Source organism: Streptomyces sp. TOM-9, assembly GCF_056858595.1.
The window spans coordinates 5638197-5861961 of the sequence record NZ_JBXEQB010000001.1 but is presented as its reverse complement, the minus strand read 5'-3'; the positions used below and the strand labels follow the sequence as shown (position 1 = coordinate 5861961).

Below are 223765 nucleotides of genomic sequence, written 5' to 3'. Positions count from 1 at the left end.
CCGCGCCCGGGGCGGTGCCCAGCAGCGCGGTGCGGTGCAGCGCCGCCGTGCCGGCGTCGCCCGCGGGGCCGACCACGGCGACCTCGCGCGGGCCGTCGAGCGCCGCCTCGGCGACCGCCAGCCCCCAGCCGATGAACCGCGGCACCCGTCCGGCGAGGGCGCCCACGACGCCCAGCGCCCGTTCGGCGGCCTCGCGGTGGCGGGACGAGCCGGTGTACGCGGCGTACGACAGCAGCGCACCGGCCGCGGCCGTCCAGCCCGAGGGGGCGGCGTTGTCGGTCGGGTCCTGCGGGCGGCGGATCAGCGTCTCGGCGTCGTCGGCGGTGTCGTAGAGCGTGCCGTCCTCCCCGGTGAAGTGCCGCAGCACGGAGTCGAGAAGGAGGCCGGCGAGGTCCAGCCACACGCCCTCGCCGGTCACCGCGGCGAGCGCGAGGAAGCCCTCCGCGACGTCGGCGTAGTCCTCCAGCACGCCGGCGTTGCCGCCCACCGTGCCGTCCCGCGAGGTCCGGGCGAGCCGGCCGCGGGCGTCCATGTGGACCCGCACCAGCAGGTCCGCGGCCTCGACGGCGGCCGCGACCAGGTCCGGGCGCTCGAAGTACGCGCCGGTCTCGGCGAGCGCGGCGACCGCCAGCCCGTTCCAGGCGGCGACGACCTTGTCGTCGCGGCCGGGGCGGGGCCGTCCCTCCCGGGCGGTGAACAGCCGCCGGCGCACCGATGCGATCCGCCCGGCGTCCACGAAGCCGCCGTCGGCGGGGAGTTGGAGCACGGACGCGCCCTCCTCGAAGGTGCCGTCCTCCGTGACGCCGAAGTACTCGGCGGCCAGCGCCGCGTCCTCCTTGCCGAGGACCTCCTCCAGCTCCGCCGGCGTCCAGACGTAGAAGGCGCCCTCGCCGTGGCCGCCGCCCGGCTTGTCGCTGTCCGCGTCGAGCGCGGAGGCGAAGCCGCCCTCGTGGGTGCGCAGCTCCCGGACGAGGAAGTCGGCGGTCTCCAGGGCGACCCGGCGGGCCAGGTCGGAGCCGGTGGCGCGCCACAGGTGGGCGTAGAGCCGGCAGAGCAGGGCGTTGTCGTAGAGCATCTTCTCGAAGTGCGGCACGACCCACTTGCGGTCCACGGAGTAGCGCGCGAAGCCGCCGCCGAGCTGGTCGTAGATGCCGCCGCGGGCCATCGCCTCGCAGGTGTCCCGCGCCATCTGCAGGGCGCCCTCGGAGCCGGTGCGGGCGTGGTGCCGCAACAGGAACTCCAGGGCCATCGACGGCGGGAACTTCGGCGCGCCGCCGAACCCGCCGTACGAGGGGTCGTAGTCCCGGGTGAGCCCCAGCAGTGCCGCCGCGAGCTGCTCCTCCCCAGGGGCGGCCGTCCCGCCGAGGGTCAGCGAACGTCCGCCCAGGTCCTTCACGATGCTCGCCGCGACCGCCCCGACCTCCTCGCGCCGCTCGCGCCAGGCGGCCTCGACGCCCTCCAGCACCTGCCGGAAGGAGGGCGAGCCGTGCCGCGGGGCGGGCGGGAAGTAGGTGCCGAAGTAGAACGGCTCGCCCTCCGGCGTCAGGAAGACCGTCATCGGCCAGCCGCCGTGCCCGGTCGCCGCCTGCACGGCCTCCATGTAGACGGCGTCGACGTCGGGGCGTTCCTCGCGGTCGACCTTCACCGACACGAAGTGCTCGTTGAGGTACGCGGCGGTCGCCTCGTCCTCGAACGACTCCCTGGCCATGACGTGGCACCAGTGGCAGCTGCTGTACCCCACGCTGAGCAGCACCGGCACCCCGCGGTCCCGGGCCTCCGCGAAGGCCCCCTCGCCCCACGGCCACCAGTGCACCGGGTTGTCGGCGTGCTGCAGCAGGTACGGGGACGTGGAACCGCTCAGTCGATTGACCATGCCCCCAGCCTCACACATCGCGCCGTCCGGCGTCCCGTCCCCGCGCGGCGAGCCCGGTTGCCCGCGGCAACGGACGTTGTCCGCAGCCGTTCGTGCTGATGGAATCGACCGGCGGACGGTGCTGCGAGAGGGGCCGACATGCTGGAGACGGTGGGCCTCACGGCCGCCGAGGCCGAGGTGTACCGGCTGCTGCTCGTCACCGAGTCGGCGTCCGCCGAGGAGATCTGCGGACGTACCGACCTCGGCCCCCCGGCGGTCGGGCGGCTGCTGCTCGCGCTGGAGGCCAAGGGACTGGCGTACGCGCTGGAGGAGAGCCCCGGCGCGTACGCGGTGATCCCGCCGGAGGTCGCCCTCGTACCCCGGCTGCAGCGCCACGCGGAGGCACTGGAGCAGGACCGGGCGGTCGTGCTCGGGCTGGTGGAGACCTACCGCCGCAGCGCGCGCTCCTGGGGGGCGGGGGAGGCGATCGAGGTCATCAGCGGCGCGGCGGCGCTGCGGCAGCGTCTGCGGCAGCTCCAGGACGGCGTCCGCCACGAGATGCTGTGGTTCTGCAAGGCCCGCCACGTGGCGATGCCCGCGGGGAGCAACCGCGAGGAGTACGACGCGCTGGGCCGGGGCGTGCTGTACCGGGTCCTGTACGAGCAGGCCTACTTCGACGACCCCGGTGCGGTGGACAACGTCGTCAAGGGGGTGCGCGCCGGCGAGGTCGCCCGGGCGGTGCCCAGGCTGCCCCTGCGGATGGCGGTGGCCGACCGGTCGCTGGCCGTCCTCCCGCTGTCCTCCGCCGGTACGCCGGCCGGTCCGCGGGAGCTCAAGACGGCGCTGGTGCGCGAGAGCAGCCTGTTGGAGGCGCTGATCGACCTGTTCCAGCACTACTGGGAGGTCGGCGCGCCGCTGCGGGTGACCGAGGAGGGGCAGATCGGCGGTGCGGGCCCGGAGGATCCGGCGGCGCCGGTCGCGGAGGACCGGCACCTGCTCTCCCTGATGGTCGCCGGCATGACCGACGAGGCGATCGCCGGGCAGTTGCGCGTGAGCAAGCGCACCGTCCAGCGGCGCATCCAGGGGCTGATGAGCCTCGCGGGCGTCGCCACCCGCATGCAACTGGGCTGGCACGCGGCCCGCCGCAACTGGCTCTGAGCGGAAGGCGGTGCGGGCCCGCCGGAGGGGTCCGGCGGGCCCTGCCGTGCCGTTCGGCGGCTACTTCAGCAGGTAGGCCTTGATCACGGTCTGCTTGAAGGAGTTGCCCGCGGCGTCCTCGACGTAGGTGCGGAGGCTGACCGAACCGCCCGAGGAGCGGCGCGGGTGGTCCACGGTCACGGTGCGCTTCGTCCCGGAGCCCTTGACCTTGGCGGTGTGCCAGGTCCTGCCCTCGTCGTAGGAGACCTCGACGGTGAAGGTGCGGACCGGGGACTCGGGTGCGCCGACCGCACGCTGGACCAGGGCCGGGATCTCGAACCGGCGGCCGGCCCCGGCGCGGTTCCACTCGTCCAGCCGGGGCGACATGAGCACGGCCATCATCGGCAGTGCCTGCCGGGTCGCCGTCGTCTGCGACCGGAACCGCCACTCGGACTTCAGACGCGTGGAGATGGTGCTGGGGACGAGGTCGCGCTCCTGCTCGAACGTCGCGACGTAGTCGGCGGGGGTGACGTCGGCCGGCACCGTGGCGAACCCGCGGTTCGTCGAGACGACTTCACCGTTGCGTCGCAGCTCCCACTCGGGCCGGCTGCTGGACGTCGTCCCGGCCACCACGTCGAGGTTGCCGTTGGCGGCGTCCTGGATCGCGAACGTCATGGCGTCGCCCTCGCGGGAGGTGATCATCACCTCGGGCGAGAAGCCCGAGCCCTGGACGCCCTGGTTCCAGCGCTCCTCGAAGGTTCCGGCCTTGTAGCTGTGCAGGCGGCTGAGGAAGCTCTGCCCGTGGGCGTCCGGCCTGGTGAAGAAGTTCTGCTCGAAGACGCTCTGCCAACGCAGGTCCCCGGACGGCGAGAAGTAGTCCACCCGCCGGTTCGGGAGCGGGAGTCCGTCCATCCCGTGGACCCAGCGGAGCTTGCCGAGGGACAGCCAGACACTGCGGTACGCGGTGGTGTCCGGCGCGGTGGCGGCGAGGGTGCTGTTGACCGTGGCCAGCTGCGACGTGCGGGGGCGGTAGCCGGGATCGGCCGGGATCGCCCCGCGCACCGGACGGGTGAGGTAGTAGACCGAGGAGGGGTTACCGTCGGCGCCCGCGGGATCGACCCAGATGGTGCTGACCAGGTAGGTGAACGCCGAATCCTTGGACGTCGCCGTCGGGACGGCGTACACGTTCGTGATGCGGTCGCCGCCGATCGCGTCGTTCACGGGGACGGAGAACAGGTTGCCGTCCAGGGCGATGGTGCCGACCTCGGCGTACTTGATGCGGGCCGAGCGGCTCGGGGCCGAGACCGTGACGGGCTTCGCCTTCCGGGCGTCGATGGCGACGTCCCGGTCGGCGCTCATCACGACCTTCGGCGCGCCCACCACGGTGGCCTCGGTGTACTCCGCGTCGAAGAGGAAGCCGTTCACGGAGTAGGTCCTGCCGTCGCGCGGCACCCTCAGCTCGGTGCCGGACGTGCCGTGCAGCTCCACCTCGCGGACCTCGCCGTCGGCCGCGGTGACGAGCAGGTAGGCGTGGGCGGGGGCCTTGCCCGCGCGGTCCTTGACGGTGAGGCGGAGGCTGTGCGAGGGCTGCTCGACGTCCATGCCGACCGGGACGCGCACCGAGACGGCCTGGTCGGCGGTGGCCGCGATGACCACGCCGCTGTACGCCGCGTAGGTCGTGGCGGTCTCCGGGGTCGCGGTGACGGTGACGTCGGCGGTGCCGTGGGCGGGCACGGTGACCTGGTCGGCGCCGAGCCGGAACAGGCCCTGCGGCGCGGGCTTGCCCGCGTCGTGGGAGACGTTGAGCGACAGGCCGAGGGTGACGGGCGCGCTGCCCGGGTTGCGGTAGGTGATCGTCTTCGTCACCGGCGGCCGCGGGCCGTCGGTCCAGCGGATCTGCCCGAAGTCCACCGCGGTGGTCCCGGCGGTGACCTGCTGGCCGACCGCGCGGGCGACGTCGACCCGGCCCGCGCCCTGGAAGTAGGCGCCGCGCTCCTTGCCGGCCGCCGTCGACTGCATCAGCTGGCGCTTGACCTGCTCGGGCGTCCAGTCGGGGTGCTGCTGGAAGAGGATGGCCGCGGCACCGGCGACGTGCGGGGTCGCCATCGAGGTGCCGTCCATCGCGGTGTAGCCGTCCTCGGCGGTCGTACCGCCCGCCCGTGCGGCGACGACGCCGACGCCGGGGGCGACGAGGTCGGGCTTGAGGCTGAAGTCGCCCACCCGCGGGCCGACCGAGCTGAAGTGGGCGAGCTCGTCGTCGAGGTCGGTGGCGCCGACGGCGAGCGCGCGGTCGGCGGAGGCGGGGGAACCGACCTTGCCGGGACCGCTGTTGCCGGCCGCGGCCACGACCAGGACGCCGTGGTCACGGGTGACGCTCTCGACCATGGCCTCGAGGGCGTCGGTCTCCGGGGTGTCGGTGTCGCCCAGGCTGAGGCTGATCACCTTGGCGCCGCGCTCGGCGGCCCAGGCCATGCCTTCGAGGACGTCGGAGTCGTCGCAGGAGCCGCCCGCGTTGCAGACCTTGCCCGACAGGATCCGCGCGCCGGGCGCGACGCCCTTGTACAGGCCGTCGGAGGCCGCGCCGGAACCGGCGACGGTCGAGGTGACGTGGGTGCCGTGGCCGTTCAGGTCGTCGGTGCCGGCCTCGGCGGTGAAGTTGGCGGACTCCTCGATGAGGCCACCCAGGTCCGGGTGGTTCGGGTCGTACCCGGTGTCGAGCACCGCGACCTTGACGCCGTCGCCCCGGTAACCCTTCGCCCAGGCCTGGGGTGCCCCGATGTGCGGCACCGTCCGGTCGAGCTGGACCTTGGAGCGGCCGTCGAGCCAGACCCGGCGGATGCCCGCGCCGAAGGACGTGGCGGCCGCCTTGGCGGGGGCGATGTCCTTCCAGAACTCCGCGGCACCCGCCCGGTCCTGGCCGAGGGTCGCGAAGGAGGTCCCGGCGATGGTGTGGACCCCGTCGGCACCGGCCGCGGTGAGCCGGCGTCCGGCGGTGCCCGCGTCACCCGCGTACTCGACGATGAGCGGCAGCCTCGACCGCTCGGCGTACTTCCCCCTGGCCAGGGCCGAGACGTTGAACAGCGCCTTGTCGAGGCGGTCCGCCGCGAGCAGGGGCAGCGCGTCGGCGGGTATGACCGACCAGTCGCCGCCGTTCTGGCGCTTGACGAAGGTGATGTGCTCCCGGCCCGCGGCCGGTTGGACCGAGACGCTCTGCCCGCCCGACGGGGCCGTCTCCAGCGTGACGCGGTCGCCGGTGATCAGGGTGATCTGGTGCCGGGCGGATCCGGTGGACCCGGCCGCCTCGCCCTGCACTGCCGCACCGGCCCGCTCGGTGCCCTGGGCCGCGCCGGGGGTGGCGGTCAGACCCGCCAGCAGCGCGGCGAGGGCAGCGGCCGCCACATACTGCGGCCGAGGGGTTCCGACCCTGGGCCGCCACCTGTAGTTCATCTGTCTCATGGGGCGACAGCGTGGCCCCGCCACCGGCGGCGGTCGGCACTTTCACCTGTCGGTCAGAGGACAAGTCACCTTTGCGCCACGGCGCATGAGCCGCAAAGGCGCCCAAAAGGCGTTCCTGCCGCCGCCCGGGCCGGGCCGTCCGGGCACGTCCGGGCGTGTTCGCCCGCGTACGCGGTGTCGCGATGTGACGTGTTCGGCAGGACACTTGGGGACGGGCGGCTACCGAGGGGGCCATGGGTGACGAAGCAGACGCCGCGACGGCAGACGCAACTGAGCACGTCCGACCGGGCCGAGGTGTTACGGCTGCTGGAACGCGCCGTCGCCGGTGAGCCGCAGGGCGGGCGCTCCGGCGAGGCGGAGGAGGCGCTGCGGCAGGCCCGGGCGGCGGCCGACGAGATAGCGGCCGCGGCGGCGGACGAGTACGGGGTGTACACCGCCGCGCTGGCCGCGGAACGCTCGGGCCGCCGGTCGTCGCTGGTCACCCCCGCGCTGGTGACCGCGGTCGCCGCCGTCGCGGCATGCGTGGCGGACCTCGGCTGGGGCACGCCGACCTCCACCGCGCTGGGCGTCGGCGGCGTGGTGGCGGTCGCCGGCGCTGCGGTGACGGCCGCGCTGGCGACGGGCGGTGGCGGCACCCGGCCGCAGGACCTGCGGCAGGCCTGGCTGGAGGCCGTCGAACAGCGCGGTGTACGGCCGTTCCTGGAACGCCGGCGCGCCGCGCCGGCCCCCGCGAAGGTGCCGGCGCAGCGCCGCACCGACCGCAGCGCCGCCGCGCGGGGACGCAGCGTCCTGGAGCAGTCCTTCGCCCAGCTTCCCGCCACCGAGGGGCCGTTCGCCGGCCGCCGGGACCCGCTGCGGCAGATCGCCCAGTGGGTGCACCAGGCGCGGGTCTCCCCGGCCTCGGAGCCCGTCGTGGTCGTCCTGCACGGACAGGCCGGTTCCGGGCGCACCACGCTCGCCGTGCGCGCCGCCCAGCAGCTCAAGGACCAGTTCCGCGGCGCCTGCGTCGTCGACCTGCGCGGCGCCGCGCCCGGGGAGCGCCCGCTGCCCGTACGGGACGCGCTGCTGCACCTGCTCAACCGGCTCGGGGCGCCCCGCGAACAGCTGCTGTTCCGCGAGCGCACCTCCCAGGAGCAGCATCTGCGGCGCCTGGCCGACCAGTACCAGAAGCACCTCACCGACGTGCCCGTCGTCATCGTCCTCGACGACGCCGCCGGACCCGAGCAGATCCGCGCCCTGGTACCGGAGCGCTCCGACAGCCTCGTCCTGGTCACGTCGGCCGAACCGCTCTCCCTCGACGTACCGGCGGCCCGCGTCTACGCCCTGCCGGTCGAACCGCTCGGGGCGGAGGCGTCACGGGAGCTGCTGGCCGGCCTGTCGTCCGGCGCCCTCACGGCGGCGGACGGCGCCGGTGCCACCGACGCCGTACGGCGGCTGTGCGGCGGGCTGCCGCTGGCGCTGCGCATCGCGGGCAGTTCGCTGCCCGACCGGGGCGCGGAGCGGCTGGCGGCCGACCTGGCGGCGTACGGCCCGGTGGGCCCGGTCGACCGGGCGCTGGCCTTGCGCTACCACGACCAGCCCGAGCCGGCCCGCCGGCTGCTGCGGCGGCTGGCACTCGCCGGGCGGACGAGCCTCGGCGCGGCGGCCGCCGCGGCCCTGCTGGGGGCGGAGGAGCAGGAGGCGGCCCGGCGGCTGGGCGAACTGGCTTCGGCCGGTCTCATCGAGCACGTGCGCGGCAGCCGCTACCGGCTGCACGACCTCGTACGGCGCTTCGCGCACGCGCGCCTGCTGGACGAGGAGGACCCGGCCGAGCGGGCGGCCGCCCAGGAGCGCCTGATCCGCAGCTACGCCGAGCTGGCGGACGCGGTCATCCGGCTCGTGGACGGCCGCACCTCGACCCGCGCCGACCGCTTCGGGCCGCAGGGCTTCCCCTCGCTGGACCAGGCGCTGCGCTGGCTGGACGAGGAGTCGAGTTTCATCACCGCGGCGCTGCGGCACTCCGACGGCGTCGACCAGCGGGTGGTGCAGCACCTGCTCGGCGCGCTGTGCGACTACTGCCTGCTCCGCGGCGACCTGTACCGGCTGGGCGAGATCAGCGAGCTGGCCCAGGCGCACCAGCGGGAGGCCGACCAGTCGGTGCTGGTCCGCTCGGTGCAGTGGCGCACCGGCATCGCCGCGCGGCAGCTCGGCGAGCTGGACAAGGCCCGCTCCACGCTGTCGTCGGTGGTCGACCTGTACTTCGAGGCGCAGCACCCGGCGGGCGCCGCCCGCGCCCTGTGCAGCCTCGGCATCACGCTGCACCAGCAGGGCGGCCTGCGGGAGGCGGAGGCCAAGTTGCGGGAGGCCCTGGAACTGCAGGCCGGCGACGAGCTGCGGGCGGACAGGGCCTGGACGCAGCACGCGCTGGCGGCGGTGCTGCGCGACGCCGGCCGGCTGGCGGAGGCGCACGGGCTGCTGGCCGAGTCGCTGGCCCTGCACCGGGAGAGCGAGAGCGTGCACGGCGAGGCCTGGGCCCACCTGCAGCTGGGGCAGCTGCTGCTGCGGCTCGGCGACGCCGGGCGCGGCGAGAGCGAGCTGCGTGCGGCAGGCGAGTGCTACGCCGCGACCCGCGACCCCCGCGGTGAGGCCTGGACCGTCACCCAGCTCGGCCGTGCGCGCCTGCTGCGCGGGGACGCCGGCGCCGCCCAGCACCTGCTGGGCGACGCCCTGGCCCGCCACCGCGCGAACGAGGACGCCCGCGGCGAGGCGTGGTCGCTGTACTACCTCGGCCAGGCGCTGGAGGAGGGCGGCGAACTGGACGCGGCCCTGCGGGCCCTGGAGCGCGCCCGCACCATGTTCAGCCGGATGCGGGACGTCTACGGGCTGGCCTGCGCCCGCCACCACTCCGGCCGGGTCACCCGTGACCAGCGGGCGGCGCTCACCGGCAACCTGCGCAACAGCGGTTTCGCCCGCCAGCTCCTGCAGGACGCCCGCGCCGACTTCCACCGCGTGGGGGTGCCGCACGGCGAGGGCTGGTCCTGTGTGGAGCTCGCCGTCGTCGACGCAGGCAACGGGCGGGTTCCGGCGGCCCTGGAGCTGGTGCGGGAGGCGGAGCGGCTCTTCGCCGGCATGGACGACAGGCGCGGCCTGGCGTGGGCGCGCTTCCTGCAGTGCACGCTGCTGCCGCTGCTCTCGCGCGAGGGCGCCGCCGAGGCCCGCGGACGGCTCGCCCTGCTGACGGACGACCCGGACGAGGGCCGTGACCTGGACCTGCAGGAGTACGCGGAGGCCTACGCCCTGCTGCTGGAGCGCGGCGTGGAGCCGGGCACGCCGTGGGAGGCCTGGCGGCTGGGCATGGTGCCGTCGCGCGGCGCCCGCATGGTGATGGCCGTGCCGGTGGACCGGGCGGTGGAGGGCTGAGGGCCCGGCCCAGCGTGTCACCCGCTCCGGGACGTCCCACGGGCGACAATCGCGACGGGGACCGACCGCGAGAGGACGAACCATGGACCGGCTGCCCGCTGCGCTCCAGCCCATCCGCGACCGGGAGCAGGCGCTGCCGCGCGAGGCCAGCATCTACCACGAGAGTCCGGTGCGGCACACGATCACCTTCGCCTGGGAGGCGCCGGAGGGCGTCGACGACGGCCTCGCCGTGATCGTCTCCAGCGGCGCCCTCCCCGTACCGGCCGTCGGCGGGCACGCCGCCGTGCACGACCACGACGTGCGGGTGGTCGCGGTGCGGACCTCGTACACCCGCTCCGACGACGAGGGCGTCCCGCTGCTCTTCACACGGGTCACGGTCGCCGCGCCGGAGTGAGCGCGCCGCCGCACCCCCTCCCGTGCCGGGAGGGGGTGTCCGGCGTGGCTCAGCCCTTGCGGCCGGGGCCTTCGGCGCCGGAGGCGGCGGAGGCCTTGGCCGGCTCCGAGGGCTGCCCGGCCTGCTCCGGCTGCTCCTCGAAGTCGATCTTCTTGAACTGCTTGTTCATGTTCTTCATCAGCCACCACAGGGAGAGGCCGATGAGGGCGAAGATGACGAAGCCGATGAGGCCGGGCGTCACCTTGTTCTCGTCCAGGTCCTTGACGGCGAGGGGGACGAGCTGGGCTGCGGCCGTGCCGAATGTCGCGTTCACGCGCTCAATTCTCCCGGATGCCCGCGAAGAGGTCGTCCTCGGGGAGGGAGGTGTCCACCCGGGACTTCGCGAGCTCGTAGTCCTCGGTGGGCCAGACCTCCTTCTGGAGCTCCATCGGGACGTGGAACCAGGCGCCGTCGGGGTCGATCTGGGTGGCGTGGGCGAGCAGCGCCTTGTCCCGGATCTCGAAGAAGTCCGCGCACGGCACGTGCGTGGTGATGTTGCGTTCCGGCCGGTCGGCGGTCTGCCAGCGCTCCAGCCACTCCCCGTACGGGGACTCCAGGCCGCGGGCGAGCAGGGCCTCGTGCAGGGCGACGGTGCGCTGCCGGTTGAAGCCCTGGTTGTAGTAGAGCTTCAGCGGCGTCCACGGCTCGCCGGCCTCGGGGTAGCGCTCGGGGTCGCCCGCGGCGTCGAAGGCGACCATCGAGATCTTGTGGGTCATGATGTGGTCGGGGTGCGGGTAGCCGCCGTTCTCGTCGTACGTGGTGATCACGTGCGGGCGGAACTCGCGGATGAGCTTCACCAGGGTGCCCGCGGCCTCGTCCACGTCCTGGAGGGCGAAGCACCCCTCGGGCAGCGGGGGCAGCGGATCGCCCTCGGGGAGCCCGGAGTCGACGTAGCCGAGCCAGGACTGCTGGACGCCGAGGATCTCGCGCGCCTCGTCCATCTCCTTGGCGCGGACCTCGTGGATGTGCTCCTCGATGTAGGTGTCGCCCTGCAGTTTGGGGTTGAGCACGGAACCGCGCTCGCCACCGGTGCAGGTGGCGACCAGGACGTCGACGCCCTCGGAGACGTACCTGGCCATGGTGGCCGCGCCCTTGCTGGACTCGTCGTCGGGGTGTGCGTGCACGGCCATCAGTCGCAGCTGCTCGGTCAAGGTCGGATCCTCAGTCATGGGTCGTAAGTAGCGGCTTCTATAGTGACCGAAGCGAGGGGCTGTTTGATTCCAAGGCGGGATTCCCCGGGCCCCGGGAGGACTGAACGATGAGCGCGGTGCGCGACGGACTGCCCCAGGGACGGTACGGGCGGGAGGCCGGGGCCGACGCGCGTGCGGACCGCAGGCTGCGGCTCGTCGGCTCGGTGCTCGGTGTGGTGCTGCTGCTGTTCGTCGGCTGGATCGGCTGGGACAAGCTCACCGGTACCGAGGTCAGCGCCGAACTGATCAAGTTCCAGGTCGTCTCCGACCAGGAGGTCCAGGTCCACATCGAGGTGCGCAAGGACACAGGGGTCACCGCGGTGTGCACCCTGCGTTCGCTCGCCGAGGACCACGGCGAAGTCGGCCGCAAGGACGTTCGCCTCAATCAGCACACCGGTCGCATCGACACCGTCGTCACCATTCGCACCACCAGTCGCGGCACTACCGCGGAACTGGTCGGCTGCGAGCCCGCCCGATGATCCGACCTGCCCGGTCATTCGCCCCCTGACCTGCGTTTATCGCTTCTTGATGATTTCCCTCTCGCCGATTGTCGGGGGGAATTGTTACGCTCGTGGTTTCGCCCTCCCGCGAAGACGCATCTTTTTGGGTAGGGCGTTCATTTGTAAGCAAGCGAGTTCGAGTACGACGAGGAGCACCTGTGACCCAGACCAGCGAGAACGTCACCTGGCTGACCCAGGAGGCGTACGACCAGCTCAAGGCAGAGCTGGAGCACCTGTCGGGTCCCGCACGCACCGAGATCGTCGCCAAGATCGAGGAAGCCCGTCAGGAAGGCGATCTCAAGGAGAACGCCGGTTACCACGCGGCGCGTGAGGACCAGGGCAAGCTGGAGCTCCGGATCCGCCAGCTGACGCAGCTCCTGCAGCACGCCAAGGTGGGCGAGGCACCGGCGGACAACGGCGTGGTCGCGCCCGGCATGGTCGTGACGATCGCCTTCGACGGCGACCCCGACGACACCCTGACGTTCCTGCTCGGCTCGCGTGAGTACGTCTCCTCCGACCTGGAGACCTACTCGCCGCAGTCCCCGCTCGGCTCGGGCGTGAACGGCAAGAAGATCGGCGAGGACGCGACGTACGAGCTCCCGAACGGCAAGAAGGCCTCGGTGAGGATCATCGAGGCCAAGCCGCACAGCGGCTGACGCCGCCCCCCCCAAAGACGCGGACGAGCCCCCGGCCGGAAGGCCGGGGGCTCGTCGTGTGCCGCGGGCGTGCGCCTGCGGGCCGGGGTCAGGCGGTCGCCGAGCGGTACTTGCGCACCGCGAGGGTGCGGAAGACCAGGATGATGACGATCGACCACAGCACCGAGGCGAGCGCCGGGTGCTGCATCGGCCAGACGTCCGGGGTCTGGTAGTTCGGCGGCAGGTTGCCGAACAGCTCCCGGCAGGCCAGCACGGTGGCGCTGAACGGGTTCCACTCGGCGATGTGCCGCAGCCAGGGGGTCATCTGGTTGGAGTCCACGAAGGCGTTCGAGATGAACGTCAGCGGGAACAGCCAGATCAGACCGCCGGAGGTGGCCGCCTCCGGGGTACGGACGGACAGGCCGATCAGGGCGCCGATCCACGAGAAGGCGTAGCCGAGCAGGAGCAGCAGGCCGAACGCCGCGAGCGCCTTGGGCAGGCCCTCGTGGACGCGCCAGCCGACGAGCACGGCGACGATGGCGAGCACCACGACGGTCAGGGCGGTCTGCACCAGGTCCGCCAGGGTGCGGCCGGTGAGCACCGCGCCGCGGGCCATGGGCAGCGACCGGAAGCGGTCGATGAGGCCCTTGTGCATGTCGTCGGCGATGCCCGCGCCGGCGCCCGCCGTGGCGAAGGTCACGGTCTGGGCGAAGATGCCGGCCATCAGGAACTCGCGGTAGAGCGCGGGGCTGGTGGAGCCGCCGACGTTCATGGAGCCGCCGAAGACGTAGCTGAACAGCACCACGAACATGATCGGCTGCACGAGGCCGAAGATCACGACCTCGGGGATGCGCAGCATGCGGATCAGGTTGCGCCGGGCGACCACCAGCGAGTCGCGGACGGACTGCACGATCGGGTTGGAGGTGCGCGGCGCGCTGGTGGGGACCGCGTCGGTCACCGTGGTCACTGGGACTCCTCTTCCTTCTCCTCGGCGGCGTGGCCGGTGAGGGACATGAACACGTCGTCGAGCGTGGGCCGGCGCAGACCGATGTCGTCGATCTCGATGCCGCGGGTGTCGAGCTCGCGGATGACCTCGGCGAGCAGCTTGGCGCCGCCCGTGACCGGCACGGTGATCCGCCGGGTGTGGTTGTCCACGGCGGTCTCGCCCTTGCCGAAGCCGTTCAGCACCTCGGTGGCGGTCACCAGGTGCTCGCGGTCGTGGACGACGACCTCGACGCGCTCGCCGCCGGTCCGCGCCTTGAGCTCGTCGGAGGTGCCGCGGGCGATGACCTTGCCGTGGTCGATCACGCAGATGTCGTGGGCGAGGTGGTCGGCCTCCTCCAGGTACTGCGTGGTGAGCAGCAGCGTGGTGCCGCCGGCGACCAGGTCCTGGATGACCTCCCACAGCGCGAGGCGGTTGCGGGGGTCGAGGCCGGTGGTCGGCTCGTCCATGAACATCACCGGCGGCCTGACGACCAGCGCGGCCGCCAGGTCGAGCCGGCGCCGCATGCCGCCGGAGTAGGTCTTGGCCGTACGGTCGGCCGCCTCGGCGAGGTTGAAGCGCTCGAGCAGCTCCGCCGCACGTGCCTTCGCGTCCCGGGCGCTCATCTGGTAGAGCTGGCCGACCATCTGCAGGTTCTCGCGGCCGGTGAGGTACTCGTCGACCGCCGCGAACTGACCGGACAGGCCGATCTGCCGGCGCACCTCGTTGGGGTGCTTCAGCACGTCTATGCCGGCCACGACGGCCTTGCCGCTGTCGGGCTGCAGCAGGGTGGTCAGGACGCGTACGGCGGTCGTCTTCCCGGCCCCGTTGGGGCCGAGGAGGCCCAGGACGGTCCCCTCAGGGACGTCGAGGTCCACTCCGTCCAGTGCCCGTACGTCACCGAAGGTCTTCACCAGACCTTCGGCATGGATGGCGCCTGGCATGCGATGTCTCCGATTCGGGGCTTGGGGTGCATGGGGACTGTGGAGGCACGCGGCCGCACGGCAGCGCACCACGATGTGTCGCGAGCATCCCAGACGCGATATATCGCGTCAAGCGGATTTATCCGTGCTCCGCCCGCACGCGCCGTCCCGCGTCCACGACACCCTGACTCCACCATGCCGCACGCCACTGACAATCCGGACCGAACGGCTTCAGAGCAGCACGTACCCGGCCGTCCGCAGGGCCGCCGCCACGGCGGCCCGGTGCTCGGGGCCGCGGGTCTCCAGCTGCAGCTCGACCTCCGCCTCGGTCAGCCCCAACCGAGGATCCGTGCGCACGTGCGCGATGTCCAGCACGTTTGCGTCACTCGCCGAAAGGATCTCCAGCAGCGCCGCCAGCGCTCCCGGCCGGTCCGTGAGCCGCAGCCGGAAGGACATGTAGCGCCCCGCGGCCGCCATGCCGTGCCGCAGGGTGCGCTCCATCAGCAGCGGGTCGACGTTGCCGCCGGACAGCACGGCGACGACCGGCCCGTCGAAGGCCTCCGGCCGCGACAGCAGGGCCGCCACCGGGCTCGCCCCGGCCGGCTCGACCACCAGCTTCGCCCGCTCCAGGCACAGCAGCAGCGCACTGGACAGCTCGTCCTCGGTGACCGTGCACACCTCGTCCACCAGGTCCCGGACGATGGCGAACGGCACCTCTCCCGGGCAGCCCACCTTGATCCCGTCCGCCATGGTCGCCACCGCGTCCAGCGCCACCGGCCGCCCCGCCGCCAGCGACGGCGGATAGGCGGCCGCGCCCGCCGCCTGCACGCCGACGACCCGCACCTCGGGACGCACCGCCTTCACCGCCACCGCCACACCGGCCGCGAGCCCGCCGCCGCCCATCCCCACGACGATCGTGCGCACCTCCGGGCACTGGTCGAGGATCTCCAGGCCCACCGTGCCCTGCCCGGCGACGATGTCCGGGTGGTCGAAGGGATGGATGAAGACCGCGCCCGTCTCCTGCGCGTACTCCTGGGCGGCGCGCAGCGTCTCGTCCACCACGTGCCCGTGCAACCGCACCTCCGCCCCGTAGTCGCGGGTCGCCGCGACCTTCGGCAGCGGGGCGCCGGACGGCATGAAGACGGTGGAGCGCACCCCGAGCAGCGACGCGGCCAGCGCCACGCCCTGCGCGTGGTTGCCGGCGCTCGCCGCGACCACGCCCGCCGCACGCTCCTCCGGCCGCAGACCGGCGATCCTCACATAGGCGCCGCGCACCTTGAAGGAGCCCGTGCGCTGCAGGTTCTCGCACTTCAGGTGCACCGGGGCGGCCACCAGACGGGACAGGTACCGGCTGCCCTCCATGGGGGTCACGCGGGCCACGCCCGACAGCATCTTGTGCGCGCCGCGCACATCGTCGATGGTGACCGGAGACGGCCGCGCGGCCACCACCGCGCGACTGGTGCGACGTGCCGGACGTGCGGGGCTTTCCATGGTCCCCAGTCTTGCAGCAGCGGCCACCGCCCGGACGGACCGAGCAGTTTTCCGCGGCGGGGTCCCGGGGTGACGCTCTCCGCGTACTCTTCTCCCAACCTTCGCAGGACCGACAGAACGCGAGCTTCCGGCCATGCCCATTCCCCCCTCGGAGATCACGACCGACCTCCTGGAGCGCCTGCAGCACGAGGTGGCGCTCTTCGCCCGCCGCGCGGAACAGACGCGCCTCGGTGGCGTCGGCAAGGCCCGCAACTCCATGGACCGGGCCGCGTACCTGCTGCTCCACCGCCTCGACAACGAGGGCCCGATGGGCGTGAAGGCGCTCGCGGAGGGCATGGGCATCGACTCCTCCACCGTCACGCGCCAGGTCGCCCCGCTCGTGGACAGCGGACTGGTCAAGCGCACCTCCCACCCCGAGGACGGACGGGCGGTCGTGCTCGCGCTCTCCCCCCGCGGACGTTCCCGCCTGGAGGAGGTCCGCAGCTCGCGGCAGCAGCTCATGGCGGTCGTGACGGAGGACTGGACGCCGCAGGAGCGCGAGTCCTTCACCGACCTCCTCGGCCGGTTCAACGGCGCGCTCGCGCAGTACCACTCCTCCGTCACGCAAGGGGACGAGCAGAGCTCTTGACCTGAGGTCGTCGTCTGCCGTCCCATGTCGCTGTGGGAGAGCGCCGGGAGGCAGCGGAGCGCCTGCGCGAGGCCGAGTTCGAGGCGTTCGCGGCGGGCGCGGCAGGGCGGTTGCTGCACGTCGCCGTCCTGCTCACGGGGGACCGGGCGGAAGGGACCGAGCTGCTGTGCGCCGCCCTGGCGCGCAGCTACGCCGACTGGTTCCGGATGCGCGGCGAGGACCCGTACGCCTGCACCCGCGCCGAGATCGTCCGCCGCTTCGCCCACCGGCCCTGGTGGCGCCGTCCGCGCGGCGGGGTGCTCGGGCCGCTCGACGTGCGGGAGCGGCTGGTGATCGTGCTGCGGCTGTACGAGGGCATCGCCGAGGAACAGGCCGCCGCGCAGCTCGGCATGCCGTCGGAACGGGTGCGGGCGATCACCCTGCGGGCCAGCGCGGCCCTGCGCAGCCGGCCCGCCCGCGGCGGGGCGGCGGCCCGGGTGCGGGAGGTCGCGTCGTGAGCCCGTACGACCGCAAGCAGGAAGAGGTCCGCCGGCTGCTCGACGGGCCTCACCCCGCGGTGCCGGTGGACCTCGCCCCGCGCGCCGCCGAGCGCGGCCGCCGCGTCCTGGCCCGCCGCCGCGTGCTGCACGCCGTCCTGTGGACGCTGCTCGTCGTGGCGGTCGTCGTCGCGCTCGTCCTCGCGGTGCTGTGGTGGCCGGCGGCGGAGCCGCTCGACACGACGCCCGGCGACTGGTGACCGGCTCCGCCGGATGGCCGGGGGTGCCCCGTGCGGCCCGTCGTCGTGTGCGGCTCCGTTGCGCCGGCGGCGGGCGTCCCCCACCCTCCCGCGGGGGGAGAAACCCCAACCGCAACCACAACCGCGCCGCACCCGGCAACGGGGCGCTACGCGCCCAGGGCCTGGCGGAGGTCTTCGAGGAGGTCGTCGACGGACTCGATGCCCACCGAGAGCCGCACCAGGTCCGCCGGGACCTCCAGCGCGGAGCCCGCGACCGAGGCGTGCGTCATCCGGCCCGGGTGCTCGATGAGGGACTCGACGCCGCCCAGGGACTCGCCCAGCGTGAACAGCCGCGCCCGGTTGCACACCTCGACGGCCGCCTCCTCGCCGCCCGCGACGCGGAAGGAGACCATCCCGCCGAACCGCTTCATCTGCTTGGCCGCGACGTCGTGCCCCGCGTGCTCGGGCAGCCCGGGGTAGAAGACCTGGGTGACCTTCGGGTGCAGCGAGAGCAGTTCCGCGACCCGGGCCGCGTTCTCGCTGTGCCGGTCCATGCGCACCGCGAGCGTCTTGATGCCCCGCATCACCAGCCACGCGTCGAAGGGGCCGGCGACGGCGCCCATCGCGTTCTGGTGGTAGGCCAGTTCCTCGCCGAGCCCCGCGTCGGCCGCGACCAGCGCGCCGCCGACCACGTCCGAGTGCCCGCCCATGTACTTGGTGGTGGAGTGCACGACCACGTCGGCGCCGAGCGCCAGCGGCTGCTGCAGGTAGGGGCTGGCGAAGGTGTTGTCGACGACGAGCCGGGCGTCCGCGCCGCGCGCGATGTCCGCCAGCGCCGCGATGTCGGTGATCCCGAGCAGCGGATTGCTGGGCGTCTCCACCCAGATCACCTTGGTCTCCGGCCGGAGCGCGGCCCGGACCGCCGCCGGGTCGGAGGTGTCGGCGACCGACCACTGCACGCCCCAGCGCTCGACGACCTTGGCGAAGAGCCGGAAGGTGCCGCCGTACGCGTCGTTGGGGATGACCACGTGGTCGCCGGGCTTCAGGACCGTGCGCAGCAGGCAGTCCTCGGCGGCCAGGCCGGACGCGAACGCCAGGCCGCGGCGGCCGCCCTCGAGCGCCGCGAGGTTCTCCTCCAGCGCGGTGCGCGTGGGGTTGGCGGACCGGCTGTACTCGTAGCCGCCGCGCAGGCCCCCGACCCCGTCCTGCTTGTACGTGGAGACCTGGTAGATCGGCGTGACCACGGCCCCGGTCTGGGCGTCGGCCGGCTGACCCGCGTGGATCGCGAGGGTCTCGAAGTTCTGGTGCTGCTGCTCGCTCATACCGCCGAGCGTAGTGCGAGCCGCGGGCCGGGACGTGCCGGCCGGGCCCGCGTAGGCTTGCTCATCATGGAATTCCTGTGGGTGCTGTACGGCGTTCTGCTGATCTCGGCGATCGTGCTGGTGCCCCGCATGCTGCGCGGCCGCGGCGTGCGGGCCGTGGCCGCGGTCGATCCCGCCCGGTACGGCTTCGTGCCCCGGGAGGAGATCGACATCCGGCTGCCGGGTCCGGACGACGAGCTGACGCAGGCGCTGACCGTGACCCAGCGCACCCAGGACTGGCGCGCGGTCGCCGCCCTCCTCAAGGGCACCCCGGCCGCGGGCGAGCTGCGCTGGCAGCGGGTCCAGACCCTGGCCGGCGCCGCGGCGGTCGAGCTGACGCAGTCCCCCGGCACGGGCGCGGCGTGGCTGCGCACCTGGCGGGTCGAGGACCCTAAGGACGCCGGCGGGGCGGCCGTCCACGCGGCGTTCCTGGTGCAGCGGGCCCGGCGTGAGCCGGCCGGGTCCCCGGACGTGCCGATGATCCTGGAGGAGGCCCGCACGGTCGCCGACGAGGCCGCGCTGCTCGCGCCGGGCGACCCCGTCCCGTACGTCGTCGCGCTCGCCGCGGACGCGGACTTCGCCACGGTCTGGGAGAAGGTCGCCTCCCGCGCCCCGCACCACATGGGCGCCCACCTGGCCGCCCTCGCCCGCCTCCCGGAGGACGCCGCACGCGACTTCGCCGAGCGGGCCGCCTCCTCCGCGCCCGAGGGCAGCCTGCTGCCGGCCCTGCCCCTCTTCGAGGTCTTCGCGCACCTGCCGGACGTCATCCTCGTCCGCAGCTTCTACGAGAGCGAGGTCGTCTCCCGTGCCATCGGCGGCGCGCTCTACGCCACCGAGCACGCCTCCCCCTCCGACCCGGTGCTGCCCGTGGTGCGGCACCTGCTGGCGGCCTTCCTGCTGCGCGCGGAGCGCTTCGCCGAGGCGGTCGAGCAGTTCCGCGCCGTCGACGGCTACGCGGGCGCGGCCCCCTGGGCCTACGAGGCCGACCCGGCCGCGGCGTACGCCGCCGGCCGGGCGCAGGCGCTCGCGGGGCTGGAGTGGAACTCCGAGCGCGGGCGCACCCGTTGACGCCGCGCCTGCCCTCCCGTGAGGAGGCGATACCGGGCCGTCCCGCCCCGCTCCACACGGTGCCCGACCGCCACACCGTGCTCGGCAGGCCCCTCACCGGCCCCTACCCGGCCGACCTGGAGGTCGCCGACTTCGCGCTGGGCTGCTTCTGGGGCGCCGAGCGCGTCTTCTGGCGGACACCCGGCGTGTGGACGACGCTCGTCGGCTACGCGGGCGGGTACACGGAGAACCCGACGTACGAGGAGGTCTGCAGCGGCCTCACCGGCCACGCCGAGGTCGTGCGGGTCGTCTTCGACCCGGCGCTGCTCACGTACGGGGAGCTGCTGAAGGTGTTCTGGGAGGCCCACGACCCCACCCAGGGCCACCGCCAGGGCAACGACGTCGGCACCCAGTACCGCTCCGCGGTGTACACCCACTCCCCCGGGCAGCTCGCGACGGCCCTCGCCTCCCGCGAGGCCTACCAGTCCGCCCTGCGCGCCAAGGGGCACGGCACCATCACCACGGCGGTCGTCCCCGCGGGCCCCTTCCACGCCGCCGAGCCGTACCACCAGCAGTACCTGGACAAGAACCCCGGCGGCTACTGCGGCATCGAGGGGACGGGGGTCTCCTGCCCGGTCGGCATCGCGAAGGCCGGTGGCTGAGCCCCTCCCGCCGGTCCCGGCCGGGAAATTCGATTGCCTGCGCCCGGCCGGTACGCGCTAATACGGCGCATGGCCGATATCCAGGGCACGTACGACGACCTGTTCACCGCGGTGCCGGGCGCGCTGGCCGGATTGCTGGACGACGGGGACGCGGGGGGCTCCGTCGCGGTCTTCGTGGACGGCGAGCCGGTGGTGGACGTCTGGGGCGGGTTCGCCGACGCGGGCCGCACGGTCCCGTGGCAGCGGGACACGATCACCAACGTCTGGTCCGTCACCAAGACGATGACGGCACTGTGCGCGCTGGTCCTGGCCGACCGCGGCGCGCTCGATCCGGACGCGCCGGTCGCCCGGTACTGGCCGGAGTTCGCCGCGGCGGGCAAGGAGAAGGTGCTGGTGCGGCACCTGCTCGCGCACACCGCGGGCCTGCCCGACTGGGACGGGCCGATCGACGGGCTCTACGACTGGCCGTCCGCCACCGCGCGACTGGCGGCGCTGGCGCCGCAGTGGGAACCGGGCAGCGCGGCCGGGTACCACTCGCTCACCCAGGGGTACCTGGTGGGCGAGGTCGTACGCCGGATCACCGGCCGGAGCGTGGGCGGCTTCTTCGCACAGGAGGTGGCCGGACCGCTGGGCGCCGACTTCCACATCGGACTGCCCGCCGAGCACGACCCCCGCGTGGCGCCCGCCGTCCCGCCGCCGTCCCGGGACGAGGACTACGCCGCGAGCGCGCCCGGCGGCAGCGCGTCGCCCGGCTCCGGCACCGCGGTGCGGCTCCGTGACGGGAACGGCGTGGCGTGGCGTCGCGCGCAGATCCCGGCGGCGAGCGGCTTCGGCAACGCCCGCTCGGTCGCCCTCGTGCAGTCGGTGCTGGCCTGCGGCGGAACGGTGCGCGGGGTGCGGCTGCTGTCGCCGGCGGGCTGCGACCGTGCGCGGGAGGAGCAGTTCAGCGGAGAGGACCGCCGCCTGGGCATGCCGGTCCGCTGGGGGCTGGGCTACGGGCTGTTCGGCAACAGCTTCGGGTGGGGCGGTTGGGGTGGCTCGCTCGTGATGATCGACCCCGAGGCCCGTATGACGGTGGCGTACGTGCCCAACCAGATGCGCGAACCCGCGGACGACACCCGCGGGATGGAACTCGTCATGGCCGCCTACGACGGGCTCCAGGGGCTGCGGGCCTGAGCGCCCGCCCCGCGGTCGTCAGGCGGACGGCGCCGGGCCGCTGCTCGCGCGCACGGTGAGTTCGGGGCCGAGCAGGCGGACCTCCTCCGTCGGGCTGCCGCCCAGCTTGGCGATGACGAGTTCGACCGCGTGCCGGCCCATCTGCTGCGCGGGGATGGCGACCGAGGTGAGCTGGGGGGCGGCCTGCGTGGCCACCTGGTCGGGGCAGACGGCGACGACGGAGACGTCCTCGGGCACGGCGCGGCCCTGCTGGCGCAGGAGCGCGAGGAGGGGGGCGATGGCGGACTCGTTCTGGACGACGAGCGCGGTGGTGTCCGGCCGTTCCTCGAAGATGCGGGAGAGGGTGCCCGCGGTGGACTCGTAACTGCCCTCGCAGGGGCGGTGGATGAGCCGGAGCCCGCGTGCGGCGGCGCGGGAGCGCAGGCCCTGCAGGGTGCGCTCGGCGAAGCCCGTGTGGCGCCGGTAGACCGCCGCGGCCTCGCCGACGACGGCGACCGAGCGGTGGCCGAGGTCGGCGAGGTGGTCGGCGCAGAGCGCGCCGGTGGCGGCGAAGTCGAGGTCGACGCAGGTGAGTCCGGCGGTGTCGGCGGGCAGGCCGATGAGCACGCCGGGACGGTTCCCGGCCCGCAGCAGCGGGATGCGCTCGTCCTCCAGCTCGACGTCCATGAGGATCATCGCGTCCGCGAGTCCGCTGGCCGCGACCCGCCGGACCGCGGTGGGGCCCTCCTCGCCGGTGAGCAGGAGTACGTCGTGGCCGTGCTGACGGGCCGTCGTGGCGACGGCTATCGCGATCTCCATCATGACGGGGACGTACATGTCTGTACGGAGCGGCACCATCAGGGCGATGATGTTCGAGCGGCTGCTGGCCAGCGCCCGCGCGCCCGCGTGCGGGTGGTAGCCGAGTTCCTGGATGCTCCGCTCCACCCGGCGGCGCGTGCCCTCGGAGATCGACCGCTTGCCGCTCAGGACGTACGAGACGGTGCTGGCGGAGACTCCGGCGTGGCGGGCTACCTCAGCGAGTGTGGCCATGTCGTTCTCCGTCCCCCGGGAAGTGTCGAAACCTTTCGAAGCGCTTCGACTCAGACGCTACCGGGGACCCGATATCCCTGTCCAGACAGGTGTCGAAGCGCTTCGACAACACTGAGGCCGGATCCGGCAATCCGTTCACGAAGTGACTCTTGAGATGTCCGCGACAGACGGTACATACTGCGTCGGCAAGGCGGGGGCTTCGCCGGGGGGAACGCCGTGGGGGAACATCGCGTGCGCGCGCCCGGGGACGAGCGCTCCCGCGTGTCATGACGCAGACACAAGGGGATACGTTGCACCGACGATGGAAGAAGGCGCGCGCGGCAGCGCTCGCAACGGGGGTCGCGGCGGCACTGACCGCCGGCACCGTCGCACCGGCCTCGGCGGCCGGGCCGGCGGCCACGGGGCCGGCCGGCTCCGCGTCCGCCACGGCGGTCAAGGACCGCGTGTGGATCACGCTGATCACCGGCGACCGGGTCGCCGTGGACTCGCAGGGCAGGCCCGTCGCCCTGAAACGCGCCAAGGGGCGCGAGGACGTACCGGTGCAGATACGCCGACAGCACGGGCACGTCTACGTCGTCCCGCAGGACGCGGTGCAGCTGATCGCGAAGGGCCGGGTCGACCGCCGGCTCTTCGACGTGACCACGCTGAGCCGGGCCGAGTACCGCAAGGCGGCCCAGCGCCGCGGCATCGGACTGATCGTCACCTACCGGGGCAGCCGCCCCGAGGCGCGGGCCGAACTGCACCGGGCCGAGGGCGCCGAGGTGACCCACACCTTCACGGCGCTGGGCGGCGAGTCCGTCACCGCGCCCGAGGACGCCGCGGCCGGAGTCTGGACGGCGCTGACCGACGCCGCGCCGGGCTCCCCGTACGCCACCGCCGAGTCCGGCCTGCGCACGGTCTGGCTGAACGCGATCCAGAAGGCCGCGGCCGAACCGAGCTGGAACACCCGGCAGATCCACGCGCCGGAGGCCTGGGACGCGGGATACGACGGAACCGGCGTCACGATCGCGGTGCTGGACACCGGCGTCGACAAGAGCCACCCGGACCTGACCAGCCGGGTCGTCGCCGAGAAGAACTTCTCCACCGCCGACAACCTGCTCGACCACTTCGGCCACGGCACCCACGTCGCCTCCATCGCCGCCGGCACCGGCGAGAAGTCGGCCGGTGCCTACAAGGGCGTGGCGTCGGGCGCGCGGATCATCAGCGGCAAGGTGCTGGACGACGACGGCTTCGGGGACGACGCCGGGATCATCGCGGGCCTGGAGTGGGCCGCCGCCTCCGGGGCCAAGGTGGCCAACCTGAGCCTCGGCGGGGGCGACACCCCGGGGGTCGACCCGATCGAGGAGACGGTCAACCGCCTGTCCGCGGACACCGGCACGCTGTTCGTCATCGCCGCGGGCAACGAGGGCGACGGCGCCTCGACCGTCGGCTCCCCCGGCAGCGCGGACGCCGCGCTGACCGTCGGCGCGGTCGACCAGGACTCCAAGCTCGCCGGCTTCTCCTCGCGCGGCCCGCGCGTGGGCGACGGCGCGGTCAAGCCCGACGTCACCGCCCCCGGCGTGGACATCACCGCGGCCGCGGCCAAGGGCAGTGTCATCGACACCGACCCCGAGGTCCCGCACACCGAGGACCGGAGCTACCTGACCATCTCCGGTACCTCGATGGCCACCCCGCACGTGGCGGGCGCCGCGGCGATCCTCGCGCAGGAGCACCCGGACTGGACGGGCCGGCAGATCAAGGCCGCGCTCACCGGCTCCACGACGGACGGCGGCTACACCGCCTTCCAGCAGGGTTCCGGCCAGATCGACCTGGCCCGGGCGATCCACCAGGAGGTGGTCGCCGACCCGGTCTCGCTGAGCTTCGGCGTCGCCCGCTGGCCGCACGCCGACGACGTGCAGCAGTCCAGGACGATCACCTACCGCAACTCCGGTGGCACCGACGTCACCTTGGACCTGTCGGTCACCGGCAAGGACCCCGACGGCGCCGCGGCGCCGGCCGGGTTCTTCACCCTCGACAAGCAGCAGGTGACCGTGCCGGCCGGCGGCACCGCGGAGGCGACGCTGACCGCCGACACCACCCTCGGCACCGCCGACGGCGCCTACAGCGCGGCCGTGGTGGCGGGCGACGGCACGCGGTCGGTGCGCACCGCCGCGGGCGTGGTGCGCGAGGCCGAGTCGTACGACCTGCGGATCACCAACCTGGACCGCGACGGACGGCCGGCGACGGCCTACGACACGCTCGTCGTAGGACTGGACGGCGACGCGTTCGAGGAGGTCACCAACGACAACGGCAGCACGGCGCTGCGCCTGCCCAAGGGCAGCTACGCCGTGGACAGCCTCATCGTGAAGCTCGCGGCCGACGGCCGGACGTTCAAGAGCGCGAACTGGGTGAGCCGCCCGCTGGTCGAGCTCACCGGGGACACCGAGGTGACGCTCGACGCGAGCAAGGCCAAGCCGTTCGCGTTCACGCTGCCGGACCGGGCCGTACGGCAGTCGGACCTGATGGTCGGCTACAACCTGAACCACGGCGCCGCCGGCACCGGCCTCAGCTTCAACACCGGCACGCTGCGGGACTTCCGCACCGCGCACTCCGGTCCCGCGCTGACCGCCGCCGAGTACCAGGCGACCGTCGCCGGCCTGTTCGAGCACGGCTCGAAGGTCTACACGGTGGCGTACGGCCGCACGAAGTCGTTCTACACGGGCTACACCAAGACCGTGCGGAGCACCGACCTGGCGAAGATCACCACCACCGGCGGCTCCTCGGTGAAGCGCAAGCTCGGCGCGGTCTTCACCACCCCGTTCGTGAACGCGGCCATGGTGACGCCGAGCGGCTTCCTCACCGGGCTGCCGTTCACCAGGACCGTGTACGTCAACGGCTCCGGCGTCAGGTGGGCCCAGGACTTCCTGCAGACCGACTCCTCCGGTGAGGTCCCCGAGGGCTACTACGAGGCCCCGGCCCGGTCCTTCACCAAGGGCAGGAGCTACAGCCGCAGCTTCAACGTCGGCGTCTTCGGGCCGAAGCTGGACAAGTACTCCGGCATCGTGCGCTCCGGTGACGAGATCTGGGGCACCGTCGGCCTGTTCACCGACGGCCAGGGCCACAGCGGCTTCGCGTCGTACGACAAGGCCACCACGACCCTCTACCGCAACGGGACGAAGGTCGGGAGCCACGACGTCGCGCTCGACGACGGCGCCTCCTTCACCGTCGACGGCCGCAAGGCCGGTTACCGGCTGACCACCTCGGTGACCCGCGCCACGACCGCGGCGGTCAGCACCCGCGTCACCGCGTCCTGGACGTTCTCCTCCCAGCACGTCGGCGGCGACGTCCCGGCCACGCTGCCGGTCTCCGTGGTGCGCTTCACCCCGTCCCTGTCCGCCACGAGCACCTCCAAGGCGAAGGCCACGGTCAAGGTGCCGGTGACGGTCCAGGGTGCGGCCGCGGGCCGCAACCTGAAGTCGCTGAAGGTGTACGTCTCCACCGACGGCGGGGCGCACTGGTCGAAGCTGACGGTCAAGGGCGGCAAGGTGACGCTGAAGAACCCCAAGGCGGGCAAGGGCGTCTCCTTCAAGGCCCTGGTCAGCGACAAGAAGGGCAACACCCTGTCCCAGGTGATCTACAACGCGTACCTCGCGAAGTAGCAGGACCAGGCGGGTATCAGGGCGGCCCGCGCGGAACGGAGCTCCGTTCCGCGCGGGTCGCCCGCCTGCGCACGCTGCCGGCCGGCGCTCGGCGCGACCGGCCGGCTCCCCACGCCCGGGAGGGCGGGATAGGAAGCGGACCATGAATGCCACGCTCGGTGCGATGATCACCGCCGTCGTCGGGGTGCTCGGCACCCTGTTCGCGCCCGTGCTCGCCCAGCGGGGCACCGACCGGCGCCGCCTGGCGGAGGCAGCCGAGGCGGAACGGCTGCGCCGGTTCGAGGAACGGCGGGCGGCGTACACGGCGGTGAACCGGGCCTCGCGGCAGTTCCACACGCTGCTGAAGGACGCCCTGCACCGGATCAGGGACGGCGTCTACGCCGCCGAGGAGCGGGACCAGGTCGAGGAGTCCCGGCGGGAGTACCGGGACCGGTACGCCGAGGCGCAGATGATCGTCCCGGAGCGCGTCCTGGAGGCCTCGCGGGACGTCAACCGCGTCCTGGCGGCGGCGGACGCCGCGGCCAAGCGGCTCGACCGCGGCCTCGCCCGGGACGGCGAGAGCCCGCAGGGCGCGCTGGAGGACCTGAAGGACGCCGAACCGCTGCTGCGGACGCTGCAGCGGTTGATGCGCGAGGACCTGGGCGTCACGGACTGACACGCCGCTCGGCCCCCGGCGACGGGCGCCGGGGGCCGGGGGTGGGGACCGGGGTGGGTACGGGGGCCGGGGGGCCGGGGTGCGGCGGTCTCAGGCCGCGGGGGCCCGCTCGGTGACGGTGACCCGGCCCTTCTTGATGGTGGCGACCCGGGTGGCGCGCCGGGCGATGGCGGAGTCGTGGGTGACCATGACGAAGGTCAGCCCGTACTCCTTCCACAGCCCCTCCAGCAGGGCGAGGATCTCGTCGCGGGTGTCCTCGTCGAGGGCTCCGGTCGGCTCGTCCGCGAGCAGCACCTTGGGGCGCTTCACCAGCGCCCGGGCGATCGCCACACGCTGCTGCTGACCACCCGACAACTCGCCCGGCAGGTGGTGCAGACGGTCGCCGAGGCCGACGGAGGCGAGGGCCTCGGCGGCGCGGGCACGGCGTTCGGAGGCCTTGACGCCCAGCGGGACGAGGGCGGTCTCGACGTTCTCCTGGGCGGTCAGGGTCGGGATCAGGTTGAAGCTCTGGAAGATGATGCCGATGTTCTGCGACCTGACCTTGGTCAGCCGGGCCTCGCTCAGCCGGGCCAGGTCGGTGCCGTCCAGCTCCACCGAGCCCTCCGTCGGGCGGTCGAGGCCGCCGAGCATCTGCAGCAGCGTCGACTTGCCGCCGCCGGTCGGGCCCTGGATGACCAGCTGGTCGCCGTCATCGATCACGAGGTCGACGCCGCGCAGCGCGTGCACGGTGTCCTTGCCGCGCGAGTAGCGCTTGGTCACGCCGCTCAGCTTGTACATGAGATGACTCCTGAAGTCCTGAAGGGGAAGGGTGGGGGCCGCGCCACGCCGGGGGGAACGTGCGGCACGCGGCCCCCGGTCTCGTGGGGCGGGTGCGGCTACTCGACGCGGCGCAGGGCGTCGGCCGGGCGCAGCCGCGAGGCCCGCCAGCCGCCGAAGGTCCCGGCGATCAGACCGCCCGCGACCGCCAGGACCACCGCGAGGACGATGGTGTTGACGCTGACCGGTGCCTGGAGGGCGATCTCGACGGCGTCACCGGCCGCGCGCCGGGCGGGGCCGCCGAAGCCACCGGGGCCGCCCGCTCCGCCGCCACCGCTCCCGCCGCCACCGACGGTGGCGTCCAGCGTGGGGCTGATCGTGGTGATGAGGTAGGCGCAGCCGAGGCCCAGGGCGATGCCGAGGGCGCCGCCGATGAGGCCGTTGACGATCGCCTCGCCCATGACCTGGCGCGTCACCCGGCCGCTCTTCCAGCCCAGCGCCTTGAGCGTGCCGAACTCGCGCACCCGGCGGGAGACCGCGGAGGAGGTCAGCAGCCCGGCGACGAGGAAGGCGGCGATCAGGACGGCGATGGAGAGCCACTTGCCGACGTTGGACGCCAGGTTGGAGGCCGTGGACAGCGAACCGGAGACGGTCGAGGCCAGGTCGGAGGAGGTGGTGACCGTCGTGCCGGAGATGTTCTTCTGGATCGCGGACTTGACGGAGCCGATCTTCTGGGAGTCGGCGGCCTGGACGTAGACCGTGGTGACCTTGTCCTTGGCGTCCGCGAGCGTCTGCGCCTGCTTCAGCGGGATGTAGACGTTGGCGGAGGAGGAGCCGCTGTCGGCGGTCGCGATGCCGATGATCTCGAACGTGGTGCCGGAGATCGTGAGCGTCTTGCCGACGGTCAGCTTCTTCTGCTTCGCGTACGCGCTGTCGAGCACGGCGACCTTGGCGTCGTCCTGCGCGCTGGTGAAGGTCTTCCCCGAGGTGATCTTCGACGAGGTCAGCGGACCGAGGGCGGGGTGCGCGACGTCCGTGCCGAAGACGGTGAAGTTGTTGATGTCGAAGTTGGCTCCGCCACCGCGCACCGTGCCTTGCGGCTGGCCGCTGCCGCCGCCCCGCTGCCGGTTGCCGCTGCCCGGTGCCTGCTGGAACTCACCGCGCTGGAACTGGCCGTTGACCTTGATGACGACCAGGCTGAGCCCGCCGACCGCGTCCTTGACCCCGCTCTGCTCGGAGACCTGGTCGACGACCGAGGACTTCAGCGACTGGAAGCCCTGCACCATGACGCGGTCGCTGCTCTGCTCCTTGTCGTCGCCGCGCGCGTCGAACTGGAAGCGCGGTCGCTGCGCGGAGGCCGAGTCGGGGTCGGCGGCCTTGGTGACGGTCATGTCGGTGCCCAGGCCGTACAACGACTCCAGCACCTTGCCCTGGGCCTGCGTCATGCCGGCCGACACCGAGTTGACGGTGATCACCAGGGCGATGCCCAGTGCGAGGCCCATCGCGATGACGAGCGCCGCCTTTCTGCGGCGTCGGAGTTCGCGCCGGAGGTACGTGAAGAACATGCGATTCCTCGCCGAGTCAGGAGAACGGGAAGCGGGAGGGAGGCGGTGCCTGTCTCTCCACTGCGGCGACGGTAGGAACCAGCCGTGATGAGAGCCTGAGCGGCGGATGAGAGCCCTATGAGAAACCCTCCCGCCGGGGCGGTGCGGCCACTGCAGTACCTTGCCCTGGACCCCCGCACGCCCGCCGGGCCGGGCCGGTGGCGGATTCACGGAAGGCCGGGGCGGGGGCACGGGCCGGATGAGAAGGTCGGCGCCCGGCGGGGATCGTCCCGGTGGGGAGACCGGCGGGGGCACGAGCGACCGCACGACGTGGGGAGACGCGGATATGACGGACGGAACACCGTGGGGCGGCGGCGGTTGGGGCCCCGGTCACGGGACCGGCGGCGGCACGGGAGGCGGCGGCTTCGGACCGCCGCCCCCGCCGGCGCCGCCGTACCCGCCGCAACCGCAGGCCCACCACCAAGCGCCCTGGTACCCGCCGCACAACGGCTACCCCACACCGCCGTCCCGGCGGCGCGGCCCGCTGCTGGCCGTGGCGGGACTGGCCACCGCGGCCCTGGTCGCCGGCCTCCTCATATGGGCTCCCTGGAGCGGGTCCGGCGACGGCAAGGGCCCGGCGGCGACCGCACGCAAGGACCCGGCGGCGGAGGCCGAGCGCATGCTGCGCGAGGCGGCGGACACCATGGGCGGGGCCCAGGTCGTCTCCTACCGGGGCGACTTCGCCCTCGACAGCGGGACGAGCACCCCGTTCGACCTGCAGACCACACCCGGCGGCTGGGGCCGTGGCTCGCTGCAGGACGAGGGCGCCACCGTGCGGCTGCTCACCACCGACGACCACCGCCTGACCAAGGCCGACAGGGCGTACTGGAAGGACCGCGGCTACGCGGGCGACCTCCTCGACCGGATCGACGACCGCTGGCTGGACTCCTCCGCCGACCTGCCCGAGATCGACGACCTGACGACCCCTCTGGACCCGGCCAACGTCTCGGCGCTGCTCCGTGACGCCGCCGACCGCGGCCGCCCGGACGCCATCTCCTCCTCCACGGTCGCCGGACGCCCCGTCAAGGTGCTGACCACGACCGGCGGCCGCTTCTGGATCACCGACTCCGCCCCGCGCACCCTGCTGCGCCTGGCCGCGGGCGACTCCCCCGCCGCATCGGGGCCGCTGCCCCTGCCCGACGGCCTGGACACGACGGTGGCCGCGCTCACCGGCGCCGACCGCGAGACCTTCACGACCGCCTACGACCGGGACCTCGCCGACCTGAAGTCCGCCGTCGACCCGGCGGTCAGCTTCAGCACCACGGGGAAGGCCCGCTTCTCCCCCTGCGGCAACAGCAGCTGCACCGCCCGCTTCACCCTCCAGAACTCCCTGTACGACGCCCTGGACGACCCCGAGACCACCGACGACCCCGTGTACGCGGAGATCAGCATCGCCATCACCCTCGACGGCCGCAAGGTGAAGACCTGCGTCTTCCACAAGAAGATGAAGCCCTCCGGCACCGTGTCGCTCACCTGCACCGCCACCTACAGCGCCGCGACCACCAAGGACCACACCGTCCGCGGGCTTCCCGACGCCTGGGCTCGCGCGGTGCCGGACGACGAACTCTCCCGCCTGCGGGCGGACTTCGCCAAGGGCGTCGTGGACGGTCAAGCGGCCTGAGCCGCCCGGCGGGGCAGCGCCGCGCGGCCGCCGTCGAGGGTGACGTGCAGGCCGTCGGACGTGACGTCGACCGAGGTCGCCCGCAGGGCGAGGGGGTAGCGCGCCCGCGGGGCCCGGTCGGCCAGCCGCCGCTCGATCCGGTCGACGACCGCCGGCGCGGCGACCCGGCCCAGGAACTCCGCGCCGGTCACGGTGACCGCCACCCGGCCGCCACGGAGCACCGGGCGTACCGTCACCCGGCCGAATCCGCCGCCGAGTTCGAGCCGCAGCGTGCCCGCGACCGGGTCCGGCACGACGTCCGTGACCGGCAGGCCCCCGTCCGTACCGCCGCTCCCGGAGCGTGCGCGCAGCGACCCGGCGGGAACGCGGACGTCGGCATGGGACGACGCCACGGTCGGTGCGCCGCCGAAGCGGAGGCCGTCCAGGCGGACGCGCACCGAGGCGCCGTGCAGTCGCCCCACGGTGACGTCGTCGCCGGCGACCTCGACGCGGTCCAGGCGGCGGTGCGCGAGCGCGGACAGCGCCGGCCCACCGCCGGTGTCGACCGCCACCCGGTCCGGGGCGACGCCGAGGGCGCGGCCCGCCGCGGCCGCGACGCGGTGGTGGACGACGCCCCGCGCGACCAGCTCACCGGCCCCGCCGCTCAGGGCCGTCAGCGCGACGGACGCCACCAGCACGGTCCTGGCCCGGCGCCGCCGGACGGCCGTCACCGCGTCTTCCCTGCGGCCTCGGCACGGGCGGGCGCGGGAACGGCCTGCGCGGCGCGGCCGCCGCCTTCCGGGTCCAGGCGCGGCAGCAGCCGGTCCAGCCAGGGCGGGATCCACCAGTTGGCCCGGCCGAACAGGTACATCGTCGCGGGGACGAGGAGCAGCCGGACGATCGTGGCGTCGACGACGACGCTCACCCCGAGCCCCAGCGCCAGCATCTTGACGACCACGTTCGCCGACAGGAGGAAGGCGAGGAAGACGCTGGTCATGACGATCGCGGCGCAGGAGATGACCCGGGCGGTGGCGGCCAGCCCGTGCGCCACGCTCCCGTGGTCGTCGCCGGTGGCCAGCCAGGACTCGCGGATCCGGGAGAGCAGGAAGACCTCGTAGTCCATGGACAGCCCGAAGACGATGGCGAACATCATCATCGGGACGTAGGACTCCACCGGCACGCTCTCGCCGACACCGAGCCACGGACCGCCCCAGCCCCACTGGAAGACGGCCACGACCACGCCGTACGCGGCGCCGATCGACAACAGGTTGAGCACCGCGGCCTTGGCGGCGACCAGCGGGCTGCGGAAGACGGCGAGCAGCAGGAGGAAGGCCGCGCCGACGACCACCGCGACGATCACCGGCAGCCGGTCCACCACGACGTCCCGGAAGGCAAGTTGGGCCGCCGTGGTCCCCGTGACGTGGCCCTGGGCGCCGGTGCCCCGCAGGGCGGCGGGCAGCACGTCGTCCTGCAGGCGGTGGACGAGGTCGGAGGTGGAGCGCTCCTCGGGCCCGCCGCGCGGGGTGACGGTCGCGACGAGCAGGGCGCCGTCGGGGGTCGCGGACGGGGTGGTCGCGGCGGCCACGTCGCCGGCGCCGGCGAGGGTCTCGTGCAGTGCCGTCGCCAGACGTTCCCGGTCGGCCGAGGTCCCGGTGCGGTCGGGGTCCAGGGCGACGACCACGGTGAGCGGGCCGTTGGTGCCCGGACCGAAGCCCTCGGAGAGCAGGTCGTACGCGCGGCGGTCGGGGTTGCCGGCCGGGCCCGCGCCGGCGTCGACGTGCCCCAGCCGCATCGAGGCGAGCGGCACGGTGAGCACCCCGAGCGCCAGCACGCCCGCGGTGAGGAAGAGCCAGGGGCGCCGCCCGACGGCGCGGGCCCAGCGGTGCCAGACGTCGGCGCCGCCCGGGGCGGGTTCGTCCACCGGCGTGCGCACCGACCAGCGGTCGATCCGGCGGCCGAGCAGTCCCAGCAGCGCGGGGGTGAGGGTCAGTGAGGCCACGGCGGCGACCGCGACGGTGACGCCCGCGGCGGCACCGAGGGTGCCGATGAAGACGACCCCCGAGGCGTACAGGCCCGCCAGGGCCATCGCCACCGTCACGGCCGCCACGATCACGGCCCGGCCGCTGGTGGCGAGGGTGCGTCCGGCGGCCTCCGCGGGGTCGTCGACGGTGTGCAGCAGCCCCCGGTGGCGCGTGGTGAGGAAGAGCGCGTAGTCCAGGCCCACGCCGAGGCCCATCATCGTGGCCAGCGTGGGGGCGGCGGCGCCGAAGGACCAGGCCGCCGCGAGCAGCCCCAGCAGGGCCGTCCCGGCGCCCAGCCCGAGGACCGCGGTGAGCAGCGGCAGTCCCGCCGCCGCGAGGCTGCCGAAGCCCAGCAGCAGCACGGCGACCGCGGTGCCCAGGCCGATCGCCTCCGAGGCCCGGTCCGCCGCCTTGGGCCGCGCCAACTGGCCCAGCGGGCCGCCGTACTCCACGGTGACGCCGTCGGCGCGCAGCGCCGAGACCGCCGTGTCGACCTCGGCGACGTAGGAGCGGTCGAGGGTCGCGGGGTTGGTGTCGAAGCGGACGCCGACGTACCCGATGGCGCCGTCGGAGGAGACCGCGCCCGGGGTGGTCAGCGGGTCGGCCGCGGACAGGACGTGCGGCAGGTCCGCCACGCGGGCGACCGCCGAGGCCACGGCGTCCCGGTGGTCCGCCAGCCCGCCGTGCCGTGCCCGCAGCACGATCTGCGAGGCGGTGCCCCGGGTGCCGGGCGCGCCATGGGCGTCGAGGAGGTCCGCGCCGGTCTGCGCGGAGGTGCCGGGCAGCGCGAAGTCGTCCTGGTACGCACCGCCCCAGGCCCGGTCGGCGGCGACCGCGGCCAGCAGCACCAGCAGCCATGCGGCGATCACCCGCCACGGGTGCCGGGCGCAGCCGCGTCCGGCCCGGTGCAGCAGACCGGGTCCGGCGGTGCGGGGCGGGCGGGTCCTGCGCAGCAGCAGGGCGACGGCGACGAGCGCGACGACGCCCGCCGCCAGGGTGGCGCCGAGCAGTGCGGGCTCCGCGCCGGCGTGTGGGAATGCCACGACCTGTTCCTCCCTCCGCCCGGCCGGATCGCCGGGCACCGCCCGCATCGTGGCGGACGGACGCAAGGACGGCGTTGGCGGAATGTTCGGGGAGTGTCAGGATCCCCGCCGCCCGCGGGGCCGCGGCGAGAGGGGTGGTTAGCATCGGGGCCATGGCGGAAGAACGAGGCCTCGTCCTGGTCGTCGAGGACGAACGGCACATCGCCGACCTGCAGCGGCTGTACCTGACCCGGGAGGGCTTCGGCGTCCACGTGGAGGCCGACGGGCCCTCCGGGCTCGCCGCGGCGCGCCGGCTGCGGCCCGTGGCGATCGTGCTCGACATCGGGCTGCCCGGGCTCGACGGCACGGCGTTCTGCCGCGCGCTGCGCGACGAGGGCGACTGGACGCCGGTCCTCCTGGTCACGGCACGCGATGAGGAGGCCGACCGGATCCTGGGCCTGGAACTGGGCGCGGACGACTACGTCACCAAGCCCTTCTCGCCCCGCGAACTCGTCGCCCGCGTCAAGACCGTCCTGCGCCGGGTGGACGGCCCGCCCCGCGGCGGACGGCCGCGCACCCTGGGCCCGGTGGCACTGGACCCGGTGCGCCGGACCGTCCACAAGGACGGTGAGCCGCTCACCCTGACCGCGACGGAGTTCAACCTCCTGGCGTGCCTGATGGGCCACCCCGGCCAGGTCTTCACCCGTGACCAGCTGCTCGCCCACGTCTGGGGCGCCCCGGACTACCGCGAGGGCCGTGTGGTCGACGTCTACGTCTCCCAACTGCGCTCCAAACTCGGCGACCCCTCCCTGATCCGTACGATCCGCGGCGTCGGCTACAGCGCCGCCCCACCCCGCCCGGCCCCGGCGTGACCGGTCGCGGTTCGCTCGCCGGGAACCTCGTGCTGCTCACCACCGCCGTGGCGGCCGTCGCCGTGCTGCTGGCCGGGCTGGCGTCATGGCACACGATCCGCACGACCGCCGAGGCGCAGGAGCGCGACCGGCTCGCACGGCAGGCCGACGTGCTCAGCCGTACCCCGGCGCTGTCGTCCCTGCTGCTGGAACGGGAGCAGCGGCTGGCCGGCTCGAACGGCGTCGAGCTCGCGGTGGTCGCGCCGGACGGTACGACGGCCGGGCCGGCCGCGCCCGCCGTCACCACGGCCGTGCTCGCGGCGCTGCGCGGCGGGGACCCGGCGTCGGCGACGGCCGCCCTCGGCGGGCGTGCCGTGCTGGTGGAGGGTCATCCGTCCCCGGGCGGTGGCGCGGTGGTGCTCACCAAGCCCTTCACCGCGGTCGACGACGCCGCCGCCCGCATCCGCGGCGCTCTCGCGCTGCCCCTGGCCGCCGGACTGGCCGGCGCGGGCGCAGCCGGTGCCCTGCTGGCCCGGCGCCTGGCCCGTCCCCTGACCGCGGCGGCCCGCACCGCCCACCGCCTCGCCGCCGGCGAGCGCGGGCTCGCCCTGCCGGACGACGGCCCGGCCGAGGTCGCCGAACTGTCCGCCGCGCTCACCTCCCTTGACGCCGCCCTCGCCCGCAGCGAGAACCGACAGCGCACGTTCCTGCTCTCGGTGTCGCACGAGATCCGCACCCCGCTGACCGCCGTGCGCGGCTACGCCGAGGCCCTCGCCGACGGGGTGATCGGCCCCGACGGCCTCCCCGCCACCGGCCGCACCCTGCTCGCCGAGACCGGCCGTCTCGACCGCTTCGTCCACGACCTGCTGGACCTCGCCCGCCTGGAGGCCGACGACTTCCGGCTCGACGCCGCGCGGACCGACCTCGACGCCCTCGTCGAGGACGCCGGCGCCGTCTGGGCCGACCGCTGCGCCCGCCACGACGTGCGCTTCCGCCTCGAACGCCCGGGCCGCCCACTGCTCGCCGACACCGATCCCTTCCGGGTCCGCCAACTCCTCGACGGCCTGGCCGAGAACGCGCTGCGCGTCACCCCGGCCGGCCGCCCGCTCGTGCTGGCGCTGCGCGCCGAGGTCGGCGAGGCCGTGTTCGAGGTCCGCGACGGCGGCCCGGGACTGACCGAGGACGACCTCACCGTCGTCTTCCAGCGCGCCGCCCTCGCCACCCGCTACCGCGGCGTCCGCCCCGTCGGCACCGGCCTCGGGCTCGCCATCGCCCACCGCCTCACCACGGTGCTGGGCGGCACCATCTCCGCCGCGTGCACCTCCCCCGAGGGCGGTGCCTGTTTCACGGTCCGGCTGCCGAGGCGCCCGTGAGCGCGTGTGTGCGGCGCCGTCGTGGTTGCGGTGCGTTGTCGTGTGCGCGTGCGTTGCGCCTGCGGCGGGCGCTTCCCCCCCCCCCCCCCCCCCCCCCGCCCGCCCAATTGCCCGCCGCAGGCGCAAACAACCCGCACACGACAACCGGCCGCAACCACAACCCCCCGCCCCGGACAACGCACTTGCCGGGAGTCCACTCGAAGAGGTTCGCTGGTACCCCATGAGGTACACACAGCTCGGCCGCACCGGCCTCAAGGTCAGCCGCATCGTCCTGGGGACGATGAACTTCGGCGGGCAGACGGACGAGGCCACCAGTCACACGATCATGGACGCCGCGCTGGACACGGGGGTCAACTTCTTCGACACGGCGGACATCTATGGCACCGCCGAGGACAAGGGCCTGACGGAGAAGGTCATCGGCTCGTGGTTCGCGCGGGGCGGGGGCCGCCGCGACAAGGTGGTGCTGGCCACGAAGGTCTACGGGAACATGTCGGCGGACGGGAAGGCGTGGCACGAGGAGTCGTGGCCGAACCACGACCGGCTCAGCGCCCTCAACATCCGCAGGGCGGTCGAGGCCAGCCTGCGGCGGCTCGGCACGGATCACATCGACGTCTACCAGTTCCACCACGTCGACCGGCGCACCCCGTTCGAGGAGATCTGGCAGGCGGTGGACGTGCTGGTCCGCCAGGGCAAGATCCTCCACGCGGCGTCGTCGAACTTCCCCGGCTACAAGATCGCGCAGGCCAACGAGGTCGCCGCGAACCGCGGTTCGATGGGTCTGGTCAGCGAGCAGTGCCTGTACAACCTGGCGGAGCGCCGCGCCGAGCTGGACGTGATCCCGGCGGCGCAGGAGTACGGGCTCGGTGTGATCCCGTGGTCGCCGCTGCACCAGGGGCTGCTGGGCGGCGCGCTGCGCAAGGAGCGGGAGGACGGCGGGGCCCGCACCAAGGTGGGCCGGTCGGCGGCGGGGCTGGCCGACCCGGTGGTCCGGGCGCGGGTGCAGGCGTACGAGGACCTGCTCGGCAAGCACGGGCTGGAGCCCGGCGAGGTCGCGCTGGCCTGGCTGCTGACCCGGCCCGGGGTTACCGGGCCGATCGTGGGGCCGCGCACGCCGGAGCAGTTCTCCTCGGCGCTGCGCGCGGTGGACCTGGAGCTGGACGAGGAGCTGCTGGCGGGTCTCGACGAGATCTTCCCCGGACCGGGCCCCGCCCCGGAGGCCTTCGCCTGGTGACCGGGTCCGGTGGCGCCGGCCCGATCAGGCCGGCGCCGCCGCGAGCCGCTTCGTCAGCACGCGCTCGGGGCGTCCGTCCGGCATGACCCCGCCGGGGCCCCCGTCGTCGGCGAAGCCGTTGCGCACGTAGAGCGCCGTCGCCGGCGTGTTGCCCTCCGCGACGGCGAGGTGGAGCAGGGCGACGCCCGCGGTGCCCGCGGCCCACTCCTCGACGGCCCGGATCAGCAGGTCGGCGACGCCGCGGCCGCGGGCCTCGCCCGCGACCCACATCGAGATCAGCTCGGCGCTGTCCGGCAGCTCGCCGGGGACGCCGCTGGCCATGCCGCGGGGCCGGCCGTCCACGAGGGCGACCAGGTTGTACGAGCCGGGCAGGGCGAGCCGGTCGCGCCAGCGTTCCTCGCGGTCGCCGTCGCCCTGCCAGTCGGCGAGCCGGGCGCCGAAGGCGTGCGGCGCGTCGGCGAGCGCGGCGAGCCGCAGCTCCCGCCAGAGCGGCCAGTCGTCGGGGGTGAGCACGCGCAGTTCGATCACCCCCCGCAGGGTGCCGCCGGGCCGGGCCCGGCGGCAACCCGGTTTCCGCGGGGCTCAGCGGGTGCCGAGCAGGTGGTCCATCGCGAGCTGGTCGAGCTGCTCGAAGGCGGACCCGCGGGTCGCGACGGCGTCGGCGTCGAACTCCTCGTAGGCGCCGCGGTCGGCGAGCAGGTCGGCCAGGGACTCGCCCTCGCCGAGGGTCGGCTGCGCCAGCTGGTCCAGGCGGGCGGCCTTCAGCGCGTCCTGCACGGCCGGGTCGGCGCGGAACGCGGCGGCACGGTCCTTGAGGATGAGGTAGTTGCGCATGCCGCCGGCGGCGGACGCCCACACACCGTCCATGTCCTCGGTCCGCGGGGGCTTGAAGTCGAAGTGGCGCGGGCCCTCGTAGCCGGCCGACTCCAGCAGGTCGACCAGCCAGAACGCCGAGCGCAGGTCGCCGGCGCCGAAGCGCAGGTCCTGGTCGTACTTGATGCCGGTCTGGCCGTTGAGGTCGATGTGGAAGAGTTTGCCGTGCCACAGCGCCTGGGCGATGCCGTGCGGGAAGTTCAGCCCGGCCATCTGCTCGTGGCCGACCTCGGGGTTGAGGCCGACGAGCTCGGGGTGGGCCAGCTCGTTGATGAACGCCAGCGCGTGGCCGATGGTCGGCAGCAGGATGTCGCCGCGCGGCTCGTTCGGCTTGGGCTCGATCGCGAAGCGCAGGTCGTAGCCCTGCTCCAGGACGTACTCGCCGAGGAGGTCGAAGGCCTCCTTGAAGCGGTCGAGGGCGACCCGCACGTCCTTGGCGGCACCGGACTCGGCGCCCTCGCGGCCGCCCCAGGCGACGTAGACCTTGGCGCCCAGCTCGGCGGCGAGGTCGATGTTGCGGATGGTCTTGCGGAGCGCGAAGCGCCGGACCTCGCGGTCGTTGGCGGTGAAGCCGCCGTCCTTGAAGACCGGGTGCGTGAAGAGGTTGGTGGTGGCCATCGGCACCTTCAGGCCGGTGGCGTCCAGGGCCTGGCGGAAGCGCTTGATGTGGCCCTCGCGGGCGGTGTCGTCCGAGCCGAAGGGGATCAGGTCGTCGTCGTGGAAGGTGACGCCGTACGCTCCGAGCTCGGCCAGCCGGTTGACGCTCTCGACGGGATCGAGGGCGGGGCGGGTCGCGTCACCGAAGGGGTCGCGGCCCTGCCAGCCGACGGTCCAGAGACCGAAGGTGAACTTGTCCTCGGGGGTGGGGGTGAAACTCATCGCGGCGGCTCCTATTCGTAAGACCACTGAACAAATTAATATGCCATCGCCGCTTTGTGAAGGGAGCCGCAGGATGGGTAACGGACCGATCGCGCTGGGTGTGGACAGCTCCACCCAGTCGACCAAGGTGCTCGCAGTCGACGTGGAGACGGGCGAGGTGCTGGCCAGGGGACAGGCCCGGCACACGGTGAGTGAGGGCGCGGGCCGCGAGACCGACCCCGAGGTGTGGTGGCGTGCGCTCGGCGCCGCGCTCGCCCAGATCGGGCCGTACGCGGAGCGCGCCGACGCCATCGCGGTCGGCGGCCAGCAGCACGGCCTGGTCGTCCTCGACCCGGTCGGCCGGCCCCTGCGGCCCGCCCTGCTCTGGAACGACGTGCGGTCCGCCCCGCAGGCCACCGCGCTGGTGGAGCGGCACGGCGCCGCGTACTGGGCGGAGCGCTTCGGCAGCGTGCCCGGCACGAGCTTCACCGTGACCAAGTGGGCCTGGCTCACCGAGCACGAGCCGGAGACCGCCAAGGCCGCCGCGGCCGTGCGCCTCCCGCACGACTTCCTCACCGAACGGCTCGGCGGCGCCGGCGTCACCGACCGGGGCGACGCCTCCGGCACCGGCTGGTGGGCCACGGACACCGAGACGTACGACGAGGCGCTGCTCGCCGAGATCGGCCTCGACCCGGCCCTGCTGCCCAGGGTCCTCGGCCCCGGCGAGGCCGCGGGGGTCACCCTGCCCGGGCTGCCGCTGCGCGAGGGCGTCCTGGTCGGCGCGGGCACCGGCGACAACGCCGCCGCGGCCCTCGGCCTCGGGCTCCTGCCCGGTCAGCCCGCGCTGAGCCTCGGCACCTCCGGCACGGTCTACACCCCCGCCGCCACCCGGCCCACCGACCCCACCGGCATCGTCGCCGGCTTCGCGGGCGGGCACGGCGACTGGCTGCCGCTGGCCTGCACCCTCAACTGCACCCTCGCCGTCGACAAGATCGCGGGGCTGCTCTCCCTGGACCGCGAGGCGGTCGAGGGGGGCGGCGGCACGGTCCTGCTGCCCTTCCTCGACGGCGAGCGCACCCCCAACCTGCCGTACGCCTCCGGGCTGCTCACCGGGCTGCGGCACGACACCACCCCGGGGCAGATCCTCCAGGCCGCGTACGACGGCGCGGCGTACGCCCTGCTCACCGCACTCGACCAGGTGCTCGCGGTCGACGGCACCACCTCCGACGAGCCCCTGCTGCTCATCGGCGGCGGCGCCCGCGGCACGGCGTGGCGGGAGACCGTGCGGCGTCTGTCGGGGCGGGCCGTCCGGATCCCCGTCGCGGACGAGCTGGTCGCGCTGGGCGCGGCCGCGCAGGCCGCCGGGCTGCTCACCGGGGAGTCCCCGCAGGCCGTCGCCCGCCGCTGGGACACCACGGCCGGCCCTTCCTACGACCCCGTCCCGCGCGACGACGCCGCGCTCGACCGCCTCGCGGCGGCGCTGGCCGACTCCTTCGACGTGCGGTGAGCCGCTCGCCCCGCCCTGGGTCCGGCCGCCGGGCGGGGCGTGCGAGGGTGGGGGCAGGACGACGTTGACCAGGACGGATGACGGACGAGAGCGGAAGGGGACCGGGGCGTGGCGGAAGGGCCGGGGTCGCAGGCGGGGTTGCGACGGCGGAATCTGGCGCTGGTGATGCGAGCCGTGGCGGAACACGGCGAGGTCTCGCGCGCGGCCGTCGCCGCCGAGGTCGGGCTGACCCGGGCCACCGTGTCGACCCTCGTCGACGAGCTGCTCGCGGCCGGCCTGCTGGTGGAGCTGGGCACCCAGCGCCCCGGCACGGTCGGCCGCCCCGGCACCGCCCTGGCGCTCAACGACACCGGTCCGGCGGGCCTCGGCGCCGAGGTCGGGGTGGACCACCTCGCCGCCGTCGCGGTCGACCTGCGCGGCACCGTGCGCGCCCGGGCCCGCGTCGAGGCGGACAACCGCGGCCGTCCGGCGCCGGAGGTGCTGCGCGAACTCGCGGCGCTCGTCGGCGGGGTGCGGCAGGAGGCGCGGGCCGCCGGACTGAGCGCGGCCGGACTGACGCTCGCCGTGCCGGGCCTGGTCGGCCGGGACCGGCAGGTCGTGATGCGGGCGCCGAACCTCGGCTGGGAGGACGTCGACGCCGCGGGCTGGTTCGACCGGGCAGGGGGCGACTGCCTCGCCGGAGCCCGCATCCCGGTCACGGTCGAGAACGAGGCCAACCTCGGCGCCCTCGCCGAGCTCTGGCTGGGCGGCCACGAGGGCGTCACCGACTTCGTGCACGTCTCGGCGGAGATCGGCATCGGCGCGGCGCTGGTCGTCGACGGCCGGCTGTTCCGCGGCGCGCGCGGCTTCGCCGGGGAGCTCGGCCACGTGCCCGTGCACCCGACGGGCCCGCGCTGCTCCTGCGGGGCCCGCGGCTGCCTGGAGCAGTACGCGGGCGAGGAGGCCGTGCTGCGCGCCGCGGGCATCGCCCCGGAGCGGCCGGACGCGCTCAAGGCCCTCCAGGCGGCCGCCGTGGAGGGGGACCCGGCGGCGTTGAAGGCGCTCGCGGCCGCCGGGCAGGCCTTCGGGATCGCGCTGAGCGGCGCGGTGAACCTGCTGGACCCGCAGGCCGTCGTGCTGGGCGGCACCCTGGCCTCGCTGGCGCCGTGGCTGCGCTCGGCCGTCGAACGCGAGCTGGGCCGCCGCGTGACGGACCGTCAATGGCGCGCGGACGCCGTGCGGGTGTCCCGGCTGGGCCGCGAGGGCGTGCTGCTCGGGGCGGCGTACAGCGTGGTGCGCTCCGTCCTGGACGACCCCCAGGCGCTGCGGACGCGGTAGCCCACCGGGCGCCCCGCCAGGGCCCGCGTCCGGACCAGGCAACAGCCTCGCAACAGCTCGTCACGGCCCGTCACACGACGTACGGAACCGTCACCTCGGGCCGTTACGATGCGCTGCGCGGCGCGGCCGGGGGGCGGCGCCGGTCCGTGTTCCGGAGGGGGATCCCTGTGTTCGTGCTGTCCATCCTGCTGCTCATGGCGGCGGTCGTGCTGTTCTTCGTCGCCCGGGGCCAGAGCTCCGTCGGCTGGAAGCTGGGAGCGGCGCTCAGCGCCCTGGCGGGCGTGCTGGCCGGCGTCTTCGCATGCGTCCACGTCGTGAGCGCCTACGAGGTCGGCGTCCCGGTGACCTTCGGCAAGGTCGGCTCCCCGCTGACCTCCGGCATCCACTTCAGGTCGCCGTTCACCGACGTCACGTCGTTCTCCACGCGCCCGGTCGACCTCGATCTGCACGACAAGGACGTGGTCGAGGTGCGCTCCTCGCAGGGCGGGGTGCTCTACGCCGACGTGACCATCAAGTGGGCCGTGGTGCCCGCCAAGGCCGTCGAGCTCTACCGGCTGGCGGGCAACGAGGAGGCCATCCAGTCGCGGCTGGTGATGCCGGACAGCCGCGAGATCATACGCAACGTCTTCGCCAAGCACAGCAGCGAGGAGGGGTACGCCTCCGGCCGCGAGCGGATCGGGTCGGAGATCGACGCCCTGATCAAGCAGCGCCTCGCCCCGCGCGGCATCGACGTCACCGCGGTGAACCTGCGCAACGTGCGGCCCTCCGACCAGTTGCAGGAGCAGATCGACAAGAAGATCCAGCAGGAGCAGGCCACCGAGCGGGCCACCGAGGCGGCCAGGACGGCCAAGGCCGAGGCGGAGCGCAAGCGGATCGAGGCGGAGGGCATCGCGAGCGCCAACCGGATCATCGCGCGGTCGCTGAGCGACAAGGTGCTCTACAACCAGTGCCTGGACGCCTACCGCGAGGCCGCGAAGTCCAACCCCGTGTACGCGGTGCCCTGCGGCACGGGCGCGAACGGCTCCCCGGTCATCGTGGACGGCACGAAGGACTGACGGCCCGCCCGGCGAGGGCGCGAAGGACGCCACAGGGGCCCGGAACCTCATGGTTCCGGGCCCCTGTCGCCGTCCGGGGCGGGAGCGGTATCAGACCGCGCTGCCGGCCTTCCAGGCGCTCCAGCTCATGTTCCAGCCGTTGAGGCCGTTCGCCGGGTCGACGGTCTTGTCCTTGGAGTTCTTCACGATCACGACGTCGCCGACGATCGAGTTCGTGTAGAACCAGTAGGCGTCGGTGGAGGTGTCCTTGGCGCCCTTGGTGTCGTTCAGGCCCACGCAGCCGTGGCTGGTGTTGACGGCGCCGAACACCGAGTCGGCGCCCCAGTAGTTGCCGTGGATGAAGGTGCCGGACGTGGTCAGGCGGATGGCGTGCGGCACGTCCTTGATGTCGTACTCGCCCTTGCCGTCGTCGTCGGTGAAGCCGACCGTGGCGCCGTTCATCCGGGTCTCGGTGAACTTCTCCGACATCACCATCTGGCCGTTGTAGGTGGTGTTCTCGTCCGAGCCGGCGGAGATCGGGATGTTGCGGATGACCTTGCCGTCGCGGGCGACCTTCATCCGGTGGGTCGAGGCGTCGACCGTGGAGACCTGGCTGCGACCGATCTTGAAGCTGACGGTCTTGTCCTGGACGCCGTAGATCCCGGAGGAGCCCTCGACGCCGTCGAGGTTCAGCTTGAGGGTGACGGTGGAGCCGGCCTGCCAGTAGGACTCCGGGCGGAAGTCGAGCCGGGTGGAGTTGAACCAGTGGCCGACGACCTCCTGGCCGCTGCTGGAGGTCACCGCGATCGCCGACTGGACGGCCTTCTTGTCCTCGATCGCCTTGGTGAAGTTGATCGAGACCGGCATGCCCACGCCGACGGTCTGGCCGTTCTCGGGCGTGTAGTAGCCGATGAAGCTGTGCGCGGAGGTGACCGTGGTGAAGGTGGAGTTCTCGGCGGCCTTGCGGCCCTTGCCGTCCTCCGCCTTGGCGGCGATCTTGTACTGGGTCTCCCGCTTCAGCGGGCCGTCGGGCGCCCAGCTCGACCCGTCCGCGGAGATCGTGCCCTTGACGGCGGAGCCGTCGGCGACCGAGGTCATGGTGACGCTGGTGAGCTCACCGTCGGTCACCTGCACCTTGGCGCCCGTGTTGATGCTGACGTCGCTGGCGCCGGTCTTCGGGGTGATCGATATTCGGGCGTCCGAGGAGTCCTTGGCCGCCTGCTCGTCGACCGAGGCCTGCGACTTGGCGTTGTTGTCGGAACCGGCCGTGCCCGCCTTGTCTCCCCCGCAGGCGGTCAGCGTGATCGCCCCGACGGCGAGCAGCGCCAGAGCTGCCAGCCCGGCTCGCCGCTTGCGCGAGGGACTCGTGTCGGTGGCTGTGCCGGTCTCGGCGCGCTTCACACAGATCTCCAATGTCTTCCGGTACGCGTTTCCCCCGGCCCGCGTGCGTCGCGGGCCACGGCCCTCGATCGAGCCTCACTCGTACGTCCAGGAACTGCCAGGGTCTTTGGTCCGTTCCCCCACCCCGGGAAGTGTGGGGAAGAACACGTGCGTGACGCACGTGACATGGGCGCGGTCACGCGGCCCGTGCGAAACCCCGGACCCGTGAGGGGCCCGGGGCGGGTGAGTCACGCACTGCCGAAGACGCGTTCAGCGTCCCTGCGGTTCCTCCTCCTCGATGTCGGCTTCGTCCACCTCGTCGTCCACCTCGTCGTCGGCCTCGTCGTCGTAGAGGTCCCACTCGTCGGAGTCGGGGTCGTACTCGGTGTGGGCACAGGACCAGGACGCCTGCACCAGTTCGATCCCCGGCACGCTGGTGACCAGGTCGAACGGATCGACCAGGTAGGCCAGCGCCTCCGACTCGTCCTGCCGCACCGACGCCTCGGCGTGCTGCCGCTCGTCGTCCGGCATGTACTCGTCGCCGCCGATCTGGTCCAGCGCGGCGTCGGTCAGCTCGCCGGACCCGGTGATCTCCAGGACCAGCTCCACCTGGAGCCGCACGTAGCGCGGCCCGCTCTCCCCGGTGGGGATGTCAGTAGTGCTCATGTGACGGAGCGTATGCGGGGGAACGGCCCCCGTTGCGCAGGCAGTCCGCTTCCGGCGCGGAAGGATACCCGCGGCAGCCCTCCGGGAACCCGCGGAAGCTCCGGTTCCGGGGTCGAACTTCCCTCAGCGGCGGTTGTCTCACTACCATCGGCCTTCACGGTCAAGTCGCCGCAACCGCTGGGGGATCCGTTGACCTCGCACCGTCCACCCGCTTTCGTCGCCGTCACGGCTGCCGCCGTGCTCGGCGCCCTGTACTTCGTGCCCAACGCGTCCGCCAATGCCGAGCACACGGCGAACACGAGCGCGCAGTCGTCCGTTTCCACCGCCACCGCCGGGTCGGGCACCGACCAGGGACAGCACCTGGCGGACACCGGCAGCGTCGACACCACGCCGTACCTGGTCGGCGGGACCGCCTTCCTCGGCCTGGGCGCGGCGCTCGTGGTCAACGCGAGCCGCCGCGCCCGCGAGATGTACTAGGAACCCGCCCGCCCCGGCCCGGAGGCCGGGGCGGGGCAGGGGTCAGGCGAGCGGGCCGGTGACCGACTCGGCCGCCGCCACCAGACCGCCGCCGCGCACGAAGTCGTACGCCGCCTCCAGGTCCGGGGACAGGAAGCGGTCCGGGCCGGGGCCGCCCACTCCGGCCTCGCGCGCCGCCTTCACCACGGCCTGGGTCGCCGGGGCGGCCACCAGTACCTCGCTGCCCTGCACGCGCAGCTCGACGGCGCGCGACGCGGCCATCAGCTCGACCGCCACGATCCGGGCCAGGTTGTCCACCGCCTGCCGCAGCTTGCGCGCGGCCGACCAGCCCATCGACACGTGGTCCTCCTGCATCGCCGAGGACGGGATGGAATCCACCGAGGCCGGGACCGCGAGCCGCTTGTTCTCGCTGACCAGCGCGGCCTGCGTGTACTGGGCGATCATCAGGCCGGAGTCCACGCCCGGGTCGTCGGCCAGGAAGGCGGGCAGGCCGTGCGAACGGCTCTTGTCCAGCAGCCGGTCGGTGCGCCGCTCCGCTATCGACCCGAGGTCGGCCGCCGCGATGGCCAGGAAGTCCAGCACGTAGGCGACGGGGGCGCCGTGGAAGTTGCCGTTGGACTCCACACGCCCTCCCCCAGAGCCTTCGTCGGCGAAGACGACCGGGTTGTCGACGGCGGAGACCAGCTCGCGGTCGGCGACCGTCATGGCGTGCGTCACGGTGTCCCGGCCGGCGCCGGCCACCTGCGGGGCGCAGCGGATCGAGTACGCGTCCTGGACCCGCGGGGCGTCGTCCTGGTGGTGCCCGGTGAGCCCGGAGCCGGCGAGCACGCGGCGCATGTTCTCGGCGCTGGCCGCCTGGCCGGGGTGCGGGCGGATCGCGTGCAGCTCGGGGGCGAGCACCTTGTCGGTGCCCAGCAGCGCCTCCATCGACAGCGCGGCGGTGACGTCGGCGGCGGTGAACAGCCGGCGCAGGTCGTCGATGGCCATGACGAGCATGCCGAGCATGCCGTCGGTGCCGTTGATGAGGGCCAGGCCCTCCTTCTCACGCAGCTCGACGGGCTCGATGCCGTGCTCGGCCAGCAGCTCCGCGGCGGGGCGCACGACGCCGTCGGGGCCCTCCGCCTCGCCCTCGCCCATCAGGACCAGCGCGCAGTGCGACAGCGGTGCCAGGTCGCCGGAGCAGCCCAGGGAGCCGTACTCGTGGACGACGGGGGTGATGCCCGCGTTGAGCAGCGCGGCCATCGTCTCGGCGACGACCGGACGGACACCGGTACGGCCGGAGGCCAGCGTCTTCAGCCGCAGGAACATCAGCGCGCGCACCACCTCGCGCTCCACGTGCGGGCCCATGCCGGCGGCGTGCGAGCGCACCAGGCTGCGCTGCAGCTGCGCGCGCAGCTCGGGGCTGATGTGCCGCACCGCGAGCGCGCCGAAGCCCGTGGAGACGCCGTAGACCGGCTCCGGTTTCGCCGCCAGGGCCTCCACGACCTCGCGCGCCGCGGCGATCCCGGCCAGCGCCTCCGCAGACAGCTCGACCCGCGCACCACCGCGGGCCACCGCCAGCACGTCCTCCGCCGCGGCCCCGTGGGCCCCGATCACCACGTTATGCATACTCATATTCACGAACCCTACGGACTGAATCGCAACCTGTCACGTGCCCGACGGGCCTCTTCCGCGCGGCCCCCGCCGCACCCGCCGGCCCGTCCCATGGTGCGCTCCCCGGGCCGCGGGCGGGGCTTCAGTCCCGCCCCCGGAAGCGGCGCCGCTCCACGTCGTGGCCCGCGGGCTGGTCGGCGAGCCGGACCACCGGGTCCTCCGGCGCCCCACGCCCGGCGACCACCGGCTCCACCGAGTGCAGCGCCTTCGCCCGGTACTGGGCCGCGTCCGCCAGCCGGAACAACCGGCGCCCCGAGGTCACCGCGCCGATCTCCGCGTCCGTGGACGCCACCCCGACCGCCACCCCGTCGCCCAGCCCCAGCCACTTGGTCCGCACGCACAGCTCCTCGGCGACCGCCACGACCTGCTCCGCGCGGTGCCCCACCGACAGCAGGCAGAACTCGTCGCCGCCCAGCCGCGCGACCAGGCTGCCCTCCAGTGCGGCCCCGCACAGCGACAGCACGGAGCCGAAGCCGACCAGCAGCCGGTCGCCGACCGCGTGCCCGAGCTGGTCGTTGACCCGTTTGAGCCCGTTGAGGTCGCAGACCATCAGGCTCACCGGGGTCCCGTCGGCCCGGTGCCGTTCCACCGCCTCCTCCAGCCGCTGGTCGACCGCCCGCCGGTTGGCCAGCCCGGTCAGCGGGTCGGTGAAGGCCAGCCGGCGCACCTCGGCCAGCCGCTCGGTCTGGGCGATCCCGGCCGCGGTGAGCGCCGCGAGCACGGTCGCGAACTCGGCGTCGTCCCGGTCGAAGACCGGCCGCCCGGCGCCCCGGGCCACGTACAGCTCGCCCCAGGCGAGCCCGTGCAGCATGATCGGCGCGACGACGCAGGAGGTGCGGCCGCGCCGCCGCAGCGTGGCCACCCGCTGGTGGCAGTAAGCGCCGGTACGGCCCTCCGCCGGGCCCTCGGCCGTCTCGATCCAGGCGTGCGGCTCGCCGCCCTCGGTCCACTTGACGTGCAGGAACTCCACGATCTCCGGGAAGTCCGCGACCGAGTACACCTCCTCGACGGGCTGCGGCTCCTCGCCGGGCGCCAGGTCCCCGTCGTTGACCAGCACCCGCAGCCGTCCCCGGTCGCGCTCCCAGCGGGAGATCGCCGCCATGGAACCGCCGAGGGCGATCCGCGCCGAGGACGCGGCGGCGACGGCCGCCTCCATGGGCGACTTCGCCGCCGCCACCGCCCGCGCGAGTTCGGCGACGGCGCGCAGTCGAGCGTCCCCGCCGGTGCCGTTCATGCGCCCGTCTCCTGTCGCCCGCAGACTTTTTACCAGTTTGCGACGTTCGCACGGCCCCGCACGTTACGCGCCCGTCGGCGCGGTCGTTTTCCGCCTCAATCACTCACCCGGCCACACCGGGTCGCGCTTCTCGTTGAAGGCCGCGACACCCTCGGTGCGGTCCCCGGAGAAGGCGACCGTGCGCCATGCGGCGTCCTCGACGTCCAGCCCGGTCCGCAGGTCCGTGCCCTGGCCCAGCCGCAGCGCCCGCTTGGCCGCACGCAGGCCCACCGGCGAGTTCCCGGCCATCCGCGAGGCCAGCCCGAGCGCCTCCACACGGTCCTGGCCCTGCTCCGCGAGCACGTCCACCAGACCCAGCGCCAGCGCCTCCGCCGCGGGCACCCGGCGCCCGGTGAAGATCAGCTGCGCCGCCCGGGCCGCGCCCACCCGGCGCGGCAGCAACTGCGTGCCGCCGCCACCGGGGATCACGCCCACCGTGACCTCCGGCAGCCCCACGACGGCCGTCGGGTCGGCGACGATCACGTCGCACGCCAGCGCCAGCTCGTACCCGCCGCCGAGGGCGAAGCCGTGCACCGAGGCCACGGACGGCATCGGCAGTTCCAGCACGGCCGTGTAGGCGGCCCGCGTGTACGGGCGCTGCCGCGCGAGGTCGGCGTCGGTGAAGGAGTTGCGCTCCTTCAGGTCGGCGCCCACGCAGAACGCCCGCTCGTGGGTCGAGGTGAGCACGACGCAGCTGACCGACCGGTCGGCGGACAGCGCCGCGCACGCCTCGGTGACCGCCCGGGCCATGTCCGTCGAGATGGCGTTCATCGCCTTGGGCCGGTCCAGCACCAGTTCCGCCACCCGCCCGGCGTCACCGTGCCTGCGTACCGCCACCCACTCGCCAAACCGCTGCTCGGCCATCGCGCCGCCACCTCCGGGTCGCTGTTAACGATCGTGAACCGTCGACCGCCAGCGTAGTGGGCGTGCCCGCTCAGCCGCTCCGGCGGTTCAGCAGCCAGGGCTCGACCACGCCGAGACCGCGCACCGGCCGCCGCCACATGGGCTGCAGCCCGAAGCGGTACTTCTCCTCCGACCCGGGCTCGAGCTCCGCCTCCGACTCGGGTGCCTCGCCCGCCGCGACGAGCGCCTGCGCCAGCTCGCCGTCGACGAGCACCGCGTCCCGTGGCGCTATCGAGGTCAGCCGGCTCGCCAGGTTCACCGTGGTGCCGAAGACGTCACCCATGCGGGTCGTGACGGTGCCGAAGGCCATGCCGACGCGCAGCGCCGGCATCGTCTCGTCGCCGTTCATCGTCTCGATCAGCCGCATGCCGATCTCGGCGGCCGTGCCGGCGTCGTCCGCGACGAACAGCACTTCGTCACCGAGGGTCTTGATGAGCCGTCCGCCGTGCGCGGCCACCTGGTCGGCGGCCGTGGTCTCGAAGGCCTCGACCAGTTCGCCGAGTTCCTCCTCCTCCAGCCGCCGGGTGAGCCGGGTGAAGCCGACGAGGTCGGCGAAGCCGACCGCCAGCCGGCGGTCGACGGCCTCCTCGTCGTCCGAGCGGACGACCCGGCTGGTGGCGGCGGCGAGCTGGCGCCGCCACACGTAGGTGAGGAACTCCTCCAGCTCCGGCAGCAGCAGCTCGACCAGCGGATAGGCCACCTCGCCCCGGGTCATGCCGGGTTCGGGCGGTTCGGTGAGCTCCTCCAGGAAGGAGTCGGTCTGCCACTCGGCCAGCCGGGCCGTGGTCTGGCCGGTGGAGCGGGCGACCTGGATCGCCGTGCTCTCGCTGATCAGCCCGGCCTCGACCAGACCGGCCAGGCGGCGCAGCGCCAGGACGTCGGCCTCGGTCAGCGCGCGTGCCTGGCCGATGTCGGCGAAGCCCATCGCGCGCCAGAACCGGGCGGCGAGGTCCATGGAGACGCCGGCGCTGCGGGCCGCCTGAAAAGGTGTGTAGTGCCGTCCGGAGCCCAGGATCAAGTGCTCCAGGCGCAGGGCGATCGGGTCCTCTTCGATGGCGTGGGACCGGGTGGATCCGCCCCGTTCCTCGGGCTCCTCGTGCTCGTCGCGCTCCTCGTGCTCCGCCTGTTCGCGACGAGGCCCGCCCGGCTCTTCGTGCGGCGGGAGGTCGCTCGCGTCGTCCACGGTCACCGCCCGCCCCCTCCTGGGTCCCTGCGCACCGGCCCTTCCGATCACCGCGTCGGAGGCTGCCGCCTCAACAATACGGCAGGTGTGGCCTGGCTCACTGTCCCGCCGGCCGCACGTGGACGACGTCGCCCGCGGCGACCGCCCGCTCGCCCTCGCCGGTCGCGACGACCAGCCGCCCGTCGTCGTCGACGGCCACCGCCCGCCCGCCGACCTCGCCCCCGCCGGGGAGTTCGGCCCGTACGGTGCGGCCGAGCGTCACGCAGCCGGCGGCGTACGCCTGCTGCAGCCGGGAGCCGGCCGGATCGCCGTCGGCGCGCAGCCACTCGCCGTACCAGTCGGCCAGGGAACGCAGCACCGCGCGCAGCAGCGGGTCGCGGTCGGTGACCTTGGCCCCGGCGAGCATGAGCGAGCCCGCGGCGGGGACCGGCAGCTCCTCCTCGCGGAGGGTGACGTTGAGGCCGATGCCGATCACCACGGCGTCGTCGCCGACGCGCTCGGCGAGGATGCCGCCGGTCTTCCGTTCCTCGCCGTCGACGGTGACGAGCACGTCGTTGGGCCACTTCAGCCCGGTGTCCACGCCCGCCGTCCGCGCCACGGCGGTGGCCGTCGCCACACCGGCCAGCAGGGGCAGCCAGCCCCAGCGCCGGGGCGGGACGGACGTCGGCCGCAGCAGCACGGAGAAGAACAGCCCGGAACGGGCGGGGGCCTGCCACTGGCGGTCCAGGCGGCCGCGCCCCGCGGACTGCTCCTCGGCGACCAGCACCGCGCCCTCGGCGGCGCCCTCCCGGGCCCGGGCGCCCAGGTCGCTGTTGGTGGAGCCGGTGGAGCCGACCACGTCCAGGTCGGTCCACAGGCTGTCGGGGGTGACGATCGCGCGGCGCAGGGCGGCCGCGTTGAGCGGCGGCCGCTCGAGGTCGGACCAGCGGTTCGAGGTCATACCTCCCAGCCTAGGGTCTGCCCTCCGGATCGCCGTGGACGCGCCCGCCAGGGCCCGGGACGACGCGGCGGCCGGGAAGGCGGACCCTGGGAGTGGAGTGTGGCCAACGCCGCACTGACCGGGCAGCATCCGCGCGGTTACGCTACGAAAACAGCATTACTCGCCAGTCACGTCACACCCTCAGAACGACCCGACGAGAGCAGGAGAGCCGCCTCCCATGGCCGAGCCGGAGATCGACATCCACACCACCGCGGGGAAGCTCGCGGACCTGCGCCGCCGCGTTGACGAGGCGACCCACGCCGGCTCGGCGCGCGCGGTGGAAAAGCAGCACGCCAAGGGCAAGCTGACCGCGCGTGAGCGCATCGAACTGCTGCTGGACGAGGGCTCCTTCGTCGAACTGGACGAGCTGGCCCGGCACCGCTCGACCAACTTCGGCCTGGAGAAGAACCGCCCCTACGGGGACGGCGTCGTCACCGGCTACGGCACCGTGGACGGCCGCCCGGTGGCGGTCTTCTCGCAGGACTTCACCGTGTTCGGCGGCGCGCTCGGCGAGGTCTACGGCGAGAAGATCGTCAAGGTCATGGACTGGGCGCTGAAGACCGGCTGCCCGGTCATCGGCATCAACGACTCCGGCGGCGCGCGCATCCAGGAGGGCGTCACCTCGCTCGGCCTGTACGGCGAGATCTTCCGCCGCAACACCCACGCCTCCGGCGTCATCCCGCAGATCTCGCTCATCCTGGGCCCCTGCGCGGGCGGCGCGGTCTACTCCCCCGCCATCACCGACTTCGTGGTGATGGTCGACCAGACCTCGCACATGTTCATCACCGGCCCGGACGTCATCAAGACCGTCACCGGTGAGGACGTCGGCTTCGAGGAACTGGGCGGCGCCCGTTCGCACAACACCGTGTCCGGCAACGCGCACCACATGGCCGGCGACGAGAAGGACGCCATCGAGTACGTCAAGGCGCTGCTGTCCTACCTGCCGTCCAACAACCTCCAGGAGGCCCCGGCCTTCCCGCAGGAGGCGGAGCCGGAGGTGTCGGCGGAGGACCTCGAGCTCGACACCCTGATCCCGGACTCGGCGAACCAGCCGTACGACATGCACCAGGTCATCGAGCACGTCCTGGACGACGGCGAGTTCCTGGAGACCCAGGCGCTGTTCGCGCCCAACATCGTCACCGGCTTCGGCCGGATCGAGGGCCACCCGGTCGGCGTCGTCGCCAACCAGCCGATGCAGTTCGCCGGCTGCCTGGACATCAACGCCAGCGAGAAGGCGGCGCGTTTCGTCCGCACCTGCGACAGCTTCAACGTCCCGGTCGTCACCTTCGTCGACGTGCCCGGCTTCCTGCCCGGCACCGACCAGGAGTGGAACGGCATCATCCGGCGCGGCGCCAAGCTGATCTACGCGTACGCCGAGGCCACCGTCCCGCTGATCACCGTCATCACGCGCAAGGCGTTCGGCGGCGCCTACGACGTCATGGGCTCCAAGCACCTCGGCGCCGACCTCAACCTGGCCTGGCCGACCGCCCAGATCGCCGTCATGGGCGCCCAGGGCGCCGTCAACATCCTGCACCGCCGCACCCTGGCCGAGGCGGGCTCCCCGGAGGAGGCGGAGGCGCTGCGCGCCCAGCTGATGCAGGAGTACGAGGACACCCTGCTCAACCCCTACGTCGCCGCGGAGCGCGGCTATGTCGACGGCGTGATCCTGCCCTCCGAGACCCGCACGCACCTGGTGAAGGCGCTGCGGACGCTGCGCAACAAGCGCGAGAGCCTGCCCCCCAAGAAGCACGGCAACATCCCCCTCTAAGGAGCGCGCCCAGCCATGGTGATCAAGGTCGAACGGGGCAACCCGACCCCCGAGGAGCTGGCGGCCGTCGTGGCCCTCGTCCAGGCCCGGGCCGCGGCGGCCACGGGGCCCGCCGACGGCCCGCGGGCGTCCGACGAGTGGGCCTCCCCCGCGCGCAACGTCCCCGGGCGGATGATGCGCCCGGCGCCGGCGGCCTGGCGCGCCACCTACTGGCCGCACTGAGCACGGAGCGGACGGAAATGGTCCGCATGCCCGCCCGCGCCTGAGTATCCGTACTCAGGCGCGGGCGTCCGCCACGGCGCAACCTGGACGGCATGCTGTGGTCAGACCCGTCCGACGAACCGCCCGAGGAGATGCGGCAGGCGCAGGCGATGCTGCGCCGCGCGATGATCGTGATCGCCGTCGCCGTCCCCCTGATCACGGCCCTGGTGGCCTGGCGCGGCTGACTACGATGACGGGCATGACCGACAGCAGCCGCAGCCCCCGCCCGCTCGTCCTCGCCTCCGCCTCCCCCGCGCGCCTGGGACTGCTGAAGCAGGCCGGGCTCGACCCGCGGGTCGTCGTCAGCGGCGTCGACGAGGACGCGATCAGCGCCGACACCCCCGCCGAGCTGGCCCGGGTGCTGGCCGAGGCCAAGGCCTCGGTGGTCGCGGCCCAGCTCGCCGACGGCGAGGTGGTCGTCGGCTGCGACTCCGTCCTGGACCTGGACGGCCAGGCGCTTGGCAAGCCGGCCGACGCCGAGGACGCCACGGCCCGCTGGAAGTCCATGCGCGGCCGCTCCGGTGTGCTGCGGACCGGACACTGCGTCATCGACCTCGCCACCGGCCGCCGGGTCTCGGCCACCGCCTCCACCACGGTGCGGTTCGGCACCCCGGACGACGACGAGATCGCCGCCTACGTCGCCTCGGGCGAGCCGCTGTACGTGGCCGGCGCCTTCACCCTCGACGGCCGTTCCGCGCCGTTCGTCGAGGGCATCGAGGGCGACCACGGCAACGTCATCGGCATCTCGCTGCCGCTGCTGCGCCGTCTGCTCGCCGAGCTGGACCTGCGCATCACCGACTTCTGGGTCTGACCGGGCCGACCGGTCCGACCGGCCGGCCCGCTCAGACGGCGGCGGGGGCCACTGGCGGCGGGGGCGTGCTCCCGCCCGGCTCGTCGCCCGGCCCGGGGGCCGGACCGGAGGCCGGGGCCTCCTCCCCCGCGTAGAGCACCAGGGCGAGCACCACGAACCCCAGGATCACCATCATCCCCACGAACGCGGCCCAGCCGACCGGGGCCGCCAGGCCCGCGCCCAGGACCGCGTGGGTCACCGCGCACACGATGAGCACGATCCGGCCGAAGCGGCCCGGCGCCCGGTCGCGCTGCGCCATCCGGACGAGGACGACCGCGCAGCCGATGAGGAAGAGCGCCATCAGCACACCGGCCGCCCACGCGCCCGCCGCCATGGCGTCCGGATCGAGCCCGGCCAGGGACATCTGCTGGTGGCGCACGGCTATGCCCATGATCCAGTTGACGAAGGCGAAGCCGAACGCCTCCAGGACCAACAACACAGCCGCCGCCACGGCGACACTTCTGCGCACTGCGCGCCCCCTGTCCCAGGACCCCATTACCGGCGGTATTTCGTGGGCCGAACGCTACTAACGGGTAGGAGTTGCGGCAAGAGTCCGCGCGGCACCACCCGTATGGGGCGCCGGTCCGGCAAAGATTTACCCGGGCCTTCGTGGAGTTCCCACAAAAAAAGCGCCACGTCGGCCACGGTGGAGGACGGTGACCCGGCCCACACCCCAGGGCCTCAAGCACCGGGATAAATGGGGCTTTACCGTAGGAAGCCAAGGCATCCGGGTCCCGATTGGAGACCCGTATCACCCTCCGTGTGGGCAAGCTCACCCCCAGGGGTGCCTCGGCACGAAGTGTCGCCAGTACCTAAACTCTGCTTGTTTCAAGGAGGGAGCCATCGTGCGCAAGGTGCTCATCGCCAACCGCGGTGAAATCGCAGTCCGCGTCGCCCGTGCCTGCCGGGATGCCGGGATCGCCAGCGTGGCCGTCTACGCGGAGCCGGACCGGGACGCGCTGCATGTGCGTGTGGCCGACGAGGCGTACGCGCTGGGCGGTGACACCCCGGCCACCAGTTACCTGGACATCTCCAAGGTGCTGGCGGCCGCAGCCGAGTCCGGGGCCGACGCCGTCCACCCCGGCTACGGCTTCCTGTCGGAGAACGCCGACTTCGCCCAGGCCGTCCTGGACGCCGGGCTGACCTGGATCGGCCCCCCGCCGCAGGCCATCCGCGACCTCGGCGACAAGGTCGCCGCCCGCCACATCGCCCAGCGCGCCGGAGCGCCCCTGGTCGCCGGCACCCCCGACCCCGTGTCGGGCGCCGACGAGGTCGTGGCGTTCGCGCGCGAGCACGGCCTGCCGATCGCGATCAAGGCCGCCTTCGGCGGCGGCGGCCGCGGGCTGAAGGTCGCCCGCACCCTGGACGAGGTCCCCGAGCTGTACGAGTCGGCCGTCCGCGAGGCCGTCGCCGCCTTCGGCCGCGGCGAGTGCTTCGTCGAGCGCTACCTCGACAAGCCCCGGCACGTGGAGACCCAGTGCCTGGCCGACAGCCACGGCAACGTCGTGGTCGTCTCCACCCGGGACTGCTCGCTGCAGCGCCGCCACCAGAAGCTGGTGGAGGAGGCCCCCGCGCCCTTCCTGACCCCGGAGCAGAACGCCCAGCTGTACGCGGCGTCCAAGGCCATCCTCAAGGAGGCCGGCTACGTCGGTGCCGGCACCTGCGAGTTCCTGGTCGGCACGGACGGCACCATCTCCTTCCTGGAGGTGAACACCCGTCTGCAGGTCGAGCACCCGGTCACCGAGGAGGTCACCGGCATCGACCTGGTCCGCGAGATGTTCCGCGTCGCCGACGGCGAGGAGCTCGGCTACGACGACCCGCCGCTGCGCGGTCACTCGTTCGAGTTCCGCATCAACGGCGAGGACCCCGGCCGGGGCTTCCTCCCCGCCCCCGGCACCGTCACCCGTTTCGACGCGCCCACCGGCCCCGGTGTGCGTCTGGACGCGGGTGTCGAGGCCGGCAGCGTGATCGGCCCCGCCTGGGACTCCCTGCTGGCCAAGCTGGTCGTCACCGGCGCCACCCGGCAGCAGGCCCTGCAGCGCGCCGCGCGCGCCCTGGCCGAGTTCCAGGTCGAGGGCATGGCCACCGCCATCCCGTTCCACCGCGCGGTGGTCGCCGACCCCGCCTTCGCGCCCGAGGTCCACGGCAAGCCCGGTCCGTTCACCGTCCACACCCGGTGGATCGAGACCGAGTTCGTCAACGACATCAAGCCCTTCGCCGCCCCGGCCGACGCCGAGGAGGACGCCGAGCCCGGCCGTGAGACCGTGGTGGTCGAGGTCGGCGGCAAGCGGCTGGAGGTCTCCCTGCCCGCCTCGCTGGGCATGACCCTGGCCCGCACCGCCGCCGCCGGCGGTGCCCGCCCCAAGCGCCGCGCCACCAAGAAGGCCGGCTCCGCCGCCTCCGGTGACTCCCTGACCTCCCCGATGCAGGGCACGATCGTCAAGATCGCCGTCGAGGAGGGCCAGCACGTCAACGAGGGCGACCTCGTCGTGGTGCTGGAGGCGATGAAGATGGAGCAGCCCATCAACGCCCACCGCGCCGGCACCATCAAGGGCCTCACCGCGGACGTCGGCTCCTCCGTCTCCTCGGGTGCCCTCCTCTGCGAGATCAAGGACTGACGTCCCGTCCGCGGACGGCAGCACGAACGCCGCGGGGCCAGGTCGGCGATCCGGGCGGCCTGCTGCTCCCCGGCCAGTTGGGCGGTGCGCAGCGGGGACATGCCCGACACGCCGCCGCCCGACTGGCCGGCGGCCCTGGCGCGCGGCTCGCCGGGTGCCGTACCGCCCGGGTAGTTGCCGGAGGGGTGCTGATGGCGCCGGGGTCCCGGCACGGGCGGCATCTCCCGTCGCTGCCGCCCGTGGGGCATCCCGTTGTCCGCCCCGTCGGTCGACGCGACGGCGACCTGGACACCGCGGTCGGCCAGGGCCTGGAGCTCCGTCGCGGCGCGGTCGTCGCCCGCCGGCGGTTCGTCCGTGACCAGATGCGTGATCAGGTCCGTGGGCACGGTCTGGAACATGGTGTCCGTGCCCAGCTTGGTGTGGTCGGCCAGGACCACGACCTCCGCCGCCGCCTGGACCAGGGCCCGGTCGACGCTGGCGGAGAGCATGTTGGACGTGGACAGCCCGCGTTCCGCGCTCAGTCCCGCCCCGGACAGGAAGGCCCGCGACACCCGCAGCCCCTGCAGGGACTGTTCTGCGCCGCTGCCGACCAGCGCGTAGTTGGAGCCGCGGAGCGTGCCACCGGTCATGACGACCTCGACCCGGTTCGCATGCGCCAGTGCCTGTGCCACCAGCAGGGAGTTGGTGACGACGGTCAGCCCCGGCACCCGGGCGAGCCGGCGTGCCAGCTCCTGGGTGGTCGTGCCGGCGCCGACGACGATGGCCTCGCCCTCCTCGACGAGACCTGCCGCGAGATCGGCGATCGCCGTCTTCTCCGCGGTCGATAGATGGGATTTCTGCGGGAAGCCGGACTCCCTGGTGAAGCCCCCCGGCAGCACCGCACCGCCGTGCCGGCGGTCGAGCAGTCCTTCTGCCTCCAGCGCCCGCACGTCACGCCGTACGGTCACTTCCGAGGTCTGGACGACGCGGGCGAGCTCACGGAGCGAAACCGCTCCGTTGGCGCGCACCATTTCGAGGATCAGTTGGCGACGTTCTGCTGCGAACACGAAACTGACAGTAACGCCAATGACCGTCTGCTATCAGCAGTTTGCACCGATTAACAGAAGTTGTTCGCAGTGCCGGACGTCCCGTGCTATAGAGACGAGGGCATTCGCCCGGGTGGCGCCCGGCACCGGCTCCGGAGGCGGGCCTCAGAGCTCCCCGGCCGCCTTGCGGGTCGCCAACTGCCGTGCGGCTTCGGCGATCGAGCCCGAGAGCGACGGGTAGACCGTGTAGGTGTTCGCCATCTGTTCGACGGTCAGGTTGTTGTCGACCGCGATCGAGATGGGGTGGATGAGTTCGCTCGCGCGCGGCGAGACGACCACGCCGCCGACGATGATGCCGGTGCCCGGACGGCAGAACAGCTTCACGAAGCCGTCCCGGATGCCCTGCATCTTGGCGCGCGGGTTGCGCAGCAGCGGGAGCTTGACGACCCGTGCGTCGATGACGCCCGCGTCGACGTCGGCCTGGGTGTAGCCGACGGTCGCGATCTCGGGGTCGGTGAAGACGTTCGAGGAGACCGTCTTGAGGTTGAGCGGGCCGACCGTCTCGCCCAGGAAGTGGTACATCGCGATCCGGCCCTGCATGGCCGCGACCGAGGCGAGCGCGAAGACGCCCGTGACGTCACCGGCCGCGTACACGCCGGGGGCCGAGGTGCGGGAGACCTTGTCGGTCCAGATGTGGCCGGAGTCCTTGAGCTTGACGCCCGCGCCCTCCAGGCCCATGGCGGCGGTGTTCGGTATCGCGCCGACCGCCATGAGGCAGTGGCTGCCGGTGATGACCCGGCCGTCGGAGAGGGTGACCTCGACGCGGTCGCCGACCCGCTTGACGGACTCGGCACGGGAGCGGGCCATGACGTTCATGCCGCGGCGGCGGAAGACGTCCTCCAGGACGGCGGCCGCGTCCGGGTCCTCGCCGGGCAGGACGCGGTCGCGGGACGAGACGAGCGTCACCTTGGAGCCCAGGGCCTGGTACGCGCCGGCGAACTCGGCGCCGGTCACACCGGAGCCGACCACGATGAGCTCCTCGGGGAGCTCGTCCAGGTCGTACACCTGCGTCCAGTTGAGGATCCGCTCGCCGTCCGGCTTCGCGTCGGGCAACTCGCGGGGGCGGCCGCCGGTGGCGATCAGGACGGCGTCGGCGGTGAGGGTCTCGGAAGTGCCGTCGGCCGCCTCGACGATGACCGTGCGGGAGCCGTCGATCGCCTGCATGCCCTCCAGCCGGCCGCGGCCGCGCATCACCCGGGCACCCGCACGGGTGACGGAGGCGGTGATGTCGTGGGACTGGGCGAGCGCGAGGCGCTTCACCCGCCGGTTGACCTTGCCGAGGTCGACGCCGACGACCCGGGCGGCCTGCTCGACGTGCGGTGTGTCGTCCGCCACGATGATGCCCAGTTCCTCGTACGACGAGTCGAAGGTGGTCATCACCTCGGCCGTCGCGATCAGGGTCTTGGACGGCACGCAGTCGGTGAGCACCGAAGCCCCGCCCAGACCGTCGCAGTCGACGACGGTCACCTCCGCGCCCAGCTGGCTGGCCACGAGGGCCGCTTCGTATCCGCCGGGTCCGCCACCAATGATCACGATCCGAGTCACGTACCCCATTGTCCCGCACGCGCCAAGTGATCACTTACGGGGGCGGTGTCCCGCTGTCGTACTCTCATGACCATGTCGCTCTACGCCGCCTACGCCGGCAACCTCGACGCCCGGCTGATGACGCGCCGCGCCCCGCACTCGCCCCTGCGCGGCACCGGCTGGCTCAGCGGCTGGCGCCTCACCTTCGGCGGCGAGCAGATGGGCTGGGAGGGCGCGCTCGCCACCCTGGTGGAGGACCCGCTGCACCAGGTCTTCGTCGGGCTGTACGACATCGCCCCGGTCGACGAGGAGCCGATGGACCGCTGGGAGGGCGTCCCGCTGGGCATCTACCGGCGCCACATGGCGCGGGTGCACACCCTCGACGGCGACGTGCCCGCGTGGCTCTACGTCCTCAACGACTACGAGGGCGGCCTGCCGTCCGCGCGCTACCTCGGGGAGATCGCCGACGCGGCGGAGTCCGCGGGCGCCCCGCACGACTACGTCATGGAACTGCGCAAGCGTCCCTGCTGACCCGCCGGCAACCAGGGCCGCAGGACGTCCGGAAGGTCCCGCAGGGCCCGTCAATCGGCGGATCCTCCGAAATTTCGCAGACCGTGACCTGGGACGTCTACGCGCGTAGGAGAGAACCGGCTACTCTCATCCGCGTGAACTCTTCCGCAACTCCCCACGCCGCCCGAACCCCGCTGGGCGACCCGTACGCCGCCGCCACGGCCGCCGCCGCCCGGCTGCGCGAGCTGACCGGCGGCGAGACCCACGACGTCGCCCTGGTGATGGGCTCCGGCTGGGTGCCGGCCGCCGACGCCCTCGGCGAGGCCGAGTACGAGTTCGACGTGACCGAGTTGCCGGGCTTCCCGCCGCCCGCCGTGGCCGGGCACTCCGGCAAGGTGCGCTCGGTGCGGATCGGCGACAAGCGGGCGCTGGTCTTCCTGGGCCGCAACCACTTCTACGAGGGCCACGGCGTCGCCACCGTCGCCCACGGTGTGCGCACCGCCGTTGCCGCCGGCTGCAAGACCGTCGTCCTGACCAACGGCTGCGGCGGGCTGCGCCCCACCTACCGTCCCGGCCAGGCCGTGCTGATCAGCGACCACATCAACATGACGGCCGCCTCGCCGATCGTCGGCGCCAACTTCGTCGACCTCACCGACCTGTACTCGCCGCGGCTGCGCGCCCTGTGCAAGGAGGTCGACCCCTCCCTGGAGGAGGGCGTCTACGTCCAGCTCCCCGGCCCGCACTACGAGACCCCGGCCGAGATCAAGATGGTCCGGGTCATCGGCGGCGACCTCGTCGGCATGTCCACCACGCTGGAGGCCATCGCGGCCCGCGAGGCGGGCGCCGAGGTGCTCGGCATCTCCCTGGTGACCAACCTCGCCGCCGGCATGACGGGCGAGCCGCTGAACCACGAGGAGGTCCTGGAGGCCGGCCGCGACTCCGCCGCGCGGATGGGCAGCCTGCTCGCCCAGGTGCTCGAGCGCATCTGACCGCCCCGCACCCCCCGGTGGGGCGGGCCGGCGCACCCGTACGGGCATGCCGCGCGCGATCCCGGGGGTGCCCGCACCCTGGTTAGGGAAGGCGCACCACGGGGAGGTAACCGGGCGGCGCCCGTCGCGGCAGCCCGCTCCGCCGCCGCCCGGCCGGACGGGATCCCGCCGCGCGGCCCCCCCGCTGTGGCAACGGTCGCGGGCAGGACGGGCCGGAGGCCCCAGGCCGACCCGCGCGCGGCGCGGGCGGCACCGAAGACGACATCGCAGGAGCATCACGTGGCAAGCGCAAGCGAGAAGGCGGAGCTGATCCCTCAGGCGCGCACCTGGCTGGCCGAGGACCCGGACCCCGACACCCGGGCCGAGTTGGAGGCGCTGCTCACGGCCGTCGAGTCCGGCGACCCGGCGGCGGCCGAGGACCTCGCGGCCCGGTTCGCCGGCACCCTGCAGTTCGGTACGGCGGGGCTGCGCGGGGAGGTCGGCGCGGGCCCGATGCGCATGAACCGCTCCGTGGTCATCCGGGCCGCCGCCGGTCTCGCCGCGTACCTCAAGGCGCAGGGCCAGGGCGACGGGCTGGTCGTCGTGGGTCACGACGCCCGCCACAAGTCGGTGGACTTCGCCCGTGACACCGCCGCCGTCATGGTCGGCGCGGGCCTGCGGGCGGCCGTGCTGCCCGGGCCGCTGCCCACGCCGGTGCTGGCCTTCGCGATCCGTCACCTGGGCGCCGTCGCGGGCATCGCCGTGACCGCGAGCCACAACCCCCCGCGTGACAACGGCTACAAGGTCTACCTGGGCGACGGCTCGCAGATCGTCCCGCCCGCCGACGCCGGGATCGCCGACGAGATCGCCGCGATCGGCCCGCTGACCGGCGTCCCGCTGGCGGACGAGGGCTGGCAGCTCCTCGGTGAGGAGGTCGTCGAGGCCTACCTGGACCGCGCCGCCGCGGTCGTGGACCGGCACACGCCACGCGACATCTCGGTCGTCTACACCCCCCTGCACGGTGTCGGCCGCGACGTGCTGACCGCCGCCTTCGAGCGGGCCGGGTTCGCCGCCCCGCACGTCGTCGCCGAGCAGGGCGAGCCCGATCCGGACTTCCCGACCGTCGCCTTCCCCAACCCGGAGGAACCGGGGGCGATGGACCTGGCCTTCGCCGCGGCCCGGGCCCTCGGCCCCGACGTCGACATCGTCGTCGCCAACGATCCCGACGCCGACCGCTGCGCCGTGGCCGTGCCGGACCGCACCGCCGCGGACGGCTGGCGGATGCTGCGCGGCGACGAGGTCGGCGCGCTGCTCGCCACCCACCTGGTGCACCGCCGGGCCAGCGGAACCTTCGCGGCGAGCATCGTCTCCTCCTCCCTGCTCTCGCGCATCGCGGCCCGCGCGGGGCTGCGTTACGCCGACACCCTGACCGGATTCAAGTGGATCTCCCGGGTGGAGGGCCTGCGGTTCGGCTACGAGGAGGCCCTGGGCTACTGCGTGGACCCCGTGGGCGTGCGGGACAAGGACGGCGTCACCGCCGCCCTGGCCGTCGCGGAACTGACCGCCGAGCTCAAGGCCAAGGGCCGTACGCTCTCCGACCTGCTGGACGACATCGCCCTGGAGTACGGGCTTCACGCCACCGACCAGCTGTCGGTGCGGGTCGCCGACCTGTCGGTCATCGACGACGCGATGAGCCGGCTGCGGGAGCGGCCGCCCAGCTCACTGGCCGGTCTCGCCGTCGTCACCGCCGAGGACCTGGCCAAGGGCAGCGCGGAGCTGCCGCCGACCGACGGCCTGCGCTACCGGCTGGCCGGCTCCCCGGGAGCCGGTGTGGAGTCGGCGCGGGTGATCGTGCGGCCGAGCGGCACCGAGCCCAAGCTGAAGTGCTACCTGGAGGTCGTGCTGCCCGTGCCGGGCGCCGACCGGCTGGCCGGCGTGCGCGCCCAGGCAGCCGACGTCCTCGCGGCCGTCAAGGCCGACCTCGCCACCGCCGCCGGGCTCCCCCGGGACGAGGCCGCGGCGAAGGCCTGACGCTCCGACGACGCCGACGCCCCGGTCGTGCCCGCTCGGGCACGACCGGGGCGTCTGGGTACGCGCCCGGGTCCGCCGGCTCAGCCGATGGCGAGCAGGACGATCAGCACGATCGCCCCCGCCACCGCCGGGGCGATCACCTCGTACGCCCAGCGGACCGTGACCTCGCCCTGTGCGCCCTCTCGGCCGCCGTGCCGCTCCGCGAGCTCGCGCAGTTCGTCCACGACCCGGTCGGACCAGGCCCGGGTCGAGTCCGTGGCACCGGGACGCGACCCCAGCGTCGCGCCCGGGTCGCCCGCCGCGGCGGCGCGCGTCTTGGCCCGCGCGGCCCGCTTGCGGGCGCGCATCGACACGGGGACGGCCCACAACTGGTACTTCCTGCCCTCCGCGAACAGCTCCGTCGAATACCCCGAGCGCAGCCCCTCCACGGCGCTCCAGGGCGCGGTGACGGTGCGGAACGGGTTGCGCACCAGGAGGCGGTCGTCACCGGCCAGGACGACCGGACGCAGGGTGAACGCGACGACCAGCGGCACGATCAGCAGCAGCAGCGCGAGGGCCACCCACGGCGTGTCGCCCGTACCGCGCACGATCGCGTCGATGCCGAGCCACAGCGTGATGGCGAGCATGAGCACACCGCCGACGACACCGGCCGTCGAGCGGTAGGAGCGCTCGGCGTACTTCGGCTGCCCGGGGTCGGGCTGCGGTTCGGGGGCGGGGTTCTCGGAACTCGTCATGAGATCAGATTGTGCCTGACCCCGGCCCTGCGCCCCGCGCGACGGAGGTTGCGTTAGTGCATCGGCGTCAGCGGCCGCCTACTGGTACCCCTTGTCCTCCCTGGAGTCGTAGACGCGCTTGCCCGCCGCGTCGTAGCCCTGGATGTGCGGCAGGGAATCCTCCGGTGCGGCGAGGACCCCGGTCGCGACGAAGTAGCCGTGGTCGAGCACCGCCTGCCGGGTGACGCCGCCCCAGGAGACGGTGACCTTGGCGACCCCGGGCTCGACCGTGCCGATGCTGCCCCAGCGGAAGGGGAAGTGGTACGGCAGCCCCGGGCCGGTGGTGCCGTCCTGCTTGTAGAGGCGGTAGGCGTTGTCGTCCGGCACGACGGGCCCGCGGTCCGGAGCGCCGTCCGCTCCGACGCTGCTGTTGATGCCGCCCGCCTTCCCGTCCTTGTCCGTGCAGATCAGGCGGGCGGGGGCGCCGTCCACGGTGCCGACCGCCACCACACGGATGCCGTCGCCCGGGGAGTTCTCGTCGCGGGTGGCGTTCAGCGCGAGGATCACGCGGTAGTCCTCGGCCTTCCCGTAGTCGCTTGCGAAGACGGACGCCTTGGGCTGGTGTTGCCCGCCGTACGCCAGGCACCTCTCCAGCACCTCGCCCGCCCGCTCCATCGTGATCCCGTCCGCCAGCTGCCCCGGCGTCGCGGGGCCTTCGGGCCCGGTCGCCCGCGCAGGGGCGGAGGTGCGCGGCTGGACGGCGCTCGCCGTCACGGACGGCCGGGCGTCGTGGGCCGGCAGCGCGGTCGTGCCGGCGCCGCCGGGCTGGTAGTGCATCGCGACGGCCGTGCCCGGCACCGCGACCAGCGCCGCCAGCCCTGCCCCGGCGGCGAACACCCGGCGTCTGCGGCTCGTCCTGCCCTGGCGCACGATCGTGGCGTAGGGCGCCTCACCGGTGCGCAGCCCGTCCGTCTGCTCCTCGAGGAGCTCGCGCAGCTGCGCCTCGAACTCCGTGTCGCCCTCCGCGGGGCCGAACCCCGCCGTGTCTGCCTTGTCCCTCATCGGACCCCTCCTTCGACCCTCGTGTCCTTCGCCGGGCCCCATGGCCCCGGCCTCGTCCCTGCGGCCGCCCCGACGGCGACGGGCTCCGCGGCCACCACGGCCGTGCCCAGCCGGGCCCGCAGTTTGGCCAGGCCCCTGGCCGCCTGGCTCTTGACCGTCCCTGCCGAGCAGCCCAGCGCGTGGGCCACCTCGGTCTCCGACAGGTCGTCCCAGTACCGCAGCACGACCACGGCCCGCTGCCGTGCGGGCAGCTCGCCGAGCGCCGCCAGCAGTTCCTCCCGCAGCGCCACCCGTGCCGTGGGATCGGCTCCGGCGCCCTCGGGCGGTACGTCCGTGAGCCGTTCGGCCACGCGTTTCTTGCGGAACCGGTCCTTGTTGCAGCTGATCAGGATCCGTCGCACGTAGGCGTCCGGATTGTCGCTGCGCTGCACCCGCCGCCAGGACCGGTAGGCCTTGGCCAGCGCGGTCTGCGCCAGGTCCTCGGCGTGATGCCGGTCACCCGTGAGCAGATAGGCGGTCCTGACCAGATGGGTCCATCTGGCACGGACGTAGCCTTGGAACTCCGCCTCGTCGTCTGGATTCATCGATGACCCCCTTCACCCACCAGACCACCGGTTCCGTCGATTCGGTTGCCGGGCCCCCCGTACGGGGACAGTCGGGCCCGTACCGACCGGTGACATTCGCTACGCGCGTAGATATGCTGGTGTGGTGACCATGCCCACCACTGTTCCCGCTCACGGCCCCGACGCCGCGGCCCGGCTGGCGTCCATGGCCGACGTCACGGCCTCCGACGCCGCGCTGCGCCGCTTCCTGCACGGGCTGCCCGGCGTCGACGCGGTCGGCCTCGAAGGCCGCGCCGCAAGCCTCGGCACCCGTTCGATCAAGACCACGGCGAAGGCGTACGCCATCGACCTGGCGATCTCGATGATCGACCTGACCACGCTCGAAGGCGCGGACACCCCCGGCAAGGTCCGGGCGCTGTCCGCCAAGGGCGTCAGCCCGGACCCGACCGACCGCACGACCCCCCGGGTCGCCGCGATCTGCGTCTACCCGGACATGGTCGCGACCGCCAAGGAGGCCCTCGGCGACTCCGGCGTGCGCGTCGCGTCCGTCGCCACCGCCTTCCCGGCCGGCCGCGCCGCGCTGCCGGTGAAGCTCGCCGACACCGCCGACGCGGTGGCCGCGGGCGCCGACGAAGTGGACATGGTCATCGACCGCGGCGCCTTCCTCGCCGGCCACTACCTGAAGGTCTTCGAGGAGATCAAGGCGATCAAGGAGGCCTGCCGCCGTCCCGACGGCAGCTCCGCCCACCTCAAGGTCATCTTCGAGACCGGCGAGCTGGCGACGTACGACAACATCCGCCGCGCCTCCTGGCTCGGCATGCTCGCCGGCGCCGACTTCATCAAGACCTCCACCGGCAAGGTGGCGGTCAACGCCACCCCCGCCAACACCCTGCTGATGCTCGAGGCGGTGCGCGACTTCCGCGCCGCCACCGGCGTCCAGGTCGGCGTGAAGCCCGCCGGTGGCATCCGCACCTCCAAGGACGCCATCAAGTTCCTGGTCCTCGTCAACGAGACCGTGGGCGACGAGTGGCTGAGCAACGAGTGGTTCCGTTTCGGCGCGTCCAGCCTGCTGAACGATCTGCTCATGCAGCGCCAGAAGCTGAGCACCGGCCGCTACTCCGGTCCCGACTACGTGACGGTGGACTGAGAACCCCGATGACACAGACCAAGAAGAACCAGCAGCCCCAGCAGACCCGGCCGGCCGGGCAGCCGGAGCCGGGCTCCGCCTTCGCGTACGCGCCGGCGCCCGAGTCCCGCTCCGTCGTCGACATCGCCCCCTCCTACGGCCTGTTCATCGACGGCGAGTTCACCGACGCCGCCGACGGCCGGGTCTTCAAGACCGTGAGCCCGTCCAGCGAGGAGGTCCTCTCCGAGGTCGCCCGGGCCGGCGAGGCGGACGTGGACCGGGCCGTCCAGGCCGCCCGCAAGGCCTTCGCGTCGTGGTCGGCACTGCCCGGCTCCGAGCGCGCCAAGTACCTGTTCCGCATCGCCCGGATCGTCCAGGAGCGCTCGCGCGAGCTGGCCGTCCTGGAGTCGCTGGACAACGGCAAGCCGATCAAGGAGACCCGCGACGCCGACCTCCCGCTGGTCGCCGCGCACTTCTTCTACTACGCCGGCTGGGCCGACAAGCTCGCGCACGCCGGCTTCGGCCCGGCGCCCCGTCCGCTGGGCGTGGCCGGCCAGGTCATCCCGTGGAACTTCCCGCTGCTGATGCTGGCGTGGAAGATCGCCCCGGCGCTGGCCACCGGCAACACGGTCGTCCTCAAGCCGGCCGAGACCACCCCGCTCTCGGCGCTGTTCTTCGCCGACATCTGCCGCCAGGCGGGCCTGCCCAAGGGTGTCGTCAACATCCTCCCCGGCTACGGCGACGCCGGTGCCGCGCTGGTCGCGCACGAGGGCGTCGACAAGGTCGCCTTCACCGGTTCCACCGCCGTCGGCAAGCAGATCGCCCGCACGGTAGCCGGTACGAAGAAGAAGGTCACCCTGGAGCTGGGCGGCAAGGGCGCCAACATCGTCTTCGACGACGCGCCGATCGACCAGGCCGTCGAGGGCATCGTCAACGGCATCTTCTTCAACCAGGGCCAGGTCTGCTGCGCGGGCTCCCGCCTGCTGGTCCAGGAGTCCGTCGCGGACGAGGTGCTGGACTCGCTCAAGCGCCGGCTGTCGACGCTGCGCGTCGGCGACCCGCTGGACAAGAACACCGACATCGGCGCCATCAACTCCGCCGAGCAGCTCGCCCGGATCACCGCGCTCGCCGAGGCAGGCGAGGCCGAGGGCGCCGAGCGCTGGTCGCCGGCCTGCGAACTGCCCTCCGCGGGCTACTGGTTCGCGCCGACGCTCTTCACCGGGGTCACCCAGGCGCACCGGGTCGCCCGCGAGGAGATCTTCGGCCCGGTCCTGTCGGTGCTGACCTTCCGCACCCCGGCCGAGGCCGTGGAGAAGGCCAACAACACCCCGTACGGCCTGTCCGCCGGGATCTGGACGGAGAAGGGCTCGCGCATCCTCTCGGTCGCGAACCAGCTCCGGGCCGGTGTGGTGTGGGCCAACACGTTCAACAAGTTCGACCCGACCTCGCCCTTCGGCGGCTACAAGGAGTCGGGCTTCGGTCGCGAGGGCGGCCGCCACGGCCTGGAGGCGTACCTCGATGTCTGAGAAGTCCGAGACGGTGCGGCTGTCCGTCTTCAAGACCTACAAGCTGTTCGTCGGGGGCAAGTTCCCCCGCAGCGAGAGCGGGCGGGTGTACGAGGTGACCGACGCCAAGGGCAAGTGGCTCGCCAACGCCCCGCAGTCCTCCCGCAAGGACGCCCGTGACGCGGTGTCCGCCGCCCGCAAGGCCTTCGCGGGCTGGTCGGGCGCAACCGCGTACAACCGGGGGCAGATCCTCTACCGCATCGCGGAGATGCTGGAGGGCCGCCGGGAGCAGTTCGTCCGCGAGGTCGGCGAGGCCGAGGGGCTGTCGAAGTCCAAGGCGGCGGCCGTGGTGGACGCCGCGATCGACCGCTGGGTCTGGTACGCCGGCTGGACCGACAAGATCGCCCAGGTCGTGGGCGGCGCCAACCCGGTGGCGGGGCCGTACTTCAACCTGTCGAGCCCCGAGCCGACCGGGGTCGTCGCGGTCGTCGCGCCGCAGGAGTCGTCGTTCCTCGGCCTGGTCTCGGTGATCGCCCCGGTGATCGCCACCGGGAACACCGCGGTCGTGGTGACCAGTGAGCGGGCCCCGCTGCCCGCGCTGTCGCTGGGCGAGGTGCTGGCCACCTCCGACCTGCCGGGCGGGGTCGTCAACATCCTGTCCGGCCGCACGTCCGAGGTCGCGCCGACGCTCGCCGCGCACATGGACGTCAACGCGCTCGACCTGGCGGGCACGGTGGACGACGCCGCGCTGGCGAAGGAACTGGAGGTCGCCGCCGCGGACAACCTCAAGCGCGTGCTCCGTCCACAGGCTGTGGACTGGGCCGCCGAGCCCGGCACGGACCGCCTGACGGCCTTCCTGGAGACCAAGACCGTCTGGCACCCCGCGGGTGCCGGCGCGGCCTCGGGCTCCGCCTACTGACCTGGTCCCCCCGGCGGCCCGTCCCGTCGCCGGGGGACCGGCACCGCCCGCACGGCCCGGCGGCGGGCCCCCGCGACCGATGTGTCCCCGCGGGGGCCCGCCGCCGTACGCGTCCGCGTGCCGTCAGCCGCCCTGCAGGGTCCTGACGGTGTCGCCGATCAGCGGCAGGTCGGCGACCGAACGGCTGTCGGCGACCGGCTTGGTGACGTCCGCGGTGGAGACCGGCTTGAAGTCGGCGACCTGCGAACCCACGGCGTTGTCCAGGGGGTTGACGCTGGTCTGCGCGAACGGGTTCACCGGCAGGTGGTTCACCGTGCCGATCAGGGCCGAGGTCGCCGCCCGGCCGGCCTTGGCGGCCGTGGCCGCTCCTTCGCTCCGGGCGTCCGCGTGCGCCGCCCCGGCCGAGGCGACGGCCGCGACGGACGACACCGCGAGGACGGTGGCGCGGAGAAGGGTGCGGGAGAACTGCGGCATGAGGATCCACCTGCCTGGTCCCCGGCCCGCATACGGACCGGTCCCGGGACGGCGCGGCGGCCGTCCCCGTACGCGACAATGACGTCACTCACGGTAGTTGGTTGAACATCACGCATCCAAAGCATGTCCCGGCGGGTCACTCCAAAGGCTGAATGCGTCACACTGGTGTCCCGTGAGCTCTCGCCCTCCCGCCGCCCGCGTGATCCTGCTGACCGGCCCCTCCGGGTCCGGCAAGTCCTCCCTCGCCGCCCGCACCGGCCTACCGGTCCTGCGACTGGACGACTTCTACAAGGAGGGTGACGACCCGTCCCTCCCGATGCTGCCGAGCGGCATCGGCGCCGACTGGGACTCCCCGCTGTCCTGGAACGCCGACGCGGCCGTCGCCGCCGTCGCGGAGCTGTGCGCCACGGGCCGGACCGCCGTCCCCGTGTACGAGCTCTCCTCCAGCTCCATCACCGGAGGGGCGGAGGTCGGCCTCGACGGGGCGCCGCTCTTCATAGCCGAGGGCATCTTCGCCGCCGACATCGTCACGCGCTGCGCCGAACTCGGCGTGCTCGCCGACGCGCTGTGCCTGAGCCGCGGCGCGGTCACCACCGCCCGCCGCCGGTTCGTCCGGGACCTGCGCGAGGGCCGGAAGTCGCTGTCCTTCCTGCTGCGCCGCGGCTGGAACCTGATGCGCGCCGAGCGGGGCATCGTCGCCCGGCACGCGGCGCTCGGGGCGCACGTGTGCGACCGGGACGAGGCACTGGAACGGATCGGTCGCGCATCTTTTCCACCGGTCGCCGTTCGGGTTTGAACGAAACGGCGCGCGGGTCCGTAAGGACATGCGTGAGGGAGCGGTGCGCACAGACCCCCCGCTGCGCGCGACCGCTCCCTCTTGCTTCCCCCGATTCCCCCCGGTTCCCCGTTCCCCCCGGCGTCAGGCGACCAGCTCGCCGAACGCCGCCTCCTCGTCGACGCCCGCGCTGAGCGTCTCGTCCTCACGCAGCCGGCGCAGGGAGCGCCAGATGCTGCTCTTCACCGTGCCGACGCTGATGCCGAGGATCTCGGCGATCTCCGGGTCGGTGCGGCCCTCGTAGTAACGGAGCACCAGCATCGTGCGCTGCGGCTCCGGGAGCTTGGCCAGCGCCTGCCACAGCACGGCCCGCAGCTCGGTGCCGCGCATCGCGTCCGTCTCGCCCGCCGTCTCCGGCAGCTCCTCGGTCGGGTACTCGTTGAGCTTGCGGCGCCGCCAGGCGCTGATGTGCAGGTTGGTCATGGTCCGGCGCAGGTAACCGCCGACGGCGGCCTTGTCGCTGATCCGGTCCCAGGCCCGGTAGGTGGAGAACAGCGCGCTCTGCAGCAGGTCCTCCGCCTCGAAGCGGTCGCCCGTCAGGTGGTAGGCGGTCGCGTACAGGGAGGCCCGGCGCTCCTGGACGTAGGCGGTGAAGTCCGCGTCCGCCGTGAAGCACCGCTCCCCCGGGATCTCCCGGGCCCCCGTGGCCTCCCCGTGGACGACACCCCCGTGCCCCCCGTCTCCCCCGTGACCGCCCTCGATCGCCGTGATGTACGGCGGCCGGGTGCGGACCACCTGACGCCCGGTGCCACGAGCGCACCCCCGCCCGCCCGTGGCACCGGACTTCTCGACGCCCCGGCCCGCGGTGTGCAGGCGCGGCTGAAGGACTGCGGTGGTCGTCGTGCTGTGCAGTGCGTTCATTTCGCGCCCCCCGTGGGTGGAGCCGGCCTGGTCTTCGTACCCGTCCGGCGGGGGCCGCCCGGTAGGCGTCCCCGTCGATGACCAATAGCTTCCCGCGCCAGTTTCATGGCGTTGTCCGCCGAGTGTCACAGCCCCGTCACAGACGACGGCGGTACCTTCCACGGTCCACTTGGGAGAGAATGCGGGCGTGCCTTTCCTGTTGCTGATCGAGGACGACGACGCCATCCGAGCGAGCCTCGAACTCGCCCTGTCGCGCCAAGGCCACCGTGTGGTGGCCGCGGCCACGGGCGAGGACGGGCTGAAGCTGCTGCGCGAGCAGCGACCGGACCTGATCGTGCTGGACGTCATGCTCCCGGGCATCGACGGTTTCGAGGTGTGCCGTCGCATCCGGCGCACCGACCAGCTGCCGATCATCCTGCTGACCGCGCGCAGCGACGACATCGACGTCGTGGTGGGTCTGGAGTCCGGAGCCGACGACTACGTCGTCAAGCCCATCCAGCCGCGCGTGCTGGACGCCCGCATCCGTGCCGTGCTGCGCCGCGGCGAGCGGGACAGCACCGACGCGGCCGCCTTCGGCAGCATCGTCATCGACCGCTCGGCGATGACCGTGACGAAGAACGGCGAGGACCTGCAGCTCACCCCGACCGAGTTGCGGCTGCTGCTGGAGCTGAGCCGCCGCCCGGGGCAGGCCCTGTCCCGGCAGCAGTTGCTGCGCCTGGTGTGGGAGCACGACTACCTCGGCGACTCGCGCCTGGTGGACGCCTGTGTCCAGCGGCTGCGGGCCAAGATCGAGGACGTGCCCTCGTCGCCGACCCTGATCCGTACCGTCCGGGGTGTCGGGTACCGCCTGGACGCGCCGGCGTGAGTCAACCGCACCACGAGGACACCACCGGTGACAACACGACGGACCAGCGGCTGAGCGGCTGGAGATCACGGCTGCTGCGGCTCACCAGCCTGCGGCTGCGCCTGGTCGCCGTGTTCGCCGCCGTGGCGCTGGCGGCCGCCGTGTCCGCCTCCGGAATCGCCTACTGGCTCAACCGTGACGCCGTGCTGACCCGCGCCCAGAACGCCGCGCTCAACGACTTCCGCGCCTCGATGACCCGCAACGCGGGCTCGCTGCCGCGGCACCCGTCCTGCGACAAGCTGGCGGACGCCGCGCGGAGCATCGGCACCAGCACGCAGACCTACCAGGTGCTGCTGATCGGCACCGGCCCGGACGGCGAGCGCTGCGCGACCAAGTCGCAGAGCGACGGCTTCTCGCTGGACGCCGTCCCCGCGACGCTGCGCAAGGCCGTCAGCAAGCGCAACCCCAAGGAGGGCGACCCCGCCGAGTACCACCTGTACTGGCAGCGGGTCACCCGCAACGGACAGCCGTACCTGGTGGGCGGGGCCAAGGTGATCGGCGGCGGGCCCACCGGCTACATGTTCAAGTCGCTGGAGGCCGAGCGGAAGGACCTCAACTCGCTGGCCTGGTCGCTCGGCATCGCCACCGCCCTCGCCCTGATCGGTGCGGCGCTGCTGGCCCAGGCCGCGGCCTCCACCGTGCTGCGGCCCGTGGCACGCCTCGGCGACGCCGCCAGGAGGCTCGGCGAGGGCAAGCTCGACACCCGGCTGCGGGTCACCGGCACCGACGAACTCGCCGAGTTGTCACGGACGTTCAACCGCACCGCGGAGCGGCTGGAGCGACGCGTCGACGAGCTCAGCCAGCGCGAGGCGGCCAGCCGCCGGTTCGTCGCCGACATGTCGCACGAGCTGCGCACCCCGCTGACGGCGATCACCGCCGTGACCGAGGTGCTGGAGGACGAGGCGGACTCCCTCGACCCGATGATCGCCCCCGCCGTGCGGCTGGTGGTGAGCGAGACCAAGCGGCTGGGCGAGCTGGTGGAGAACCTGATGGAGGTCACCCGCTTCGACGCCGGCACCGCACGCCTGGTCATGGACGATGTCGACGTCTCCGACCTGGTCACCGCCTGCATCGACGCCCGTGCCTGGCTCGACGCGGTGGAGCTGGACGCGCCGCGCGGCATCATCGCGCTGCTCGACCCGCGCCGCATCGACGTGATCCTGGCCAACCTGATCGGCAACGCCCTCAAGCACGGTGGCTCGCCGGTCCGCGTCAAGGTGCGGCAGGACGGGGACGAGCTCGTCGTCGAGGTCGCCGACAACGGCCCCGGCATCCCGGAGGAGGTGCTGCCGCACGTCTTCGACCGGTTCTTCAAGGCGGACGCCTCCCGGGCCCGTTCCGAGGGGAGCGGCCTGGGCCTGTCCATCGCCCTGGAGAACGCGCACATCCACGGCGGAGAGATCGCCGCGGCCAACAACCCCGGTGGCGGCGCGGTGTTCACGCTGCGCCTGCCGATGCGCACCGGGGCCGGCCAGGCGGCGGAGACCGAGGAAGGGAACGAGAGCAAGTGACGCAGCCGTCCCGGGGCGCCGCCCCGGACGCCCCGGGTCTCCCGTCCGCGGGTGCCGCCCGCCGTCGCCGGCGCGCCCCGCTCCTCATCCTGCTCGGCGTGGTCCTGCTGGCCGGCTGCGGCATCCGCACCACCTCGGTGCCGGTGGACGCCGGGCCCGCGCCCTCCCGTGTCTCCTGCGCGGTGCCGGACGAGGAGGCGAGCCCCACGGCGACGGCCTCCGCGTCGCCGCAGGGCCCGGCCGCCCGGGTGTTCCTGGTGTGCAGCGCCCAGGTGGCCGCGGTGAACCGCTCGGTGCGGACCGGGGGCCTGGACCAGCTGGGCATGGCCGTGCTGCTCCTGCGCGAGCTGCAGCGCAAGCCGCGCGGCGGCGAGTCGTCGGCCGGCTTCACCACGGCCGTGCAGGGCGACCTGGCCGTGGAGGGACCACGCCGCGACGACCCGCGCGGATCGCTCCGGCTCAGCGCCCCGCTGGGCGACCTGCCGCCGTTCGCGCTCGCCCAGGTGGTGTGCACGTACGCCGGTACGGCCGCGGGCTCCGGCAGCGGCGGGGTGCTCCTGGGCGGCCCCGACGACACCCCGGTGCGCCGCTTCACCTGCACCGGGGACCTGCGCACCGACCCCGAGGCGGCGGAAACCGCTGGAACCGCCGTGAAGTGACAGACGTCCTTCCAGGCGTGCGGCGCGACGGCTCTCTCCCGAAAGTGCGCGCGGTGGGCCTGGTACTCGCCGCGGTTCATCTGGCTCTGGTGGGGTGGCTGATGCTGCGTCCGCAGTACGTGCCCTGGGTGGACGCCCCCAACCTCCGTCCGTTCGCCTCCATCCGCTCCGACCTCGCCATGGGGCCCGCGGAGGCGGCCCGCCGGATCGGCGCGGGGCTGGCGCTGCTGGCCCCGCTGGGCGTGCTGCTGCCGATGGCCGGCGGCCGGGTGCGGGTGTCGGCGCCGGGCTCGTTCGCCCGCACGGTCTTCGCGGGGCTGATGATCTCGCTGGCCCTGGAGTTCGTGCAGACCGGGGTGCCGGGCCAGATCTTCGACGTGGACGCCCTGCTGCTCAACACGGCGGGCGTCGCGCTGGCCCACCTCGCCGTGGTGCCCGCGGCCCGCGCGTGGGCGCACCGGCGCAGCGTCCGCCGGGAGGACCGGCTGACCGCTGCTCAGGGGCGGACCCCGAGGATTCCCAGGGTCGGGATCGCACCGTAGAGCGATGATTCACGGCGGTATGCGCTCGTACGGTGATGTCATCGGCCGGAGGGACCGGCCTGGACTCCCGAAGGAGCACCCGCCATGTCCGCACTGGTCCGCCCCCGTCACGGCCGGATGATCGCCGGGGTCTGCGCCGGACTCGCAGACCGGTTCGGCACCTCCGCCACCACGATGCGTGTGATCTTCCTGCTGTCGTGCCTGCTGCCCGGGCCGCAGTTCCTGCTCTACCTCGCGCTCTGGCTGCTGCTGCCGGACGAGGGGCACGCGAAGACCGCCGTGTGACGCCACGGGCCCCGGAACACCTGCGGGCCGCGCCCCCGAGGGGGCGCGGCCCGTCCGGCGTTCGTCCGGGTGGTGCTCAGCCGCCGATCGGCAGGCCCTGCAGCGGCAGCTGGCCCAGCGGCAACTGGCCGCCGACGGGGAGGCCGCCGAGCAGGGTGCTCAGGCCCTGCGGGGCGTTCTGCACGCCGGGGACGATGTTGGCGGTCTTCGGCAGGCCGCTGGTGACGGCACCGACCGGGACCGACTTCGCCACGTCGGCGACCGGCACGGAGGCCGGCAGGGCCGAGGCGTTCGGCAGGCCCAGGTTGGTGTCCGTCGGAGCGGCGGAGGCGACGCCCGCGGCGGCCCCGACGAAGGCCACGCCCAGCGCGGCGGCACCGAGAGTCTTGACGGTTCCGGTCTTCATGGTTGCGATCCTCGTGATGGGGGATGGTGCGTCCGCCGCGGCACACACGGAACGTGTTCGCGGGATTTCGGAACGTATCGACGGGACGCGGGGCGGTGCAAGCGGCCGCGCGCGGCCCCACGCGGCCGGGGCCGCCCCGCCGCCGCAGGGCGGGACGGCCCGGGTCTCATCCCTCTTCCGGCGAGGAATCCCTGGCCACGGCGGTGGCGGCGGCCGTCTGGCGGAACAGCCACTCGGCCTTCAGCTCCGAGTATCCGGGCTTGATCACGTCATTGATCATCGCGAGACGTTCATCGAAAGGGATGAAGGCGGACTTCATCGCGTTGACCGTGAACCACTGCATGTCGTCGAGCGTGTAGCCGAAGGCGGCCACCAGTTCGGCGAACTCGCGGCTCATGCTCGTGCCGCTCATCAGGCGGTTGTCGGTGTTGACCGTGACCCGGAAGTGCAGCCGGCGCAGCAGCCCGATGGGGTGCTGCGCGTACGAGGCGGCAGCGCCGGTCTGCAGGTTGGAGGTGGGGCACATCTCCAGGGGGATGCGCTTGTCGCGCACGTAGTTGGCGAGCCGCCCGAGGGAGACCGTGCCGTCGTCCGCGACCTCGATGTCGTCGATGATGCGCACACCGTGCCCGAGCCGGTCGGCGCCGCACCACTGCAGGGCCTGCCAGATCGAGGGCAGGCCGAAGGCCTCGCCGGCGTGGATGGTGAAGTGGAAGTTCTCCCGCTGGAGGTACTCGAAGGCGTCGAGGTGGCGGGTGGGCGGGAAGCCGGCCTCGGCGCCCGCGATGTCGAAGCCGACGACGCCCCGGTCGCGGTAGCGGATGGCGAGTTCGGCGATCTCCTGCGAGCGGGCGGCGTGCCGCATCGCGGTGAGCAGGGCGCCCACCCGGATCCGGCCGCCCGCCTCGCGGGCCCGCCGTTCGCCTTCCCGGAAGCCCTCGTTGACGGCCCCCACGACCTCGTCGAGGGAGAGCCCGCGTTCGACGTGGAGCTCGGGGGCGTAGCGCACCTCGGCGTAGACGACCCCGTCCGCGGCGAGGTCCTCGGCGCACTCGGCGGCGACCCGGGTGAGCGCCTCACGGCTCTGCATGACGCCGACCGTGTGCGAGAACGTCTCCAGGTAACGCTCCAGCGAGCCGGAGTCGGCGGCCTCGCGGAACCAGGTGCCGAGCTTGTCCGGATCGGTCTCCGGCAGGCCGTCGTAGCCCGACGCGCGGGCGAGGTCGACGACGGTCCCGGGGCGGACGCCGCCGTCGAGGTGGTCGTGGAGCAGCACCTTGGGCGCGCGGCGGATCTGCTCGGGCGTGGGGGTGGCCCCCGCAGCGCCCGCGGGGAAGGGGAGCGTGCTTGAGCTCGTCATTTCCGAAACATACCCCCTACGCGCGTAGAACTCTTGGATGATGCCGAATATTGACCTCCCGGCCAGGTCGTGCACACCTTCCCGTCTGCCATGGTTACGCCATGGCTTCGCAAGCTTTACCGGTGCGTGGTGCGCGGTTGGGGAAGAGAGTGACACCGGGTCTGAACCCGGCGGCACGGCGGGATACGGACGACGAGGCGGTCCGTGCCGCCGTGCTGCTGCTGCCCGGTGGCAGTGCGCTGAGCACCCGTCGGCGCTCCCCCGTGGCCGCCGCGGCGATGGTGCCGCTGGCCCGCCGTCTGGTGCGGGCAGCGGGCCGCGGTGAGGGCCTGGCCGTGCACGTCGTGCACTACCGCTTCCGCGGCTGGAACGGCGGTCACGCCCACCCGGCCGAGGACGCGCGGTGGGCGGTCGACGAGGTCGTCCGCCGCTACGGTGACGTACCGGTGTCGCTGGTCGGCATGGACATGGGCGGCCGCGCCGCGCTGCACGCGGCGGGCCACCCGGCCGTCAACTCGGCGGTCGCCATAGCCCCGTGGCTGCCGGACGCCCCGGAGCCCGATCCGGTGAAGCAGCTGATAGGCCGCCACGTCCTGATCGTGCACGGCACGAACGACGGCTCCACCCACCCCGACCTCTCCTACCGGCTGGCCGAACGGGTGAAGAAGGTCAACCGGGACGTGTGCCGGTTCGAGGTGCACACCGACGGCCATCTGCTCCACGACCACCGGGCCGAAGTCGCTTCCCTGACCGCCGACTTCATCCTCGGCACCCTGCTCGGGCGGTCCTTCGCCCGCCCGGTCGCCGACGCGCTGGCCGCCCCTCCCCCGCTCGGCCTGCGCATGCCCCTGGCCTCGGGTTTCGGACGGTCGCCCCAACTGCGCTGAGCGCGGGGCGCCGACCACCGGGGTCACCCCTGCCCGCGGACCCTGCGTTCGACGAGGTCGGCCACCCGGGTGAACCCGGCCATCTCGTCCTCGGGCAGGGCGCCACCGGAACCGGCTGGCACGGCCGACGCACCCAGGCGGAAGAGCAGGGCGCGCAGGAGCATCTGCGCGCCCTGCGCACCGGGGACCGCCGAGTCCACCAGGTGGTGCCCGGCGCGGTGGTGGAGCAGGCCGTCGACCACCACGATCGCGTCCGCGTACGCGACGGGCCGCCAGTAGGGCGAGAAGTCGATGACCGCGGGGGCCCGGCCGACCGCGAACAGGACGTTCCCCGTCAGGTCGCCGTGGATGAGCTGGGCCCGCGCGCCGACCGGTTCGCGGAGCCGTTCCAGCCTGGTGACCAGCCGCCGGATCTCCGCCGGCGCCTGCGCTGTCGACTCGCCCCAGGCGAGGCAGTCGGCCACCGCCCACGGATGCCGGTGCGCGTCCAGGTGGTCGGGGCGCGGCACATCGCGCAGCGCCTCGTGGAGGGCCCTGCCCGCGGCCAGCAGGGCGTCCCATCTGCCGGCGGGGCCGGGCTCTCCCGCCAGGAACTCGGTCGCCGCCCATCCTTCGACGACGTGACCACCACCCACGGAGCGCAGGAATCGCGGTACCCGGAAGTCCCGGCGCCCCTGCAGACGCTCCATCAGTCCCGCGGCCCAGGCGGTCTGCCCTGCGTCGGCGCCCGGCTTCAGCACCGCGCCCGCCACCCGGACGCTGTGTCCCTGCCCCCCTGCGAGCGGCTCGGGCCGGCCGGAGAGCCCGAAGGCCTCCAGGACATGCGGGGGCGGCAGGGCCGCGTCGGTCGCACGGGTCATGCCCCGCATCCTCCGGGACCGGCGGCTCCGGGCGCATCCGCGTTCCGGGCCGGCCGGCGCCGTCAGCCGGGGAGGAGCTGACCGCGCCTGCCGAGCAGGAACTTCTTGAAGGCGGCGACGGGTGCCGTGTCGGAGTGGCCGCCGAGCCAGGCCACGCCGATCTCCCGGACCGCGCGCGGGGCGGTGACGGTCAGCTCCACGACTCCGGGACGCGGGACGAGCGGCGGCGGCAGCAGGGCCACCCCGAGTCCGGCCGCGACCAGACCGCGCAGGGTCTCGGCCTCCTCCCCCTCAAAGGCCACCCGCGGGGTGAAGCCCGCCTCCGCGCAGAGGGCGTCGGTGATGCGCCGCAGCCCGTAACCGGCTTCCAGGCTCACGAACAGCTCCCCCGACGCCTCCGCCAGGCGCACCCTGCGGCGGGATGCGAGCCGGTGGTCGGCGGGGACGACCAGCCGCAGCCGCTGCTCGTCGAGGCGCCGGACGACCAGGTCGGGCGCGTCCGGCACCGGTGAGGTCAGGCAGAGGTCCAGATCGCCCGCGCGCAGCCCGGCGAGCATCGCCTCGCCGTAGTTCTGCACGAGCTGGAAGCGGATCCGCGGATGGTCGGCGCGGAAGGCCCGCAGCAGGGCCGGTACGGTCTCCGGACCGAGCGTGTGGAGGAAGCCGAAGGCGACCCGTCCCGACTGCGGGTCGGCGTCGGCGCGTACGGACTCGGCCGAGCGCTCCACCTCGCCCAGCGCCCGCTCCACCGAGGCGAGGAAGCCGCGGCCCGCGGGCGTGAGCGAGACCGTACGGCCCTGGCGCGCGAAGAGCGTGACGCCCAGGTCGAGTTCGAGCCGGACCATGGCCCGGCTGAGCGTGGACTGGGGCACCCCCAGCTCGCGCGCCGCGCGGGTGACGTGCTCGTGCCGCGCCACCGCGGCGAACTGGGCGAGCCGGGGGGCCAGCACCGCCGCCCAGGAGGCGCTGTCCAGCTCCGCCCGCATGTCTGTTGCGTCACGGGACGGTGACAGCGACCGGGCTGACCTCGCTTCATGCGCCATGGGAACGATTATCGCCACTCCGTGCATTGGACGCATGAAACCGGCCCGGCCTAGCGTGAAGGCATGTCTCCCGCCGATACAGGGGCGTCCACCGTGACACGGCCGGGCGCCGCCGCCTCCGCCCCCTCAGCCGCCACACTGCGACCGGGTGAACCCGGCTACCGACGCGCCATCCTGGCCCTTTTCGCCGCGGGACTCGCCACCTTCGCCCTCCTGTACTCCACGCAGGCCCTGCTGCCGGCGCTCTCCACGGGGCTGTCCCTCAGTCCCGCCCAGGCCAGCCTCACCGTCTCGGCCACCACCGCCGCCCTGGCGCTGGCCCTGCTGCCGGTGAGCGCGCTGAGCGAGAAGTACGGCCGCACGGCCGTGATGACGGCGTCGGTCTTCAGCGCCTCGGCGCTGGCCCTGGTCATCCCCTTCGCGCCGGACCTCACCACCCTGGTCGTCCTGCGCGCCGTGCAGGGCGTGGCCCTCGCCGGGCTCCCGGCGACCGCGATGGCGTACCTCGGCGAGGAGATCCACCCCAAGGCGGTCGCCTCCGCGATCGGCCTCTACGTCGCGGGCAACAGCATCGGCGGCATGAGCTCCCGGGTCCTCACCGGCGCCGTGGCGCAGGCCTTCGGCTGGCGCGCCGCACTGTTCGCCGCCGGCGCCATGGCGGTGCTGTGCGCCGTCGCCTTCCGGCTGCTGATCCCCACCGCCCGCAACTTCCGTCCCGGCCCGGTCAGTCCCGCCGCCCTCCGGCGCACGGTGACCGGCCACCTGCGCACCCCGCTGCTGCGCCGGCTGTACCTGATCGGGCTGCTCTTCATGGCGGTCTTCGGCGCCGTCTACAACGTGCTGGGCTACCGGCTCGCCGCCGAGCCCTTCGGCCTGTCGCAGACCGCGATCGGCCTCATCTTCCTGGTCTACCTGGTCGGCACCGGCGCCTCCGCGGCCTCCGGCGTCCTGCACGCCCGCCTCGGGCGGCGCGGCGCCCTGTACGTCGCCGTGGTGCTGGCCGCGGGCGGGCTGCTGCTCACCCTCGCGGGCTCCCTCGCCGCCGTGCTGACCGGACTGGTCCTCATCACGGCCGGCTTCTTCACCGGCCACTCCATCGCCTCCGGCGCGGTCAGCCGCACCGCCACCACCGGCCGCGCCCAGGCCTCCGCGCTCTACCTGACCGCGTACTACGTCGGCAACAGCCTCGGCGGCACCCTGGGCGCCTCCGCCTTCCACACCGCCGGCTGGGGCGGCACCGTCGCCCTGTGCCTGGCCGCCGTCCTGGGCGTCGCGGGGATCACCGTGCACGCGACCCGGCGCGCGGTCGCGGACCGGCGGCTCGCCGTCCCTGCGGGACGCACGGCCTGACGGCCGTACGACGAAGAACGGGACCGGTGGAAGTCCACCGGTCCCGTTCCGTGTCGCGGGGCGGCCCCGCTCAGGCGATGCGGTCCAGCACGATCGGGGCCGGCGTGAACGCGGTGCCCGCCGGGGAGATCTCGACGCCGCCGGCGAGGGCCGCCAGCGCGTAGTCGAACTTCTCCGGGGTGTCGGTGTGCAGGGTCAGCAGCGGCTGGCCCTGCGTGACCGTGGCGCCCGGCTTGGCGTGCAGCTCGACGCCCGCGCCGGCCTGCACCGGGTCCTCCTTGCGCGCCCGGCCGGCGCCGAGGCGCCAGGCGGCGACACCCACGGCGTAGGCGTCCAGGCCGGTGAGGACACCGGACCGCTCGGCCGTGACGACGTGCTGCTCGCGCGCGACGGGCAGCGCCGCGTCCGGGTCGCCGCCCTGCGCGGCGACCATGCGGCGCCACACGTCCATGGCGGAGCCGTCGGCGAGCGCCTTGGCGGGGTCGGCGTCCTTCAGCCCCGCAGCGTCGAGCATCTCGCGCGCCAGGGCGACGGTCAGCTCGACCACGTCGGCCGGGCCCCCGCCCGCCAGCACCTCGACGGACTCGCGGACCTCCAGCGCGTTGCCCGCGGTCAGGCCGAGCGGGGTGGACATGTCGGTGAGCAGCGCCACGGTCCTCACGCCGTGGTCGGTGCCCAGCCCCACCATCGTGGAGGCCAGCTCGCGGGCCTGCTCCAGGTTCTTCATGAAGGCGCCGGAGCCGACCTTGACGTCCAGGACGAGCGAGCCCGTCCCCTCGGCGATCTTCTTGGACATGATCGACGAGGCGATCAGCGGGATCGCCTCGACGGTGCCGGTGACGTCGCGCAGCGCGTACAGCTTCTTGTCGGCCGGGGCGAGGCCGTCGCCCGCGGCGCAGATGACGGCGCCGGTGTCGCCCAGGACCCGCAGCATCTCCTCGTTGGACAGCAGCGCCCGCCAGCCCGGGATGGACTCCAGCTTGTCCAGGGTGCCGCCGGTGTGGCCGAGGCCGCGGCCGGACAGCTGGGGGACGGCCGCGCCGCAGGCCGCGACCAGGGGTGCGAGCGGCAGCGTGATCTTGTCGCCGACGCCACCGGTGGAGTGCTTGTCCGCGGTCGGGCGGGGCAGCGAGGAGAAGTCCATGCGCTCGCCGCTGGCGATCATCGCTGCCGTCCAGCGCGCGATCTCCGACCGGTCCATGCCGTTGAGCAGGATCGCCATCGCGAGCGCGGACATCTGCTCGTCGGCGACCTCACCCTTGGTGTAGGCGTCGATGACCCAGTCGATCTGGTCGTCGCCGAGGCGGCCGCCGTCGCGCTTGGTGCGGATGACGGAAATGGCGTCCATGGTTCACGTACCTTCTTAGCGGTTGGTCAGGTCGTCCGGGCCGAACGCGTCGGGGAGGACGTCGCGCATCGTGCGGATGCCGTCGGACATCTCCACCAGCAGTCCGGGGCCGCCGTGCTCCCACAGCAGCTGACGGCAGCGGCCGCACGGCATCAGCTGGTCGCCCTTGCGGTCGACGCAGGTGAAGGCGACGAGCCGGCCGCCCCCGGTGGCGTGCAGGGTCGACACCAGCCCGCACTCGGCGCACAGGCCGAGGCCGTAGCTGGCGTTCTCCACGTTGCACGCCGAGATGACCCGCCCGTCGTCCACCAGTGCGGCCGCGCCGACGGGGAAGTGCGAGTAGGGGACGTAGGCCCGGGACATGGCGTCCCGGGCCTGCGTCCGCAGGCCTTCCCAGTCGACGTCGTCGACGCCGACCGGGCCCGCGGTGTCGCTCACTTGCCCTGACCCTTCCGGTACCTCATACCGTCAGCCTTGGGCATCCGCAGACGTTGTGCCGACAGGGAGAGCACCAGCAGGGTGACGACGTACGGGGTCGCTCCCACGAACTCGCCGGGCACCTCGTCGGTGAACAGGTACCAGCCCAGCACCACCGCGCCGACGACCAGGCTGACGCCGCCCTGCCAGAAGCTGCGCTTCCACAGCTTCCAGGCCGCCAGCAGCACCAGCAGGACCACCAGGAGCAGCAGCAGCGCGTGCACCGTCGGGCCGCCGTTGCGCAGCTGGAGCGCGTCGGAGTAGCCGAACAGTCCGGCGCCGGTGGCGAGGCCGCCGACGCGCCAGTTGCCGAAGATCATCGCGGCGAGGCCGATGTAGCCGCGGCCGCCGGTCTGGCCCTCGAGGTAGATGTGCGCGGGGACCATCGCCAGGAAGGCGCCGCCGAGGCCGGCGAGACCGCCGGAGGTGATCACGGCGACGTACTTGTACAGGTACACGTTGACGCCGAGCGACTCGGCCGCGACCGGGTTCTCACCGCAGGACCGCAGCCGCAGACCGAACGGGCTGCGCCACAGCAGGAAGAAGCTGCCGACGAAGAGCAGCACCGCGACGACCGTCAGCGCGGAGACGTCGGTGACCAGGCCGCCGAGCACGCCGGCGAGGTCGGAGACGAAGAACCAGCCGTGCTTCTCGATGCTCGCCAGCCCGTCGGACAGCCCGGGGATGTCGAACGACGGCAGGGCGTCGACCGGTGGGGACTGCTTGGGGTTGCCGCCCTTGGTGGCCGCGTCGCCGGTGGAGAACCACAGCTTGGCGAGGTACTGGGTGGCACCGAGCGCCAGGATGTTGATGGCCACACCCGAGATGATGTGGTCGACGCCGAAGGTGACGGTGGCGACCGCGTGGATCAGACCGCCGACCGCACCGCCGACGACACCGGCGAGGACGCCCAGCCACGGGTTGGTCTGCCAGCCGGCCCAGGCACCGAAGAAGGTGCCGAGGATCATCATGCCCTCGAGGCCGATGTTGACCACGCCCGAGCGCTCGGACCACAGACCGGCCAGACCGGCCAGGCCGATCGGCACGGCGAGGCCGAGCGCCGCGGTGATCTGGCCCTGGGCGGTGAGCTGGTCCTGACCGGTGATGATCCGCACCACCGACACCAGCGCGAGCGCGGCGGCGATGATCAGCAGGATCATCGGGAAGGAGAGGCGGCCCTTGCGGCCCTTGGCCCCTGCGGCCTTGGGAGCCGCGGGCGGCGGGGTCTGGGTCATCGTGGCGGTCACGCCGTCACCTCCTTCTTGGTGCGGGCCTGGGCGGCGAGTTCCTCGCCGACCTTCTGCTGCTGGCGCTTGAGGCCGTAACGCCGGACGACCTCGTAGGCGATGACGACGCTCAGGACGATGACGCCCTGCATGACGCCGACGATCTCCTTGTCGTAGCCGTCGAACTCCAGGCGGCCCGAGCCACGCTCCAGGAAGCCCCACAGCAGCGCGGCCAGCGCGACGCCGACCGGGTTGTTGCGGCCCAGCAGGGCCACCGAGATGCCCGTGAAGCCGATGCCGGCCGGGAAGAGGTCGGAGCCGTAGGCGTGGGCGTCGTTCAGCAGCAGCGGCATGCCGGTGAGACCGGCCAGACCGCCGGAGATCAGCATGCTGGTGATCACCATGCGCTTGACGCTGACGCCGCTCGCGGTGGCCGCGCTCTCGGACATGCCGACGCTGCGCAGGTCGAAGCCGAAGCGGGTACGGCCCAGCACGAACCAGTAGCCGATGCCGATGACCACGGCGAGCACGACGAAGCCGTAGATCTGGCCGATGTCCTCGCCCATGTCGAAGTTGAACAGGTGGCCGGAGGAGGGCAGCGGCGTGGTCGACACCGAGGTCTGCGCCTTGTCCAGGTGGCCGAGCCGGCCGTCCTTGAGCAGGTAGCCGACGATGTAGGTGGCGATCGAGTTCAGCATGATGGTCGCGATGACCTCGCTGACCCCGCGCGAGGTCTTCAGCAGGCCCGCGATACCGGCCCACATCGCGCCGACGATCATGGCGACCACGATGATCAGCGGGACCTGCAGGAAGCCCGGCAGCGTCACGGCGCCGCCGACGGCCGCGGCGAAGAAGGCGCCCAGGCGGTACTGGCCCTCGACACCGATGTTGAACAGGTTCATGCGGAAGCCGACGGCCACCGCGATGCCCGCGATGTAGTACGTGGTCGCCTTGTTGATGATCTCGACCTGGCTGTCGCTCTTGAAGCCGTAGTCGAACATCGTCCCGAAGGCGCCGAACGGCTCCTTGCCCGTGGCGAGCAGCACCAGCGCCGTGATCACGAACGCGGCCACGAGCGCCAGCACGGGGGCGGCGACGGCGAGGAGCACCCGCTCCTTGTCGATCTTCTTCATCGTTCCTCTCCCCCGTGGCCGGCGTCGCCGTCCTCGTGCTCCAGATGGCCGGCGGCCGCGCCGGTCATCGCGGAACCCAGCTCCTCCGGGGTGATGGTGGCGGGGTCGGCGTCGGCGACCAGACGGCCGCGGTACATGACGCGCAGGGTGTCGGACAGGCCGATCAGCTCGTCCAGGTCGGCGGAGATCAGCAGGACGGCCAGGCCCTCGCGCCGGGCCTCGCGGATCTGGTCCCAGATCTGCGCCTGGGCGCCGACGTCCACACCGCGGGTGGGGTGCGCGGCGATCAGCAGCTTGGGCCGGTGGCTCATCTCGCGGCCGACGATCAGCTTCTGCTGGTTGCCGCCGGACAGGGACGCGGCGGTCACCTCGATGCCGGGGGTGCGGACGTCGTACTCGCGCACGATCCGCTCGGTGTCGCGGCGGGCCGCGGCCGGGTCGAGGAAGCCGCCCTTGCTGTTGGGGCGCTCGGTGACGTGGCCCAGGATGCGGTTCTCCCAGAGCGGGGCCTCCAGCAGCAGGCCGTGCCGGTGCCGGTCCTCGGGGATGTAGCCGATGCCGCCCTCGCGGCGCTTGCGCGTCGGGCGGTGGGTGATCTCGTCGCCGTCGAGGCCGATCCGGCCCGCGTCGGGCGGCAGGATGCCCATGATCGCCTCGACGAGCTCCGCCTGGCCGTTGCCCTCGACACCCGCGATGCCGAGGACCTCGCCCTTGTGGATGGTGAAGGAGATCTGGTCCAGGACGATCCGCTCGATGCCCTCCAGGTCGGTCTCCGACAGGTGGAGACCGTCGATGGTCAGCATCGGGACGTCGGTGACCGTGGACTCCCGGGTCTCGGGGGACGGCAGCTCGCTGCCGACCATCAGCTCCGCGAGCTGCTTCGGGGTCGTGGTCCGCGGGTCGGCGGAGCCGACCGTGGTGCCCCGGCGGATGACCGTGATCTCGTCGGCGACGGAGAGCACCTCGCCCAGCTTGTGGGAGATGAAGATGACGGTCAGGCCCTCGGCCTTGAGCTCGCGCAGGTTGTCGAAGAGCGCGTCGACCTCCTGCGGGACGAGGACCGCGGTCGGCTCGTCGAGGATCAGCGTACGGGCGCCGCGGAAGAGGACCTTCAGGATCTCGACGCGCTGACGGTCGGCGACACCGAGGTCCTCCACCAGGACGTCCGGGCGCACCCCGAGACCGTAGGCGTCGGAGATCTCCTTGATCTTGGCCCGGGCCTTGCCGCCGATGCCGTACAGCTTCTCGCTGCCGAGGACGACGTTCTCGAGGACGGTGAGGTTGTCGGCGAGCATGAAGTGCTGGTGCACCATGCCGATGCCGCGGACGATGGCGTCGCCCGGGTCGTGGAAGGTGACCCGCTCGCCGTCGATGGTGATCGTGCCCTCGTCCGGCTTCTGCATGCCGTAGAGGATCTTCATCAGGGTCGACTTGCCGGCGCCGTTCTCGCCCACGAGGGCGTGCACCGTGCCACGGCGAACCGTGATGTCGATGTCGTGGTTGGCCACGACACCTGGGAATCGCTTGGTGATGCCGCGGAGCTCCACGGCATTCTGGCTGGGGGGGCTGGACGCGTTGATGGCGCACTCTCCTCGCGGAAAAGAGCGGGGCGGGCGGGGTGTGGCGAACGTATCGCGAGGAGGGGCCTCTACGCGCGTAGCGTTGCCAGATCCATAAGGGGAAGAGTCACAACGGAGACCGCGTGCGCGACACCCGGCTGAACACAGGCGCGAGGCCCGGGAAGGGGGGAGCCTGGGCTGTCCCCTCCCGAGCCTCGCGACCGGCGCTCACGAGAGACCGGGCGTCACTTGACGGTCGTCTTGACCTTGATGTCGCCGTTCACGATCTTCTTCTTGGCCTCGTCCAGCTGGGACTTGATGTCGTCGATGAAGCCACCGCTGGTGGACAGGCCGACACCGTCCTTGGCCAGGTCGTAGGCGTGGGTGCCGGTCAGCGGGGAGCCGCTCTTGACCGACTCGACGACCTCGTAGACCGCGACGTTCACGTTCTTCAGCGCGGAGGTCAGGATCGAGTCCTTGTACTTGGCCAGACCCGGCTGCTCGTGCTGGTCGGAGTCGACACCGATCGCCCAGGCGCCGGACTTGCCGGCGACAGCCTCGATGGCGCCGTTGCCGGAGGAGCCCGCGGCCGCGTAGATCACGTCGATGCCGTTGTCCAGCATGCCCTGCGCGGCGGCCTTGCCCTTGGCGGGGTCGGAGAAGCCGGAGAGGTCCGAGCCGCTGGTCAGGTACTGGGTGGTGACCTTGACCTTCGGGTTGGTCTCCTCGACGCCCTGGCGGAAGCCGGCCTCGAACTTGTTGATCAGCGGGATGTCCACGCCACCGATGAAGCCGACCTTGTTGTCCTTGGTCTTCAGGGCGGCGGCGACACCGGCGAGGTAGGAGCTCTGCTCCTCGGTGAAGACGATGCTGTCGACGTTCTTGGCGTCGACGACCGAGTCGACGATCGCGAAGGTCGTCTTGGGGTACTTCTTGGCCGCGGCCGTGATGGACTCGCCGTAGGCGAAGCCGACACCGATGACCGGGTTGTAACCCGCGTCGGCCAGGTCCTCCAGGCGCTGCTCGCGGTCGGCCTCGGTGTCGGAGGTCTTGGCGGTCAGCTCCTTGACGTCGACGCCGAAGTCCTCCTTCGCCTTGTCCAGGCCCTGGGCGGCGGAGTCGTTGAACGAGTGGTCACCACGGCCACCCACGTCGTAGGCGACGCCGACCTTCAGCTTGCCGCTGCTGCTGCTGTCACCGTCGCTGTCCTTGGAGCTGCTGCCGCAAGCGGTCGCGGTGAGCGCGAGAGCCGCGGAGGCTATACCCGCGGCGGCGATCTTGGTTACCCGGCGCAAGAGGGTACCCCTTCAACTCTGAGCGCCCCGTCCGGCGCTGGCTTAACCGGAGCTTAACGCGCGTAGATGTCAGGTAAAGGGGGGTTGGCCGCCCGTTATCGGATCGTCGCATTTCGGCCAGGTGACCCGGCCGTGTCGACCGGGTCACCCACCGTCATGCCAGCAGCGCAGCGGAGGTGAACAGCTCCACGCCGACCTTGATCGCGCCCTCGTCGACGTCGAAGTCACCTTGATGCAGATCACGCTTTGACGTGTCCCCAACGGGCCGTACGCCCAACCTCGCCAGCGCACCCGGAACCTTCTCCAGGTACCAGGAGAAGTCCTCGCCGCCCAGGCTCTGCTCCGTGTCCTCGACGGTGTGCGCGCCGTAGCGGGCCGTCATGGCGTCGCGCAGCAGCTCGGTCGAGTCCGCCTCGTTGACCACCGGCGGCACCCCGCGGTGGTACGTCAGCTCCCACTTCGCCCGGTACATGGCGGCCACCTGGTCGATCACCTCGTGGACCAGGTCGGGGGCCTCGTGCCAGGCGTTCAGGTCCAGGCAGCGGACCGTGCCCTCCAGCTCGGCGTGCTGCGGGATGACGTTGGCCGCGTGACCGGCCTCGATGCGGCCCCACACGATGCTCATCCCGGAACGGGGGTCGATCCGGCGGGCCAGCACGGCCGGCAGCTCGGTGGCCATCTTGGCGGTGGCCATCACCAGGTCGGTGGTCAGGTGGGGGCGGGCCGTGTGGCCGCCCGCGCCGTCCAGGGAGAGCTCCAGCCGGTCCACCGCGGAGGTGATCGATCCCTGGCGCAGCCCGATCCGCCCGACCTCGACCTTCGGGTCGCAGTGCAGGGCCAGGATCCGGCCCACGCCATCCAGCGCGTCCGCCTTGATGGCGTCCAGCGCACCGCCCGGCATGACCTCCTCGGCCGGCTGGAACACCAGCCGTACCGGACGCCTCAGCTTGCCCTCGCGCTCCAGCTCCGCCAGTACCAGGCCCGCGCCGAGCACCACCGTGGTGTGCACGTCGTGGCCGCAGGCGTGCGCCCGGCCGGGGACGGTGGAGCGGTACTCCACACGCTTGGTGTCCGGGATCGGGAGCGCGTCGAGGTCCGCGCGCAGCGCCAGCCGCGGATGCTCCGGGTCGGTGGCGCCGATGTCGCACAGCAGGCCGGTGCCGCCGGGCATCACACGGGGCTTGAGGCCGGCCTGCTCCAGGCGGGCCTTCACCGCGGCGGTGGTACGGAACTCCTGCCGGCCCAGCTCGGGGTTCATGTGCAGGTCCCGCCGGAACGCCACGAGTTCGGCCCTGAGCCGCTCGGGCACGACGCCCAACAGCGCACCTTCGGGTGCGGCGGGAACTGTGGGCGCCACTGGCACGGGGTTTTCGGAGGGTTCGGAGGCTGAGTCGTTCACCTCCGACAGGCTAGACCGCATCTGTGCTCCTGATCGCTACATCGCCGTAAATTCATGCCGCGCGAGGAAGAAAAACTCCCCCGTCCGGCGCGTACCCCGCGCTGTACAGGGGTATGAACCTGGTTTATCCCTAGCCACTCCATAGTGGCCCAACGATCGCCCCGCCGCGAGGCAACGCCCTGTGACCGGCCCCGGGCGGCCCAGGCGAAGGCGGCGGGAACCCCGGATCCGGACGGCTCGGGGCAGGGGCGGCGCGGGCCCAGGAGCGTCCTCCCGCGTCGGCCGGGATACGCGGACGGCGCTGATCACCACGACGGCCCGGTACCTGTCCGAGGGCGGCCGAGCCGCACACGGATCCGGCCGACGCGGACGGCCCGCCGCGAGGCGACGGCCTGTGACCGGCCCCGGGCGGCTCAGGCGAAGGCGGCGGGAACCCCGGATCCGGACGGCTCGGGGGAGGGGCGGCGCGGGCCCAGGAGCCGCGCGTAGAGGTCGATGAGCGGCTCGGACTGCTTCTGCCAGGACCACTCGCGCAGCACGTCCGCACGCTCGTAGGCCTTGCGGTAGCGGCGCGGGTTGGTCAGCACGGCGCCGACGGCACGGACGAAGTCGGCGGTGTCCCCCGAGCGGAAGACCTCGCCGTTGCCGATCTCCAGGGTCGGCCGGGCCAGCACGCGGACGTCGCTGACCACCACGGGCAGCCGGGCGTGCGCGTACTCGAAGTAGCGGGCCGGGAGCGCGACCTGCCGGTCGGGGAGGCGGTGCACCGGGAGCACCCCGATGTCGGCCGAGGACAGGAAGCGCGGGATCTCCGCGGGCGGCACGTAGGGCAGCACGTGCAGCCGGCGGGCCACGCCCAGCTCGGCGGCGCGGCCGGTGAGGGTGCGGATCCACGGGTCGTCGAGGTCGGGGACGACCAGCGCGGCGTGCAGGTCGTACAGCTTGGGCAGCGCGTCGACGACCGTGAGCAGGCCGCAGGCGGGGCCGGCGGAGCCGCTGTGGACCAGCAGCGGGACCTCCGGGGCGAGGTGGCAGCGGTCGCGGACGCCGGGCGGCGGCGGGGAGGGCAGCGGCTCGTGCGGCGGGGTGTTGCGGGCCACCGCGGGGCGGGCGGGCAGCCCGTGGCGTTCGCGGAGGCGGTCGGCGTAGGTGTCGGCGACGGTGACGACGCCGTCCGTCAGCGGCACGTAGCTGCGCTCGTGGGCGTCGCGGGCGACGGCGGCACGGCGGGTGGGCTCGGTCTTGGCGGTGGTGTCCCAGACCACCTCCACCCGGTGGCCGGTGCCCTCGGCGCGCATCGCGGCCCGCACGGCGGTGCCCAGGGTCCGGTGGCCCAGGGCGTGCACGAGGTGGGGGCGCAGTTCGTCGAGGACCGGGCCGTAGGCGATCTCCAGGTCGAGCAGGAGCGGGTCGAGCCGGCGCCAGCAGCGCTTGCCGAGCAGCAGCCGGGTCGCGGTGGCGGCGGCGCCTTCCAGGGGTCCGCCGGGGGTGGCGCGGCGGCGGACGGCGGCGCGGTACTGCGCCGAGCGCAGCGCCGTCCAGGCGCGGCGCAGCACGTGCCGGAACCTGCCGCCCACGTGGGCCAGCCGGGCGGCGGCCTTCACCGGTAAAGGGCGGTGGATCACGTCCAGCTCGGCCCCGCGGGAGGCCAGCAGGGCCGTGTGGGCGGCGAGCAGCGCGTTGCGGTAGGCGTGCGACTCGGAGCTGCGGTAGGCGAGGGCGTGCCGCAGGCCCGGACGGGGGCGCTGCAGCCGACGCCGGTGGAGCGTCTCGGCGACGGTGACGCGGATGAGCCGCACTCCCCCGGGCACGGTGCCGGCACCGCGTCCGGAGGGGCGCGGCCCTTCCGGGGCGCGGCCGATGAGCGTGACCTCGTACCCCGCGGCGGCGGCGGCCGCCGCCACACGGTGCGCCCGGGAGTCGCCGTCGAGCGCGCTGTCCGCGAGGACCGCGATGCGCGGCGCGGACCTCGGTGCCGTTGCCATGGATGAAGACAACCGGGTACGGGTGACCGCTCGGTGAAGTGGATCTTGCGGAGAGTGGAACGACACCGGCCGCCGACCCGCGCGCCCTTGCGCGCCCCCGCACTTCAACACGCCCCGGCGCGGCCGGTTTTCCCTCTTGCCGCGCCTTTCGGGAGCTCGCCGGCGGCCACCAGACTGGTGTGACGAGGGGAAAAGGGGTGGGGCGTGTGACATCGCGATACCCGGGCGCCGGGAGCACGGGGGCCACCGGGGACACGGAGGCGTACGGCACGGACGGCGCGGGCGGTGGGGATGCGGGCGACGGGGGCACGGCCGCGGTGCCGCCGCCCCGCCCCGGGCACGTGCCGCGGACGCCGCAGGGGGCGTCCGCGGCTCCGTACGGCGCCGAGGAGGACTGGAGCGCGTCCACCCGCTACATGTGCGCGGGGGCGCGGCTGGACGAGGGCTTCGCGCGCCGGGTGGTGCACGAGCTGCGGCACGAGCGGTACCGGGCCTGCGCGCCCTCCTACGGCGTCGACCTCGACCGGGTCGGCGCCCACGCCGAGCAGACCTTGCGCGACCTGCGCAAACGGGATCTGGCCGTCGGCGCCGCCTTCGTCCTCTCGCTGCTGGTCGCCCCGGTGACCACCCTCGCCTACTGGTTCGCCACCGCCTTCCTGCCCGGGGGCGGCACGCAGGCGGGCTCGGTGCTGCCGAGGCGGCGCCGGGTCCGGGAGGGGCAGCGCGACCCGGCCGTCATGGCGGTGCTGCGGGCCCTGGCGGTGCAGCTCGCCGTCCTGCTGGCGGCCTCCTGGCTCGGCGCGCTGGTGCCGTTCTGGCCGAGCGCCGGACCGGTGGTGACCTTCCTGCTGACGCTGGTGCTGCTGATCGGCTGCCCGTGGCTGTTCACCTGGGAGCAGCGCAACGCGGCGTGGAAGGCCATCCGTGAACAGCTGACCCGTGAGGCCTTCCGCTCCCCCGCGGAGGATCCGCCCCGCGACCCGGACGCGGCGGGGCTGCCGCAGTCCTCCGTGGGCGGCGACGCGAACCTGGTCGTCTACAGCGGCTACCGGCCCTTCGTGGGTGCGGGCGACGAGGTCACCTCATGGTCCTTCGCGATGCGGCTGACCCCCGAGGGCCACGAGCCGGGCTCCGGGCAGGAGCCGCCGCCGGTGCCCTTCGACACGGCCGGGCTGATCCGGCGGATGGCCGACGACCTCGACGCCCTGCGCGCGGCCGCGGCCTCGCCGGTGGACCGGATCCCCGGCCTGGAGGTCGCGGAGAAGGTCTTCGTCCACGGCACGGAACTGCGGCAGAACGCGCTGTACGGGGAGGCGGTGTTCTGGCCCGGCGCCGCGGGCCACTGGCCGCCCGAGGGCAGGCCGGCCGACCAGCTCTCCTCGGAGCGGATCGCGGCGGCCCGGGGCGTCGTCGACGGCCCCGTACGGCACTGCCTGGCCGCGCAGGTGCGCAGTTGGGGAACGGACCTGGTGCTGTCGGTCTTCGTCCAGACCGCGGTGAGCGGGGCGACGCTGTACCTGCAGGCCAACACCCTGGTGCTGACCCCGGTCCGGGAGGCCTACCGGGTCGCCGACTCCGTCTCCCGTCCCGAGGAGGCCGAGGAGGCGGCGCCCGGACTCGCGGACGCGCTGCTGCTCAGCCGCTCGGTGCTGATGTCCGCGCTGCCCGACGCCTATGCGGAGCTGCGCGCCCCGGCCCGGCGCGAGCGCGCCCTGGCGGCGCAGCGGACGGCCATCACGGACGACCGGCGCTATGACTTCGGCGCCAGGATCAGCCTGCGCGAGCTGGCGTCCTCGCACACCTACCGCGACTTCTTCCAGAAGGTGGACGTCACGCGGATCGGCAAGCAGATCGAGCTGCAGATCCTCGGCACGCTCGCCGAGTTTCTCGCCGAACACGGCCTGGACCGTGGTGATCTGACGCAGCATCGGAACGTCATCCTCAACCAGGGGATCATGATGACCGGCGGCTCCATGAGCGGCAGCATCGCGGCGGGCTCCGGTGCCGCCGCGATCTCCACCGGCGGCCGGCAGCCCGCGGCCGGGACGGGCAGTGAGGGGGGCGCGAAGTGACGCCGCAGGATCCGGCTCCGCAGGTCAACCACGGCATCGTGATCGCGGGCGACGCCCGGGTCAGCGACTCGGCCCTGGCCGCCGGGCACGGGGCGTCCGCCCGCAAGGACGGCACGGACGCCGAGGCGCTGCGCGCGGCGCTCGCCGCGATCGGCGAACTCCGCCGCCGCCTGGACGCCTTGGAGGGCGCCGAGGCCGCCGGGGAGGAGGCCGGCGCCCTGGCGGACGACCTCACGGCGGAGGAGGTGGACGGCCGCCGGGTGGGCGAACGGCTGACCCGGCTGCGGGCCCTCGTCGGCGACGCCACCGCGCTGACCGGGCTGGTCACGGCGGTGCACGAGAGCGTACGGGCGATCACCGGTGGGTGAGCGTCCGCGCCGTGGGCGGTCGACGGCGGCGCTCGCGGTCTGCTGTGCGGCGCTCGCGGCGGCGTGCTCCCTGCCGGGGGACGGCGAGGGGGCGGGCAAGTCCGCCGACGGCCCCCGTACGAAGGCGGTGTTCGCCCCGCGTGATCCCGTGGACGCGGCGCGGCTGCGGCAGATCGCCGACCTCATGGGCAAGCGCGCCGAGGGCTTCGGCTACGAGGACGTCACCGTGGAGGCCGGCGCGGGCCGGGTCACCCTCTCCCTGCGCGGAGGGAGCGAGCGGGAGATCGCCTCGCTGGGGAAGCCCGCGGTCCTGGTCTTCCGGCCGGTGGTGCTGCTGGAGGCCTCCGGCGCCGGCTCGCCCGCGCCCCCGTCCGGCTCCGGGACGGGTCCCGGCGGCGCGGAGTACGCCGCTCTGGACTGCTCGGCGCCCGCCCAGCGGGTCGACCACCAGCAGGGCGACGCACGGTGGGCCGTGGCCTGCGCCGAACGGGCCGAGAGCGGCACGTGGACGAAGTACCTGCTCGGACCCGTCGCCCTGGGCGGCACCGAGATCAGCGACGCGGAGGCCGTGCTCGACACGCGGAACGCCGCCGGATGGCAGATCCGGATGACCTTCGGCAGCAGCGGCGCACGGAAGTTCGCCGACCTCACCGCGCGTCTGGCGACGCAGCTGAGCCCGGCCAACCAGTGCGCGATGGTGCTGGACGGCGCGGTGCTGTCGGCGCCGCTGGTCAACTCGGCCATCACCGGCGGCACCGCCGTCATCACCGGCAACTACACCCGCAGCTCCGCCGGCCGGCTCGCTGCCCAGCTGGGCAGCGGCGGTCTGCCGACGGAGATGGAGGTCGTCTCCGTGACGTACTGACCCGCCGGCGGAACGGGCCGGCGGGCCGGTGCGGGTCGGTCTCGTCCGTCCGGCCGTCCGGCCGGACGGGCTCAGTTGACGGCGGCCGTGCCCGAGGCCACCGAGGCCAGGCCGTGCAGGTCGCGGGCGCTGCCGGTGATCCCGGACAGGAAGCTCTGGGCCCGCGGCGAGGCCCGGTCGGTCAGCCACTCCGGATCGACGTCGCAGACCCTGATCTTGACTCCGGTGCCCTCCAGGGCGAGCGGCAGGGTGTGCACGACCGTGGAGGGGAAGCTCAGGACCGTGTGCCCGATCGGGCCACGGCGGGCGATCAGTTCCAGCGGCAGGTCGGGCCGGACGATCTGCAGCCCGGTCTCCGCGGAGAGCCGGTGCAGCTTGTCGGCGCTCTCCCGGCGGTGCGCGAAGTAGCGGGTGGCACCGTGCGCCCGGGTCAGGGCGGCGACGGCGGCCAGGTAGCGCTCGGGGTCGACCACCCCGGTCTCCACGAGGGAGGTGCCCACGATGTCGGTGCCGGCACTGATGGTGGGCGGGCCGAACCGTGCCCGTGTCCAGGCGAAGCGGTTGGTCCGCAGCGCCATTCCGGGGGGAGGGGAGGCGGGCATCGAGCTGAACAGCTCGACCCGCCGCCCGGCGCCTGGGGTGAGTCGACGCCGGGCGGCCGAGGCGAAGACGCCGAAGGCCGCTTCCACCGGCGACAGCCGGCGGCCGCTGCGGTGCCAGCGGACGAGCCGGGCACCCCTGGCGAGGAGTTCGGTGAACTCCATGGTCGCCGTGCCGTCGTCCACGACGGTGATCTCCTTCGCCCGGCTGAGCGGCAGGAGCACCTGCACCAGCCGGGAGAAGGGGTCGCCGAGGACGACCCGTCCCGCGGCCCGCAGGGCCGGGGTCAGTTCGACGGCGGTGCGCAACAGCGAACCCCGGGAGGAACGGGCTTCGCACCAGCGCACCGTGATGCCCTCGTCCATCGCCAGCTCCGTCATGCGACGGAGCTGGCCACGCGTCATGGGGTCACGCGGGGCGAGGGCGACGATGGTGAGCGGCCGCCCGGGCGCCACCGGGCCCGGGACGGCCGTGGCCGTCCCGGGCCGCGGCGTGGGCACCGCGGGCGGGTGAACATGCGCCCACTCCAGCACGTTGAGCAGCTGAACGGGGCTCTCTACGAGTGCCAGAGTGCCGCTGTCGCTCATGGATCAGGCCGACACCGACTGCGGCTCGGCCGCGGCGGCCGCCTGCGCCGCCTCCTGCTCGGCGATGACGCCGGGCACGCGGCGCAGCTTCTTCATCGGGCCGAGCTCGCCCTCGTAGACCTTCTTGACACCGTCGCCGAGCGCCTGCTCGATGATGCGGATGTCGCGGACCAGGCGGTCCAGACCCTGCGGCTCGACGGAAGCGGCCTGGTCCGAGCCCCAGTTGGCGCGGTCGAGGGTGATGTGACGCTCGACGAAGACGGCGCCCAGGGCGACGGCCGCGAGGGTGGTCTGCAGGCCGATCTCGTGACCCGAGTAGCCGACCGGCACGTTCGGGAACTCGCTCTGCAGGGTGTTGATCATCCGCAGGTTGAGCTCCTCGTGCTTCGCCGGGTAGGTCGACGTGGCGTGGCACAGGATGATGTTCTCGCTGCCGAGCACCTCCACCGCGTGGCGGATCTGCTTCGGGGTCGACATGCCGGTCGAGAGGATGACCGTCTTGCCGGTGGCGCGCAGGGCGCGCAGCAGCTCGTCGTCGGTGAGCGAGGCCGAGGCGACCTTGTGGACCCGGACGTTCTCGAACTTCTCCAGGAACTCGACCGAGGGGACGTCCCACGGGGAGGCGAACCAGTCGATGCCCTTCTTGGTGCAGTACTCGTCGATCGCGCGGTACTCGTCCTCACCGAACTCCACCTTGTGGCGGTAGTCGATGTACGTCATGCGGCCCCAGGGGGTGTCACGCTCGATGTCCCACTGGTCGCGCGGGGTGCAGATCTCCGGGGTGCGCTTCTGGAACTTCACACCGTCGGCGCCGGCCTCCACGGCCGCGTCGATCAGGGCGAAGGCGTCCTCGAGGGAGCCGTTGTGGTTGATGCCGATCTCGCCGGTGACGTAGACGGGCTGGCCGGGGCCGACCAGGCGGTCGCCGATCGGACGAAGGCGGGCGTTGGTGGTGGTCACTGGGAGAGTTCCCTTCGGGAAAGTGAGGGGCCGAGGATCCACGAGGCGATCTCGCGGACAGCTCCGCGTCCTCCGGGCATTGCGGTGACGGAGCGGGCGGCGTCCTTGACGATGTCGTGCGCGTTGGCGACGGCCGTGGGCCAGCCGACGAGCGCGAAGCAGCCGAGGTCGTTGACGTCGTTGCCGACGTACAGGACCCGCTCGGGGGCGATTCCTTGCTCCTCGCACCACTGCTTGAGTGCGAGGTCCTTGCGGTCGATGCCGTGGAGCACGGGGACCTTGAGCTTGCGGGCCCGCGCGGCGACGACCGGGTTGGTCTCCGTGGACAGGATCAGGACGGGCAGGCCGTTGTCGCGCAGGGCGGCGATCCCGAGGCCGTCACCGCGGTGCACGGTGACGGCCTCGCGTCCTTCGGAGTCGACCAGCACCGTGTCGTCGGTCTGGGTGCCGTCGAAGTCGAGCACGACCGCGTCGATGTCGTCGCGGGTCGGGTGCGCCGGCGCCTCGGGGGCGGTCTCCGTCGCGGGGTCGAGCAGCGGGGCCAGGGCGCGGGCGCGGGCCAGGTCGTCCGGCTCGTCGATCTCCAGGACCTTGGCGGGGTCGGTCCGCACCAGCGCGGTGTGGCCGAAGAAGCGGTGCTTCGCCTCGCGGAAGCCCGGGACGCGCATCGCGTAGGCGGCGCCGGTCTCCAGCAGGTCCTGCGGGCGGTCCTGGCGACGCGGGCGGTGGGCCTTGTCGTGGTTGACGCCGTAGCCGCCGGTCGCGGCGGCCACCGTCGTACGGGACCGGCCGCCCTCGGCGGCCTCGTCGGCGGCCGCGGCGGCGGCGGCGCCGATCTGGTCGGCGGCGTCACGCCAGATGAAGCCGTGGAAGGGGGCCACGGTCACGGCCGTGTCCGCGCCGTCCTCGACGATCGCGGCGACCACGCCGTTGACGTCCTCGGTGGTGATGAACGGGCTGGTGCACTGGACGAGCAGCACCACGTCGGCGCCGCGCCCGGTCATCGCCTCGTGCGCGTCCATCGCGTGCAGGACCGCGGCCTCGCTGGTGGCGGTGTCCCCGGCGATGGCGGCCGGGCGCAGGACGACCTCGGCGCCGGCGGTGCGGGCCGCGTCGGCGATGGCGGGGTCGTCGGTGGAGACGACGACGTCGGTGACGAGGTCGGCCTCGCGGCAGGCGCGCACGGCGCGGACGACCAGCGGCACACCGCCGACGGGTGCGAGGTTCTTGCCGGGTACGCCCTTCGAGCCGCCGCGGGCGGGAATGACGGCCAACACCGTTGGCATGGTGGCTCCTTGCGACTTGGGGGGCGGGTTCACAGCTGGCCCCACCTGCGGATCACGGGCGCGACGCGCTGCACGCCCTGGCGGTACGCGGCGCGCGCGGAGTTGCGCGCGATGTCGCGCACGGCCCGGCGCAGCGGGCTGGGCTCGGTGGGCTCGGTCGCGGCGCCGGGCAGCGGCTCGCCCTTCGGGTCGAGGCCGTGGCGGGCGAGCACGCCGGGCAGGTAACCGGGCGCGGTGGTGGTCGTGTAGTACGGCGCCAGCGGCGGGAGCACAGGGGCGGCGGCCAGGTCCGTGACGCGCTCGCGCACGGCACGGAAGGGGTCGCCGTCGGAGGCGATGCCCTGGTTGCGGGCCCACTCGGGGTGCACCCTCGGCACCTCGCCGGAGTCGATCTGGTCCCAGGAGGCGTAGGCGCCGGAACCGAGGAAGTGGTGGTTGCCGAGCGCCTCGCGGATCCCGAGGTCGGTGAGGACGGCCGTGGGGATGCCGCGGTGCATGGACTCCAGCGCGGCCGTCGAACTCACCGTGACCAGCAGGTCGGTGCGGTCCAGGACCTCGCCCATGTGCCCGTAGACGAGCTTGAGGTTCTTCGGCGGGTCCAGCTTGGACACCAGCTTCTGGTACGGCTGTTCCTCGATGTGCGTGGTGTGCTCGCCCGGCTTGCTGCGCAGCTTGACCAGCACCTCGCGCTCCGGGTGGAAGCGCGCGTGGTCCACCGCGCGGCCCAGCAGGTACGTGCGGTCCCTGCGGCTGTCCGGCACGGAGGGCTGGACGGCGAAGACCACGGTGAACGGCCGGTCCCCGGAGGGCTCGTAGGGCTTGCCCTCCAGGAAGGGCAGGGCGGTCTCCACGACCGTCCCGGCGTCGGTGCCGACGCCCTCGTAGACGTCGCGGAAGCGCTGCGCGTCGTGGGCGCTGTTGGCGAGCACGGCGTCGGCGCCGGCCCGCAGCAGGAGCCCGTCGGCGAGCTTCTCGTAGACGACCCCGACGTAGCCGGTGACGACGACCGGACGGCGGGGGGTGCCCTGCCAGGCGCGGGCGAGTCCGTGCAGCATGGCCTGGACGGTGCCGCCGACGCAGGAGAGCACGACGACGTCCGCGGTGTCACGGGAGGTCCCGGCCAGGAACTGCGCCGCGGTGACCTCGCGCATCGAGTCCGCGGGGATGCCGACCTCGGCGAGCTGGCGCTCGGTCGGGGTCGCCCGGCCGCGGAGCAGGCGGGCGTCGAGCCGCGCCTCCGGGGCGATGCGGCGCGCCGTCAGCGCACCCCATTTCCATCGGGTGTCCGAGTCGGCGAGGACGGTGACCCTGATCGGGTCGGCGGTACTTGCTGGCACGCCGCAGACGCTAGGAATGCATTTCGAGCGGGTCTCCAACGCAACGCCAACGGACGGTTAACAACGCGCCGCCGAATGGGGAATCGGCCGCCCCTGACGGCGGATTCATGATTCCGCCATCTCCCGTTCACCTTGGGGTGGGGAAGGCGTCAGGGTGGGGGACGAGCCGCCCCATAGGGTGCACGACGTGGTTAAGCTCTCCGTCATCGTCCCGTTCTACAACGTGCAGGATTTTGCTCCTGACATGTTGAGGAGCCTCCGCGCGAATACGCGCGCGGATTTCGAGTTCATTCTCGTGAACGACTGCGCAACGGATGACACCCCGGGAATCCTCGAGCGCGCACTGCCCGACCTGCCCGGGGCGATACTCGTCTCCCACGAGAGGAACGGCGGGCTCGCCACCGCCCGCAACACGGGCATCGACGCCGCCCGGGGCGAGTACCTGACCTTCCTCGACGGCGACGACTGGCTGGCCGAGGGCTACCTGCCCCGGCTGCTGGAGGCCATCGAGACCCTCGGCACCGACTTCGTGCGCACCGACCACGTCGTCTCCCACGGCCGCAGGCGCACCGTCGCCCGGGTGCCGCACGGCCGCCGCGGGGTCGCCCTCGACCCGCGCGAGGCGATCCTCCCCGCCGACCGCACGACCTCGGTGGACTACCCGTACGCCTGGGCCGGCATCTACCACCGGCGGCTGGTCGACGCGGGCCTGCTGCACTTCCCCGACGGGCTGCGCACCGCCGAGGACCGGCCGTGGATCTGGCGGCTGCACCGCGAGGCGAAGTCCTTCGCGGTCGTCGGCCTGCTGGGCGTCTTCTACCGGCGCGGGGTGGCCACCTCGCTCACCCAGATCGGCGACATCCGCCAGCTGGACTTCATCCGCTCCTTCGACCAGGTCCTCGCCGAGACCGCGGCGGACCCCGACGCGGACCGCTTCCTGCCCAAGGCGGTGCGCACCTACTGCGCGGTGATCGCGCACCACCTGGGCGCCATGGGCCGCTACGAGCCCCGGGTCGCCCGGAAGCTGAAGGCGATGAGCGCGGCCGCCCTGAAGCAGATGCCGCAGGAGATCCTGAACGAGGCGCTGGACTCGATGGACATGAAGCGCAGCCTGCTGCTGCGCCGGACACGCAGGCGCCTCGGCCTCGCCGGGGCGGTGGCCGCGTGATGCCCCGTACCCAGGTGTTCCTGGCGTCGACGCTGTTCGGCGCCGCCACGGTGGCCGCCGCGATGGACGCCGGCCTGTTCGCCCCGGCCGACCGCAGGCTGCTGCTGGTCAGCAACAACGCCGCCGTGCCCGAGATCGCGCCGGCGCTGGACACGGCACCGGGCTTCGGGGCGCTGCGCGGCCGTTTCGACCGGGTGCTCTCGTGGAACGACACGATCGCCCCGCTGCACCCCTCCGGCTGGTCCCCGCGCCCCGAGGACGTGCCTCTGTGGGAGCGCCACCTGCGGCGCCTGTGGGACCTCGGCGAGGACGAGGTCGAGCTGGTCGTCGAGTCCCTGCACGTCGACCCGGCCCTGGCACTGGTGAACGTCTTCCCGGGCGCGCCCGTCGAGGTGTACGCCGACGGCCTCATGGTCTACGGCCCGACCCGGGACAAGCTGGACCCGCTGGTCACGACCCGGGTGGGCCGGCTGCTGCACCTGGACCTGGTCCCCGGGCTGCGGCCGCTGCTGCTGTCGGAGCACGACGTCCCCGCAGGGCTCGTCCCCGCGGAGGCCTTCACCGGCGTCCTGGCGGGGATCGCGGACCACGACGCGGCCCCGGCTCCCCTCCCCCAGGGCGGCGCGCTGCTGCTCGGCCAGTACCTGTCGGCGCTGGACGTCCTCACCGCCGCCGAGGAGGAGGAGCTGCACGTCCGCATGGTGCGCGGCGCCGTCGCGGCGGGGCACCGCACGGTGGTCTTCAAGCCGCACCCGACGGCGCCCGCGCACTGGTCGCGGCGGCTGGAGCGGGAGGCGGAGGCCCTGGGGGCGGAGCTGACCGTGGCCGGGGCGTCCGAGCTCGCCGAGGTGCTCTTCCTGCGGGCCCGCCCGCGGCTGGTCGTCGGCTGCTTCTCCACCGCGCTGTTCACCGCCTCCGCCCTGTACGGGCTGCCGGTCGCCCGGGTCGGCACGGAGCTGGTGCTGGACCGGCTGACGCCGTACCAGAACAGCAACCGCGTGCCCGTCACGATCGCCGACCGCCTCCTGCCGGACCTGGAGGACCGGACGTACCGCGAGGCGGCGGAGGCCTGGCGGCCGCCGACGGCGGAGCGGGTCGAGCGGGACCTGACGCCGCTGGTGCGCGCCGTGGGCTACTGCATGCAGCACCAGACGTACGCGCATCTGCGGGACGAGGCGGTCCGCTACCTGACGGACGGCCTGGACACCGGCACCTGGCGCTACTTCAAGCGGCGCCGGCTGGCCTCGCTGGCGCTCCCGGGGGCGGTGCCGTCCCAGCTGGCGTTCCTGCCGGCCAACCCGGCCGTGCGCAGGGTCGCACGGCGGATCAGGCATGTGACGTCCCGCGGCTGACGGCGGGACGTCAGGGCCACGGGGGCCGGCGCGGAGGATCGCGCCGGCCCCCGTGCGGTGACGGCCGCACGGTGCTGCCCGCGCGGTGACTACCGCGCGCCGTCCGGGGCGAGGGTCCGCTCGATGCCCGCGACGAGGATCCGCAGACCGGTCTCGAAGCGCGCGTCGTAGTGGTCGAACATCTCCCGGCCGGCCTCGCCCACCAGTGGGAACTCCCCGCCGAGACGGGCCTGCCGCTCGTCGGTGTCGTAGCGCGGGTCGCGCCGGCCGGGCAGCGGCTGCACGGCCTGCTCCTCGATCACGAAGCCGATGGTGAAGGTGTACGCGGTGAACCACGCGTTGAGGGCGTCCTCGACGCGGAAGCCCTGCTCGACGAAGGCACCCAGGTAGCGCTCCAGGGCGCCCGCGTGGCTGTCGTCGGTGAGGTGCGTGCCGCTGAAGACCTTGGCGCCGTCCCGGTAGGCCAGCAGGGCCGCACGCGTGCCGCGGCAGGCGGTGGCGATCCAGTCCCGCCAGTCGGAGCCGGGGACCTCCTGGCCCATGCCGCGCTCCAGCATCTGCCGCAGCATGCGGGTGGCCATGGCGTCCAGCAGGGCCTGCTTGTTGGCGAAGTGCCAGTACAGGGCCGGTGCCTGCACCTGGAGCTCCTTGGCGAGCCGGCGCAGGGTCAGCCCTTCGAGCCCCTCCTCGTTCAGCAGGCCGAGGGCGGTCTCCACCACCTTGTCGCGGTCCAGTCGCGTCGCTGCCACGTGCCCATCCTGTCCGTCCGTCGGCACCCCTTGACAATTTAACACCGTTAAGGGGACTCTCGGGACATGGAACTTAACAGCGTTAAGGAAACCGGTGTCCTGATCGTCGGGGCCGGCCCCACCGGACTCGCCCTCGGCATCGACCTCGCCCGCCGCGGTGTGCCCGCGCTCGTCGTGGAGCGCTCCGACCGGCTGTTCCCCGGCTCACGGGGCAAGGGCCTGCAGCCCCGCTCGCTGGAGGTGCTCGACGACCTCGGCGTGGTCGGCGCCGTCCTCGCGTCGGGCGGCCCCTACCCGCAGGGCCGCGTCTGGCAGGACGGCCGTCCGGTCCACGAGTGGGAGATGTTCGAGCGGGTGCCCGCCACCTCCGCCGCCCCCTACGGCGCGACGTGGATGGTCCCCCAGTGGCGCACGCAGGAGATCCTGCACGCGCGGCTGCGCGAACTGGGCGGCTCGGTCCGCTTCGGCGCCGGACTCACCGGTCTCACCCAGGACGCGGACGGCGTGACCGCGGAACTGGCCGACGGCACGAGCGTGCGGGCGGCGTACCTGGTCGCCTCCGACGGCGGGCGCAGCGCCGTGCGCAGGGCCCTGGGCATCGCCATGCACGGCGAGACCGTCGACCCCGCCCCGATGCTCGTCGCCGACGTGACGCTGACCGGCCTGGACCGCGAGCACACCCACGTGTGGCGGGGCCCGGACGACACCGGCGCGGTCGCCTTCCCGATGGGCGGCACCGAGCGGGACTTCCAGTTCGTCGCGACGTACCCGGCCGGCGCGGAACGCCCCGACACCTCACCGGACGGGGTGCGCAAGACCGTCGAACAGCGCACCCACCTGGCGGCCGACGACGTGCTCAAGGTCACGTGGAGCTCCGACTTCCGGCCGCGCGCCGCCCTGGCCGAGCGCTTCCGGGAGGGCCGGGTCCTGCTCGCCGGGGACGCCGCCCACATCCACTCCCCCGCGGGCGGCCAGGGCCTCAACACCGGCATCCAGGACGCCTACAACCTCGGCTGGAAACTCGGCCAGGTGCTGCGGCACGGCGCCGCGGCCAAGCTGCTGGACAGCTACGAGCAGGAACGGCTGCCGGTCGCCGCCGACGTCCTCGGCATGAGCACGCACCTGCACCGCAGCACCATCAGCCGGGGCCGGCCGATGAACCAGCGGGGCGCCGAGGTCCACCAGCTCGGTCTCGGCTACCGCGACGGCCCGCTCACCGCCGAGACCCGCGAGGGCCTCGCCGAGGACGCCCTGCGGGCCGGGGACCGCGCGCCCGACGCACCCCTCACCGGCGGCGGGCGGCTCTTCGACGTCCTGCGCGGCCCCCACTTCACGGTGCTGGCCGTCGGCGCCGAACCGCCCCCGGCGCTGCCCGGCTTCGCCCGCGCGCACCGCGCCGGGCCCGGCAGCGCGGTCCACCGCACCTACGGCGAGGGCCTGTTCGTGGTCCGCCCGGACGGCTACGTCGGCCTCGCCACGTGCGACCCGGAGCGCGTCACCGCCTGGCTCGCCCGCTTCGCCGGGTGACTCAGAAGACGTCCGAGGGGACGTACGTCCCCCAGACCTCGCGGAGCGCCTCACAGACCTCGCCCACCGTGGCCCGGGCACGGAGCGCGTCCCTCATCGGGTACAGGACGTCCTCCGTGCCCTCGGCGGCCTTCCGCAGCGCGGACAAGGCCGAGTCCACGGCCCGCCCGTCGCGCCCGGCACGCAGCGCGGCCAGCCGCGCCACCTGCGCCTCCTCGATCGCGGGGTCGACGCGCAGCGGCTCGTAGGGCTCCTCCTCCCCCAGCTGGAAGCGGTTGACGCCGACGACCACCCGCTCCGCGGAGTCGGTCTCCAGGGCGATCCGGTAGGCGTTGCGCTCGATCTCGGCCTTCTGGAAGCCCCGTTCGATCGCGCTCACCGCCCCGCCGAACTCCTCCACCTTGGCCATCAGCTCCAGCGCGGCCGCCTCCAGGTCGTCGGTCATCGACTCCACGACGTAGGACCCGGCGAAGGGGTCCACGGTCGCCGTCACGTCGGTCTCGTACGCCAGGACCTGCTGGGTGCGCAGCGCGAGCCGGGCGGACTTCTCGGTGGGGAGCGCGATCGCCTCGTCGAAGGAGTTGGTGTGCAGCGACTGCGTGCCGCCCAGCACCGCCGCCAGCCCCTGGACGGCCACCCGCACCAGGTTCACCTCCGGCTGCTGGGCGGTCAGCTGGACGCCCGCGGTCTGGGTGTGGAAGCGCAGCATCCACGACCTGGGGTTCCTCGCCCCGAACTCCTCGCGCATGACGCGGGCCCAGATGCGGCGGGCGGCACGGAACTTGGCGACCTCCTCCAGCAGCGTCGTGCGCGAGACGAAGAAGAAGGACAGCCGGGGCGCGAAGTCGTCCACGTCCATGCCCGCGGCGAGGGCGGTGCGGACGTACGCGATGCCGTCGGCGAGGGTGAAGGCGATCTCCTGCGCGGGCGAGGCGCCGGCCTCGGCCATGTGGTAGCCGGAGATGGAGATGGTGTTCCAGCGCGGGATCTCGGCGCGGCAGTAGCGGAAGAGGTCCGCGACCAGCCGCAGCGAGGGCTTGGGCGGGAAGATGTACGTGCCGCGGGCGATGTACTCCTTGAGCACGTCGTTCTGGATCGTGCCGGTGAGCCGGTCCGCGGGCACCCCCTGCTCCTCGCCGACCAGCTGGTACATCAGGAGCAGCAGGGCGGCGGGCGCGTTGATCGTCATCGAGGTGGAGACCCGGTCCAGCGGGATGCCGTCGAAGAGCACCCGCATGTCCTCGACCGAGTCGACGGCCACGCCGACCTTGCCGACCTCGCCGTGGGCGAGGGGGGCGTCGCTGTCGTGGCCCATCTGGGTCGGCAGGTCGAAGGCGACGGACAGGCCCGTGGTGCCGTGGGCGATCAGCTGCCGGTAGCGCGCGTTGGACTCGGCGGCGGTGCCGAAGCCCGCGTACTGGCGCATCGTCCAAGGCCGGGTGGTGTACATCGTCGGATGGACACCGCGGGTGTAGGGGTAGCCGCCCGGCTCACCGAGCCGTTCGCCCGGGTCCCAGCCGTCCAGGGCGTCGGGGCCGTAGACGGGCTCGATCGGCAGACCGGATTCGGACTCGCGTGCCATGCGTCATGCCTCCAGCGACTCGGCCCCCTTTCCTCAGTGTGCGGCGAACCGTGACCGGGCCGGTGCAACTACATGCCGGGGAAATCAGTCAAAGGGTGTACCGACTCATCTCCAGGGGGACGAAGTGGCACTCATATCCGTCACAAGATCACGCGCGGCGGCCGCGGCCGCCGCGCTGCTCACCGGGGCGCTCCTCGCCGGCTGTACGGCCCAGGCGAGCGAGCCCACCGCCAGGGCCTCCGTGGCACCGGACACCGCGGGCCCCACGGCGAGCCCCTCCGGGAGCCCGAGCACGAGCCCGGGCACGGCGCCGGGCAGCGGCTCACCCTCGCCGACGGCATCGCCGTCCGCCACGAAGGAGCCGGAGGCCGACCGCACCCCCCGGCCGGTCGTCGTGATCGCACGGGGCAGCAGCAGCGCGAAGGTGCGCGAACTGCAGGCGCGGCTGAAGCAGCTCGGCCTCTTCGGCCGCAACCCCACCGGCTACTACGGCGACGTCACCGCCTCCGCGGTGCGCGCCTTCCAGTCCCGTCACAAGCTGCCCGCCTCGGGCACCGTCACCGACAGGACCTGGGCGAAGCTGCGCTCGGTCACCCGGCAGCCCACGCACGGCGCCATGTACCCGCCGACCAGCAACCCGGTGGCGAAGCTCGACCCGCGCTGCATGACCGGCCGTGTGCTGTGCGTCAGCAAGAACAGCCGCACCCTGGCCTGGGTGGTGAACGGCAAGGTCGTCTCCGCGATGGACGTCCGCTTCGGCTCCCAGTACACGCCGACCCGCGAGGGCACCTTCAGCGTCTTCGCCAAGAGCCGGAACCACGTGTCGACGATCTACCACACGCCCATGCCGTACGCGATGTTCTTCAGCGGCGGCCAGGCGGTGCACTACTCGGCCGACTTCGCGGCCCGCGGCTACGCGGGGGCCTCGCACGGCTGCGTCAACGTGCGCGACCGCGCGAAGATCTCGGCGCTCTTCGACCAGGTGCGGATCGGCGACAAGGTCGTCGTCTACTGGTGACCCCGGGCCAGGAGCCCGTCCAGCGCCCGCCCGAACAGCAGCCGGCCGGCCCACGCGGTGGGCCGGTCGAACGCCCCCGGCAGCGGGCGCACCCTCAGGTCCTCGCGCCACACCACGCGTGAGCCCCCCGCCTCCCGCGGCCACACCTCGATCTCGGCCCAGCCGAGCACGGTCCGGCCGCGCTTCTCCAGCCGGCACCGCCCGGGACGGCCCGCGTCCGGCGGCTCCCAGCGCACGATCTCCATGGGGTCGTCGACGGCCATCCGCCCGAGTCCGGTGCGTGCCGTGAACGACCGCTCCCCCGTGACGACGGCGGCTGTGAACGGCACCAGCTCCGCATGGCGTTCCCAGTCGGTGACCCGGCGCCAGGCCTCGGCGGCGGGGAGCGGGCAGTGCCGCTCGATCCGGAAGATCACGTCGTCGAGCCTACGCCGCCGCCCCTGCGGCACCACGTGAGGACGCGGGCGGAGCGGGGGGAAAGCGCTCCGCCCGCGTCCCTCGTTGGGGGCCCGATACGGGGGGACCGGGCGACCCCTCGACCGATGACCAGTCGGTCTACTGGTTAAAGCGCCCGGGAGGCCGAAAGTGTCACACCCCGCACCCGCCGCATCCGCCGCGCCCGGGAGCGCGGCCGGGAGGGAGAGCTGCCCGGCCGCGCTCGGGTGCGGACCCGTGGGCACGGGAAGTGCCCGGATCCGCGGGGCCGATGACCAGTCGGCCCGTCCATGGGAGCGCGCGGCGGCCGGAAAGTGTCACTCGCCGCCGTGGCCGCGGTGCGGTCCCGGCCGCCCGTCGGACGGTACGACCGGGGCGGACAGTGGGGACGGTGCGGCCTTGGAGGCCGGTACGGACGGTGCGACCGGGGCGGACCGTGCGGTGCCGCGCGAGCCGTGGCCACCCTGGCGGTGGTGTCCGCCGGAACGGTTCTTCCAACGGCCGCGGCCCTCCCGGGAGTCGTCGTCGCCCCGCTCGTCCCCCTTCCCGGCCTTGCCGCCGTTCCCCCCGTGCCCGCCGTTCCAGCCGAGCAGCCCGGCGCAGTAGCGGCGGACCTCGCGCTGGCCGCCGCCCGCCGCCTCGCGCAGCTGCTTGTAGGCCTGCTCGTCCACGCCCTTGCGGTGCCGGCCGGCCGCGGCGTAGGCCCGGCACAGCGCCCTGTGGTCCAGGGCCGGCGTGGAGGACGGCATGGAGGACAGCGTCCCGGCCGGCCGGCCGGGGAGGACGGTGCCTTGGGTGCCGCCGGTACCGCCCGCCGGGCGGCCGTGACCGGGCCCGGGGCCGGGGCGGGAGGTCGGCGGGGCGGTGCGGCCGGGTGACGGCGAACCGCTGTCCGAGGCCGCCGTCGCCGCGCTCTGGGTGTGGACCGGGGCGGGGTCCGGGACACCGCTGCCGAGCAGGGCCGGCAGCGCGCCGGCGGCGGCCGCCACGCTCACCCCGGCCACCGCGGCGGTCGCGATCAACGTGCCCGTCAGCGATCTGGAGTGACGGGGCGTACGGCTCCGCCCGCTCCGGGACACCGCGCCCGCGCCGGGCGACCAGTCGTCGGCCGTGCCGAGGCGGACGCCCGCGGAACCCCCGGTGAGCGCGTCGTCGCCGCGCGCGGCACGGAACGCGGCGACGGCGGCCTCCTCGCGTTCCGGGTCGAGGGGCGCGGGAGCCGCGGCGGCGGCCAGCAACCCGGCCACGGCGGCGGCGCGCTCGTCGCGCCAGGCCCGCTCCGCGGGGTCGTCACCGTGGGCACCCCGCAGCAACCGCTCGGCGGTGGCGTCGTCCAGCCAGTCCTGTCCTCGGTTATCGCTCATCTCATGTCCTCAAGCGTTCGGGACGCCGAAAACGTCACACTTGACGACCCGCCGTCGGAATCCAGCAGCTCAGCCAGACGGCGCAGGCCGCGGCTGGTGGCCATGCGCATCGCACCGGGCCTCTTGCCGACGACCTCGGCCGCCGACCGGGAGTCCAGGCCCATCACGACGCGCAGCAGCACGGCCTCGGCCTGGTCCTGGGGAAGGGCGGCGATGGCCGCCAGCGCGGCGCCGGTGCCCACCGCGGCGACCGCCTCCTCGGCGGTGTCCGAGACGGCGGGCCGGTCGAGCAGTTCCTCCACCCCGGCGGCGGCCAGCGGCCGGCGGCCCACCGCCCGCAGGTGGTCCAGCGCCCGGTTGCGGGCGACCCGGGCCGCCCAGCCGCGTACCGCGTCCCCGTCGCCGTGGAAGCCCGGCAGGTCGCGCGCTATCTGCAACCACGCCTCCGACGCCACGTCCTCGGCGTCCCCCGCGCCGACCAGCGAGCGTACGTACTGCAGCAGTTGCGGCTGCACCGCTCGGTACACGAACCGGAAGCCGTCCTCGTCCCCCTCTTGCGCCGCGCGTACCGCGGTCGCCAAATCCACGTGCGGGCCTCCCCCTCGGAATCGCGCACCATACTGCCCCATCATGGGCGCCGGCAGGGCGTCCGGGGGCGGCTACCCGCCGGTCACCAGGGGTCAGGACAGCAGCCGGGAGAGCCGCTTCAGGCCGCGGTGCGCCGCCGTACGGACCGCTCCCGCACGCTTGCCCAGCACCCGGGCCGCGGACACCCCGTCGAGCCCGACGACGACGCGCAGCAGCACCGCCTCCGCCTGGTCGGGCGGGAGCGAGGCGATCAGGGAGAGGGCGCGCTCGGTGGCGAGCGCCTCCAGTGCGCGGTCCGCGGTGTCCTCGGCCGCGGGGAGGTCCAGCAGTTCGGGGTCGAGGGGACGGGCGCGGGGCCTGGCGTCCTGGCGCCGCAGGTGGTCCAGGGCCCGGTGCCGGGCTATGGTCGCCGCCCAGCCCCGGAAGCCCGCCCCGTCCCCGCGGAACCGGCCGAGGTCGCGGGCGATTTCGAGCCAGGCCTCGGAGGTGACGTCCTCCGCGTCGTCGCCGACGAGGCCGCGCACGTAGCCGAGCAGCAGCGGCTGGACCAGCCGGTAGACCACCGCGAAGGCGTGCTCGTCCCCACCCTGGGCGCGCCCGACCGCGGCCCCGAGCTCCATGTCGCGGTCGGCCCGCGGATCGTGGCGCCCCCCGTTGCTGGCCACACCGTCCTCTCGAATCGCCGACATCCTGTACAGCGTGGATTCGCACTGAATCGTCACACCTGTCGGGCCGCCCTGGCGATGGGTGTGACATTTTCGGCCGCGTTGACGCTTTAACAATCAGAAGCGGCCGAAGACGCTCCTGTGGGGGGAGGCGGACTTCGGCCGCTTCACCTGGGACGGCCGGGTACGGCGGCTCAGCCGGCCCGGTCGGCGAGGGTGCTGAAGTCCTGCCAGCTCAGGACCGGCGGGCCCGGGTCCCAGAGCTTCTGGGTGAGCGCGCGCAGGGGCATCCGGATGCCGGCCGCGACCTCGTCCTCGGTCTGGGCGTCCGCCCGGTCGCACCAGACGGCCAGCCGCGCGCCGAGGATGCGGTCCGGTCCCGCGAGCGCCGCGGGCACGGCGCCGTCCCGGTAGACGACGGCCGGGGTCCACTCCTCGTAGATGCGCCGCCCGCTGGGGTAGGGGAAGTTCTCCGGCGCGCCAAGGACGTAGTAGAGGTACCAGGAGTTGAGGTTGAGCAGCTGCCGGCCCTCGCGCAGGAGGTCCTCGGGCAGCCGTCCGCGCAGTTTGTTGCTGGACCAGTAGGCGACCACCCGGTCCGGGTCCGCGGCGACCCGGGCGCCGCCGGAGAAGCCGTCGTTCCAGGCCTCGACCCGTTTGCCGAGCGATCGCAGGGTGGCGGCGCGGTCGTTGAGCCAGCCGGCCGCCGCGTCGGCCACCCCGGCGTCCGGGCCGTAGCGCTCACGCGCGTACGCGGCGAGCTGCGGGAAGGACGTCTCCGGGTGGTCCGTCACGAGCGGTCCGTACTCGTCGCCGCCGACGTGCCAGTAGGCACCGGGGAAGAGCGGTGCGTACTCCTCGAGCAGGTCGTCGACGACGCCCGCGGCACCGGGCCGGGAGATGTCCAGCGCCCCGCGCACGGGGGTGCCGTCCACGGAACGCAGCTGGAGGTCCGGGTGGGCGTCGAGCACGGCACCCATGTGGCCGGGGCTGTCGATCTCCGGGACGACGGTGATGTGCCGCTGCGCGGCCAGGTCGACGACGGCGCGGATGTCCTCCTTCGACAGGTGCCGGGGCGACACGATCTCGGGGTGGCTGTCGCTCTGGACGCGGAAGCCCTGGTCGTCGCTGAGGTGGAGGTGGAGCTGGTTGTACTTCAGGTCGCCCAGCTCGCGGACCCTGGCCTCCAGCCACTCACGGCTGAAGTACTTGCGTCCGATGTCGATCATCAGTCCGCGCTCCGGCCGGTCCGGGCGGTCCTCGACGGTGCCGGCCGGCACCCGTCCGGTGGAACGGACCGCCTGGAGGAGGGTCCGCGTGCCGTAGAAGACCCCGGCGTCGGTGCCGGCGCGTACTGTCACCCCGTCGGCCGAACTTGTCATCTCGTACGACTCCGGGCCCGCACTACTCCGTTCGAGTGAAAGCGCGATGTCCCCCGGTTTGGCGGGCCCACTGACGTACGGCCGGCTGAGCTCCTGCGCGAGCAGCCGCGCCTCGTCCTCCACGGCGCTCCCGGCGGGCGCCACCACGCGCGAGCCGGGGCCCGGTACGAAGGCGGCGGTACCGGCGGCAGGGGTGAAGGAACGGACGGCGGGGATCGAGGGGAACCCGGCGGACGTGCTCGCCCGCTCCGCGGGCGGGGCGCCGGGGGCCGCGGTCCCCGCGGGTGCGGCGAGCGCGGGACCGGCCCCGAGCACGGCGCTCAGCACCGCGGTCAGCACGGCCGTCGCCGCGTACGCCGACGCACGTTTCGCCCGCATCTGCCACATGATCCGAATTTATGCCCGCTCTGTGGATCTCGCCGTGCGGACCAGGGGAAGCCGTGCACTTTCGTTCCCGTACGAGTGAAATTCGTGCATCCGTCGTACAGGGCCGAACATAGGCCGATACGGTGGTCGTCACTCGTCGTCCCCCTGTGGTTCACGCCGCGCAGCCGCCTCGCGGTTCCCCCCACCTTCGTCACCGTTCCCTCCCAGGAGCCCACCCCTGTCCAGCGACACCCCCGCCCTCCCGCCGCGGGCCCCGGCGCACCTCCCGGCGCAGTCCCGCGGCCGGGCGCCCCGACCGGCACCGACGGGCCGCCCCGGCCTCCCCCACGGCCTGCGGCGGCTCAACGAGGCCTCCCCCGGGGCGGCCGAGGCCGTCCTGCTCACCTGCTGCGGCAGCCTGCGCTGGGCCCGCAGGGTCGCCGCGCACCGCCCCTACCCCGACCTGGACGCACTGCTGGCCGCCGCCGACGAGGCCGCCTACGACCTCACGCCCGCCGACCTCGCCGAGGCCCTCGCCGCCGAGGCGGCCGGCGCCCCGCCGGACGCCGCCCCCACCCGCGGCAGCCTCGCCGCGCACACGGCGCTGCGGGCCGCGCAGGCCGCGTACGAGGCTCGCTTCGGCCACGTCTTCGTGCTCTCCCTCGACGGGGTGCACCCCAGTGAGTCCCTCGACCGGATGCTGGCGTCACTCCGTCAGCGTCTCGCCAACGAACCAGACGAGGAGCGGGTCACGGCCGCCGAGGAACTGCGCCGCGTCACCCGGTCCCGCCTGGGGCGACTGGCCCTCGGGAACGCGCGGGGCGAGCCGGGGGTTCGCGGCCGATACACCCACCCGTGCGGGATCGATCACACCTGAAGGACCCGGCAGGACGTAGCCGACAAGCCGTCGCTACGATGGCCAGGGCCGGAGGACCGTACCCGGCCGGGCCGACCGACCAACGAAGCCGGCAGGCCCCACACCGCTCCCGGAGGGTTTTTTCCGTGCCGGCTGGAACGTTGTACCGCGGCCGGGAAGGCATGTGGTCATGGGTGGCTCATCGAGTCACCGGTGTCCTCATCTTCTTCTTCCTGTTCGTCCACGTCCTCGACACCGCACTGGTGCGTGTCTCCCCCGAGGACTACGACAAGGTCGTCAACACCTACAAGCAGCCCATCGTCAGCCTGCTCGAGTACGGGCTGGTCGCGGCTGTCCTCTTCCACGCTCTGAACGGCCTGCGCGTCATCGCCGTGGACTTCTGGTCCAAGGGCCCGAAGTACCAGAAGCAGATGCTGTGGACGGTCATCGGAATCTGGGTCGTGCTGATGATCGGGGCCATCTACCCCGTCCTCGGTCACGCCGCACGAGTGCTGTTCGGGAGCTGAGCGAAGTCATGTCCGCAACGGACCACGTGGAGCTCAGCTCCTCCAGCGCCGCCTACGGCCCCGACAACCCGGCCCCGGTCATCGAGCCGCCGCGCGCCCGGACCAAGCGCACCCCGCGCAGCACCCGGACCAACTTCGAGATGTACGGCTGGCTCTTCATGCGCCTGTCCGGCATCGTCCTGGTCGTCCTGGTCATCGGTCACCTGCTGATCCAGCTCGTCCTCGACGGCGGCGTCACCAAGGTCGGTTTCGCCTTCGTCGCCGGCCGCTGGGCCTCGCCGTTCTGGCAGACCTGGGACCTGCTCATGCTGTGGCTGGCGATGCTGCACGGCGGCAACGGCCTGCGCACCGTGATCAACGACTACGCGGAGCGGGACAACACCCGGTTCTGGCTGAAGATGCTGGTCTACACCGCGACCGCGTTCACCATCATCCTCGGCACGCTGGTGATCTTCACCTTCGACCCGAACATCCGCTAGCCAGGGCTGGACAGGGAAGCGACCCCTCATGCAGATCCACAAGTACGACACCGTCATCGTCGGCGCGGGCGGCGCCGGCATGCGCGCCGCCATCGAGGCGACGAAGCGCAGCCGCACCGCCGTGCTGACGAAGCTCTACCCCACCCGCTCCCACACCGGCGCCGCCCAGGGCGGCATGGCCGCCGCCCTCGCGAACGTCGAGGACGACAACTGGGAGTGGCACACCTTCGACACGATCAAGGGCGGTGACTACCTGGTCGACCAGGACGCCGCCGAGATCCTGGCGAAGGAGGCCATCGACGCGGTCCTCGACCTCGAGAAGATGGGCCTGCCCTTCAACCGCACCCCCGAGGGCCGGATCGACCAGCGCCGCTTCGGCGGCCACTCCCGCAACCACGGCGAGGCCCCGGTCCGCCGTGCCTGCTACGCGGCCGACCGCACCGGCCACATGATCCTCCAGACGCTGTACCAGAACTGCGTCAAGGAGGGCGTGGAGTTCTTCAACGAGTTCTACGTCCTCGACCAGCTCATCGTCGAGGAGGACGGCGTCAAGCGGTCCGCCGGCGTCATCGCGTACGAGCTGGCCACCGGCGAGATCCACGTCTTCCAGGCGAAGGCCGTGGTGTACGCCTCCGGCGGCACCGGCAAGTTCTTCAAGGTCACCTCCAACGCGCACACCCTCACCGGTGACGGCCAGGCCGCCGTCTACCGCCGCGGTCTGCCGCTGGAGGACATGGAGTTCTTCCAGTTCCACCCGACCGGCATCTGGCGCATGGGCATCCTGCTGACGGAGGGCGCCCGCGGTGAGGGCGGCATCCTCCGCAACAAGGACGGCGAGCGCTTCATGGAGAAGTACGCGCCGGTCATGAAGGACCTCGCCTCGCGTGACGTCGTCTCCCGGGCGATCTACACCGAGATCCGCGAGGGTCGCGGCTGCGGTCCCGAGGGCGACCACGTCTACCTCGACCTGACCCACCTGCCGCCGGAGCAGCTGGACGCCAAGCTCCCGGACATCACCGAGTTCGCGCGGACCTACCTCGGCATCGAGCCCTACACGGACCCGATCCCGATCCAGCCGACCGCGCACTACGCCATGGGCGGCATCCCCACCAACGTCCAGGGTGAGGTCCTGTCGGACAACACCACCGTCGTCCCGGGCCTGTACGCCGCCGGCGAGGTCGCCTGCGTCTCCGTGCACGGCGCCAACCGCCTCGGCACCAACTCGCTGCTGGACATCAACGTCTTCGGCCGCCGGGCCGGCATCGCCGCCGCCGAGTACTCCGCGGACCACGACTACGTCGAGCTCCCCGAGGCCCCGGCGCAGTTCGTGGTCGACCTGGTGGAGCGGCTGCGTTCCTCCACCGGCAACGAGCGGGTCGCGCAGCTGCGCAAGGAGCTGCAGGAGACCATGGACGCGAACGTCATGGTGTTCCGCACCGAGCAGACCATCAAGACCGCCGTCGAGAAGATCGGCGAGCTGCGCGCGCGGTACCGGAACGTGTCGATCCAGGACAAGGGCAAGCGGTTCAACACCGACCTGCTCGAGGCCATCGAGCTCGGCAACCTGCTCGACCTCGCCGAGGTCATGGCGGTCTCGGCCCTGGCCCGCAAGGAGTCCCGCGGCGGCCACTACCGCGAGGACTACCCGAACCGCGACGACGTCAACTTCATGCGGCACACGATGGCGTACCGCGAGGTGGGTGCCGACGGCACCGAGGCGATCCGTCTCGACTACAAGCCGGTCGTGCAGACCCGCTACCAGCCGATGGAGCGTAAGTACTGATGAGCACCGCGACCCTCGACAAGGTCGAGGCCGAGGCCCAGGCCTCGCCCTACATCACGGTCACCTTCCGGATCCGCCGGTTCAACCCGGAGATCTCGGACGAGGCCACCTGGCAGGACTTCGAGCTGGAGATCGACCCCAAGGAGCGGGTCCTCGACGGCCTCCACAAGATCAAGTGGGACATGGACGGAACGCTGACGTTCCGTCGCTCCTGCGCCCACGGCATCTGCGGCTCCGACGCCATGCGCATCAACGGCCGCAACCGGCTGGCCTGCAAGACCCTGATCAAGGACATCAACCCGGACAAGCCCATCACCGTCGAGCCCATCAAGGGCCTGACGGTGCTGAAGGACCTGGTCGTCGACATGGACCCGTTCTTCCAGGCCTACCGGGACGTGATGCCCTTCCTCATCACCAAGGGCAACGAGCCGACGCGCGAGCGCCTGCAGTCCGCCGAGGACCGCGCGCGCTTCGACGACACCACCAAGTGCATCCTGTGCGCCGCGTGCACGTCGTCCTGCCCGGTCTTCTGGAACGACGGCCAGTACTTCGGCCCGGCGGCCATCGTCAACGCGCACCGCTTCATCTTCGACTCGCGTGACGAGGGCGGCGAGCAGCGGCTCGAGGTGCTGAACGACAAGGACGGCGTGTGGCGCTGCCGCACCACGTTCAACTGCACCGACGCCTGCCCCCGTGGCATCGAGGTCACCAAGGCGATCCAGGAGGTCAAGCGCGCGCTCATCACGCGTCGCTTCTGATCCCCTCCGCCGAGGCTCCCCCGAGGGCCCCGCAGCCGGTCAGCCGGCTGCGGGGCCCTCGGGCGTTCACGGGGTCAGCGCGCGGCCGATCTGCCTGCGGGTGACCGTGTGGCCGACGCACCCCGCGAGCCTGCGCGTCCGCACGCGGCTCACAGCCGGCTCACGATCGTCGGGTCGGTGATCTCCGTGTCGCGGGCGAGGAGCAGCGCCTTGCCGAGGACCACCGACAGCATGGGGTCGCCCTCGAAGGGCAGGGGGCCCGGGACCGCGCAGGCGTGGGCGGGCGGGACGACGCACAGGTGGCGGTCGCCCGGGGACATCAGGACGTTGCCGGAACCTATGTGGATCCGGTACGTGTGCCGGTCACCGCGGACGTGCAGGAAGCGGCCCTCGACGGCGCAGCGTCCGGCGATGGCCAGGCGCGGCACGAGGCGGGACAGCACCTCGCGGCGCGTCTTCGCGCACGGGGTCAGCTCGCCGAAGCCGTAGGACGCCCAGTAGGCGCGGAAGCGGCCGTCGGGGCCGCCGTCCTGCCAGGTGGGGTCGTTGCCGATGCCGGCGGCGCCCACGAAGAGGTCCACGTCGCGCACGACTTCGCTGAGGACGAGCGGCGGGACGTCGGCGAGCGGGAGCGGATCGGCGGCCCGGTCCCCGGGGGCGTGCAGCGGGAGGAAGCGCACCTGGTCCGTGCCGACGTACAGATGGCTGCCGAAGTGGCCGAAGGCGTCGCCGTCGACGCCCTGGACCCGCAGCTCCGCCCGCAGCCCCCACCGCGGGAGCTCGCGCGTCGCGGGCGGGAGGGCCTCGTCGACCGGCGGGCGCAGGCGGTACCGCCAGCCCCGGGCGGCGGCCAGCGAGGCGAACCGGTGCTGTCCCAGGACGTGGTGCGTGACGGTGACGCGTGCGGCGTCCGCGAGGCCGTACACCTCGCGGTGGGCCTGCCGGAAGGGCTGCGTGACGCCGTGCCGCTCCAGCCACTCCCGCCAGGCGGTGATCTCCGCGCGGTCGCACCCCCAGGGGTGCCACAGTCCGACGGCGTCCTCCCCACCGACCGGGACCGGCTCGCCGTCGAGGGTGCGCAGGCCGCCGTCGGCCCACCCGCAGGCGACCCCGTCGACCGTCCACAGCAGTCGCCGGACGAGGGTCCCGAGCAGCGGATGGCCCAGCATCCGCTCCCGCCACACGGCGTACGCCCACGTGCGCCGTTCCGGGAACTGCCGTTCCAGCCATGCGGCCTGCGCCGCCAGCGTCCGGTCGATGTCCCCGACGGTCGCCCTGAGCCGCGTCAGCTCCCCCGCATGCTCGCGCCGCACGGCGGCCGGGGCGCCCTTCAGCGCCTTGCCCGCCGCATTACGCCACCCCAGCACGGCCCGCCCGTCCCTGATCCCCAGCTCCGCGGTGACCCCACCCAGCCGCTGCGCCACCCCGATCCCGTACCCGGGCACGGCCGGCTCCCCGACGTCCCCCCACGCGATCACACTCACCGTCCACCCCCTGTGCGGCGACCCCCGCAGTCCCCATGCCCGCCGAGCGTAGGACCGCCCTCTGACAACGCCCCGTCTGCGCTGGTGCGTGACTTGATTCAGCCTATGGTGCGTTTATTGATGATCTGTCATGCTCCGAGCAGGATGCGGGGAGCTCCTATGGGGGGATCATGACGATATTGGGGCGGCCGAAGCCGCTCGGATTCGGACAGGCAGCCCAAGAGGCCCATTCCATCGCCGCCCCAATGTTGACAGCAGCCGCACTCGCCCTGGCCGGCGTCGTCGCGGGAGCGGACCCAACGTTTTTTCTCTGGCCTGGGCCGACACTCCTGGTCCTGGTCGCTGCATCGCTCTCGCTCGTTGCCAGCATGCAGCTCCACTACCACGCGCGCCATTACTATTACAGCCCCCAGGACATCGAAGCGTGGTACGGACCCGACGCCCATCGCTCCAAGCAATACCCTGCATTGCGCGTCACTCAGCGCCTCCATTTCGAGATATGGGAGCGCTACATCTTTTGGGCAATCCTGTCCTTCAACGCGGGTACCTCCCTGCTGGGCTTGGGCGTCTCCCTGGCCCTCGCACCCTCGGACGCCGGACCTCAAGCCGCATGGCGCTGGGTGGCGTTCGCCATGGTCCTCTTGTGCACAGCGTTGGACGTCCTGTGGATCGCACACCTGTACAGGTTGCGGAACCGGGAGGAACAGGACGAGGAAACCATCCCCGAATCCAGAGAGGGCTAGGTCACCGATGAGCTCGCATTCCATGACACTACCGGGAATCGCCGCACCCTCCAACAGATGGCGGGAATGCTGGGGGGATGATTGTCTCGGACTGATCCCGAGGAACAGCGGCACGGACACCATAAAGGCATGGAATTCGGCACTCGAAAACGGGCCACACGCCATCGCCGAATATCTGAGGCAACACAACAAGGTCAAGCACGACCCGGGGTGCGACTTTCAAGTGCTGCCCCCCTCGGTCCACAACGCCGCCATGGACGGGGGCCGCGATCCACGACCTGTACTGAAACAAGCCCTCACCGAGCTCAACGAGGCCCGCCGCACGGACTAGTCACCCGTCCGGCAACCTGGGCCACGCCCGCCACTACGATGACGCGCGTGGCTCGGACGGACAGGGAACGGGGGCGTCGTCCCGCCCCGTGGCTGGGTCTGGGCGCGCTGGCGCTCGGGAGCTTCGCCGTGGGGGACACCCTGCACCGGGTGCGCGTGGCAGCGGAGTGGGCCGTCACGTGGTGGCCCTGGCTGCTGCTCGCGCTGGCGGTACTCAACCTCGTGCGGTCCTTCGTCGGCGTCAGCTCGCTCATAGCCCCTGGCGTCCTGGCCGCGATCGCCCTCGTGGGGCTCGCCCACGGGCACGCCGTCAGCGGCCGCGTCCTGGTGAACGTCGTCCTGCCCGTCTCACTCGCGCTGGTGGGCGTCGCGTTGCTGCGCCCCTCAGTTCGACCGGGGGAAGGGCGGTGGACGCGGTTCCTGTCCACGGGCCGCGTCCGCGGTCCCGGGGCGATCGGAGAACGCACCCGGCACCCGCGCCTGGAACTGCGGGCCGTCGCCGGGGAGATACGGGCGGACCTCACCGGTTCGGCGCTCGACGGCGACGTGACCGTCCACATCACGGCGGTCGTAGGGCACGTGCATCTGACCGTTCCCCGGAGCTGGCCGGTCACGGTGCAGACGACGGGCATGGTCCTCACGCGGGTCACCGACTCAGGGCCGAGGGACGCCATCGACACGGACTCCGGTGGCGTGGGCCTGCATCTCCTGGGACTGGGCGGCGCGGTCAGCCTGGTGCGGGCGTAGCGCTCATCGCAGACGGTCGGATATCCGCCGGAACAGGTCCCACTCACCCTCGTGGTCGGGGAGTTCGTGGCCCAGCGCCTTGGCCAGATCGAGCCGGTGCAGGTCGTAGACGACGTACATCAGCCCCGCATACGCCTGGGCGGCCGTCACCGCCCCCTTGTACGCGAGGGCTGCACCCGCCAGGGACGCGGCGAGGAGCCCCCACTGGCGCGGTTCGTCGTGGAAGGCCACCGCGCCGACCAGGGTGCAGGCGAGGAAGCAGTGGCACAGGTTCACCGCGGTGTCGAGGGAGTCCCGGGCCGAACTCAGCGCGGCGGCCAGCCGGCCGGAGACCTGCGGGAGGATCCGCGGCCAGGAGGCCAGCGTCGCCAGGCCGTAGCGCTCTCCGGCTCTGAGTTCGCCCGCACGCAGGGCGTTTCCGAGGGCCGTGGGAAGCAGCACGTTGCCCGGGGGAAGCGCCGCCAGTCGCCGGACGGCCTGATGGCGGTCGCGTTCGAGGCGGGCGAGGGAGTCCCGCTCCCGTATCTGCTCGCCGAGGCTCTTGCCGGTGTGGCTCTCCACGTCCGTGTCCTCGCGGGTGGTGGCGTCGAACAGGACCAGCCACCTGCGCCGCTGGTACTCCACCAGCACCCCCGCCAGCCGCGACGTCGGCGCCCACCGCTCCCAGTAGCCCTCCAGCACCCGGACGGCCCGCACCTGGAAAGGGTGCAGCAGCAGGCCGAGCAGTGCGGCGGAGGCGGAGATCGCGAGCACTGCGGCCGCGGTCGAGGCGGGGGTGGCGGGGAGGGCGTCGTGCCATCGGGTGCGGCCGGAGAACGCGCCCGCACGGGTGAGGGTCCAGGCGTGTGTGACGAACAGGGCGCTCGGCGCGAAGTGCACGGCCAGCATCCGGCGCAACGGGTTCCCGCCCTTCCCCCATTCGCATCAAGGAACCCAGTATGCGCTGGGCCGACCGGTGTCCACAGAGGTGCCCCCGGTTCGGTTGTGGGGGGTCGCAGCTTGTACCGTCCCCCCATGGCCGCGACACCCCCCACACCGCCGCGACGTGCCGTCCTCGGACTCGGCGTGGCTGCCGCGCTGCTTCCCGCCGGGAAGGCGGTGGCGGCCGGCAGATCCGTGGTCGGGGGCGAGCGGCTGGGGCGGCACGGGGTGCAGGTGGCGGTGGGGGCGCCGAGGCTGCCGGAGACGAACTCCCTGTCGTGGATCGTCGCGGACGCCGACTCCGGTGACGTGCTGGCGTCGTACAACGCGCACCGGCAACTGCCCCCGGCGAGCACGCTGAAGATGCTGTTCGCGGACACGCTGCTGCCCCGCTTCGGCCGGCGGACCCGGCACGAGGTGACGCACGCGGACCTGGCGGACATGGGAGCCGGGAGCAGTCTGGTCGGGATCGAGGCGGGGATCACCTACACGGTCGAGCAGCTGTGGCTCGGGGTGTTCCTGCGGTCGGGGAACGACGCGGTGCACGTGCTGTGCTCGATGAACGGCGGGGTGGCGAAGACCGTCCGGGAGATGCGGGCGCGGGCGCGGGAGCTGCAGGCAAACGACACGTACGTGGTGAGCCCGGACGGCTACGACACGCCCGACCAGCTGTCGTCGGCGTACGACCTGACGCTCTTCGCGCGGGCGGGGCTGCGGAACCCGGACTTCAGGTACTACTGCCGGACGCAGGTCGCGCGGTTCCCCGCGGAGAAGGGCGCGACCTTCGAGATCCAGAACACCAACCGCCTGCTGGGCGACTACGACGGCATGATCGGGGTGAAGAACGGCTACACCACCAACGCCGGGAACACCTTCACGGGCGCGGCGGAGCGCGACGGACGGACGCTGCTGGTGACCGTGATGCACCCGGAGTCGGGGTACGACGAGGTGTACCGGGAGGCGGCCGACCTGCTGGACTGGGGGTTCGACGCGGTGGGCCGCGTGGAGCCGGTCGGGGAGTTGGTGCCGACGCTGAGCCAGGTGCGCGCGATGGCCGGGGGGCCTCCCGGCGACAGCCGCGGCCCGCGGCCCGCGGCGGCGGGGGACGCGTCGAAGGGTTCCTCGTGGTTCGGACCGGCCGTGGAGACCGTCCTGGTGGCGGCGGTCGCGGCGTTCGTCCTGGCGATCAGGCGCCGCCCCCTGCCGCAGCGGGCGGCGGCGGCCCGGGGGGACGCCGGGCGGCGCGGGCGCGGCTCGAGCCGCGCCCGCTGAGGTCGCCGTCCCGCGGCCGGGGTACGCCGCTCACCCGGCGAAGGTCCCGTAGGCGGCGACGACCAGCGCCAGCAACCCGGTGAGCGCCGCCACGGCGGGCAGCGGCCAGCGGGAACGCTCCAGCGCCTCGATGCGCTCCTCGTGCTCGCCCAGCACCTTGTCGGTCTGGTCGGCGCGCTGCAGGAGCAGGGCGAGATCACCCCGCGTGGTGGCGAAGCCGACGTCGACGGAGCGGCGCAGGCGTTCGAGTTCGAGGGCGACCCCGAGGGCGCCTTCCTGATGCGTGGTCATCTGCCTCACCGCCTCAGCCAGGAGGGCAGCAGCCGCTCCACGGCGTCGAGGGACATCACGCGGGTGACGGCGGCCGCGACGGCGAGCACGGTGCAGGCGCCCGGCCAGGCCGCGTCGACCAGCAGCGGCGCGGCGGCGGCGAGGGCGACGCCGGTCTGGACGAGGGTGCGGACGGTACGGCGGTCGGCGTCGGTCATGTGGTCTCCTTCCTCTTCGGGACGTGCAGTCCGTCCCAGCTGGTGCGGCCGGGGATGCCGTCGGCGTCCGCGCCGCCGTAGCCGAGCTTGCGCTGCCAGGCGGCGTAGGAGCGGCGGTCGGCTTCGGTCCACTCCGGCCCGGGCCCTTGCCGGTAGCGGCCGCAGCCGACGGCGACGAGGCGCCGGCCCATCGCCGTGACGACGTCGCTGCGACGGCCGGGCCGGAAGAAGGCGGCGCCCGGGAAGGGCTCGTACGTCCGCGCGGGCGGGGTTCCGAGCCGTTTGGCGACGCGCTCCCGCATGGCCGGCATCGGGAAGCTGGGATCGATCTTCCGTCCCGTCCATTCCTTGTGCCCGATGACGTGGCCGGCGCTCCAGCCGTGCACCCGGCACAGGGCGACGGCGGTCCTCTCCACGGCCGCCAACTGGGCGGCGGGGTAGGGGTCGTGGCCATCGCCCAGGTTCTCGATCTCGAACCCGTAGAAGTGGGCGTTGCCGTCGACGGCATCGGCACCGGGCTTGGCGGGCAGCGGGCGGCCGGCGCGGACGGCGTCGTACACGGCGCTCGAACCGCTTCCGGCGTGGTTGGTGCGCCCGTACCCGACCAGGTGCACGGTGCCGTCCTTGGCGATGACGCCGATGCACAGCGGTCCTGGCAGGTCGGCGCGGCCGGTCCGGCACATCGCCACGCTGTCCCGGCCGGCGGTGTGATGCAGCATCACCCCGTGCACCTGGCCCCAGGCGGCGACGGCGTTGCGGTTGTGGGTGCGCCAGTCGCCGTGTCCGGCGACGGTGACGCCTTCGGCATCGAGAGCGGCCAGGAATGCCGTCGCGGAGACGGGTGTGGCCATGGTTCCTCCTCTGATCGGTGGGACGGTGGTGGGACTGGGGACGGGAACGGGAACGGGGAAGCCCCGGGCCGCCGTGCGCACGGCAGCCCGGGGCTCGGGGGCGGACGGTGCTACAGCAGCGGGTCGATCCGGATGAAGCGGGTGTCGAAGCTGGCCGTGCTGGACGCGTTGCCGGAGCGGTAGGCGGGTGTGGCGGTGTAGCCGGTGCCCGCCGTGAGGCCGGTCACGAGGAACTGGCTGGACGACGAACCCCGGCCGGTGTTGGTGACCAGTGCCGCCCGGTCGTCGCTGGTGGCGAGGAACACCGCGTTGTCCGAGGCCCTGCGGACCGTGGCGGACATGTAGGAGCTGTACGCCCCCGAGCTCCACATGTAGGCGCCCACCGTCACGATGACCTGGCCGGAGGCGGGCGCCGTGAAGGCGGCCGCCATGGGGTCGCCGACCGCGTCGGTCAGGGTCTCCGCGTAGGTCGTCGAGTTCGTGGTGCCGCCGTCCACGTTCACCCGGAACACCGGGACGGCCCCCACCGGCGCCCAGACGGTACCGGTGTACTGCACCAGCCGGCCGGGGGTCGTCAGCCAGGCGACCATGCCGGCCACGGGTGCCGTGACCTTGGCGTCGCGCGACGCCGCGTCCGCGAAGCGCATCACGGTACGGCCGTCCACGCCCTCCGCGAGCGCCCTGAGGTTCGCGGGCAGGTCGGCGGCGTCGGTGGCCTGGGGGTAGGGGAGATTGCTGATCGGGGTGTACTGCGTGCTCACGCGGTCGCCTCCGCTGCGGGCTCGGGTACGCCGCCGCCTTCGGCGGTGTACGGGGACGGGGTGGCTTCCTCCTCCTCGCCGGGGCCGTGCGGGGACGGCGGCTCCGGCGGCTCCGGTTCCCCCTCCGGCGGCGGGCCGTCGCTGACCGTGACGGCGACCGGAAGGTCCGGTCCGTGGTCCGCGCCGACGCCGAGGTATCCGGCGAGTTCCGTCGTCACCGTGTCGGCCAGCTGCTGGAACTGAACGTCCGTCAGGGTGACGGGGGCGGCTCCGGGGGTGTCCTCAGGCATGGGTGCCCTCCTTGATGTCGCGCCAGGTCCGGCCGCCGGCCTTCACCTCGGCGAGGGTCGGGTAGGCGGCCGCCACCTGGGCGTACGTCTGCCACACCTCCGTCACCGGCGCCGCCGGGACGTCGGGGGTCAGCCCGGAGTCCGCGGGGACCCCGTTGGGCACGGTCCCGCGCAGGGTCAGGGTCTGCCGCACCCCGCCGGCAGCCGTCGCTGCGGTCTTGATCCCGGTGACCCAGGCCAGGGTGTCCAGTCGGGCGCCGCTGGTGTCGACCAGCCGCACGACGTCGCCGAGCTGGATCCGCGGGTCGGGGAGCACCTCGACGTCGCCGATGACGGGGACGGGGTACTCGCCGGCCCTGCGCATGGCGTCGGCGAGCGACTGCGCGCCCCGCAGGTCCTGCACCCAGTCGGTGGCCTCGGCGGAGTACTCCTGGCGGCCGTAGAACCGTTCGCCGGCGCTGCCCGCCACCCAGGAGGTGGCGAAGCGCTCGGCCGGGTCGTCGGCCGGCTTGAGCGTCTCGAGGTGGACGGAGGGCTCGCCGGTCTTCGTGACGGTGTAGAGCGTCTGCGCGCTGCGGTTGCTGAAGCGCACCACGAGGTAGCCGTCCTCGCGGCGGGTCAGGACGTCGACCGCGCCCTTGACCGCCGTCGCCCCGGCCGCGGGCGAGGTCGCGAAGCGCACCGAGGACCCGGAGGTGGTGACGGAGTCGTCGTCGGTGAGCGGCGGTCCGATGTCGAACTCCTCCTCGGCCATCACGTAGCTGACCGTGACGGACCGGTTCGCGGGGATCTCCCGGATGGTGCTGTCGTCGTAGACGGTCCCGGTCGCCGCGCCGGTCTTGGACCAGTCCTTGGCGGGCTGGACGCAGTAGTTCCGGCAGGCGTCGATCTCCTCCGTGACGGTCAGCGCGGCGATGTCCCGCACGGTGGTCAGCGTGAGGTCGGCCGCCGTGGGGGGCTGGGCGAACCGGGTGTGGTTGCGCCAGCGGAAGACGCCGTGCTCGTCGAACTCGGCGGTCGCCATGGTCGCCTTGGCGATCTGCGTCAGCACGTCCCACTGCGAGCCCGAGATCCGGGGGACGGAGACCAGCGGGAAGACCGCGTCGTCCAGGACCGCGCCCTTGGTCCAGGTGCCGGACTGGCCGAAGACGGCGGCGGCCGGCATCGCGGCCAGTCCGGAGGTCACCTGCAGCGACTCCACGGCCACGGTGGTGACCAGCCGCACCTGGTCCAGTTCGGCGGACTTCTGGATGCCGGACGGCTGGACGTACGTGGCCGCCGTCCCCAGCAGCTGCGTTCCGTCGGGTGCGGTCAGCCTCGGCTGCACGGTGGGGTACATCGCGGTCCCGGTGCCCGCCGTGTCGAAGAACGCGCCGATGTGCCAGACGCCCCGCTGTGTCCTGATGGCCGGCCATGACCACTCGAAGTACCAGTAGCCCTGGTCCGAGCCCTCGGAGTAGAGGCGGACGGTGCCGGCGACGAAGTCGACGACCAGGCGCAGGGTGCCCGTCGCCGATCCCGTGCGGTTGAGCTGGAGGTGGATCTCCACCGTGTCGCCGATGCCGACGGCGTTGTTGACCCACGCCTCGGCGAACAGCCGGCTGCCCGGCACGGTGACGCGGCTGCGCGGGAACCAGGAGGCCGTCAGGCCCGTGGTGCCCGGCTCCAGCCCGGTGGGCACGAGCGCCATCTCGTGGGGCGCGTCCTGCCTGGTCCAGGTGTAGTTCCGCGGATCGGGCAGCACTTCCGGCTGGCCGTAGGGCGTGGTGAACCCGCCGTGCAGCGTCGCGTGGACGAGGGTGAACGGCTGCCCCTCGACGAACTCGGGGTAGCGCGCGGGCGGGGAGCTGTGGAGTCCCGCCTGCCGGAGGAGCTCGTCCACGCACCAGGTCACCGAGGACACCGGGCGCTTCCGGAAGAACCCGATGTACGGCTTCGGCAGGACGGCGGGGCCGCGCAGCCGCTCGGCCCCGTCCAGCGCGGTGACCTTGACGGTGTCGCTGCCGGAGGCCGCGCTGCGGGCCCGGACCGTGCCGCGGAAGGCTGCCAGGTCGTTCCCGCCGAGCCCCGCGGCGTGCACCACGGACTGGCCGGGACGGACGAGGTCTCCCGTGCTCCTGGGCGCCCACGGCGAGTACAGCTGGGGCCCGGACCGGTCGGCTCCGCCCTGCAGGTGTTCGTCCGGGGAGACGGCCGCACCCGAGATCTCGAACTCGGCCTGGGCCGAGGCGCTGCCGGAGAACGCCCGCATCGCCTCCGGCAGGTCGGTCGCGTACGACCGGTCCACGCTCCACGACTGGACCTGGGCGCCGAGGTCCTTGCCGCCGAAGCGGGTGGAGTGGGACGTGGTCCGCTCGCCCTGCGCGAGGGCCGCGCCGAGCGCGTCGTCAGCCCGCTGCACCGGCCACCTCCACCAGGTCGATGCTCACGCCGCGGTACGGCAGCGGCTGGGACGGCACGTCGCTGTACCCGGTGACCGCCATCGCGGGGCAGCCGTCACCGGGGACGCCGTCGGCGGCGCCGTCGTCGTACGACAGGCAGGCCCCGGCGAGGGCGTACGTCCCGGCGGCCCCGGGCTTCGCGCAGGGCGTCACGAAGGCCGCGCCCGCCGGCACGGTCCCCGCCACGTAGGCGCCGTTCGCCGACACCGACGACAGGTAGGCACCGGCGGCGTTCTTGAAGTCGAGGTTCACCGCGCACGTCGGCAGGGCGGCGATCGCCGTGGAGGCCCGGAAGGAGATCCGGGTGCCGGGCGCGACGGGGTGGCTGCCCCAGTAGCGGTGGCGCCAGCCGACCTTCGCGGCGGTGTCCGCGGCGGTGAAGGCGAAGACCCCGGGGGAGGCCGGTTCCGTGACGCTCCCCGTTCCGGTGCCCACCACCGGGAGCCACTGGCCGAGCCCTGTGCTCCCCGGCTCCCCCCGGCCGGCCGCCTGCAGCGCGTCCAGCATGTTGGCCGCCGCCGGGTCGAGCAGCGCGACCGGCCCGGCGCCGTCGGTGCGGCGGGCCAGCCGGTCCAGCACCCTGGCCTGCGCGGGCTCCAGCGTGTCCCAGCTCAGCTTGGTCCGGCGGTTGGCGCGCGCGTTGCGCACGACGGTCACCCGGCCGCCGAGCGACGTGAACTCCGACACGCCGAGGTCGGCGCTCCGGTCGAAGCTCCGCGCCGCGCGGTCGATCTCGTACAGCGAACCGGGCGGTCCGATCCACAGGTTCCTGCCCATGTGTCACCTCGTCTCTTGCCGTGAGGGCATGAAAAAGGCCGGCGACACGGTCGCCGGCGTCGAATCCGCAGGAAGGGCGGGGAGGGGGCGCGGCTCAGCGCCGCGCGAGCTGCCGGTTGCCCAGGGCCACGGCCCGCGCGATGGTCTGTGCGTCCACCTGGACGACGACGGGCCGCTCCGCGAGCTTCTCGACGGCCGCCGCCAGCCGCGCCATGTGCGCCGGCGACCCGCCGCCCGTGCCGAGCATCCGCTCCAGCCTGCTGAGCGGGATGACCGCCTCGGCCTCGCCGCCCTCACCGACCACCGCCAGCGTGCCGCCGCTCCGGGCGGGGACGACACCGCCCTGGGCGAGGGCGGGGATGTTGGGGATCTGCGGGATGTGGATCGAGAAGGACTTGCCGCCGATCACCGGCACCCAGCCCGGGATCGACACGTGGACCCGGTTCAGCGCGGAGATCATGTAGTTGATGCCGCTGATGTACGCGCGGGGCAGCGCGGTGAAGGCGTTGATGATGCCCTTCAGCACGGACTTGATCGGGCCGGCGTGGGACTTGATGGCGCCGAGGATGGCGTTCCAGGCCCACTTCACGCCCTTGGCCAGGGCGGCGGACACCTTGTCCATGTTGATGAACTGGGAAATGACCGGCGCGAGCAGTGCCATGACGAGCCCGAACGGGTTCGCCGCCATCGCGAGGTTGAGCCCCCGCTGCGCGAGCGAGGCCCCCTTGACCCCCTTGCCGAGGCTCCCCATGGACTTCCCGCCGCGGTCGGCGTTCTTGCCCGCCTTCCCGACGGACTTCTCGACGGCGTCGGACTGCCGCTTCACGTCGCGCAGGGCCTCCTCGGCCTTGCCGGAGGAACCCTTGAGCCTGTCGAGGGAGGTCTTGAACTTGTCCGTGCTCCCGCGGGACTTGCCGAGGGCCGTGTCGGCCGTGCCGAGACCGGTGCGCAGTCTGCCCACGGCGCCGCCGGCCGAGTCGGCACCCCCCTTGACCCGGTTCATCGCCGTCCCGGTGCGGCTGAGGGAACTCCCCAGTCCCGCGAGCCGGGCATCCACACCGGCAATGGCCTGTTTCAGATTCATGTCTGCCTCAATTCCGTTGTGCCGTGCGATCAGATCCCCGCGAGCGCCTGGCTGAGCCCCTGCACGGAGCTCCGCAGCTTGTTGAACTCCTCGCGCTTGGCGCCCCGGGCACCGAGGTCCGCTCCCTGGCCGATGCCGCGCAGCCGGGTCCTGAGGTCACGGACATCCCTGTTCGCCCGGTCGGCCGCCGCCTGGGCGCTGGAAATCGCCTGGTGCTCCGATTTGGCGAGGAACATCCGCCGTAGACGGTCGTCGAGTTCCCTCTGCTTCTTCTCGTCCTTCGCCTGCTCCGCCGCCTTCACGTTGCCGAAGGTGATTTTCTGAACACCGCGGACGCTGAGTCCCTTTTCGTCGATCTTGACGAAGCTGTAGTCGACCTTGAACAACTGCGCGGTGGCCGCCACCACTGCGACGGCAGCCTTCAGCCCCTCGACGTCACCCTTGATTCCGGTCATCGAATGACTGATTCCGGTCGTCGTGAGACTGATGCCGGTCAGGGCCTTCTTGATTCCCTCCGTTTCCTTGCGTACGAAGTAGAGGTCTTTGTCCACGTCAAAGCCCATGCGAACTCCTTGAGTCCTGGTTGCGTCGACGTCGGGCGGCGTCATAGCCTCCCGACATGGCTGGCGGAGAGCTGCGTCCACCGGGAAAGGGCTCGAACCCCCGCAAAGGGGTTCTCGCTGCCTCCATGGCCACCCGGATCAGCAGGACGAAACGGCATCCGGCCCGAGTCGTCCTCGCCCTCCCCGGCGCACACCGCCATCCGTTCGAGACCGGCGTCATCGCCGATATGGCCCGCAGAGCCGCCACGCTGGGCGGATTCCTGGCTCCGGGGACAGGTGTGGACGTCTGGTTGTACACCTCACGGGCGCACCGCCTTCCGGAGCTCCGCCTGCCCCAGGCCGCGGGGTGGATCGCCGACTGGGCGGTGCTCCCACGCGAGCCGCTGCTCTCCCGGGACGCCGCGCCGGGCAATCTCCTGGCCCGGCACGCGGAGCGCTACGAACTCTTCGGCCCCGAGGACGCAGCTGCGGCGATCCGGGAGATCTCGCGCAGTCTCGGCACGGACGACGGCCCGGCCCTCGTGCTGTTCTTCGTGTGGGGATTCCACTCGGAGGGCCCCGGCTTGGCCGATCAGCTCGAAGCGGCATCCGGTGGGAACGTCTTCTGGCAGTTCGTCGGCGACACCGGCATGGGGTCGTCCGTCCTCGACCGTCTGGACACGCTGCGGGCCGAAGCACCGCACATCTCCAACCTGGACCTGTACCAGGGATGGGACTCGATCCAGGAGACGCCCGAGTACCTCTTCTTCCGCGGCGTACTGAAGCCGTTCGTCCGCTGGCGGAAGGCCCGTCGCCGGACGATGAACTGAGCGTGTGGCAGGGCCCGCCGGAGACAGGGCGACCGCGCGACCACGCGCCACCGCGGACCACGCCGGCCTCACGCCGTCTCGTACGTACCGCTGACGCGGATGAAGCTCCCGCTCGAGAACGCCGTGCCGAACACGCCGCCGCTGCCGACCTGGTTGAGGTTGGACGCGCTCGTCGAGCCCGGCGCCCACACGGTGAAACCGGTGGCTCCCGACGTGGCGGCGAGCTGGCCGCTGACGAGTGCGCGGCCCGCGGAGTTGGAGGCGTTGCCGGCGAACTGAACGAGGGTGCCGGTGGCGCCGGCGGTGACGGGGAGGCCGAAGGTGTAGGCGCCGCTGCCGTTCGTCGTGGTGGAGCCGAAGGTGAGGTACAGCTGGAAGTGGCAAGTCCTGCCGACGAGGGCGTAGCGGCCGGCGATCGTGCCGTCGCCGATCGCGGGGTTGGTGGTCGCGGCCGTCCAGGTGGGGGTGTAGGCGTTCCAGACGCCGAGCCCGGCCCAGGCGGTGCCGGTGTGGTGGGTGAAGCAGCCGGGAGCGGTCAGCCAGACGAGCATGCCCGCGGCCGGTGCGGTGATCTTTGCGTCCCGCGTCGCCGCGTCGGGGAAGCGCAGGACGGTACGGCCGTCCGCCGCCTCGGCGAGGGCCTTCACGTGGGCCGGCAGGTCGGCGTTGTCGGTGGACTGCGGATACGGGAGCGCGCTGAGCGCCGTGTAACTGGTCACGGATGGATCGGCCCCTCAGGCGAAGAAACGGATCAACTGCGCGGGCGTGGGGTTCCCGGGAACCGGCGACGGCTCCTCGTCCCCGCCCGGACCGGCCCCGCCCCCGGGGCGCGGGACGGGCTGGGGGTACTCCAGCGCCTCCGCTTCCTCGTCGCGGTTCACGGTGGCGAACATCCAGTTGGCCTCGGCGAGGTGGTCGACCACGTTGGCGAGCAGGTGGTCGCCCACCGACCAATCGGCGGCCTCACCGTGGACGCGGCGCAGGGTCGCGCTGTCGCGTGGCAGGTGCCGGACCAGCACCGCGAGCCGGCGCGAGGACAGCCGGCCGCGGTGCCAGTCCAGCAGGTCCACGCCGTAGTGGCGGAGCAGGTCCGCCTCGAGCGCCTCGGCGTGTTCGTCGACGAACCCGCCGAGGCTCAGCCTTCCCCCAGGCCGAGCCCGGTCTCCTTGCCGTAGGCCTCCAGGATGGCCGCGATGTCCTGCATCGTGACCTCGTGGCGGTCGAAGCGGTCGAACTGCCGCTCGCCCAGCAGCAGCTGGAGCAGCCCGTCCACGTCGTTGTCGTCCAGGGCCCGCAGCTCGCGGGCCGTGGAGCGGGTGAGCTCGGTGGGGAGCTCGAAGGTGTCACCGTCGACGGTGAAGGTCCAGGAACGGCCGAGCGCCTCCAGGCGCTGGGCACGGGCGGCGCTGACGTCGAAACCGGCCATGCTGCATCCCCCTCTGAGATGGGTGGGTGGTGTACCGGGACTGTGCGGAAAGGGCCCGGGGCCGGTGGCGCGGCGCCACCGGCTCCGGCGGTCGGACGGGGTGTCTACGCGTAGGAGGCGTCCTTCATGAGGATCGTGGCCAGCGGCTTGACGTCGTCCACGGCGAGCGCGGTGAAAGTGACGCCGAGCTTGACCGAGGAGGTGCGGTTGAGCGTGATCTCCTCGGTCTCGGTGACCTGGCCGCGCGGGATCACGAAGCGGTAGGTGACGTTGGCGCCGTCGGTGAACTCGATGCCCATCGCCTTCTCGTTGAACTTCGGCGCGCCGGCCAGGTCGTACTTCCACTCCGTACCGGAGGCGGCCACGGCGTCGCCGCCCATGAAGAAGGGCAGGGTGTCCTCGTTGAGCTGCAGCAGCTGGAACTTCACGCTCAGGTCGCGGTCGGAGTAGATGAACCGCGCCGGGCTGACGGACTGCCAGGTCTCGACCGGGTCGAGCTTGTCCTTCTTGTTGAACTTGATGCCATCGGGCGAGGTGTAGCCGAGGTCCTTCCAGGCGGCCGCCCAGGCGACGACGGTGTCGGCCGGGGCGGCGGTGCCGACGGGGGCGACGAGGATGCGGCCGGTGCCGGCGACGCGGATCTCGGAAGAGTTGTTGCCTGCCATGCTGGACTCCTTGTCGGGGATGCGGACATGACGAAGGCCCCGCCGGACGGCAGGGCCTGATCAGGGGTGGACGTCGGACGTTCAGGCGGGCCGGATGTACAGCCGCGTCGTGGAGTAGTAGCGGTTCGCGGCGGCCCGGTTCCAGTCGGGCAGCCAGCGCGGGCCGTCGGCCTCGACGACGTCGGTGACGACGGCCGTCCCGTAGGTCGTCGCCCGCAGCGCCTGCACGGCGGACCGGGCGGACAGGGCCAGGGTGTGGGCGGCCGTCTTGGTCGGGCCGTAGACCTCCAGGTCGACCAGCGGCTGGTCCAGGTGCGCGTCGTCGATCCAGGCCCCTCCCGCACGGGAGACCAGCACGACCGGCTGGGTGCCGTCGAAGCCGGCGGGCGCGGCGTTGTCGACGGTCGCTCCGGTCAGTTCGGGGCGGGCCTTCAGGAAGTCGACGACCAGCTTCTCCACATCGGGGAAGACGGGTGGACTGGGCAAGGGTTTCTGCTCCCTTCGGACGGTGGCGGCGGCTTCGCGGTGCGAGCGGTGGGCCGCCGTCCAGCACGAAGCGGCGGTCCGTCACCCGGTCCCGGGCACAGCTCCGCCGCTGCATCCATCGTGACTGATTGCGCTCGCGCTCGCAACTTGAATCGCCTCCGCAATGGCTGGATCCGTGGCCCGAAGCGTGCCTCCCGAGGATTGGCGGCACCCGAAAGTGGTGAACACGTGTGTGAAGGACGTCTGGGTCCGGCGACGCTCGACCGCCGCTCGGCACCAGGGGGCAACGGGGAGGGAGTGCCGTGCCAGGCACGGAGGACATGCACGAACCGGTGGAGCACCGGGCGCGGGAGCGCACGCAGGAACACGCACAGGAACAGGCCCGGCCGGCCGCTCCGCCGGCCGCCCGGACGCTGACGGAGGAGGAGGCCCGAGGGCTCATCGAGGAGATCGTCCAGGCGTGCCTGCCCGAGGGTCTCGTGGCGGTCACCCGCTCCCACCTGGAGGAAATCACTCTCCGCGCCTACACCCACGGCTGGCAGGACGCGATGGGCCAGTACGAGGAGGAAGCGGAGACGGAGCGGGAGGACGGCGTCGCCCGTCCCCGGCCGGGGGAATTTCCGCGACTCGTGAGCCCGGCGCCCGACACGGCGTCCGCCCCGCCGGGACCGGCGCCGGCCCCCCGGCCGCGGCGCCCGCGCCGCCCGCCCCGGGGTCTGCCGGGGGCGGGCATGACCTGACGCCGGCCGGTCCCCGGACATGACGCCGCCCCGCGTACCTCCTCGGGTACGCGGGGCGATGCAGGGAGTTGTCGTGACGTCAGGCGCGACGCGTGGGCGCTTTCCGGCCACGCGCCACCCGTTCGGCGGCGAACACGTCCTCCAGCCGGTACAGGCTCGCCCGGCCGCTGCGGCCGGCCGCGGCCAGGTGCCCGAGCTGCACCCACTTGCGGACCGTGGCCGGGACGACCCCCGTCTCCCGCGCGGCGGACTCGCCGTTGATCAGCGTCGGGCCGGGGTACCGCGCGCTGTTCACACGGCCTCCCGGTCGACCAGGCCGGCGATCGCCGCGGGATCCAGGGGAAGTTGCCCCCATGCGGTCTCGGCCCAGGTGTGACGGTGCGCGGGGTCGTCCGCGCAGCCGCAGTCCTCGTCGGTGCAGCGGCACCCGGGGTTCACGCAGAGCACCGCCCTCCGGGCGGGCAGGGCTCGCAACGAGACCGAGTCGCACCAGGGGCAGCGTCCGTCCACCCGGACCAGGACCTCGGCCTCCCCCAGCACCGAACCGCAGCGGCGGGCCATGCGGCGGCATTCGTCGAGGACGTGCGCGGCCAGGACGGGATGCTCGGCGACCCGGTCGAGCAGGCCGGCGATCCGGCCCAGCCGCTCGGGGACGGGGGCGCGGCGGGCACGGCCGAGGCCGAGCTTGTCCCGGACGGCCTCCTCCAGTTCGACGACGCCGTCGGTGATGTCCCGCAGGGCGTCGGACACATGGAGTCGCAGCGGTGCGGCGCCCCCGCCGAGCACCCACTCGCGGTCGGTCCGGTCCTCCCGGTCGCGTTCCGCGAGCGACCGCAGCGCCTGCGGTGTGAGGGGGTCCCTGGACGCGGCCGAGGAGCCGGCACTTCCGGGAACGAGTTCGCGGACGAGCTCGGGGAACTGGCGCCGGAGGATGTCGAGCCACCGGACGGCCCGGGCGGTGTGCTCGGTGGCGAGGTTGCAGGTCACTTGACGATTCCTTTCGTTGCGGACGGCGGTCCCGGGACTCACGCGGACAGGCCGGACGCCGGCGCCGGCGCGATCACCCGGCCGTTGCGCCACAGGCGGCCCGCGCAGACGCCGTCGAACCAGCTGTGCTCGGGGTCGACGACCTCCTCGCACACCGCGCGGATCGGGCACCGGCCGCAGGCCAGCAGCGCCGGCAGCGCCTCCCGGGCGTGCCGGGCGAAGACCACGGAGGGCGGTAGACCGGCACAGGCGGGGGCTTGCGGGGGCTGGGGTTCACAGGGGGAACGTAAGGACACGACGGTCGGACCCTCCGACGGTTGACGTTGCGAATTCGAACACACTTTCGCATGTTGCGAACGCGCACGCAACAAATTTGTTCCCGGCGCAGGCCTGTGGCACATGCCTTGGGAATATGCCCGGCACCCCGCGGACCAGGGGCGTCCTGAACACGGGATCTTCACCGATGCGATCGCGCAACGGTACATTTCGTGCGCGCACGCTGGTTATCGTGAAGAAGCAAGAGGGAGGAGCCCCACAGGTGCCGAGCGATGCCGACCACATCGAAGAGTTCGCCGACTGGATCGAAAGCCTCATGCGCGGCCGGGGGTACGACATCGACAGCCCGCGCGGGGGCGGCAGGTCGAAGCTCGCGGACGACGCCGGGGTGCACCGCGCGGCCATCACACGGCTGCTGCAGCGGCAGAGCATGCCGGATCTGGAGACGATGCGCGGTCTCGCCCGTGCGCTCGGCATCCCCGTGCGCGACGTGCTCGTCCGGTCGGGCAAGCTGACCGAGGACGACCTTCCCCGGCCGGACGTCCAGGCTTCGGGCGCCGGCCCCGCGGGCCCTCGGATGACCGCCGCGCAGGCGGCGGACGCCCTGGGCATCCCCGAACACCTGAAGGCGGCGTTCATCCAGGTGACGGAGCAGTTCACGCGCCCCGACCGCGCCGCGGAGCTGGGAGCGGGGGACCGCGCGACGGGCTGAGCGTCAGTTGCGGGCGACCCAGACCTGGTTGAGCTGCTCCTGGTAGTAGAAGGAGGTCAGCCCGAACGCGGGGGCCAGCAGCAGCCCCTTGAGGCCGGAGACCGTGTCGTGGAGGCCCGCGCGGCGCTGGGCGCGGGCGATGCGGCAGCCGGTGTTGTAGAGCGAGACGACGGCGGGCACGAGCAGCAGCGCGCCCAGGCTGACGGCGAGCACGGCGAGGGCGGGGCGGACCTTGATGCCGGGGTCGAACTCCCGCAGCTCCTTGTTGGCCCGGTAGTACCAGACGAGCCAGTACACGCCGAAGGTGAGGGGCCCCAGGAGCCAGACGGCCCCGGGGCGGCGCATGTCGCCGGACGGCGTGGCGAGTCCCACGCCCCCGGAGACGGGGAAGCCCGGGAAGGGTCCCCGCGGGTAGGGGAGGGTCCGGTAGCGGTCCTCGTCGAACATGCTGCCCCCAGGTCGGGCCTTCGGCCGGTGACGGAGCGGTTGCGTGCCGAAGAGAAGGTAAAGCTACTCGGCGGTTCGGCGGCCCGTCAGCGGGGAACGCTCACAAATTTCGCACAGGATGTCGGATCTTCCCGGATCCTGTGTTCAGCCGTCCTCCGCCACCACCATGACGCGTCGCAGCAGGTCGGAGAGGTACCGGCGTTCGTCGGCGTCGAGGGCCCCCAGCAGCCGGTACTCCTCGTGGCCGAGGACGTCCATGGCACCGAGCCAGGTGGCACGGCCGTCGTCGGTGAGCTCGACGTCGACGCGCCGGCGGTCGGCGGTGGAGTGTGTGCGCCGGACGTGGCCGCGGGCCTCCAGCGCGTCGAGGCGGCCGGTGACGGACGCGGGGGCCAGGTCGAGGTCCGCGGCGAGTTCGGACGGGGCGGCGCGGCCGCCGCGCCCGGCGAGGGCGTGCAGGGTGTCGAACTCGTGCCGCTGCAGGCCGAAGTCGACCAGCGACTGCTCACGGACCTTGCGCAGGTGGCTGGTGACGAGCTTCATGCGGGTGACGGCGCCCTCGATGTCGGGGTCGAGGTCCGGCAGGAGGGGCAGCCAGCGCTCCACGTGCCCGTCGGTCCAGTCCCGTTCCACCGGGGCTCCCACGGTGTCGGCGTCGGCGTCTGCGTCCATGGCCGAATCCTACGGCGCAGTATATTTCGGTGGCGAATGATTCGGCACCGAAATACATTGCGGTGCCATGACGCCCACGCATCCCCTCCGGCTCCGCGGCTTCCGGCTGCTGTTCGCCGGACGCACGCTGTCCCTACTCGGCGACGGGGTCGTGCCCGCCGCACTGGTCATCGCCGTGACCCGGGCGACCGGCGACGTCTCGGCCCTCGCCCTCGTCCTGGCCTGCGCGATGGTGCCCAAGCTGCTGCTCCTGCCGCTCGGCGGGGTGGTCGCGGACCGCTTCGACGCCCGGCGCGTGGCGCTCCTCACCGACCTCGTACGCTGCGCCGCCCAGCTCTTCGTCGGGTTCGAACTGCTCGGCGGCGACCCGTCGCTGGCGCCCATCGCGCTCGCCGAGGCGGTGGGCGGCACCGCCTCGGCGTTCGCGATGCCGACCCAGTCGCCGCTGGTCGCCGGCACGGTGACCGACGGGGCGGCACGGCAGCGGGCCAACGCCCTGATGGGCGTGGCGAACAGCGCGACCCGGCTGTGCGGCCCGGCCCTGGCCGCGGCGCTGATCTGGGCCGCCGGCCCCGGCCTGGCCTTCGTGCTGGACGCGGCCTCCTTCGCGGTGAGCGCCGCGCTCCTGGCGGTGCTGCGGGTCGAGCGGACGCCGCTGCCGCGCGCGTCGATGCTCGCGGACCTCAAGGAGGGCTGGAGCGAGGTCCGTTCCCGCGACTGGTACTGGACGAGTCTGGTCGCGCACGCCGTGTGGAACGGGGCCGCCGCGGTCCTGACCACCCTCGGTCCGGCCGTCGCGATCCACCGGCTCGGCGGCGAGGGCGTGTGGTTCTGGGTCCTGGAGGCCGGGGCGGTGGGCCTCGTCCTCGGCTCCCTGCTGGCCGCGCGGGCCCGTCCCCGCCGTCCCGTGCTCGTGGCCAACCTGGGCCTGGCGACGTACGCGCTGCCGCTGGTCCTGCTGGCCCTCGCCGCACCGGCCCCGCTGCTCGTCGCGGCGTACGGGCTGGCACTGGCCGCGCTCGGCTACCTCAACCCGGTCTGGGAGACGGTCGTCCAGCAGCAGGTGCCGCCGCGGGCACTGGCCCGGGTGACCTCGTACGACTGGCTGCTGTCGCTCGCCGCGATGCCCGTGGGCTACGCGCTGGCCCCGCTCGCCGCGAACCTGTGGGGCTCGGCGGTCCCGCTGGCGGTGTCGGCGGCGCTGGTGGCGGCCGCCTGCCTGGCGACCGCGGCGGTACCCGCGGTGCGGGCGATCGGGACCCAGGTCCGCGCGGAGCCGGCCGCGCCCGCTCCATCCGCCGACCGGACGGCGAAGGGCTGACGGTGGAGGGCCGGCGGCGGAGGGCTGCGACGCACCCGCCCCACGGCCCCTGCGGGCCACCGCACTTCTCGCTTGAACATGTTCAAAAACAGGTCTACAGTCATCGGCAACGGGTTTTGAACACGTTCGAAAAGGGTGGGACCCATGGACCTCACGGTCGTCGCATACGTCATCTACCTGCTCGTCAGCATCGCGCTGACGGTGTGGGTGGCCCGGACCCTCAGCCGGGCCGGCAAGGTCTTCCTCGAAGACGTGCTCCACGGCAACGAGAAGCTGGCCGACGCCGTCAACCACCTTCTGGTGGTCGGCTTCTACCTCGTGAACTTCGGCTTCGTGGCGCTGTACCTGAAGAACGCCGACCGGGTCGGGAACGCCCGCGAGCTCTTCGAGGCGCTGTCGGTCAAGCTCGGTGTCGTCCTGCTCGTCCTCGGGGTGCTGCACCTGTGCAACGTGTACGTCCTCAACAAGATCCGCCGCCGGGGCGTCATGGACCGCGAGCAGATCCCGCCCGTCCGCCCGCAGGGCTGGACCGCCCCCGCGCAGCCGGGGGCGTGACGGCGATGGACCGCACCCCAGTGACCGGGGCCGCTCCGGCGGCCCCGGTGCCGGTCCGCCTGCTGACCGTCCTGTACGACCCGGACTGCTCGCTCTGCTCCTTCGTCCGCCGCTGGCTGGAACGCCAGCGGCAGATCGTGCCGCTGGACCTCGTCCCGGTCGGCTCCGACGAGGCGCGCCGCCGCTTCCCGGAGCTGGACCACGCCGCGACCCTGCGCGAGATCACCGTCGTCGGGGACTCCGGACAGGTCTACCGCGACGACGCCGCCTGGCTGGTCTGCCTGTGGGCCCTGGCCGAGTACCGGCCGATGGCGCACCGCCTCAGCACCCGCGCCGGAGCGCCCGTCGCCCGGGCCGCCGTGCTCGCCGCCGCCCGCTACCGCGAGGCGCAGTGGGGCGGCGGGGCCGCCGCGACGGGCTGGGGCGGCCGGGTGTACCCCAGCGGCGAGGGCTGGTCCTACGACCCCAAGGACGGCTGGACGCACCGTGCCCCTGGCGCCGTCCCGGACGCCTGCGCGGACGGCTGCGCCCCGCCCGGTTAGGCTCACGGACGTGGAAGAAGCACCCCCCGACACGACCCCCGGGGCACCCCGGCCCCCCAAGAGCGAGCAGACGCGCGCCCTGATCCTCGAGACGGCCATGCGGCTGTTCGAGGAACGGGGCTACGACAAGACGACGATGCGCGCCATCGCCAAGGAGGCCGGGGTCTCGGTCGGCAACGCCTACTACTACTTCGAGGGGAAGGAACACCTCGTCCAGGGCTTCTACGACCGCCTCGCCGCCGAACACGCGGCCGCGGTCCAGGGCCTCCTGGACGGCGGCGGGGAGAGGGACCTGGCGGTGCGGCTGCTCACCGTCATGACCTCCTGGATCGACGTGGCCCGCCCCTACCACCAGTTCGCCGCGCAGTTCTTCAAGAACGCCGCCGACCCGGCGAGCCCGCTCAGTCCCTTCTCCCCCGAGTCGCACCCGGCCCGCGACGCCGCCATCTCCATCCACGAACGGGTGCTCTCCGGCGCCGACATCAAGGTCGACGCCGAACTGGCCGAGGTGCTGCCCGAGCTGATGTGGATGTACCAGATGGGCATCGTCGTCTACTGGGTCTTCGACCACTCCCCCGACACCGAGCGCACCCGCCGGCTGGTCGCGCGGACCGCTCCGCTGGGCGCGCGGATCCTCAGGCTCTCCCGCTACCGGCTGCTGCGGCCGATCGTGCGTGAGATCCGCGAGCTGCTCTCGGAGTTCCTCTTCCGGCGCTGAGCCGGCCCGCCGCTCCCGCCTTTCCCACCGGTCGTACGGAGCACCCCCGTCAGCCCACGGCGGGCTCGGCCAGCACCGCCCAGACCGTCTTGCCGTACCGGCCGCGCTCCCGGACGCCCCAGGTGTCCGAGAGCGCCTGCACCAGCCGCAGACCGCGCCCCGATTCGTCGCCGTCCCCCGCGTCGCGCGGCACGGGGCGGGACTGCGCGTCGCCGTCGGAGACCTCGACGACGCACGAACCGTCGCTGTGGACGGTCACCGCCACCTCGAACTCCCGCTCCAGGAGCGGACTGTGCCGTACGGCGTTGGTCGCCAGCTCCGACACGACCAGGACGACCGACTCGACGGTCCCGCCCTCCTGCTCCCAGCCCTCCAGGTGGTCACGGACCCGGTGCCGGGCCAGCCCGACCGACGTCGGGTGCCGGGGCAGCCGGAACGCACTGCGCCTCATCAGGTCACTCTCCCCATGAGCGAACGCCCCCCTTCCGTTGCGCCATCCCTTACCAGTTTCGACGCGGGGAATGCGCTCCGTGTCGGATTGTTCTCACTCGGTGAGAACTTTCCGGCCACATTCAGGCGCGCGGGGAGGCGAGGGTCACGATCGTGATGTCCGAGGGCGCGCCCACGCGGACCGGCGGGCCCCAGGCCCCCGCGCCACGGGTCACGTACAGCTGGGTGTCGCCGTAGCTCTCCAGGCCGGCCACCGTGGGATTGGCCAGTTCCGCGATGTAGTTGCCGGGCCACAGCTGCCCGCCGTGGGTGTGCCCGGACAACTGCAGGTCGACGTGGTGCCGGACCGCCTCGTGGATCATCACCGGCTGGTGGGCGAGGAGCACGACCGCCCGCGAGGTGTCCCGGTCGCCGAGCGCCTTGGTGTAGTCGGGGGCGTGGTCGTGGTCCGCGCCGCTGATGTCGTTGACCCCGGCCAGGTCGAAGCCGGCGAGTTCGGTGCGGGCGTTCTCCAGCGGGTGGACGCCCAGGTCGCGCACGAAGTCGATCCAGGGTGCGGCCCCGGAGAAGTACTCGTGGTTGCCGGTGACGAAAAAGCTCCCGTCCCGCGCCCGGAGCCGGGCCAGCGGCTCGGCCGCGGCGCCCAGTTCCGGCACCGAGCCGTCGACCAGGTCGCCGACGATGGTGACGAGGTCCGGGCGGGCCCCGTTGATCGTGTCCACGATCCGCTGGGTGTGCGCCTTGCCGAGGATCGGGCCGAGGTGGATGTCGCTCACCACGGCGATCCGGTAGCCGTCCGCGCTCGCGGGGAGCTTGGCGAGCGGCACGGTGACGTGCTTCAGGCGCGGGCCGCGCAGCACTCCGTACGTGCCCTGGCCGACCGTCACCCCCGCGGCCACGGCCGCCGCGGCACCGACCGTACGGGCGACGAACAGCCGCCTCGTCTGTCCGGCGGGTGCGGGCTCCGGCCGCGGCCCGGGATCCGCGGTGTCCTGCCCGGCCGGCTCGGCGGCCCCGGATTCGGCCCCGGCCCCGGCCTCCCGCACGCCCCGGGACCGATCCCTGCGTTCGAGCGCGCCCCGCAGCAGCGGCCGTACGGCCTCACCTGCCAGTACCGCCAGCGTCAGGTACAGCAGCACCGCCAGCCACAGGTAGCCCGGCCAGGCCAGCCACCGCTCGGCCGCCAGCGGCAGCGCCCGCCCGCCGACCAGCGCGCCCAGGCTCAGCAGCGGCAGGACGACCGCCAGGACCGTCCCCGTCCGCCGCCACCAGCCCCCCGGCGCGGACACGTCGCGGACCAGCCGGCGCCACAGGTAGTAGTGCACCCCGCCGAGGAGGGCCAGGACGGCCGCGACGACGGCGACCACCACGAGGATCACCGGGCGGCCCGCAGCGCTCTCAGACCGCGGACGCCGAGGACGCCGATCGCGGTGCCCAGCACGAGGGAGGTCACCGCCAGCGTCAGGTGCACCCAGAAGTACGTGGTGGGCGAGCCGTGGTCACCGCCCTCGAAGGCGAGCCCGCTGGCGTCCTTCCACAGGTTCTTGACGAACGTCGTCCATACGATCCAGCTCCACACCCCGAAGGCGGTCAGGAACCAGGACACGGGGCGGCTGAGCTTCATGCGACCAGTATGCGGGCCGCCGCGCGGCCCCCTCCCCCGGGGTCGTCCCGTCGCCCGTACCGCGGGCCGCCGCCCAAGACGCCCGTGGGCACCGCCCGGTTGCACATCCGGGACGTGGGATCGGTCACGGCCCGATCGGCCCCCCACGCCTGCCGCAGGTCCCGGACGGCCTGTAACTTCTCATCGTGCCGAACTCCTCCCCCCGCGCCGCGCGCCGTTCCGCCCTGGTGCTGTCCGCCCTCGCACTCGCCGGTGGTACGGCCCTGACCGCCGCGCCCGTCGCGCACGCGAAGACCCCGTCGCCCTCGGCCACTCCGACGCCGCCCGCGCAGATGTCGACGGTCGGCGGGGAACGGCTGGGACAGCCCGGCACCCAGGTCAGCCCGCTGACCGGCGCTCCCGCCCTGCCCGAGAAGCTCACCTCGCGGTCGTGGATCGTCTCCGACGCCGAGACCGGGCAGGTGCTGGCCGCCCACAACGCGCACTGGGAGCTGCCGCCCGCCAGCACGCTCAAGATGCTGTTCGCGGACACGGTCCTGCCGAAGCTGGACAAGTCGCAGACCTACCAGGTGCAGCCCTCCGACCTCGACGGCGTCGGCGCGGGCAGCAGCCTCGTGGGCATCAAGGAGAACCTCACCTACACCGTCCACGACCTGTGGCTCGGTGTCTTCCTGCGCTCCGGGAACGACGCCGTCCACGTCCTGTCCTCCATGAACGGCGGCGTGGACGCGACCGTCCTGGAGATGCAGCGCAAGGCCGAGGACCTGCAGGCGGACGACACCACCGTGATCTCCCCCGACGGCTACGACATGCCAGGCCAGGTCTCCTCGGCGTACGACCTGACCCTCTTCGCCCGCGCCGGCCTGCAGAACGCGGACTTCCGCGAGTACTGCTCGACCGTGCGCGCCAAGTTCCCCGGCGAGTGGAAGACCGTCAAGGGGAAGAAGGGCAAGAAGGGCAAGAAGAAGCGCGGGACCTTCGAGATACAGAACACCAACCGGCTGCTCTCCGGCGACTACGACCTCGCGACCTACGACGGCATCGCGGGCGTGAAGAACGGCTACACCACCAACGCGGGCAACACCTTCACCGGTGTCGCGCAGCGCGGCGACCGCACGCTGCTGGTGACCGTCATGCACCCTGGCGAGGGCCACAACGTGGCCTACAAGGAGGCCGCGAAGCTGCTCGACTGGGGGTTCCAGGCGGACGGCATGGTGACCCCCGTCGGCACCCTGGTGCCCCCGAAGTCCGCCATCGCGTCGGCCTCGCCCTCACCCTCCGCCTCCCCCAGCAGGCAGGCGCGGGCGCAGGCCGCCCCGCACGCCTCCTCCGGTGGCGGCGGGGCGTGGACCGCCCTCGCGCTCACCGGCGGCTCCGTCCTGGTCGTCGCCGCGCTGGCCTTCCTCGTACGGCGCCGCTGGCCGCTGCCGCAGCGGACGTCGACGGCCGCCGTCCCCGCCCCGACCAAGCCCGGCGACGACGCGCCCGCGAAGACCGCCGAGGCGGAGACGGACGCCGGAAAGGCGGACGCCGAGAAGGCCGACGCCGAGAAGGCCGACGCCGAGAAGGCCGACGCCAAGAAGGCGGAGGAAGGGCCGAAGGAGGCCGGGGAGAAGACGGACGAGGCGAAGGCGGACGCGGCGGAGGCGGAGGAGGCGGCCGGGGAGGAGAGCACCGAGCGGGAGGCGCCCGCGCCGCAGGCCGAAGCCACGGCGGACCGTCCGGCCTGACCGCCGGCCGACGTGGCCTGATCCGTCACGTCCCGCTTCGCCGGCCGGCGGTGCCCCACTAAGGTCGGCCCGAGCCGGAAGATCGTTCCCGTCGGTCCTGCGGCGGACTGCGGCCGGTGGCTCCCGCCACCGGCCGCAGTCGTGTCGTGCCACGCGCACATGCCCCCGGCCCGGGGGGCGCTCGACGGCGCACGTGCGGCTCGTGCGCCCACCCCGCTGCGACCGCCCCCTGCCGCGCGGACCGCCCGGCCGGTACCCAGGAACCAGGCAAAGCCGGTACGGGAAGGGAGCACGCCATGGGCATGTTGTCGGTCTTCGGGCTCGTCCTGGGCCTCGTCGCGGTCGCCTACTGTCTCCGCTCGGCCCTCCGGGCCAAGACCCCCGCCGGACGCGCCGGATGGTTCATGGCCGCCCCGGCGGCCGTGCTCGCCGGGGTCTACCTCGTGGGCTACATCCTCGTCACCGTTCTGGTGCTGGCCGCCGCGTGGTTCGCCGTCGCCCACTTCCTGCGCTGAACCGATGAGTTCCGGGCGGCCGGCCGGTCCACCTCCGCGTACACCCGACACCGGAGGAGACCACGATGACCGCCACCGCCACGACCGCCCCGTCCCGCGACCGCGGCCGGGCGAACACGGCCGTGTGGGCGCTGCAGATCCTGCTCGCCCTGTTCTTCGCGCTCGCCAGTGCCACGCCGAAGCTCATCGCGCACTCCTCGGCCGCCGGGAGTTTCGACACCATCGGCTACGGCAACTGGTTCATGTACCTCATCGGTGCCCTCGAACTCGCCGGTGCCATCGGCCTCGTCGTCCCGCGCCTGGCCGGGATCGCGGCAGTGGCCTTCATCGGCCTGATGGCCGGCGCGTTCACCTTCCAGGTCGTCTACTTCGACGGCGAGAACGCGGCCACGCCCATCGTCATCGCAGCACTGATGGGCGTCATCGCCTGGCGTCGTCTGCGCCGCGCGTGACCGCGTACGCCACGAAGTCCGCCCACGCTCCGGGCGTGAACGCCAGCCGGTCCCCGGCCCGGTCCTTGGAGTCCCGCACCAGGACCACGCAGGGGCCGAACGCGACCTCGACGCAGTTGCCTCCGCCGGTGTCGCTGTGGGTGGACCTGAACCACGTCAGCTCGCCGGTCATGGCCGCAGCTCCTCCGCGAGTTTCCCGATGTACGCTTCCGACTCCTCCGGGCCAAGGGCCCGCCGGAGGATCATGGCATGCCGCTGGGCGATGATGCTGACCTTCTCCGAGTCCGAGTGCAGCACACCGGTCTCGTGCCCCTCGACGTAGGCGAGGTGGAGGTGTTCCGCTGTCTCCAGCAGGACGAAGGGGCCGTTGAGGCCCGGATGCGCCCCGCCGAAGGGCATCGCCTGGATGTCCACGTTGCGGCGGGCCCCGGCCTCCAGCAGGCGCTCCAACTGCCGGACGTGCGCCTCCCCACCGCCCACGGGGTACCGCAGCGCCGCTTCCCCGATCGTGAAGCTGAACGCCCTTGTCTGCTTGTCCGGTAGGGCCTGTCGTGCCATCCGTGCGGCCACGCGCTCCTCGATGGTCTCGTCGTCCAACGGGGGCCAGTGGGCGCGGAACAGCGCGAGCGCGGTCTCCTCGGTCTGGAGCAACCCCGGGATGAACTGGGGCTCGTACGTGTTCAGCGCGATCGCCTCGGCCTCGTAGCGCATGAAGTCCCGGGCGTACGACAGGAACCGCTCGGGTTTGAGGAACGCCTCCGCCGCCGTGAGTTTGCCCTGTGCCGCGCACAGCCCGTCGGCGATCTGGAGCAGCCGCTGCGTCGGGCGGCGGCGCCCCTGCTCCATCGACTTGACGGTCTCGTAGCCGTACCCCGCCTCGTCGGCCAGTTGCTCGCGCGTGACGCCGGCGTGTTCGCGCCAGAGCTTGACCTGGTTGCCGCAGTACCGCCACGCCATCGGGGGCGGGGACACGTCACTGGCCACTCGGGTACAACCACCCTCCGTACTCGCGCCGCTACTCCCGACGGTACGCTGCGACCTGCACTTTTGAGCCATGGACGAGACAACTCCCCCTGCCGAGTGGTGGTTTTCGCGCCACCCGCGCAGCGTCGGGCGGGCGCGGGCCCGGCTGCGGGAACTGGCCCTCGCGTGGGGCCTCGGCGCCGAGGCGACGGACACCGCGGTCCTGCTGCTCAGCGAGTTGATGGGCAACGCCGTCCGCCACGCGCGGGTCCCACCGGACCGGCGGATCGCCGCTCGCGCCGCCCTGGTCTCGGGGACCCTGCGGGTGGAGGTCTGCGACGCCGGCGACGACCCGCCCGTACCGCGGCGGGCGTCGGCAACGGACGAGTCGGGACGCGGGCTGGCGCTCGTGGAGTTGCTCGCCGACGCCTGGAACGTTCAACCTCGGCCGTACGGCATCGGTAAAACGGTCTGGTTCGAACTCAGAGTGACAAAACCATCCGCAAACAGTAGTGACCAGTGGCCTGATCTCGACGTAGGGTTCGCGCCATGGACAGTGACCTGGGACTCCTGAACGTCATCGACGTCGAGGCGACGTGCTGGGACGGCGAGCCGCCGCAAGGCTCGGTGAGCGAGATCATCGAGATCGGGCTGACCGTCGTGGACCTCGTCGCGGGCGAGCGCGTCGCCCGCCACCGCGTCCTCGTACGGCCCGCGCGCTCCGCCGTGAGCCCCTTCTGCACGCAACTGACCGGCCTGACGCAGGCCGAGGTGGACTCGGGCCTGGACTTCGCGGACGCGTGCAAGCTGCTCGCCGTCGAGCACCGGGCGGGGTCGCGGGCGTGGGCGAGCTGGGGCGACTACGACCGTCACCAGTTCAACCGCCAGTGCCGGGCGACCGATACGACGTACCCCTTCGGTGGCCGGCACATCAACGTCAAGACGCTCTTCACCCAGGCCCACCGCCTGACCAAACGCCCCGGCATGGCGGAGGCGCTCCGGCTCGTCGGGCTGCCCCTCGAAGGCCGCCACCACCGCGGCGAGGACGACGCGTGGAACATCGCCGCCGTCGTCGTGGACCTGGCGCGCCGGGGCGCCTGGCCGGCGACGCCGGCCTACTGACGGCCGGGCCCTTCCGCACCGTCAGGCGGTCTCGGGCCGCGCGTGCTCCGGCCCGCCCGGCCCACCCGGCGCGTCCTGGCGGGCGGCGGCCGGTTCGGCGCTGTGCGGGGTGGCCGTCCAGGCCGCGCAGTACAGCAGCAGCTTCGCCGTGAAGTTGATCCACAGCAGCAGCGCGATGGGCACCCCGAAAGCCCCGTACATGCTCTTGGTGGCCACGCTCTGCAGGTAGCCGCTGATGAGCAGCTTCAGCACCTCGAAGCCGATCGCGCCGATGAGGCTCGCCACGACGACGTCGCGGCGGTTCGGGGTGACCCCGGGCAGCAGGGTGAGCAGGTAGGCGAGGATCAGCAGGTCCACGAGGACGGCGATGCAGAAGCCCGCCACCGACAACAGGGCCCGCCCGGGGCCGTGTTCATCGAGGCCGATGGCGTCGCCGAGACGGCCGACGGCCGTCCCGGCGAGGGCCGAGCAGGCGACGGAGAGCAGGGCGACGACACCCAGGCCGACCAGGACGCCGAAGTCCTTGAGCTTCTGGACGAAGGGGTTCTCGGGCTCGTCGTCCTTGTGCCAGACCGCCCTGAGGCAGTCGCGCAGGGCGCCGACCCAGCTGACGCCGGTGACGACCAGCAGGACGGCGGCGATGGTGCCCACCGTGCCCGCGTTGTCGACGAGCCCGCCGATGTTGAGCTGGTCGGCGATGCCGGGGACCTGCTCGGCCAGCTTGTCCTCCAGTTCCTTCAGCCGGCCGGGGGACAGCAGGGCCGCGCCGACGGCGGCACCGACGGTCAGCAGCGGGAAGAGCGCGACGAAGCTGACGAAGGTGATGGCGGCGGCGAGCCGCGTCCAGTGCACGTCCTCCAGATGTTCGTACGTGCGCCAGGCGTGGGTGCGCATGAGCCGCGCGATCCACGGTCCGATCACTGGGAGCCGAGTCAGCCATTCCATACCGCGCGCCTACCCTCCGTCACGACGTGCACTCTAGGTGGCGGTCGCCGTCGCGGTGGTGATCGCGTCCAGGACACGGTCCGTGTCGGCCTCGGATGTACGCCAGTTGCTGAAGGCCGCCCGCACGGCGGGCACGCCGTGGAGGACCGTCGGGGTGAGGAAGGCCTCCCCGGAGGCGGCGACGGCGCGGACGAGCGCGTCGACGCGCTCGGGCGTGGGGTCGTCGGCCAGGGTGAAGCAGACGACGTTGAGCCGCACGGGGGCCAGCAGCCGCAGACGGGGGTCGGTCTCGATGCGCTCGCCGAGGCGCCGGGCGCAGGCGGCGTTGCGTTCGACGACCTCGCGGTGGCCCTCGCTGCCGTAGGCGGTGAGGGAGAACCACGCGGCGAGGGCCCGCAGCCGGCGCGAGTTCTCGGGGGTGAGGTGGAGGAAGTCCGGGTCGGGGAGGGACGGCAGGCCCAGGTAGGGCGAGTCGTTGTGGAAGACCCGGACCTGGAGGTCCTGGCGGCGGGTGAACTGGACGGCGGCGTCGTAGGGCACGTTCAGCCACTTGTGGAGGTCGACGCAGACGGAGTCCGCGGCGTCGATGCCCTCGGCGAGGTGCGCGTACGCGGGTGACAGCGCGGCGAAGCCGCCGAACGCGGCGTCGACGTGGAACCAGAAGTCGTGGCGCTCCTTCAGGGCGGCGATCGCGCGCAGGTCGTCGAAGTCGACGGTGTTGACGGTGCCCGCGTTGGCGACCACGACGGCCGGACGCCCCTCCAGCGACTCCAGGGCCGCGGCGAGGCGGTCGACGTCCACCGCCTCACGGCCGCCGGGCAGCACCGGTACGCGGGTCAGGGACGACCGGCCGAGGCCGAGCACGGACAGGGCCTTGCCGATGCTGGAGTGCGGGGTGCCGGACAGCACCGTCACCGGGCCGAGCGCGGCCAGCCCGTCGCGGGACACGGACAGCCCCCGCCGTTCGCCGAGCCACTCGCGCGCCACGGCCAGGCCCACGGTGTTGGAGACGGTCGCGCCGGTGACGAAGGCGCCGCTGTGCTCCGCGCCGAGGCCGAGCATCGCGCGGAGCCAGCCGACGGTCTCGCGTTCCAGGGCGGCGGCGGACGAGTCGCCGCCCGCCGAGACGTTCTGGTCGTAGGTACCGGTGAGCCAGTCCCCCGCGACGGCGGCGGGGGTCGCTCCCCCGGTCACGAAGCCCAGGTAGCGCGGGCCGGCGCTGCCCGAGAAACCGGGTGCCCAGCGCCGCTCGAAGAGCGCGAGCGCACCGTCGGCGCCGGTCCCGGTGACGGGGAGGGGCTGCGGCTCGGGTGCGGGCCCGGGGCGGGCGGCCGGGCGGTCGTCGACCGCGGCCAGCTCACGGACGGCCAGGTCCCTTACCGCTTGGAGGAGTTCGGGGAGGTGTGCGCGGTCCGCGGCGAGTGTGGGGTGCATGGCGGCAGCGTAGGCGGGCGGTCGCGCGCGGCTCCGCCCGGCGTGCTCACGTGTGCGGTGGGCCTCCCGCGGGAGCCGGGCTGAGCGGCTCGCACGCACCGGGCTGGTGCGGCACGAGGGGATGCCCGGTGCCGCCGAAGGGGTAGTCCCGCACACTGCGCCAGACGCCCTCGTCGTCCTGCTCGTACAGCGAGAAGCAGCTGACGGTCCAGGTGGCGACGAAGTCGGACAGCTCCGTCTCGGCGCGGTCCAGCGCCTCGTCGGGGATGCCGTGGCCGATGGTGACGTGCGGGTGGTACGGGAACTGGAGCTCGCGCCGGACCGGGCCGGAGCGGACGCGCTCCTGCAGGTCGGCGCAGTCGCGGCCGCCCTGGACCAGCTCGACGTAGACGACCGGGGTGACCGGCCGGAAGCTGGCCGTGCCCTCCAGCCGCATGGGGAAGGCACGGCCGGTGGCGGCGACCTCGGCGAGGTGCTCCCGGAAGGCCGGGAGCAGCGCCGTGTCCACCTCGGTGGGCGGGAGCAGCGTGACGTGGGTCGGGATGCAGTACGCCAGCGGGTCTCCGTAGCCGGCGCGGCGCTGCTGCAGCAGGCTGCCGTAAGGCTCGGGGACCGCGATCGACACGCCGATCATGCGGTTTCCCACGTGTTCACCCCTTCCCCGGGTCGGTTCGCGGCATCGTACGCACGCCGTACGACACCACTGCGTCAGCTGCCAGTGTGACGCGCGCGCGGCCTCCCGCGCGAGCGTCGTCCGTCACACCTGCGCGGGACCTAAGGCCCCTCTTTCCGGGCGTCCACGGGCGCGGAAGGAGCCGTCAGTGCTTCGCGGGCAGGAAGCCGATCCTCTCGTACGCCTTCGCCAGGGTCTCCGCGGCGACGGACCGGGCCTTCTCGGCGCCCTTCGCGAGGACCGAGTCCAGCGTCTCCGGGTCGCCCAGGTACTCCTGGGTGCGCTCGCGGAAGGGCGTGACCCATTCCACGAAGACCTCCGCGAGGTCGGTCTTGAGCGCACCGTAGCCCTTGCCCTCGTACTTCTGCTCGAGTTCCGGGATACCGGTGCCGGTGAGGGTGGAGTAGATGGTCAGCAGGTTGCTGACGCCCGGCTTCTCCTGCTCGTCGTAGCGGATCACGGTGTCGGTGTCGGTGACCGCGCTCTTGATCTTCTTCGCCGAGGTCTTGGGCTCGTCGAGGAGGTTGATCAGGCCCTTCGGGGACGCCGCCGACTTGCTCATCTTCGACAGCGGTTCCTGCAGGTCGTAGATCTTCGCCGTCTCCTTGACGATGTAGGCGCCGGGGATGGTGAAGGTCTCGCCGAACCGGCCGTTGAAGCGCTCCGCGAGGTCGCGGGTGAGCTCGATGTGCTGGCGCTGGTCCTCGCCGACCGGGACGGCGTTCGCCTGGTACAGCAGGATGTCCGCGACCTGCAGGATCGGGTACGTGAACAGGCCGACGGTGGCCCGGTCCGCGCCCTGCTTGGCGGACTTGTCCTTGAACTGCGTCATGCGGGACGCCTCGCCGAAGCCGGTGAGGCAGTTGAACACCCAGCCGAGCTGCGCGTGTTCGGGGACGTGGCTCTGGACGAACAGGGTGCAGCGCTCGGGGTCGAGCCCGGCGGCCAGCAGCTGGGCGGCGGCGAGCCGGGTGTTGGCGCGCAGCTCGGCCGGGTCCTGCGGCACGGTGATCGCATGGAGGTCGACGACCATGTAGAAGGCGTCGTGGGACTCCTGCAGGGCCACCCACTGGCGGACCGCGCCCAGGTAGTTGCCCAGGTGGAACGAACCTGCGGTGGGCTGGATGCCGGAGAGCACACGGGGACGATCGAGAGCCATGGCACTCATTCTCTCAGGTCCGCGCGGATTCCACGGCCGCGGTGGGAACCCGGGGGCGGGCAGCGGTGTAGTAGGGGTGACGGGAGCCGCACGGGGGCGGCGCCGGCGACGGGAGGGGGTCCGCCACGGAGGGGGAGGCGGCGGTGATCGCGCGCGTACGCGCCGGTGAGCGGGAGGCGTACGCGGAGCTGGTGCGCCCGCACGCGGACGTCGCGCACCGCACCGCCGTGCTGCTCGGCGCGGGCGCCGACGCGGAGGACGTGGTGCAGGTCTCGTTCGTCAAGGCGTACCGCGCGCTCGCGACCTTCCAGGAGGGGGCCGCCTTCCGGCCGTGGCTGCTGCGAATCGTCGCCAACGAGGCGAGGAACGCCGGGCGGGCGGCGCGCCGTCTGCGGTCGGCGGTGGAGCGCAACGCCGCGCTGGAGGCCCTGCCCCTCGCGGAGGACGACCCGGAGTCGCTGGCGGTGTCGCGGGAACGCCGGGCGGAGCTGCTGTCCGCCGTGCGGGCGCTGAGCGAGCCGCACCGGATGGTGGTCACCTGCCGCTATCTGCTGGACCTGGACGAGGAGGAGACGGCGACGGTGCTCGGCTGGCCGCGTGGCACGGTGAAGTCCCGGCTGCACCGGGCCCTGGCCCGGCTGCGGGCGGGGCTCGGCGAGCCGGTGCTGTCCAGCCCGTGCGACGACGGGGGGCGGCGCCCATGACCGACCGTCTCCCGGAGGAGCTGCGCGAGGTGGGCCGGCGGCTGGAGATCCCGGCGCCGTCGCCCGACTCCGTCGCCGAGCAGGTGCTGGCCCGGCTGCTGGCCGAGGCGGTGCCGGCCCCCGTCGTGACCGCCCGCGCCCCCGCCCCCGGCCGCGGCGCCCGGGCGCGCGCGTGGGCCGCCGCGCGCTGGCGTGCCCTGACAGCGGCGCTGTGCGGGCTGCTGGTGGTGCTCGTACTCACCCCGCCGGTGCGGGCCGCGGTCGCGGACTGGTTCGGCTTCGGCGGCGTCGTCGTGCACCGGGACCCCTCCGCCCGCCCGGGCACGGGCGCCCCGCCGCCGGTGCGGGGTGACGCGCCGCTGGACGGGGCGTACGTGCCGGCCGAGCTGGGCGAACCGGACGGGGTGTCGGTGGTCGACGGGGGGCGGGTGCTTTCGATGAGCTGGCGGGTGGACGGGCGCACGGTACGACTCGACCAGTTCCGGGCCACGATCGACGTGGTCTTCCTCAAGACGGTCGGCGACGCGGTCGAATGGGTCGATCTGGGCAGCGGGAACGACTACGGGGTGTGGTTCGCCGAGCCCCACTACGTCCGGCTCGTCGACCCCGACGGCCGTGCCCGCCGCGAGCCTCCCCGGACGGCCGGACCCACCCTGGTCTGGCAGCGCGGGCAGACGACGCTACGCCTGGAGGGCGTCCCGGACCTGGCACGCGCGGTCACCGTCGCGAAGTCCGCCCGGCCGTCGGCGTCCCCGGCGTCCCCGGCGTCCTGAGCGGAGCACGCGGCCCGGGCCGCTCCGGCACAACCTATGCGGGCCGGCACCGGTCATGACTGCGACGCCGGAACGGATGAAGGGGAACCACGATGCGGCTCAGGGCACGGAGGATCACCGTGGCAGCGCTCTCGGGCGTCCTGCTCCTGGGGACCCTCACCGACTGCGCCCCGGCCCCCCGGGCACGGCCGGCCAAGGGGCCGTTCCTCCCCTCGCGCACCGACTTCAACGGCGACGGATACGCCGACGTCGCCATCAGCGCCACCGGCACCACCGTCGGCGGCAAGAAGAAAGCCGGTGCGGTCGTGATCGCCTACGGAGGTCCGCACGGCCTGGACCGGGCACACCGCACCGTGCTGACCCCGGACAGCCCTGGCGTGCCCGGCGTACCCCGGGTCCGGGGCGCCTTCGGCTACCGGACGACGGCCGGGGACCTGGACCGCGACGGTTACACCGACCTCGTCGTGGCCTCCCGTTGGCCCACGCCCAGGGTGACCGTCGTATGGGGCGGCGCCAAAGGCCTCACCGGCGGCACGGCCGTGCCCCGGCCCGCAGGCGATCCCGTGGACGAGGACCACCTCACCTACTTCGGCGAGGGCCTGGCCATCGGCGACTTCAACGGCGACACGCAGCCGGAACTCGCCGTCGGCACCTCCGATTTCGGGATGGAGCGGGAGCACATCTGGATCTACGAGGGGTTCACCCGGGCGGGCGCCGACCGGGCTCCCTACGAACGCAAGGTCGTCTACCGGGCCTACTCCGCCGTCCACGGGCTTTCCGCGGCCGACCTCAACGGGGACGGTACGACCGACCTGGTACTCGCCACCCACATGACCGACGCTCCCGGCGGAGGTTCGTTCAACGTCTTCTACCCCGGGTCGGCGAGCGGTCTGGCCCGGGGCCGGCTCCTCAAGAACATGGAGGGGGACGCACAGGCCGTCGGCGACGTCGACGGAGACGGCTACGGGGATCTCGCCGTGGGGCACAGCAACGGCGGGTACGACACGAGAGGTCGCGTGACCGTCACCTACGGCAGTCCGAAGGGCTTCGGGAAGGGCCATGCCGACCAGGTCATCGAGCCGCGCACGCTCGGCGAGCGGAAAAGCACCGTCCCGTCCACACACCACCCGCGCGGCTTCGGCGCCGCGGTCGCCCTGGGGGACGCCGACGGGGACGGCTACGCCGACCTCGCCATCGGCGACGTGCCCGAGGAGACCTGGGGCTCGGCCACGCAGCCCGGCTCCGTCGTGGTGCTCCGCGGCTCGGCGAAGGGCCTCGTCACCCGTGAGTCCCTGACGTTCCGGCAACCCGCCGACGGCTCCTCTGCCGGTGAGGAGGACCTGTTCGGCTCCGCGGTGGCCCTCACCGACATCGACCGGAACGGCAGGGCCGAGCTCCTCGTGTCCGCGCCCGGGGCCGACTCCGGCGCAGGCGCGGTCTGGAGTCTGCGCGGCACTTCCGGGGGTCTGCCGGCCTCGGGTTTCGTGCGCCTCGATCCGGCCGGTTCCGGGTTCCCCGGAGAAGATGCGGCACTCGGCGAATTCTTCACGGGGTGACGCCCTCCCTGTCCCGCGGGACGGTGCAGGTCGGTGCCCCCCGCGGACGCCGCCCGCGCCGGCGCCACAACCATCCCGGCGCTCCGTCGGTCACAGCGGTGAGACACGAGGCACAGGAGGATCCGGTTGCGTCCGCACATCCGTCAGGTCACGACAGCGACGCTCTCCGCCGCACTGCTGCTCGGCTCCCTCGCGAACTGCGGCATGGCACCCGAACCGCACTCCGCCCCCACACCGAAGGGGAAGTTCGCCGAGCCGCTCACCGACTTCAACGGCGACGGATACGGGGACATCGCCATCAGCGCTACCGGCACCACCGTCGGCGGCAAGAAGGACGCCGGTGCGATCGTGGTGACCTACGGCGGCGCACGAGGGCTGGACGCCGCGCACCGCACGGTCCTCACCGAATCCACCGCGGGCATCCCCGGCGCCCCTCGCGCCAATGGAGCCTTCGGCTACCGGACGACGGCCGGGGACCTGGACCGCGACGGTTACACCGACCTCGTCGTCGCCGCCCGTTTGCCCTTCTCCAGGGTGACCGTCGTGTGGGGTGGCGCCCAAGGCCTCACCGGCGGCACGGCCGTGCCCCGGCCCGCAGGCGATCCCGTGGACAAGGACCACCTCACCTACTTCGGCCAGGGCCTGGCCATCGGCGACTTCAACGGTGACCACACGCCGGAACTCGCCGTCGTCACCGCCGATTACGCGCTGGAGAGACAGCGCATCTGGGTCTACGAGGCCGGCATCCCCCGGACCGGCGCCGTGCGCGAACCGTACGGGCGCAAGTTCGCCGCCAGCTACGACGATGTGTGGGGCGCCTCCGCGGGGGATCTCAACGGGGACGGCACCAGTGACCTGGTGGTGCGCACCTACCTGACCGACTCGCCTGGCGGAGGCTCCAGCAACGTCTTCTACGCGGGATCCTCGGAAGGCCTGCCCGAGGGCCGGATGCTGAGGAGCGGGAACAGGTTCGTGGAGGGGGAATCCCAGGCCATAGGTGACGTCAACGGGGACGGGTACGGCGACCTCGCCGTCGGCAATGCCACCGGGGGCTGGGGCGGCAGCGGCTGCGTGACCATCGTGTACGGCAGTCCGAAGGGATTCGGCAAGGGCCGCCCCGACCAGGACCTCGACCGGAAGAGTCCCGGTGTTCCCGGCTCGGCCAAGGGTTCGTCCCCATCCGATGTCGCGTTCGGCTCCGCGGTGGCGCTCGGCGACATCGACGGCGACGGATACGCCGACCTCGCCACCGGCGTCACCGTGCTCCGGGGATCGGCGAAGGGCATCACCACCACCAGCGCCCGGTCCCTCGCGCGGGACGCCCCCGGCGTCGGCGCTCTCTTCGGCTCCGCGACGGCCCTCACCGACATCGACAAGGACGGCAAGGCCGACCTCGTCGTCTCCGCACCGGAGGCCGATTCCGGCAGAGGAGCGGTCTGGAGTCTTCGCGGCACCGCCGAGGGACTGACCACCACCGGCGCCCTGCTCCTGGGCCCCACCGACCTCGGGCTCCCCGACCAGGACACCGGACTCGGCGAGCCCCTCACCGGATAGGAACCGCGGTCGTCGCCGAGGGAACCTCACGCGCTCGGGCGGTGTAACAGGGGCAGGACCGAGCGAGAGGGGGACCGGATGCGGATCAGAAGGATCGTCAGCTGGGCCGGAGTCACCGTCACGGCGCTCGCCGCCGTGGTCGGCGGGTCGGGCCCGGCGGCCGCGGGCGGGCCGACCAGCGTGATGCTGGTCGCTCCGGGCAGCGGCAAGGCCGCGGGCATCTACGCCAGTTCACCCGACTACCAGGAACTGGACCAGTCCATCGGGAACGGCCCGAAGGAGGGTCCGCCGGACTCGCTGTCGGACGTGATGAACGACCACCACCGTCAGGTCACCCTGACGTGGCTGATCCACGACGTGTCGGTCTGGAAGGTGGACTACGTGTACCCGGACGGTCCCGGCGGTGCCTGGGTCCACACCCGCACGGTGACAGACACGGGTCTGCCGGAGCAGGGTGTGTGGCACAAGGCGGCGCAGCCGGAGAAGCTCGACCGCCTGCTCGGCCGGCTGGGCCTCATGGGGTCCGACAAGGGCCTCGGCATCAGCGCCCCGGACTACCCGCTCGGCCCGGACGGCGCCACGTCCGTCCAGGAGACCGCGGCGGCCGCACCGGATGACCCCGCCACCGCCCCGCAGGCCACGGCGGCCGGGGACGGCGGCGGAGCGGACGGCTGGTGGCTGTCCCTGCCCGGGCTCGGCGTCGGCCTGCTCGTCGGTGGCGCCGGCACCTTCCTCGTCCTGCGCCGGATATCCCGGCACACGCCCGGGGAGGGGCCCCGGCAGGAGCTCGTCGACGCCTGACGCGACGGGGGTGCGGGCCACGCCGGCACGCACCCCGCGCGGGCGGGTCAGCTCAGGTCGATCCCGGGGTAGAGCGGGAAGCCGGCCAGCAGGTCCGCCGCGCGCTGCGCGATCTCGTCGGAGACCTTCGCGTCCAGCACGTGCTGCGCCTTGGAGGGCTTGCCGGCCGAGGTGACGCCCGCCGTCGTGGCCGTGAGCACCCGGTCGATCAGCCCGGCGATCTCGTCCATCTCACCCGTGCCGAGGCCGCGCGTGGTCAGCGCGGGGGTGCCGATGCGGATGCCGGAGGTGTACCAGGCCCCGTTGGGGTCCTGGGGGATGGAGTTGCGGTTGGTGACGATGCCCGAGTCCAGCAGTGCGGCCTCGGCCTGCCGGCCGGTGATCCCGTAGGAGGACTCGACGTCGATCAGGACGAGGTGGTTGTCCGTGCCGCCGGTCACCAGCGTGGCACCGCGCCGCAGCAGCCCCTCGGCCAGGGCCCGGGAGTTGTCCACGATGCGCCGCGCGTAGGTGTGGAATTCGGGGCGGCGGGCCTCCGCCAGGGCCACCGCCTTGGCGGCCATCACGTGCGGCAGCGGGCCGCCGAGCACCATGGGGCAACCGCGGTCGACCTGCTCGGCGAGCGAGGAGTCGCACAGCACCATGCCGCCGCGCGGGCCGCGCAGCGACTTGTGCGTGGTGGTGGTGACGATCTGCGCGTGCGGCACGGGGTCGAAGTCACCGGTGAGGACCTTGCCGGCGACCAGGCCCGCGAAGTGCGCCATGTCGACCATCAGCGTGGCGCCCACCTCGTCGGCGATCTCCCGCATGATCCGGAAGTTCACCAGCCGCGGGTAGGCCGAATAGCCCGCCACGATGATCAGCGGCCGGAACTCGCGGGCGGTCTTGCGCAGGGCCTCGTAGTCCAGCAGGCCCGTGGCGGGGTCGGTGCCATAGCTGCGCTGGTCGAACATCTTCCCCGAGATGTTGGGCCGGAAGCCGTGCGTGAGGTGGCCGCCCGCGTCCAGGGACATGCCGAGCATGCGCTGGTCGCCGAGCTCGTGGCGCAGCCGCGCCCAGTCCTCCTCGCTCAGGTCGTTGACCTGGCGGGCCCCGGCCCGCTCCAGCGCGGGCGCCTCGACCCGGGCGGCGAGCACGGCCCAGAAGGCGACGAGGTTGGCGTCGATGCCGGAGTGCGGCTGGGCGTAGGCGTGCTGGGCGCCGAAGACCTCACGCGCGTGCTCGGCGGCGAGCGCCTCGACGGTGTCGACGTTGCGGCAGCCGGCGTAGAAGCGGCGCCCGACCGTGCCCTCGGCGTACTTGTCGCTGAACCAGTTGCCCATGGTCAGCAGCACGGCCGGGGAGGCGTAGTTCTCACTGGCGATGAGCTTGAGCGAGGCACGCTGGTCCTCGATCTCCTGGCCGATGGCATCGGCCACGCGCGGCTCGACACCCCTGATCACCTCAAGGGCACTGCGGAAGGCGGTGGATTCGGTGGAACCACTCGTCATGTCAGACCTCCTGCTGCACGGCACGGCATACGGGACGGCCCAGGCGCACGGCACACAGTTCACGGGCCGCTCCCCGATGGTCAATCCCATCCCAGCGCGCCAGTCACGACCCGTGGCCAGCCTAGCAACGCCCGTGGGGAAGCCGCCCGACGCGAGGTTTCTTCGCATCCGGGACGAGCGACGATAGAAAGGGGCCCCACCGGGCCCCAGCGCCACAACTCCCGACGTACCACGAACGGAGCACTCACGTGTCGACCGCCGCCGAGCACATCGCCGCCACCGAGGCGCACAGCGCCCACAACTACCACCCCCTCCCGGTCGTCGTCGCCTCCGCCGAAGGCGCCTGGGTGACGGACGTCGAGGGCCGCCGCTACCTCGACATGCTCGCCGGCTACTCGGCGCTGAACTTCGGGCACCGCAACGCCCGTCTCATCGAGGCCGCCAAGGCCCAGCTCGACCGTGTGACGCTCACCTCGCGGGCCTTCCACCACGACCGCTTCGCGCGCTTCTGCACGGAGCTGGCCGAGCTGTGCGGCATGGAGATGGTGCTGCCGATGAACACCGGCGCGGAGGCCGTCGAGACGGCGGTGAAGACGGCCCGCAAGTGGGGCTACCGGGTCAAGGGCGTGCCGGACGGCCAGGCCAAGATCGTCGTCGCCGCGGACAACTTCCACGGGCGGACGACCACCATCATCAGCTTCTCCACCGACCCCGAGGCCCGCGCGGACTTCGGCCCGTACACCCCCGGCTTCGAGGTCGTCCCGTACGGCGACCTGGCCGCGCTGGAGGCGGCACTGGACGACCGCACCGTGGCCGTGCTGATGGAGCCCATCCAGGGCGAGGCGGGGGTCCTCGTGCCGCCGGCCGGGTACTGGGCCGGCGTGCGCCGGCTCACCGAGGAGCGCGGGATCCTCTTCATCGCCGACGAGATCCAGTCGGGACTGGGCCGGACGGGCCGGACCTTCGCGTCGGAGCACGAGGGCGTCGTCCCGGACATGTACGTGCTGGGCAAGGCGCTCGGCGGTGGCGTCGTCCCCGTCTCGGCGGTCGTGTCCTCCGCGGAGGTGCTCGGGGTCTACCGGCCCGGCGAGCACGGCTCCACCTTCGGCGGCAACCCGCTGGCCTGCGCGGTGGCCCTGGAGGTCCTGGCGATGCTGCGCACCGGCGAGTACCAGCAGCGGGCCACCGAACTCGGCGACCACCTGCACCACGAGCTGGCACTGCTGACCGGCAGCGGCGCCGTCACGAAGGTCCGCGGCCGCGGTCTGTGGGCGGGCGTGGACATCGCCCCGGAGCACGGCACCGGCCGGCAGGTCTCCGAACGGCTCCTGGAGCGGGGTGTCCTGGTCAAGGACACCCACGGCTCCACGATCCGGCTCGCGCCGCCGCTGGTGATCTCCAAGGAGGACCTGGACTGGGGTCTCGACCAGCTGCGGGCCGTGCTGTCGGCCTGAGCCCCGGTAACCGGGGTCCGGGTCCGGCGGAGGGGTGTGCCCCGGCGGTCAGACGCCGTCGGGGCGGACCGCCGGGGACATCCGCGTCGTCACGCCGATGCGGTTCCAGGCGTTGATGGTGACGCACATGGCGATCAGCCGGGCCAGTTCCTCCTCGTCGAAGACCCGGGCGGCCTCGTCGTAGACCTCGTCCGGAACGCCACGCTCCCCGAGCCGGGTCACCGCCTCGCTCAGCGCCAGCGCGGCACGCTCACGCACGGTGAAGAACGGGGTCTCCCACCACACGGTGAGCCCGTTGAGCTTCTGCTCGGTCAGCCCGAGCTTGCGGGCGTCGTTCAGGTGCTGGTCCACGCAGTACGCACAGCCGTTGAGCTGCGAGGCGCGGGCCCTGACCAGTTCCCTGATCACGGGGTCCAGGCCGCCGGCCGCCGCCGCGTCCAGCGCGATCATCGCCTTGTAGAAGTCGGGGGCGGCCTTGCCGAGCACCATGCGCGGCGCGTGGGCGGGCACCAGGTCGTCCGGGCCGAGGTCGGACGGGGCACCGGCGGAAGTCGTGATCATCGTCATGCGACCCAACGTAGTGACGGGGTGGCCTCGGCCCGTGGTCCACTTGGAGCGTGAACGAGTGGGCCATTTCAGGGGTCGACCTCCATCTGGACCTCGCCGGCGGCACCGGTGCGCGCGCCGGGCTGGAGGACGCGCTGCGTGAGGCCGTGCGCGACGGCAGGCTCTCCCCCGGCACCCGGCTGCCGTCCTCCCGGACGCTCGCCAAGGACCTGGGCGTCGCCCGCAACACCGTCGCCGACGCCTACGGGCAGCTGGTGGCCGAGGGCTGGCTGACCGCCCGCCAGGGCTCCGGCACACGCGTCGGCGACGGCTGGCGCGCGGCCGCCCCGCGCCGCGGCGGCCACGCCCGCACCACCGCACCGCGACCGGAGCGCACCGCGGACCCCGCCGGCACCCCGGAACCGCCCGGCCCGCCACAGCCCCGGGAACAGGTCCCGTACGACCTGCGACCCGGCTCGCCCGACCTCGGCTCGTTCCCCCGCGCCGCGTGGTCCGCCGCCGCGCGCCGCGCCCTGGCGGCCGCGCCCAACGAGGCCCTCGGCTACACCGACCCCCGCGGCCGCCCCGAACTGCGCGAGGCCCTCGCGGCGTACCTGGGCCGGGTGCGCGGCGTGCGCACCACCGCGGAGCTCGTCGTGGTGTGCACGGGCTTCGTCCAGGCTGCCGGGCTGATCGGCCGTGCCCTGCGGACCCGGGGGGCCGGCAGCATCGCCGTCGAGGCGCTCGGCTACCCGCACACCGTGCGCATCCTGCGGAGGGCGGGGCTCACCACCGTCCCGCTGCCCGTCGACGACGACGGGGCGCAGGTCTCCCTCCTCGACGCCGGCGTCGACGCCGCGCTGCTCACGCCCGCGCACCAGTTCCCGTACGGCGCCCCGCTCTCCCCCGCGCGGCGCACGGCCGCGGTGGCCTGGGCCCGCGCCACCGGCGGCCTGGTCGTCGAGGACGACTACGACGGGGAGTTCCGCTACGACCGGCAGCCGGTCGGCGCCCTGCAGGGGCTCGCGCCCGAGCACGTCGTCTACGCCGGAACCGCCAGCAAGAGCCTCGCCCCCGGGCTGCGGCTGGCCTGGCTCGCCCTGCCGCCCGCCCTCGCGGAACCCGTGCTCGCCGAGAAGGTCCTCGCCGACCACCAGTCCCCCGTGCTCGACCAGCTGACCCTCGCCGAACTCATCGTCTCCGGCGGCTACGACCGCCACGTGCGCCGGATGCGGCTGCACTACCGCCGCCGCCGCGACCGCCTCGTCACCGCACTCGCCGCCCGCGCCCCCGCCGTGCGGGTGTCGGGCATCGCCGCCGGCCTCCACGCCGTACTGCGGCTGCCGCCCGGCACCTCGGCCGACGCGCTGGTCGCACGGGCGCGCGAGCACGGCCTCGCCCTGCAGAGCCTCGCCGACTTCGGCGGCACGGAGGGCGACGCGATCGTCGTCGGCTACGGCGCACCGCCCGAGCACGCCTTCTCCGGCTGCCTGGACGTCCTGTGCGCGCTCCTCGCCGCGCACACCGGCTGAGCACACGGAACGGCCCTCCGCCACACCCGTGCGGGGCGCGGCGGAGGGCCGGTCGTGGGACTCGGCGTCCCGGGCTCAGATGAGGCCGAGGCCGCGGACCGCGTCCCGCTCCTCCTCGAGCTCCTTGACCGAGGCGTCGATGCGCGCACGGGAGAACTCGTTGATGTCCAGGCCCTGGACGATCTCGAACTTGCCGTCCTTCGCGGTCACCGGGAAGGAGGAGATGAGGCCCTCCGGCACGCCGTAGGAACCGTCGGAGACGACACCGGCGGAGGTCCAATCACCCTCGGCGGTGCCGTTGGTCCAGGTGAAGACGTGGTCGATCGCGGCGTTGGCGGCCGACGCGGCGGAGGACGCGCCACGGGCCGCGATGATCGCCGCACCGCGCTTGGCGACGGTGGGGATGAACTCCTCGGCCAGCCACTTCTCGTCGTTGACGGTCTCGGCGGCGTTCTTGCCGGCGACCTCGGCGTGGAAGATGTCCGGGTACTGCGTGGCGGAGTGGTTGCCCCAGATGGTGAGGCGGCGGATCTCGCTCACCGGCACGCCGGTCCTCTTCGACAGCTGCGAGATGGCGCGGTTGTGGTCCAGGCGGGTCATCGCGGTGAAACGGTCGGCCGGGACGTCCGGGGCCGAGGACTGCGCGATGAGCGCGTTGGTGTTCGCCGGGTTGCCGACGACGAGGACGCGGATGTCGTCCGCGGCGTGGTCGTTGATGGCCTTGCCCTGCGGGCCGAAGATGCCGCCGTTGGCCTCCAGCAGGTCGCCGCGCTCCATGCCGGCGGTGCGGGGGCGGGCGCCGACGAGCAGGCCCACGTTGGTGCCGTCGAAGGCGACGTTCGGGTCGTCGGAGATGTCGATGCCCTGGAGCAGCGGGAACGCGCAGTCGTCCAGCTCCATCGCGGTGCCCTCGGCGGCCTTGAGCGCCGGGGTGATCTCCAGCAGCCGCAGCTTCACCGGGACATCGGGGCCGAGCAGGTGGCCGGAGGCGATGCGGAAGAGCAGCGCGTAGCCGATCTGGCCGGCCGCTCCGGTTACGGTGACGTTGACGGGAGTGCGAGTCATTGCCTTCTCCTGGCCTTCTCCTGCTGGATCCCTTGCCGCCCCGGCAGCGTCCCTTGCCCCGGAACGGGGATCTCTCGGCGTCAAGAGACCCACGCCAGGCTATACCCGTGCCGTCGTGGCGGGTGCCACCCCCAGTGTGGCCCCGGTCACCGCCCCCGCGCAGCGGGGCCGGCGGCGGTCGTCAGCCCGGCGGGGGTGTGGCGCAGCCGTGGGGGCCGGTGGTGAGGGTGGCGCAGGCGCGGGCGGCGCCGGGGGTGCGGACGGCGAGCATCGGCGTGTACGCCGCGGGGTCCTGGCCGATGCGGCTGCGCTGGGAGCGGCGGGCCCCGCCGGCCTCCGTGACGCTGACCGTGTCGCCGGTGGCCCCGGCGGAGATGCGGGCCCAGGCGGCCGCGCAGACCCGGCTGTAGCGCATCTCGACGTACGCGCCGCCCACCCAGGCCGCTGCGGCCGTAAGGGCGTTGCCGCCGCCGCACCCCATGCCCTCCGGGTCCTTGCCGGTGCAGTCCTGGCCGGTGCACTTCACTCCCGCGGGCAGTCCGGCCGCCCGGGCGGTAGGGGACGGCCCGGGCCGCGCCCGGTCGTCGCCTCCCCCGCCGCCGGTCAGGAGGGTGGCGCCGACCACCGCCAGCACGACGGCCACGACGCCCACCACGAAGAGCACGGCCGGACGGCGCCTTACCCCTGAAGCGGGAACGGAATCAGAAGCCGAAGGGGCCGGGGCCGGACCCGGGGCCGGGCCGAACTCCCCGAGCGCGGCGCGGGCCTCGGCGATCCGGAGCGCCTCCATCGTGACGTCGTGCCGGCCCTCGGCACGGCTCCAGACCCGCTCCGTGACCTCCCACATCGTGGTGAAGTGCGCCGGGTCGGCCCCCGTCGCCTCCGCGAGCGCGACCACGGCGTAACGGGGTGGCAGCAGCCGGCCGTTGAGGTACCGCTCCCACGAACTCCTGCTGTACCCGGTCGCCTCGGCGAGCGCCGCGACGCTCAGGCCGCCGCGGTCGACCTGGCGCCGCAGTTGCTCGGTGAACTCCCGTACCCGCGGGTCCAGGTCATCGGCCAGTGGCCGCCAGCGGGCCATCTCCCGTTCCCCCTCTTGCTGTTGCCGTTCTGCCCCGGAAGGCTACCGTTGAAGATGCTTCGGGCGGCCCGTCCGGTTGCGCCCGTCATCCGATGCAGATGCCCAGGATGATCAGGCCCAGGCAGAGCCCCTTGCCGGAGCTGCGGCTCGGGGAGGGGGAGGGCGCCGCCGCCGGGGCGCTCGTCGCGGGCGGCGGTGCCTGGGTGGTGGGGGCGCCGCCCCCGGGTGCCGCCGTCGTCGTCCCGCCCGTGCCGGGCGCCGTGTGCGGGCCCTTGCCCGGGGCGGAGGACACCCCGCCGGTCTCCGCCACCTGCGCCGCGGGCGTGCCGCCGTCCGGGGACATGGCGCCCGCGGTACGGGAGGCCCGCGCATCCCTCGCCTGCGCCGGGGGGACCGACCCGGGCCAGGAGGTGACGGCGGACCCGGCGGAGCCCGTGGCGGAGGGCGCGGGGCCGGCCGGCACGCTGGCCGTGGGGCGGGCCGCCAGCGGCGCATCGGCCCGCCCGGTCCCGTCGGTGGCCACCCCGCTCGCCACGAGCAGCGCGAACACCCCGCCCAGCACCAGCCCACCCGCGGCCGCCAGCAGGGCCTTGCGCCGTCGCCGCAGGGCGTGCCGGGGCATCCCCTCGACGGGGGCCAGCGGGTCGAGCGGGTCGGCGTACGGGAAGCCCTTCATGGTGTCGGTGACCCCGCGGTCGGCCAGCTCCCACAGGGCGATCAGCCGGTCGTAGTCGGCGCCGCTGAGCTGGCCCAGCACCTCGACCGCGTCACGCGGCGGGATCCGCACGCCGTTGAGGTACTGCTCCCAGGCCCCGGTGCTGCTCGCCGTGTGCGCGGCGAGCGCCGGGACGCTCAGTCCGCTGCGGTCCTTCATCCGGCGCAGGTGCACGGCGAGACGGCGCGCGCCACCGTCCAGTGTCTCGGGCAATGGCTCCCAGCGTGCCACCACGCACCCCCCGGCTCCGTCGGTCAACCCACGGTAGCGACGCACATACGCTCGATGCATGGAATCCGGAGAATCCTCACGCTCCCCGCGGGGTGACGAGTCCGGTCTCGTAGGCGAGGACGACCGCCTGGGCGCGGCTGCCGAGGTCGAGCTTGGACATCGTGCGGTTGAGGTGGGTCTTGACCGTCGCCTCGCTGATGAAGAGCAGGTCGGCGATCTCCGGGTTCGACAGGCCACGGGCGATCAGCCGCAGCACCTCCAGTTCCCGCGCGGTCAGCACCGCCAGTTCGGCGGGCGGTGCGCGGTCCGCGCCGACGGGCGGGGCACCGGGGCGGGGCGGCGCGTAGGCCTCGATCAGCCGCCGCGTGACGCTGGGGGCGAAGAGGGTGTCCCCTCCGGCGACGGCGTGGACGGCGGCGATCAGCCGTTCGGGACCGGCGTCCTTGAGCAGAAATCCGGAGGCCCCGGCGCGCAGCGCGGTGTAGACGTACTCGTCGAGGTCGAAGGTGGTGAGGACGAGGATCCGCGGCGGCGGGTCCGTCGCGGCGGCCAGGATGCGCTCGGTGGCGACGACCCCGCTGATCCCCGGCATCCGGATGTCCATGAGGATCACGTCGGGCGCGGTCCGCGCCGCGCGCTCCACGGCCTCCTCGCCGTCGCCCGCCTCCCCGACCACCTCGACGCCGGGCGCGGCGTGCAGCAGCGCGACGAGGCCGGCCCGGATCAGGAACTGGTCGTCGACGACGAGCACCCTGGTCATACGCCCGATGCGTCCCCTCGCCGCTCTGTCCCCCGCGCGGACGTGGGGAGCACGAGCCGTACCTCGAAGCCCTCGCCGAGCGGGCCGATGTCCACCGTCCCGCCGTAGAGCCTGGCGCGCTCCCGCATGCCGATCAACCCGTGGCCCGTTCCCGGGACGATTGTGGCCGGATCGGATCGGCCCGGTGGCGGTCCGGAGCCGCTGCCCGAGCCGCTGCCGTCATCGGTGCCGGTGCCGGTGCCGTCGTCGGTGACGGTCACCGTCAGGTGGTGCGGCTCGTAGGCGACCAGGACCCGGGCCCGCGCGAGGGGGGCGTGCTTGAGCACGTTGGTCAGCGCCTCCTGCACCACCCGGTACGCGCACAGGCCGACACCGGGGGCGACGGGCCGCGGCCCGCCCTCGAACCGCAGCTCGACGGCGAGGCCGGCCGCCCGCACCCGCTCGATCATCTCGCCCAGCCGGGTCACCGAGGGCATCGGATCGTACGAGGCCCAGCCCTCCTCCGGTTCGCCCGGCCCCGCTCGGAGCACCTTGAGCATGCGGCGCATCTCCTGGAGCGCCTCGCGGGTGGTGTCGGAGATGGTGTCGAGCGCGCCGCGGGCGGTCTCCGGGGAAGTGCGGAAGACGTACGCGGCCATGCCCGCCTGCACCGAGATCACCGACATGTGGTGGGCGACCACGTCGTGCAGCTCGCGGGCGATCCGCGCCTGCTCCTGCGCCACCGCTTCCCGGGCCCGGTCCTGCTGCTCGGTGCGCAACTGCTCGGTGAGCCGGGCCAGCCGCTCCTCGCGCTTGCCCGACACCCGGGCGGACCGGCCGAAACGGCACATCACCAGGGGGAACACCACGGCCTGGGCGGCCACGGTGGCCATCGAGCTCTGCGCCGCCGTCAGCCCGGCGTACACCCAGACCGCGCCGGTCAGCGCCGCGCAGGCCAGCCCGGTGCGCACCGGGCGCAGGGCCGCGACGGTGTAGAGCGCGAGCAGCGGCGCCATCGAGTTGACGACCGGCCAGTACCCGGCGGCGACGTACAGCGTCCAGGCGGCGCAGACGAAGACGCAGACACCGGCCGGTGCCCAGCGGCGCACCGCGACGGGCAGGTTGACCAGGGCGGTCAGCGCGTAGCCGAACTGGTCCAGCCGTATCCAGTCCCCGGGTGGCCGTTCGTGCCCCAGCAGCATGCTGGCGGCGGTGAAGCCCACCGCCAGCAGGACGTCGACCAGCCCCTTTTTCCCCACGGGCGCAGCGTAGGCCCCGGCCGTACGGGTGTGCGTCAGTCCCCTGCCGTACCGCGGAAGTTGTACGTCCTCTTCCCAAAGGTCAAACCGGCACGGGACGCCTTCCCGGCACCGCCGGCCGTAGCGTCGTCGCCGGGGGCCAGAGGGGGGCGCCCCAACACGACGGTGCCCCGTCCTCCGACGGGGGGAGGACGGGGTACCCGGTCGTACGGGTGCCGCGCGGCGCCGGAGGTCCGGCTCAGACGGACATGCGTTTGCGCAGGTTCTCGTCGACGGCGGCGAGGAACCGCTCGGTCGTCAGCCACGGCTGCTCCGGGCCGACCAGCACCGCCAGGTCCTGGGTCAGCTGGCCCGCCTCGACGACCTCCAGGCAGGCGTTCTCCAGCGTCCCGGCGAACCGGGCCAGTTCGGGGGTGTCGTCCAGCCGGGCGCGGTGGGCGAGACCGCGGCTCCACGCGAAGACCATGGCGATGGGGTTGGTCGAGGTCGGCAGGCCCGCCTGGTGCCTGCGGTAGTGGCGGGTGACCGTGCCGTGCGCCGCCTCCGACAGCACGGTCCTGCCGTCGGAGGTCATGAGGACCGAGGTCATCAGCCCCGCCGAGCCGACGCCCCGGGTGAGGACCCCGGACAGGATGTCCCCGTCGTAGTTCTTGCACGCCCAGACGTAGCCGCCGGCGCCCTTCAGGGCCGAGGCCGCCATGTCGTCGACCTGGCGGTGCTCGTAGCCCAGGCCCGACGCCTCGAACTCGCGCCGGAACTCGCCGTCGAAGACCTCCTGGAAGAGGTCCTTGAAGCGGCCGTCGTACTTCCTGAGCACCGTGTTCTTCGTGGACAGGTAGACGGGGAGACCGCGCGCCAGCCCGTAGCGGAAGGCGGCGCGCGCGAACTCGCGGATCGAGTCGTCCAGGTTGACCATGCCGAGCGCCACGCCGGCGCCCGGGAAGTGGTGGACCTCCAGCTCGACCGGGTCGGAGCCGTCGGCCGGGGTGAAGCTCAGGGCGAGGGTGCCCGCGCCGGGGATCCGCAGCTCGGTGGCCCGGTACTGGTCGCCGAAGGCGTGCCGGGCGATCACCACGGGACGGGTCCCGCCGGGCACGGCCCTCGGCACGTTCCGCAGGACGACGGGTTCGCGGAAGATCCCGCCGCCGAGGCGGTCGCGGATGGTGGCGTTCGGGGAGCGGTACATCCCCTTGAGGCCGAACTCCGCGACCCGCGCCTCGTCGGGCGTGACGGTGGCGCACTTCACGCCGACGCCGTGCCTGCCGACCGCCTCCGCCGCCTCCGCCGTCACCCGGTCGTGGGTGGCGTCCCGGTGCTCGATTCCCAGGTCGAAGCGGACCAGTTCGATGTCGAGGTACGGCAGGACCAGCTCGTCCCTGATGAACCGCCAGATGATCCGCGCCATCTCGTCGCCGTCGAGCTCGACGACCGGGTTCCTTGCCTTGATCTTGGCCATGGGAGTCGTTCTCCCTCTCACGCCGGTGACGTGTGCCCGGGGTGCACGTCGTACGTCAGGACACTCGCCACACAGCGTAACCGGATCAACGCACGGAGAAGCGGACGACATCCTCCAGGAAGGGGATCTCCAGCACCGGGTGCGGCTGCGCCATCAGCGCCAGCAGCACGATCAGGGCGCCCAGCACACCGTAGGTGATCATGTCGGTGAAGCGGCTGCGGACGGCCAGCATGCCGACCGAGGGCAGCAGCCGGCGCATCAGCGCGCCCGCGAGCAGCGCCGAACCGACCAGCACCAGGCCGGCCCGGGTGACGTCCGCGGCCACCAGCACCAGGCCGAGCAGCACCGCACCGGAGACCACGAGCACCGGCCACTGACGGGCCGGGGCCGGGGCGTGGGCGCCCATGGCCCGGCCTCCGCCCTCGGGGCGCGCGGTACCGCGGGTCAGCACCTGGAAGCGGCGGCTGCGGCCGGATTCGCCGGCCCCCTCCTCCGGCTCCGCCGCTCGCGTACGGGGACCCGTCCCGGTCATGCGTACCGGCCCTCCGCGGCCTCCACGACGTTCGCCAGCAGCATGGCCCGGGTCATCGGGCCGACGCCGCCGGGGTTCGGCGAGATCCAGCCGGCGACCTCGGCCACGCCCGGGTGCACGTCGCCGACGATCTTGCCGTTCTCGTCGCGGCTGACGCCGACGTCCAGCACGGCCGCGCCCGGTCGCACGTCCTCCGGCTTCACCAGGTGCGGCACGCCCGCGGCGGCCACGATGACGTCGGCCTGGCGCAGCTGGGCGGACAGGTCGCGGGTGCCGGTGTGGCAGAGGGTGACGGTGGCGTTCTCCGACTTGCGGGTCAGCAGCAGGCCGATCGAGCGGCCGACGGTGACGCCGCGGCCGACCACGGTGACGTGCGCGCCGTTGATCTCCACTCCGTGCCGCCGGAGCAGCTCCACGATGCCGTTGGGGGTGCAGGGCAGCGGGCCGCGTTCGTTGAGGACCAGCCGGCCGAGGTTCGTCGGGTGCAGTCCGTCGGCGTCCTTGGCCGGGTCCATCAGCCCCAGGACGCGGTTGGTGTCGATCCCCTTGGGCAGCGGCAGCTGGACGATGTAGCCGGTGCACTCCGGGTTGTCGTTGAGTTCACGGACGACCGCCTCGATCTCCTCCTGGGTGGCGGTCTCCGGCAGCTCGCGCTGGATGGACGCGATGCCGACCTCCGCGCAGTCGCGGTGCTTGCCCGCGACGTACCAGCGGCTGCCGGGGTCGTCGCCGACCAGCAGCGTGCCCAGCCCCGGGGTGACACCCCGCGCCTTGAGCGCCTGGACGCGGGTGGACAGTTCGGACTTGATCGCGGCGGCAGTGGCCTTGCCATCGAGAATCTGGGCGGTCATACCTCCATCTTCTCAGGTCCGCACACCAACGCTGGACAGCGGATGACGCCGCCCAGGACGATGTGGCCCGTCCCCAGTCCCATCCGCGCGAAAGAAGCCAACGTGAGCTACCCGCCCGGTCCCGGCAATCCGTACGGCCAGCAGCCGCCCCAGCAGCCCTACGGCTACCCGCAGCAGCCCCCGGCCCAGCCCGGTTACGGCTACCCGACGCAGCCCCAGCCTCCCTACGGCGCCGTTCCGCCGCAGGCCCAGGGCCCGTACGGCTACGGCGGCTACCCCGGGGGCCCCGCCGGTCCCGTCCCGGGCATGCCCCCGTTCGCGAGCTGGGGTGCGCGGGTGGGCGCGACGCTGATCGACTTCCTGGTCGCCGGACTCGTGCCGATGATCCTCATCGGCATCGGCTACGCGCAGTTCATCGCCGAGGTGGTCGACGCGGCCCGCGCGTGCGACGAGAGCGGCACCTACTCCTGCCCCGCGCCCACGATGCCGGGTGGCGCCATCGCCCTCATCGGCCTCGGCTTCCTGCTGTCCCTCGCCGGCAGCCTGTTCCTGTGCTACCGCGAGGGCAAGACCGGCCAGACGCCGGGCAAGAAGGCCCTCGGCATCAGCGTGCTGCGGGAGTTGGACGGCCGTCCGCTCGGCTTCGGCATGGCCTTCGTCCGCCGGCTGTGCCACGGGCTGGACGGCGCCGCCTGCTACATCGGCTACCTGTGGCCGCTGTGGGACGACAAGAAGCAGACCTTCGCCGACAAGATCCTCAACTCGGTCGTCGTCAAGACCCAGTAGGCCCGGTCCCCCGGTCCCGTCCCCGCGAAGGAAGTGAGAAGTGAGCCATCCGCCCGGCCCCGGCGATCCCTACGGACGGCAGCCACCGCAGCAGCCGTACGGCTACCCGCAGCAGCCCCCGGCCCAGCCCGGTTACGGCTACCCGACGCAGCCCCAGCCGCAGGCGCAGTCGCCGTACGGCTACCCCCAGCAGCCGCAACCGCACGCGCCGTTCGCGGCGTACCCGGGTGGTCCGGAGGTCATGCCGTCGTCGGCCAGGACGGCCCGGGCGATGCTCTTCGTGCTCGGCGGGCTGCAGATCCTGGGCGGCCTGCTGCTCCTGCTCGGGGCCGCGGCGCTCAAGAGCGTGGACGACACCGACGAACTGACCATGCCCATCGGCCTGGTCTACGTCATGGGGGTGCTCTTCCTCGCCTTCGCCGTGCTGTCGATCGGCATGGGCGCCAAGTACAGGACCGGCGGCAACGGCACGCGGATCGGGTCCATCGTGATCGGCGTGCTGGTCGCGCTGAGCAGTGTCGCCACCATGATCAGCGGCGCCTTCCTGCTGCTCGCACCGCTTGCGCTCAGCGTGCTGCTGATCGTCTTCGCGGCGAAGGCCGAGACGGCGGCCTGGTTCAAGCGCCCGCAGTACTGAGCGGGTCCGCCCGCAGGCCGAAGGCCCCCGCACCGGCGGGGGCCTTCGGCGTTCCGGCACACCGGCCGGTCAGTGGAAGAAGTGCCGCGTCCCGGTGAGGTACATGGTCACGCCGGCCTTGCGCGCGGCCTCGACCACGGCCTCGTCGCGCACAGAACCACCGGGCTGCACCACGGCCTTGACGCCCGCGCCGGTGAGCACCTCCAGCCCGTCGGGGAAGGGGAAGAAGGCGTCGGAGGCGGCGTAGGAGCCCGCGGCCCGCTCCTCGCCGGCCCGCTGGACGGCGAGCTTGGCGGAGTCGACCCGGTTGACCTGGCCCATGCCGACGCCGACCGTCGCGCCGTCCTTCGCCAGCAGGATGGCGTTGGACTTCACCGCCCGGCAGGCCCGCCAGGCGAACGCCAGGTCGGCCAGCTCGTCGGCGGTCAGCGGCTCGCCGGTGGCCAGCGTCCAGGTGGCGGGGTCGTCCCCGGCGGCCTGGAGGCGGTCCTTCTCCTGCAGCAGCAGCCCGCCCTCGACCGGACGGAACTCCGTCTCCGCGACGGGCGCCTGCGGGCAGCGCAGCACGCGGATGTTCTTCTTGCGGGCGAGGACCTCGACCGCGCCCTCCTCGAAGTCCGGCGCGACGATGACCTCGGTGAAGATCTCGGCGACCTGCTCGGCCATGGCCACGCTCACCGGCCGGTTGACGGCGATGACGCCGCCGAAGGCGGACAGCGGGTCGCAGGCGTGCGCCTTGCGGTGCGCCTGCGCGACGTCGTCGCCCACCGCGATGCCGCACGGGTTGGCGTGCTTGATGATCGCGACACAGGGCTCGTCGTGGTCGTACGCCGCCCGGCGCGCGGCCTCGGTGTCGACGTAGTTGTTGTACGACATCTCCTTGCCGTGCAGCTGCTCGGCGTTCGCCAGGCCCGCGCTGCCGTCGGTGTAGAGCGCGGCGGCCTGGTGCGGGTTCTCGCCGTAGCGCAGCACGTTCTTGCGCTCGTAGGTGGCGCCCAGGAAGTCCGGGAAGGGGCTGTCGTCGGCGGGGGCGTACGAGCTCGCGAACCAGCTCGCGACCGCGACGTCGTACGCCGCGGTGTGCTGGAACGCCTCGGCCGCCAGGCGCTTGCGGGTCGTGAGGTCGAAGCCGCCCTCACGGACGGCGCCGAGCACGTCGGCGTACCGCTCGGGGCTGGTCACGACCGCCACGGACGGGTGGTTCTTGGCCGCGGCACGGACCATCGAGGGGCCGCCGATGTCGATCTGCTCGACGCACTCGTCCTCCGAGGCGCCGGAGGCGACCGTCTCGCGGAAGGGGTAGAGGTTGACCACGACCAGGTCGAAGGGCTCGACGCCCAGCTCCTCCAGCTGCCGGCGGTGGTCCTCCAGCCGCAGGTCGGCGAGGATGCCGGCGTGCACCTTCGGGTGCAGGGTCTTCACGCGGCCGTCGAGGCACTCGGGGAACCCGGTCAGCTCCTCGACCTTGGTGACCGGCACCCCGGCGGCGGCGATCCGCCCGGCCGTCGAGCCGGTGGAGACCAGCTGGACGCCCGCCTCGTGCAGGCCGCGGGCCAGCTCCTCCAGACCGGTCTTGTCGTAGACGCTGACCAGTGCGCGACGGATCTCCCGCTTGGTACTCACGGCAACAGAACCTTTCGTCCCTCAATGCGATAGCCGTCGCGGGACAACCGCCCCACGACGTCGACGAGCAGCGTGCGCTCGACTTCCTTGATGCGCTCGTGGAGCGCTTCCTCCGTGTCGTCCTCCCGGACCTCGACCGCGCCCTGGGCGATGATCGGGCCGGTGTCGACGCCGTCGTCGACGAAGTGGACGGTGCAGCCGGTGACCTTCACGCCGTACGCGAGGGCGTCGCGCACCCCGTGGGCACCCGGGAAGCTCGGCAGCAGCGCCGGGTGGGTGTTGACGAGGCGGCCGCCGAACCGGGCGAGGAACTCCTTGCCCACGATCTTCATGAACCCGGCCGAGACGACCAGGTCGGGCTCGTGCGCGGCCACCGCCCCGGTCAGTGCGGCGTCCCACGCCTCACGGTCGCCGTGGTCGGTGACCCGGCAGACGAACGTCGGCAGCCCGGCACGCTCGGCGCGCTCCAGGCCGGCGATGCCGGACCGGTCCGCGCCGACGGCGACGACGTGCAGTCCCGCGTCGAGCAGCGCCTGCAGGTTCGTGCCCGAACCGGAGACGAGCACGACGAGTCGGGCGGGGCGGGAAAGGGGCGGAAAGACTGTGGCCACTGCGGGTCATCTCTCGGGATCCGGCGCTTTGGAGGATCGTACGACTCGAAGATCGCCAGAATTCCGGGGAACTCTACGAGGCCGTCGACCGTCAGCAACGATACCGGCACACCCGACCGCCCCCACGGGACGGGGGAGCGCGCGGGCGGTAGCGTCTGGGGTGAAGAACGGCGAAGTCACACGTCCGACAACTCGAGGAGTCGACGGCAAGGGGATGACCCAGGCAAGCATGAGCAGTGGCCGAGGCCACGAGCAGGACAACCCGTTCGCCCCGCCGGCGGAGAACGCCCCCGAGCAGCCCTGGCAACCGCGCCGGCCGGAGCAGCCCTCCGACTCCGGGGACGAGCGCCCCACGCCCACACCGCCTCCGCCGCCCCCGGCGTGGGGCGGTCAGTGGAGCGAGCGGCAGCCCGGCCGGCAGGACGGCGGCTACGGCGACCGCCCCGGTGGCGGCTACGGCGGCGGACGGCGCCCGGACGGGCCGCGCTTCGACCCCACCGACCCCGCCCAGCGGCGTGCCCGCTACGCCATGATCTGCGGCATGTGGGGGCTGTTCTTCGCCCTCTTCCTGGGCTGGACGTACGTGGGGCTGCTGCTCGGCGCCCTCGCGTTGTACTGGAGCGTCAACGCGCTGCGGATGAAGCCCGAGGAACGGGCCAAGGCCCGCGCCGAGGCGGCCGCCCTGCTGGCCGAGGGCGGCGCCACCCCTCCGCCGCAGCGGCCCACCGACCCCCGCAGCAAGCCGCAGCGCCCGGCCGCGCTCGGCGGTCTGATCATGGGCGGGCTGGCCCTCTGCGTGGTGGCGACGACCTTCACCACCCAGGTCGTCTACAAGGACTACTACTCCTGCACGCGCGACGCGCTGACCTCCTCGTCGCGCGACGCCTGCCAGCAGTTGCTGCCGACCCCGCTGCGCGACGTGCTCCACACACCCTGACGCGCCGCTCGCGCCGGCCCCGGACGGAGGCTCAGGCCTCCGACGGGGCGGCGCCGGGCAGCGCGTCGCCCCGCACCGCGTCGCCCTGCACCTCCGCTTCCTCGCCCACCTCTTCCTCGCCCCTCGCGTCCCGGCCCTCCGTCCCTGCGGCGGCGCGGCGGACCCGCACCCAGCGCACCAGCAGGGCCGTGGGCGTACCGGCGGCCGCCGTCCACCCGGCCGCCGCGAACCCGGTGAGCCACCAGGACGGCCCGAACTCCTCCAGCGCCCCGGTGCCCAGCGGCCCCGCCGCGAACCCGGTGAGCAGCGCCATGGCGATCCCGCACACCAGCCCGCCCAGGGCGGCGTGCGCCGCGGTGCGCCCGAGGCCGCACGGCTCCCGCCGGTCGACGGCGAGCACCCCCACCGCGACCCCGGCGAGCACCGGCACGACCAGTGCCACCCAGGTCAGCGACGTCCCGGGCCCGGGCTGGGGCAGCGCCGCGAGGAGCGGGAAGTCCGGCAGCACCGGCTCCCCCACCACGCCGGCCGGACGCACCGCGGCCTGGGTGCCGAGCTCGAAACCGGGGCCGAGCGCATAGGCTGCGCCCCACACGGCGGCGTTCGGGATCAGCGCCACCGCCACCGCCAGCACCGCCAGCCGCCCGGACAGCGCCTCGCTGAGCCGGGTGAACGACGCCCCCGCGGCGCCGGGGTGCAGCGCCAGGGTCACCGCCGTGAGCGCCGCGCCACCCGCGACGAGGACGCAGACGCCCGCCCCCGCCGAGCGCAGCACGACCGCGGCATCCCGCAGCGGCACCGTCACGGCCACGGTCACCCGGGACAGCCACGCCGGCAGCGGGATCCGCGGCCGCCCCCGCTCCATCCAGGCCCCCGCGGCCGCCGCGAGGGCGGCGACGAGGGGCAGGTGCACCGCGGCGCCGAGCGCGTCGCTGCGCACCGGCCCATACGAGGTGTAGACGACCACCCCGGCGCCCACCGCGAGGTACCCGCCGATCAGCCACGCGACGGCGGACCGCGCGGCCTTGTCGTCCGAGGCCGGCGCGACGGCGTCCGCCCCCGCCCGGTACAGCAGCCACACCGGGAACGCCATGGGCAGCAGCGGCGTGACGCCGATGGGCGCGGCGACGCCGGAGAGGGTCTCGGTGCGCACCAGGCCGCCGCCGTGGGCGAGCAGCCAGCAGTCCGCGGCGACGTGGAGGGCGCCGTTCAGCCCGCTGTCGGGGAACGGCGAGACGACCCACAGGAAGAGCACGAGCATGGCGAAGCCGCCCAGGCCCAGGCCCGCGGCGACCACGCCGCCGGTGAAGGCGGGGGCGGACTCGGAGGTGCGCAGGGTCTCGTGGGCGGCCCGGATCCGGTGCACGACGTGACTCAGGGCGCTTGCGGCACTCACGGATCTCATGCTGCCAAGAACACCCCCTTTCGCCGTGGCAGCATGCGAATGACCGTCGTGTCGCGGAATATGGCGTTATGCGTTTCTTCATTCGATCCGAGTGGTCGATCGCATGAGCCGCACATCCACGGCGAGGGCCGCGAAGGCCATCAAGAAGCGAAGGCGTCCCCGGCCGGCGAAGGCCCCCGGGGCGGCGCAGGCCGGGAACGCCGCCAAAGACCCGCAGGCCGTGCAGGCGGCCGGTGCGGGGGAATCGGACGCGTCCGCGGAACGGGTGGGGCCGACGGGGGCCGAGGGGCCCCGCGACCCCGCCCCCTCGTCCGCTCCGCCCGGCGGGCAGCCGGCCCCGGAGCCGGAGGCCGCGGGCGAGGCCGGGACCGAGGACCCGGCGATCGAGGCCGTACGGATCGCCCGGGCCGCGCAGGCAGCCTTCGACGGGCTGTACACCCGCAACGCGCCCGCCCTGCTCCGCCAGGTCGAACTGCTCACCGGCAACATGCGGCTGGCCCGGCACGCCGTGCACCGCGCCTTCGACCTGGCCTGGCAGCGGTGGCCCGAGGTCGCCGTCGACCCCGACCCGGCCGGGTGGATCCGTGCGGAGGCGCACCACCACGCCCTCGCGCCCTGGCAGCAGACGCTGCCCTGGTACCGCACCCCGCCACGGGAGCGCAGCCCGTTCCAGCGGCTGCCGCGCGGCACCCGGCACGCCGTACTGCTCCACGACGGCCTGGGGCTGAGCCTGCGGCGGACGGCGGCGGAGAGCATGGCCACCACCTCCATGACCAGGCGGCGCATCGTCCGGGGGCGCGAGGCCCTGGGCGAGGGGGCGCCGGCCCGGCTGGGCGACCTGCTGGACGAGCAGCCGCAGCCGGAGTTCCCGGCGGCCATGGTGCGCGAACTGAGCGAGCAGTGGCTGCGCATCCGCACGGTGGGTGCCGTGGTGGCGACCGTGGTGATAGCGCTGGCGACCGCGGTCGGGCTGGTCTTCGGGCCGCTCAGCGACCGCGTCGCGGCCGACCACGAGCCGGTCGGGCAGCGCACCTCCGCCCCCGCGCGCTGAGCACGCCCGCACACACGCACACGGGCCCGCCCCCCGGAGGGAGCGGGCCCGTGTGCGTGCCTCCGTACGGAGGCGGGGATCAGCCCTGCAGGATGGCGCGCGCGAGGCGGGCCGTCTCCGACGGGGTCTTGCCGACCTTGACGCCGGCGGCCTCGAGGGCCTCCTTCTTCGCCTGGGCGGTGCCGGAGGAGCCGGAGACGATGGCGCCGGCGTGGCCCATGGTCTTGCCCTCGGGCGCGGTGAAGCCCGCGACGTAGCCGACGACCGGCTTGGTGACGTGCTCGGCGATGAAGGCCGCGGCACGCTCCTCGGCGTCGCCGCCGATCTCGCCGATCATGACGATCAGGTCGGTCTCGGGGTCGTCCTGGAACGCCTTCAGCGCGTCGATGTGGGTGGTGCCGATGATCGGGTCACCGCCGATGCCGACCGCCGAGGAGAAGCCGATGTCGCTGAGCTCGTACATCATCTGGTAGGTCAGCGTGCCCGACTTCGACACCAGGCCGATGCGGCCGGAGGTGGTGATGTCGGCCGGGATGATGCCCGCGTTGGACTGGCCGGGGGTGATCAGGCCGGGGCAGTTGGGACCGATGATCCGGGTCTTGTTGCCCTTGCTGCCCGCGTACGCCCAGAAGGCGGCGGTGTCGTGGACCGCGATGCCCTCGGTGATCACGACCGCGAGGCCGATCCCGGCGTCGATGGCCTCGATGACCGCGTCCTTGGCGAACTTCGGCGGGACGAAGATGACGGTGACGTCGGCACCGGTCTTCTCCATGGCCTCGGCGACGGAGCCGAAGACCGGCACCTCGGTGCCGTCGAAGTCCACGCTGGTGCCGGCCTTGCGCGGGTTCACGCCGCCGACGATGTTGGTGCCCGAGGCGAGCATGCGCCGGGTGTGCTTGGTGCCCTCGGAACCGGTCATCCCCTGGACGATGACCTTGCTCTCCTTGGTCAGGAAGATAGCCATGATGTGGTGACCTGTCCCTTACTTCGCAGCCAGCTCGGCGGCGCGCTCCGCGGCGCCGTCCATGGTGTCGACCTGCTCGACCAGCGGGTGGTTGGCGTCGGTCAGGATCTGCCGACCGAGCTCCGCGTTGTTGCCGTCCAGACGGACGACGAGCGGCTTGGTGACCTCTTCGCCCTTGGACTTCAGCAGCTCCAGGGCCTGGACGATGCCGTTGGCGACCGCGTCGCAGGCGGTGATGCCGCCGAAGACGTTGACGAAGACGGACTTGACGTCCGGGTCGCCCAGGATGATCTCGAGGCCGTTGGCCATGACCTCGGCGGAGGCGCCACCGCCGATGTCGAGGAAGTTGGCGGGCTTGACGTTGCCGTGGCCCTCACCGGCGTAGGCGACGACGTCCAGGGTGCTCATGACGAGACCCGCGCCGTTGCCGATGATGCCGACCTCGCCCTCGAGCTTGACGTAGTTGAGGCCCTTGGCCTTGGCCGCGGCCTCCAGCGGGTTGGCGGCGGCGTGGTCGACCAGCGCCTCGTGCTCCGGCTGGCGGAAGTCGGCGTTCTCGTCCAGCGAGACCTTGCCGTCGAGCGCGATGACGCGGCCGTCGGCGACCTTGGCGAGCGGGTTGACCTCGACGAGGAGCGCGTCCTCGGAGATGAAGGTCTTCCACAGGGTCTGCAGGATCTCGGTGACCTGGTCGGCGACGTCGGCCGGGAAGGCGGCCGCCTCGACGATCTCGCGGGCCTTCTCCGGGGTCACGCCCTCGATGGCGTCCACCGGGATCTGGGCGACGGCCGTCGGGTTGGTCGCCGCCACCTCCTCGATCTCCATGCCGCCCTCGACGGACGCGATCGCCAGGAAGGTCCGGTTGGCGCGGTCGAGGAGGAAGGAGACGTAGTACTCGGAGGCGATCTCCGGGGCCAGCTCGGCCAGCATCACCTTGTGGACCGTGTGGCCCTTGATGTCCATGCCGAGGATCTGGCCGGCCTTCGCCACCGCGTCCTCGGGGTCCGACGCCACCTTCACGCCGCCGGCCTTGCCACGGCCACCGGTCTTCACCTGTGCCTTGACGACAGCCTTGCCACCGAGCCGCTCCGCGACCTCGCGCGCCGCCTCAGGCGTTTCGATGACTTCACCGGCCAGCACCGGTACACCGTGCTTGGCGAAGAGGTCCCTCGCCTGGTACTCGAACAGGTCCACGCGCGTCCGTCCTTGGTTATCGCGGTTCGTTGTCTGCGTGCCGGGGCGGGTCGTCGCTGACGTCTTCGTAACGAACCATACGAACGGCCGTACGGGGGGCGCACACGTCGGCCGAGCACGCGGCATGTCCGTCTCGCAGGTTATCGCCGCGCGGGCGGCACGGGTAAATCCGAGATGGTGCGAGAGCGGTGAGAACGGTCACAGACCAGCCGTTCGGGGGGTTCCCGCGGCGGCGGGGACACGGGCGGGTCGCCCCGGCGGGAGCCGTCGGGGCGGGGTCCGCCGGGGCGGTCCACTCACCGAGGGTGACGCGGCCGCTCCCACCCGCCCCGTCCCGGCTCACCCTCCGGGGGCGGGCTCGGGCACGGGCAGCGGCCGCTTCTCGATGGCGGCCGCCATGACCTCGGGGAAGAGATCCGGGGTGCAGGCGAACGCGGGCGCCCCCAGCGCCGCGAGCGCCGCCGCGTGCTCGCGGTCGTAGGAGGGCGCGCCCTCGTCCGACAGCGCCAGCAGTGCCACGAACTGCACACCGGACGCCTTCATCGCCGCGACCCGCTTGAGCATCCCGTCGCGTATGCCGCCCTCGTACAGGTCGCTGATGAGGACCACGACGGTCTCGGCGGGCCGGCTGATGAGGGACTGGCAGTAGGCCAGCGCCCGGTTGATGTCGGTCCCGCCGCCGAGCTGGGTGCCGAACAGCACGTCGACGGGATCGTCCAGATGTTCCGTCAGGTCGGCGACCGCCGTGTCGAAGACGACCAGCCGGGTGTCGATGCTGCGCATGGAGGCGAGCACGGCGCCGAAGACGGACGCGTAGACCACGGAGGCCGCCATCGAGCCCGACTGGTCGATGCAGAGCACGACGTCCTTGCGCACCGCCTGCGAGGCCCGGCCGTGGCCGATCAGCCGTTCGGGGACGACGGTGCCGTGCTCGGGCAGGTAGTGCCGGAGGTTGGCACGGATCGTGCGGTCCCAGTCGATGTCCCGGTGCCGGGGGCGGTGGACCCGCGCCGAACGGTCCAGCGCGCCGGTGAGGGTGGCCCGGGTCCGGGTCGCCAGGCGCCGCTCCAGGTCCTCCACGACCTTGCGGACCACCGCCCGCGCCGTCTCCTTCGTCGTCCCGGGCATCACCTTGTTCAGCGAGAGCAGTGTGCCGACCAGGTGGACGTCGGCCTCGACCGCCTCCAGCATCTCCGGTTCCAGCAGCAGCGCGGACAGCCCGAGCCGGTCGATGGCGTCGCGCTGCATCACCTGGACGACGCTGCTGGGGAAGTACCTGCGGATGTCCCCCAGCCAGCGCGCGACCTGGGGCGCCGAGCCGCCCAGCCCGGCGCTCCGCGGGGGCGGTGCACCGCCCCCGCCGTGCGGGGCGGCGCCGTACAGCGCCTCCAGTGCCTGGTCCATCGCCGCGTCCCGGCCGGTGAGCCGCCGGCCCGTGCCGTCGGCGGGCCCGCCGCCGAGCACCATCCGCCAGCGCCGCAGCCGCTCGTCGGCGTCCGTGCCCGTGCCTGTGCCCGTGTCCATGCCGGTGTCCGTGCCCGAGTCCGTCATGCGTCCCGACCCCCGTCCTCTCCGCCGGGCCCGAGCAGCAGCCGTGCCGTGGCCAGCGCCGCCTCCGCCCGCTCCTCGTCGAGCCCCGGGGCGAAGCCCGGCAGGCCCTCCCCCACGGCCCCGCCGCCCGCTCCCCCGCCTCCCGGGCCGCGCCGCACCAGCTCCCCCACCGTGCGCCGCGCCCCCGGGTCGAAGCCGCCGAAGGTCCGCCGCAGCAGCGGCAGCACGTCGTCGAAGGCGTCCGCCGGCACCCCGGACAGCCAGCCGTCGACCAGCGCGAGCAGCCGCTCGTCGTGAACCAGCAGCATCCCGCCCCCGGCGAGGAAGCCCTCGACCCAGGCGGCCGCCTCCTGCGGCGCCGTGCCGTGCGACAGGGCGAGCCCCATCAGCCGGGCCACCTCCCCGGGCTCCAGGCGCGCGTCGTCGAGCAGGAGCCGCGCGGCGCTGCCCCGCAGCAGCCCCGGTACGCCGCGGTCGCGCACGGCCAGCCTCCGCAGCACACCCGCCCAGCGGTCGCGCAGCGCGTCGTCGCCGAGCAGGACCAAGGCCCGCTGCACCTCCGTGACATGACCGCGCATCTCGGCGGCGCCGTCCGCGTCGAGCCCCGCGCACGCGGGCGGGAGCCCGACGCAGACGCGCTGCGCGAGCCCCTCGGCGACCTCGCGCAGCGCCCCCGCGTCCGTGCCCCGCACGTCGCCGTAGCGGAGGGAGCGCACCAGCGCAGGCAGTGCCTGGGCGAGGTGCGCGACGTCCACGTCGAGCGCCGCGCGGTCGGCGAGCACCCGCATCACCGTGGGCAGGGCGTCCGCCAGCCCGGCGAGCAGGCAGCGTTCGGCGAGGCCCGTCACCTCGGCGAGCGCCCCCGCGTTCACCGCCGCGTCCTCGGCCCGGGCGGTGGCCGCGGACTCCACCGTGGTGCCCCACACCCCGGCCTCCGCGACGGCCACCGCGAGCTCCGGCTCCCAGCGCAGCCGCCAGCTCTCGCGGAAGGTGCCGGTGGCGGCCGTGCGGGACCGGCTCGGCTCGCCCCAGCCGACGCCGAGCATCCGCAGCCGGTGCAGCAGGCGGCTGCGTCCGGCGTCGGTGTCCTTGCGCAGGTCCAGGTCCACCTCCTTCTCCAGGGCCTGCGGCTTCATCCGCAGCCTGCGCTGCTCACGCGCCAGGTCGCGGGCGAGGGGCACCGCCGGCGCGCCCTCGGGGACCTCGCCCAGCACGTCCCCCACCACCAGCCGGTCCCGTATGAGCGCCAGCGGCACGTCCGATCCGTCGCACATCACCGCCCGTACCGCGTCCGTGGTCTCGCCGAGCCCGGGCAGCGGACGGCCGCGCAGGGTCGCGAGGGTGCCGGCGAGCCGTACCGCCTCGATGACGTGCGCGGAGGAGACCGGGAGGTCCTCCTCGCGGAGCAGGCCGGCGACCTTGGTCATCCACCGGGCGACGGGCCGGTCGGGCGAGGTGAACAGATGGCGGTACCAGCCGGGCGAGTCGACGCCCGCCCCGTAGCCACTGGCCCGGGAGAGCCTGCGGTGCGTCCAGGGCACCCAGGTGACCTCCACCTTCGCCTTGGGCAGGCCCTTGAGCAGGGCCCGGTCGGCGGTGACCCCGCCGCCCCCGGCGAGCGCGGGCACGTGCCAGGCCCCGCACACCACGGCCACCCTCCCGTGCGCGCGGCGCGCCTCCCGTATCCGCAGCCGCATGTGGGCCTCGCGCACCGCGTCCTGCGGGTGCCCCCCGTCGCCGTAGGCCTCGCGCAGCGCGCCCATGGCCTCGGCGAGCGCTCCGAACGCGGCCAGCGGGTCGCCGCCCCCCTCGCCGTCCCGGCCGCGGTGCTCGACGGCGTCCTCCCACCACCGCTCCGGGTCGTCGTGGCCGGCCGTGCGCGCCAGCACGGCGAGCGGGTCGATGCGCGCGTCCGCCGCCTCCGCCTCCCCTTCTCCCCCGTCGTCCTCCCCTCTTCCCTCTCCTTCTCCTCGCTCGTCGCGGAGCAGGAGCGAGTGCGCGGCGGGCAGGTCGATGAAGCGCACCGGCACCTCGCGTCCGGCCGCCCAGCGGATCGCCTCCCACTCGGGGGAGAACTCGGCGAAGGGCCAGAAGCCGGCCCGGGACGGCTCGTCGACGACGTGGGCGAGCAGCGCGACCGGCGGTCGCATCCCGGGATCGGCGGCGAGCGCCAGCACCGCGTCCGCCTCCGGCGGGCCCTCGACGAGCACGATCCCCGGCTGCAGCCGGTCGAGCGCGGCCCGCACGCCGCGCGCCGACCCGGGGCCGTGGTGCCGCACCCCCAGCAGCGCCACCCCTTCCGCGGCGGTCACGGCGGTCACGGGGTCACCTCTCGGCAGGCGCGGTAGAAGTCCTTCCAGCCCTCCCGCTCGCGGACGACGGTCTCCAGGTACTCCTGCCAGACCACGCGGTCGGCGGCCGGGTCGCGGACCACCGCGCCGAGCAGCCCGGCGGCGACGTCCCCGGCGCGCAGGACGCCGTCGCCGAAGTGTGCGGCCAGGGCGAGCCCGTTGGTCACCACGGAGATCGCCTCGGCCGTGGAGAGCGTGCCGGAGGGGGACTTCACCTTCGTGCGCCCGTCGGCGGTGACCCCGCCGCGCAGTTCACGGAAGACGGTGACCACGCGCCGGATCTCGTCCGCGCCCTCCGGGGCGGCCGGCAGTTCCAGCGAGCGCCCGAGCTGGCCGACGCGGCGGCTGACGATGTCGACCTCCTCCTCCACGGTCGCGGGCAGCGGCAGCACGACCGTGTTGAAGCGCCGGCGCAGCGCGCTGGACAGGTCGTTGACCCCGCGGTCCCGGTCGTTGGCGGTCGCGATCAAGTTGAACCCGCGCACGGCCTGGGTCTCGGTGCCCAGCTCCGGTATCGGCAGCGTCTTCTCCGAGAGGATGGTGATGAGGCTGTCCTGGACGTCCGCGGGGACGCGGGTCAGCTCCTCCACGCGGGCGATGCGCCCCTCGGCCATCGCCCTCATGACCGGGCTCGGGACCAGGGCCTCCGGGCTCGGCCCGCCGGTGAGCAGCCGCGCGTAGTTCCACCCGTAGCGGATGGCCTCCTCCGGCGTGCCCGCGGTGCCCTGCACGAGCAGCGTGGAGTCACCGCTGACGGCGGCGGCGAGGTGTTCGGAGACCCAGGTCTTCGCGGTGCCCGGGACACCGAGCAGCAGCAGCGCCCGGTCGGTCGCGAGCGTGCTGACCGCGACCTCCACGATCCGCCGCGGACCCACGTACTTGGGGGTGACGACCGTGCCGTCGGGCAGCTCACCGCCGAGCAGGTACGTGGCGACCGCCCACGGCGACAGGTTCCACCGGGCCGGGCGCGGCCGGTCGTCGGCCGCCGCGAGAGCCTTGAGCTCATGGGCGAACGCGTCTTCGGCGTGCGGCCGGAGTGCGGTGTCCACGGACATGGTTCTCCCCTGTTCTCACGTGGAGCGGATGGCGCGGACGCCCCGTCAGCCCCCCGCGGGGCGTCCGCGTTCCCACCATCGCGCACCCCACTGACAATCCCGTCCCGCCGTCAGGAACCCGCAGCTCAGGGCGGTTTGTCAGTGGCTGCCCGTAGCGTCGTGGCCATGGACGGGATGGACGGACAGCGGGCGGAGCGATGGACCGCCGACCAGGTCCTGGCACTCGCGCCCGACGCGTCGTCGCGCAAGGCCGGGACGGGCTTGGCGACGGCCGCCCGCTGGTCCGGGACGGGGTGCTCGGGCACGGCGGTGTGGGGGCTGTGCGCGGGCAGCGGCAGCACGCCCTACCAGGCGGTGGTCGACACGGCGGGGCCCGCCTTCAGCTGCGGCTGCCCCAGCCGCAAGTTCCCGTGCAAGCACACGCTCGCGCTGCTCCTGCTGTGGGCGGGGGGCGAGGTCGGGCCGGCCGCACACGGGGGCGGCCGGCCCGACTGGGTCACCGAGTGGCTGGACGCGCGCCGCGCGCGCGAGGAACGGACGTCCCCGGGCGGGCGCGGCGCGTCAGGCGGCGGTGACCCGGAGGCGGCGCGCAGGCGGGCCGAGCGCCGGGCGGGGCGGGTGGCCGCCGGCGCAACGGAACTGGAGCGACGGCTGGCGGATCTGCTGCGGGACGGCCTGGCGGGAGCGGACCGCGAGGGGTACCGGCGGTGGGACGAGACGGCGGCGCGCATGGTGGACGCCCAGGCTCCCGGGCTCGCCTCGCGGGTGCGCGAGCTGGGCGCGCTGGCGGGGTCGGGGGGCGACTGGCCGTCGCGGCTGCTGGAGGAGACGGCGCTGCTGCACCTGCTGGCCCGGGGCTGTCTGCGGCAGGACGCGCTGCCCGCGCCGCTGGCGGCCACCGTCCGGTCCCGGGTCGGCTTCACGGTGGACTCGGCGGAGCTCCTCGCGGGGCCGACGGTGCGGGACCGCTGGCTGGTCCTGGCACGGCACGACACCGCCGACGACCGTCTCACCACCCGCAGGACCTGGCTGCACGGGGAGGCCACCGGCCGTACCGCGCTGTTGCTGTCCTTCGGGGCCGCGGGCCGGGCGCCGGAGCCGGCACTGCCCGTCGGCCTCGGCCTCGACGCGGAGCTGGCCTTCCACCCGGGGGCCCGTCCGCTGCGGGCGGTGCTCGGGCCGCGGCACGACACGCCGCTGCCCGGCCGTGTGCCGCCGGGCGTGCCGGTCGCCGCGGCACTCGGCGCGTACGGGGAGGCCCTGGCCGACGACCCGTGGCTGGAGGCCTGGCCGGTCGTGCTCGCCGGCGTCGTGCCGATACCGGGCGGGACGGGCTGGCAGGTGGCGGACGCGGACGGCAGCGACGCCGTCCCGGTCACGGCGGGCGGCGCCGGTGCCGGAGCGGCGCTGTGGCGACTGGCGGCGGTCTCCGGCGGCCACCCGGTGACGGTGTTCGGCGAGCTCGGCCACCAGGGCTTGCGGCCGTTCACGGCCTGGGCCGGCGCGGGCGCGGAGCCGGTGCCGCTGACGGTGTGATCCCGGCCGGGCTCCCGCGGGCGGCCGCACGGAGACGACGACGGACGACGAAGGAGGACCAATGACGGCGACCTGGGCCGACCTGGTCGGCACCGCGCTCCTCGGCACCGACCGCAGGGGCGGCACACCCGAGGAGCTGCTGGACTCCGCCGCGCTCGCCGTCGTACGGCGCCGCGCCGGAGCACGGCCGGCAACGGCGGGGGCGCGGCCTGCCACGACGCCCCACGACCCGCGGCCGCCGCTGCCCGGGGCGGCGCGACGGCGCCTGTCCCTGCTGCTGGCGGACCGCTCGGTCGGGGGCGGCGGGGGCAGCCGGCGTGGCGCCGCCCCCAACCTCGCCGAGCTGCTGCCCCAGTGGCTCGCCGTGGCCAACGCCCGCGGCTGGGCGGCCCCGCCGGAGCTGCTGCCCGCGCTGCTGGACGCCGCCCGCGCACGCACCGACCTGCGGCCGGACGCCCTGGCGCTGGCGGGACCGCGCGGGCTGTGGCTGGCGGCGCTGAACGCCGACTGGCGGTTCGCGCTGCGCGCCGGGGCGCCGGGCGTGGTGCCGGACACCGGTGACCCGGGCGCCGTGCGGACGCTGTGGGAGGAGGGGCTGTTCGCCGAACGGGTGGCCTTGCTGTCCCGGCTGCGGGCCCGCGACCCGCGGCAGGCGCTGGAGCTGCTGCGCTCGGGATGGGCCGCGGAGCGCGCCGAGGACCGGCTGATGTTCCTGGACTCGCTCCGCGAGGGCCTGTCGCCGCAGGACGAGCCGTTCCTGGAGCAGGCCCTCACCGACCGCAGCCGCAATGTGCGGGCCACCGCCGCGGAGCTGCTGTCGGCCCTGCCCGGCTCCGCCCTCGCCGCCCGGATGGCCGCGCGGGCCAGGACCTGCGTCGCGTGGGATCCGGGGGGCGGCCGGATCGGGGTGGAGGCGCCGTACGAGTGCGACGCGGCCATGGAGCGCGACGGCGTGGTGGCGATACCGCCCGCCGGGCGCGGGGAGCGGGCGTGGTGGTTCGGCCAGGTGGTGGACGCGGCGCCGCTCGTCACGTGGCGGGAGCGGTTCGGCGGCCGGACGCCGGAGGAGGTCATCGCGCTGCCGGTCGCGGACGACTGGCAGGCGGATCTGCACGCGGCGTGGTGCCGGGCCGCGGTGCGCCAGGGGGACGCGGCCTGGGCACGCGCCCTGCTGGGGCCCACCCCGGCGCCCGCGACGGCGGTCAGCCCCGTCGGGGACCCGGCGAAGCTGCTGTCGATCCTCCCGGCCCCGGAGCGGGCGGAGTGGGTGGCCCGCTTCATCGCGGCGCACGGCCTGTCGGAGGCGTTCCAGATGCTCGCGGTCTGCGCCGTGCCCTGGGCCGAGCCGCTGGGGGCGGCGGTGGTGGACGCGCTGGACATCGCGCGGGACGCGGGCAGCTACCCGTGGAGCTTCAGCGGGGTGATGGGCCTGGCCGAACGGTGCATGGACCCCGCGGAGGCCGACCGGGCGGCCCCGCTGGCCGCGGTGCCGGCCGAGTCCGCCGACACCTCACCGGGCGCCGGGGCGTACTGGGCGGAGGCCTTCCAGCGATTGGTCGGCACCTTGCGCCTGCGGGCCGCGATGCTGGCGGAGCTCGCCTGAGCCGGCGACCGGGAACGGGCTGGCCGGGAACGGGCTGGCCGGGAGCGGGCGGCGGTCCGAGCGGAAGGCCCGCACCGCCGCCCGTGACGATCAGGCTTCGGCCGGATGGCGGATGTTGTCGTTCACCCAGGTGACGACGTCGCCGGTCGACGTGCCCGGGGTGAAGATCGCGGCCACGCCCAGTTGCTGCAGCGGGGCGATGTCGTCCTCGGGGATGATCCCGCCGCCGAACACCTTGATGTCCTCCGCGTCGCGCTCCCGGAGCAGCTCGATCACCTTGGCGAACAGCGTCATGTGGGCTCCGGAGAGGATGGACAGCCCGACGGCGTCGGCGTCCTCCTGGATCGCGGTGTCCACGATCTGCTCGGGCGTCTGGTGGAGACCGGTGTAGATGACCTCCATGCCGGCGTCCCGCAGCGCTCGCGCGATGACCTTGGCCCCTCGGTCGTGGCCGTCCAGGCCCGGCTTGGCGACCACCACACGGATCGGTCCGGACACTCCCATCGCTGCCTCCATACACGATTGCTGCGCTCAGCGGGCACATGTGTGAACGAACGTTATCGCCAGCATCCCCCGTGCGGACAGTTTCACGAAGGGCCCCGAGGGGGAAATCACACATGGGACACGTTCACGTTAGAAACGCGTTCGGCCCGTGGCCGTCCTTCGTTCAGCAGGCGACACGGGCCGTCGCGTTCTCGGCGCACGGGGGACAGGGCCGTCTCCGTGTGCCCACGGGAGGTAGGCCATGGGCGTCCTGTCTTTCGGTGTCGGAGACCGCTTGGTACGCCAGGCGGCCTACGTACGAGCCGCGGCGATCGAGATCGCCATCCTGACCGGTCATGTTTTCCTCTACCCGACCGGAATCTTCCAGGAGCGCGGGCCGCAGTCGGCGGCCGGCGAGTCCGAGGCGCCGCCACGCCTCCCCACCGCGGGCCGCAGCCATCCCCCGGTGCTCCTGCTGCACGGCTTCGTGGACAACCGTTCGGTGTTCGCGATGCTCCGCCGGTCGCTGCGACGGCACGGCTGGCCGCATGTGCAGGCGCTCAACTACTCGCCGCTGACCTGCGACATCCGCACGGCGGCGGCCCTCCTCGGACGCCATGTCGAACAGATCTGCGAGCAGACGGGGCACCGGCAGGTGGACATCGTGGGCCACAGCCTCGGTGGGCTCATCGCCCGCTACTACGCCCAGCGCCTGGGCGGCGACACACGGGTGCGCACCGTGGTCACCCTGGGCACCCCGCACGCCGGGACCCGCGCCGCGCCGCTGCTGAACCCGCACCCGATCGTCCGCCAGATGCGGCCCAACTCCGACCTCATCGAGGAGCTGGCCAAGCCGGCGACCGGCTGCCGTACCCGTTTCGTGGCGTTCTGGAGCGATCTGGACGAGCTGATGAGCCCGGTCGAGGCCGCCCGGCTCGACCACCCGGACCTCATCGCCCGCAACGTCCACGTCGCGGGGGTCGGGCATCTGACCATGCCGGTCCACGCGGCCATCGCCGCCGGCATCCGGCAGGCGCTGCTGGGCGAGGAGCTGGCGTCGGGGGCCGTGGACGCCGCCTGACGGCCTTGCCCCCATAAGCATCGAAAGGCCATCGAACACAAGGCATCGGGGATACCCGAATCCCGCCGAAGATTGTGGGTGTCGCCCGCTGGGGGATACAGTCGCCGCTAATTCTCCTGCTGCCGAGGCGAAAGAGAAGCGGTGAACGACCGTCATCCGGCGGGGTACGCCCCCGAGTACAGCGGCTATGGGTACGAGGGGCATTCCGACGCCTCCTACGCGCCCATGGGCGCCGCTCACGCGGATGACGATCCACTCTTCGGCTCCTGCCAGGGCTACCCCGCCCACGACACGGGGTCCTACGCCACCGTCTCGTACGACACCACCGCGACCGGCTACTGGCCCTCGGGGCAGGCCGCCGGCACCGCCGCCTACGGCGACCACGCGGGCACGGCCACCGGCACCTGGTACCCGGACGCCGCACAGGCGCAGCCGGCGGCGGCCTACGACTACCCGCAGTACGGGCACACGGCCGTCCACACCGCCTACGAGGAGCCCGAGGCCGCTCACGCCCACGCTCCCGAGCCCGCCGCCTACGAGCAGCCGGACCGGTACGGGACCGGGACGACCGGGACGTACACCCAGGAGCACTACGAGGCCGAGCACTACGGGGCCGACCGGTACGAGCCGGAGTCGTACGAGGCCGACCGGTACGAGCCCTACGAGCCCGACGCCCACGACACCGCCGAGGACGACGCGGAGGCGGACCCGGGACACGACACCGAGCACGACGCCGAGGACGGCGCCGCCCCGGCCGCCCTGCCGCGCCCGCGCAGCGGGAACGGCGTCGGGAGCCGTCGGCGCCGCCCGGCCCGGCGCTCCGCCCTGCTCACCGTCGCCGTCCCCTCCGTGGCGGTGATGGGCGTCGCCTGCGCGGCCGCCGTCACCGTCAACACCGACGACCCCGACAGCAGCCGCACCCAGGCCGACGGCGTGCCCGAGGCGGCCAACGCCCCGACCACGAAGCTCGACCAGCAGCTCGCCGGGGTGAACCGGGACGTCGACGACTTCACCGACCGGGCCAGCCGCAACCAGGAGCGCATCGACCTCAAGGAGCGCCAGGCGCTGGAGCGCGCGAAGAAGGCGGCGGAGGCGGCCCTCAAGGAGCAGCTGCGCCCCAAGTTCCTGCTCCCGGTCAAGCAGCACGGCCTGAGCGCCTACTTCGGTCAGGCGGGCGTGAACTGGATGTCGGTCCACACCGGCATCGACTTCCCGGTGGACTACGGCACGCCGGTGATGGCCGCGACCGACGGCGTCGTGCGCACCCAGTGGAACAGCGCCTACGGCAACATGGCGATAGTGACCGCCCCCGACGGCACCGAGACCTGGTACTGCCACCTGAGCAGCACCAAGATCCGCTCGGGCTCGGTCAAGGCCGGCGAGGTCATCGCCTATTCCGGCAATTCGGGCAACTCCACCGGGCCGCACCTCCACTTCGAGGTCCGCCCCGCGGGCGGCGCGGCCATCGACCCGCTGCAGTGGCTGCTGAAGCACGGGATCGACCCGCGCTGAGCCCGGCCGGGCCCCGCCGGAGCGGGGCCGGAACCGGGCCGCCCGAACGAGGCGCGGGCGAGGACCGCTTCTGAAACCGGCTAGAGCTTCTCCACCGGCGCGTACCGCAGCAGCAGCACCTTCGGCCGCTCGTCGCCGAAGTCGATGGTGGCCTTGGCCTTCTCCCCGCTGCCGTCGACCGCGACGACCGTGCCCAGCCCGAACGTGTCGTGCGTGACCCGGTCACCGACCGCCAGCGAGATGACCGGGCGGTCCTGGGTGCGCCGCGTCGCGAATCCGGAGGGCCCGCTCTTCGACGGGGAACGCGACAGCATCGAGGCCGCCGCCGACACCGAGGCGGAGGGTGCCGCGGAGGCGCCCGTGCGCTTCCACTCGATGAGCGGCTCCGGGATCTCCTCCAGGAAGCGCGAGGGCGGGTTGTACGAGGGCTGGCCCCAGGCGCTGCGCATGGTCGACCGCGTCACGTACAGCCGCTGCCGCGCCCGCGTGATGCCGACGTAGGCGAGCCGCCGCTCCTCCTCCAGCTCCTTGGTCTGGCCGAGCGCGCGCATGTGCGGGAAGACCCCGTCCTCCATGCCGGTCAGGAAGACCACCGGGAACTCCAGTCCCTTGGCGGTGTGCAGGGTCATCAGCGTTATGACGCCGCCGCCCTCGTCGTCGTCCGGGATCTGGTCGGAGTCGGCGACCAGCGCGACCCGCTCCAGGAACTCCGCGAGCGTGCCGGGCTCCTCCTCGGTGCGCTCCTGCTCGAACTCCAGTGCCACCGCCGCGAGTTCCTGGAGGTTCTCGATGCGGGTCTCGTCCTGCGGGTCGGTGGAGGCCTGGAGCTCGGCCAGGTAGCCCGTGCGCTCCAGCACGGCCTCCAGGACGGTGGCGGGGCCGGCGCCGGAGTCGACGACGGTGCGCAGCTCCTCCAGGAGCTCGTTGAAGCGCTTGACGGCGTTGACCGAGCGCGACGCCATGCCGAAGGCCTCGTCGACCCGGCGCAGCGCGGCGGCGAAGGAGATCCGCTCGCGCGAGGCCAGGGCGTCGACCATGGCCTCGGCGCGCTCCCCGATGCCGCGCTTGGGCACGTTGAGGATGCGGCGCAGCGGGACGGTGTCCTCGGGGTTGGCGAGCACGCGCAGGTAGGCCAGGACGTCCCGGACCTCCTTGCGCTCGTAGAAGCGGACACCGCCGACGACCTTGTAGGGCAGTCCGACGCGGATGAAGACTTCTTCGAAGACACGGGACTGCGCGTTGGTGCGGTAGAAGACCGCGACCTCGCCGGGGCGGGCGTCGCCGGCGTCGGTGAGCCGGTCGATCTCGTCCGCGATGAACTGCGCCTCGTCGTGCTCCTGGTCGGCGACGTAGCCGGTGATGACCGGGCCCTGGCCGGCCTCCGTCCACAGGTTCTTGGGGCGGCGGGAGGCGTTGCGCTCGATGACGGCGTTGGCGGCGGTCAGGATGTTCTGGGTGGAGCGGTAGTTCTGCTCCAGCAGGATCGTGCGGGCCTGCGGGTAGTCCTCCTCGAACTGGAGGATGTTGCGGATCGTGGCGCCGCGGAAGGCGTAGATGCTCTGGTCGGCGTCACCGACCACGCACAGCTCGGCGGGCCCCTCGCCGCCCTTCTCCGCGTCGCCGGTCCCGACCAGCTCGCGCACCAGGGTGTACTGGGCGTGGTTGGTGTCCTGGTACTCGTCGACCAGGACGTGCCGGAACCGGCGCCGGTAGTGTTCGGCGACGTCCGGGAAGGCCTGGAGCAGGTTGACCGTGGTCATGATGATGTCGTCGAAGTCGAGCGCGTTGGCCTCGCGCAGCCGCGACTGGTACATCGCGTAGGCCTCGGCGAGCTTCTTCTCGAAGGGGTTCTCGGCCTGGTCGGCGAAGGTCTCCTCGTCGATGAGCTCGTTCTTGAGGTTGGAGACCTTGGCGCTGAAGGACTTCGGCGGGAACTGCTTGGGGTCCAGGTCCAGGTCGCGGCAGACCAGGGCCATCAGCCGCTTGGAGTCGGCCGCGTCGTAGATCGAGAAGCTGGAGGTGAAGCCGAGCCTCTTGGACTCCCGGCGCAGGATGCGGACGCACGCGCTGTGGAAGGTGGAGACCCACATCACGTTGGCGCGCGGGCCGACCAGCTGCTCGACGCGCTCCTTCATCTCCCCGGCGGCCTTGTTGGTGAAGGTGATCGCCAGGATCTGGCCGGGGTGCACCTTGCGGGCACCCAGCAGGTACGCGATGCGGTGGGTGAGCACCCGGGTCTTGCCCGAGCCGGCGCCGGCGACGATGAGCAGCGGGGAGCCGGTGTGCTCGACGGCGGCACGCTGCTGCTCGTTGAGCCCCTCCAGCAGCGCGGACGGGTCGACGACCGGGCGGGGGGCGCCGTCCCGGTAGTACGCGTCCCGGTCGACGGGCGCGTCGAAGCGCCCCTCGAAGAGGTCGTCGGGAGCCGTGTCGGGCTCGTCCTCGGGAGGCGGCGGGGGCTCCTCCTCCCTCGGTTCGAGGCCGGCCAGGAAGCTGTCGTCAAAGAGGCTGCTCATCGCCTCCCGAGTCTAGGCCGTGGGACGGACAGCGGTGCGCCGCTTGCCCCAGCCCGCGCCCGAGCCCGACCGGCGTCCGCGCCCTCCGCGGCACGGCCCGTCGCCGCCCGTCGCCGCCCGTGGCGGCCCCGCATGGTGAAGGTCACGAAATGATTGCGGACAATTCGAACACCAGGGTTCCCACGGACCCCCGCAGTTGACTACCGTGCCGCATCAGGCGGTCCGCTCCATGCGGCGGCGACCGTGCCGTCACGGGCCGCCTCCGCTGAGTCCGGCGACCGCCGGAGCCGGGGACCCACGACCTTGGGGTGAATCGGTCCGTACGAGCGCAGCGCGCCCGCACGGCCCGTAGGGCGGCCTTCCGAAGCCCGAACCCGACAGCTAACCCGGTAGGCGGTCCACGGAAGGAGCCGCCTGACTTGGCGACGCACCGCAAGCCGCGCCCGCGCGCGCTGACCGTCCCCGGCCCCCGGGCCGCGGTGGGGCTCACGACCGCCGCACTGGCGACCGTCACCCTCTTCGGCGAGAGCGCGAGCGCGGCGCCCGCCTCACCCGACAAGCCCTCCATCACCGAGGTCAAGGCCCAGGTCGACAAGCTCCACCACCAGGCCGAGGCCGCCACCGAGCGCTACAACGGCGCCAAGGAGCAGACCGAGCAGCAGCGGGAGCGCGCCGACGCGCTGCTGGACCAGGTGGCCCGCAGGACCGAGACGCTCAACTCCGCCCGCCGCACCATCGGCGAGTACGCCGCGGCGCAGTACCGGGGCGGCGGTCTGGACGGGACGACGAGCTTCCTGCTCACCTCCGACCCGCAGCAGTTCCTGGACCAGGCGCACCTGATGGACCGCTTGTCCGACCGCCAGGAGCACGCGCTGGAGACCTTCCGCTCCGAGCAGGCCGAGACGACGGCCAAGCGCGCCGAGGCCGTCGAGAGCCTGCAGAAGCTGACGGACGCGCAGCGGCGGCTGAACGCGGAGAAGACCACGGTCAAGCAGAAGCTCGCCGCGGCGCAGAAGCTGCTGAACAGCCTCACCGCCCAGGAGAAGGCACGGCTGGCGGCGCTGGAGAAGAAGCGGCAGGAGGAGGCCGCCGCGAAGGCCGCGGAGATCGCCGCCAAGGAGAAGGCCGCGCAGCAGGCGGCCGGGGAGTCCGGCTCGACGGCCCCGGTGTCCGGCACCTACGCCGCCAAGGCGGCCAAGGCGATCGAGTTCGCGCGCGCCCAGCTGGGCAAGCCGTACGTGTACGGCGCCACCGGCCCCAACTCCTACGACTGCTCGGGGCTGACCCAGGCCGCCTGGGGCGCCGCAGGCGTCTCGATCCCCCGCGTCACCTACGACCAGGTCGACTTCGGCAGCCGCGTCACCGCCGACCAGCTGCAACCCGGCGACCTGGTCTTCTTCTACTCCGACGTCACCCACGTCGGCCTCTACATCGGCGGCGGCCAGATGATCCACGCCCCCCACACCGGGACCGTGGTGAAGATCGCCCCGATCACGGAGATGCCGATCTACGGCTACGCCCGGATGGCCTGAGCCCCCGCCCGGCCCGTCGCCCCGGCCGGGCTCAGGTCCACAGCACCGCGATGAAGATGTTGGCGGTGGTCAGCGCACCCACGGTGCCGAAGGCCGCCGCCGGCACCTTCTCCTCGTCCCGCTTGACGTACACCAGGCCGAGGATCACCACCAGGACCGCGAGCTTCACGCCGATCTTGACGTTGTTGACCGGCTGGTCGTCGGCCTGGTTGAGGCCGACCAGCAGCACGCCCGTGACCAGCATGGTCAGCGCGCCGTGCAGCATGCCCGGCACGAACCGGGCCTCGCCGCGGCCCATGGCCTTCATCTGGGTGAGGAAGCCGCCCAGCAGCGCGGCGATGCCGATGATGTGCAGGCCGACGATCAGGTTGATGAGTACGTCCATGGCTCAGGACCCTAGTCAGGCTCATACCAGCACTCGGCACCGAGGTCGCCCTCTTCCGTCATATCGGTCACGGCCGGACCGCAAGTGACCAGGTCACCCGTCGAACAGCGGTCATCCGCGGGCAGTCCGCGGCCGAATCGGACCAGTCCCGCACAGTCCGGAGCCCGCTCACGACGTCCAGGTTTAGCGTCCTGCCCCAGGTGGCCGATCCCCACTGCCGCGAGGACCCCGTCCCCGGCACGGCCGCCCCCGCCGAAGGTCCGGCGGTGGACGGCTCCCCGTCCGCCCGCCGCCGGACCGCAGGGGGGCGTACGGACAGCCGGAAGGAGTGACGGCGCGTGGCGTCGCACAGAAGGCCCAGGGAACGCGGCCTGGCAGGCACGACCGCGCGTACCGCAGCCGGTCTCGCCCTGGCGGGCGCGGCCTCCGTGACGGTGTTCGGGGAGGCCGGGCACGCCGAACCCCGGCTGACCACGGACGAGGCCAGGGCCCGGGTGGACCGGCTGTACGAGGAGGCCGAGCAGGCCACCGAGCGGTACAACGGAGCGAAGGAGAAGGCGGACACGGCCACCGGGCGGATCGAGCGCCTCCAGGACGAACTCGCCCGCAGGACCGAGCGGCTCAACGTCACCCGCGACGGCCTCGGCTCCCTCGCCACCGCCCAGTACCGCAACGGCGGCATCGACCCCGCCGTGCAGCTGGCCCTCGCCTCCTCCCCCGGCGACTACCTGGAGCGCGCCGGGATGCTGGACCGGATGAGCAGCCGCCAGAACGCCGCGCTGCGCGCCCTGTCGGCCCAGCGGCGGGGCATCGAGCAGCTGCGCACCGAGACCGAGGGCGAACTGGCGGAACTGCGCGGCACTCGCGCCGAACTCGCCCGCCACAAGCGCACCGTGGAGCAGCGCCTGGCCTCCGCGCGGCAGCTGCTCGGCCGGCTCACCGCCGCCCAGCGCGCCGAGGTGCTGTCCTCCGGGGGCCACGGTTCCGCCGACCCGGCCCGCGCCGGCCGCGGCGCCACCGGCTCCCGCGCCGGGCTGGCGCCCGCGGCCGCCCCCAACGCACGCGCCGCCCGCGCCGTCTCCTTCGCCTACGACTCCCTCGGCCTGCCCTACGTCTGGGGCGCCACCGGGCCCTCGGCGTACGACTGCTCCGGCTTCACGCAGGCCGCGTGGCGGTCGGCCGGGGTCTCCCTGCCGCGCACGACGTACACCCAGATCAACGCGGGCACCCGGATCTCCCGCTCCCAACTGGAGCCCGGCGACCTGGTGTTCTTCTACTCGGGGATCAGCCACGTCGGCCTCTACGTGGGCAACGGCATGATGATCCACGCCCCCCGCACCGGTGACGTCGTCAAACTCGCCCCGGTCGACCAGATGCCCTTCGCGGGCGCCACGCGTCCGGCGTGACGCCCGCGCCGCGGGACCTCAGACCAGCCGGCGCGCGGTCGCCCAGCGGGTGAGTTCGTGCCGGTTGCTGAGCTGCAGCTTGCGCAGCACCGCCGAGACGTGCGACTCGACCGTCTTCACCGAGATGTAGAGCTGCTTGGCGACTTCCTTGTACGCGTAGCCGCGCGCGATCAGCCGCAGCACCTCTCGCTCACGCTGGGTCAGCCGGTCCAGGTCCTCGTCGACCGGCGGGGCGTCGGTGGAGGCGAAGGCGTCCAGGACGAAGCCGGCCAGCCGGGGTGAGAAGACGGCGTCGCCGTCGGCGACCCGGAAGACCGAACTGACCAGGTCGGGGCCGGTGATGGTCTTGGTGACGTAGCCGCGGGCACCGCCGCGGATCACCCCGATGACGTCCTCGGCGGCGTCGGAGACCGACAACGCCAGGAAGCGCACGGGGTGTTCGGCGCCGACCATGAGACCCGCGCAGCGCTTGAGGACCTCGACCCCGCCGCCGCCCGGCAGGTGGACGTCGAGCAGGACGACGTCGGGCCGCGTCGCGGTGATGACGGACACCGCCTGGTCCACGTCGGCGGCCTCGCCGACCACGTCGACCCCGGTCCGCTCGGTCTCGCCGATCTCGGCCTGCACCCCGGTGCGGAACATCCGGTGGTCGTCGACGAGGACGACCCTCACGCGTCGTTCCGTGCTCATGACGATCTCCCTGGTCCCTGGGCCCTGTCCATCTCCAGCTCCACTTCCGTCCCCCCGCCCGGCGCGGAGCGCAGCCGCGCCTCGCCGCCGTTGCGCCGCATCCGGCCGATGATGGACTCCCGGACGCCCATCCTGTCCGACGGTACGTCGTCGAGGTCGAAGCCTGGTCCGCGGTCGCGGACCGACACGAAGACCCTGCTCTCCTCGACCTCCGCGTACACCTGCACGGGCTCGTCCCCACCGTACTTGGCGGCGTTGACCATGGCCTCGCGGGCCGCCTGCATCTGCGCCACCAGGCGTTCGTCGAGCGGGCAGTCGCCCACGCACACCACTTCGACGGGGACGCCGTGCGCGTCCTCCACCTCGGCCGCGGCACGGCGCACCGCCTCGGCGAGCGTGGCCGGCTCGTCCTCCTTGCCGTTGCCCTCGGGCCGGTAGAGCCAGGCCCGCAGCTCCCGTTCCTGCGCGCGGGCCAGCCGGGCGACCTCGCGCGGGTCCTCGGCGTGCCGCTGGATGAGGGTCAGGGTGTGCAGCACGGAGTCGTGGACGTGTGCGGCGACCTCGGCCCGCTCCTGCGCGCGGATGCGGGCGAGCCGCTCGGCCGACAGGTCCTGGGTCATGCGCACGAGGTACGGTCCGGCGATCAGCGCCACGCCGACCAGGACGGCGAGCGCGGCCTGGAGGATGGTGCCCAGGTGGCTGACCGAGCCCTGCACGACGAGGAAGCCGGTCACGCCCACGCCGACGAGGATCACCCCCGCGGCGCCGCGCGCGAACGGCAGCAGCCTCCTGCGGCGGCTCAGCTCGGCCCAGCGGGCCCGGCGGGCGTTGTCGGCCTGCCGCCACACCAGGGCGACGCCGAGCCCGATCAGCAGCAGCGGCCAGACGTAGGCGTTGGCCCTGCCGAGGTTGAGGTTGTCCAGCAGGATGCCGAGGCCGATGGCGAGCGCGATGAGCGCGACGATCTGGCCCCGGTCGGGCCTGCGTCCGGCGAGCCAGGAGCGGGCGTCGCGCGGCTCCTTGGCCTCGACCACCCCGCCGACGCCGAGCGGCACCACGAACCAGAAGACCGCGTACAGCAGGATGCCCAGGCCCTGGATGGTGGCCAGGACGACGAAGACGACGCGCACCCAGGCCACGGGCAGTCCGAGGTGCCCGGCCAGCCCCCGGGCGACGCCGCCGATCATCCGGCCCTCGGAGCTGCGGTAGAGCTTGCGGACCGGGGATCCGGCCGGGTCCGGCGGCGCGAAGTACGACGCCCCGTTGGGTGGGCTGGTCGGTGGTCCGGCGGCTGGCATGTCCCGATCGTCACACGTTTCGCGCACGGTGGGTATCAGGGTTGGCCCCCATGCGGGCTCAGGGTCGTTCCGGATACCGGCACACGTCCCGGCCCGCCACCATGGAGCCATGACGGAGCAGCACACGGAGACGGAGGCGGCCGGGGCACCGCCGGGCCGGCGGCTGGCCCGCTGCCGCGAACGGAAGGTGGTCGCCGGCGTCTGCGAGGGCGCGGGACGGTACTTCGACATCGACCCGGTGGTCTTCCGGATCGTGCTCGGCGTGCTGGCGCTCACCGGCGGCCTCGGGCTGGTGGCCTACGGCCTGGCGTGGCTGCTCGTCCCACTGGAGGGGGAGACCGAGAGCGAGGCGCACCGGCTGCTGTCCGGCCGGGTGGAGGGGACCGCGCTGACGGCGGTGCTGGTCGCGCTGGTCGGCTGCGGGCTGTTCCTGTCGATGCTGGGCAGCGGCGGGAACCTGGCCTTCTCGCTGGGACTGCTGGCGGCGTTCGCCGGTGCCGTGTACCGGTCGGTGCACCGGCGCCAGGCGACCGAGGCGCCCGCGCAGCCGGTCGCGCCACCACCGACCCAGCCGCCGCCGCAGCCCGCCACGGCGGCGTGGTGGAAGGAGACCTCGGTCGAGGACGCGTCCGCGGCGCCGGGGCCGGGCGGCTACCTGTGGGGGCCGGACGACGGTCCCGCGGACGTGGAGCGCGACCGCCGCGAGTGGCGGGACCGGCGCCGGGCGGTGCGGCGCGAGGGCGCCTGGCTGGGCGTGCTCGTGTTCTTCGCGGCGACGGCGGCGGCCGCGGTCGGCCTGGCCGCGTCCTGGTCGTCCCAGCCGCTGGCCACCGGCGTGCAGATCGGTCTCGGTTCGGCGCTGGCCGTCTTCGGCCTGGGCTTCGTGGTGAGCACCTGGTGGGGGCGGCTCGGCGGCGGCACCGTCTTCACGGTGCTGCTGACCGCCGCGCTGCTGGTGGGCTCCACGACGCTGCCGCGGTCGGTCGGCACCGACTGGAAGCAGCGCACCTGGACGCCCACCACGCTCTCGGCGGTGCAGGACTCGTACGAGCTGGGCACGGGCCGGGCGACGCTGGACCTGTCCAAGCTTCAGCCGGGCGGGCGCACCGTCGCGACGCGGGCCGAGGTCGGGGCGGGACAGCTGGTGGTCAGGCTCCCGGAGGACGTCACGCTGCGGATGCACGTCCAGGTGGGCGTGGGCGACGTGCAGTTGCCCGGCGAGAAGGAGAAGGACATCGACGTCCAGCCCGGGCTGGACCGGAAGGTGACCTTGGACCCGGTGGACGGCCGGAAGTCCGCGGGCACGGTGGAGCTCGACGTGGAAGTGGGCGTCGGACAGGTGAAGGTGGTGCAGTTCCCGTGAGACGGCATCGGTTCGCGCCCTCGGCGCTCCTGACCGGCCTGGTCCTGCTGGGACTGGCCGCGGTGTTCCTGCTCGACGCCGCCGGCGAGGTGTCGCTGTCCCCGCACGCCGCGGTGCCCCTGACCTGTGCGGGTCTGGGGCTCGCGGCGCTCGGCGCGGTCACCTCCCGGATGCTCCGGGGGCGGAGCGCCCGGCGCTCAGGCCAGGCCGCGCCGTCCCCGGCCGCGGCGTCCGGCGATCATCGCGTCGACGGACAGTAGCGGGGCGCCGGCGAGGACCAGCGGCAGCCAGGCCATCAGGTAGGCCAGGTCGTTGCCGTAGTAGTACGGCTGCGTGGCCCAGCTGACGGTGAGCCACAGGCTCAGCGAGATGAGCGCCCCTCCGAGGGCGGCGATCCTGCTGAGCAGGCCGACCAGCGTGCCGACGCCGACGGCGATCTCGCCGAAGGCGATCGCGTAGCCGAAGCCGTGCGGGTTCTTCAGGGCCAGGTCGACCATGGCCGGAATCGCGGCGCTGTCGCGCACCGCGTTCAGGGTGCCGACGAGCGAGCCCGGGGCGCCGTCGGTGAAGAAGCTGTCGGACATCAGTTTGTCGAAGCCGGCGTAGACGAAGGTCACGCCGAGGAAGATGCGCAGCGGCAGCAGGGCGTAACGCCGTGCCGTGTCCCGCCACGGTCCCTGACTGGGGTACCGATCCGTGTCTCTCGTTCCGCTCATGCCCGTTATGCCCGTCACGCTCATGACGTCCGCCCTCTCGCACACACCCGCCGTGGATCCCCTCCCGGACCGATTCTCCAGGAGCGCCCTAGGAGATACGTAGGCGAAGCGGCCGTCGTTCAATCAAAAAGCTCTGGATTATCGTGGGCTATCCGCTCATAGGTGGGCTGGTAGTTGATCCAGGCGACCAGATCGTGTCCCAATTGCTCACGGGTGGCGATCGCGTCCTCGTGCGCGATCCACACCGGCTTGCCCGCCGCCTTCGCGCTCAGCTGCACCTGGCAGGACTTCTCCATCGTCATGAACCACCACGCCGCCGCGTCCACGGTCTCGCCGACCGTCAGGAGCCCGTGGTTGCGCAGCACGACCGCCTTGTGCGCCCCCAGGACCACCGCGATGCGCCGCGCCTGCGCCTCGTCCACGACGACCCCGGTGTAGGCGTCGAACAGGGCGTGGTCCTCGTAGAAGGCGCAGGCGTCCTGGGTGATCGGCTCCAGCCGCTCCCCCAGCGCGGCCAGTGCCCGGCCGTAGGTGGAATGGCTGTGGACGACGGCCGTCGCGTCGGGCCGTGCGGTGTGCACGTGGGCGTGGATGGTGAAGGCCGCCTGGTTGACGTGGTGCCGGCCCTCGACGACGGCGCCGTACTGGTTGACCAGGATCACCTCGCCCACGGTGAGGTGCCGGAACGGCACCCCGAAGGGGTTCACCCAGTAGTGCTCCGGCAGCTCCGGATCGCGCACGGTGATGTGCCCCGACACCCCGTCCTCGAAGCCCAGCTCCGCGAACGCCCGCAGCGCCGCCACCAGCCGCTCCTTGCGGTGGCGGCGTTCCTCCGCCGGGTCCTCGAAGGTGGGCGGGAGGGCGAAATGCAGCCGATCGGGCGGTACGGGCTGCGGCACGGTGTCGGTCATGGCGCGGAAGTTACCCCGAGGTACCGCGGATGAACAGGGGCGATACCAGGTTTCCCCGGTATCGCCCCAAGCCTGCCCCACGCAGAGGCCGCGCGGCCTCTACGGGGCTACTCCCACTCGATGGTGCCCGGGGGCTTGCTGGTGACGTCCAGCACGACGCGGTTGACGTCGGCCACCTCGTTGGTGATCCGGGTGGAGATCCGGGCCAGCACCTCGTACGGCAGCCGCGACCAGTCCGCGGTCATGGCGTCCTCGCTGGAGACCGGGCGCAGCACGATGGGGTGACCGTAGGTGCGGCCGTCGCCCTGCACGCCCACCGAGCGGACGTCGGCGAGGAGGACCACCGGGCACTGCCAGATGTCGCGGTCGAGACCGGCGGCGGTCAGCTCCTCGCGGGCGATCGCGTCGGCGTCGCGCAGCAGGTCCAGGCGCTCCTTGGTGACCTCGCCGACGATGCGGATGCCCAGGCCCGGCCCCGGGAAGGGCTGGCGCTGGACGATCTCCTCGGGCAGGCCGAGCTCCTGGCCGACCATGCGGACCTCGTCCTTGAACAGCTTGCGCAGCGGCTCGACGAGCTGGAACTGCAGGTCCTCGGGGAGGCCGCCCACGTTGTGGTGGGACTTGATGTTGGCGGTGCCGGTGCCGCCGCCGGACTCCACGACGTCCGGGTAGAGGGTGCCCTGCACCAGGAACTCCACCGACTCGCCGTGGGCGCCGGCCTCGGCGACGATCTCGCTCGCGGCCTGCTCGAAGACCCGGATGAACTCCCGGCCGATGATCTTGCGCTTCTCCTCGGGGTCGGAGACCCCGGCGAGCGCGGTGAGGAAGCGCTCCTGCGCGTCGACGACCTTCAGCTGCACGCCGGTGGCCGCCACGAAGTCCTTCTCGACCTGCTCGGACTCCCCCTTGCGCATCAGACCGTGGTCCACGTAGACGCAGGTCAGCTTCTCCCCGATGGCCTTGTTGACCAGGGCCGCGGCGACCGCGGAGTCCACGCCGCCGGACAGGCCGCAGATGGCGCGCTTGTCGCCGACCTGGGCACGGATCGCGGCGACCTGCTCCTCGACCACGTTGTGCGTGGTCCAGTCGGGCGCGATGCCCGCCCCGCGGTAGAGGAAGTGCTCGAGCACCTGCTGGCCGTGGTCGGAGTGCAGGACCTCGGGGTGGTACTGGACGCCGTAGAGCTTCTTCTCGTCGTTCTCGAACGCGGCCACCGGCACGAGGTCGGTGGAGGCGGAGACGGTGAAGCCCTCCGGGGCGGCGGAGCAGGTGTCGCCGTGCGACATCCACACCGACTGCTCGGCCGGGGTGCCCTCGAAGAGCGTGGAGCCGGTCTTGCCGACGTGCAGCGGGGTACGGCCGTACTCGCGCGACCCGGTGTTGTCGACGGTGCCGCCGAGGGTGATCGCCATCAACTGGAAGCCGTAGCACATGCCGAAGACGGGGACGCCCGCCTCGAACAGGGCGCGGTCCAGCCGCGGGGCGTGCTCGGCGTACACGGACGAGGGGCCGCCCGACAGGATGATCGCCGCGGGCCGCTTGGCCAGCATCTCCTCGACCGGCATCGTGCTCGGCACGATCTCGCTGTAGACCCGGGCCTCGCGGACGCGGCGGGCGATGAGCTGGGCGTACTGCGCCCCGAAGTCAACGACGAGGACGGTGTCGGGGGCGGCTGGGGTCGCTGATGCCACGGTGGGCCTTCCGGCGGTGTCGAACGTGGGGTCCCTGCCGATTCTACCGGGGCCCACGGCTTTACTTCCCCGGCCCGGGGGCGCACACTGCGCCGCATGCTCCACGGCACGCGCTTCGCGTTTACCTATGGCACCGGCTGGTCCGGCTGCCATGGTCGTGCTGTCTGAGCGAGGAACCGCAACCAGACGTCACCAGGCGCCCCGGGCCACACGGCCCGGGGCGCCTGGCGTTTCCCGTCCCGTGCGGCCCGGGGCCCGGCCCCCGAGGAGGAACCCCATGAGCGGCACCCCGGCAGCACAGCAGACGAACGGCCCCGCCACCGACCCCGCCGCCGTCATCGCGGACGCCCGCGAGCGCATCGACGACCTCGACGCCAGGATCATCGCGCTGGTGGGGGAACGCATGACGGTCTCGGCCGGCATCCAGCGCGCCCGCATCGAGTCCGGCGGCCGCCGGGTGCACCTCTCCCGCGAGATGGACATCCTGCGCCGCTACAGCGACCGGCTCGGCAAGCCCGGCACCACCCTCGCCATGACCCTGCTGGAACTGTGCCGCGGACGGGTCTGAAACCCCCGTGGCACCGGCTCCGTGACCCGTTCGGGGGGCATCACCCGTACGGCACGTGACCGCCCACGGACGCCTTCGTTGAATCCGGTGTCCGTGCCAGCCAGGCGCGGTCACCCCGGGCCAGGGAAGCAAGGACGTCGAAACACCACGCGTGGACACCGCTCAGACGCAGCTGGGCGGGGTGCCACCGGAGCGATGAGGCGCGCCCGCGCGAGTGGAAGCAATGCGGCCGCGCCGTGGGACCTCGCTCCGGTGATCCGGTGACCGGACAGCAGGGGACAGCAGCCCGGTCACGACTCAAAGTGGCGGTCGGTTCCGGGGACGCCCGGGACCGGCCGCTCTGCGAGGAACACACTACTCATTTCGCGGCACTTGAGCAGGTATCCGACCCTCGATCGAGTGAGTCGGACCCCGCATCGCGCCCCGCGCGCGGTCCGGGACCCGTACGGAGCACGGCCGAGGGGGCCGCGACCCGGGCGGGTGCGGCCCCCTCGGCGTCCGGCGGGATCAGGCCTTGGGCGGGACCGGCGGGACGGGCAGCACCGGCAGCCGCAGGGCGCCGAAGGCGTCCGCCGGGACGACCGGGTGCTTGGGCTCGACCGCGGCGACGCGCCGGTAGGCCTCGCCCTGGGCCGGACGCGGGTCGGCGTCGCCCTTGTTGGGCCACAGGGACATGGCGCGTTCGGCCTGCGCGGTGATGGTGAGCGAGGGGTTGACCCCCAGGTTGGCGGAGACCGCGGCACCGTCCACCACATGGATGCCCGGGTGCCCGAACAGCCGGTGGTACGGGTCGATCACGCCGTGCCCGGCGTCCTCGCCGATCACGCAGCCGCCCAGGAAGTGGGCGGTGAGCGGGGTGCCCATCAACTCGCCGACGTTGCTGCCCGCGAAGCCGTTGATCTCCTGCGCCAGCAGGCGCGCGGCCTCGGCGCCCTCGGGGATGAAGGAGGGGTTGGGCGCACCGTGCCCCTGCCGGGCGGTGAGCAGTCCCTTCCCCAGGCCCTTGGGCTTGCGGTAGGTGGTCAGCGAGTTGTCCAGGGACTGCATGACCAGGCCGATGATGGTGCGCTCGGACCAACGGCGGTTGGACAGCGACCGCATCAGCAGCACCGGGTGGCGCGCGCAGTGCGCCAGGTAGGCCAGCCCGCGCGGCAGCCGCGTGCCGTGCGGGACCTGCAGGATGGACAGGCCGCCCATCGAGTTGGAGCCCTTGCCGTAGCGGACCGGCTCGATGTGGGTGTTCTCGTCGGGGTGGATCGAGGACGTGATGGCCACGCCCCGCGTGAAGTCCACCCGCTGCTCGCCGGTGCGCCGGCGGTAGCGGCGGCTGTCGGTCTGGGCGCCCACCAGCGCCTCGGAGTTGGTGCGGGTCAGCTCGCCGAGCCGCGCGGACAGGCCGGGCAGCCGGCCCGCGTCGCGCATGCGGTGCAGCAGCGTCTGGGTGCCGTAGGTGCCGGCGGCGACGACCACGTGCCCGGCACGCAGCACGCGCGGCTTCGCCTTGCGCCGGCGGTCGGTGGGGACGACGGTGACGTCGTAGCCGCCCTCGGCGTTCTCCGACAGCCCGGTGACGGTGGTCATCGCGTGGATCTCGGCGCCCGCCTTCTCGGCGAGGTGGAGGTAGTTCTCGTTGAGGGTGTTCTTGGCGCCGTGGCGGCAGCCGGTCATGCACTCCCCGCACTCCGTGCAGGCCCGCCGGGCGGGGCCGGCGCCGCCGAAGTACGGGTCGGGCACCTCGCCGCCGGGCGTGGCCTTGGCGTCGCCCGAGGCGTCCTGGCCGTCGCCGAAGAACACGCCGACCGGGGCCATGTGGAAGGAGTCGCCGACGCCCATCCGCTCGGCGGTCGCCTTCAGGTGGACGTCCGAGGGGGTCATGGTCGGGTTGAGCCGCACCCCGAGCATGCGCTTGGCCTGGTCGTAGTGGGGGGCCAGTTCCTCCTGCCAGTCGGTGATGTGGCCCCACTGGCGGTCCTCGAAGAAGGCCTTCGGCGGGACGTAGAGGGTGTTGGCGTAGTTGAGCGAACCGCCGCCGACCCCCGCGCCCGCCAGGATCATGACGTTGTCGAGCAGGTGGATGCGCTGGATCCCGTACAGGCCGAGCGCCGGGGCCCACAGGTAGTCCTTGATGTGCCAGGAGTTCTTCGGCAGCGACTCCCGGGTCCAGCGGCGGCCCGCCTCCAGGACGCCGACCGTGTAGCCCTTCTCGGTCAGGCGCAGCGCCGACACGGATCCGCCGAAGCCGGACCCGATCACGATCACGTCGTAGTCGAAAGACATCCGCTCCCCCTCCATCAGCGGAGCCTCAGCGCCTTCATCAGCCGGAGGCTGCGGCTCATGAAGGCCGCGTACCCCGCGTCGTCCATGCCCAGCGACGGGGCCATCGGCAGCAGGCGCTGCGTCGCCACCGTCTGCGCCTCGGTGTACTTGAGGATGCCCTCGGAGCCGTGCCTGCGGCCGAGCCCGGAGTCCTTCATGCCGCCCATCGGGGACTGCACGCTGCCGTACGCCGGCGCGTAGCCCTCGTTGACGTTGACGGTGCCGCTGCGCAGACGCGCGGCGATGCGGGCGCCGCGGCGGGTGTCCTTGGTCCAGACGCTGGAGTTGAGGCCGTACGGCGTCGCGTTGGCGCGCTCGACCGCCTCGTCCTCGTCGGTGAAGCGGTACACGGACACCACCGGGCCGAAGGTCTCCTCCGCGCACACGGCCATCGGCGGCTCGACGCCGTCCAGGACGGTCGGCTCGAAGAAGTACGGGCCGACGTCGGGCCGGGCCCTGCCGCCGGTGAGGACGGTGGCGCCCTTGGCGACGGCCTCCTCCACGTGCCGGGTGACGGTCTCCAGCTGGCGCTCGCCGGCCAGCGACCCCATCCCGGCGCCGTAGGCGAGGGCGGTGCCGAGCTTGAGGGCCCCGGCGCGCGCGGTGAAGCGCTCCAGGAAGGCGTCGGCGACGGAGGTGTGGACGAAGAGCCGCTCGATGGAGATGCACAGCTGGCCCGCCGAGGAGAAGCAGGCGCGGACCGCGCCCTCGGCGGCCTTGTCGAGGTCGGCGTCCTCCAGCACCAGCAGGGCGTTCTTGCCGCCGAGTTCGAGGGAGGCGCCGATCAGGCGGGCCGCGGCCCGCGCGGCCACGTCCCGGCCGGTACGGGTGGAGCCGGTGAAGGACACGTAGTCGGCGTGCTCCACGACGGCCGGGCCGACGACCGGGCCCTCGCCGATGACGACCTGCCAGACGTCGGCGGGCAGTCCGGCCTCGATCAGTTGCTCACGCGCCCACAGGGCGGTCAGCGCGGTCTCGGTGTCGGGCTTCATCACCACGGCGTTGCCGGCGGCGAAGGCGGGCAGCGCGTCGCCGATGGAGAGTTCCAGGGGGTAGTTCCAGGGCGCGATCTGGCCGACGACACCGCGCGGGTGCCGCAGCTCCCGCACCTTGGTGAGGGCCGGGATGGCGCCGGTGTGCCGCTTGGGCCTCAGGTACGACGGTGCCTTGACGCCGTAGTGCCGCGCGGCGACGGCGACCGCGAGCACCTCCTCGTGCGCGTGCAGCCGTGTCTTGCCGGTCTCCAGCTGGATCAGGTCCAGCACCTCGGACTGGCGGGCCAGCACGAGGTCGTGGAAGCGCAGCAGCACCGCGGCGCGGCGGCGCACCGGCGTCGCCGCCCAGGCCTTCTGCGCCTCCCGCGCCCTGTCGTAGGCCGCCGCCACGTCCTCCGGCGTCGACTCGGGGAGCTCCGCCAGCTTCTCGCCGGTCAGCGGCGTGTGGTTCACGGTGCGGCCGCTGCCGGCGACGCCCCGCGTCAGCCGCGCCACGAGGTCCGGTGTCACCACGTCCGCGGCGGTCCTGGTGCCGGAGGGGGCGACCGGATTGCCGTTACCGGCAGTAGGAGAGTCCGTCATGGCGGGAGCGTACGACGCGGTGACACCGCATGCATACCCGTCAGTAGCCAGTTTTCACAATTACGCCAGCAAAAGCTGGCAGGAACGCCGCGACCCGTCCCAGGACCGTCCGTGCCGGGACCTCATCCGGTACGGAAGGTGACGCGGGCGGTGTCGAAGTAGTCCCGTCCCCGCTCGGCCAGCTGGAGGGGCGAGGAGACCCACAGGTCGTACTGGCGGCCGTCCTCCTCCCAGCACAGGTCGAAGGTGCGGCGCGGCTCGCCGGGCGTGAAGCCGTCCCAGGTGAACTGCCACAGCGCGGCCGGGTGCCCGTTCTGCGTGGTGGGGGTGACGAAGCCGTCCCGGTAGCCCCGGTACGCCGCAGCGCCCGAGGCGTCCTGGGCCCGCATGACCGCCTCGGGGCCGCGGGCGTCCGGCGGCTGGCTGCGGATGCCGACGCGGAACTCCTCGCCGGCGGAGTAGTAGAAGATCCGCGGCGGTTCCAGGGAGCGCCGGAAGCCCTCCGGCAGGGCGAGCGAGAAACCGGCGGGGTCGTCGACCGTGCGGAAGCCCGCGGGGAGCGCCGGGGCGGACGGCGCCGGGGCGGACGGGGTGGACGAGGCGGACGGGGTGGCGTGCGTGGCCTCGCCGCCCGTGGCGACGGTGCGGACCGGGGAGGCGCCGTCCCCCGGCGATCCCCCGTCCGGCAGCAGGGACGCCGCCGCGACACCGGCCCCCGCCAGCACCACCACGCCCAGCGCGGCCGCGAGCGGGGCCCGCCTGCGCCGGGCCCGGGGAAGCGGCGCGTCCTGCCGCTCCGCCTCCGGGACGGGCGCAGGCGCGGGCACCGCGGTGGGCGGCACGCCGGTCTCCGCGTAGCCGGCGAGCAGGGTCTCGGTCTCCTCCGCGGTCGGGCGCCGCCCGGGCTCGCGGCGCAGCAGCGCCTCGACCACCGGCAGCAGCGGCCCGGTCCGCTCCGGCGGCCGGATCTCGTCGAAGACGACGGCGTGCAGCACCTCCCCCAGGGAGTCACGGCGGAACGGCGACCGCCCGGCGACGGCCGCGCACAGCAGGACGCCCACCGACCACAGGTCGGAGGCGGGACCGGCGGCCTGTCCGGACATGCGCTCGGGGGCGGTGTACTCGGGGGAGCCCACGAAGTCCCCGGCCTTGGTCAGCGTGGTCGCGCCCGCCACCCGCGCGATGCCGAAGTCGGTCAGCACGACCCGCCCGGTGCCGTGCTCGACGAGGACGTTGCCGGGCTTGATGTCGCGGTGGAGGACCCCGCGCTCGTGCGCCGCCCGCAGCGCGCCGGTGACGGCGGCGCCGACGCGGGCGGCCTCGCGCGGTGCCAACGGGCCGTCCTGGGCGAGGACTTCGGCCAGCGAGCGGCCATCGACGAGTTCCATGACGATCCAGGGGCGGCCGTCCTCCTCGACGACGTCGAACAGGACGATCACGTGGGGATGCCGTATCTGCGCGACCGTGCGGGCCTCCCGCAGGGCGCGGTCCTCCTCGCCCTCGGCGTGCAGCTCCTTGACCGCCACCCGGCGGCCCAGCAGTTCGTCGTCGGCCCGCCACACCGTGCCCATGCCGCCGCGCCCGAGCCGCCCCGTGATCCGGTAGCGCCCGGCGACCAGCCGCCCCCCGTCGCCCGTCATGGGGCCATGATGCCGCACCGTCAGTTCCCCGGCTCCGGCCGCCAGGTCTGCAGCGCCACCTGGAAACCGGCGGAGGCGGCGGCCCAGTCGCCGGCCGGCGCCCCCATGTAGAGGGCGTACTCGCTGCCGTCTGCCGCGACGTACGCCTGGTCGACGGCGCGGCGCGGGCCGGGGTGCTCCTTGGAGTCGGTCCAGCTGAACTCCCACAGGCAGCCGTCGCCGCCCCGGAAGGTGTTCTGGTGCAGCCGCACCCGGGTGTAGTCGGGCAGCGCCCGGACGCTCTTCTCCAGTTCGAGCAGGTGCATGTACGGATTGAGCCCCGGCGCCGCGCGGCCGACGCCGATGCGCAGCCGGTGCGCGCCGTCGTCGGGCGTGTAGTCGATCTGGTCGCCGTCCAGTTGCCGCTTCCAGCCGCGCGGCACGGCCAGGCTGAACCCCGCCGGGTCGTGGACCCGCACGTAGCCGGCCGGGACCCCGCTGCCGTCGCCGCGCCCCTTCACCACCGCCAGGACGGCTCCGGTGCCCGCGAGCAGCGCCACCGCGACCGCGGCCGCCACGAGGGCGGTGCGCCGCCTGCCGGGGCGGCGGCGCCGGGGACCACCCGCCGCGATGGCCGCAAGGGTGGTCGCCAACCGGCCGGCCTCCGGCCGCGCGGCCGGCTCCTTCGCGAGCAGCGCCGCGATCACCGGGCGCAGCGGACCGGCCGCCCGGGGTTCGGGCAGGTCCTCGTACACCACGGCCTGCAGCGTGCCGATCGGCGAGGTGCGGCGGAACGGCGAGCGTCCCTCGACCGCCGCGTAGAGCGTGGCACCCAGCGACCACAGGTCGGACTCCGGCCCGGGACGGCCGCCGCGGGCCCGTTCGGGCGCCAGGTAGTCGACGGAGCCGACGAGTTCGCCGGTCCGGGTGATCGCCGAGTCACCCTCGACGACGGCGATGCCGAAGTCCGTCAGCAGGACCCGGCCGTCGCGGGCGAGCAGCACGTTGGCGGGCTTCACGTCCCGGTGGAGCACCCCCGCGGCGTGCGCCGCGCGCAGCGCCTCCAGCACGGCGGCGGCCACGGCGGCCGCCCGCCGCGGCGGCAGCGGGCCGTCCCGTCGCACCACCTCGTCCAGGGAACGGCCGTCGACCAGTTCCATGACGATCCAGGGGCGGCCGTCCTGTTCCACGACGTCGTGGACGGTCACCACGTTGGGGTGGTTGATCCTGGCGGCGGCGCGGGCCTCCTGCTTCATGCGCTCCTGGAGCACGGCGCGGTCGTCCTCGGCGAGGTGGGCGCCGGGCGTCAGCTCCTTGACGGCGACGGTGCGCCGCAGCACGACGTCCTGGGCCTCCCACACCCGCCCCATGCCGCCGCGGCCGATGACGTCGCCGAGCCGGTACCGTCCGGCCAGCACGCTTCCGCTCCCGCTCACTCCCCTGCCCCCACGGCTTCTGCGACGCGCGCCGCAGCCGCGCGGTTCCGGTCCGGACGCCGCACTCAGGTGGTGCTGCGGTAGGTCTCCGCGGCCTTCTCGAAGTACCGCTTGACGTCGGCGCGCCGGCCGTCCGGCCCGATGACCAGGACGACGTGGTACCTGCCGTCGCGGATCATCACCAGGTTGCGCGCGAACAGCTGCCGCCCGGAGCCGTCGCTCCAGCTGAACTCCCCTTCGGCGGCGGTGATCCCGCCCATGTCGAGGCGGCGCAGGCCGGAGGCTGAGGACCAGCCGGAGGCGCGGAAGCCCGCCAGCTCCGGCTCGTCGTTCTGGTAGACGATCGGGTCGCCGCCCTTGTCGGCCACGGAGTCGCGGCCGGGTACGACGAGCAGCTGGTAGTCGCCGCCGGTGTAGCGGACCTGCCCGTCGGCGTTCTTCCCCGTGCGCTGCCAGCCGTTGGGGACGGCGAGGCTGAAGCCTGCCGGGTCGGTGCGCAGCCGGAAGTCGCCGCCGAGGCCCGTGGTGGCGGCGTCGTCCGCGGGGGCGGACCGCGTGGGCGGCGGGGCGCTCGTGGCGGGGGCCGTGCTCCGCGGGGCCTTGGTGCCCGACGGCTTGGTCGTCTGCGGCCGCTCGTCGCCGCCGGGCACCTGCGCGGGCAGGGTCCGCGTGGCGCCGGCCGCGCCCCGGTCGTCCGCGGCCCCGCCGCGCGGCATGAAGAGCACCGCGTACAGCACGGCGGCGACCATCAGGAGCAGCACCAGACCGACCAGGGTGACCCCGAGGCTGCGCGGGCCGCGTGCCGTCGCCTGCCGCCGCTCCTTGGTGCGCTTGTGGCGCCCGTGGGCAGGGTGGGCGGGTACGGGGTCGGCGGCGGCCTTGCGGCGCCGCACCAGTTCACCGCGGCGCCGCACGACCGGCAGCTTGTGCGGATCGTCGGCGGGCACGGGCACCGTGCTCAGCCCCACGTCCGGCTCGGGCGCGGACCGGACGAGCGAGCGCAGCCAGCCGCGCAGCTCCTCCGCGTCGGGCCGCTCCTCGGGGTCCTGGCGGAGCAGGGACTCCACGACGGGCCGCAGCGGGCCGCACTCCTCGGCGTACGCGGGCGGCTCGGCGATGACCAGCTGGACCAGTTCCGCCGTGCTCTCCTCCGGGAACGGCGGATGCCCCTGGACGCTGCGGAACAGCAGGGACCCCAGCGCCCACAGGTCGGCGGCCGGGCCGACCGGCGGGGCCAGCTGCCAGTTCTCGTGGACCTCGGTGGCCTGCTCCGGGGCCCACCGCTCGGTGACCGGGCCGACCACGGTGAGCCGGGCCTGCCGGGCGCGCTCCAGCTCCAGCGCGGAGTGCGGGCCGTCCCAGCTGCCGCCGGGCGCCTCACCGCCCCCGGCCATGGCGGGCACCGGCACCGGGTTGTACCCGCACAGCGCCTCCTGGGCGGCGCCCACGGCCAGGCCCGAGAGCATCGCCCGGCCGTCGTCGCAGACCAGCACGGTCCGGCCGGTGACGTTGCGGTGGACCCAGCCCTGCGTGTGCAGCACGCGCAGCGCGGTCAGCACGTCGGAGGCCACCTCGGCGGCGCGGTAGGGGCTGAGCCGCTTGTCGGCGAGGACCGCGGCCAGCGGGCGGGCGGCGACCAGTTCGCTCACTATCCACACGCTGCCGTCCTCGACGAAGATGTCGAAGACCTGCACCAGCCGGGGGTGATCGGGTATCGCGGCCGCGGCCCGCGCCGCCTCCAGGGCCCGGCGGGCGGTGTCCCCGCCGTCACCGTGCTGGGGCTCGGGCTCGGCGCTGACGACCTCGGGGAGCAGGACCTGGCGTATCAGCACCTCCTGGTTGCTGAAGGTGTCCCAGGCCCGGGTCTCCACCAGTTCGAACTCGTCGGCGGGCGGCCGCGGCAGGCGGTAGCGGTCGGCCAGTACGCGTCCCGCGTAGTCGTCCACGACGCCTCCCCAAAGCGTCAGATCCGATCCGTTCTGGATGCGGACAGTCCGCAATGACTCACGATACGTGCTCGAGCGGTGTCACTTGGCCGGTTTGAAGGTCTTGTAGAGCGCCTCACGCATCTCCGTGGTTTTCTTGCCGTTCCACCCGGCGTCCGGCGCGATGAAGAGGATGGCGTACCCGTGACCGTCGTCCACGACGAAGCCACGATTCACGGCGCGCATCTTGGTGCCGCCGGAGGTGTAGGTGAACTCCCAGTCGGCGGCGGTGCGGTAGCCGCGGTAGTCCACGTCCTTTATGGACACCCGCTGGTAACCGGGGAACCTGGCCGCGGTGCCCGACTCGTTCTGGCGCCAGGCGTCCGCCGCGCTCTTGCCCGGGGTGTGGGTCCAGTCGACCTGGACCCGGGGGCTGTGGCGGGCGTTGAAGATCCAGCCGTTGCCGGCCCGCTCCTTGTTCGCGGCCCAGCCGGCCGGCAGCGCTATCGAGAAGCCCTCGGAGTCGGTGTAGGTCGTCCAGCCGGCCGGGACGGCGGCGGCGCCGTCCTTCCCGCTGCCGGAGCCGTCGCCGGAGGAACCGGAGGAGGAACTGCCCGAACCCTTGCCGGAGTTGTCGTCGTTCCCCTTGTCGTCGCCCTTGCCGGAGTCGTCGCTGCCCTTGCCCTGGTCGTCGCCGCCCTTGCCGTCCTGGACGCCGTCGTCACCGGACTTGGGGCTGGTCGAAGCCGGCGGCTTGGCGGGGTTGCTGGAGCCCGCGTCGTCGTCGCCCTGGGCGACCCAGACACCGATGCCGGTCCCGAGCAGCGCGAGCGCCACCAGGATCGCCGCGAAGAGCAGTCCGCGGCGGCGGCGCTCGTCCAGCGACGCCAGGAACGGCACCCGAGGGGCGGCGGCCGGGGCGGGGACCGGTACCGGCGCGACCGGCGCGGACGCGGTCGCCGGGGTGACCGCGGTCGCCGGGGCGGTCTCGGGATCCGGCTTGGCCTTGGCGGCCCGCAGCGCCGCCTGGTCGGCGGCGGCGGCCCGGGTGGCCGGCGGCGCGTCGGTGGGCGTCGGCTGCGGGTCGGAGGGCGGCAGCGGCATGGTGCGCGTGGCCTCCGCGACCGGGACGTCCGGCGCGTGGGCGACGCCGGTGAGCAGCGGGCGCACACCCGCGTCGTCCAGCCGCAGCTCGGGGTCCTTGTTGAGCAGCCCCTGGATCGCGTCGGCCAGCGGGCCCGCGTTGCGCGGGGTGCGCAGCGGCTCGGTCATGACGGCGGTGAGCGTGGCGATGGCGGAGCCCTTGTCGTACGGCGGCCGGCCCTCGATCGAGGCGTACAGCAGGGCGCCCAGCGACCACAGGTCGGCCGGCGGGCCCGGCTTCTGGCCGCGGGCCCGCTCCGGCGAGATGTACGAGGGAGCGCCGACGAGCATGCCGGTGGAGGTGACCGACGGGTCGCCGTCGATCTGGGCGATGCCGAAGTCACTGAGCACGACGCGGCCGTCGTCGGCGATCAGGACGTTGGACGGCTTCACGTCGCGGTGGAGGATGCCCTCCTTGTGGGCGGCCCGCAGGACGTCCAGGACGGTCAGCCCGACCTCGGCGGCCCGCTTGGGCGTGAGCGGTCCGTCCTCGCGGATCGCGTCCGACAGCGAGCGGCCCTCGACCAGCTCCATGACGATCCAGGGCCGGCCGTCCTCCTCGACGACGTCGAAGACCGTCACGGCCCCGGTGTTGCGGATCCGGGCGGTCGCCTTGGCCTCGCGCAGGGTGCGGGTCACCAGGCGGCGCTTCTCGTCCTCGTCGATGTTGTGCGGGAAGCGCAGCTCCTTCACGGCGACCGTGCGACCGAGCGTCTCGTCGACGGCCCGCCAGACGGTACCCATGCCGCCCTTGCCGAGGACGGCGCCGAGACGGTAGCGGTCGGCGATGAGACGCTGGTCGGTGTCGTGCGCCTGGCCCATGAATTCCCTCTGCCGTCGCTGAAGATGAAGCTCCCTCATCGCCTGCTTTCGGCGACCGGGGGATGGAGACCTCCATCATCCCTGACTCGGGGCCGTGGTCCCACCCCGGCCCCGACGTGTGCTAGTCGTGGACGACGAGTCCGGCCACCGCGTTGTCGAAGACGGGCCGGAAATCACCCCATTGAGCCGTCGGCGCGGAGAGGTAGACGGCGAACTCGCGTTCACCGGGCTCCCCGAAGCCCAGGTCGATGGCGCGGAAGTCGCGGGCCTTGCCCTCGAAGCTGAACTCCCATATGGCCGCCGGGCGCTCGCGCCAGCGGGTGCTCTGCATGCGCAGCCGCTCGTACCCGTCCAGCTTGGGGATGGTCTGCTGTTCCTCTTCCTCGAAGTGCGCCAGCGGGTCGTTCGCCGCGTAGTCCAGCGTGCCGATCCGCATGCCGGCCAGACCGGTCGGGTCGATGTAGATGACCTGCTGGCCGTCGTCGCTGACCTTGCGGGTCCACCCGTCGGGCACCGGGACCGAGAACCCGCGGTCCGGTTCCTCCGCCAGGTGGTAGCCGGCCGGCACGGGCGACGGGCCCGGCACGGACGGTGAAGGTGAGGAGGGCGAGGAGGGCGAGGAGGGCGAGGACGAGGACGAGGTCGCCGAATGGCTCGGCCGCGCCGCGTCGCCCTGCGCGCCGCCGGAGCTGCCGAAGTGCTCGGCGGCGTAGAACCCGCCGCCGGCGAGGGCGGCGGCCAGCGCCACGGCCACCAGCGCCCGTACGCCGGTGCGGCGCCGGCGCTCCGGGGCGGGCGGCGGGACCGGGACCCCCGAGGGGACCGTGGGGGCGTGCGACGGCGCGGGCTGCGCGGCCGGTGCCGGGGGCCGGACGACGGCGGTCGGCGCGGTGTGCGACAGGGTGAGGCTCTCGCGCGGGACGCTGGCGGTCTCGGTCTCGGCGGCGCTCGCCCGCAGCATCCGCTCGGCCTCCGCCGCCGACAGACGCCGCTCCGGCTCCCGCACCAGCAACCCCGCGATGACCGGCCCCAACGACCCCGCCCGGCCCGCCACCGGCACCTCATCGGTGGCGATCGCGTACGCCGTCTCGATCGCCGTGTCCCGGCGGAACGGCGAACGCCCCTCCACCGCCTGGAACAACGTCGCCCCCAACGCCCACAGATCCGCCTCAGGACCCGGAGCACCACCGGTCAGCCGCTCCGGAGCCAGGAAGTCGATCGAACCGATCAGCTCACCCGTCCGCGTCAGCGTCGACGTTCCCGAGGCCTGCGCGATCCCGAAGTCCGTCAGCACCACCCGCCCCGACTCCGACAACAGCACGTTGCCCGGCTTCACATCCCGGTGCAGCACCCCCGCCGCATGCGCCGCACGCAACGCCGCCACCATCCCCCGGCCGATCCGGGCCGCCTCCCCCGGCGCCACCGGACCCCGCTCCTTCAGCAGATCACCCAAGGTCGTCGACGGCACGTACTCCATCACGATCGTCGGCAGACCCTCGTCGTCCACCACGTCGTGCACCACCACGACATTGGGATGACTGATCCGCGCCGCACTGCGCGCCTCCCGCCGGGTCCGCTCGAACAACGTCTCCAGCTCGTCGTCCTGCAGGTGCGGCTGGGGCTGGTGGAGGCGCTTGACCGCCACCGCACGGCCCAGCAGCTCGTCCTCGGCCCGCCAGACCGTGCCCATGCCGCCACGGCCTATCCGCTCGACCAGCCGGTATCTCCCGGCCACCAGGCGTCCGAGCTCGGACATCGCGCGCCCCTTCCTGGAACCTACGAGAAGGAACGATATCCGGCCGGGCCACGGGAACCGTCAAAGCCGTGGCCCACGCCTCACGCGGCGTACCGGCTGCGGCTACAGCGGGACGATGTCCGGGGCGCCCAGCCGGGCGGCGTCCGCGGTCTGGTCGTCGGGCTGGCGCTGGGACTCCCGCTCGGCCTCGACCCGCTTCTCGTAGTGCTCGACCTCCTTCTCCACCTGCTCCTTGTCCCAGCCCAGGACGGGGGCCATCAGCTCGGCGGCCTCACGGGCGCTGAGCGTGCCGCGGTCGAAGGTCTCGATGGAGATGCGGGTGCGCCGGGTGAGCACGTCGTCCAGGTGCCGCGCCCCCTCGTGCGATGCGGCGTAGACGACCTCGGCACGCAGGTAGTCGTCGGCCGCGCCCAGCGGGCGGCCCAGCGACGGGTCGTCCTCGATCAGCTGGAGCAGCTCCTCGCAGAGCGAGCCGTAGCGGTTGAGCAGGTGCTCGATCCGCGCCACGTGCAGGCCGGTGCGCGCCGCGATCCGGGCCCGCGCGTTCCACAGGGCGTGGTAGCCCTCCGCGCCGGCCAGCGGGACGTCCTCGGTGACGCACTCGGCGACCCGGTGCGCCAGGCCGTGCACGGCCGCGTCCACCGCGTCCTTGGCCATCACCCGGTACGTCGTGTACTTGCCGCCCGCGACCACCACCAGTCCCGGCACCGGGTGCGCCACGGTGTGCTCGCGCGACAGCTGGCTGGTGGCCTCCGACTCCCCGGCCAGCAGCGGCCGCAGGCCCGCGTACACGCCCTCCACGTCGTCCCGAGTCAGCGGCACGGCGAGCACGGAGTTGACGTGTTCCAGCAGGTAGTCGATGTCCGCGCTGGACGCGGCCGGGTGCGACTTGTCCAGGCTCCAGTCGGTGTCCGTGGTCCCGACGATCCAGTGCCGGCCCCACGGGATCACGAAGAGCACGCTCTTCTCGGTCCGCAGGATCAGCCCCGTCGAGGAGTGGATCCGGTCCTTCGGCACGACCAGGTGTATCCCCTTGGACGCCCGCACGTGGAACTGGCCGCGCTCCCCGATCAGCGCCTGCGTGTCGTCCGTCCACACCCCGGTGGCGTTCACGATCTGCCGGGCGCGCACCTCGTAGACGCCCCCGGCCTCCACGTCCTCCACCCGGGCGCCCACCACGCGCTCGCCCTCGCGCAGGAAGCCGATCACCCGGGCCCGGTTCGCGGCCAGCGCGCCGTACGCGGAGGCCGTCCTGACCAGCGTCATCGTGTACCGGGCGTCGTCCATCTGCGCGTCGTAGTACTGCAGCGCCCCGACCAGGGCCTCCTTCCGCAGGCACGGCGCCACCCGCAGCGCGTTCTTCCGGCTCAGGTGGCGGTGGTGCGGCAGACCGCGGCCGTGCCCGGAGGAAAACGCCATCGTGTCGTACAGCGTCACACCGGCGCCCGCGTAGAAGCGCTCCCACACCCGGTGCTGCAGCGGGTACAGGAACGGCACCGGCTTCACCAGGTGCGGCGCCAGGCGCTGGAGCAGCAGACCGCGCTCCTTGAGGGCCTCCCGGACGAGGGCGAAGTCCAGCATCTCCAGATAGCGCAGCCCGCCGTGGATCAGCTTGCTCGACCGGCTCGACGTCCCGGACGCCCAGTCGCGGGCCTCCACGATGCCGGTCGCCAGCCCGCGCGTCGCGGCGTCCAGCGCCGTCCCGGCGCCCACGACGCCCGCGCCCACCACGAGTACGTCGAGTTCCTGCTCCGCCATCCGGGCGAGCGCGGAGGAACGCTCCGCCGGTCCCAGTGTCGCCGTCAGCATCCTGGCCTCCCGTCGTGACGCGGGGTCGCGCCTCAGCGCATTCCCCGTCCCCACGATCGTTACCCGTGTCGTGGCCCCCGGCTACTTCGGGCTCCGCCGGTCCCCGGTTCGTCCGTGCGGGTGCGTTGCGCCTGCGGCGGGCATCCCCCACCCGCCCTCCCTCCCCCAGCCTTCGGCCGGGGGGACCCCCACAGCGCTCGCGGTTTGGCCCAACATCGTTCGGCGCCGGGTCCGCCGCTCGTCTCCCCCAGCCTTCGGCCGGGGGACCCCCATGGGCGCACTCCGCCACACCCCCTCCCGTTGTCGGGGCGCACGACGGCCGGTGGGGGGCCAGTGGGGCACCTACGGCAACCCCGGACCACAACGACCATGGGGTTGCGGGTCGGCCGCTCGCCGGAGGCTGGGGGCACCTCCCAGCGGTAGCTGGGGAAAGGCTGGTGCAACCCCACGACGGTGCCGCACCTGCCCGGAGCACACAGTGCCGCAGGCGTGGCCAAAGCCCCGGCGCGAGGAGAGGGGACCGGGCGGGGGCCGGACCGCGTGGCGTGCAGTCATATCAGCTACCTGTCTGGTTAGCCTGATTTCGCGCCATTTGGGTACCAGGACGTACCAGGACGCACCCCGCCGCCGGAGAGGACCCCCATGCCCGCAGACCTCGCAGTCATCGGACTCGGCCACGCCGGGCTGCCCCTCGCGCAGGCGGCCAGCGCCGCCGGGCTGGGGGTGATCGGGTACGACCCGGACGAGCACGTCGTCGAGGCGATCAACGCGGGCAACCGGGTGCCCTGCGGGGCGCTGGCCGCCGCCGACGTGCGGCGGATGCTTGCGGGCGGCTTCCGCGCGACCGCGGACACGGCCGCCCTGGGCCGGGTGCGGGCGGCCGTGCTGTGCGCGCCGACCCCGCTCGGGGAAGGCGGGGAACCGGACCTGACGGCGCTCGCGGAGGCCGCCCGCGCGCTGGCCGGACAGCTGCGGCCGCACAGCACGGTGGTCCTGGAGTCGCCGGTGTACCCGGGGACGACGGAGGACTTCCTGCGTCCGCTGCTGGAGGAGGGCTCCGGCCTGCGGGCCGGCCATGGCTTCCACCTGGCGTACGCCCCCGCGCGGCACCCCGGCACACCGAAGGTGATCGGCGGGCTCACCCCCGCCTGCACGGAGGCCGCGGCCGTCTTCTACGGCCGGTTCACCGAGCGGATCGTCCGGGCCCGGGGGGTGCGCGAGGCGGAGACCGTGCAGCTGCTGGAGACCAACTACCGGCACGTCAACATCGCCCTGGCGAACGAGATGGCCGTGTTCTGCCACGACATCGGCGTGGACGTCTGGGACGTCATCCGCTGCGCCGAGACCCGCCCCCACGGCTTCCAGGCCTTCCGCCCCGGCCCGGGGGTCGGCGGCCACACCATGCCGCTGGACCCCGGTCACCGGCCGTACCAGGGCCGGGTGGGCGGCCACCCGCTGCGCCTGGTCGAGTACGCGCAGGAGGTCAACGCCCGCATGCCGCGCTACGTGGTGCAGCGTGCCGCGGCCCTGCTGAACGAGCACGGCAAGTCGCTGCGCGGGGCGCGCGTGCTGCTGCTGGGCGTGACGTACAAGCCGGACCTGCCGGACCAGGAGCGCTCGCCGGCCGGCGAGATCGGCGCCCGGCTCGCCGAGCTGGGGGCGCAGCTGAGCTACCACGACCCGTACGCCCCGCAGTGGCGGGTGCTGGACCGCCCGGTCCCCCGCGCCGACTCCCTGTGGGAGGCCGCGGCGCACGCCGACCTGACGGTCCTGCTCCAGCACCACCGCACCTACGACATGCAGGGCCTGGCGGTGAAGGCCCAGCTGATGCTGGACACCCGCGGGGCCACCCCGGTCGGGGCGGCCGCGCGGCTGTGAGCCGCCGGGCCTCAGACCGAGGAGGTGGGCGCCGAGAGGCGGACCGCCCTCTCGGGGAGGCGGACGCCGCAGTCGACGCGCACGCCCGTCGGTAGCTCGTTGTGCGGGCCCACGTGGGCGTGGTCGCCCACCACCGCGCCGACGACGCTGGTGCGCTCGCCGACGACCGCCCTCCGCCCGACCACGGACCGCTGGACCAGCGCCCCCCGCCCGATGCTCGCCCCGGGCAGCACGACACTGCCCTCGACCACGGCACCGGCCTCCACGACGGCGCCCTCACACACCGCCGTGCCTCCCGTCAGCACCGCCATCGGGTCGACCCGCGCTCCCGGCAGGACCAGGGCCTCCCCCGTCGGACCCGGGAGCGCGGGCGAGGACACGTACCCGCGCACCAGGTCGGCCGACCCGGTGACGAAGGCCGACGGCGTGCCGAGGTCCAGCCAGTACGTCTCGTCGACGACGCCGCGCAGCAGGGCGCCGGCCGCCAGGAGGCCGGGGAAGGTCTCGCGCTCGACGGAGACCACCCGGTCCCCGGGGATGGAGTCGATGACGGACCGGGTGAACACGTAGCAGCCCGCGTTGATCTGGTCGGTGACGATCTCCTCCGGCCGCTCCGGCTTCTCCAGGAAGGTGGTGACCCTGCCCGTGCCGTCGGTGGGGACCAGCCCGTAGGCCCGGGGGTCCGTGACCCGGGTCAGGTGCAAGGTGACGTCGGCACCGGAGGCGCGGTGGCCGTCCCGGAGGCCGGCGATGTCGAGGCCGCTGAGGATGTCCCCGTTGAACACCAGGACCGGCTCGTCGGGACCGCAGGTCAGATGGCGGGCGGCGTTGCGGATCGCGCCCCCGGTGCCGAGTGGCTCGGTCTCGGTGACGTAGACCAGTTCCAGGCCCAGACCGGCGCCGTCGCCGTACTCCCGCTCGAACAGCTCCGCGAGGTAGGACGTCGCGAAGACGATCCGCGTCACCCCCGCGGCCGCGGCGCGGGCCAGCTGGTGGGTGAGCAGCGGCACCCCGGCGACGAGCAGCAGGGGCTTGGGGGTGAAGGTGCACAGCGGATGCAGCCGGGTGCCCTTGCCGCCGACGAGGAGAATCGCTTCGCTCATGTCTTCTCCCAGGAAACGTTCAGGAGGGGTTCGGAGGGCGGCGCCGCCGGCGGAGTGCGGTAGGCGGGCGCTCCACCGTGCTGGACGGGGGCGGTCGCCTCCGTGCCGTCGGCGGCGGTCTTGAAGACCCACGTCCGGTAGGACCAGAAGCGGAAGAGGGTGGCGACGCCGATACCGACGAACTTGAAGACGTTGTTGGCGAGCGTGCCGTCCCAGCCGAATCCGTACGTGGTCGTGTAGAGCACCGAGTTCTCGATCACCAGGCCGACCGCGCTGAAGAAGAGGAAGAGCCCGAGCTCCCTCTTCTGGCCGTCCTGGCCCCGGTCGCGGTCGCGGTACGTGAAGTACCGCAGGCCGAGGTAGTTGGTCAGGATCGCCACGACCGTCGCCAGGACGCTCGCCCGCACCGTCTGCCACTGGGCGACGTGCCTGATGAAGTTGAAGACCCCGAGATTGACCACGAATCCCGAGAGCCCCACCAGGCCGAACTTCGCGATCTCGCGGTACAGGTGCCCCAACCGCGAAGGAAGCGCGTGCCGTCCGCTCATGGTTCGTGTTCCCTTTCTCTGCCGCCGCCCCAGGGGCACGAGGAGGTGTTCTCCGGGCCTCCGCCCCCGCCACCGGCCGACCGGTCGGCACGTGCTGCGCCGCCCGGCCGGACCCGGTGGGCTCCGTCGGCGGGGACGCTCAGCCGCGGCGGTTGCGCAGCCGTAGCCGCAACGGGACCAGCGCCGACTCGATCTGCGTCCCGAGGGTCATCTTCGACACGCCCTCGGTGCGCTCCTCGAAGCGGATCGGGATCTCCACACCGTTGTGGCCCTTGCGCGTCGCCAGGAACTTCAGTTCCACTTGGAAGCTGTAGCCGGCGCTGTCGAGCGTCGCGAGATCGACGTCCCGCAGCGTGCTCGCCCGCCAGAGGTTGAAGCCCGCCGTGATGTCCCGGATCTTGGTGTCCAGGACCGTACGCGCGTAGCGGTTGGCGAAGCGCGAGAGCAACTGCCGGTGCTTCCCCCACTCCTCGTCCAGGGAGCCGCCGTCCACGTACCTGCTGCCCACCACGAAGCCGGCCCCCGTGGCGAGGGCCGTGCCCAGCATCTGCGGGATGACCTGTGCCGGATGGCTGCCGTCGGCGTCCATCTGCACGACGAACTGCGCCCCCTCGTCCAGCGCGGCCAGCATTCCGTCGGTGTAGGCCCTGCCGAGACCGTTCTTGGCGGTCCGGTGCAGTACGCTCATCCTTGGAACGACGCTGAACTGGTTGTACTTGTAGGCGAGTTCTTCGGCCAGCGCACCTGTGCCGTCGGGGCTGGAGTCGTCCACGACCTTCAGGTGCAGGCCGGGCAGCGGCAGCCCCATCACGAGGTCGGTGATGTGCGGCAGGTTCGCCGCCTCGTTGTACGTCGGCATGACGACCGTGACCGGTACGTCCCCCCAGGGCGCGGGGAACCGCGCCACCGTCTCCGGTTCGTTCACTGTCTCTTCTCCTCGATGCGGCTGGGCGGCGTGTGCGGCCTGCCCAGTGCGTGGAATGACCAGCCAGCGGCTGTCCAGCGCTTCTCATCGAGGGCCCCCCTGCCGTCGATGATCTGCGGGCGGGCGGCGCCGGAGGCCGTCGCGGCCGCCAGCTCCGCCGGGTCAAGATCCCGGAATTCCTGCCATTCGGTCAGGTGCAGTACGACGTCCGCGCCGCTCACCGCGTCCTGCGCGGACGCGGCGTATCCGAGCGAGCCGAACGCCTTGCGCGCGCTGTCCATGGCCTTCGGGTCGTACACGGCGACGTCCGCTCCCTCCGCGTGGAGCCGGGCGGCGACGTCCAGGGCCGGCGAATCGCGGATGTCGTCCGAGTCCGGCTTGAAGGCCGCTCCCAGCACGGCCATCCGGCGTCCGGCGAGCGATCCGCCGCACAGCTCACGGGCCAGGTCCACCACCCGTACCCGGCGCCGCAGGTTTATCGCGTCCACCTCACGCAGGAAGCCCAGCGACCCCCCGGTCCCGAGCTCCTCGGCCCGGGCCGCGAAGGCGCGGATGTCCTTGGGCAGACAACCGCCGCCGAAGCCGACACCGGCGCGCAGGAAACGGTGCCCGATGCGTTCGTCGTGGCCGATCGCACGTGCCAGCACCGAGACGTCCCCACCCGCGGCCTCGCAGACCTCGGCCATGGCGTTGATGAAGGAGATCTTCGTGGCGAGGAAGGCGTTGGCCGCGGTCTTCACCAGCTCGGCGGTCGGGAAGTCCGCCGTCACCACCGGCGTCCCGGCTTCGATGACCGGCGCGTACACCTCACGCAGCACGGACTCCGCCTCCGCGCTCTCCACACCCAGGACCAGCCGGTCCGGGCTGAGCGTGTCGCGCACGGCGAAGCCTTCCCTCAGGAACTCAGGGTTCCAGGCCAGCTCCGCTCCCGCCGGGAGCCGCCCGGCCAGTCGCCGCGCGGTCCCCACCGGCACCGTCGACTTCCCGACCACCAGCGCGCCGGCACCCAGATGCGGGGCGAGGGCGTCCACGGCCGCGTCCACGTAGCTGAGATCGGCCGCGCCGGAGTCGGTGTCCTTGCGCTGCGGAGTGCCGACGCACACGAAGTGCACCCGCCCGAAGGCGGCCGCCTCCTCGTACGACGTGGTGAACCGCAGCCGGCCGGAGGCGGTGTGCCTCGCCAGCAGTTCCTCGAGCCCGGGCTCGTGGAAGGGCACATGGCCCGCGCCGAGCGCGGCGACCTTGTCAGGGTCGACGTCGACACCGACGACCTCGTGGCCGAGCTCCGCCATGCAGGCGGCGTGGGTGGCACCGAGGTAGCCGGTGCCGATGACGGTGAGCCGCATGGTCAACGGCACCTCCTTGCAGGTGAAGCGGGCGGGCTACTGCTTGACGTAGACCCGGTAGGTACCGGCTGCGCCGGAGGCCGGGTAGGGCAGCTGGGCGATCAGGCGGTAGTGACCGCCGTCACGGATCGCCTGGGTGACGTCCTTGTCCGCCGCCTTGCCTGCGGGGCCGGCGGGCGTGTCCAGGACGATCAGGCTGTAGCGGCCCTTCCTGATGTCACTGGTGCTGCTGTCGCCGACCGTGGTCCACTGATCGGCAACGGTGATGGAACTCAGGCTGTACTGGGGCACCCCGTCCATGTCGGTCAGGTAGCGGCCCTTGTCGCTGACGTGGTCGCGCAGCACGCTGACCAGGCGACCCGAGTCGGGCCAGCTCTCGAAGCGGTGCGTCGACTGGGAGATGCCGAAGGCCAGCATCAGGACCCAGACCAGGATGCCCAGCTGCGGATGGCGGAAGTGGGCGCCGATCATACGGGTGACGCCGAGTCCGGCCAGCGGGGCGGCCAGCAGCAGGCCGAACGCGATGTGGCGGAACATCGCCGCCGACGTGTGCAACTGGGCCTGGAGCAGCGGCACGAGGACCGCCGTCGCGCACAGCGTCAGGCCGAGCGCGGCTCGCCGCAGCGGCGAGCCGGGGACGCTGTCCATGTCGACGGCCTCGTTCATGCGCTCACGCCGGACCCAGGCGATCGCCCCGCCACAGGCCAGCAGCACGAAGAGCCCGCTCCACTTGGCGGACGTGCTCAAGATGTCCAGCGCGCCCTCGCTGCCCTGGCCGCGCGAGAAGGTCGTACCGTCGATCGAAGTGAGCACACCGGCGACCAGGAGCAGGACAACGATTCCCACCCCCAGGAGGACGCCGCGCAGGATTCCCTTGGCGGGTCCCTTGTACGGCCACGCGGTGTGCACCGCCAGCAGCAGGACGGTCGGTAGCACCAGCACCGCCGCATGCTCCACGGCCGCCGCCAGCGCGGCCACCGGGGCCGCCGCGAGCACGACGGCCGCCGGGGCGCGGTCGGTGTAGACCACGATCCACGCGGCAAGTGCGACCAGCATCAACGCCAGCGCGTCAGGTGAGGCGTAGTAGCCCACGACGACCGTGGACTGCAGGACCGCGTACGTGCCGGCTGCACAGGCCGCCACCCGCTCGTTGAACATCCGCCGGGTCAGCGAGTACAACAGCGCGGTCGCGACCAGGGCGAACAGCAGGCTGAGCAGCCGGACCCCGACCAGACCGTGGAGCCGGTCGGCGGCGCCGGCGAGCACCGGGTACAGCGAGGGCGACCCGGGGACGCGGTCGACGAGGTCCGTCGTGACGGCGGCGCCGTGGAAGACGTGGTCGAACTCCTGACGGCCGACGACCAGGTTCACCGCTTCGTCGGGACTCGCGCCGTTGCTCAGCCGCAGCGAGAGCAGTGCCTGCATGACCAGCACGCCGAGCAGCAGGATCCGGCCGATCCAGCGGCGCCGACGGCTGGGCGCCGCGGACCAGCCGCTCTCGGGCGACTCGGGTATCTCGTACGAGGCCTTCCCGAGCGTCTGGGCG

At 73.3% G+C, this 223765-nt stretch carries 209 protein-coding genes, 1 pseudogene and 2 riboswitches (2 of these 212 only partly in view); of the genes and pseudogenes, 88 read left to right on the top strand and 122 right to left on the bottom strand.

What is annotated here, in order from left to right; translation table 11 throughout:
- On the bottom strand, nt 1-1873 hold the 5' portion of the coding sequence (locus tag AC1VWI_RS27470; protein ID WP_499513675.1) for a thioredoxin domain-containing protein. Its footprint begins 158 nt before the window's first position; only the first 1873 of its 2031 coding nucleotides appear in the window; its start codon is at nt 1871-1873; the stop codon falls past the left edge of the window.
- Between the two features lie 138 nt (nt 1874-2011).
- Between AC1VWI_RS27470 and AC1VWI_RS27465 the strand changes: the two genes are divergently transcribed.
- Complete coding sequence (locus AC1VWI_RS27465) at nt 2012-3010, top strand: helix-turn-helix domain-containing protein (RefSeq protein WP_499513674.1); 999 nt, start codon at nt 2012-2014, stop codon at nt 3008-3010.
- Between the two features lie 60 nt (nt 3011-3070).
- On the opposite strand, the gene AC1VWI_RS27460 is transcribed toward AC1VWI_RS27465, so the two are convergent.
- The gene (locus AC1VWI_RS27460; protein WP_499513673.1) at nt 3071-6388 is read right to left on the bottom strand and encodes a S8 family serine peptidase; all 3318 of its coding nucleotides are present in this window, start codon (nt 6386-6388) and stop codon (nt 3071-3073) included.
- A 294-nt stretch (nt 6389-6682) separates the two neighbouring features.
- Here AC1VWI_RS27460 and AC1VWI_RS27455 point away from each other — a divergent pair, with 294 nt between their 5' ends.
- Nucleotides 6683-9844 (top strand): AAA family ATPase, encoded by a 3162-nt coding sequence (locus AC1VWI_RS27455; RefSeq protein ID WP_499513672.1) that lies wholly within the window; start codon nt 6683-6685, stop codon nt 9842-9844.
- Nucleotides 9845-9926: 82 nt separating this feature from the next.
- Entirely contained in the window at nt 9927-10238 is a 312-nt protein-coding gene (locus tag AC1VWI_RS27450; protein WP_499513671.1) for a hypothetical protein, read from the top strand.
- 49 nt (nt 10239-10287) lie between these two features.
- On the opposite strand, the gene AC1VWI_RS27445 is transcribed toward AC1VWI_RS27450, so the two are convergent.
- Both AC1VWI_RS27445 and mca read right to left on the bottom strand, forming a co-directional pair.
- Nucleotides 10288-10551: a hypothetical protein gene (locus AC1VWI_RS27445; protein ID WP_499513670.1), complete on the bottom strand. Its 264-nt coding sequence runs from the start codon at nt 10549-10551 to the stop codon at nt 10288-10290.
- Between the two features lie 4 nt (nt 10552-10555).
- Nucleotides 10556-11428, bottom strand: coding sequence for a mycothiol conjugate amidase Mca (gene mca / locus AC1VWI_RS27440; protein ID WP_499513669.1), 873 nt, complete (start codon nt 11426-11428; stop codon nt 10556-10558).
- 107 nt (nt 11429-11535) lie between these two features.
- Here mca and AC1VWI_RS27435 point away from each other — a divergent pair, with 107 nt between their 5' ends.
- Together AC1VWI_RS27435 and greA are read left to right on the top strand one after the other, a co-directional pair.
- A complete protein-coding gene (locus tag AC1VWI_RS27435) occupies nt 11536-11946 on the top strand; it encodes a DUF4307 domain-containing protein (RefSeq protein ID WP_499513668.1) in 411 nt (136 codons plus the stop codon).
- 179 nt (nt 11947-12125) lie between these two features.
- Entirely contained in the window at nt 12126-12623 is a 498-nt protein-coding gene (greA, locus tag AC1VWI_RS27430; RefSeq protein WP_499513667.1) for a transcription elongation factor GreA, read from the top strand.
- 88 nt (nt 12624-12711) lie between these two features.
- Here the strand turns inward: greA and AC1VWI_RS27425 are convergent, their stop codons facing one another.
- From AC1VWI_RS27425 to ilvA, 3 genes are all read right to left on the bottom strand, one after another.
- Nucleotides 12712-13569, bottom strand: a complete 858-nt coding sequence (locus tag AC1VWI_RS27425; protein ID WP_499513666.1) for an ABC transporter permease — start codon at nt 13567-13569, stop codon at nt 12712-12714.
- Nucleotides 13566-14528 (bottom strand): ATP-binding cassette domain-containing protein, encoded by a 963-nt coding sequence (locus AC1VWI_RS27420; protein ID WP_499513665.1) that lies wholly within the window; start codon nt 14526-14528, stop codon nt 13566-13568. The genes AC1VWI_RS27425 and AC1VWI_RS27420 overlap by 4 nt, the downstream gene beginning before the upstream one ends.
- 210 nt (nt 14529-14738) lie before the next feature.
- Nucleotides 14739-15899, bottom strand: a complete 1161-nt coding sequence (gene ilvA, locus AC1VWI_RS27415; protein WP_499516927.1) for a threonine ammonia-lyase — start codon at nt 15897-15899, stop codon at nt 14739-14741.
- A 232-nt stretch (nt 15900-16131) separates the two neighbouring features.
- Between ilvA and AC1VWI_RS27410 the strand changes: the two genes are divergently transcribed.
- From AC1VWI_RS27410 to AC1VWI_RS27400, 3 genes are read left to right on the top strand one after another with little or no spacing between them, the layout of a single operon-like run.
- The gene (locus tag AC1VWI_RS27410) at nt 16132-16626 is read left to right on the top strand and encodes a MarR family winged helix-turn-helix transcriptional regulator (protein WP_499513664.1); all 495 of its coding nucleotides are present in this window, start codon (nt 16132-16134) and stop codon (nt 16624-16626) included.
- A 32-nt stretch (nt 16627-16658) separates the two neighbouring features.
- Nucleotides 16659-17123 (top strand): sigma factor-like helix-turn-helix DNA-binding protein, encoded by a 465-nt coding sequence (locus tag AC1VWI_RS27405; RefSeq protein WP_499513663.1) that lies wholly within the window; start codon nt 16659-16661, stop codon nt 17121-17123.
- The gene (locus AC1VWI_RS27400; protein ID WP_499513662.1) at nt 17120-17362 is read left to right on the top strand and encodes a hypothetical protein; all 243 of its coding nucleotides are present in this window, start codon (nt 17120-17122) and stop codon (nt 17360-17362) included. The genes AC1VWI_RS27405 and AC1VWI_RS27400 overlap by 4 nt, the downstream gene beginning before the upstream one ends.
- Before the next feature lie 146 nt (nt 17363-17508).
- On the opposite strand, the gene AC1VWI_RS27395 is transcribed toward AC1VWI_RS27400, so the two are convergent.
- Nucleotides 17509-18663 (bottom strand): cystathionine gamma-synthase, encoded by a 1155-nt coding sequence (locus tag AC1VWI_RS27395; protein WP_450388435.1) that lies wholly within the window; start codon nt 18661-18663, stop codon nt 17509-17511.
- A 66-nt stretch (nt 18664-18729) separates the two neighbouring features.
- Between AC1VWI_RS27395 and AC1VWI_RS27390 the strand changes: the two genes are divergently transcribed.
- The 3 genes from AC1VWI_RS27390 (at nt 18730) to AC1VWI_RS27380 (ending at nt 21587) form a co-directional block, all read left to right on the top strand.
- Nucleotides 18730-19770, top strand: coding sequence for a hypothetical protein (locus AC1VWI_RS27390; RefSeq protein WP_499513661.1), 1041 nt, complete (start codon nt 18730-18732; stop codon nt 19768-19770).
- Nucleotides 19767-20411: a peptide-methionine (S)-S-oxide reductase MsrA gene (gene msrA / locus AC1VWI_RS27385; RefSeq protein ID WP_499513660.1), complete on the top strand. Its 645-nt coding sequence runs from the start codon at nt 19767-19769 to the stop codon at nt 20409-20411. The genes AC1VWI_RS27390 and msrA overlap by 4 nt, the downstream gene beginning before the upstream one ends.
- A 69-nt stretch (nt 20412-20480) precedes the next feature.
- The gene (locus AC1VWI_RS27380; protein ID WP_499513659.1) at nt 20481-21587 is read left to right on the top strand and encodes a serine hydrolase domain-containing protein; all 1107 of its coding nucleotides are present in this window, start codon (nt 20481-20483) and stop codon (nt 21585-21587) included.
- 18 nt (nt 21588-21605) lie between these two features.
- Here the strand turns inward: AC1VWI_RS27380 and AC1VWI_RS27375 are convergent, their stop codons facing one another.
- Nucleotides 21606-22616, bottom strand: a complete 1011-nt coding sequence (locus AC1VWI_RS27375) for a LacI family DNA-binding transcriptional regulator (protein ID WP_499513658.1) — start codon at nt 22614-22616, stop codon at nt 21606-21608.
- 290 nt (nt 22617-22906) lie between these two features.
- On the opposite strand from AC1VWI_RS27375, the gene AC1VWI_RS27370 reads away from it, so the two are divergent.
- Both AC1VWI_RS27370 and AC1VWI_RS27365 read left to right on the top strand, forming a co-directional pair.
- The gene (locus tag AC1VWI_RS27370; protein ID WP_499513657.1) at nt 22907-26254 is read left to right on the top strand and encodes a S8 family peptidase; all 3348 of its coding nucleotides are present in this window, start codon (nt 22907-22909) and stop codon (nt 26252-26254) included.
- Between the two features lie 142 nt (nt 26255-26396).
- Nucleotides 26397-26909 (top strand): hypothetical protein, encoded by a 513-nt coding sequence (locus tag AC1VWI_RS27365; RefSeq protein WP_499513656.1) that lies wholly within the window; start codon nt 26397-26399, stop codon nt 26907-26909.
- A gap of 90 nt (nt 26910-26999) precedes the next feature.
- On the opposite strand, the gene AC1VWI_RS27360 is transcribed toward AC1VWI_RS27365, so the two are convergent.
- Together AC1VWI_RS27360 and AC1VWI_RS27355 are read right to left on the bottom strand one after the other, a co-directional pair.
- Nucleotides 27000-27686: an ABC transporter ATP-binding protein gene (locus AC1VWI_RS27360; RefSeq protein WP_499513655.1), complete on the bottom strand. Its 687-nt coding sequence runs from the start codon at nt 27684-27686 to the stop codon at nt 27000-27002.
- A 98-nt stretch (nt 27687-27784) separates the two neighbouring features.
- On the bottom strand, nt 27785-29230 hold the full coding sequence (locus AC1VWI_RS27355) for an ABC transporter permease (protein WP_499513654.1): 1446 nt from the start codon (nt 29228-29230) through the stop codon (nt 27785-27787).
- A 325-nt stretch (nt 29231-29555) separates the two neighbouring features.
- On the opposite strand from AC1VWI_RS27355, the gene AC1VWI_RS27350 reads away from it, so the two are divergent.
- Nucleotides 29556-30890: a hypothetical protein gene (locus AC1VWI_RS27350; protein ID WP_499513653.1), complete on the top strand. Its 1335-nt coding sequence runs from the start codon at nt 29556-29558 to the stop codon at nt 30888-30890.
- On the opposite strand, the gene AC1VWI_RS27345 is transcribed toward AC1VWI_RS27350, so the two are convergent.
- Nucleotides 30878-31600, bottom strand: a complete 723-nt coding sequence (locus tag AC1VWI_RS27345) for an LmeA family phospholipid-binding protein (protein ID WP_499513652.1) — start codon at nt 31598-31600, stop codon at nt 30878-30880. The two genes, AC1VWI_RS27350 and AC1VWI_RS27345, sit on opposite strands and share 13 nt — an antisense overlap.
- Nucleotides 31597-33933, bottom strand: coding sequence for an MMPL family transporter (locus tag AC1VWI_RS27340; RefSeq protein ID WP_499513651.1), 2337 nt, complete (start codon nt 33931-33933; stop codon nt 31597-31599). Before AC1VWI_RS27340 ends, AC1VWI_RS27345 begins: the two co-directional genes overlap by 4 nt.
- 152 nt (nt 33934-34085) lie before the next feature.
- Here AC1VWI_RS27340 and AC1VWI_RS27335 point away from each other — a divergent pair, with 152 nt between their 5' ends.
- The 3 genes from AC1VWI_RS27335 (at nt 34086) to AC1VWI_RS27325 (ending at nt 37367) form a co-directional block, all read left to right on the top strand.
- Nucleotides 34086-34784 (top strand): response regulator transcription factor, encoded by a 699-nt coding sequence (locus AC1VWI_RS27335; protein WP_499513650.1) that lies wholly within the window; start codon nt 34086-34088, stop codon nt 34782-34784.
- Complete coding sequence (locus AC1VWI_RS27330; RefSeq protein ID WP_499513649.1) at nt 34781-36136, top strand: sensor histidine kinase; 1356 nt, start codon at nt 34781-34783, stop codon at nt 36134-36136. Before AC1VWI_RS27335 ends, AC1VWI_RS27330 begins: the two co-directional genes overlap by 4 nt.
- 220 nt (nt 36137-36356) lie before the next feature.
- Nucleotides 36357-37367, top strand: coding sequence for an aldo/keto reductase (locus tag AC1VWI_RS27325; RefSeq protein WP_499513648.1), 1011 nt, complete (start codon nt 36357-36359; stop codon nt 37365-37367).
- A 24-nt stretch (nt 37368-37391) separates the two neighbouring features.
- Here the strand turns inward: AC1VWI_RS27325 and AC1VWI_RS27320 are convergent, their stop codons facing one another.
- Together AC1VWI_RS27320 and xylA are read right to left on the bottom strand one after the other, a co-directional pair.
- The gene (locus tag AC1VWI_RS27320) at nt 37392-37895 is read right to left on the bottom strand and encodes a GNAT family N-acetyltransferase (RefSeq protein ID WP_499513647.1); all 504 of its coding nucleotides are present in this window, start codon (nt 37893-37895) and stop codon (nt 37392-37394) included.
- Between the two features lie 54 nt (nt 37896-37949).
- Entirely contained in the window at nt 37950-39119 is a 1170-nt protein-coding gene (xylA, locus tag AC1VWI_RS27315; protein WP_499513646.1) for a xylose isomerase, read from the bottom strand.
- 73 nt (nt 39120-39192) lie between these two features.
- On the opposite strand from xylA, the gene xylB reads away from it, so the two are divergent.
- The 3 genes from xylB (at nt 39193) to AC1VWI_RS27300 (ending at nt 42977) form a co-directional block, all read left to right on the top strand.
- A complete protein-coding gene (gene xylB, locus AC1VWI_RS27310) occupies nt 39193-40605 on the top strand; it encodes a xylulokinase (protein ID WP_499513645.1) in 1413 nt (470 codons plus the stop codon).
- A 165-nt stretch (nt 40606-40770) separates the two neighbouring features.
- Nucleotides 40771-41922 carry an ROK family protein gene (locus AC1VWI_RS27305; RefSeq protein ID WP_499516926.1) on the top strand — a complete coding sequence of 384 codons (1152 nt, stop codon included), beginning with the start codon at nt 40771-40773 and terminating at the stop codon, nt 41920-41922.
- Between the two features lie 167 nt (nt 41923-42089).
- The gene (locus AC1VWI_RS27300) at nt 42090-42977 is read left to right on the top strand and encodes a prohibitin family protein (RefSeq protein ID WP_499513644.1); all 888 of its coding nucleotides are present in this window, start codon (nt 42090-42092) and stop codon (nt 42975-42977) included.
- A gap of 90 nt (nt 42978-43067) precedes the next feature.
- Here AC1VWI_RS27300 and AC1VWI_RS27295 read toward each other — a convergent pair whose 3' ends face one another.
- Both AC1VWI_RS27295 and AC1VWI_RS27290 read right to left on the bottom strand, forming a co-directional pair.
- Nucleotides 43068-44357 carry a L,D-transpeptidase gene (locus tag AC1VWI_RS27295; RefSeq protein WP_499513643.1) on the bottom strand — a complete coding sequence of 430 codons (1290 nt, stop codon included), beginning with the start codon at nt 44355-44357 and terminating at the stop codon, nt 43068-43070.
- A 249-nt stretch (nt 44358-44606) separates the two neighbouring features.
- Entirely contained in the window at nt 44607-45002 is a 396-nt protein-coding gene (locus AC1VWI_RS27290) for a hypothetical protein (protein ID WP_499513642.1), read from the bottom strand.
- A 189-nt stretch (nt 45003-45191) separates the two neighbouring features.
- Here AC1VWI_RS27290 and AC1VWI_RS27285 point away from each other — a divergent pair, with 189 nt between their 5' ends.
- Nucleotides 45192-45479, top strand: coding sequence for a hypothetical protein (locus AC1VWI_RS27285; RefSeq protein WP_499513641.1), 288 nt, complete (start codon nt 45192-45194; stop codon nt 45477-45479).
- A 42-nt stretch (nt 45480-45521) separates the two neighbouring features.
- Here AC1VWI_RS27285 and hutH read toward each other — a convergent pair whose 3' ends face one another.
- From hutH to AC1VWI_RS27260, 5 genes are all read right to left on the bottom strand, one after another.
- Nucleotides 45522-47087: a histidine ammonia-lyase gene (hutH, locus tag AC1VWI_RS27280; RefSeq protein ID WP_499516925.1), complete on the bottom strand. Its 1566-nt coding sequence runs from the start codon at nt 47085-47087 to the stop codon at nt 45522-45524.
- Between the two features lie 127 nt (nt 47088-47214).
- Nucleotides 47215-48366, bottom strand: coding sequence for a GGDEF domain-containing protein (locus AC1VWI_RS27275; RefSeq protein ID WP_499513640.1), 1152 nt, complete (start codon nt 48364-48366; stop codon nt 47215-47217).
- Nucleotides 48367-48465: 99 nt separating this feature from the next.
- On the bottom strand, nt 48466-49269 hold the full coding sequence (locus tag AC1VWI_RS27270) for an enoyl-CoA hydratase/isomerase family protein (protein ID WP_499513639.1): 804 nt from the start codon (nt 49267-49269) through the stop codon (nt 48466-48468).
- A 70-nt stretch (nt 49270-49339) separates the two neighbouring features.
- Entirely contained in the window at nt 49340-50542 is a 1203-nt protein-coding gene (locus tag AC1VWI_RS27265) for an adenylate/guanylate cyclase domain-containing protein (RefSeq protein WP_499513638.1), read from the bottom strand.
- Between the two features lie 46 nt (nt 50543-50588).
- Nucleotides 50589-51431 carry a biotin--[acetyl-CoA-carboxylase] ligase gene (locus AC1VWI_RS27260; protein ID WP_499513637.1) on the bottom strand — a complete coding sequence of 281 codons (843 nt, stop codon included), beginning with the start codon at nt 51429-51431 and terminating at the stop codon, nt 50589-50591.
- Nucleotides 51432-51648: 217 nt separating this feature from the next.
- Between AC1VWI_RS27260 and AC1VWI_RS27255 the strand changes: the two genes are divergently transcribed.
- From AC1VWI_RS27255 to AC1VWI_RS27240, 4 genes are all read left to right on the top strand, one after another.
- Nucleotides 51649-53238: an acyl-CoA carboxylase subunit beta gene (locus AC1VWI_RS27255; RefSeq protein WP_499513636.1), complete on the top strand. Its 1590-nt coding sequence runs from the start codon at nt 51649-51651 to the stop codon at nt 53236-53238.
- 15 nt (nt 53239-53253) lie between these two features.
- Nucleotides 53254-53460: an acyl-CoA carboxylase subunit epsilon gene (locus tag AC1VWI_RS27250; RefSeq protein WP_499513635.1), complete on the top strand. Its 207-nt coding sequence runs from the start codon at nt 53254-53256 to the stop codon at nt 53458-53460.
- Between the two features lie 92 nt (nt 53461-53552).
- Entirely contained in the window at nt 53553-53684 is a 132-nt protein-coding gene (gene mmpB / locus AC1VWI_RS27245; RefSeq protein WP_499513634.1) for a morphogenic membrane protein MmpB, read from the top strand.
- Nucleotides 53685-53698: 14 nt separating this feature from the next.
- A complete protein-coding gene (locus tag AC1VWI_RS27240) occupies nt 53699-54310 on the top strand; it encodes a Maf family protein (protein WP_499513633.1) in 612 nt (203 codons plus the stop codon).
- Between the two features lie 31 nt (nt 54311-54341).
- Here AC1VWI_RS27240 and AC1VWI_RS27235 read toward each other — a convergent pair whose 3' ends face one another.
- Nucleotides 54342-54800, bottom strand: a complete 459-nt coding sequence (locus tag AC1VWI_RS27235) for a hypothetical protein (protein ID WP_499513632.1) — start codon at nt 54798-54800, stop codon at nt 54342-54344.
- Between the two features lie 394 nt (nt 54801-55194).
- On the opposite strand from AC1VWI_RS27235, the gene AC1VWI_RS27230 reads away from it, so the two are divergent.
- On the top strand, nt 55195-56967 hold the full coding sequence (locus tag AC1VWI_RS27230) for an acetyl/propionyl/methylcrotonyl-CoA carboxylase subunit alpha (protein WP_499513631.1): 1773 nt from the start codon (nt 55195-55197) through the stop codon (nt 56965-56967).
- Nucleotides 56968-56996: 29 nt separating this feature from the next.
- On the opposite strand, the pseudogene AC1VWI_RS27225 reads toward AC1VWI_RS27230, so the two are convergent.
- Nucleotides 56997-57977: pseudogene (locus tag AC1VWI_RS27225) on the bottom strand (DeoR/GlpR family DNA-binding transcription regulator); the annotation flags it as partial.
- A gap of 180 nt (nt 57978-58157) precedes the next feature.
- A complete protein-coding gene (locus AC1VWI_RS27220; protein WP_499513630.1) occupies nt 58158-59606 on the bottom strand; it encodes an NAD(P)H-quinone dehydrogenase in 1449 nt (482 codons plus the stop codon).
- Between the two features lie 63 nt (nt 59607-59669).
- Here AC1VWI_RS27220 and AC1VWI_RS27215 point away from each other — a divergent pair, with 63 nt between their 5' ends.
- The 3 genes from AC1VWI_RS27215 to AC1VWI_RS27205 all read left to right on the top strand — a co-directional run bounded on the left by AC1VWI_RS27215 (nt 59670) and on the right by AC1VWI_RS27205 (nt 63085).
- Nucleotides 59670-60107: a gamma-glutamylcyclotransferase family protein gene (locus AC1VWI_RS27215; protein WP_499513629.1), complete on the top strand. Its 438-nt coding sequence runs from the start codon at nt 59670-59672 to the stop codon at nt 60105-60107.
- A 134-nt stretch (nt 60108-60241) separates the two neighbouring features.
- Entirely contained in the window at nt 60242-61075 is an 834-nt protein-coding gene (locus AC1VWI_RS27210; RefSeq protein WP_499513628.1) for a purine-nucleoside phosphorylase, read from the top strand.
- A gap of 279 nt (nt 61076-61354) precedes the next feature.
- Complete coding sequence (locus tag AC1VWI_RS27205; protein WP_499513627.1) at nt 61355-63085, top strand: phospho-sugar mutase; 1731 nt, start codon at nt 61355-61357, stop codon at nt 63083-63085.
- An 80-nt stretch (nt 63086-63165) separates the two neighbouring features.
- Here AC1VWI_RS27205 and AC1VWI_RS27200 read toward each other — a convergent pair whose 3' ends face one another.
- From AC1VWI_RS27200 to AC1VWI_RS27190, 3 genes are all read right to left on the bottom strand, one after another.
- Nucleotides 63166-63819, bottom strand: coding sequence for a PH domain-containing protein (locus AC1VWI_RS27200; RefSeq protein WP_499513626.1), 654 nt, complete (start codon nt 63817-63819; stop codon nt 63166-63168).
- Between the two features lie 78 nt (nt 63820-63897).
- On the bottom strand, nt 63898-64860 hold the full coding sequence (locus tag AC1VWI_RS27195; protein WP_499513625.1) for a hypothetical protein: 963 nt from the start codon (nt 64858-64860) through the stop codon (nt 63898-63900).
- Complete coding sequence (locus tag AC1VWI_RS27190) at nt 64857-65444, bottom strand: SigE family RNA polymerase sigma factor (protein WP_499513624.1); 588 nt, start codon at nt 65442-65444, stop codon at nt 64857-64859. Before AC1VWI_RS27190 ends, AC1VWI_RS27195 begins: the two co-directional genes overlap by 4 nt.
- Nucleotides 65445-65574: 130 nt before the next feature.
- Here AC1VWI_RS27190 and deoC point away from each other — a divergent pair, with 130 nt between their 5' ends.
- From deoC to AC1VWI_RS27175, 3 genes are read left to right on the top strand one after another with little or no spacing between them, the layout of a single operon-like run.
- The gene (deoC, locus tag AC1VWI_RS27185) at nt 65575-66570 is read left to right on the top strand and encodes a deoxyribose-phosphate aldolase (protein ID WP_499516924.1); all 996 of its coding nucleotides are present in this window, start codon (nt 65575-65577) and stop codon (nt 66568-66570) included.
- Between the two features lie 8 nt (nt 66571-66578).
- The gene (locus AC1VWI_RS27180; protein ID WP_499513623.1) at nt 66579-68075 is read left to right on the top strand and encodes an aldehyde dehydrogenase family protein; all 1497 of its coding nucleotides are present in this window, start codon (nt 66579-66581) and stop codon (nt 68073-68075) included.
- A complete protein-coding gene (locus AC1VWI_RS27175; RefSeq protein WP_499513622.1) occupies nt 68068-68973 on the top strand; it encodes an aldehyde dehydrogenase family protein in 906 nt (301 codons plus the stop codon). Before AC1VWI_RS27180 ends, AC1VWI_RS27175 begins: the two co-directional genes overlap by 8 nt.
- Nucleotides 68974-69096: 123 nt before the next feature.
- On the opposite strand, the gene AC1VWI_RS27170 is transcribed toward AC1VWI_RS27175, so the two are convergent.
- A complete protein-coding gene (locus AC1VWI_RS27170; RefSeq protein WP_499513621.1) occupies nt 69097-69447 on the bottom strand; it encodes a hypothetical protein in 351 nt (116 codons plus the stop codon).
- 172 nt (nt 69448-69619) lie between these two features.
- Between AC1VWI_RS27170 and AC1VWI_RS27165 the strand changes: the two genes are divergently transcribed.
- A complete protein-coding gene (locus tag AC1VWI_RS27165; protein WP_499513620.1) occupies nt 69620-70243 on the top strand; it encodes an ATP-binding protein in 624 nt (207 codons plus the stop codon).
- A gap of 123 nt (nt 70244-70366) precedes the next feature.
- On the opposite strand, the gene AC1VWI_RS27160 is transcribed toward AC1VWI_RS27165, so the two are convergent.
- Nucleotides 70367-71143, bottom strand: coding sequence for a SigE family RNA polymerase sigma factor (locus AC1VWI_RS27160; protein ID WP_499513619.1), 777 nt, complete (start codon nt 71141-71143; stop codon nt 70367-70369).
- Between the two features lie 187 nt (nt 71144-71330).
- On the opposite strand from AC1VWI_RS27160, the gene AC1VWI_RS27155 reads away from it, so the two are divergent.
- The 5 genes from AC1VWI_RS27155 (at nt 71331) to AC1VWI_RS27135 (ending at nt 75044) form a co-directional block, all read left to right on the top strand.
- Entirely contained in the window at nt 71331-72008 is a 678-nt protein-coding gene (locus tag AC1VWI_RS27155; RefSeq protein ID WP_026251393.1) for a response regulator, read from the top strand.
- Nucleotides 72005-73558: an ATP-binding protein gene (locus AC1VWI_RS27150; protein WP_499513618.1), complete on the top strand. Its 1554-nt coding sequence runs from the start codon at nt 72005-72007 to the stop codon at nt 73556-73558. The genes AC1VWI_RS27155 and AC1VWI_RS27150 overlap by 4 nt, the downstream gene beginning before the upstream one ends.
- On the top strand, nt 73555-74217 hold the full coding sequence (locus AC1VWI_RS27145; protein ID WP_499513617.1) for a hypothetical protein: 663 nt from the start codon (nt 73555-73557) through the stop codon (nt 74215-74217). The genes AC1VWI_RS27150 and AC1VWI_RS27145 overlap by 4 nt, the downstream gene beginning before the upstream one ends.
- Nucleotides 74218-74270: 53 nt before the next feature.
- Nucleotides 74271-74759, top strand: a complete 489-nt coding sequence (locus AC1VWI_RS27140) for a VanZ family protein (protein WP_499513616.1) — start codon at nt 74271-74273, stop codon at nt 74757-74759.
- Between the two features lie 84 nt (nt 74760-74843).
- A complete protein-coding gene (locus AC1VWI_RS27135; protein WP_499513615.1) occupies nt 74844-75044 on the top strand; it encodes a PspC domain-containing protein in 201 nt (66 codons plus the stop codon).
- A gap of 76 nt (nt 75045-75120) precedes the next feature.
- On the opposite strand, the gene AC1VWI_RS27130 is transcribed toward AC1VWI_RS27135, so the two are convergent.
- Both AC1VWI_RS27130 and AC1VWI_RS27125 read right to left on the bottom strand, forming a co-directional pair.
- A complete protein-coding gene (locus AC1VWI_RS27130; protein ID WP_499513614.1) occupies nt 75121-75450 on the bottom strand; it encodes a hypothetical protein in 330 nt (109 codons plus the stop codon).
- A gap of 166 nt (nt 75451-75616) precedes the next feature.
- Entirely contained in the window at nt 75617-76810 is a 1194-nt protein-coding gene (locus tag AC1VWI_RS27125; protein WP_499513613.1) for an adenosine deaminase, read from the bottom strand.
- 101 nt (nt 76811-76911) lie between these two features.
- On the opposite strand from AC1VWI_RS27125, the gene AC1VWI_RS27120 reads away from it, so the two are divergent.
- The gene (locus AC1VWI_RS27120) at nt 76912-77697 is read left to right on the top strand and encodes an alpha/beta hydrolase (protein WP_499513612.1); all 786 of its coding nucleotides are present in this window, start codon (nt 76912-76914) and stop codon (nt 77695-77697) included.
- 23 nt (nt 77698-77720) lie between these two features.
- Here AC1VWI_RS27120 and AC1VWI_RS27115 read toward each other — a convergent pair whose 3' ends face one another.
- Together AC1VWI_RS27115 and AC1VWI_RS27110 are read right to left on the bottom strand one after the other, a co-directional pair.
- Nucleotides 77721-78557 (bottom strand): aminoglycoside phosphotransferase, encoded by an 837-nt coding sequence (locus AC1VWI_RS27115; protein ID WP_499513611.1) that lies wholly within the window; start codon nt 78555-78557, stop codon nt 77721-77723.
- Between the two features lie 62 nt (nt 78558-78619).
- Complete coding sequence (locus AC1VWI_RS27110) at nt 78620-79600, bottom strand: LysR family transcriptional regulator (RefSeq protein ID WP_499513610.1); 981 nt, start codon at nt 79598-79600, stop codon at nt 78620-78622.
- Nucleotides 79601-79663: 63 nt separating this feature from the next.
- On the opposite strand from AC1VWI_RS27110, the gene AC1VWI_RS27105 reads away from it, so the two are divergent.
- A complete protein-coding gene (locus AC1VWI_RS27105; RefSeq protein ID WP_499513609.1) occupies nt 79664-80950 on the top strand; it encodes an MFS transporter in 1287 nt (428 codons plus the stop codon).
- A gap of 70 nt (nt 80951-81020) precedes the next feature.
- Here AC1VWI_RS27105 and AC1VWI_RS27100 read toward each other — a convergent pair whose 3' ends face one another.
- The 8 genes from AC1VWI_RS27100 to AC1VWI_RS27065 all read right to left on the bottom strand — a co-directional run bounded on the left by AC1VWI_RS27100 (nt 81021) and on the right by AC1VWI_RS27065 (nt 91372).
- Nucleotides 81021-82298 (bottom strand): thymidine phosphorylase, encoded by a 1278-nt coding sequence (locus tag AC1VWI_RS27100; RefSeq protein WP_499513608.1) that lies wholly within the window; start codon nt 82296-82298, stop codon nt 81021-81023.
- A gap of 15 nt (nt 82299-82313) precedes the next feature.
- The gene (locus AC1VWI_RS27095) at nt 82314-82736 is read right to left on the bottom strand and encodes a cytidine deaminase (RefSeq protein WP_499513607.1); all 423 of its coding nucleotides are present in this window, start codon (nt 82734-82736) and stop codon (nt 82314-82316) included.
- Nucleotides 82733-84022, bottom strand: a complete 1290-nt coding sequence (locus tag AC1VWI_RS27090; protein WP_499513606.1) for an ABC transporter permease — start codon at nt 84020-84022, stop codon at nt 82733-82735. Before AC1VWI_RS27090 ends, AC1VWI_RS27095 begins: the two co-directional genes overlap by 4 nt.
- Complete coding sequence (locus tag AC1VWI_RS27085) at nt 84019-85134, bottom strand: ABC transporter permease (RefSeq protein ID WP_499513605.1); 1116 nt, start codon at nt 85132-85134, stop codon at nt 84019-84021. The genes AC1VWI_RS27090 and AC1VWI_RS27085 overlap by 4 nt, the downstream gene beginning before the upstream one ends.
- Nucleotides 85131-86681, bottom strand: coding sequence for an ABC transporter ATP-binding protein (locus tag AC1VWI_RS27080; RefSeq protein ID WP_499513604.1), 1551 nt, complete (start codon nt 86679-86681; stop codon nt 85131-85133). The genes AC1VWI_RS27085 and AC1VWI_RS27080 overlap by 4 nt, the downstream gene beginning before the upstream one ends.
- Nucleotides 86682-86938: 257 nt before the next feature.
- The gene (locus tag AC1VWI_RS27075) at nt 86939-87988 is read right to left on the bottom strand and encodes a BMP family lipoprotein (RefSeq protein ID WP_499513603.1); all 1050 of its coding nucleotides are present in this window, start codon (nt 87986-87988) and stop codon (nt 86939-86941) included.
- A 154-nt stretch (nt 87989-88142) separates the two neighbouring features.
- Entirely contained in the window at nt 88143-89345 is a 1203-nt protein-coding gene (locus AC1VWI_RS27070; protein ID WP_499513602.1) for an amidohydrolase, read from the bottom strand.
- A 455-nt stretch (nt 89346-89800) separates the two neighbouring features.
- The gene (locus AC1VWI_RS27065; RefSeq protein ID WP_499513601.1) at nt 89801-91372 is read right to left on the bottom strand and encodes a glycosyltransferase; all 1572 of its coding nucleotides are present in this window, start codon (nt 91370-91372) and stop codon (nt 89801-89803) included.
- Nucleotides 91373-91578: 206 nt separating this feature from the next.
- Here AC1VWI_RS27065 and AC1VWI_RS27060 point away from each other — a divergent pair, with 206 nt between their 5' ends.
- Genes AC1VWI_RS27060 through AC1VWI_RS27050 form a run of 3 tightly spaced genes read left to right on the top strand, consistent with a single transcriptional unit; the run spans nt 91579 to nt 94677 of the window.
- Complete coding sequence (locus AC1VWI_RS27060; RefSeq protein ID WP_499513600.1) at nt 91579-93444, top strand: AbeC-like domain-containing protein; 1866 nt, start codon at nt 91579-91581, stop codon at nt 93442-93444.
- Nucleotides 93441-93812, top strand: coding sequence for a hypothetical protein (locus tag AC1VWI_RS27055; protein WP_499513599.1), 372 nt, complete (start codon nt 93441-93443; stop codon nt 93810-93812). Before AC1VWI_RS27060 ends, AC1VWI_RS27055 begins: the two co-directional genes overlap by 4 nt.
- Nucleotides 93805-94677 carry a SecDF P1 head subdomain-containing protein gene (locus tag AC1VWI_RS27050; protein WP_499513598.1) on the top strand — a complete coding sequence of 291 codons (873 nt, stop codon included), beginning with the start codon at nt 93805-93807 and terminating at the stop codon, nt 94675-94677. Before AC1VWI_RS27055 ends, AC1VWI_RS27050 begins: the two co-directional genes overlap by 8 nt.
- 71 nt (nt 94678-94748) lie before the next feature.
- Here the strand turns inward: AC1VWI_RS27050 and AC1VWI_RS27045 are convergent, their stop codons facing one another.
- From AC1VWI_RS27045 to AC1VWI_RS27030, 4 genes are read right to left on the bottom strand one after another with little or no spacing between them, the layout of a single operon-like run.
- Nucleotides 94749-95864, bottom strand: coding sequence for a hypothetical protein (locus AC1VWI_RS27045; protein WP_499513597.1), 1116 nt, complete (start codon nt 95862-95864; stop codon nt 94749-94751).
- A gap of 3 nt (nt 95865-95867) precedes the next feature.
- A complete protein-coding gene (locus AC1VWI_RS27040) occupies nt 95868-96824 on the bottom strand; it encodes an N-acetylneuraminate synthase family protein (RefSeq protein ID WP_499513596.1) in 957 nt (318 codons plus the stop codon).
- Complete coding sequence (locus AC1VWI_RS27035) at nt 96821-98110, bottom strand: cytidylyltransferase domain-containing protein (protein ID WP_499513595.1); 1290 nt, start codon at nt 98108-98110, stop codon at nt 96821-96823. The genes AC1VWI_RS27040 and AC1VWI_RS27035 overlap by 4 nt, the downstream gene beginning before the upstream one ends.
- 29 nt (nt 98111-98139) lie before the next feature.
- A complete protein-coding gene (locus tag AC1VWI_RS27030) occupies nt 98140-99447 on the bottom strand; it encodes a DUF6716 putative glycosyltransferase (protein ID WP_499513594.1) in 1308 nt (435 codons plus the stop codon).
- Nucleotides 99448-99634: 187 nt separating this feature from the next.
- Here AC1VWI_RS27030 and AC1VWI_RS27025 point away from each other — a divergent pair, with 187 nt between their 5' ends.
- Nucleotides 99635-100615 (top strand): glycosyltransferase family 2 protein, encoded by a 981-nt coding sequence (locus AC1VWI_RS27025; protein WP_499513593.1) that lies wholly within the window; start codon nt 99635-99637, stop codon nt 100613-100615.
- A complete protein-coding gene (locus AC1VWI_RS27020) occupies nt 100615-101967 on the top strand; it encodes a polysialyltransferase family glycosyltransferase (protein WP_499513592.1) in 1353 nt (450 codons plus the stop codon). The genes AC1VWI_RS27025 and AC1VWI_RS27020 overlap by 1 nt, the downstream gene beginning before the upstream one ends.
- Nucleotides 101968-102056: 89 nt before the next feature.
- On the opposite strand, the gene AC1VWI_RS27015 is transcribed toward AC1VWI_RS27020, so the two are convergent.
- Nucleotides 102057-102716 (bottom strand): TetR/AcrR family transcriptional regulator C-terminal domain-containing protein, encoded by a 660-nt coding sequence (locus AC1VWI_RS27015; RefSeq protein ID WP_499513591.1) that lies wholly within the window; start codon nt 102714-102716, stop codon nt 102057-102059.
- A 66-nt stretch (nt 102717-102782) separates the two neighbouring features.
- On the opposite strand from AC1VWI_RS27015, the gene AC1VWI_RS27010 reads away from it, so the two are divergent.
- Nucleotides 102783-104243 (top strand): FAD-dependent monooxygenase, encoded by a 1461-nt coding sequence (locus AC1VWI_RS27010; protein WP_499513590.1) that lies wholly within the window; start codon nt 102783-102785, stop codon nt 104241-104243.
- Between the two features lies 1 nt (nt 104244).
- On the opposite strand, the gene AC1VWI_RS27005 is transcribed toward AC1VWI_RS27010, so the two are convergent.
- Nucleotides 104245-105825, bottom strand: a complete 1581-nt coding sequence (locus tag AC1VWI_RS27005; protein ID WP_499513589.1) for an acyl-CoA mutase large subunit family protein — start codon at nt 105823-105825, stop codon at nt 104245-104247.
- 124 nt (nt 105826-105949) lie between these two features.
- Here AC1VWI_RS27005 and AC1VWI_RS27000 point away from each other — a divergent pair, with 124 nt between their 5' ends.
- Nucleotides 105950-106843 (top strand): L,D-transpeptidase family protein, encoded by an 894-nt coding sequence (locus AC1VWI_RS27000; RefSeq protein WP_499513588.1) that lies wholly within the window; start codon nt 105950-105952, stop codon nt 106841-106843.
- Here the strand turns inward: AC1VWI_RS27000 and AC1VWI_RS26995 are convergent.
- The 5 genes from AC1VWI_RS26995 to AC1VWI_RS26975 all read right to left on the bottom strand — a co-directional run bounded on the left by AC1VWI_RS26995 (nt 106834) and on the right by AC1VWI_RS26975 (nt 111655).
- Nucleotides 106834-107259: an SRPBCC family protein gene (locus tag AC1VWI_RS26995; protein WP_499513587.1), complete on the bottom strand. Its 426-nt coding sequence runs from the start codon at nt 107257-107259 to the stop codon at nt 106834-106836. The two genes, AC1VWI_RS27000 and AC1VWI_RS26995, sit on opposite strands and share 10 nt — an antisense overlap.
- Nucleotides 107260-107595: 336 nt before the next feature.
- Nucleotides 107596-108642, bottom strand: a complete 1047-nt coding sequence (locus AC1VWI_RS26990) for a hypothetical protein (protein WP_499513586.1) — start codon at nt 108640-108642, stop codon at nt 107596-107598.
- Nucleotides 108639-109271: an RNA polymerase sigma factor gene (locus AC1VWI_RS26985; RefSeq protein WP_499516923.1), complete on the bottom strand. Its 633-nt coding sequence runs from the start codon at nt 109269-109271 to the stop codon at nt 108639-108641. Before AC1VWI_RS26985 ends, AC1VWI_RS26990 begins: the two co-directional genes overlap by 4 nt.
- A gap of 51 nt (nt 109272-109322) precedes the next feature.
- Complete coding sequence (locus tag AC1VWI_RS26980; RefSeq protein WP_499516922.1) at nt 109323-109850, bottom strand: RNA polymerase sigma factor; 528 nt, start codon at nt 109848-109850, stop codon at nt 109323-109325.
- 239 nt (nt 109851-110089) lie between these two features.
- On the bottom strand, nt 110090-111655 hold the full coding sequence (locus AC1VWI_RS26975) for a beta-N-acetylhexosaminidase (protein ID WP_499513585.1): 1566 nt from the start codon (nt 111653-111655) through the stop codon (nt 110090-110092).
- Nucleotides 111656-111995: 340 nt separating this feature from the next.
- Between AC1VWI_RS26975 and AC1VWI_RS26970 the strand changes: the two genes are divergently transcribed.
- The 5 genes from AC1VWI_RS26970 to AC1VWI_RS26950 all read left to right on the top strand — a co-directional run bounded on the left by AC1VWI_RS26970 (nt 111996) and on the right by AC1VWI_RS26950 (nt 116046).
- A complete protein-coding gene (locus AC1VWI_RS26970; RefSeq protein WP_499516921.1) occupies nt 111996-112520 on the top strand; it encodes a 2-oxo-4-hydroxy-4-carboxy-5-ureidoimidazoline decarboxylase in 525 nt (174 codons plus the stop codon).
- A gap of 125 nt (nt 112521-112645) precedes the next feature.
- A complete protein-coding gene (gene sdhC, locus AC1VWI_RS26965) occupies nt 112646-113026 on the top strand; it encodes a succinate dehydrogenase, cytochrome b556 subunit (RefSeq protein ID WP_499513584.1) in 381 nt (126 codons plus the stop codon).
- A gap of 8 nt (nt 113027-113034) precedes the next feature.
- Nucleotides 113035-113505, top strand: coding sequence for a succinate dehydrogenase hydrophobic membrane anchor subunit (locus tag AC1VWI_RS26960; protein ID WP_499513583.1), 471 nt, complete (start codon nt 113035-113037; stop codon nt 113503-113505).
- 28 nt (nt 113506-113533) lie between these two features.
- Nucleotides 113534-115288 carry a succinate dehydrogenase flavoprotein subunit gene (gene sdhA, locus AC1VWI_RS26955; RefSeq protein WP_499513582.1) on the top strand — a complete coding sequence of 585 codons (1755 nt, stop codon included), beginning with the start codon at nt 113534-113536 and terminating at the stop codon, nt 115286-115288.
- On the top strand, nt 115288-116046 hold the full coding sequence (locus AC1VWI_RS26950) for a succinate dehydrogenase iron-sulfur subunit (protein ID WP_018561261.1): 759 nt from the start codon (nt 115288-115290) through the stop codon (nt 116044-116046). Before sdhA ends, AC1VWI_RS26950 begins: the two co-directional genes overlap by 1 nt.
- 149 nt (nt 116047-116195) lie before the next feature.
- Here the strand turns inward: AC1VWI_RS26950 and AC1VWI_RS26945 are convergent, their stop codons facing one another.
- The gene (locus AC1VWI_RS26945; protein ID WP_499513581.1) at nt 116196-117530 is read right to left on the bottom strand and encodes a DUF4132 domain-containing protein; all 1335 of its coding nucleotides are present in this window, start codon (nt 117528-117530) and stop codon (nt 116196-116198) included.
- 170 nt (nt 117531-117700) lie between these two features.
- Here AC1VWI_RS26945 and AC1VWI_RS26940 point away from each other — a divergent pair, with 170 nt between their 5' ends.
- Together AC1VWI_RS26940 and AC1VWI_RS26935 are read left to right on the top strand one after the other, a co-directional pair.
- On the top strand, nt 117701-118273 hold the full coding sequence (locus tag AC1VWI_RS26940) for a hypothetical protein (RefSeq protein WP_499513580.1): 573 nt from the start codon (nt 117701-117703) through the stop codon (nt 118271-118273).
- 378 nt (nt 118274-118651) lie between these two features.
- Entirely contained in the window at nt 118652-119350 is a 699-nt protein-coding gene (locus AC1VWI_RS26935; RefSeq protein WP_499513579.1) for a hypothetical protein, read from the top strand.
- A gap of 3 nt (nt 119351-119353) precedes the next feature.
- Here AC1VWI_RS26935 and AC1VWI_RS26930 read toward each other — a convergent pair whose 3' ends face one another.
- Entirely contained in the window at nt 119354-120238 is an 885-nt protein-coding gene (locus AC1VWI_RS26930) for a hypothetical protein (protein ID WP_499513578.1), read from the bottom strand.
- Between the two features lie 126 nt (nt 120239-120364).
- On the opposite strand from AC1VWI_RS26930, the gene AC1VWI_RS26925 reads away from it, so the two are divergent.
- Nucleotides 120365-121543: a D-alanyl-D-alanine carboxypeptidase family protein gene (locus AC1VWI_RS26925; protein WP_499513577.1), complete on the top strand. Its 1179-nt coding sequence runs from the start codon at nt 120365-120367 to the stop codon at nt 121541-121543.
- Between the two features lie 30 nt (nt 121544-121573).
- Here the strand turns inward: AC1VWI_RS26925 and AC1VWI_RS26920 are convergent, their stop codons facing one another.
- The 9 genes from AC1VWI_RS26920 to AC1VWI_RS26880 form a co-directional block, all read right to left on the bottom strand.
- The gene (locus tag AC1VWI_RS26920) at nt 121574-121834 is read right to left on the bottom strand and encodes a hypothetical protein (RefSeq protein WP_499513576.1); all 261 of its coding nucleotides are present in this window, start codon (nt 121832-121834) and stop codon (nt 121574-121576) included.
- Between the two features lie 5 nt (nt 121835-121839).
- Complete coding sequence (locus AC1VWI_RS26915; protein ID WP_499513575.1) at nt 121840-122031, bottom strand: hypothetical protein; 192 nt, start codon at nt 122029-122031, stop codon at nt 121840-121842.
- On the bottom strand, nt 122028-122882 hold the full coding sequence (locus tag AC1VWI_RS26910; RefSeq protein ID WP_499513574.1) for a peptidoglycan-binding protein: 855 nt from the start codon (nt 122880-122882) through the stop codon (nt 122028-122030). The genes AC1VWI_RS26915 and AC1VWI_RS26910 overlap by 4 nt, the downstream gene beginning before the upstream one ends.
- Nucleotides 122883-122992: 110 nt before the next feature.
- The gene (locus AC1VWI_RS26905; RefSeq protein WP_499513573.1) at nt 122993-123643 is read right to left on the bottom strand and encodes a hypothetical protein; all 651 of its coding nucleotides are present in this window, start codon (nt 123641-123643) and stop codon (nt 122993-122995) included.
- Nucleotides 123640-123933, bottom strand: coding sequence for a hypothetical protein (locus AC1VWI_RS26900; protein ID WP_499513572.1), 294 nt, complete (start codon nt 123931-123933; stop codon nt 123640-123642). The genes AC1VWI_RS26905 and AC1VWI_RS26900 overlap by 4 nt, the downstream gene beginning before the upstream one ends.
- Nucleotides 123926-126334, bottom strand: coding sequence for a hypothetical protein (locus tag AC1VWI_RS26895; protein WP_499513571.1), 2409 nt, complete (start codon nt 126332-126334; stop codon nt 123926-123928). The genes AC1VWI_RS26900 and AC1VWI_RS26895 overlap by 8 nt, the downstream gene beginning before the upstream one ends.
- Nucleotides 126321-127151, bottom strand: a complete 831-nt coding sequence (locus tag AC1VWI_RS26890; protein WP_499513570.1) for a hypothetical protein — start codon at nt 127149-127151, stop codon at nt 126321-126323. Before AC1VWI_RS26890 ends, AC1VWI_RS26895 begins: the two co-directional genes overlap by 14 nt.
- A gap of 94 nt (nt 127152-127245) precedes the next feature.
- Nucleotides 127246-128235 carry a hypothetical protein gene (locus AC1VWI_RS26885; protein ID WP_499513569.1) on the bottom strand — a complete coding sequence of 330 codons (990 nt, stop codon included), beginning with the start codon at nt 128233-128235 and terminating at the stop codon, nt 127246-127248.
- 29 nt (nt 128236-128264) lie between these two features.
- The gene (locus tag AC1VWI_RS26880) at nt 128265-128798 is read right to left on the bottom strand and encodes a hypothetical protein (RefSeq protein WP_499513568.1); all 534 of its coding nucleotides are present in this window, start codon (nt 128796-128798) and stop codon (nt 128265-128267) included.
- A gap of 125 nt (nt 128799-128923) precedes the next feature.
- Between AC1VWI_RS26880 and AC1VWI_RS26875 the strand changes: the two genes are divergently transcribed.
- Nucleotides 128924-129607: a VWA domain-containing protein gene (locus AC1VWI_RS26875; protein WP_499513567.1), complete on the top strand. Its 684-nt coding sequence runs from the start codon at nt 128924-128926 to the stop codon at nt 129605-129607.
- Nucleotides 129608-129675: 68 nt separating this feature from the next.
- On the opposite strand, the gene AC1VWI_RS26870 is transcribed toward AC1VWI_RS26875, so the two are convergent.
- From AC1VWI_RS26870 to AC1VWI_RS26850, 5 genes are all read right to left on the bottom strand, one after another.
- A complete protein-coding gene (locus tag AC1VWI_RS26870; RefSeq protein ID WP_499513566.1) occupies nt 129676-130326 on the bottom strand; it encodes a hypothetical protein in 651 nt (216 codons plus the stop codon).
- Between the two features lie 15 nt (nt 130327-130341).
- The gene (locus AC1VWI_RS26865) at nt 130342-130677 is read right to left on the bottom strand and encodes a hypothetical protein (RefSeq protein WP_499513565.1); all 336 of its coding nucleotides are present in this window, start codon (nt 130675-130677) and stop codon (nt 130342-130344) included.
- A 65-nt stretch (nt 130678-130742) separates the two neighbouring features.
- Nucleotides 130743-131033, bottom strand: a complete 291-nt coding sequence (locus tag AC1VWI_RS26860) for a hypothetical protein (RefSeq protein ID WP_499513564.1) — start codon at nt 131031-131033, stop codon at nt 130743-130745.
- A gap of 104 nt (nt 131034-131137) precedes the next feature.
- Nucleotides 131138-131698 (bottom strand): phage tail tube protein, encoded by a 561-nt coding sequence (locus tag AC1VWI_RS26855; protein WP_499513563.1) that lies wholly within the window; start codon nt 131696-131698, stop codon nt 131138-131140.
- An 81-nt stretch (nt 131699-131779) separates the two neighbouring features.
- Complete coding sequence (locus tag AC1VWI_RS26850) at nt 131780-132184, bottom strand: phage tail termination protein (protein ID WP_499513562.1); 405 nt, start codon at nt 132182-132184, stop codon at nt 131780-131782.
- A gap of 302 nt (nt 132185-132486) precedes the next feature.
- Between AC1VWI_RS26850 and AC1VWI_RS26845 the strand changes: the two genes are divergently transcribed.
- On the top strand, nt 132487-132924 hold the full coding sequence (locus tag AC1VWI_RS26845) for a hypothetical protein (protein WP_499513561.1): 438 nt from the start codon (nt 132487-132489) through the stop codon (nt 132922-132924).
- A 79-nt stretch (nt 132925-133003) separates the two neighbouring features.
- On the opposite strand, the gene AC1VWI_RS26840 is transcribed toward AC1VWI_RS26845, so the two are convergent.
- From AC1VWI_RS26840 to AC1VWI_RS26830, 3 genes are read right to left on the bottom strand one after another with little or no spacing between them, the layout of a single operon-like run.
- Nucleotides 133004-133219, bottom strand: a complete 216-nt coding sequence (locus tag AC1VWI_RS26840) for a hypothetical protein (protein WP_499513560.1) — start codon at nt 133217-133219, stop codon at nt 133004-133006.
- Nucleotides 133216-133911: a hypothetical protein gene (locus tag AC1VWI_RS26835; RefSeq protein WP_499513559.1), complete on the bottom strand. Its 696-nt coding sequence runs from the start codon at nt 133909-133911 to the stop codon at nt 133216-133218. Before AC1VWI_RS26835 ends, AC1VWI_RS26840 begins: the two co-directional genes overlap by 4 nt.
- Nucleotides 133912-133949: 38 nt before the next feature.
- Nucleotides 133950-134138 (bottom strand): hypothetical protein, encoded by a 189-nt coding sequence (locus AC1VWI_RS26830; RefSeq protein ID WP_499513558.1) that lies wholly within the window; start codon nt 134136-134138, stop codon nt 133950-133952.
- Between the two features lie 365 nt (nt 134139-134503).
- Between AC1VWI_RS26830 and AC1VWI_RS26825 the strand changes: the two genes are divergently transcribed.
- Nucleotides 134504-134899 carry a helix-turn-helix transcriptional regulator gene (locus AC1VWI_RS26825; protein ID WP_499516920.1) on the top strand — a complete coding sequence of 132 codons (396 nt, stop codon included), beginning with the start codon at nt 134504-134506 and terminating at the stop codon, nt 134897-134899.
- 3 nt (nt 134900-134902) lie between these two features.
- Here AC1VWI_RS26825 and AC1VWI_RS26820 read toward each other — a convergent pair whose 3' ends face one another.
- On the bottom strand, nt 134903-135346 hold the full coding sequence (locus AC1VWI_RS26820) for a DUF4234 domain-containing protein (protein WP_499513557.1): 444 nt from the start codon (nt 135344-135346) through the stop codon (nt 134903-134905).
- Between the two features lie 144 nt (nt 135347-135490).
- Nucleotides 135491-136018 (bottom strand): MarR family winged helix-turn-helix transcriptional regulator, encoded by a 528-nt coding sequence (locus AC1VWI_RS26815; RefSeq protein ID WP_499513556.1) that lies wholly within the window; start codon nt 136016-136018, stop codon nt 135491-135493.
- A gap of 67 nt (nt 136019-136085) precedes the next feature.
- Between AC1VWI_RS26815 and AC1VWI_RS26810 the strand changes: the two genes are divergently transcribed.
- From AC1VWI_RS26810 to AC1VWI_RS26795, 4 genes are all read left to right on the top strand, one after another.
- Entirely contained in the window at nt 136086-137339 is a 1254-nt protein-coding gene (locus tag AC1VWI_RS26810; RefSeq protein WP_499513555.1) for an MFS transporter, read from the top strand.
- Between the two features lie 144 nt (nt 137340-137483).
- A complete protein-coding gene (locus tag AC1VWI_RS26805) occupies nt 137484-137894 on the top strand; it encodes a hypothetical protein (RefSeq protein WP_499513554.1) in 411 nt (136 codons plus the stop codon).
- Nucleotides 137895-137899: 5 nt separating this feature from the next.
- Nucleotides 137900-138436, top strand: coding sequence for a thiol-disulfide oxidoreductase DCC family protein (locus AC1VWI_RS26800; RefSeq protein ID WP_499513553.1), 537 nt, complete (start codon nt 137900-137902; stop codon nt 138434-138436).
- Nucleotides 138381-139154, top strand: coding sequence for a TetR/AcrR family transcriptional regulator (locus AC1VWI_RS26795; RefSeq protein ID WP_499513552.1), 774 nt, complete (start codon nt 138381-138383; stop codon nt 139152-139154). The genes AC1VWI_RS26800 and AC1VWI_RS26795 overlap by 56 nt, the downstream gene beginning before the upstream one ends.
- Nucleotides 139155-139203: 49 nt before the next feature.
- Here AC1VWI_RS26795 and AC1VWI_RS26790 read toward each other — a convergent pair whose 3' ends face one another.
- The 3 genes from AC1VWI_RS26790 to AC1VWI_RS26780 all read right to left on the bottom strand — a co-directional run bounded on the left by AC1VWI_RS26790 (nt 139204) and on the right by AC1VWI_RS26780 (nt 141228).
- The gene (locus AC1VWI_RS26790) at nt 139204-139608 is read right to left on the bottom strand and encodes an ATP-binding protein (RefSeq protein ID WP_499516919.1); all 405 of its coding nucleotides are present in this window, start codon (nt 139606-139608) and stop codon (nt 139204-139206) included.
- A 118-nt stretch (nt 139609-139726) separates the two neighbouring features.
- Entirely contained in the window at nt 139727-140983 is a 1257-nt protein-coding gene (locus tag AC1VWI_RS26785) for a metallophosphoesterase (protein WP_499513551.1), read from the bottom strand.
- Complete coding sequence (locus AC1VWI_RS26780; protein WP_018561248.1) at nt 140980-141228, bottom strand: SCO4848 family membrane protein; 249 nt, start codon at nt 141226-141228, stop codon at nt 140980-140982. The genes AC1VWI_RS26785 and AC1VWI_RS26780 overlap by 4 nt, the downstream gene beginning before the upstream one ends.
- Nucleotides 141229-141413: 185 nt before the next feature.
- On the opposite strand from AC1VWI_RS26780, the gene AC1VWI_RS26775 reads away from it, so the two are divergent.
- The 3 genes from AC1VWI_RS26775 to AC1VWI_RS26765 all read left to right on the top strand — a co-directional run bounded on the left by AC1VWI_RS26775 (nt 141414) and on the right by AC1VWI_RS26765 (nt 143925).
- Nucleotides 141414-142958 (top strand): D-alanyl-D-alanine carboxypeptidase family protein, encoded by a 1545-nt coding sequence (locus tag AC1VWI_RS26775; RefSeq protein WP_499513550.1) that lies wholly within the window; start codon nt 141414-141416, stop codon nt 142956-142958.
- Nucleotides 142959-143254: 296 nt separating this feature from the next.
- Complete coding sequence (locus AC1VWI_RS26770; protein ID WP_499513549.1) at nt 143255-143473, top strand: hypothetical protein; 219 nt, start codon at nt 143255-143257, stop codon at nt 143471-143473.
- Nucleotides 143474-143538: 65 nt separating this feature from the next.
- Entirely contained in the window at nt 143539-143925 is a 387-nt protein-coding gene (locus AC1VWI_RS26765; protein WP_499513548.1) for a DoxX family protein, read from the top strand.
- Here the strand turns inward: AC1VWI_RS26765 and AC1VWI_RS26760 are convergent.
- Nucleotides 143894-144097 (bottom strand): DUF397 domain-containing protein, encoded by a 204-nt coding sequence (locus AC1VWI_RS26760; protein WP_499513547.1) that lies wholly within the window; start codon nt 144095-144097, stop codon nt 143894-143896. The genes AC1VWI_RS26765 and AC1VWI_RS26760 overlap by 32 nt on opposite strands.
- A complete protein-coding gene (locus tag AC1VWI_RS26755) occupies nt 144094-144909 on the bottom strand; it encodes a helix-turn-helix domain-containing protein (RefSeq protein ID WP_499513546.1) in 816 nt (271 codons plus the stop codon). Before AC1VWI_RS26755 ends, AC1VWI_RS26760 begins: the two co-directional genes overlap by 4 nt.
- A gap of 70 nt (nt 144910-144979) precedes the next feature.
- Between AC1VWI_RS26755 and AC1VWI_RS26750 the strand changes: the two genes are divergently transcribed.
- Together AC1VWI_RS26750 and AC1VWI_RS26745 are read left to right on the top strand one after the other, a co-directional pair.
- Complete coding sequence (locus AC1VWI_RS26750) at nt 144980-145462, top strand: ATP-binding protein (RefSeq protein ID WP_499513545.1); 483 nt, start codon at nt 144980-144982, stop codon at nt 145460-145462.
- The gene (locus tag AC1VWI_RS26745; protein ID WP_499513544.1) at nt 145438-146010 is read left to right on the top strand and encodes a 3'-5' exonuclease; all 573 of its coding nucleotides are present in this window, start codon (nt 145438-145440) and stop codon (nt 146008-146010) included. The genes AC1VWI_RS26750 and AC1VWI_RS26745 overlap by 25 nt, the downstream gene beginning before the upstream one ends.
- A 21-nt stretch (nt 146011-146031) precedes the next feature.
- On the opposite strand, the gene AC1VWI_RS26740 is transcribed toward AC1VWI_RS26745, so the two are convergent.
- From AC1VWI_RS26740 to trpS, 4 genes are all read right to left on the bottom strand, one after another.
- Entirely contained in the window at nt 146032-146955 is a 924-nt protein-coding gene (locus AC1VWI_RS26740; protein WP_499513543.1) for a YihY/virulence factor BrkB family protein, read from the bottom strand.
- Between the two features lie 33 nt (nt 146956-146988).
- Nucleotides 146989-148389 (bottom strand): pyridoxal phosphate-dependent decarboxylase family protein, encoded by a 1401-nt coding sequence (locus AC1VWI_RS26735; protein ID WP_499513542.1) that lies wholly within the window; start codon nt 148387-148389, stop codon nt 146989-146991.
- 46 nt (nt 148390-148435) lie between these two features.
- Nucleotides 148436-149035: a 2'-5' RNA ligase family protein gene (locus AC1VWI_RS26730; protein ID WP_499513541.1), complete on the bottom strand. Its 600-nt coding sequence runs from the start codon at nt 149033-149035 to the stop codon at nt 148436-148438.
- Nucleotides 149036-149207: 172 nt separating this feature from the next.
- Entirely contained in the window at nt 149208-150221 is a 1014-nt protein-coding gene (trpS, locus tag AC1VWI_RS26725; RefSeq protein ID WP_499513540.1) for a tryptophan--tRNA ligase, read from the bottom strand.
- Between the two features lie 143 nt (nt 150222-150364).
- Here trpS and AC1VWI_RS26720 point away from each other — a divergent pair, with 143 nt between their 5' ends.
- The 5 genes from AC1VWI_RS26720 (at nt 150365) to AC1VWI_RS26700 (ending at nt 155609) form a co-directional block, all read left to right on the top strand.
- Nucleotides 150365-150925, top strand: coding sequence for an RNA polymerase sigma factor (locus tag AC1VWI_RS26720; protein ID WP_499513539.1), 561 nt, complete (start codon nt 150365-150367; stop codon nt 150923-150925).
- Nucleotides 150922-151698 carry a hypothetical protein gene (locus tag AC1VWI_RS26715; RefSeq protein WP_499513538.1) on the top strand — a complete coding sequence of 259 codons (777 nt, stop codon included), beginning with the start codon at nt 150922-150924 and terminating at the stop codon, nt 151696-151698. The genes AC1VWI_RS26720 and AC1VWI_RS26715 overlap by 4 nt, the downstream gene beginning before the upstream one ends.
- Before the next feature lie 119 nt (nt 151699-151817).
- Nucleotides 151818-153254: an FG-GAP-like repeat-containing protein gene (locus AC1VWI_RS26710; RefSeq protein ID WP_499513537.1), complete on the top strand. Its 1437-nt coding sequence runs from the start codon at nt 151818-151820 to the stop codon at nt 153252-153254.
- Nucleotides 153255-153380: 126 nt separating this feature from the next.
- The gene (locus AC1VWI_RS26705; protein WP_499513536.1) at nt 153381-154808 is read left to right on the top strand and encodes an FG-GAP and VCBS repeat-containing protein; all 1428 of its coding nucleotides are present in this window, start codon (nt 153381-153383) and stop codon (nt 154806-154808) included.
- A gap of 78 nt (nt 154809-154886) precedes the next feature.
- On the top strand, nt 154887-155609 hold the full coding sequence (locus AC1VWI_RS26700; protein ID WP_499513535.1) for a hypothetical protein: 723 nt from the start codon (nt 154887-154889) through the stop codon (nt 155607-155609).
- A 47-nt stretch (nt 155610-155656) separates the two neighbouring features.
- Here AC1VWI_RS26700 and AC1VWI_RS26695 read toward each other — a convergent pair whose 3' ends face one another.
- Entirely contained in the window at nt 155657-157099 is a 1443-nt protein-coding gene (locus AC1VWI_RS26695) for a glycine hydroxymethyltransferase (RefSeq protein WP_499513534.1), read from the bottom strand.
- Nucleotides 157100-157129: 30 nt separating this feature from the next.
- Nucleotides 157130-157216: riboswitch (ZMP/ZTP riboswitch) on the bottom strand.
- A 131-nt stretch (nt 157217-157347) separates the two neighbouring features.
- Here AC1VWI_RS26695 and rocD point away from each other — a divergent pair.
- On the top strand, nt 157348-158553 hold the full coding sequence (gene rocD / locus AC1VWI_RS26690; RefSeq protein WP_499513533.1) for an ornithine--oxo-acid transaminase: 1206 nt from the start codon (nt 157348-157350) through the stop codon (nt 158551-158553).
- Between the two features lie 48 nt (nt 158554-158601).
- Here rocD and AC1VWI_RS26685 read toward each other — a convergent pair whose 3' ends face one another.
- Nucleotides 158602-159120 (bottom strand): carboxymuconolactone decarboxylase family protein, encoded by a 519-nt coding sequence (locus AC1VWI_RS26685; RefSeq protein ID WP_499513532.1) that lies wholly within the window; start codon nt 159118-159120, stop codon nt 158602-158604.
- 50 nt (nt 159121-159170) lie between these two features.
- Here AC1VWI_RS26685 and pdxR point away from each other — a divergent pair, with 50 nt between their 5' ends.
- A complete protein-coding gene (gene pdxR, locus AC1VWI_RS26680; RefSeq protein ID WP_499513531.1) occupies nt 159171-160631 on the top strand; it encodes a MocR-like pyridoxine biosynthesis transcription factor PdxR in 1461 nt (486 codons plus the stop codon).
- Nucleotides 160632-160706: 75 nt separating this feature from the next.
- On the opposite strand, the gene AC1VWI_RS26675 is transcribed toward pdxR, so the two are convergent.
- From AC1VWI_RS26675 to AC1VWI_RS26640, 8 genes are all read right to left on the bottom strand, one after another.
- Complete coding sequence (locus AC1VWI_RS26675) at nt 160707-161696, bottom strand: malate dehydrogenase (protein WP_499513530.1); 990 nt, start codon at nt 161694-161696, stop codon at nt 160707-160709.
- 181 nt (nt 161697-161877) lie between these two features.
- A complete protein-coding gene (locus tag AC1VWI_RS26670) occupies nt 161878-162777 on the bottom strand; it encodes a helix-turn-helix domain-containing protein (protein WP_499513529.1) in 900 nt (299 codons plus the stop codon).
- 85 nt (nt 162778-162862) lie between these two features.
- Nucleotides 162863-163705 carry a helix-turn-helix domain-containing protein gene (locus AC1VWI_RS26665; protein ID WP_499513528.1) on the bottom strand — a complete coding sequence of 281 codons (843 nt, stop codon included), beginning with the start codon at nt 163703-163705 and terminating at the stop codon, nt 162863-162865.
- Between the two features lie 94 nt (nt 163706-163799).
- Complete coding sequence (locus tag AC1VWI_RS26660; protein ID WP_499513527.1) at nt 163800-164483, bottom strand: response regulator; 684 nt, start codon at nt 164481-164483, stop codon at nt 163800-163802.
- A complete protein-coding gene (locus tag AC1VWI_RS26655) occupies nt 164480-165721 on the bottom strand; it encodes a sensor histidine kinase (protein ID WP_499513526.1) in 1242 nt (413 codons plus the stop codon). The genes AC1VWI_RS26660 and AC1VWI_RS26655 overlap by 4 nt, the downstream gene beginning before the upstream one ends.
- Before the next feature lie 238 nt (nt 165722-165959).
- On the bottom strand, nt 165960-167177 hold the full coding sequence (locus AC1VWI_RS26650) for an NADP-dependent isocitrate dehydrogenase (protein WP_499513525.1): 1218 nt from the start codon (nt 167175-167177) through the stop codon (nt 165960-165962).
- Nucleotides 167178-167262: 85 nt separating this feature from the next.
- Nucleotides 167263-167709, bottom strand: a complete 447-nt coding sequence (locus AC1VWI_RS26645) for a DUF3017 domain-containing protein (RefSeq protein ID WP_499513524.1) — start codon at nt 167707-167709, stop codon at nt 167263-167265.
- Nucleotides 167706-168560: a bifunctional methylenetetrahydrofolate dehydrogenase/methenyltetrahydrofolate cyclohydrolase gene (locus tag AC1VWI_RS26640; protein WP_499513523.1), complete on the bottom strand. Its 855-nt coding sequence runs from the start codon at nt 168558-168560 to the stop codon at nt 167706-167708. Before AC1VWI_RS26640 ends, AC1VWI_RS26645 begins: the two co-directional genes overlap by 4 nt.
- 102 nt (nt 168561-168662) lie before the next feature.
- On the opposite strand from AC1VWI_RS26640, the gene AC1VWI_RS26635 reads away from it, so the two are divergent.
- Together AC1VWI_RS26635 and AC1VWI_RS26630 are read left to right on the top strand one after the other, a co-directional pair.
- Nucleotides 168663-169346, top strand: a complete 684-nt coding sequence (locus tag AC1VWI_RS26635) for an RDD family protein (protein WP_499513522.1) — start codon at nt 168663-168665, stop codon at nt 169344-169346.
- A gap of 40 nt (nt 169347-169386) precedes the next feature.
- Nucleotides 169387-169983, top strand: coding sequence for a hypothetical protein (locus tag AC1VWI_RS26630; protein WP_499513521.1), 597 nt, complete (start codon nt 169387-169389; stop codon nt 169981-169983).
- 69 nt (nt 169984-170052) lie between these two features.
- On the opposite strand, the gene purH is transcribed toward AC1VWI_RS26630, so the two are convergent.
- Nucleotides 170053-171606 carry a bifunctional phosphoribosylaminoimidazolecarboxamide formyltransferase/IMP cyclohydrolase gene (purH, locus tag AC1VWI_RS26625; protein ID WP_499513520.1) on the bottom strand — a complete coding sequence of 518 codons (1554 nt, stop codon included), beginning with the start codon at nt 171604-171606 and terminating at the stop codon, nt 170053-170055.
- Nucleotides 171603-172217, bottom strand: a complete 615-nt coding sequence (gene purN / locus AC1VWI_RS26620) for a phosphoribosylglycinamide formyltransferase (RefSeq protein ID WP_499513519.1) — start codon at nt 172215-172217, stop codon at nt 171603-171605. Before purN ends, purH begins: the two co-directional genes overlap by 4 nt.
- Before the next feature lie 229 nt (nt 172218-172446).
- Between purN and AC1VWI_RS26615 the strand changes: the two genes are divergently transcribed.
- Nucleotides 172447-173154 (top strand): hypothetical protein, encoded by a 708-nt coding sequence (locus AC1VWI_RS26615; RefSeq protein ID WP_499513518.1) that lies wholly within the window; start codon nt 172447-172449, stop codon nt 173152-173154.
- Between the two features lie 31 nt (nt 173155-173185).
- On the opposite strand, the gene AC1VWI_RS26610 is transcribed toward AC1VWI_RS26615, so the two are convergent.
- Complete coding sequence (locus tag AC1VWI_RS26610) at nt 173186-174550, bottom strand: cell division protein PerM (RefSeq protein ID WP_499513517.1); 1365 nt, start codon at nt 174548-174550, stop codon at nt 173186-173188.
- 112 nt (nt 174551-174662) lie between these two features.
- On the opposite strand from AC1VWI_RS26610, the gene AC1VWI_RS26605 reads away from it, so the two are divergent.
- Entirely contained in the window at nt 174663-175610 is a 948-nt protein-coding gene (locus tag AC1VWI_RS26605) for an RNA polymerase sigma factor (RefSeq protein WP_499513516.1), read from the top strand.
- A gap of 79 nt (nt 175611-175689) precedes the next feature.
- On the opposite strand, the gene sucD is transcribed toward AC1VWI_RS26605, so the two are convergent.
- The 5 genes from sucD to AC1VWI_RS26580 form a co-directional block, all read right to left on the bottom strand.
- A complete protein-coding gene (gene sucD, locus AC1VWI_RS26600) occupies nt 175690-176574 on the bottom strand; it encodes a succinate--CoA ligase subunit alpha (RefSeq protein WP_499513515.1) in 885 nt (294 codons plus the stop codon).
- A gap of 18 nt (nt 176575-176592) precedes the next feature.
- Nucleotides 176593-177768 (bottom strand): ADP-forming succinate--CoA ligase subunit beta, encoded by a 1176-nt coding sequence (sucC, locus tag AC1VWI_RS26595; protein WP_499513514.1) that lies wholly within the window; start codon nt 177766-177768, stop codon nt 176593-176595.
- 339 nt (nt 177769-178107) lie between these two features.
- The gene (locus AC1VWI_RS26590) at nt 178108-179292 is read right to left on the bottom strand and encodes a VWA domain-containing protein (protein ID WP_499513513.1); all 1185 of its coding nucleotides are present in this window, start codon (nt 179290-179292) and stop codon (nt 178108-178110) included.
- 23 nt (nt 179293-179315) lie between these two features.
- The gene (locus AC1VWI_RS26585; RefSeq protein ID WP_499516918.1) at nt 179316-181631 is read right to left on the bottom strand and encodes a DUF5682 family protein; all 2316 of its coding nucleotides are present in this window, start codon (nt 181629-181631) and stop codon (nt 179316-179318) included.
- Nucleotides 181632-181636: 5 nt separating this feature from the next.
- Nucleotides 181637-182725, bottom strand: a complete 1089-nt coding sequence (locus tag AC1VWI_RS26580; RefSeq protein ID WP_499513512.1) for an ATP-binding protein — start codon at nt 182723-182725, stop codon at nt 181637-181639.
- A gap of 165 nt (nt 182726-182890) precedes the next feature.
- On the opposite strand from AC1VWI_RS26580, the gene AC1VWI_RS26575 reads away from it, so the two are divergent.
- Together AC1VWI_RS26575 and AC1VWI_RS26570 are read left to right on the top strand one after the other, a co-directional pair.
- Entirely contained in the window at nt 182891-184261 is a 1371-nt protein-coding gene (locus AC1VWI_RS26575; protein ID WP_499513511.1) for an SWIM zinc finger family protein, read from the top strand.
- A 61-nt stretch (nt 184262-184322) separates the two neighbouring features.
- Nucleotides 184323-185864, top strand: coding sequence for a DUF5691 domain-containing protein (locus AC1VWI_RS26570; protein WP_499513510.1), 1542 nt, complete (start codon nt 184323-184325; stop codon nt 185862-185864).
- Between the two features lie 90 nt (nt 185865-185954).
- On the opposite strand, the gene icmB is transcribed toward AC1VWI_RS26570, so the two are convergent.
- The gene (icmB, locus tag AC1VWI_RS26565) at nt 185955-186368 is read right to left on the bottom strand and encodes a coenzyme B12-dependent isobutyryl CoA mutase small subunit (RefSeq protein WP_499513509.1); all 414 of its coding nucleotides are present in this window, start codon (nt 186366-186368) and stop codon (nt 185955-185957) included.
- A 241-nt stretch (nt 186369-186609) separates the two neighbouring features.
- On the opposite strand from icmB, the gene AC1VWI_RS26560 reads away from it, so the two are divergent.
- Nucleotides 186610-187428 (top strand): esterase/lipase family protein, encoded by an 819-nt coding sequence (locus AC1VWI_RS26560; protein WP_499513508.1) that lies wholly within the window; start codon nt 186610-186612, stop codon nt 187426-187428.
- Between the two features lie 141 nt (nt 187429-187569).
- Nucleotides 187570-188940 carry a M23 family metallopeptidase gene (locus AC1VWI_RS26555; protein WP_499513507.1) on the top strand — a complete coding sequence of 457 codons (1371 nt, stop codon included), beginning with the start codon at nt 187570-187572 and terminating at the stop codon, nt 188938-188940.
- Nucleotides 188941-189020: 80 nt separating this feature from the next.
- Here the strand turns inward: AC1VWI_RS26555 and pcrA are convergent, their stop codons facing one another.
- Nucleotides 189021-191456: a DNA helicase PcrA gene (pcrA, locus tag AC1VWI_RS26550; protein ID WP_499513506.1), complete on the bottom strand. Its 2436-nt coding sequence runs from the start codon at nt 191454-191456 to the stop codon at nt 189021-189023.
- A gap of 253 nt (nt 191457-191709) precedes the next feature.
- A riboswitch (cyclic di-AMP (ydaO/yuaA leader) is annotated at nt 191710-191867 on the top strand.
- 8 nt (nt 191868-191875) lie between these two features.
- Here pcrA and AC1VWI_RS26545 point away from each other — a divergent pair.
- Entirely contained in the window at nt 191876-192988 is a 1113-nt protein-coding gene (locus AC1VWI_RS26545) for a C40 family peptidase (protein WP_499513505.1), read from the top strand.
- A gap of 31 nt (nt 192989-193019) precedes the next feature.
- On the opposite strand, the gene AC1VWI_RS26540 is transcribed toward AC1VWI_RS26545, so the two are convergent.
- Nucleotides 193020-193373 (bottom strand): hypothetical protein, encoded by a 354-nt coding sequence (locus tag AC1VWI_RS26540; protein ID WP_499513504.1) that lies wholly within the window; start codon nt 193371-193373, stop codon nt 193020-193022.
- Between the two features lie 338 nt (nt 193374-193711).
- Here AC1VWI_RS26540 and AC1VWI_RS26535 point away from each other — a divergent pair, with 338 nt between their 5' ends.
- The gene (locus AC1VWI_RS26535) at nt 193712-194779 is read left to right on the top strand and encodes a C40 family peptidase (protein WP_499513503.1); all 1068 of its coding nucleotides are present in this window, start codon (nt 193712-193714) and stop codon (nt 194777-194779) included.
- Between the two features lie 18 nt (nt 194780-194797).
- Here the strand turns inward: AC1VWI_RS26535 and AC1VWI_RS26530 are convergent, their stop codons facing one another.
- Nucleotides 194798-195469 carry a LuxR C-terminal-related transcriptional regulator gene (locus AC1VWI_RS26530; RefSeq protein ID WP_499513502.1) on the bottom strand — a complete coding sequence of 224 codons (672 nt, stop codon included), beginning with the start codon at nt 195467-195469 and terminating at the stop codon, nt 194798-194800.
- Nucleotides 195466-196767, bottom strand: a complete 1302-nt coding sequence (locus AC1VWI_RS26525) for a PspC domain-containing protein (RefSeq protein WP_499513501.1) — start codon at nt 196765-196767, stop codon at nt 195466-195468. Before AC1VWI_RS26525 ends, AC1VWI_RS26530 begins: the two co-directional genes overlap by 4 nt.
- A gap of 109 nt (nt 196768-196876) precedes the next feature.
- Here AC1VWI_RS26525 and AC1VWI_RS26520 point away from each other — a divergent pair, with 109 nt between their 5' ends.
- Complete coding sequence (locus tag AC1VWI_RS26520) at nt 196877-198130, top strand: PspC domain-containing protein (protein WP_499513500.1); 1254 nt, start codon at nt 196877-196879, stop codon at nt 198128-198130.
- Entirely contained in the window at nt 198127-198390 is a 264-nt protein-coding gene (locus tag AC1VWI_RS26515) for a hypothetical protein (protein WP_499513499.1), read from the top strand. The genes AC1VWI_RS26520 and AC1VWI_RS26515 overlap by 4 nt, the downstream gene beginning before the upstream one ends.
- On the opposite strand, the gene AC1VWI_RS26510 is transcribed toward AC1VWI_RS26515, so the two are convergent.
- The 3 genes from AC1VWI_RS26510 to guaA all read right to left on the bottom strand — a co-directional run bounded on the left by AC1VWI_RS26510 (nt 198328) and on the right by guaA (nt 201448).
- Nucleotides 198328-198846, bottom strand: coding sequence for a DoxX family protein (locus AC1VWI_RS26510; protein ID WP_499513498.1), 519 nt, complete (start codon nt 198844-198846; stop codon nt 198328-198330). The genes AC1VWI_RS26515 and AC1VWI_RS26510 overlap by 63 nt on opposite strands.
- 119 nt (nt 198847-198965) lie before the next feature.
- On the bottom strand, nt 198966-199757 hold the full coding sequence (locus AC1VWI_RS26505) for a class II aldolase/adducin family protein (protein WP_499513497.1): 792 nt from the start codon (nt 199755-199757) through the stop codon (nt 198966-198968).
- 107 nt (nt 199758-199864) lie between these two features.
- Nucleotides 199865-201448, bottom strand: a complete 1584-nt coding sequence (gene guaA / locus AC1VWI_RS26500; protein ID WP_499513496.1) for a glutamine-hydrolyzing GMP synthase — start codon at nt 201446-201448, stop codon at nt 199865-199867.
- A gap of 277 nt (nt 201449-201725) precedes the next feature.
- Here guaA and AC1VWI_RS26495 point away from each other — a divergent pair, with 277 nt between their 5' ends.
- Entirely contained in the window at nt 201726-202016 is a 291-nt protein-coding gene (locus tag AC1VWI_RS26495; protein ID WP_499513495.1) for a chorismate mutase, read from the top strand.
- Between the two features lie 507 nt (nt 202017-202523).
- Here the strand turns inward: AC1VWI_RS26495 and AC1VWI_RS26490 are convergent.
- The 8 genes from AC1VWI_RS26490 to AC1VWI_RS26455 all read right to left on the bottom strand — a co-directional run bounded on the left by AC1VWI_RS26490 (nt 202524) and on the right by AC1VWI_RS26455 (nt 216419).
- Entirely contained in the window at nt 202524-204293 is a 1770-nt protein-coding gene (locus AC1VWI_RS26490; RefSeq protein ID WP_499513494.1) for a GMC oxidoreductase, read from the bottom strand.
- A gap of 14 nt (nt 204294-204307) precedes the next feature.
- Nucleotides 204308-205909 carry a succinic semialdehyde dehydrogenase gene (locus AC1VWI_RS26485; RefSeq protein WP_499513493.1) on the bottom strand — a complete coding sequence of 534 codons (1602 nt, stop codon included), beginning with the start codon at nt 205907-205909 and terminating at the stop codon, nt 204308-204310.
- Nucleotides 205910-206031: 122 nt separating this feature from the next.
- Nucleotides 206032-207549: a serine/threonine-protein kinase gene (locus AC1VWI_RS26480; RefSeq protein ID WP_499513492.1), complete on the bottom strand. Its 1518-nt coding sequence runs from the start codon at nt 207547-207549 to the stop codon at nt 206032-206034.
- 20 nt (nt 207550-207569) lie between these two features.
- The gene (locus AC1VWI_RS26475) at nt 207570-208946 is read right to left on the bottom strand and encodes a serine/threonine-protein kinase (RefSeq protein WP_499513491.1); all 1377 of its coding nucleotides are present in this window, start codon (nt 208944-208946) and stop codon (nt 207570-207572) included.
- A gap of 83 nt (nt 208947-209029) precedes the next feature.
- Entirely contained in the window at nt 209030-210910 is a 1881-nt protein-coding gene (locus AC1VWI_RS26470) for a serine/threonine protein kinase (RefSeq protein ID WP_499513490.1), read from the bottom strand.
- Nucleotides 210911-210991: 81 nt separating this feature from the next.
- Nucleotides 210992-212854, bottom strand: a complete 1863-nt coding sequence (locus tag AC1VWI_RS26465) for a serine/threonine-protein kinase (RefSeq protein WP_499513489.1) — start codon at nt 212852-212854, stop codon at nt 210992-210994.
- A gap of 121 nt (nt 212855-212975) precedes the next feature.
- Entirely contained in the window at nt 212976-214610 is a 1635-nt protein-coding gene (locus AC1VWI_RS26460) for a serine/threonine-protein kinase (protein ID WP_499513488.1), read from the bottom strand.
- 102 nt (nt 214611-214712) lie between these two features.
- Nucleotides 214713-216419 carry a glycerol-3-phosphate dehydrogenase/oxidase gene (locus AC1VWI_RS26455; protein WP_499513487.1) on the bottom strand — a complete coding sequence of 569 codons (1707 nt, stop codon included), beginning with the start codon at nt 216417-216419 and terminating at the stop codon, nt 214713-214715.
- Between the two features lie 642 nt (nt 216420-217061).
- Here AC1VWI_RS26455 and AC1VWI_RS26450 point away from each other — a divergent pair.
- Nucleotides 217062-218297: a nucleotide sugar dehydrogenase gene (locus AC1VWI_RS26450; RefSeq protein ID WP_499513486.1), complete on the top strand. Its 1236-nt coding sequence runs from the start codon at nt 217062-217064 to the stop codon at nt 218295-218297.
- Nucleotides 218298-218308: 11 nt separating this feature from the next.
- Here the strand turns inward: AC1VWI_RS26450 and manB are convergent, their stop codons facing one another.
- From manB to AC1VWI_RS26425, 5 genes are all read right to left on the bottom strand, one after another.
- A complete protein-coding gene (gene manB / locus AC1VWI_RS26445) occupies nt 218309-219400 on the bottom strand; it encodes a mannose-1-phosphate guanylyltransferase (RefSeq protein WP_499513485.1) in 1092 nt (363 codons plus the stop codon).
- Entirely contained in the window at nt 219397-219948 is a 552-nt protein-coding gene (locus tag AC1VWI_RS26440) for a GtrA family protein (protein WP_499513484.1), read from the bottom strand. Before AC1VWI_RS26440 ends, manB begins: the two co-directional genes overlap by 4 nt.
- Before the next feature lie 139 nt (nt 219949-220087).
- A complete protein-coding gene (locus AC1VWI_RS26435) occupies nt 220088-220807 on the bottom strand; it encodes a polyprenol monophosphomannose synthase (protein WP_499516917.1) in 720 nt (239 codons plus the stop codon).
- Nucleotides 220808-220869: 62 nt separating this feature from the next.
- Nucleotides 220870-222219 carry a UDP-glucose dehydrogenase family protein gene (locus tag AC1VWI_RS26430; RefSeq protein WP_499516916.1) on the bottom strand — a complete coding sequence of 450 codons (1350 nt, stop codon included), beginning with the start codon at nt 222217-222219 and terminating at the stop codon, nt 220870-220872.
- Nucleotides 222220-222255: 36 nt separating this feature from the next.
- A protein-coding gene (locus tag AC1VWI_RS26425) for an ArnT family glycosyltransferase (protein ID WP_499513483.1) crosses the window boundary here: on the bottom strand, nt 222256-223765 show its 3' portion. It continues 257 nt past the right edge of the window; the window shows 1510 of its 1767 coding nt (coding positions 258-1767); its start codon lies beyond the right edge, outside the window; its stop codon occupies nt 222256-222258.

What these genes read in the sequence shown, in the direction of transcription:
- AC1VWI_RS27465 (WP_499513674.1), top strand. Translation starts at nt 2,012, where the DNA reads ATGCTGGAGACGGTGGGCCTCACGGCCGCCGAGGCCGAGGTGTACCGG.
- AC1VWI_RS27450 (WP_499513671.1), top strand. Translation starts at nt 9,927, where the DNA reads ATGGACCGGCTGCCCGCTGCGCTCCAGCCCATCCGCGACCGGGAGCAG.
- AC1VWI_RS27435 (WP_499513668.1), top strand. Translation starts at nt 11,536, where the DNA reads ATGAGCGCGGTGCGCGACGGACTGCCCCAGGGACGGTACGGGCGGGAG.
- AC1VWI_RS27420 (WP_499513665.1), bottom strand. Translation starts at nt 14,528, where the DNA reads ATGCCAGGCGCCATCCATGCCGAAGGTCTGGTGAAGACCTTCGGTGAC.
- ilvA (WP_499516927.1), bottom strand. Translation starts at nt 15,899, where the DNA reads ATGCTGTCGGGCGTGGCCCGCGTGACCCCCATGGAGGGCAGCCGGTAC.
- AC1VWI_RS27410 (WP_499513664.1), top strand. Translation starts at nt 16,132, where the DNA reads ATGCCCATTCCCCCCTCGGAGATCACGACCGACCTCCTGGAGCGCCTG.
- AC1VWI_RS27395 (WP_450388435.1), bottom strand. Translation starts at nt 18,663, where the DNA reads ATGAGCGAGCAGCAGCACCAGAACTTCGAGACCCTCGCGATCCACGCG.
- AC1VWI_RS27390 (WP_499513661.1), top strand. Translation starts at nt 18,730, where the DNA reads ATGGAATTCCTGTGGGTGCTGTACGGCGTTCTGCTGATCTCGGCGATC.
- AC1VWI_RS27380 (WP_499513659.1), top strand. Translation starts at nt 20,481, where the DNA reads ATGGCCGATATCCAGGGCACGTACGACGACCTGTTCACCGCGGTGCCG.
- AC1VWI_RS27375 (WP_499513658.1), bottom strand. Translation starts at nt 22,616, where the DNA reads ATGGCCACACTCGCTGAGGTAGCCCGCCACGCCGGAGTCTCCGCCAGC.
- AC1VWI_RS27365 (WP_499513656.1), top strand. Translation starts at nt 26,397, where the DNA reads ATGAATGCCACGCTCGGTGCGATGATCACCGCCGTCGTCGGGGTGCTC.
- AC1VWI_RS27360 (WP_499513655.1), bottom strand. Translation starts at nt 27,686, where the DNA reads ATGTACAAGCTGAGCGGCGTGACCAAGCGCTACTCGCGCGGCAAGGAC.
- AC1VWI_RS27355 (WP_499513654.1), bottom strand. Translation starts at nt 29,230, where the DNA reads ATGTTCTTCACGTACCTCCGGCGCGAACTCCGACGCCGCAGAAAGGCG.
- AC1VWI_RS27350 (WP_499513653.1), top strand. Translation starts at nt 29,556, where the DNA reads ATGACGGACGGAACACCGTGGGGCGGCGGCGGTTGGGGCCCCGGTCAC.
- AC1VWI_RS27335 (WP_499513650.1), top strand. Translation starts at nt 34,086, where the DNA reads ATGGCGGAAGAACGAGGCCTCGTCCTGGTCGTCGAGGACGAACGGCAC.
- AC1VWI_RS27325 (WP_499513648.1), top strand. Translation starts at nt 36,357, where the DNA reads ATGAGGTACACACAGCTCGGCCGCACCGGCCTCAAGGTCAGCCGCATC.
- xylA (WP_499513646.1), bottom strand. Translation starts at nt 39,119, where the DNA reads ATGAGTTTCACCCCCACCCCCGAGGACAAGTTCACCTTCGGTCTCTGG.
- xylB (WP_499513645.1), top strand. Translation starts at nt 39,193, where the DNA reads ATGGGTAACGGACCGATCGCGCTGGGTGTGGACAGCTCCACCCAGTCG.
- AC1VWI_RS27305 (WP_499516926.1), top strand. Translation starts at nt 40,771, where the DNA reads ATGCGAGCCGTGGCGGAACACGGCGAGGTCTCGCGCGCGGCCGTCGCC.
- AC1VWI_RS27290 (WP_499513642.1), bottom strand. Translation starts at nt 45,002, where the DNA reads ATGAGCACTACTGACATCCCCACCGGGGAGAGCGGGCCGCGCTACGTG.
- hutH (WP_499516925.1), bottom strand. Translation starts at nt 47,087, where the DNA reads ATGCATAACGTGGTGATCGGGGCCCACGGGGCCGCGGCGGAGGACGTG.
- AC1VWI_RS27275 (WP_499513640.1), bottom strand. Translation starts at nt 48,366, where the DNA reads ATGAACGGCACCGGCGGGGACGCTCGACTGCGCGCCGTCGCCGAACTC.
- AC1VWI_RS27270 (WP_499513639.1), bottom strand. Translation starts at nt 49,269, where the DNA reads ATGGCCGAGCAGCGGTTTGGCGAGTGGGTGGCGGTACGCAGGCACGGT.
- AC1VWI_RS27260 (WP_499513637.1), bottom strand. Translation starts at nt 51,431, where the DNA reads ATGACCTCGAACCGCTGGTCCGACCTCGAGCGGCCGCCGCTCAACGCG.
- AC1VWI_RS27255 (WP_499513636.1), top strand. Translation starts at nt 51,649, where the DNA reads ATGGCCGAGCCGGAGATCGACATCCACACCACCGCGGGGAAGCTCGCG.
- AC1VWI_RS27250 (WP_499513635.1), top strand. Translation starts at nt 53,254, where the DNA reads ATGGTGATCAAGGTCGAACGGGGCAACCCGACCCCCGAGGAGCTGGCG.
- mmpB (WP_499513634.1), top strand. Translation starts at nt 53,553, where the DNA reads ATGCTGTGGTCAGACCCGTCCGACGAACCGCCCGAGGAGATGCGGCAG.
- AC1VWI_RS27240 (WP_499513633.1), top strand. Translation starts at nt 53,699, where the DNA reads ATGACCGACAGCAGCCGCAGCCCCCGCCCGCTCGTCCTCGCCTCCGCC.
- AC1VWI_RS27220 (WP_499513630.1), bottom strand. Translation starts at nt 59,606, where the DNA reads ATGGGGTACGTGACTCGGATCGTGATCATTGGTGGCGGACCCGGCGGA.
- AC1VWI_RS27215 (WP_499513629.1), top strand. Translation starts at nt 59,670, where the DNA reads ATGTCGCTCTACGCCGCCTACGCCGGCAACCTCGACGCCCGGCTGATG.
- AC1VWI_RS27200 (WP_499513626.1), bottom strand. Translation starts at nt 63,819, where the DNA reads ATGACGAGTTCCGAGAACCCCGCCCCCGAACCGCAGCCCGACCCCGGG.
- AC1VWI_RS27195 (WP_499513625.1), bottom strand. Translation starts at nt 64,860, where the DNA reads ATGAGGGACAAGGCAGACACGGCGGGGTTCGGCCCCGCGGAGGGCGAC.
- AC1VWI_RS27190 (WP_499513624.1), bottom strand. Translation starts at nt 65,444, where the DNA reads ATGAATCCAGACGACGAGGCGGAGTTCCAAGGCTACGTCCGTGCCAGA.
- deoC (WP_499516924.1), top strand. Translation starts at nt 65,575, where the DNA reads ATGCCCACCACTGTTCCCGCTCACGGCCCCGACGCCGCGGCCCGGCTG.
- AC1VWI_RS27180 (WP_499513623.1), top strand. Translation starts at nt 66,579, where the DNA reads ATGACACAGACCAAGAAGAACCAGCAGCCCCAGCAGACCCGGCCGGCC.
- AC1VWI_RS27175 (WP_499513622.1), top strand. Translation starts at nt 68,068, where the DNA reads ATGTCTGAGAAGTCCGAGACGGTGCGGCTGTCCGTCTTCAAGACCTAC.
- AC1VWI_RS27170 (WP_499513621.1), bottom strand. Translation starts at nt 69,447, where the DNA reads ATGCCGCAGTTCTCCCGCACCCTTCTCCGCGCCACCGTCCTCGCGGTG.
- AC1VWI_RS27160 (WP_499513619.1), bottom strand. Translation starts at nt 71,143, where the DNA reads ATGAACGCACTGCACAGCACGACGACCACCGCAGTCCTTCAGCCGCGC.
- AC1VWI_RS27135 (WP_499513615.1), top strand. Translation starts at nt 74,844, where the DNA reads ATGTCCGCACTGGTCCGCCCCCGTCACGGCCGGATGATCGCCGGGGTC.
- AC1VWI_RS27130 (WP_499513614.1), bottom strand. Translation starts at nt 75,450, where the DNA reads ATGAAGACCGGAACCGTCAAGACTCTCGGTGCCGCCGCGCTGGGCGTG.
- AC1VWI_RS27125 (WP_499513613.1), bottom strand. Translation starts at nt 76,810, where the DNA reads ATGACGAGCTCAAGCACGCTCCCCTTCCCCGCGGGCGCTGCGGGGGCC.
- AC1VWI_RS27120 (WP_499513612.1), top strand. Translation starts at nt 76,912, where the DNA reads ATGGCTTCGCAAGCTTTACCGGTGCGTGGTGCGCGGTTGGGGAAGAGA.
- AC1VWI_RS27115 (WP_499513611.1), bottom strand. Translation starts at nt 78,557, where the DNA reads ATGACCCGTGCGACCGACGCGGCCCTGCCGCCCCCGCATGTCCTGGAG.
- AC1VWI_RS27110 (WP_499513610.1), bottom strand. Translation starts at nt 79,600, where the DNA reads ATGGCGCATGAAGCGAGGTCAGCCCGGTCGCTGTCACCGTCCCGTGAC.
- AC1VWI_RS27105 (WP_499513609.1), top strand. Translation starts at nt 79,664, where the DNA reads ATGTCTCCCGCCGATACAGGGGCGTCCACCGTGACACGGCCGGGCGCC.
- AC1VWI_RS27100 (WP_499513608.1), bottom strand. Translation starts at nt 82,298, where the DNA reads ATGGACGCCATTTCCGTCATCCGCACCAAGCGCGACGGCGGCCGCCTC.
- AC1VWI_RS27085 (WP_499513605.1), bottom strand. Translation starts at nt 85,134, where the DNA reads ATGAAGAAGATCGACAAGGAGCGGGTGCTCCTCGCCGTCGCCGCCCCC.
- AC1VWI_RS27065 (WP_499513601.1), bottom strand. Translation starts at nt 91,372, where the DNA reads ATGGCAACGGCACCGAGGTCCGCGCCGCGCATCGCGGTCCTCGCGGAC.
- AC1VWI_RS27045 (WP_499513597.1), bottom strand. Translation starts at nt 95,864, where the DNA reads ATGAGCGACAGCGGCACTCTGGCACTCGTAGAGAGCCCCGTTCAGCTG.
- AC1VWI_RS27035 (WP_499513595.1), bottom strand. Translation starts at nt 98,110, where the DNA reads ATGCCAACGGTGTTGGCCGTCATTCCCGCCCGCGGCGGCTCGAAGGGC.
- AC1VWI_RS27020 (WP_499513592.1), top strand. Translation starts at nt 100,615, where the DNA reads ATGCCCCGTACCCAGGTGTTCCTGGCGTCGACGCTGTTCGGCGCCGCC.
- AC1VWI_RS27010 (WP_499513590.1), top strand. Translation starts at nt 102,783, where the DNA reads ATGGAACTTAACAGCGTTAAGGAAACCGGTGTCCTGATCGTCGGGGCC.
- AC1VWI_RS27005 (WP_499513589.1), bottom strand. Translation starts at nt 105,825, where the DNA reads ATGGCACGCGAGTCCGAATCCGGTCTGCCGATCGAGCCCGTCTACGGC.
- AC1VWI_RS26990 (WP_499513586.1), bottom strand. Translation starts at nt 108,642, where the DNA reads ATGAGCGATAACCGAGGACAGGACTGGCTGGACGACGCCACCGCCGAG.
- AC1VWI_RS26985 (WP_499516923.1), bottom strand. Translation starts at nt 109,271, where the DNA reads ATGGGGCAGTATGGTGCGCGATTCCGAGGGGGAGGCCCGCACGTGGAT.
- AC1VWI_RS26980 (WP_499516922.1), bottom strand. Translation starts at nt 109,850, where the DNA reads ATGGAGCTCGGGGCCGCGGTCGGGCGCGCCCAGGGTGGGGACGAGCAC.
- AC1VWI_RS26975 (WP_499513585.1), bottom strand. Translation starts at nt 111,655, where the DNA reads ATGCGGGCGAAACGTGCGTCGGCGTACGCGGCGACGGCCGTGCTGACC.
- AC1VWI_RS26960 (WP_499513583.1), top strand. Translation starts at nt 113,035, where the DNA reads ATGTCCGCAACGGACCACGTGGAGCTCAGCTCCTCCAGCGCCGCCTAC.
- sdhA (WP_499513582.1), top strand. Translation starts at nt 113,534, where the DNA reads ATGCAGATCCACAAGTACGACACCGTCATCGTCGGCGCGGGCGGCGCC.
- AC1VWI_RS26950 (WP_018561261.1), top strand. Translation starts at nt 115,288, where the DNA reads ATGAGCACCGCGACCCTCGACAAGGTCGAGGCCGAGGCCCAGGCCTCG.
- AC1VWI_RS26940 (WP_499513580.1), top strand. Translation starts at nt 117,701, where the DNA reads ATGACGATATTGGGGCGGCCGAAGCCGCTCGGATTCGGACAGGCAGCC.
- AC1VWI_RS26930 (WP_499513578.1), bottom strand. Translation starts at nt 120,238, where the DNA reads ATGCTGGCCGTGCACTTCGCGCCGAGCGCCCTGTTCGTCACACACGCC.
- AC1VWI_RS26925 (WP_499513577.1), top strand. Translation starts at nt 120,365, where the DNA reads ATGGCCGCGACACCCCCCACACCGCCGCGACGTGCCGTCCTCGGACTC.
- AC1VWI_RS26920 (WP_499513576.1), bottom strand. Translation starts at nt 121,834, where the DNA reads ATGACCACGCATCAGGAAGGCGCCCTCGGGGTCGCCCTCGAACTCGAA.
- AC1VWI_RS26915 (WP_499513575.1), bottom strand. Translation starts at nt 122,031, where the DNA reads ATGACCGACGCCGACCGCCGTACCGTCCGCACCCTCGTCCAGACCGGC.
- AC1VWI_RS26910 (WP_499513574.1), bottom strand. Translation starts at nt 122,882, where the DNA reads ATGGCCACACCCGTCTCCGCGACGGCATTCCTGGCCGCTCTCGATGCC.
- AC1VWI_RS26900 (WP_499513572.1), bottom strand. Translation starts at nt 123,933, where the DNA reads ATGCCTGAGGACACCCCCGGAGCCGCCCCCGTCACCCTGACGGACGTT.
- AC1VWI_RS26890 (WP_499513570.1), bottom strand. Translation starts at nt 127,151, where the DNA reads ATGGGCAGGAACCTGTGGATCGGACCGCCCGGTTCGCTGTACGAGATC.
- AC1VWI_RS26885 (WP_499513569.1), bottom strand. Translation starts at nt 128,235, where the DNA reads ATGAATCTGAAACAGGCCATTGCCGGTGTGGATGCCCGGCTCGCGGGA.
- AC1VWI_RS26880 (WP_499513568.1), bottom strand. Translation starts at nt 128,798, where the DNA reads ATGGGCTTTGACGTGGACAAAGACCTCTACTTCGTACGCAAGGAAACG.
- AC1VWI_RS26875 (WP_499513567.1), top strand. Translation starts at nt 128,924, where the DNA reads ATGGCCACCCGGATCAGCAGGACGAAACGGCATCCGGCCCGAGTCGTC.
- AC1VWI_RS26860 (WP_499513564.1), bottom strand. Translation starts at nt 131,033, where the DNA reads ATGGCCGGTTTCGACGTCAGCGCCGCCCGTGCCCAGCGCCTGGAGGCG.
- AC1VWI_RS26855 (WP_499513563.1), bottom strand. Translation starts at nt 131,698, where the DNA reads ATGGCAGGCAACAACTCTTCCGAGATCCGCGTCGCCGGCACCGGCCGC.
- AC1VWI_RS26825 (WP_499516920.1), top strand. Translation starts at nt 134,504, where the DNA reads ATGCGCGGCCGGGGGTACGACATCGACAGCCCGCGCGGGGGCGGCAGG.
- AC1VWI_RS26820 (WP_499513557.1), bottom strand. Translation starts at nt 135,346, where the DNA reads ATGTTCGACGAGGACCGCTACCGGACCCTCCCCTACCCGCGGGGACCC.
- AC1VWI_RS26815 (WP_499513556.1), bottom strand. Translation starts at nt 136,018, where the DNA reads ATGGACGCAGACGCCGACGCCGACACCGTGGGAGCCCCGGTGGAACGG.
- AC1VWI_RS26810 (WP_499513555.1), top strand. Translation starts at nt 136,086, where the DNA reads ATGACGCCCACGCATCCCCTCCGGCTCCGCGGCTTCCGGCTGCTGTTC.
- AC1VWI_RS26805 (WP_499513554.1), top strand. Translation starts at nt 137,484, where the DNA reads ATGGACCTCACGGTCGTCGCATACGTCATCTACCTGCTCGTCAGCATC.
- AC1VWI_RS26800 (WP_499513553.1), top strand. Translation starts at nt 137,900, where the DNA reads ATGGACCGCACCCCAGTGACCGGGGCCGCTCCGGCGGCCCCGGTGCCG.
- AC1VWI_RS26780 (WP_018561248.1), bottom strand. Translation starts at nt 141,228, where the DNA reads ATGAAGCTCAGCCGCCCCGTGTCCTGGTTCCTGACCGCCTTCGGGGTG.
- AC1VWI_RS26770 (WP_499513549.1), top strand. Translation starts at nt 143,255, where the DNA reads ATGGGCATGTTGTCGGTCTTCGGGCTCGTCCTGGGCCTCGTCGCGGTC.
- AC1VWI_RS26765 (WP_499513548.1), top strand. Translation starts at nt 143,539, where the DNA reads ATGACCGCCACCGCCACGACCGCCCCGTCCCGCGACCGCGGCCGGGCG.
- AC1VWI_RS26760 (WP_499513547.1), bottom strand. Translation starts at nt 144,097, where the DNA reads ATGACCGGCGAGCTGACGTGGTTCAGGTCCACCCACAGCGACACCGGC.
- AC1VWI_RS26750 (WP_499513545.1), top strand. Translation starts at nt 144,980, where the DNA reads ATGGACGAGACAACTCCCCCTGCCGAGTGGTGGTTTTCGCGCCACCCG.
- AC1VWI_RS26745 (WP_499513544.1), top strand. Translation starts at nt 145,438, where the DNA reads ATGGACAGTGACCTGGGACTCCTGAACGTCATCGACGTCGAGGCGACG.
- AC1VWI_RS26740 (WP_499513543.1), bottom strand. Translation starts at nt 146,955, where the DNA reads ATGGAATGGCTGACTCGGCTCCCAGTGATCGGACCGTGGATCGCGCGG.
- AC1VWI_RS26735 (WP_499513542.1), bottom strand. Translation starts at nt 148,389, where the DNA reads ATGCACCCCACACTCGCCGCGGACCGCGCACACCTCCCCGAACTCCTC.
- trpS (WP_499513540.1), bottom strand. Translation starts at nt 150,221, where the DNA reads ATGGCTCTCGATCGTCCCCGTGTGCTCTCCGGCATCCAGCCCACCGCA.
- AC1VWI_RS26715 (WP_499513538.1), top strand. Translation starts at nt 150,922, where the DNA reads ATGACCGACCGTCTCCCGGAGGAGCTGCGCGAGGTGGGCCGGCGGCTG.
- AC1VWI_RS26700 (WP_499513535.1), top strand. Translation starts at nt 154,887, where the DNA reads ATGCGGATCAGAAGGATCGTCAGCTGGGCCGGAGTCACCGTCACGGCG.
- AC1VWI_RS26695 (WP_499513534.1), bottom strand. Translation starts at nt 157,099, where the DNA reads ATGACGAGTGGTTCCACCGAATCCACCGCCTTCCGCAGTGCCCTTGAG.
- AC1VWI_RS26685 (WP_499513532.1), bottom strand. Translation starts at nt 159,120, where the DNA reads ATGACGATGATCACGACTTCCGCCGGTGCCCCGTCCGACCTCGGCCCG.
- AC1VWI_RS26675 (WP_499513530.1), bottom strand. Translation starts at nt 161,696, where the DNA reads ATGACTCGCACTCCCGTCAACGTCACCGTAACCGGAGCGGCCGGCCAG.
- AC1VWI_RS26670 (WP_499513529.1), bottom strand. Translation starts at nt 162,777, where the DNA reads ATGGCCCGCTGGCGGCCACTGGCCGATGACCTGGACCCGCGGGTACGG.
- AC1VWI_RS26660 (WP_499513527.1), bottom strand. Translation starts at nt 164,483, where the DNA reads ATGACCAGGGTGCTCGTCGTCGACGACCAGTTCCTGATCCGGGCCGGC.
- AC1VWI_RS26650 (WP_499513525.1), bottom strand. Translation starts at nt 167,177, where the DNA reads ATGGCCAAGATCAAGGCAAGGAACCCGGTCGTCGAGCTCGACGGCGAC.
- AC1VWI_RS26645 (WP_499513524.1), bottom strand. Translation starts at nt 167,709, where the DNA reads ATGACCGGGACGGGTCCCCGTACGCGAGCGGCGGAGCCGGAGGAGGGG.
- AC1VWI_RS26640 (WP_499513523.1), bottom strand. Translation starts at nt 168,560, where the DNA reads ATGACCGCCCAGATTCTCGATGGCAAGGCCACTGCCGCCGCGATCAAG.
- AC1VWI_RS26615 (WP_499513518.1), top strand. Translation starts at nt 172,447, where the DNA reads ATGAGCAGTGGCCGAGGCCACGAGCAGGACAACCCGTTCGCCCCGCCG.
- AC1VWI_RS26605 (WP_499513516.1), top strand. Translation starts at nt 174,663, where the DNA reads ATGAGCCGCACATCCACGGCGAGGGCCGCGAAGGCCATCAAGAAGCGA.
- sucD (WP_499513515.1), bottom strand. Translation starts at nt 176,574, where the DNA reads ATGGCTATCTTCCTGACCAAGGAGAGCAAGGTCATCGTCCAGGGGATG.
- AC1VWI_RS26590 (WP_499513513.1), bottom strand. Translation starts at nt 179,292, where the DNA reads ATGGACACGGGCACAGGCACGGGCACGGACGCCGACGAGCGGCTGCGG.
- AC1VWI_RS26580 (WP_499513512.1), bottom strand. Translation starts at nt 182,725, where the DNA reads ATGTCCGTGGACACCGCACTCCGGCCGCACGCCGAAGACGCGTTCGCC.
- AC1VWI_RS26575 (WP_499513511.1), top strand. Translation starts at nt 182,891, where the DNA reads ATGGACGGGATGGACGGACAGCGGGCGGAGCGATGGACCGCCGACCAG.
- AC1VWI_RS26570 (WP_499513510.1), top strand. Translation starts at nt 184,323, where the DNA reads ATGACGGCGACCTGGGCCGACCTGGTCGGCACCGCGCTCCTCGGCACC.
- icmB (WP_499513509.1), bottom strand. Translation starts at nt 186,368, where the DNA reads ATGGGAGTGTCCGGACCGATCCGTGTGGTGGTCGCCAAGCCGGGCCTG.
- AC1VWI_RS26560 (WP_499513508.1), top strand. Translation starts at nt 186,610, where the DNA reads ATGGGCGTCCTGTCTTTCGGTGTCGGAGACCGCTTGGTACGCCAGGCG.
- pcrA (WP_499513506.1), bottom strand. Translation starts at nt 191,456, where the DNA reads ATGAGCAGCCTCTTTGACGACAGCTTCCTGGCCGGCCTCGAACCGAGG.
- AC1VWI_RS26540 (WP_499513504.1), bottom strand. Translation starts at nt 193,373, where the DNA reads ATGGACGTACTCATCAACCTGATCGTCGGCCTGCACATCATCGGCATC.
- AC1VWI_RS26530 (WP_499513502.1), bottom strand. Translation starts at nt 195,469, where the DNA reads ATGAGCACGGAACGACGCGTGAGGGTCGTCCTCGTCGACGACCACCGG.
- AC1VWI_RS26525 (WP_499513501.1), bottom strand. Translation starts at nt 196,767, where the DNA reads ATGCCAGCCGCCGGACCACCGACCAGCCCACCCAACGGGGCGTCGTAC.
- AC1VWI_RS26520 (WP_499513500.1), top strand. Translation starts at nt 196,877, where the DNA reads ATGACGGAGCAGCACACGGAGACGGAGGCGGCCGGGGCACCGCCGGGC.
- AC1VWI_RS26510 (WP_499513498.1), bottom strand. Translation starts at nt 198,846, where the DNA reads ATGAGCGGAACGAGAGACACGGATCGGTACCCCAGTCAGGGACCGTGG.
- AC1VWI_RS26505 (WP_499513497.1), bottom strand. Translation starts at nt 199,757, where the DNA reads ATGACCGACACCGTGCCGCAGCCCGTACCGCCCGATCGGCTGCATTTC.
- AC1VWI_RS26495 (WP_499513495.1), top strand. Translation starts at nt 201,726, where the DNA reads ATGAGCGGCACCCCGGCAGCACAGCAGACGAACGGCCCCGCCACCGAC.
- AC1VWI_RS26490 (WP_499513494.1), bottom strand. Translation starts at nt 204,293, where the DNA reads ATGTCTTTCGACTACGACGTGATCGTGATCGGGTCCGGCTTCGGCGGA.
- AC1VWI_RS26485 (WP_499513493.1), bottom strand. Translation starts at nt 205,909, where the DNA reads ATGACGGACTCTCCTACTGCCGGTAACGGCAATCCGGTCGCCCCCTCC.
- AC1VWI_RS26480 (WP_499513492.1), bottom strand. Translation starts at nt 207,549, where the DNA reads ATGACGGGCGACGGGGGGCGGCTGGTCGCCGGGCGCTACCGGATCACG.
- AC1VWI_RS26465 (WP_499513489.1), bottom strand. Translation starts at nt 212,854, where the DNA reads ATGGGCCAGGCGCACGACACCGACCAGCGTCTCATCGCCGACCGCTAC.
- AC1VWI_RS26460 (WP_499513488.1), bottom strand. Translation starts at nt 214,610, where the DNA reads ATGTCCGAGCTCGGACGCCTGGTGGCCGGGAGATACCGGCTGGTCGAG.
- AC1VWI_RS26455 (WP_499513487.1), bottom strand. Translation starts at nt 216,419, where the DNA reads ATGCTGACGGCGACACTGGGACCGGCGGAGCGTTCCTCCGCGCTCGCC.
- AC1VWI_RS26450 (WP_499513486.1), top strand. Translation starts at nt 217,062, where the DNA reads ATGCCCGCAGACCTCGCAGTCATCGGACTCGGCCACGCCGGGCTGCCC.
- manB (WP_499513485.1), bottom strand. Translation starts at nt 219,400, where the DNA reads ATGAGCGAAGCGATTCTCCTCGTCGGCGGCAAGGGCACCCGGCTGCAT.
- AC1VWI_RS26440 (WP_499513484.1), bottom strand. Translation starts at nt 219,948, where the DNA reads ATGAGCGGACGGCACGCGCTTCCTTCGCGGTTGGGGCACCTGTACCGC.
- AC1VWI_RS26435 (WP_499516917.1), bottom strand. Translation starts at nt 220,807, where the DNA reads ATGCCGACGTACAACGAGGCGGCGAACCTGCCGCACATCACCGACCTC.
- AC1VWI_RS26430 (WP_499516916.1), bottom strand. Translation starts at nt 222,219, where the DNA reads ATGCGGCTCACCGTCATCGGCACCGGCTACCTCGGTGCCACCCACGCC.